The following is a 225256-nucleotide window of genomic DNA, read 5'->3' as shown; positions in this document are numbered from 1 at the left end:
AGTACCGGTTCGGCACCGTGGCGCTCTCCGTGCTGATCGCCGTCGGTGCCGCCACCGCCGCGCTCTGGGCCGCCGTCACCATCCGCAACGTGTACGCCGCCGCGGCCGCCTCGCTGGTCATGGGCATCGCCGTCAGCTGCATGCACTACACCGGCATGGCCGCCGTGCACGTCCACATGGAACCCGCCCGCACCGGCCTCGGCGGCGCCACCGCCATGCAGTTCATCTTCCCGCTGGCCGTCGGACTCGGCTCGTTCCTGTTCCTCACCGCCGCGTTCGTCGCGCTCTCCCCGACCGCGCAGGAACGTGCCGCCTACCGCGAGGCCGGCCAACTCGCCGTCGAGGAACTCGCCGTCGACGAACTCGGCCGCGCCGCCTGACCGGTCGTCATCCGCCCTGTCGCCATCTCAACGCTCGCCCGGCCCGATGCGCCGAACCCCCCGAAAGGCCGTCCCCGCCCATGCGCCCACCCCGAGGCACCTCCCGCAGCGGACCACCCGCCCCCAGCGCTACCCGCGGACCCGCCCGCAACCGGCCCGGCGCCCCCCGGCGCGGCGCCCACGCCGGACCGCCCGCCGACGAAACCCCGCTGCCCGCAGCCCCGTTGGCCCGCCCCGGCCTGCGCCCGCGCACCGTCCGGGCCCGGATCGTCGCCGTCCTGATGCTCCCCGTGGTCGCGCTGATGGCGCTGTGGTCGTTCGCCACCGTCAGCACCGCCGGCGACGTCTGGGAACTGCTGCGGATCAAGAACGTCGAAACCACCCTGCGCACCCCCCTCGACCGCACCGTCACCGCCCTGCAGGCCGAACGCGCCGCCGCCGGCCAACTCCTCGCCACCAACGGCCCCGACGCCGCCCGCGACAGCGAACTGCGCGCCGCCGCCCAGAACACCGACAACGCCGCCGCCCCGCTCACCCTCGCCCCCGGCTACAACCGCGCCGACGCCGAAGGACTCGGCAACGAGACCGCCGGCCGCCTCGACGCCCTGGCCCGCGCCGTCGCCGCCCTCCCCGCGCTGCGCCGCCAGATCTCCGGCCACGGTGTCCGCTGGGACGACGCGTACAACGCCTACACCGCGGCCGTCGACAACGCCCTCGCGGTGGCCGGCTCGCTCACCGCCCTGCAGGACCACCGGGTCGCCGCCGACGCCCGCGCACTGCTCGAATTCGCCCGCTCCCGCGAACAACTCGCCCGCGAGGACGCCCTGTTGCGCGCCGCCGCCCGGGCCGGCCGGCTCGACGACACCCAGTACCGCACCGTCCAACAGGCCGCCTACGCCCGCGCCCAGTTCGAACAGGCCGCCGCACCCGACCTGCGCCCCGCCGACCGCGCCGCGCTGGCCACCGTCACCAACGGCCCCGACTACCAGGAACTGCGCCGCTACGAGGAAGCCGTCACCGCCGCCGGCGACCCGCACGCCGCGCTCGCCGCCGTCCCCGCCGACCGCTGGGCCACCGTCGCCGCCACCACCGCCCACGACCTCGCCGCCGTCGAACAGCAGGCCGGCGAGACCGCCGCCGAACGCTCCGACCCCTACGCCCTCGGCCTGTTCACCACCTCCGGCGCCACCGTGCTGCTCGGCCTGCTCGCCGTCCTCGCCTCCCTGCTGGTCTCCGTCCAGATCGGCCGCGGCCTGGTCGCCGAACTGCACGCCCTGCGGAACTCCGCACTCGAACTCGCCGGACGCAAACTCCCCGCCACCATGCGGAGGCTGAGGTCCGGCGAGGAGGTCGACGTGGACACCGAGGCGCCGCTGCGGGAACACGGCGGCGACGAGATCGGCCAGGTCCACCAGGCCCTCGACACCGTCCAGCGGGCCGCCGTCACCGCCGCTGTCGAACGCGCCGAAGTGCTGTCCGGCGTCTCCGGCGTCTTCGTCAACCTCGCCCGCCGCAGCCAGGTCCTGGTGCACCGCCAACTCACCCTGCTGGACGCCATGGAGCGCCGCACCGAGGACCCCGCCGAACTCGACGACCTGTTCCGGCTCGACCACCTCACCACCCGGATGCGCCGCCACGCCGAAGGCCTGATCATCCTCTCCGGCGCCGCCCCCGGCCGCGCCTGGCGCAAGCCCGTCCCGCTCACCGACGTGGTCCGCGCCGCCGTCGCCGAGGTCGAGGAGTACGCCCGGGTCGACGTCCAGCGCCTCCCGCACGCCGCCGTCACCGGTCCCGCCGTCGCCGACCTCACCCACCTGCTCGCCGAACTCGTCGAGAACGCCACCGGATTCTCGCCCCCGCACACCAAAATCCACATCCGCGGCGAACAGGTCGGCACCGGCTACGTGGTGGAGATCGAGGACCGCGGCCTCGGCATGGGCCCCGAAGCCCTCGCCGACGCCAACCGGCGGATCGCCGCCAGCGACCAGGTCGACCTCTTCGACAGCGACCGGCTCGGCCTGTTCGTGGTCAGCCGGCTCGCCAAGCGGCACGGCGTCAAGGTCGCGCTCCGGCCGTCGGCGTACGGCGGCACCACGGCCGTCGTGCTGCTGCCGACCGAGCTGCTCGACCTGCGCGGCGTCGAGGCGGACGGACTCTCGCCCGACGGATTCGTCGAAGCCGCCTACCCCGCACGGCCGTTGATCCCGCCATCGGTACCCGGACGGGCCGCGGCCACCGCGCTGGCGGAGCCGCCTCCCGCGCCTGCGTCGTTGCTCCCGTCCGCGCCGCCGACGCCGTTGCTCCCGTCCGCGCCGCCCTCGCCCGCGCTGCCCGCCGACGGGGACGACCAACTGCCGCGCCGGGTACGGCAGGCCAGCCTCGCGCCGCAACTGCGCGACGCCCCCGAACCCGCCCGGCCCGGGCTGCGCCCCGGCTCGCCCGCCGCGCCCGCCTCGTTCGCCGACCGCGACCCCGAGCAGGCCCGCGCCGCGATGGCCGCGTTCCAGCACGGCTGGGCCCGGGGCAGCGCCCCCGACACCCGTCCTTTCGAGCGAGGAGACCGCCCCCGATGATCGGCACCGCCCACCACACCGGCGAACTGAACTGGCTGCTCGACGAGTTGGTCACCCGCACCGCCCAGGTCAAGTTCGCCGTGATGCTCTCCGCCGACGGCCTGTCGATGGGCAACTCCACCGGCCTGGCCCGCGAGGACACCGAGCACCTGGCCGCCGTCGCCTCCGGCTTCCACAGCCTCGCCAAGGGCGCCGGCCGGCACTTCGACGCCGGCCAAGTTCGCCAGACCATGGTCGAGTTGGAGCGCGGCTACCTACTGGTCGCCGCCGCCGGCCAGGCCTCCTGCCTGGCCGTCTTCGCCGGCCCCGACGCCGATCTCGGCCTGGTCGCCTACGAGATGGCCCGCCTGGTGCGCCGGGTCGGCGAACACCTGGCCGCCGCCCCCCGCGGCCCCCAGGAGGGGTGACCCCCGTTGGCCTACCCCCCGCGCCACTACCTGCCCGGCTCCCCGTTCGGCTACCCGCCGCCGCCCGACCGCCCCGTCCAGTGGTACGACGAGGCCGCCGGCCCGATGGTCCGCCCCTACGCGCTCACCAAAGGCCGCACCCGCCCCGGCCAGCCCTTCGACCTGATCGCGCTGGTCGTCACCGATGTCTTCGATCCGGCGGCTCTGCCGGTCGGCCCCGAACAGGCCGCCATCCTCCACCTGTGCCAGGGCAACGCACTGTCCGTCGCCGAGATCGCAGCCGACCTCGACCTGCCGCTCGGCGTCGTCCGGGTCCTGCTCGGCGACCTCCTCGACGCCGAACACATCCGGGTCAGCCGTCCCGTCCCCCCGGCCCTGCTCCCGCACGAGCACATCCTCCAGGAGGTCATCCATGGACTTCGCGCGCTCTGACGACCTGGCCCTGAAGATCCTGGTCGCGGGCGGCTTCGGCGTCGGCAAGACCACCCTGGTCGGCGCCGTCAGCGAGATCAAACCGCTGCGCACCGAGGAACAACTGACCGCCGCCGGCACCCACATCGACGACCTCGGCGGCGTCGAACGCAAGACCACCACCACCGTCGCCATGGACTTCGGCCGGATCACCATCCGCGAAGGCCTGTCCGTCTACCTCTTCGGCACCCCGGGCCAGGACCGCTTCTGGTTCCTCTGGGACGAACTCGCCCAGGGCGCCCTCGGCGCCGTCGTCCTCGCCGACACCCGCCGCCTCACCGACTGCTTCCCCGCCGTCGACTTCTTCGAGCACCGCGGCATCCCGTTCGTGGTCGCCGTCAACCACTTCGACGGCACCCGCGCCTTTCACCCCGAGGAGGTTTCGCGGGCCCTCGACCTCGACTGCGGCACCCCCGTGATGCTGTGTGACGCGCGGGAGCGGGGATCGGGAAAGACCGTGCTGATCAACCTCGTTGAGCACGCCGGGAAGGTGCACGCGGCGAGAGTGCTGGCGGAGAGCGGAAGTTGACCTGTGGGTGTGCAGTCCCGGCCGGTTCGATTCGCGGCGGCCTCGCTGCGGGGCGACCCTGGACGAGGGGCGCAACGCCGCAGGGGCGGGCCGCGACCGCGCGGGCGGCGGCAGATACCCGCAGTAACCAGGAGGACGGCATGACCACGGCCAAGGACATCATGCACCCGGGTGCCCACTGGATCACCAAGAGCGACAATCTCCTGCACGCCGCCCAGCTGATGCGCCAGTTGAACGTGGGCGCGCTGCCCGTCGGCGACGAGACCAACAGCGAACGGCTGTGCGGAATCATCACCGACCGCGACATCGTGCTGAAGTGCGTCTCGCAGGGCCTCAGCCCGGCCGACTGCAAGGCGTCCGACATCATCGAGGGCACCCCGCGCTGGATCGACGCGGACGCCGGCATCGACGAAGTCCTGCGCGAGATGGAGAGCCACCGCATCCGCCGGCTCCCCGTGATCGACAACAAGCGGATGGTCGGCATGATCAGCGAGGCGGACCTGGCCAGGCACCTGCCGGAGAACCAGCTCGCCGAGTTCGCCGAGCGCATCTACGCGGCGAGTCCGATGTAGCGAGCGCAGCCTCAGTTGATGCCTTCGACCTGAGGAGGCGGCAGTTCGCCCGCGCAGGCGGCGGCCGAGGCGGTCAGCCAGGTCAGCAGTTGGGAGGCGAGCGGCCAGGACGTCAGTGACCGGGCGTCCACGGCCGCGGCGAGCGGTGCCAGCAGGTCGCCGGTGAGCAGCGGCGGTGGAAGCGTCGGCAGGAGGTGAAGTTCGGTTCCGTCCGTGCCGACCTGGACGACCGTCCGCACGAAGGCCTGGAACTCCTTCAGGTCCGGTCGGCCGTGTTCCGTGAAGAGACGAGTGAGCGGCTGGGTCGCGGCCACGGGGTAGTACTGGTGGAGAAACCGCTGGAACTCGATGCTGCCGAGGGGCGGAAGGCCGGGCAGGTCGGAGGCGAGGACGGCCGCGCGTGAGGAGCTGTCCAGCGCCTCCAGGGCCCGATCGAGCCGTTCGGCCGCCGCTGTCCGGGAGCCGCAGTTCGTTGTGGCCCAGTGCTGGAGCAGCGCCAGCCCCGTGACCAGCCCCACGTCGCGGGAGCGGACCGCGTTGGTGACGGCCAGCAGCACGACTTCCGACGCCCCGTCGTTCTGGTCGGCCACCTTCACCAGAGCGTCCGCGGCGGCGGGGAAAGTCGGTCCGATCGGCCCCTTCAGCACTTCGCAGGCGTGGGCGACCAGCAGCCGGTGGTGCCGGGGGTGCGCCCGGGCGAGGTCGTCCTCCACGAGGGACGCGGCCAGCGCCAGGCCGGGGCGGACGGTCATCGTCACCCGGTCCTCGGTGTCGGCGGCGCGCAGCACGGTGATCAGGCCGTCGCGCAGGTGCGGGCGCTGGGTGAAGATGCCGGCGGCGGCGAGCAGCCACGTGTGGTGCCAGGCCGGCTGTCCCGCGAGCCGCTGGAGCCGGGGCAGGATGTCCGCTTCCGGGCCGGAGATCAGCGCCTTGGCGGCCATGAACTCCTGGAGGCTGCGCACCTCGAAGCCGACCATCTCCGCCTCGGGGGCGACCAGCAGGACCAGGCGTTCGGTGGCGGCGTTGAACAGCTTCGGGGCCAGTTCGGCGGACAGCCCCGGATCCTCGGTCTCGTCGGCGATCCGGGCCCGGGACCGTTCGCGCAGTTCCCGTTCGGGCATGACGGAGTCGAGCGCGTCGGCGAGCCCGGCCCTGGACTGCAGGGTCAGGCCGACGCACTGGTGCATCCAGTCGATGTGGCCCTTGTGCTCGGCCAGCAGCCGCCCGTTCTCGCCGGGCTTGTCCACCTCGCGCGCGTAAATGGTCGAGTAGTACGCCTCGAAGAGCTCGAACCGGTTCTGCGGCATCCTGGTCCGGCGCTCCACCAGCAGCGACATGATGGTCACCTGGAGCGGACTGCTCATCAGGCGCGCCGTGTTGGGCTGCCGCGCCGCCTCGCCGAACCTGGTCACGACCGCCTCGCGCATCTCCGGGTCGTCGGCGTGCCGGGCGTCGGCGAGCCGCTGGGCGTAGTGCATGGCGGCGTCGGGCGACAGCGGGGAGAGCCTCAGCTGCTCGAAGTCGCCGACGTGGAACTCGCCCCGGTAGCCCTGTGGCCGGGTGGTCGCCAGGATCAGGTGATCGGCGTCCAACTGGCGCACGTGGACCAGGAATTCCTCGATCGCGGTCATCACCTCCTCGCGGACCTCGGGCGAGGCCACCTCGTCCAGCCCGTCCAGGACCAGGAACCACGGCCATTCGGCCAGCCACCGGCCCAGGCGCTCCGGGCTGAGCGAGCCGGTGAGTTGACGGCCCATCCGGGACGTCAGAAAGCGCAGGATGCTGCGGTCGCCGCCGGTGGCCAGGTGGTTGGCGAAGTCGTGCAGCGCGATCCGGATCGGCCAGCGCCGCACGCGCGGGCGCGGGATCCCGGCCGCCCGCAGGTCGTTGTGCAGGGTGCGGAGCAGGTCTCTGGCGGTGAACGACAGCAGTACCGCGCCGTCCTCGCCGAGCAGGGCCGCACGGTAGGCCTGGCAGACGAGTTGACCGAGGGTGCTCTTGCCCTGGCCCGGCCCGCCGATCAGTGCCACGTTGAGCAGCCCGGCCTCCGCCGGCCTGCTGGACGGGCGCAGGACGTGGTCGCCGCGCTCGATGATGCGGCGCGCGCTCTGTACGGCGGTCTCCGTCCCGCCGGACGAGATCGTGGCATCGAGGTCGATGGCGACCGTGCCCAGGCTCAGCCGCTGCCGGTCGCCCTCCGCACCGGCCTGGCCCAGTCGGACCCACTGGTCGCTGAGCAACTCGGCGGCGGTGTGCGCGTGGACGAGCTGGGCGGTCTCCCGGACGGCGTCGGCGTCGATGAACTCCCCGATCCGGGCCAGCGGGTCGACCGGTGCGACGAACCCGGCGAACAGGCGGCGCAGGTCGGCGCGCGCGTGGAGACGTACCCGAATGTCCTCCTGGTAAAGGACCCGAAGGCCCTGGAGCCCGTAGGCCGTCAGCTGATGCTTCACCGGTGCCACCGTCGAGCGGCTCCGGAACCTGCTTGTGTGGTTCGTGGCCGAGGGCAGGTTGGTGCACACCAGCACTCGGCGGGCGGAGAGCCCGCGTTTGTCGAGCTCGATCGCGAGCTCCGGCAGCCACGCGCTGGGCGGCAGGTCGCCGCGCCGGGCCGACGGCGGAGCGAACCAGCAGATCACTTCGGTGCCGTCCGGGAGGTGGAGGTCCGCCGGGGCGGTGTGGTCGAGGCCGACGCGCCCGCCCGCCTCGGCGAGCAGGAGGAGACGCACCAGTTGTCCGAAGGCCTGCTCGCCGAGCCGGTCGAGGTCGTACTCCGGGACCCGGGCGGCTCCGACCATCCCGTTCGCCCCGAACGCGGGTGCTGAAGCCGCCGCCGGTGACGCGTCCCGGGCCGCCTCGGCGAGGCCGGCCCAGTACTGCTGAGTCCGTGGCGGCCGACCGGCCGTCTCGGACCAGAGCCGGACCAGCGCCCACAGTGCGTCCGCGCTGTCCGCGGACGGCGCCTGCGCCTGCCGGACGTCCTTGGGGACCCAGTCGCTGACCCGCTGCCCGCGGAAGTCGGCGATGCGGTACGGCGCCTGGCGCAGCGTCCGCTCGATCTCGGCTTGGGACAGCGGGCGCAGATCCTGCTTGCGCCGTGCCGCGTCGGCCTCGGCCTTCAGGGCCCAGAGTTCGCTGTGCAGACGTCGGCGAGGGTCTGGCGTGGCGATCGGTCTGCCCCCTGTCTGAACGTGGCCGCCCGCCCGCCCGCTGCGCCCGCTGCGGGCGGGTGCGGGCAGGGCCGCTACCTGGAGCGTAGCGCCCAACTCGCCCGCACCGCCCGGGGATCGGGCCATCGGGCGGCCGCTCACCCGATGGTGGTGGCACCGCCCCGGCGCTGGGCCCGGGCGGAACGAGAGGCGGGGGTGTACCCGGGATGGCGAACAACGGGCGGCGGGCGACGACGGTGAAGCGGCTGGCGAAGGCGGCGCTGTTCAGCGCGGTGCGGGCGGCCGCGGGGGCCGGGGGGACGGCAGCGGTGGGGCTGGTGGTGTGGTGGGTGCGGCAGCGCTGACGTGAGGGGGCGAGGGCCCGGACGTAAATGGGTGGACGGCGTCCGGGCCGGGTGGGCTAGCATGCCGCCATGTTCCTCATCCGTGACTAGGACCCCGCGCGGCGACCGCCCACCACGACCGGTGGCGCGGTGCCTTCGGCGTCCCTGTTCACCGGCGTGCTGCTCGTTGCCGCGCGCCCGGCTTCTTCGAGGAACCTCACGATGTCTACGTCGTACTGGGCTGTTCTGCGCACCCCTGGCGCCGCCCGACTGTTCGGCGCCGCCATGATCGGCCGCCTCTCCTACGGCACCGTCTCGCTCTCCCTGCTGCTCGCCGTCGCCGCCACCACCGGCTCGTACGCGCGGGCCGGCTGGGTGATGGCCGTGCTCTCCACCGTCAACGTCCTGCTGTTCCCGGCCCGGGCGGGAATGGTCGACCGCTACGGGCCGCGTCGCGTGCTGCCGCCGATGGCCGCCGGGTACGCGCTCACCCTGCTCGGACTGGCCGCCGCGACGTGGCGGTCCGGCACCCCGTACCCCGTCCTGCTGGTACTGGCCGCGGCGGCCGGCGTGTTCGCCCCGCCGCTCGGGCCCGTCACCCGCGCGCAGTGGAGCCGGCTGGTGACCGACCCCGAACTGCGGCGCCGGGCCTACAGCTTGGACACCGTCGCGGAGGAACTCCTGTACGTCACCGGCCCGTTGCTGGCCGGCGTCCTCGCAACGGTCGCGCGTCCGGCCGTCGGCGTGCTGCTCAGCGCTGCGCTGGTCCTCGGCGGGACGCTCGCGCTGGCGGTGTCCGTGCCGCGAGAGACGGCTACCGGTGGCGCCAACTCGTCTTCTGGAGGCGAGGTTTCGAGCACCCGTGGGCTGCTGTCCCGGGCCCGCCAGCCGCTGGCGGCCGCCGCCGGGGCCGGGGCGGGGCTCGGCGCGTTCGGCCTGCTGGCCGTGGTCTTCGCCGGTCGGCACGGGCGGGACGCGGACGTCGCCTGGGTGGAAGCCACCCTCGCCGCCGGCAGCGCGATCGGCGGCCTCGCCCTCGGCGCCGTCAACTGGCGTATGGCGGCCGGGAATCGGCTCACCATCCTGACCGCCGTCCTCGGCACCGCGCTCGCCCTCGCCGCGCTCGCCCCGTCCCTCCCTGTCCTGGCCGTCATCGCCGCCTTCGCCGGACTGGCCGTCGCCCCGACGCTCACCACCGCCTACCTGCTCACCGACGAAATCGCCGCGCCCGAACAGCGCACCCGGGCCGGCGCCTGGGTCAACACCGCCTTCAACGCGGGCGGTTCACTCTCCACCGCAACGGTCGGTCTGCTCACCGAGCGCCTCCCGCTCTCCGTCTGCCTGCTGCTCGCCGCCGTGCCCGTGCTGGCGGCGCTGGTCGCGGCGCCGTCCTGGCGGGTGTTCGGCAACGAGCGGGCGGTGGCGGCGGAGGGCTGAGCCTCCGGGAGTACCGGGGGTCAGGGGCGGCGTAGCCGCCTTACCTGGAGGAGAGGCGCCGGACGAGGGCGGGCCCACGACGGCCCTCGTCCGGCGGCTTTCGCTTCGACGTTCGCGGTCCTACCGTCAGGGCCGTGGCGGGACGTGCCGGCGCCGGCGGTGGGTCGTTCGGGCGAACCCGTCGAACATGGGTATGACGTCCCGGAGTTGATGAGGGGAGCGGGGCGTGGTGTGGCAGATCGGTGTGGTGTGTGCGGTGACCGGGCTGGTCGGTGCGGGGCTGTTGCGGTGGTTGCCCGTTCGGGGGCGGGTGGACGGCCTGACGGCGGTCGAGGTCGCGGGAGTGCGGGGCGGTTCGAAGGCCGCTCTGGGAGTGGCCGTCGTGGAACTGCACCTTGCCGGGGCGATCGACGCAGGCTCGCGTGGCCGGCTGCGGCGGGTGGTGCACACCGGGCCCGGGCGTGACGTGACTGTGTTGCACCGGGCCGTGTGGACGGCGTTCGGCAGGGACCTGTCGTTCGCCGATGCTGCCGCCGCCCCGGCCGTGCGGCGAGCACGGGATGAGCTGGGCGCCGAACTGGCCGGACGCGGCCTGCGGTGCGGCCGGGCCCGGTTGATGGTGGCCCGCCTGCTGGGCCTCGCGGCCGGCGGTGCGGCCGTGGGCCTCGCAACCGGCGGTGCGGCCGTGGGCATCGCGGCGCAGGGAGCCCGTTGGGCGGGGGTGATCTTGGCGGTGCTCGCGGTCGCTGTCCTGTGTGCCCCGGCGCGGACCCTGGCGGGGTGTCGGCTGTTGCGCGAGCTGCGCTGCCTGCATCCGCTTCCCGGTGGCGCCCCGGCCGGGACGGAGGAGGTCGGGCTTCTGGTCGCGCTTCACGGGCGCCGGGCTCTGCGTTCACTGGTGCCGACGTTCGCCGCCGGCGCCGGCCTGCTCGGTGGCGGTGCTGCCCGGGAAACCGTTGCCCGGTCGGAGGGTGGCCCGTACGAGGGGTGGGGCGTCGATGCCGGTGACAGTGGGGGTAGTTGAGAGGTCTCCGCTGCGGTGCTTCTGCTCCTCGCGCGACTGCGTGCCGAGCCGCCGGGCGGAGCCGTTGGGCCGAGCAGCCGTGCCGAGCCGCCGGGCGGAGCCACCGGGCGGAGTCGCCTCGGCGCTCGATTCGTGTGTCCGGGCGCTCGATTCGATTGCGCTGACCATTGATTCGAGCGTCCGGATCCGGCATGGTGTCCTTCACGGCGCTCCGAGCTGCTGTTTCCCCAGGTTTCCGCAGTGAAGGGTCCTTGCTTCGTGGACGAGATCGACCGGGCCATCCTGCGGGAGCTCCAGGTGGACGGGCGGATCCCGTACGCCGAGTTGGGGCCGAAGGTCGGGCTGTCGCCGTCTGCTGCGCGGCAGCGGGTGCAGCGGCTGGTCGAGGCCAAGGCGGTGCAGGTGGTGGGGGTGACCGACCCGATGACCATGGGGCGGCAGACCATGGCGCTGCTGGGTCTGCATGTGGACGGCGACCCCCGGGCGGTGGCCGATGAGTTGTCGCGGCACGACGAGGTCGTGTACGCGGTACTGACCGCCGGGACGTTCGATCTGTTCGTCGAGGTGGTGTGCGACCGTCCGAGCGACCTGCTGGATTTCGTCAACGACGTGGTTCGCGCCGTCGAGGGCGTCGTGTCGGTGGAGAACTTCCCCTACTTCGCGATCCACACCCACCGCTTCCTTTGGCACGTCGACTAGGGACTGCCCGGCCGATCCTGCCGGGCGCGATCGACCGGACAGGCCCTGACCCGGTCGCCGACGCGCCGTTATATCCGCACCACGCCGAGGACCCCGTCATGTCGCACCCCGAGCACCGCACCGTCGACTTCTTCGCCGAGGACGCACTCCCCGTCCCGCGCATCACCCCGGCCGAGGCCGAGCTCCTCGCCGCCCGGGAGCTCGGGATCGCCGGGCGTGCCGAGTCGCTGGGCAGCCAGCAGGACGCCAACTTCCTGCTCCGCGACGCGGACGGGGGCATATCCGCGGTCCTGAAGATCGCCAACCCGGCGTTCGGCGCCGTCGAGGTCGAGGCCCAGGACGCCGCCGCCGACCTGGTCGCGGCCGCGCACCCGGAGTTGCGGGTGGCCACCGTGCTGCGCGACCACGACGGTGCCCCGCGCCGGGCCGTGGTGGAGGTCGAGGGCGGGCCGGTCACGGCGCGGGTGTTGCGGCACCTGGACGGGGGTGCGCTGTCGGGGCCGCGGCATCTGTCCGCGAGGACCGTCGCGGCGATGGGGACGATCGCCGGGAAGGTCAGCACCACGCTGCGGTACTTCCGGCACCCCGGGCTCGACCGCGTCCTGCAGTGGGACCTGCGGCACGCCGACCGGGTAGTGGCCCGGCTCGCCGGGCACGTCGGCGAGCCCGAGCGGCGGGCCGCCGTGCTGGCGGCGACGGACGAGGCCTGGGCGCGGGTCGAGTCGGACGCTGCCGAACTGCCCTTGCAGGCCGTGCACTTGGACCTCACCGACGACAACCTGATCCGCCGTCCGGGCAGTTGCCCGCCGATGCCCGACGGGATCATCGACTTCGGTGACCTGACCACGAGTTGGGCGGTCGGCGAACTCGCCGTCCAGCTCTCCTCGATGCTCCACCACGACGGCATCGAACCCCACCAGGTGCTGCCCGCAGTCCGGGCCTTCCATGCCGTCCGGCCGCTGTCCGCCGCCGAGGCGGGGGCACTCTGGCCGCTGGTCGTGCTGCGTGCCGCCGTGCTGGTGGTCAGTGGGCGGCAGCAGGCGGCCGTCGACGCGGACAACGCCTACGCCACGGCCGCGCTCGACCGGGAGTGGCGGATCTTCGAGCAGGCCACCCGCCTGCCGCTGGCGGTGATGACCAACTTGGTGCAGGAGGCGACGGGCCACCTCCGCGGACCGGTCGCGGCCGCCCCGCCTACGCACCAACTGCTGCATGGATTCGGCGAGTTCACCGTCCTCGACCTGTCCACCGACGCCGACACGATGGACGGCGGCAACTGGCTCGAAGCCGGCGCCGAGGACCGGGCGGCGGCCGCCGCGCTGGCCGGCGGCGCGGCGGCGGTCCGCACCCCGTACGGCGGCGTCAGGCTCTCCCGGACGCCCGCGCTGTCCGCCGTCTCCCCGGAAACCGTCTCCACCGGCGTGGACCTGTGGCTCGGCCGGACCGCCGCGGCGCACGCGCCCGACGCCGGACGGGTGCTTGCCGTCGGGCCGGGGAAGATCGAACTCACCTATGGGCAGTGGGTGTTGGAGCTGGCCTTCGCGGCAACGGTTCACCCGCTGGTGGCCGAAGGTGCGGAGGTCGGCGCGGGCGAGGAACTCGTCCACCTCCCGGCCTGCACCGCCGTCCGCCTCGCCCTGCGCGACGCCGACGGTCCGGCCGTCCCGCCGCTGGTGCGCCCCGAGTACGCCGCGGGCTGGCTGCCGCTCACCGCCGACCCCGCTCCGCTGCTGGGCCTGGCCCGCATCGAGCCGGTGGAAGAGCGGAGCGACCTGCTGGAGCGGCGCGGTGAGGTGTTCGCGACGGTGCAGGGGCACTACTACGACGCCCCGCCCCGGATCGAACGGGGTTGGCGCCACCACCTGTTGTCCACCGACGGCCGCTCGTACCTCGACATCGTCAACAACGTCACCCCGCTGGGCCACGCCCATCCCCGGGTCGAGCAGGCGGTGGCCCGGCAGTTGCGGCGGCTGAACACCAACTCGCGGTTCCACTACGCCTCGGTGGTGGAGTTCACCGAGCGCCTCGCGGCGCTCCTGCCCGCGCCGCTGGACACCGTGTTCCTGGTCAACTCCGGTTCCGAGGCAGTCGACTTGGGGCTGCGGCTGGCCATCGGCGCCACCGGGCAACCCGACGTGGTCGCGCTTCGAGAGGCGTACCACGGCTGGACGTACGCCTCCGACGCCGTCTCCACCTCGCTCCAGGACAACCCCAACGCGCTTGCTACCCGGCCGAGTTGGGTCCACACCGTGGACTCGCCCAACCCCTACCGGGGCCGCCACCGCGGCGCCGACGCGGCCCGCTACGCCCCCGAGGCCGTGGCGGAGATCGACGGCCTTGCGGCAGCCGGGCGTCCGGCCGGCGCGTTTGTCAGTGAGACATTCTACGGCAACGCCGGGGGAGTGGCGCTGCCGGACGGCTACCTCGCCGAGGTGTACGCGGCGGTGCGGAGGCACGGCGGGCTGGCCGTGGCCGACGAGGTCCAGGCGGGCTACGGCCGGCTCGGGCACTGGTTCTGGGGCTTCGAGCAGCAGCAGGTCGTCCCCGACATCGTCTGCGTCGCCAAGGCGATGGGCAACGGGCACCCGCTCGGCGCGGTCGTCACCACCCGCGCGATCGCCGAACGGTACCGCGAGCAGGGCTACTTCTTCTCCTCCACCGGTGGCAGCCCGGTGTCCAGCGTCGTCGGACTGACCGTGCTGGACGCCCTGCGCGACGAGGACCTCCAGGGCAACGCCGTCCGGGTCGGCGGCCACCTGAAGCGCCGGCTCGAGGCGCTGGGCGACCGGCACGGGATCGTCGGCGCGGTGCACGGCTCGGGCCTCTACCTCGGTCTCGAACTGGTCCGCGACCGTGGCACGTTGGAGCCCGCCACCGAGGAGACCGCCGAACTCTGCGACCGCATGCTCGACCTCGGCGTCGTGGTCCAGCCCACCGGCGACCACCTCAACATCCTGAAGATCAAGCCCCCGCTGTGCCTCGACATCGCAGCCGCGGACTTCTTCGCCGAGACTCTGGACCTGGCCCTCACCCAGCTCGGCCACGCCGGCTGAACCAGCCCCCCAGGCCCCCCGCGCCGGGCGCTTCTACCCTCACACCTTCGAACTCCCTGGAACGGTAAAGATGTTGGACGCGATCGTCGTTGGCGCGGGAATCGCCGGCCTCACCGCCGCTCGGCTGCTGCACGCCGCAGGACAGCGCGTGGTCGTGCTCGAGGCCCGGGACCGGGTCGGCGGCCGGATGTGGACGGACCGCACGGCCGGGTTCTCCGTCGACCGCGGCGCCTCCTGGATCCACGGCCTCACCAACAACCCGCTCACCGACATCGTCGCCGAACTCGGCCTGGAGACCGTTGAGTTCACGGTGGGAAGCTTCCAGGCGGGCGGGCGGCCGATCGCCGACCACGACGAATCGCGGCAGCTGTTCGACGAGGACGCGACCGAGCAGTGGCTGGCGGACGTGGAGACCGCGGACGCGCTGTTCCAGCAGGCCATCGCGGAATCCGGCGACGACGAGAGCTACCACGTTGCCACCGAGCGCACCCTCGCCGAGACCGGCTGGGACGCCGAACGAGCAGACCGGGTACGGGTGTTCTTCCGTCACCGCACCGAGGAGCAGTGCGGCGCGGACATCGAGCAGGTCGCCGCCCACGCCCTCGACGAGGACGCCATCGACGGCGAGGAAGTGATCTTCCCCGGCGGCTACGACGCCATTCCCCGCGCCTTCGCGGAAGGCCTCGACATCCGCCTCGGAACGACCGTCACCGCCGTCACCAGGTCGGCCACCGGAGTCCGCGTCGACACCGAGGACGGACCCTTCGAGGCCGCCCAGGTGATCGTCACAGTGCCGCTGGGCGTGCTGAAGGCCGGGACGATCGCGTTCGCGCCCGCCCTGCCCGACGCCGTCGCCGGGCCGATCGCCCGCCTCGGCATGGGCGCGTTCAACAAGGTCTTCCTCCGCTTCCCGGAGCGGTTCTGGCCGGACGGCGTCTACGCGATCCGGCAGCACGGCCGGCCCGGCGTCCCGTGGCACTCCTGGTACGACGTCTCCGCGGTGAGCGGAGAGCCGATGCTGCTGACCTTCGCCGGCGGCGACTTCGCCCGCGAGATCGAGGACATGACCGACGAGGAGATCGTCGCCTCCGTGGTCGGCGCCCTGCGCGGGATCCACGGCGACGCCGTCCCCGACCCCGTCGGACACTGGATCACCCGCTGGGCCTCCGACCCGCTCGCCCTCGGCTCGTACTCCTACGTCGCCGTCGGCTCCTCCCACGACGACCACGACGCGATGGCCGAACCCGTCGACGGCGTCCTGCACTTCGCCGGAGAAGCCACCTACGGCCACGAACCGGCCACCGTCCACGGCGCCCTGCTCTCGGGCCACCGCGCCGCCGAACGCGCCCTCGGCGCCGAGCTCCCGCTGACCGGGCTCACCCGCGCCCTGGATCCCTCGAACTGACGACCCGGTGCGCAGCCCTGGAAGCAATCAACCGGCTTCCGCGGCTGCGCACCTGTGGGAGGTCAGGGAGGTCAGAGCTGGAGCAGGTTCCAGCTCTGGTTCGCCATGTTCCACACGTCGTCGGTGGCGATGCAGTCCCACTGCTGCAGGACGGCCTTCTCGACGGGCGCGCCGTTCGCGTCCAGACACCTGCCGGTGGCCCGGTTCCGCAGGATCATGGTCGTGGGGAAGCACATGCAGGTGTGCCCCACCCAGCCGATGGTCCACTCGGCGGGCGCGTAGCCGGCGCCGCAGGCCGGGTACTGGATGACGGGGGTGCCGTTCGAGTAGGTGCCCGCGCGCCAGTCGAGCATCAGGCACTGGCCGGAGTGCCGGGCTTTGATCCGGAAGACCCCGTTTCCGCTGTCCAGTAGCTCGAACTCCTGGGAGAGGCTGGTGTTGTTCGGCCACAGGAAGACGCCGGTGTACGCGGCGGTCGACGCCCACATGACGTCGGCCCGCAGCCCCGTCCGGGCGTTCACGATCTCGTACCGGGCGGGGTCCGCCGCGTGAGCGGGCGCGGGGGCGAGCGCCCCGACGACGACGAACGCCACGGCCGCCGCCAGGGCCGCCGGAGCGAGTCGAGAACGCCTTGCCGGCCGTGGTGAGGCGCCTTTGCCGGGACGGTCGGACCGTCGGGGAAGCGGTATCCGCATGCTGTATCCCTCCGCGAGCACACGAGTGGTCACCGGTGGTCGGGCGCCACCGGTGATCGTCGCCGGGTGAGCCCCGGCCCGTCCCACCCTGCCTTCGCACCCTGTGCACCGACCTTGCGGCCACCTTGCGAGCCAGGCCAGCATGGGGAGTTGGGCATTCCGCGGGCGCTGCCGACCAGCTGGGGGGTACATGTGGACATCCGGCTGCTGGGCGAGATCGAGGTGCGGTCGGCGGGCCGGCCGCTCGACCTCGGAACGCCGCAGCAGCAGCTGGTCCTGGCCGCGCTGATCGTCGACGCCCGAAGGCCGGTCGCGATCGAGACACTCGTCGACCGGGTCTGGGGCCACGACCCGCCCGCCAACCCCCGGCCCGTCCTGTACGCGCACCTGAGCCGGATCCGCCGACTGCTGAGACCGTCGACCGCCCCCGACGGCGCCACGCCCGCACGGATCGAACGCCGACACGCCGGCTACGTCCTCGACCTCGACCCCGAGTTGGTGGACCTGCACCGCTTCCGCCGCCTGGTCGAGCCGCGCGACGACCGGCAGCGCGACGACCGGGCCCGGGCCGCGGCACTCGCCGAAGCGCTGCGCCTGTGGCGCGGGGAGCCCCTGGCCGGGCTCTCCGGCGGATGGGCGGCGCAGGTCCGGGCGAGCTGGCACCAGCGGCGGCTGGACGCGGCGGTGCGGTGGGCACAGGCGGAGCTCCGGTGCGGTCGTCCCGCCGCGGTCGTCTCCGCGGTGCCCGACCTCGCCGCCGAATATCCGCTGGCCGAGCCCCTGGAGCACGTACTGATCCAGGCCCTGCACGCGACCGGCCGGGGCGCGGAGGCCCTGCACCGCTACGGCCTCGTCCGGCGGCGCCTGGCCGAGGAACTGGGCGCCGACCCCGGCAAGGAACTCCGAACCCTCTACCGAACCGTCCTGATCGGAGACCCGACGCCCCTCCCACGGCGGACCGAAACCTCGCCTCGGGGCGACGCCGGCCTGGTCGCCACGGCCGAGGCGCCGACGCCGACGATCCCCCGACGCGCCCTGCTGGCCGTTCTTGCCGCGGCCACCGTTTCCGCGCTTGCCCTCCGGCGCACCGGCTGCGACCGGAACGCGATCGTCGCCCCGTCACCGTCATCGGTCGAACGCGCACGTCAACTCTTCGCCAGCGCCGAGGAGTTCGACCAGCAGGACCGGACACCGGACGCGCGGGCCACCGTCCTGGACGCTGCCCGGCTGTGGGGCGAACTCATCGCACTCGACCCGGACCGCAACGCGCCGCCGCTCGCCCCCGCCGCGCTGCAGGCCCTGACCAGGGCGGGCGTGGACTTCACCGTCCCCCGCCCCACTCTCCTCGACTGGCTCGCCGATCCGACCCGCACGCCCTACCCGGCGATCTCCCAGGTGATCCTGCTCCGCGGATGGCGGTTCGCCGCACCGGTCTCCCTCGACGCCGTCGTCCGCGCCTACGAGCACACCCCCGGGACCACCTCGCCCCGCGCCGTCACCGAGGTGCACACCGACACCCTGAAGGCGGCCGTCCTGGACCACGCCAGAACGCGCCACGGCACGCAGGTCACCGACTTCGGTCAACTCCTCAGGGCGTGAACGCTGTTAAGGCGCCATCAGGAGTGCCGCCGAGCGGGCGACGCGGCGGGCGGCCGGCGCGGGGGCCAGGGCGGCGGTGGCGGCGAACTGGGCGAGGACGGAACCGTGGGTGAGGGCGGTGGCGGTGGCGGCGTGCCAGAGCAGGGGGGCGGCCACGGCGACGGTGGTCAGGGCCGGGGCGCAGTACCAGAGCACGAAGGGAAGTGCCCCGTACCAGTCCGCGGACAGCGACATCAGGTCGTAGCGGAGCGGTCCGCGGTAGGCGCCCAGCAGCGCCGCGCCGACGGCGGTCGGGGCGCCCGCGGTGAAGAGCAGCAGGACGGCCGACAGGACGACGGGCGGGGCCTGGATCACGGCGGCGGTGACGGTTGCGGCGGCCGCGCCCAGTACGGCGAGCAGGACGGTCGGCACCACCAGGTGGGAGAGCGCGATCTGGGCGGGGGTGAACGGGAGCAGGCCGGTGCGGGCCGGCCGGTCGGTCTCCTCCCGGGCGGGCTCCACCAGCGTCGCGGCCGCCAGGTAGGGGCCGAGGCTGAGCAGGCAGCCCAGCCAGGCGGCGGTCACGGGGGAGGGGTGGGAGTGCGCGGCCCACAGCCGGGTCGCGTTCAGCAGGAGCACGGTGCCGGCGGCCCACGCGGCCGCGGCGGCCAGGCGCCAGGGGCGGCGCAGCAGGGCGGTGGCGTCCCGCCAGGGCAGGATCAGCAGCCGGGTCCGGGGCATCGGCAGCCGCAGGCGGCCCGGACCGGTCCGCCGGGCGCGGGCGGCGGCCTGGGCGACCAGCGCGATCTGGCGGAAGTCGAGCAGCAGCAGACCTGTGCGGGCCCGGCCGAGGGCGTGCGAGCGGAGCGCGAGGTCGGTGGTCGGCAGGGTGGCGAGGGAGCGGTCGGCGGCGGCCAGGGCGAGGGCGGTGGCCGCTGCCAGGGTGACGACCGCGAGCAGGTGCGTCGGTCGGAAGCCGCCGAGTGCCCAGCCCGCCCAGCCCCACGGGCCGGAGGCTGCCAGCAGGCCGGTGGTCAGCTGGTGGCGTCCGGCTGCGAGCGCGCCGAGCTGCGCCAGGCCGGCCAGGGCGAGGGTCACTGAGCCGGCCCGCACCGTCCGGGCCCACGCCGGTGAGCCCTCGGCCAGGACGCCGACGGCCGCGGCGCACCAGGCCAGCAGCAGGCCGACGCCCATGGCGAGGCCGATCCCGAGCGGGTTCGGCCGCCCGCCCGACGCGGCGACCGCGCCGCCCAGCGCACCCAGGACAGCGCCGGCCGCCCCGGCGGCGGCCAGTGCCGCCGACAGCTGCGGGCGCAGCAGCCAGCGGCGGTCCACCGGCAGGGGAAGCAGCCAGCCGAGTTCCGGGGCCGGCAGCACGATCGGGCCGAGCCACAGCGAGAGCCGCAGCAGCCCGGCCGTGCCGAGTGTGCTGAGGCCGACCAGCAGTGCCGGGAGCCGTTCGTCGCCGGGTGCGAGCAACGATCCGGCCAGGCCGGAGAGGGTGTTGACCGAGCCGGTCAGGACGGCGAGCAGCAGTAAGGCGGTGATCAGCGCGGTCCAGACCCGCTGGGTGCGGCCACCAAGGGCGCGACGCCGGGCCCGGGTGCGGCGCAGCTCCTCGACGGCGGCCCGGGCCGCGCTGCCGGAGGCCGGTGCCGGGTGCGGGGCCCGGCGGGTGGTCAGCGCCACGGGGTGGCTCCCCTCTGGAGGACTTCGGCGGTCGGGCCGTGGTCGACGACGCGTCCGCCGTCCAGCACCATCACCTGGTCGGCGACCCGGTCGAGCAGCTCCTGGTCGTGGACGGCCAGGACGATCGCCGTGCCGTCGGCCCGGCTCTGCCGCAGCGTGTCGGCCAGCCGGTCCCGGGCGCCGGTGTCCAGCCGCTGCTCCGGCTCGTCCAGCAGCAGCAGACGGGCCGGACGGACCAGGACGGCGGCCAGCAGCAGCAGTTGCCGCTGGCCGGCGGAGAGGGTGTCGGGGAAGGCGTCGGCCCGGTGGTGCAGGCCCAGGACGTCCAGTACCCGGGCGCAGCGGGCGGCGGTGTCGCCGACCTCGTGCGCGGCGGCGACCATCCGGAGGTGCTCGGCGACCGTGAGGTCGGGGAAGCAGGCGGCGTCGTCCAGGAAGACGCCGACCTGCTGCCGGAAGCCGCGTTCGTGCTCCCGCACCGGGCGGCCGCCCAGCAGGACGGAGCCGCGGTCGAGGCGGCACCGCCCGGCGAGCGCCTTGAGCAGGGTGGACTTCCCGGACCCGTTGACGCCGACCAGCCCGAGGCAGCCGCCCGGCGGCACGGCCAGCGACGCTACCGCGAGCAACTGGCGGCCGCCCGCGCTGACGTGGAGGTCCTCGGCGGTCAGGAGCGGAGGCGCCGCAGCGGTTCCTGGCTGGTCCGGCGGCCTTCGACGGCGGTCTCTCCCCATGCGTGTCCCCCCGGGCGCGGTCGGTGGTGGTCAGACCCGCTCAGCGTAGGCCGCGCGGTTTCGGCCTCAGCGGGAACCCCCTTGAGCGGGAGCGGGGTTCAGCGTCTCGAGGACCGAGGCGACCAGGGCCCGCAGGAAGTCCGGGTCGAACGGTCCGTAGGTGCGCAGGCCGTCGTCCGTGCGGGGCGACATCAGGTGGCCGAGGCGCGGGTGGATGCTCAGCCGCGAGCGCAGGCCGTGCCGGAGCGCCGCGCGGTGCAGCAGGTGAGCCTGCCGGGGCGGGGTGGTCCAGTCCTCGGCGCCGACGTGGACGGCGATCCGGCCGGTGAGCGCTGCCAGGCGCCGGTAAGGGGCGGGCTGGGCGAACCAGTCGCGCCAGAACGAGGCGGGCGCCGAGTCGTCGCCGCCCGTCAGCGCGGCGTCCTCCCAGGCGTCGTACTCCAACGCCAGCTCGGCGCGCAGCAGTTCGAGGTCGGCGTGCGGCCCGAAGCGGTCGACCAGGTCGAACGGTTCCCACCAGCCGCTGCGCCCGGCGGTGTCGGCGAGGGCGGCGGCGAGGTCGACGGTGCCGTCGGCGGTGAAGCCGCCGGCCAGCCACTCCAGCCGCCGGTCGAGGCCCATCCAGCGCTGGGACACCGGGCGGGCCTCGGCGATCGGCGCGACCAGCGCCAAGTAGCTGTCGCCGCCCAGGCGTTCGGCGGCGGCCAGCGCGACGTCGGTGCCCATGGAGACGCCCAGCAGCAGTACTCGCTCGCTGTCCACCGCGGGGTGGGCGCGCAGCTGCTCGACCGCCCGGACGGCGTCGTCGACCAGCCCGGTGAAGGTGAACCGGGCCGAGCCGGCGCCCCCGTTGCGGTCCTCCGTCAGGAACCGGGCGTCGTACGAGACGGCCCCGATCCCGGCCGCGACCAGCGCCGTCCCCAGGTCGGCGAACAGCCGGACCGGGCCGTTCCCGGAGGCCTCGGCGGGAAGGTACCCCTCCTGGTCCCAGGCCCCGAACGGGTGCAGCATCACCACTGCCGGCGCCGGCCGTTCGGCGGGCAGCCGAAGTATCGCGGTGCGGTCCTGGCCGAGCGGGATTCGATGGGTGGAAGTGTCGATCACGCCCGGCACTGTCCCAGACCGGCGCCGGGTCGCATAACCCCCGCACGGCACCTCACATCTCGGCGGGTCGTCCGGTCGTAGAGGAGGAAACCGCCGATACGTTCCGAGAAGAGGACGAGATGACCACCAGCAGCGAGGCCGAGATCAGGGCACTCCTGGAGCGCCGTCACACCGCTCACCAGGCGAAGGACCTCGACCTGCTGATGTCCTTCTACACGCCGGGCATCGTCTACTACGACGCCGTCGCCCCGCTGCGGTTCACCGGCACCGAGGAGGTGCGGCGCAACTTCGCGCGGTGGTTCGACGGGTACGAAGGTCCGATCAGCCTGCAGACGCACGATCTGATCGTCAGGGTGGACGGGGACCTCGCGTTCGCGTTCATGCTCCACCTCGACTCGGGGCAGCGGAAGGACACCGGCCTCCAGGCGGCGGTCTGGGTGCGGGAGACGGTCTGTCTGCTGCGGACGGAGGGCGGTTGGAAGATCATCCACGAGCACGTCTCCATCCCGTTCGACCTGACGACGTTCCGGCCGTGGCTGCCCGCCGAGAAGGACGACCGGCCGGTGTGACGCTCCGTTACCGCCGCGTCGGCGAGCCGGGCTCCGGGGGCGGTCGTACATTGAGCGGATGATCGTCGACAACGGGACGGGGCCGGCGCGGCCGGTGCGGTACGGGTGGGGGCCGTCCGGGCAGTGGCTGGCCGCGCGGGGGCGGTGGGAGGAGCTGCTGAAACGTTTCCGGCTGGCCAGGGCGCTCGGTGACGCGCTGGCGGGGCCGCTCGGGCACCTGGTGGCGTACGGGGCGCCCGCGGCTCTCGCGGCGCGGCTGTTCGCCCCCGACGGCGGGCCGGGTGCGGCGGCGACGGCCGGTGACCACGACGCCGGGCCGCTGTGGGAGGTGCTGGCGACCCGCCACCCCTGGCCGGTGCTGGCCGCGCTGCCGCTGCCGCCCGCGATCCGTCACCTGGCCGCGCACACCCGGGCCCTGCTCGGCGAGGAGACGGGGGCGACGTACCGGCTGCGCCCGTGGGAGGACTGCGGGTGGGAGCGCGACACCCGGGTCCGCGAGTACCTGCCCGGCGGTGGCGCGCGGCGCGCCCTGCACCTGGCGCCGCCCACCAGGGAAGGGCTCGGCGTCCTCGAACTCCCGTCCCCCGGCGCCCGGTTGACCGGACTCCCGGCGACCGTGCTGCTCGCCGGACTGTCCGGCTGGACCACCGCCGTGTGCGTGCGCGGCCGCGCCACCGACGCCGCCGCGCAGCTCGCCGCCGGGCCGGACGTCACCGGCGGCCAGCTGCCGTTCGCCGCGCTGTACCCGGCGCTGGTCCATCTCGCGTCCGCCCGCCCCGACCTCGGCGCGGCCCAAGGGCGGCTCGCCGTCCGGGAGCTGCTCACCGCCATGAGCGGCCCGGGCGCGGCCGGCGTCGACGCGCTGGTCGCCCGGCTGCACTGCCTGGCCTGGACCGAACCGGGCGACGACCTCCGGCACCTGCACCTCGCCCTGGAGGACCCCGCCACCGGCCTCGCCTGGGCCCTCTCCGGCACCACGCCCGACCCCGCCTGAGGACGCGGCATACGACAGACGCCCCCGCCGGCGTCCCGGGAAGACCCGGAACCCCGGCGGGGGCGACGTGCGATGCAGCAGGAACGTCAGGCGGCCGGCTCAGTCACCGGGGCCTGCGCCTGGGCGGGCAGGTCGGCGGTCTCGGGCGTGCCCGCGCTCTCGTCGTAGGGGAGCGCGCCGGTGAAGACGGCGTTCATCCGCTCGCGGTCGAGCTCGCCGGTCCAGTGTCCGATCAGGACGGTCGCGGCGGCGTTGCCCGCGAAGTTGGTGAGGGCGCGGGCCTCGGACATGAAGCGGTCGATGCCGACGATCAGGCCGACGCCGTCGACCAGCGCGGGCTTGTGCGACTGGAGACCGCCGGCCAGGGTGGCCAGGCCGGCGCCGGTGACGCCCGCCGCGCCCTTGGAGGCGATGATCATGAACAGCAGCAGGGAGAGCTGCTCGCCGATCGACATCGGCTTGTCCATCGCCTCGGAGATGAAGATCGAGGCCATGGTCAGGTAGATCGCGGTGCCGTCCAGGTTGAAGCTGTAGCCGGTCGGCACGGTGATGCCGACGACCGGGCGGCTCACGCCGAGGTGCTCCATCTTGGAGATCAGCCGGGGCAGCGCGCTCTCGGAGGACGAGGTGGACAGGATGAGCAGGAACTCCCGGCCCAGGTAGCGCAGCAGGCTGAAGATGTTCACGCCGGCGGCCAGCCGGAGCAGCAGGCCGAGGACCACGACCACGAACAGCACGCAGGTCACGTAGAAGCCGATCATGATCACGGCGAGGCTCTTCAGTGCGGCCGTGCCGGTCGCGCCGACCACCGCCGCCATCGCGCCGAACGCGCCGATCGGGGCGACCCACATGATCATCGACATCACGCGGAACACCAGCTTCTGCAGGTGCTCGATGCCGCGCAGGATCGGCGCGCCCGCCTTGCCCATGCCCTGCAGCGCGAAGCCGACCAGCAGCGCGACCAGCAGGGTCTGCAGGACCTGGCCCTGGGTCAGCGAGGACACCAGGGTGGTGGGGATGATCCCGAGCAGGAAGTCGGTGGTGGACGAGGCGCCCACCGCGGCCTGCGCGTGGCCGGACTTCGCCAGCGCCGCCGTCAGGTGCAGCCCGCTGCCCGGCTCCAGCAGGTTGCCGACCAGCAGGCCGATGCCGAGCGCCACGGTGGACGTCAGCAGGAAGTAGCCGAGCGCCAGGCCGCCGACCCTGCCGACCTTCGCCGCCTTGGTGACCGATCCCACACCCAGCACGATGGTGCAGAAGATGACCGGGGAGATCATCATCTTGATCAGGTTGACGAAGCCGGTGCCGATCGGCTTCAGCTCCACCGCGAACTTCGGCGCCGCCAGACCCACCACGATCGCCGCGACCACCGCCGCGATCACCGCCAGGTACAGGTAGTGCGTCCGGTCGGATTTTCTGGTCGGCTTCCCGTTCGTGGTGGGGGTCATCCGCTCGGCTCCTTCGCCGTAGGCTCGTTCTCGTCGCGCCACCGGGGGGAGCGAACGCGACCGGCCCGTTGGGTGGCGGGCCGCGCCTGACTATTCGCTCCGTCGTGAGGGACGTCACGATTACGGTCATAGAGTTCACGGGTAACCCCCGCGGACGTCGTGACGGGCCCGTGACCGGGCACACTGGTCGGCATGCACCCGTCCAGCCCGACCGTCCGTGCCGCACGCGCCGCCCGCCCCCGCCGGCGCCGCAGCCTGGCCGGACGGCTGTTCGCGGTCCAGGTGGTCATCGTCGGGGCCGTGGTCGCCGGCGGCGCCGTGCTCGCCTACCTGTTCACCGCCGGACGCGCCGAGGACACCGCCCGCCACGAGGCCACCGCCGTTGCCCAGTCCGTCGCCGACGCCCCCACCGTCCGCGCCGCCGCCGTCGGTCCCGACCCCAGCGCCGTCCTCCAGCCGTACGCCCAGCAGGTCCGCGCCGACACCTACGTGGACTTCGTCACGGTCATGGACCCGCAGGGCATCCGCTGGACCCACCCCGACCCGGCGCAGATCGGCCGCCCCTTCCTCGGCCACATCGACCAGGCCCAACAGGGCCGCCTCCAGCAGGAGACCTACACCGGCACCCTCGGCCCGTCCGTCCGGGTGGTCGCCCCCGTCTTCGACGACCAGCACCACGTGGTCGCCCTGGTCAGCGCCGGCATCACCGTCGACAACATCTCCGCCCGGCTGCGCACCCCCCTGCTCGCCCTCGGTGGCGTCGCCGGCGCCGCCCTCGCGCTCGGCGCCACAGCAAGCTATCTGGTCGCCGTCCGGCTGCGCCGCCACACCCACGGCATGGACGCCGAGGAACTCGCCCACCTGTACGACTACCACCAGGCGACGCTGCACTCGGTGCGCGAAGGCCTGGTGCTGCTCGACCGCGACCACCACGTCCTGCTGTGCAACGACGCCGCCCGCGAACTGCTCCAACTCGGCGACGAAGTGGGCGAGTTGACGATGCGTCAGCTCGGCCTCCCGGGTTCGCTGACGCGGGCCCTGGAGTCCGCCGAACCGGTGCGCGACGAGGTGCACCTGACCGCCGAACGCGTCCTGCTGGTCAACATCTCGCCGATCGGCCCCGGACTCGGCAGCGTGGTCACCCTCCGCGACCACACTGAACTCCAAGGACTCACCGGCGAGTTGGACACCGTCAAGGGCATCGCCGCGGCGCTCGACGCACAGGCCCACGAAGCCGCCAACCGGCTGCACGCCGTGGTCTCGCTGATCGAACTCGGCCGCCACCGCGAGGCCGTGGAGTTCGCCACCGCCGAACTCGCCCTCGCCCAACGGCTCACCGACCAGGTGGTCGGCGCCGTCGGCGAACCCGTGCTCGCCGCACTGCTGTTGGGAAAGGCCGCGCAGGCCGCCGAACGCGGCGTCGAACTCCACCTCACCGCGGACAGCCGGATCGACGACGGCGTACTGCCCGACCGGCTCACCCCGCGCGACCTGGTCACGCTGCTCGGCAACCTGATCGACAACGCGGTCGACGCCGCCATCGAGAACGCCGCCCACGCCGCCCCCGAAGTCCGCGTCACCGCCCGCACCGAGGACGGCCACCTGCTGCTCCGGGTCGCCGACACCGGCACCGGCGTCGACCCCGCCGCCGCCGACGAGGTCTTCCGGCGCGGCTGGACCACCAAGCAGCACGGCCGCGGACTCGGCCTCGCCCTGGTCGCCCAGACCGCCCGCCGCAACGGCGGCGAAGTCGAGCTCGGCACGGCCGCCACGCACGGCACGGCCGCCACGCTCGGCACGGCTGCCGCGCACGGCGAGGCTGTTGCGCACGGCGACGGCGCGGACGCCCGACTCGGCGAGCCGTGCGGCGGCGCGGTGCTCACCGTCCGGCTCCCGCTCCAGCGTTCGGCGGTGGACGGGTGAGCGGCGGCGGACGTGCGACCGGGGATCCCGCGCACCGGCCGATCCGGGTGCTGGTGGTCGAGGACGACCTGGTCGCCGCCGACGCGCACGCCCGGTACGTCGCCCGCACCCCCGGCTTCACCGTCACCGCCACCGCGCACTCCCGCGCCGAAGCCGTCCGCGCCCTCGACCGCGCCCGGGAGGCCGACGCGCCCGTCGACCTGATCCTGCTCGACCTCTACCTCCCCGACGGCCACGGCCTGCACCTGTGCGCCGCGCTGCGCGCCGCCGGGCACACCGCCGACATCATCGCCGTCACCTCCGCCCGCGACCTCGCCACCGTCCGGCAGGCCGTCACCGCCGGCGTCGTCCAGTACCTGCTGAAACCGTTCGGCGCCGCCGCCCTCGGCGACCGCCTTGGCCAGTACGCCCGCTACCGGGCCAGCCTCGGCCGCGACGGCGAGGCGCTCGGGCAGGACGAGGTCGACCGGGCGCTCGCCCTGCTGCGCGGCACCGACCGCACCAGCCTCCCCAAGGGCCTGACCGCCGCCACCCTGGAGACCGTCGCGGCCGCGCTGCGCACCGCCCCCGACGGCCTGTCCGCCGGCGCCGCCGCGGAGGTCACCGGCGTCTCCCGGATCACCGCCCGCCGCTACCTCGAGCACCTGGTCACCACCGGCCACGCCACCCGCGAGCCGCGCTACGGGCAGGTCGGCCGACCCGAACTCGGCTACCGCTGGAAGAGCGAATAGCCGTACGTGTGCGCCGAGTTCAGGCGCGCTCGGCGAGGACCAGGAAGCGGTCCGGTTCGTCGGTGTAGGACAGCGGGTGCCAGCCGGCGGCGGTGAGCAGCGGGAAGAGGTTCTCGCGGGCCCGCAGGTCGTCCGGGGTGACGGCGCGGCCGTGGCGGGCGGCGAGGGCGGCGCGGCCGACGGGGTGGTAGAGGGCGAGCCGGCCGCCCGGGCGGGTGACCCGGGCGAGTTCGCGCAGGCCGGTCGCCGGGCCGGGCAGGTGGGAGATCAGGCCGGCGCCGAAGACCAGGTCGGCCACGGCGTCGGGGAGCGGGAGCCGGGTGCAGTCGGCCTGCAGCAGCGCGGCGTCGGCGCGGTGCGCGGCGGCCTGCGCCAGCATCTCCGGCGTGAGGTCGACGCCGAGGACGGTGCCCGACGGTCCGACGGCGGCGCGCAGCAGCGGCAGCGCGCGTCCGGTGCCGCAGCCCGCGTCGATGACGAACTGGCCGTCCGCCAGGCCGGTTTCGGCGATCGCGGCGGCGTAGCGCGGACTGTCGTCCGGGAACTTGCTGTCCCAGCGGGCGGCGCGCTCGGCGAAGAACGCGCGGGTGTCGGCGAGTTCGCGGGCGTGGGACCGGCGCTGGGGCTGGTCGCGGGCGTCCGGCTGCGGAGTCTCCATGGCGGCAGGGTACTTGGGTGGTGGCCGTGACTTCGGCGTGGTCGTGCTCGTTGACATGGCGGGTGCGGAAAGTGGTGCGTGCTCACTCGAACGGGTGATCAGTGGGCCCTGGGCGCTGTTCGACGGAGCCTCAGAGGTAAAGTTAGGCTTACCTAACCATCCAAGGGAGCTTCGCTGTGACCCTCACCGTCGGCACCCCCGCCGTGCCCGCCGGCGACGCGATCCTGCGCCGCCAGCGCATCCGCGAGTCGGCCGCCCGCACCTACGCCCGGTCCTTCCCGATCGTCCCGGTGTGCGCGAACGGCATGACCGTGGAGGGCGCCGACGGCCGCCGCTACCTGGACTGCCTCTCCGGCGCGGGCACCCTCGCCCTCGGTCACAACCACCCCGTGGTGCTCGAAGCGATCCGCCGCACGCTGGACAGCGGCGCCCCGCTCCACCTGCTCGACCTTGCCACCGCCGAGAAGGACGACTTCACCACCGCGCTGTTCGAGAGCCTCCCCGAGAAGTTCGCCGCCAAGGCCCGGATCCACTTCTGCGGCCCCGCCGGCACCGACGCCGTCGAGGCCGCCCTCAAGCTGATGCAGACCGCCACCGGCCGCCGCGGCGCGCTCGCCTTCACCGGCGCCTACCACGGCATGACCGCCGGCGCCCTCGCCGTCACCGGCAACACCGCCGTCAAATCCCCACTGCCCAGCGCCGGTGAGGTCACCCGGCTGCCCTACCCGTACGCCTACCGCTGCCCGTTCGGCATCGGCGGCGAGCGCGGCGCCCAGCTGGCCTCGGCCTACACCGAACGGCTGCTCGACGACCCGTCGGGCGGCGTGCTCCCGGCCGCCGCGATGATCCTCGAACCCGTCCAGGGCGAGGGCGGCGTCGTCCCCGCCCCCGACGGCTGGCTGCGCGAGATGCGCCGGATCACCGCCGAACGCGGCATCCCGCTGATCGTCGACGAGGTGCAGACGGGCGTCGGCCGCACCGGACGGATGTGGGCGGTCGAGCACAGCGGCATCGAGCCGGACGCGATGGTGCTGTCGAAGGCGATCGGCGGCAGCCTCCCGCTCGCGGTCGTCGTCTACCGCGAGGAGTACGACAGTTGGCGGCCCGGCGCGCACACCGGCACCTTCCGCGGCAACACCCTCGCGATGGCGGCCGGCGCCGCGACACTCCGGTACGTCGCCGCGAACGGGCTGGTCGCCCGCGCCGAGACGGTCGGCGCCCGGATCGCCGCCCGTCTCGACGGCGCCCGTGACCGCCTCCCGGTGATCGGTGACGTGCGCGGCCGCGGCCTGATGCTCGGCGTCGAACTCGTCGACCCCGCAGGGGAGTCGGACAGCTGTGGCGCCCGCCCCGCGAACCCCGGCCTCGCCGTCCGGGTGCGCGAAGCCTGCCTCGCCCGCGGCCTGATCGTCGAACTCGGCGGCCGCCACGACGCCGTCCTGCGGCTGCTCCCGCCGCTCACTATCACCGACGAGCAGGCCGACGCCGTCCTCGAACGGCTCTGCGAGGCCATCGAGTTCGCGATGCGGGAGCCTGCGGGGGCCGTGCATGGGTAGGTGATTGATCGTCAATGTGTTCCTGGTCGAACGGTTGAAAGTGGAAGAGAAGAAGTGAGTGGGTTAACCGAACTCTCCGGCGGTGTGGCCGGGCCCGAGGCGCTGCGGCCGCTGCTCGCACAGGTGTTGGCGGCGCTCACCGCAGGGGCGGTGCGGCGGGGCGGGCCGGTGGTGGCGGGCGAGCCGATGGCGGTCGGGGAGGTGGTGCGGGAGGCCCTGGCCCGGGCCCACGGACCAGGCGCGCTCGGGCAGTTGGTGGAACTGCTGGCACACGGCGCGGCCGACCCGGCGGACCCGGCGTGCGCAGCGCACCTGCACTGCCCGCCGCTGGCCGTCGCGGTGGCCGCCGACCTCGCGGTGAGCGCCCTCAACCCGTCCCAGGACTCCTGGGACCAGGCGCCCGCCGCCACCACGCTGGAGAGCGAACTCCTCGCCGAACTAGCCCAGTTGGTCGGCTTCCGGCCCGACCGCGCGGCCGGCGTGCTGACCACCGGCGGCACCGAGTCCAACCTGATGGGCCTGATGCTGGCCCGCGACCAACGCCTCGGCCCCGACGTCGAGTTGAACGGCATCCCGCGCGGCGTCCGGCCCCGGATCCTGGCCTCCGAAGTCGCCCACTTCTCCGTCCAGCGCGCCGCCGCACTGCTCGGACTCGGCGAACGCGCCGTCCGCGCCATCCCCGTCGACCGCCAACTCCGCATGGAACCCGACGCGTTGGCCGACGCGTTCGCCGAAGCCGGCTGGGAGGGCGCCACCCCGATCGCCGTGGTCGCCACCGCCGGCACCACCGACACCGGAGCCATCGACCCCCTGCACGACATCGCCGACCTCGCCGCCCGGCACGGCACCTGGCTGCACGTGGACGCCGCGTACGGCGGCGGCGCACTGTTCTCCGACCGGCTCGCCCCGCTGCTCGACGGCATCGACCGCGCCGACTCGGTCTCCCTCGACTGGCACAAACTCGGCTGGCAACCCGCCGCCGCCGGCGTCTTCCTGGTCCGCGACGCCCGCACCTACGCCTCACTCGCCCGCCGCGCCGTCTACCTCAACCCCGCCGACGACGAGGACGCCGGCTACCCCAGCCTGCTCGGCCAGTCGCTGCGCACCACCCGCCGGCCCGACGCCTTCAAACTCGCCGTCACCCTCCGGACGCTGGGCCGCGACGGGCTCGGCGCACTGGTCGACCGCTGCCACGACCTGGCCCTGCGGGCAGCCGAACTCGTCCGCGCCAACCCCGAGTTGGAGCTGCACTGCGACCCGATCCTGACCACCGTGGTGTTCCGGTACGCGGCCGCCGACAGCGACCACGTCAACGCGGAACTGCGCCGCCACCTGCTGCGCACCGGCCGGGCCGTCGTCGGCCGCACCGAACTCCCGGGCACCGGCCCCGGCCGGGTACGGCTGAAACTGACCCTGCTCAACCCGCACACCACCGAACGGGAGCTCGATTCGCTGCTGGCGGCCGTGGTCGACAGCGGACGGGCGGTGCAGAAGCGGTAGGGCGGGTCAGAAACCCTTCAGCAGGATCTCCCGGAGCGACTCCCACTGCTCCGGATCCGCCGCCACCAGCAGGCCGTTGGTACCACCGGGCGGCTCGGGCAGGTACGGGGAGCCGTCGAAACGGGCGGAGCGGCCGCCGGCCTCGGTGATCAGCAGCGAACCGGGGGCGTGGTCCCAGGGGAGGGTGCGCCAGTACAGGAGGAAGTCACGCTCACCGGTGGCGACCAGCGGATACTCGATGCCGGCGGCTCTGCGCCCGGGATCGAGCGGGCCGAGCGCGCGGGCGTTGTCGAGCAGGCGGTGGCTGGTGGGCGGAGCGAAGTAGCGCGTCTTCAGGATGCCCGTCCACGCCTCCGGCGCGGCGGTTACCTTCTCCCGCACCAGCCGCTCCCCGTTCCGCCAGGCCCCCGCGCCGAGTTCGGCGGTGTACGCGGTGCCGGAGCAGGGCTGCCAGATCCAGGACGCGACGGCCTGTCCGCTCCGCACCAGCGAGGCCATCACCGCGAACGCGGGCTCCCCGGCGACGAAGTTCTTGGTCCCGTCCACCGGATCCACCAGCCACACGGCCGGCTCGTCCAACAACGCCCGGGCCAGCGCCGGATCGGCCGCCACGGCCTCCTCCCCGACCACCGGGACGGGCAGCAGCTCACGCAAACGCCGAGTGATGATCCGCTCGGCGTCCCGGTCCGCGACAGTGACGAGATCGCCTGGAGCCTTCTCCATCACCTCACCCTCGGCCAGCGCCCGGAACCGAGGCTCCACCGCCTCCGCCGACGCCTCCACGAGGATCTCGGTGACCTTCTCCATCAACACGCCGCGCTCCCTTCACCGCCCTCCACTCTCCCATGCCCGGGTGTGACGGGTGATGCGCAGGTGGCTGGTGTGACAGTAGAGGTGCCTGGCGGCGGGCGGGGTGGGGGTGGTGGTTGGGTGTTCCGGGGTGTGGCGGGTGGTGTGCGGGCGGCTGGTGTGGCAGCAGAGGTGCCTGGCGGCGGGCGGGGTGGGGGTGGTGGTTGGGTGTTCCGGGGTGTGGCGGGTGGTGTGCGGGTATCGGAGACCTCGCCGCCGTCACCGAGGTCATCGCCGCCTACCGGCACCGCCTCGCCCTGCGCACCAGCCCCGAGGCCATGGCCGCACTCACCGCGCCGATCGGCGGCCAGCAGTGGACTCCGGCCGCCGACGCGTTCGCGCGACTGCGTGCCGTCGGCGGCGACCGGTGACGGAGCAGCCCGAACAGCGGCCGGCCCCGTTGCACGTTTTCCTCTCCGACACCGCCGCGCAGACCCTCGGCCGACTGCGCCCCGGCGAGCTGGATGTGGTTGAGAAGTTGATCGAGCGCCTGGCGGTTCACCCCCGGCTCGGCATTCCGGTGCCCGGCGGAACCGACCCCGAGGTCGACGACTACACCGCCCGCACCGACCCGGCCGCCGAACCGGTGACCGCATCAGCGTCGTCTACCGCGTGCACGATTCGATGCGCGCCGTGTTCGTGACCTGGATCATCGCCGGGCCCTGACCCGCGCAGGCCTGCGGCGCCGGGGGCGGGGCCTTGGTGGCCGGGTGGGTGGGGTCAGGTTTCGTTCAGGCGGTCGTATTCGGCGCGGACGCGGCGGTCCATGGCGAGGGCGAACTGGGCGTCGTTGACGGCTCGGGCCAGGGGGCGGATGCGGTGGATGCGTTCGGTGAGGCGGGTGGCTTCGGCGGGGGTGAGGTCCTGGACATGGGTGAGGGCGCCGAGGAGGCGGTCGCGGATCAGGGTGACGAAGGTGTCGGCCATCGCGTCGGCGTATTCGCTGGCGTGGCGGCTGACCTCCAGGACGGCGGCCAGCGGGACGCCCTCGTCGACCAGGGCGACGGTGGCGTCCATCAGACGGCGGGAGATGTGGGTGATGCCGTCGGGGTCGACGGTGATGAAGCCCTGGGCGAGGGATTCGGCGGTGTTCGCCTCGGTCAGCTGGTCGCCGAACGCGGCGCGCAGCTCGTCCCAGCCCAGGTGGACGGGGGTCTCGTCGGACCAGGGGGCGACCAGCGCGGCCTGAAGGCCGATCAGTTCGGCGACGTCTCGGCCGTCCTCGCCGGCGCCGATCAGTTCGGCGATGCCGCCGAGCGCGTGGCCGCGGTCGAGGAGTTCGGCGATCAGGCGGAGCCGGGCCAGGTGGTGGGGGCCGTACCAGGCGATCCGGCCGGCCTTGCGGGGCGGGGGGAGCAGGCGGCGTTCGCGGTAGAAGCGGACGGTGCGCACGCTGATGCCGGCCGCCTCGGCGAGGTCGGCGATGCGGTACTCGCGCGGGGGTTCGCGATCCTGCTGGGTCTCCGCCACGCCGGTCAGCATAGGGCCGGGCCGGGAGGGGCGGATAGCCGCGCAATCGTCCGCGTCGGCGCTATTCCACTCGGTGTCAACAAGGGCTACTCTGCCAAACGCGCCAGTGATTACTGGCAGCATCCAGGGCTCCATCCCCTCAGCACACAGCGGCAGTTCAGCACCGCACCCCACCGCACCGCACCCCACCGCACCCACCGCACCGCACCGCACCCGGCCCGTGCCGTCCCCCACCCTTGCCAGGAGGACCCGCCCATGGCACCCCGCACCAAGAAGCCGCCCGTCCCCGACCCCGCCGAGCCCCAGCCCGTGCCGCACGTGCGGGTCGCCGTCGTCGGCTCCGGCTTCGGCGGCCTCGGCGCCGGCGTCCGGCTGCGCCGCGCCGGGATCACCGACTTCGTGATCCTGGAACGCGCGGACTCGGTCGGCGGCACCTGGCGCGACAACTCGTACCCGGGCTGCGCCTGCGACGTGCCCTCCCACCTGTACTCGTTCTCGTTCGCGCCGAACCCGGAGTGGCCCCGGGTGTTCTCCGGGCAGCCCGACATCCGCGCCTACCTGGAGAAGGTCGCCGACACCTTCGGCCTGCGTCCGCACCTGCGGTTCGGCGCCGAGGTGACCGAACTGCGCTGGGAGGAGGACCGTACCCGGTGGCGGGTCACCACCCGGGCCGGCAGCTGGACCGCCGACGCCGTGGTCTCCGCCGCCGGCCCGCTGGCCGACCCGCAGATCCCGGACCTGCCCGGCCTGGACAGCTTCCCCGGCAAGGTCTTCCACTCCTCCCGCTGGGACCACGACTACGACCTGGCGGGCAAGCGCGTCGCCGTGGTCGGCACCGGCGCGTCCGCCGCGCAGATCATCCCGTCCATCCAGCCCACCGTCCGCAGCCTGACGGTCTTCCAGCGCACCCCCGCCTGGGTTCTGCCGCGCGCCGACCGCGAAGTGACGGGCGTGGAGAAGTGGTTGCACAGCAAGCTCCCGCCCAGCGGACTTCTGCGCCGGTCCGCCCTGTTCGTGATTCGCGAGCTCCAGGTGGACGCCTTCGTGCGCCGCCCCCAACTGCTCAAGGTCGTCCAGCGGGTGGCGCTGCACCACATGCACAAGGCGGTCGCGGACCCGGCGCTGCGCGCCAAGCTCACGCCGGACTACCGGATCGGCTGCAAGCGCATCCTGCTCAGCAACACCTACTATCCGGCGCTCGCCGCCCACAACACCGAGGTGGTCGCCTCCGGCCTGCGCGAGCTCCGCGGCAGCACACTGGTCGCCGCCGACGGAACCGAACACGAGGTCGACGCGGTGGTGTTCGGCACCGGATTCCACGTCACCGACCTGCCGATCGCGGAGCGGGTGTACGGCATCGGAGGCATGCCGCTGGCCGAAGCGTGGAAGGACGGTATGGAGGCGCTGCGCGGCTCCACCGTGCGGGGCTTCCCGAACCTGTTCTTCCTGATCGGCCCGAACACCGGGCTGGGCAACAACTCGATGATCCTGATGATCGAGTCCCAACTCAACTACCTGATCGACGCGCTGACCACGCTGGACTCCCTCGGCGCCACCGCCATGCAGCCCACCGAACGGGCCCAGCGGCAGTGGAACCTGGAACTCCAGCACCGGATGAGCCGCACCGTGTGGACCACCGGCGGGTGCCGCAGCTGGTACCTCGAGGAGGACGGCAAGAACACCGTCCTGTGGCCGGCCTCCACCAGCGCCTTCCGCCGTGCCACCCGGCACGTCGACCTCGCCGAGTACGAACTCCTCAAGCGCACCGCCCCGTTGGGCGACGCGCTCGACACCGAGGCGGTGCCCGTATGAGCCCCCGTATCCCTGCCGACTGCGTGCTGCCCGACCCGGCGGCCGTCCACACCGTCCGCTCCGCCGACGGCGCCGAACTCAACGTCGAGGAGTACGGACCCGAGGGCGCGCCCCTGCTGGTGCTCGCCCACGGCTGGACGTGCGCCACCACGTTCTGGGCGCCCGTGATCAACCGGCTGGTCAGCGACTTCCGGGTCATCGCCTACGACCAGCGCGGCCACGGCCGCAGCCCCGCGCCGGCCGGCGCCGCCGGGTACGGCACCGGCAAGCTCGCCGACGACCTCGAAGCGGTGCTGACCGCGACCGTCCCCGCCGGGCGGCGCGCGGTGGTGGCCGGCCACAGCATGGGCGGTATGACCATCATGGCGGCCGGCGGACGCCCCGAGGTGGCCGCCCGCACCGCCGCCAACGTGCTGGTCAACACCGGCGCCGGCGAACTCGTCGACGAGCAGACGGTGTTGCCGCTCTTCGTGCGCGGACGGGCGCTGCGGCGCCTGCTGAGCCGGCCGGTGCTCCAGTCCCGGCTGTCGCTCGGGCCGATCAACGGCATCAGCCGGGCCGTCCTCAAGTACGCCACCATGGGCCCCGCCACGCCCCCCGACCGGGTCGAGGCCTGCGCGCAGGTGGTGCACGCCTGCCCGCCCAAGGTGCGCCACCACTGGTCGATCGTGCTGGACGTGCTGGATGTGCACGCCGAACTGGCCCGGATCACCGCGCCCACCGCCGTCATCACCAGCAGCAACGACAAGCTGACCCCGCCGGTCCACTCGCGCCGGATCGCCGCCGCCCTGGCCGACCCGCGCGGCCTGCTGGAGCTGGACGGCGCCGGCCACATGAGCCCGCTGGAGCGGCCCGCCGAGGTCGCCGACGAGATCCGCCGGGTCGCCGCGCTGGTCGCCGACGAGCTGTTGGCGGGCGTCGTTGCGTTCGCCGGTGCCGAAAGCACGACCGATGCCGCGGGTGCCGCCGCCTCGGACCACCCGTCCCCGACCGTCACCGTGGAGAAGACCGCATGACCCCGCCGCTGTCCTCGCAGGTCGTCGTCATCACCGGAGCCGCCCGCGGCCTGGGCGCGCTGATGGCCCGCAAGCTCGCCGACCGGGGCGCCAAGGTCGCGCTGGTCGGCCTGGAGCCCGCCGAGCTCAAGGCCGTCGCCGCCCAGTGCGGCGAGCACGCCTCCGCCTGGGAGGCCGACGTCACCGACCTGGACGCGCTGACCGAGGTGGCGAACCGGATCAAGGACCGGTACGGACGGATCGACACCGTCGTCGCCAACGCCGGCATAGCACTCGGCGGGCCCACGCAGGACAGCGACCACCGGGCCTGGAGCCGGGTGATCGAGGTCAACCTGCTCGGCTCCGTCGCCACCGCCCGGGCCTTCCTGCCCGCGCTGGTCGAGAGCCGCGGCTACCTGCTGCAGATCGCCTCGCTCGCCGCGCTCACCCCCGCCCCGCTGATGTCCGCCTACTGCGCCTCCAAGGCCGGCGTCGAGTCCTTCGCCCACGCGCTGCGCGCCGAGGTCGCCTACCAGGGCGTCAAGGTCGGTGTCGGCTACCTGAGTTGGACCGACACCGACATGGTGCGCGGCGCCGACCAGGACGAGGTGCTGCGGCAGATGCGCGCCAAGCTGCCCTGGCCGGCCAACAAGACGTACCCGATCGGCCCGGCCGTGGACCGGCTGGTGGCCGGCATCGGCCGCCGCTCCGCGCACGTCTACGCGCAGGCGTGGCTGCGGGGCATGCAGCCGGTGCGCTGGATGATGCCGACCCTGATCGCCGCCGTCGGCTCCCGCGACGTCGCCCGGCTCGCGCCGCAGCTGAAGGCCACCGCCGGCACCCGGCTGCGCCCGGTCGGCGCGGGGGGACAGGCCGACCAGGACGCCCGGGCCGAGTGACGATCACCGAATGACGGGCGGACGACCGGCGTTGGAGAGAGGCCGATCGTCCGCCCGTCATGTTCAGACAGTCACACCGGGCGTGGTCAGGTGCCGTGCACCGACAGCTCGTACAGCGAGTACCCCCACTGGGTGGCCCGCGCCGTGCCGTGGAAGCGCACGTACCGGGCCGCCGTCGGCGCGAACGCGGCGGTGTCCAGCCCGCCGTCGCCCGCCGTGGTCGACCAGACGGTGCGCCAGGTGCTGCCGTCCGTGGACACCTCGATCCGGTAGCCGGTGGCGTAGGCGCGCTCCCAGTCCAGCGTCACCCGGTCCACGGTGTGCACCGCGCCGAGGTCCACGCTCAGCCACTGGTCGTCGCTCCAGTCGCTGGCCCAGCGGGTCGAGTGGTCGCCGTCCAGCGCCCGGCCGGGCTGGTAGGAGGTGAACGGGTTCCACTCCGCGGAGCTCGCCGTGGCACTCGCCGTGCCGGTCGCCAACTCCCGCCCGGCGGAGTGGTGTTCGGTGGCGCGCCAGGTGGTCAGGTAGGACTGCGCGCCCTTCATCAGGTCGTTCACCACCCCCTGTCCGCCACTGAGCCGGATCTGCTCGATCCAGTCCGGCAGCAGACCGGCGTGCGCCACGCCGTCGGTGTTGATGTCCCAGGTCCGGGAGCCCGTCACCTGGCGGTCCAGCACCGAGCCGCCGTCCGCGCTGCGGAACGGGTACGTCACCGCGTTGGGCGCGCCCGTACCGACCGGGCCCGGCCAGCCGCCGACACCGTTCAGGTCACTGCCGTAGCCGTAACCGACCCCGTAGGTGTCGCGCAGCGCCTTGGTGCGGTTCGCCTCGGCCACGAAGCCGTTCGCGTCGTGCGGGTACTGGGCGGCGAACCCGCCCAGCTTGTACAGGCGTTCGGTCCAGCCGAGGTCCATCCAGCTGTGGCTGGAGAGCACCCCTGGGTAGGACTGCGACTCCAGGATCTCCAGCGAGCTCTTCGCCGCCTTGACGCTCATGTGGTCGAGCTCCAGCATCATGTGGCGCTTCATCATGCCGTGCACCGCGTAGTCGCCGAGCTCGGTCAGCCCGCGGGTGTTGCACTGCGCGGACGCCGAGTACGTGGGCAGGTTCACCCCGGCCGGCAGCATCCCCTGGGCCTGCGCGGTGGGCAGCCCGATCGGATTGTCCTGCTGCGGGCCGGTGCACTGCTCGGTGGTCCAGAACGTGCCGGTCGACAGGAACTGCCCGGCGTTCACGGCCACCCCGGTGGTGCCCTCGTCGAACCGCACCCCGCACAGGGCGTTGTCGAACTTGTGGCACAGGAACATGCTGCGCACCCCGAGCGCGTACAGCTCGTCCAGCCCGCGGTCGATCGCGGCCCGGTCACACTGCGGCACGTCCAGGATCTGCTTGCAGCCGAACGGCTCCGAGGTCTCCACCCCGAGCACCACCGCCAGCTTGCCCTGCTCGATCACGGACCGGGCCTGGTCGGAGTCGGTGACGATGCGGAACCAGCCCTTGCCGGGCCCGCCGTACATCGTGTCGATGTACGCCTGGAGTTCGTACGACTTACGCGCCTCGGTGCGGATGGCGTCCATCTCGTCGCAGCCGCGGTCCTTGTACGGGTAGATCGAGCACAGCAGCCCGTTGGTCACCAGGTCGTTGACCAGCACCCGCTCGCCGCCGCGCCAGGCCCGCTCGACCCAGGCGTAGTAGTCCTGCTGGTGGCTGAGCGAATTGTGGGCCGGCCAGTCGGCGAAGGTCGGCCAGCCGACCGGGTCGTGGTGGCCGTTCGCGCCGCCCGTGACGTTCTCGAACAGGGCGAGCGAACCGTCCGGATAGTGCTCCGGGCAGTCCTTCAGGGCGTCCGCGACCCCCTGCGGGGAGAACGCGGCACCGCAGATCACCCGGCCGCCGAACCCCTCGGCGGACATCAGGTGGTTGTGCGCGTCGACGAAGCCGCGGACGCTGCCGTCGGCGGCCGTGCCGCGGAATGGCTCGCCCGTGACGTTGATCTGCGAGTCCGGCGCGGGCCGGGCGGTGGGATTCCACCACCCGTCGGCGGCACGGGCGTTGGAGCCCGGCACGGCACCACTGGCGAGTACGGCCGCGAGCAGGAGCAGCGGCAGCAGACGGGCGAGGACGTTCCTGGTGCGATGGTTCCCGATCATGGTCACCTCGGGTCGGGGAGGCGGCGGTCGTGAGACGGCGCGGGTTTTTCCCGAGAATCGCGAGTTGTTGACACTCCGTCAATACCTTTGACGTTATTACTGACCGGTCAGTACGCGATGGGAGTGGGGTGATTTGTCGACAGATCGCCAGGTTTGCGGGTGCGGGACATGGTGCGGGACGTGTCGCGGGCCCGCCCCGTGGGGAGGGGGCGGGCCCGAGGAGGGGGCGAAGGCGTGCCGGCGCCGTCAGGACCACCGGGGTCGGGGACGGGCCGGGCACGCGACTTCTATCCAGAACGGGTGAAGCTGAACAAGCATCAGTTCTCCAGGGCGAGGCGGACGCCGCGTAGGACGGCGGCGATGCCCGAAACCGTAGGTTGATATGACTTATGCCGCGACGGGGCGCGCCGCCGACGCCCCGGACGTCGCCCGAAGGGCCGACGGGGCCGCGCCCCCAAGATCCACGACGGATCCGGCTACCGACCGGTACGGTCGAGCCCATGACCACAGCCCTCATCACCGGCGCGACCGCCGGCATCGGTGCCGCCTTCGCCCGCCGCCTCGCCGCCGACGGACGCGACCTGGTACTGGTCGCCCGCGACACCGAACGCCTGCGGCAGTCCGCCGACGAACTCGCCTCCTGCTACGGCGTCCAGGTCGAGACGATCGCCGCCGACCTCGCCACCGACACCGGCATCGGCTCGGTCGAGGACCGGCTGCGTGACGACGCCCGCCCCATCGACCTGCTGATCAACAACGCCGGCTTCGGCAACCGCGGCGCGTACCTGGACGTCCCCGTCCAGGACGAACTCGACATGCTCAAGGTCCACATCGAGGCCGTCCTGCGCACCACCACCGCCGCCGTCCCCGGCATGCGCGAACGCGGCTTCGGCGGCATCGTCAACCTCGCCTCGGTCGCGGCGTTCGTCCCGCGCGGCACCTACGGCGCGACCAAGGCGTGGGTGGTCAACTTCACCCTCGGCATCGCCCGCGACCTGGCCGGCAGCGGAGTGCGCCTCCAGGCGCTCTGCCCCGGCTTCACCCGCACCGAATTCCACCAGCGGGCCGGCATGGGCACCTCCTCCATCCCCGCCTGGGGCTGGCTCACCGCGGACCGCGTCGTCGACGAATCCCTCCGCGACCTCGCCCGCAACCGCCCGCTCTGCGTTCCCGGCAAGCGGTACAAGGCGGCGGTGACGGCGGCCCGGATACTGCCGCTGGGCGGGCTCGGGAAGCTTTCGACCACGGCGGGGCGGGACTACCGCAAGGCGTGAGAAACCGGGGGCGCGGGGAACTGCGCGAAGCGGAAGGCACCCAACCGCAAGATCGCGATGCAGGGCAATGACTGGCACTTGATCGCGACCTTGCGGGCGTGCGCTCCCTTCCCGCGCAGTTCCCCGCGCCCCTGGTGGTGCTCTCCCTGGTTGTGCCTCCTTTCCTGGGAATGCCCAGAAGGTTAGGTTTGCTAATGGTGAGTAAGGCTCGTTAAGGTGAGCCCCGCCGCCCTGTCCGCCGACCAGCTGGAGGTCTCCGTGCGACTGAACCGGATCGACTGGACGCCGCCCGAAGGGGAGGAGCGGCAGCCTGCGCAGGTGAAGAGGATCTTGCGGTTGTTCCGGCCGTATGCCGGGCGGCTGGCCGGGGTCGGGTTGTTGGTGGCGGCGTCGGCGGTGGTGTCCGTGGTGACGCCGTTCCTGTTGCGGGCGGTGCTGGACGTCGCGATTCCGGAGCGGCGCACGGGTCTGCTGACCCTTCTCGCGTTGGGGATGATCGCGGCGGCCGTGATCACCAGCGTGCTCAACGTGCTGCAGACGCTGATCTCCACCACGGTGGGGCAGCGCGTCATGCACGACCTGCGGACGTCGGTCTACCGGCATCTGCAGCGGATGTCGCTGGCGTTCTTCACCCGGACCCGCACCGGTGAGGTGCAGTCGCGGATCGCCAATGACATCGGCGGGATGCAGGCCACCGTCACCGGCACGGCCACCTCGCTGGTGTCGAACCTGACGGCGGTGATCGCCAGCGTGGTCGCGATGGTGGCGTTGGACTGGCGGCTGACCATTGTTTCCCTGCTGCTGCTCCCGGTGTTCGTGTGGATCAGCCGCCGGGTGGGCCGGGAGCGGAAGCGGATCACGGGGGAGCGGCAGCGGCAGCTCGCCAAGCTCTCGTCCGCGGTGCAGGAGTCACTGTCCGTCAGTGGCATCCTGCTGGGCCGCACGATGGGTCGTTCCGCCTCGCTGACCAGCGAATTCGCCGATCAGTCGGACGAGTTGGCGGCGCTGGAGGTGCGCTCCAGTATGGCCGGCCGGTGGCGGATGTCGACGATAGGGATCGTGATGGCCGCGATGCCCGCGATGATCTACTGGGCGGCGGGCCTGGCCACCGCGACCGGTGCGCCGATCGTCTCGCTGGGCACCCTGGTGGCGTTCGTGTCGTTGCAGCAGGGCCTGTTCCGGCCGACCGTCAGCCTGCTGTCCACCGGCGTGGACGTGCAGACCTCGCTGGCGCTGTTCCAGCGGATCTTCGAGTACCTCGACCTGCCGGTGGAGATCGACGAGCCCGAGCACCCCGTCCAGCTGGAGCGGATCCGCGGCGACGTGCGGTTCGAGGACGTCGAGTTCCACTACCAGGCCGGGCAGGACCGGCCCACGCTGGACGCCATCGACCTGACCATTCCGGCGGGCGGCTCGCTGGCGGTGGTCGGCGAGACCGGTTCCGGCAAGTCCACGCTGTCCTACCTGGTGCCGCGGCTGTACGACGTCAGCTCCGGGCGGGTGCTGATCGACGGGGTGGACGTGCGCGAGCTGTCGTTCGAGACGCTGGCCCGGGCGGTCGGCGTGGTCTCCCAGGAGACGTACCTGTTCCACGCGTCGATCGCCGACAACCTGCGGTTCGCCAAGCCCGACGCCACCGACGACGAACTCGTTGCCGCCGCGAAGGCCGCCCAGATCCACGACATGATCGCCGAACTGCCGGACGGCTACGACACCTTGGTGGGCGAGCGCGGCTACCGCTTCTCCGGCGGCGAGAAGCAGCGCCTGGCCATCGCCCGCACCGTGCTGCGCAACCCGCCGGTACTGATCCTGGACGAGGCGACCAGCGCGCTGGACAACCAGACCGAGCTGGCTGTCCAACTGGCCCTGGACGACCTCGCCGAGGGCCGCACCACGATCACCATCGCGCACCGGCTGTCCACCGTCCAGGGCGCCGACCAGATCGCCGTCCTCGACCACGGCACGCTCGCCGAACTCGGCACCCACGAGCAGCTGCTGGCCCGCGACGGCCGCTACGCCGCCCTGCTCAACCGGGACGCCGTACCGGTGGCCGCCGCCTGACGGCCCGCCGGGGCCTACGCGGCCTTCGGGGACTCGTTGTACTGCTCGGCCAGTTCCTGGCCGGAGAGGGCGTGGATGGCGGCCATCACCTCGTCGGTGACCTGCCGGCGGGCCTTCGCGGAGCGGGCCTGGCCGTGCAGGTCGTCGAAGCGCAGGGGCTCGCCGAACCGGACGGTGATCTTGCGCAGGCGCGGGATGCGCTTGCCGACCGGGAGGATGTGCTCCGAGCCCTCCAGCGCGACCGGGACGACCGGCACGCCGGCGGTCAGGGCCAGCCAGGCGACGCCGGTCTTGCCGCGGTACAGGCGGCCGTCCAGCGAGCGGGTGCCCTCGGGGTAGATGCCGAACGCCCGGCCGGAGTTGAGGATCTCCAGGCCCTCCTCCAGCGAGGCGGTGGCGGCCCGGACGCTGCCGCGCTCCACCGGGACGGCGTTGATCACGTGGGTGAAGAAGTACCGGGAGATCGCGCCCTTGACGCCGGTGCCGGTGAAGTACTCGGCCTTCGCCAGGAAGAACACCTGACGCGGCGCGGCCAGCGGGATCACCACGCTGTCCACGAACGACAGGTGATTGCTCGCCAGGATCACCCCGCCCTTGCGCGGCACGTTCTCCAGGCCCTCGATGGTCGGCCGGTAGAGGGCACGCGCGAGCGGCTTGAGCACGAGCTTGGTGACGAGGTCGATCAACGGGCCCTCCCTGGCCGAAGGTCGGACCGCCCGGGGCCCAAGGCGGTACCCGCCGAGGGGCGAGGCACGCGGCTCGGACGGAGGTCGGACCACTGGGTTCGAACCGCAGACTACGACATCGCACCGGCCGCCCGTCCACCGCACGGCGGCATCACGCCACTGCGATCCTCGTCACGCCCACCTGGTGGGAAAGCACCCTCTCACCTGGTGAGACGGGCCCCACCAGGTGAGACGGTCCCGGCTACTTGCGGACCGGGAAGATCCGGCTGACCACCCGCTCGGCGGCCCGGCCGTCGTCCCACGGGCAGAACCGCTCCCGGAAGCGCTGCCGGGCGGTCGGCTCCGGGTCGCCCGCGAGCAGCGCGTCGGTCAGCGCGTCCTGCTCGGTGGCGACCGCGCCCGGCGGCTCCTTCATCAGGTCGAAGTAGACGCCCCGGACCTGCTGGTACTCCTCCCAGTCGGGGGCGTACACGGCGATCGGCCGGTCCAGCACCGCGTAGTCGAACATCATCGACGAGTAGTCGGTGACCAGGGTGTCGGCCGCCAGGTACAGGTCCTCCACCGAGGGGTGGTCGGAGACGTCCAGCAGCCGGGCCGAGCCCGGGAGGGAGGTCAGGTCGCCCGCGCCGCCGTCGTGGAAGTAGTGGGTGCGCACCAGTACCGTCCAGCCGGAGCCGAGCCGTTCGGCCAGCGCGGGCAGGTCCAGCAGCGGCAGGTAGCCGCCCCGGGACTCGCGGTGGGTCGGCGCGTACAGCACGGTGCGCTGCCCGGGGGCGATGCCCAGGTCGCGGCGGACCTTCGCGCACTCCTCGGTGGTGGCGTGCACCAGGCGGTCGTTGCGCGGGTAGCCGGTGTCGAGGACCTGGTAGGTGCCGGGGAACGCCCGGGCGAAGTGCTCGCTGGTGTGCGGGTTCGGCGACACCAGGTAGTCCCAGCGCGACACCGCCTCGCGCAGCCGGTCGAAGTCCATGCCGTCCGCCGCGACCGGGTGGTCCCGCAGGTCCATCCCCATCGCCTTCAGCGGCGTGCCGTGCTGGGTCTGCACGTGCACCGTGCCGGTCCGCTTCGCCATCGTGTGCGGGAAGTTGACGTTGTTGACGAAGTACTTGGCGGTGGCCATCGCCTTCAGGTACGCCGGGGTGTTGACGATGACGTACGGCACGCCCTCGGGCATCGTCGCGGCCCGCGCCGCGTTCTCCACCACCCACACGCCGCGCACCTGCGGGGCCAGCTCGCGGGCCTTCTCGTAGATCGCCGCCGGGTTGCAGGCGTACCCGCGGTGCCAGTACGCCGCGTACACCGCCAGGTGCTCGTCTATCGGGAGCCGCCGGAACGCGTTGTACGCGGTGAACCGGGCGCTGCTGCGCATCGCCTTCTTCACCCCGGGCGCGACTGCTTTGGTGCCGCGCTTGACGGCGCCCGGCAGCCGGCCGCCGCGGCGCAGCTCGGCGTAGGCGCGCCGGGAGCCGCGGGCGGCCAGCCGGTACTGGATGCCGCGGACGCCGGACGGGAAGCGGTAACCGGCCGGGCGGTGCTTGGCGAAGTGGCCGGTGATCCGGGCGAAGAACTCGGCGCGCAGCTCGACCGGGACCAGCCCGGGGCTGTCGTAGATGGTCAGGGCCTGCTTGACGGTGCGGTCGAAGACCAGGGTGCGCAGCTTGTTCGCCCGCTCGTCGCGGTCCAGGAAGGCGAAGATCGCGTCGTACTGGGCGAAGGCGTCGGCGTGCTTGGGCGAGGCGGTGGCGGTGATGGCGCCCGGGCGGCCGCGCCGGTAGCGGTAGCAGGGGCGGTCGAGGTAGACCAGCCGGTCGGCGGCCAGCAGCAGCGGGTAGGTGACGGAGATGTCCTCGTAGTACCCGCGGCCGAAGTGCACGTCCAGGTCGAGCAGGTACTGCCGGCGCATCACCTTGTTCCACACCGCGAGCACCGAGTTGAACAGCGCCGGGTGCTCGGCGGCGGTGCAGCCGGAGACCAGCGGGGAGCCGGCCAGCACGTGCCGCCAGGGGTTCGGCTCCTCGCCGCCGTCGTGGTAGACGTGCGTGAAGTCGGTGAGCAGCACGTCGGCGGGCACGTCGCGGGTGGTCTCGGCGCGCAGTTCGGCGAGGATCGCGTCGATGGTGCCCTCGGGCAGCCAGTCGTCGCTGTCGACGAACCAGACGTAGGTGCCGGTGGCCTCGGCGAGGCCGGCGGTGCGGGCGCCGCCCAGGCCCTGGTTCTCCGCGAGGTGCAGGACCCGCATCCGGGGGTCGGTGGCGGCGTGCGCGTCCAGCAGGGCACCGCTGCGGTCGGGGGAGCGGTCGTCCACCGCGATCAGTTCGACCTCGCCGGGGGCGGCGCCGTCGGCCCGGAGCGAGTCCAGGCACTGCGGCAGGAAGCGTTCGACGCCGTGGACGGGCAGAACGATGCTGAGCAGGGGTGGCACGTGCGTTCACTCCGCGAAGGGATTGGGTGGCTCCGGCAGATCGCCCGGTCCCCGCCCACTCTACCGAGCGCCTACGGGCGCACCTCGGGCGCGGCTGAAACGCGACCGCCGGTGCCGCGCGTAATCGGTGGCGGCACCGGCAGTCTGGTTGGCGGTCCGACCGACCCTCAACGGTCGACCGCCGGTCCGTGCACCACGCCGGAGTCGGGCCGCCGCAGCGTCGAGACGGCCGTAGGTGACTCACTGTGGTGCCGGAAGCCTGTCATGTGATGAGCAGGTGATTCGTTCATACTCGAACTCATCCGACCGGGTTTGGGTGGCTCAGGCCCTTGATCCCGTGTCCATACAGATACTGCTTGGAGGTTCCGGCGGCGTCAATCCCTCGTATGTGTTCAGTTTCTGAACACCTCGGGCCGCCGCGACGTCTGACGCCCGGTCATGCTTGGATGGTGCACCATCAACCGATGCGCAGTCGTGACCGGGCGCACCGCACTTCGGTGAACGTCAGTTCCGTTCGCGCGATACGGTGGCAGAACACCAGGACGGTTGCATGAAGACCGCCGTAGCCGGATAGTCTTCGCCTCACGGCCCTGGCGCCTCGTAGGGGTGGGAAACAGATGGAACAGATTCAAGTGCGGACGCGGCCCCGGGTGCCCGCGATCCAGTGCGGCATGGGCACGACCGGCCGCCGGATCGAACGGCACCTCGCGGTGCTCGGCGCCCCCGCGCTCTCGACGGTGGACACGGCGGAAGCTCTCGGTCTGATAAGAGAACTGACGCCGCGTGGACCCAGCGTCCCCGTCGCCGTGCCCCGCCGCTCGGTGCGGGTCTCGCTGATGGCCCCGCTGCGCCGGCTCAAGCGGAGCATGTTCGGCAGCCGCGGCTGACCGCACCGACGTGAGGACGGGCGGCCCGCCGCTCGTCGCCACGAACCCGACGGACCGTGAGTCCGTCGGGCTTTCGGCGTTCCCGCGGGCGGTCGGGGCAGCCCTGGCGCGCGGTTGCGAAAGGCTGGCGCGCCCTGGCGGGCGACCTTGCGGTGGGGTGGCGTTCGGCGGCCGCCCCTTCGGGACCGGCCGCAAGATCGGCCAGGATGGCCCCATGTCCGACACCTTCCACACCACCACGCTCGAGATCACCACCGGCCGCAGAGAGGTCGCCCTCGACATCACCGACCGCTGCCACGACTTCCTGCGGGACGTCGCCGGCGGACGTGACGGCCTGCTGAACGTCTTCGTCCCGCACGCCACCGCGGGCATCGCCGTCATCGAGACCGGCTCCGGCAGCGACGACGACCTGCTCACCACCCTGCGCGAACTCCTGCCCGCCGACGACCGCTGGCGCCACCGCCACGGCACCCCCGGCCACGGCCGCGACCACGTGCTGCCCGGGCTGGTCGCCCCGCACGCCACCCTGCCGGTGGTGGGCGGCCGGCTCGCCCTCGGCATCTGGCAGTCGGTCGTGCTGATCGACACCAACGGGGACAACCCCGACCGCACCCTGCGGCTGTCCTTCCTCGGTTGACCGGCCGGCCGGCCCGCCGCTAGAAGGTGATCGACACCCCCTGGACGCGGTGGTTGTCGTTGAGCCCGCCGGTGGCGCCCGTGAAGCCGACCAGGACGCCGGCCGGAACGGCCACCGTGGTGTCGATCGCCGCCCGGCCGTCCACGGTGACCTGGACGCGGCCGCCGGTGACCTGCACGTCCACGGTGTGGGTGCCGGTGCGCAGATCGCCGATGTTGGTCGCGGTGGCGGCGTAGACGAGCGCGTCGCCCTGGCCGCCGGTGGCCAGGGCGACGAAGTTGGCCGAGGGGTCGTTGGCGTTCTTGGACGTGTCCAGGGTGACGGCGAGGCCGTGCAGTCCGGAGTAGCCGAGCCCGCCGCCGCCACCGCCGAGCGCGTGCGGCGTCTCGTGGGCCGCGTCGAGCAGGACGAAGGCCAGGCCGTCCGCCCCCGAGCCGCCGCCGATGACGGCCGTGAAGTGGGCGCGCAGGTTCGCGGAGGGTACGGCCATGTCGCACAGCGCGGATCCGGTCTGGTTGTTGATGGCCTCGGTGAGCACGATGTCGGTGCCCGAGAGCACGGCCGTGCCGTTGAACGTCCAGTCGTCGGCGCTCGGCGGGGCGACGCTGCCGCTGGTGACTCCGGTGCCGGTGAAGGAGACGGTCTGCATGCCCTGGCCGTCGTCGCCGGTGAGCAGGAAGTGACCGGAGGCCTGGCCGGCGGCGGTGGGGGTGAAGACCACCGTCTGGGTGACCTGCTGGTCGGGGCCGAGCTGCTGGCCCTCGGCGATCGGGTTGGGAGCGGAGAACGGCGCGGTGGGCGGCGCGGCCTTGGTCACGTTCAGCGTCACGTTGCCGGTGTTCTTGATGTCGAAGGTCCTGCTGAGCGAACCGCCGACCGGGACCTGGCCGAAGTCGACCGAAGTCGGCTTGATCGTCAGCTGCGGGGCGCCGACGACGGCCGTACCGGTGAGCGGGACAGTGACCGAGAGCCCGTCCGAGCCGGTGACGGTGAACTGCGAGCTGTCGCCGCCCGCCGGGCTCGGGACGGCCGGCGCGTAGGTGGCGGACACGGCGAGCGAGGTGCCCGGGGCGAGGCTGAAGCCGACCGGGGGCAGGCCGGCGACCGTGAACGGGGGCGATGACGACGTGGTGCCGCCGATCGTCTCGGGCGTGGTGCCGGTGTTGGTGACGATCACGCTGAGCGTCATCGAGGACTGGGTGGCCAGCTGGCCGAAGTCCAGCGACGGCGGTGACGCGGCGAAACCGGGCTGGGTGCCGGTGCCGTGCAGGTCGAGGCCCACGGTGCCGGCGACGCCGTTCGTCGTCACGGCGAAGGAGAGCGTCCCCGTCGCCCCACCGGGACCGGTCGGCGCGAAGCCGACCGGGACGGCCAGCGTGCCCCCGGTGTTCAGGGTGACCGGGAGGGCCGGGGGCTTGGCACTGAAGGGCGCGGCCGTGGTGATCGCCGTGACGGTCACGCCGCGCGCCGCGGTGACCGTCGTGGTGGCGTTGCCGGTGGCGCCCACCGCGACCTGCCCGAAGTCGACCGGAGTACCCGTCAGGGCGGCCTGGGACGGGCTGCCGAAGGCGATCAGCCGGCCGTCGCGGGTACCGACGTAGACCCGGCCCGAGCCGACGCCGACCTTGGCGAACTTCACGGCCGTCCCGATCGGCGCCGACCAGCGCAGCCTCAGGACGCCGTTGACCGGCACCGCGTCGTACGCGCGCAGTTGCGCGTTGCTGCCGTCGGAACCCTTGGGGTCGGGGCAGACGACCCAGACCAGCGCCGAACCGGAGGTCATGCCGTCGGACGTCACGCTCGGCGAGCCCGGGTAGTGGCCGATCTCGGCGCTGCTGGTGCCCGCATTGGCCAGGACGGGCGTGCCGGTGCCGTCGACGCCGTACTTGAGCGCGCGGAGATGGCCGTCGTTCTCGGGGACGTACACGAAGCCGCCGTCACCGCCCCAGACCGCCAGGTGGCCCCAGACGCCGCGGAACGGCCCGGCCACGGACAGCGCCCCGTCCGAGCCGCCGGGCCCCTGGCCACGACCGCCCAGATCGTCCCGGTCGAGGAGGAAGACCCGGCCGTCCTTTCCGATCTGGACCAGCAGCTTCGGGTGGGCCGTGGTGCCGAACGGCGGCGAGGGCAGGGCCACCGGGCCGCCGGAGCCGAAGTCCTGGTCGTGCAGGTCCAGTTGGTCCGCGTTGCCGGGGCTGAAGAAGTCCACCGCGGTGAGCTGCCCGTTGCTGGACAGGTGGATCACCGACTCGGCGAGGTGGCCGGGCGGCTGGTTGCCCGGGCCGGGCGCGGGCGAGATGCCGTTGCCGGTGGAGAAGAAGATCCGGCCGGGACCGTCCGAGACCAGGCCGCCGCCGCCCATCCAGACCCCGGACCTCGGCGTCTTGCCGCCCGTGTTCTGCGCGCACCACATGCGCAGCGCACCGGTCGCCGTCTTCACCCCGACCAGGTAACCGAAGTACGTGTCCGCGTCGCAGTGCGCGCCGAACCCGGCGAACACCTCGCCGTCGAGCAGCAGCAGGCCGGTCCGCTGCTGCGCCGTGAACGGGTCGAACACGACGCCCGCGTTGTTCGGCGGGGAGCCCTGGATCTTCACCGGCCAGTTCGGCGGCTCGTTGCCGGTCGCCACGTCCAGGCTGTGCAGGAACCACTGCACGCTCTTGCCGTGCGGGTCGCCGTCGACGTTGACCTTGGCGGTGAGGTAGACCCGCCCCGACGAGGGGTCGAACACCGGGGTGGAGGTCACGCCGATGTTGGGGACCAGGTCGCCGCAGCCGATCGCGGCGGCCGGCCAGACGGGGCCGAGGGACTTGGACCAGAGAATCGCGCCGGTGACGGCGTGGATGCCGTAGACCTTGTTGTTCTCGGTCGCCACCACCACGGTGGACCCGATGACCAGCGGCTGGGTGTAGACCTGCCCGTCCACGGCCGTCGAGAACAGCTGGCCGAAGTCGGCGGCACTCACCTGGCTGGGCGCCAGCTGCGGCTGGGCCGAGTCCCAGCCGGTCCGCATCGGATTGAACGAGACGGTCGGATCCTGGGCGATCACATTCGGCGTCATGGTGCGCTTCCTTCTCCGTTTCGAGCGAGTGCTGGGGCGGTGTGACGGTCGGCGCGGTTCACAGCCGCAGCTCCAGGCCGTCAGCGGCGACTTCCACGCCCTCGGCGGCGAGTTCCTTGTGCTGGTCCGAGTCCGGGTCGGTCAGCGGGTTGGTGTTGTTGAGGTGCGTGTAGAGGCGCCGCGCGCCAGGGTGCGGGCGCAGCCGCCGCAAGGTGCCGTCCGGCCCGGCGATCGGCAGGTGGCCGAAGGCGCGGGCGGTGCGGCGCTCGCCGGCGACGTGCTGCAGCTCCTCGTCGCTCCAGAACGTGCCGTCCAGGAGCAGGCAGTCGGCGCCGGCCAGGAACGCGTCGAAGCCGTCCGGCCAGTCGGCGAGCGAGGGCGCGTAGACCGCGCAGGCTCCGGTCCGGGTGTCCGTGAAGCGGTAGGCGACGGCCCACGGGCCGGGCGCGTCGACGTGGGCGGCGTAGCGGGGCCGCTTGTCGCTCACCGGGAAGGCGGCGGCCGTCAGCCCGCCGTCCTCGCTGCCGCCGAGCCGGAGCTGCCGGTCGAGCGGGTGCCAGCGGGAGGTGCCGTAGCGGGCCAGCAGGCCGCGCAGCGGGAAGACCTCGCCGAGGCTGTGCCAGACCGGTGGCGGGGCGTGGATGTCCAGCTCGGCGCCCTCGCGCAGAGCGAGCAGGCCGGCGGTGTGGTCGAGTTCGCCGTCGGTCAGCAGGACCCCGCGCAGCGGCGTGCCGCGGGTGCCGTCCGGCGGGGCCAGCTCGGGTGCGGTGAGCAGCTGGACGCGGAGGTCGGGCGAGGCGTTCACCAGGTACCAGGTGTCGTCGGAGGCGCTGACGGCGAGGCATTCCTGCGTCCGCCAGGCTTCCGGGCCGGCCGCGCGGGCCCGGGCGCAGGTCGGGCAGGCGCAGTTCCACTGCGGCAGGCCGCCGCCGGCGGCGGTGCCGAGTACGCGTAGCCGCATGGCTTCCCTCCTTCGCGGTTCAGGCGCCGCGTGGCACCAGCGGCGGGGTGGGGTCCGGCTCGCTGCCTCGGACCAGCCCGGTGACCAGCGCGTGGTGCGGCGAGAGCCGGCAGACCGGGTCGGTGGCGGCCGCGTCCCCCGTCAGCTGGAAGGCCTGGCAGCGGCAACCGCCGTGGTCGAGCTCCTTGCGTTCGCAGCTGCGACAGGGTTCGGGCATCCAGTCCGTGCCGCGGAAGCGGGTGAACGCCGGCGAGTCGAACCAGATGTCCGCCAGCGGGCGGTCGCGCACACTCAGCACGCCGAGCCCCGGGATCTGCGCGGCGGCCGGGCAGGGCAGCACGTCACCGTTCGGCGCGACGGTGAGCTGACGGCCGGCCCAGCCGTTCATGCAGGGCTTGGGCCAGCTCTCGTGGTAGTCCGACACGACATAGACGATCTGCATGCGGCTTGCCAGGCGCTCGCGGGCCGCCGTCACCGCGGCCTCGGCCGCCGCCAGTTGGGCACCGGTCGGCAGCAGCGCCGCGCGGTTGCGCAGCGCCCAGCCGTAGAACTGGGTGTTCGCCAGCTCCAGGCGGTCCGCGCCGAGCTCCGACGCCAGGTCGATCAGAGCGGGGATCCGGTCGATATTGCGCCGGTGCAGCACGACATTGACCGTCAGGGCCAGGCCGGCGGCCCCGACCAGAGCGGCGGCGGCCAGCTTGCGCGCGTGCACGGGCCGGCCCGCCAGCTCGTCCGCCGGAGCCGCCGTCGCGTCCTGGAAGCTGAGCTGCACATGATCGAGGCCCGCGGCGGCCAGCTCGGTCAGCCGGGCCGGGGAGAGTGCCTGCCCACCGGTGATCAGGCTGGTGTACAGGCCCAGCCCGCGGGCGTGCGCCACCAGCGCGGGCAGGTCGCGCCGGAGCAGCGGCTCGCCACCCGACAGGTGCACCTGGAGCACGCCCAGGGCCCGCGCCTCGGCGAGGACCCGCCGCCACTCGGCCGGGCTCAGCTCGTCGGCGTACGCGTCGAGCGCGACCGGGTTGGAGCAGTAAGCGCAGCGCAGCGGGCAGCGGTAGGTCAGTTCGGCGAGCAGGCCGTACGGGCGGGCGGCGGGTCGGTCAGTGTTCTGACGTTCGGGCTTCTCGGGAAGGGGCTCGGGTGTCTCGGGAGGGGGCTCGGGCGTCGCGGGAAGGGCCGGGCCGGCTGCGAGCAGGTGCTGTTCGGCCAGCGAGGCGAGGAAGGACCGCACCTCGGCCGGTCGCACCCCGGCGTACTCCCGTTCCAGTGCGGCGAGGATCGCCGTCGTGCCGGTGGCGCCGTCGCAGCGTGCGAGCACGGCGGCGGCCGTCTTGCCGAGCACCAGCACGCCGTCCGGATGCAGCAGTACCGGCACGGACCGCACCCGGTCGTGGCCGAGCCGGACGCCCCGGCGCAGGCGCCAGGGGCCCTCCGCCGCCGTGGTCACCCGTCAGCCCGCCGCGGTCGCGTGCTCGATGGCGTCGAGCATCGACCAGAGGACGTCGCATTTGAAGGAGAGCGCGGCCAGCGCCGCGTCCTGCTGCTCACGGCTCGTGCAGTACTCGGTGACCAGGCCCAGTGCGTGGGCCGAGTCGGCGTCGGCCACGGCCGGACGCTGCTCGAAGTACCGGAGGCCGGCGGGCTCCACCCATCCGTAGTGGGTGCGCAGGGCGGTGAGCCGCTCGCGCATCAGGCCCGGCGAGAACAGTTCGGTGAGCGAGGCGGCGACGGCCTCGATCCACGGGCGGGTGCGCGCGAAGTTCACGTAGGCGTCCGTGGCGAAGCGCACGCCCGGCAGGACATGACGCTCGTCCAGCACCTCGTCCCGGCTGAGCCCGGCGGCCTCGGCGAGGGCGAGCCAGTCGACGTTTCCGCCCTGGCCGGGCGCGGTGCCGTCCTGGTCCGCGAGGCGCTTGACCCAGCGGCGGCGGACCTCCGGGACGGGGCAGTTGGCGATCACCGCCGCGTCCTTCTGGGGCAGCCACTTCTGGTAGTACCAGCGGTTGGCGATCCAGGATCGCAACTCCGCCTCGCTCAGCCCGCCTTGGTGCAGCCTGAGATGGAACGGGTGGTTGTGCCAGTACCTCTCGGAGTGCGCGTGCAGGGCCGCGGTGAACTCCGGGACGGTGCGCGGTGTCCGGTCGTCCGTCATGGCTGCCCGCTACCGTCGGCCCGCGTAGGCCGTGACCTCGGGCGCGAGCTCGATGCTCTGCGCGGTCGGTGGCGACCAGGACCGCCGCAGGTCTGCGCGGGGCGGTGGCTCGGACGGTGCCGCGGGTGCGGGGCCGGCCGGGTCGGCGGGCGGGGGAGCGCTGGTGGTGGCGGCGTTCGACTGGTTCGTCATGGAGCACCCCGGAGGTGATCACGAGGGGATGTACACGGTCGGTTTCCAGGATCGATCCGCACCCGCCTCCGCGCAATCGGTCCGCGGGGCGGGGCCCGCTGGCAGGGGACGTACCCTGGGCGCATGGCAGAGCAGCAGTCGGAGAGTGCCGGGCAGGTCTGCGAGGTGTCCGCCGACCCGGAGCAGGCGCGCCGCGGGTTGCTGGCCGGCGGGCCCGGTGAGCGTGCCACGTGCGTGCTGTGCGGTGAGGAGACCGAGTACCCGGCCGAGACGCCAGGATCCACGCTGTGTCCGGTCTGCACCTGGCAGCAGGCCCAGCGGGCCGCGTGCTCCGGCTGATGATCCATCAGACAATCGGTCCATGACCGTTTTCGCGCCGAGCGCCGGGCCCGTCGGCGGCCTGCTGGAACGTCCGCACGCCACGCTCGCCTTCGAGGTGGCCGGGCCGGCGGACGGCCCGCTCGCCGTGCACGCGCACGGCTCGCTCTCCAGCCGGGCCCACGAGAGGCGCGCCGGCCTGTTCGACTGGACGCCGCTCACCGCGACGCACCGGCTGGCCCGGTACGACGCGCGCGGCCACGGGTACTCGACGGGGCGCGCCGTCGCCGAGGACTTCGGCTACCCCGCGCTCGCCCAGGACCTGCTCGCGCTCTGCGACCACCTCTCGCCGGACGCACCCGTCACCGGGCTCGGGGCGTCCATGGGCACCGCGACCGTCCTGTGGGCCGCGCTCGCCCGCCCCGAACGGTTCGACCGCCTGGTGCTGGCCATCCCCGCCGTCGCCTGGGCGGCCCGCGACCCGCGACGGGCCGGACTGCGAGCCGCCGCCGCCCTGGTGGAACGGCGCGGCACGGGCACGCTCGGAGCAGCCGCGAAGATCGGCGGGCCGCCCGCGGTGCTCGCCGAAGTCCCGCAGTACGCCACCGAGTTCGACGCCGCCGAGCACCTCGTCCCGTCCGTCCTCCGCGCCGCCGCCGAAGCCGACCTGCCCACCCCCGACCGCCTCCGCGACCTCCCCCACCCCACCCTGATCCTCACCTGGCCCACCGACCCCATCCACCCGACCGCCACCGCGACCGCCCTCGCCGCCCACCTCCCCGACGCCCGCCTCCACACGGCCACGACCTTGGCGGACATCAGGAGTTGGGGCCGAGTGGCGGCGGACTTCCTGGCAGGCGGCGAGTCTTCGTAGCGGCAGGTGTTCGGCTACTGGATGAGCGGGTCGGCGGCACCGGCGCAACGCGTCAGGTGTCGTCGCGGGTGGTGTGGTGGGTGGTGGAGCCGTGGCGGTGTTTGCGGATGAGGAGTTGGGCGGGGATGCGGGTGCGGAGGTCGGCCACGTGGCTGACGATGCCTACGGCGCGGTCGCGTTCGCGGAGGGAGTCGAGGACGTCCATGACTTCTTCGAGGGTGTTTTCGTCGAGGGTGCCGAAGCCCTCGTCGATGAAGAGGGTGTCGAGGGGCATGCCGCCGGCCTCGTCGGTGACGACGTCGGCGAGGCCGAGGGCGAGGGCGAGGGAGGCGAAGAAGGATTCGCCGCCGGAGAGGGTGGCGGTGTCGCGTTCGCGGCCGGTCCAGGCGTCGACGACGTGGAGGGAGAGGCCGGAGCGCTTGTTGCCGGAGACCAGGCCGTCGCTGTGGACCAGGGTGTAGCGGCCGCCGGACATTTTGAGGAGGCGCTGGCTGGCGGCGGCGGCGACCTGTTCGAGGCGGGCGGCCAGGACGTAGGACTCCAGGCGCATGCGCAGGGCGTTCTCGGCGGGGGCGCCCGCGAGCAGGGCGGCGAGGCGGCTGATCCGGGCGTAGGCGTCGAGGACGGGGGCGACGGCGTCGGCGAGGGCGGTCAGGTCGGCGGTGATCCGGGCGAGGGCGGTGACCCGGGCGGTGGCGGTGCCGTGTGCGGTGTCGGCGGTGCGCAGGACGGCCGTGGCGTGTTCCTCGGCGGCGTGTGCGGATGCGGTGTCCGCGGGCGGGAGTTCGGCGGCCGCGCGCAGGTCGGGGTCGGCGAGGCGGGCTGCGGCCTGTTCCAGGGCGGCGTCCAGTTGCTCGAACCGCCGTTGCAGGGCGTCGCGTTGGTGGGCGGGGAGTTCGGCGGCGGCGAGTGCGGGCAGGTCGGTGAAGCCCGCGTCGGCGGCCGCCTGTTCGAGGGCGTCGGTGGCCTCGGCGAGGTGGCGGGTGGTTTCGGTGGTGGTGCGGGCGGCGTCGAGGACGGCGGTGACGGCGGCGGCGAGGGCGTCCACCGCGGTGGCGCGGGCCGCGACGGACGGGGCGTCGCCGCGGGCGGCGGCGATCCGGCCGGCCAGCGCGTCGAGTTCGGCCGCGACGGTGCCGAGCCGGTCGGCGAGGACGGCTCCGCGCTCGCCCGCCTGGCGCAGCCGCTCGTGGCGGGCCTTGCGCTCGTGCTCGAGTCGTTCGACCTGCTGGCCCAGGGGGACCAGTCGTTCCGCGGTGTGCAGTGCGGTGCGGCGAGAAGAGTTCAACTCTTCGAGGGCGAGGGAGAGTTCGGCGACCGAGCGGCCGCCGGAAGCGGTTCCGGCGGCCGCGGTGTCGGCCTGCAGGGTGCTCAACCGGCGCTTGGCGGCGTCGAGTTCGCCCTCCGCCGCGTGCTGGGCGGCGCGGGCGCGCTGCTCGTCGGCGGCGGTGACCTGGTCGGCTGAGGGGCGGGCCGGGTTCGGGTGTTCCGGCGAGCCGCACACCCGGCAGGGTTCGCCGGCGGCCAGCTGGGCGGCCAACTCGGCGGCCATGCCCGCGAGTCGGCGTTCCTGGAGGTCCAGGGTGCGGGACCGGGCGTCCAGCGCGGCGCCCGTCAGGGCGTGCACCTCCGCCTCGGTGGCGGTGAGTGAGGAAAGGAGTCGGTGGTGGCGGTGAGCAGCGCCCTGACGGAGCGTCAGATCGGCGTGCTGGGCGTCGAGTTGGGCGAGCAGGGTGTGGGCGTCGCGGGCCGCGTCGAGGTCGGCGTTCAGCTGCTTCAGCTGGTCGTCGAAGCCGGACAGCCAGTCCTGCGACTCCTCCGCCAGGTCGTCCGCCTTTTTCTGCTCGGCGGCCAACTCGCCGCGCTCGACCAGTAGTTGGGCGTGTCGCTGCTCGTCGGCGCGGGCCCCGGACAGGCGGGTCGCCTCGGTGTGCAGGGCGCGTTCGGCGGCGGCGAGCGGGAGGTCGCCGAGCAGCTGGGCGGCCCAGGGGGCGGCGGACCGGGTGTTGAGTGTGGCGGTGTGCGTGGACTCGGTGGCGGTGGCGGCGGTGTGGGCGGCCAGCGCGCTGCGGTGCAGGGAGCGCAGGGGGGCCAGGGTCTCGGCGGCCAGCGCGAGCCGCAGGCGGGACCGGTCGGCGGCCGACTCCTGGGCGGTGGCGGTGAGTTGGAGATGCTTGTCGAGCGCGGAGTGGTAGTTGTGCTGGCGGTCCGCCAAGGTGCGCTGGGCGTCCAGGTGCGTGCGGGCCCGGGTGCGGGCGGACTCGGCGGCCTCCAGCGCGAGCGCCGTCGCGGTGACGCGTTCGGCGGCCGTGCCGCGCAGCATCGCCGCCCAGGCCAGCACGTCCGAGGCGGAGGCGTTCTCGTCGGGCCGGTGCGCGGCGGCGTCCTCCGCGAGCGGACCGGCGGCCTCCTCGGCGCGGGCCGCCAGGTCGCGCAGCTTCTGCCGACCGGCCTGCACCTCGTGCTCCTGGCGCAGGCGGCGCTCCGCCGCCCAGCGTTCCAACTGCTCGAACCGGCTGGTGTCGAACAACTTGCCCAGCAGCTCGGCGCGCTGCTTGGAGTCCGCGCGCAGGAACCGCGCGAAGTCGCCCTGCGGCAGCAGTACCACCTGGCAGAACTGGTCCCGGTTCATGCCGAGCAGCCGGGTCAGCTCCTCGCCGGCCTCCTGGTGCGACTTGCTGACCGCGACCCAGCCCGGCTCGCCCTCGCCGGCGTCCGCGGCCCATTCACGCAGCAGCGTCTGCGCCTTGTCCTGCGTGAAGCCCGCGCCGCGCTTCTTCGGGCGGAGCTGCTCCGGGCTGCGGGTGATCTCCAGCCGGCGCCCGCCGAGCGTCGCCTCCAGCACCACCTCGGTGCGGCGCCCCTGGTCGGCGTGGTCGCTGCGCACGCCGTTGCTCTTGCGCGAGCCCGGCAGTTCGCCGTACAGCGCGTAGCAGACCGCGTCCAGCACGCTGCTCTTGCCCGCGCCGGTCGCCCCGCGCAGCAGGAACAGGCCGGACGCGGTGAGCCGGTCGAAGTCGATCCGCTCCGTGGACGCGAACGGGCCGAACGCGGTGACGGTGAGCTGGTGCAGCCTCATCGGGCGCTCCCCTTCGAGAGGTTCATCGGCCGGTCTCCTCGGCCCGGCCGGCGGCCGTGCGGCGCACCGACTCCAGGCCCTCCAGCAGCCAGGACTGCTCGGTGTCGTCCAACTCCCGCCCCGGGCGGACATGGGCGACGAAACCCTCCACCACCTCCTGGTCGCTGCGCCCGCTGACCCGCTGCGCGTACGACTGCGCCGCGGCCTGCTCGCCGCCCTCGGGATCGAACAGCAACTGCAGGGTGTGCGGGAAGCGGACCCGCAGCCGCTCCATCGGATCGACCGGGCGCACCGGGTCGGTCAGCGTGGCCTGCACCCAGGCGTCGCGGGCCCAGTCGTGCTCGTCGGCGGTGAGCAGATCGTCCAGGCGGCCGCGCAGTTGGGCCAGCGGCCGGGGCTGCGGGCAGAAGATCCGGGTGGCTTCGACGGCGCCCTCGGCGTCCAGGTCGACCAGCCACATCGACTTGCGGTGGTTCGTCTCGGAGAACGAATAGGCGAGCGGGGAGCCCGAGTAGCGCAGGTGCGGGGCGAGGGTCTGGCTGCCGTGCAGGTGCCCGAGGGCCACGTAGTGCACGCCGTCGAACACCCCGGACGGCACCGACTGCACGCCGCCCACCGCGATGTCGCGCTCACTGTCGCTCGGCTCGCCGCCCGTCACGAACGCGTGGGCCAGCACCACGGCCCGGGTGCCCGCAGGGCGCGCGGCGAGGTCGGCCCGGACGGCGTCCATCGCCGCCGCCAGCACCTGCTCGTGCCCGCCCTTCGCCAGCCCCAGCCGCTCCCGCACCAACGCCGGTTCCAGGTACGGCAGCCCGTACACCGCCACCGGCCCGTGCTCGTCGTCCAGCAGCACCGGCTCGGCGAGCGCGCCCGGATCGGTGCGCAGGTGTATGCCAGCCCGCTCGATCAGGCGGGACGCGACACCGAGACGGCGCGCGGAATCGTGGTTGCCGCTGATGAAGACGGTCGGGATGTTCCGTTCGGCCAGCCGCCACAGCACGTCGTCGAACAGCGCGACGGCCTCCAGACCCGGCAGCGCGCGGTCGTACACGTCACCCGCCACCAGCACCGCGTCCACCCGCTCGGCGACGGCGGTGGCCACCAGGTGGTCGAGGAACGCGCGCTGCGCCTCGTGCAGGTTCTCGCGGTGGAAGGAACGGCCAAGGTGCCAGTCCGAGGTGTGCAGCAGCCTCACGTCGAAGCTCCCCGCAGCATGTCTGTCACTCCTCGTCGCTTTCATGTGGTCGGGCCGGTACCGAGTATCACAGGTACGGGTGACAGGCCGGGAGCGGAGAGGCGGCGGAGGCCGATGGGACAGGTGGGACGGTGACCCGACCGGCGGCCGGGGCTGTTCATCGGTCGGGTGTTCGGGGAAGATCATCAGGTGGCGAGGGTGGCCGCCCGGAGTGCGGAGGGAGTGGCATGGGCATCGAGTACAGCCCGGAGATCTCCGAACTGCTCGGGCGGGTCCGGCGCCGACCGAATGCCGGGTGGCCCTGGCACGCGGGGATCGCGGTACCGGAGGGGCTGCCGGTGAAGCAGTCCTGGGGCTGGCTGTTCGCCCCCGACGGCCGGGTGCTCACGCTGGTCAACCCGCGGGACGGGATCGTCAGCCTCCCCGGTGGCTCGCTGGAGACGGAGGACGCCGGCGACCCGGGCGCCGCGCTGGCCCGCGAGGCGGGGGAGGAGGCCCAGGCCCGGATCGGCCCGCCGCTGTACCTCGGCTACCTGTACGACCGGGTCGGCTCGGCGAACGGCGGCCACGAGTGCGCTCGTGTGCGGATGGCCGCGGCGCTGCACGGCGCGGGCCCGTCCGCACCCGATCCGGCGTCCGGCCGCCACTACCGACGGCTGCTCGTCGCCCCCGGGCTGGCGGTCGAACTCCTCGGCTGGGGAACCACCGGCCTGTACCAGGCCCGGGCGGCGGTGGCGGCGGCGGTCGCGGTGCTGGGGGTTCCGGCGTCGGCGAACGAGACGATCGAGGAACTGCCGCTCGAGGGCTGCCGGTTGCGTTGAGCCGGGTGCTCGATGTCTCGGCGTTGACAGTCATCAATTGATTGATGATTGTCGGGCGGCGTGAGTCGGGTGCTCCGCGCTCCGGGCCCGTCACGCCTTGGGCGGCCGCCGCGGTTGAGGTAATGACGACAACGGCCCTGGTCGCCTTGCGAATGGTCTTGTACATGATTACTGCCCGGTAGGGCGTGCCCGTCGCACAGGTCGGCGGCGAACGCGGACAAGACCGGTCGCCGGGGCGGGCGAAAGGCGATTGTCGGCTGTGATCCGCCTCACGCTGTCGGGGTATTCCCGTCGTATGGCGCGGTTTGCCGAGGTGTGGAACGGAATTTGCGCGCGTATATGTCGGAACCCCGCGCGCGGGCCGCGCGACCGGGGGAGACGTGTGGCGTGGATCACGTCCTGGCGCGGTTGAAGCCGCGCCAAGGGGGGGATCGCGCGCGGGAGTTCGGGTGCGCGTGGCGTTGGCCCGCGCGAAGCGGGGGAGCTCGGGGCGGGCTCCGCCCGCGGTCGCTTTCGGGTGGTTCGAATTCCTCCTCCGGGGCGGGTCCGCTGTTCAATTCGGAGGTGGTGCTCGCGGGAGGACCGGCGATTTCCGGGACCGCCGGCGCCCGGGTTTTGGGCGGCGTAACTTCTTCGGAAATCCGGTGGGCATTTGTGATTTCCGTGGCGGGTGGGTGGGCGGATTTCGACGGGCGGGTGACTTCGGACCGTGACGAAGTTGTTCGGGGGTGTCGACACGGGGCGTGATCGTCGCGATCGGTGGAGTCGGACGGGTGGGTGACGAACTGTCGGGGCTCACGCCTGTCGCTCGACCGGGGTGCCAGGTCCGGTCGCGGCGCGCTGCTCGGCGGTGGCGGGCGGGGCGAGCAGGGAAGTGTTGCGCGTCGGCCGGTGCCTCACCGCTGATGGCCCGGACCGGGCGTCCGGAAATCGCCGTCCAGTGTCCGGAGTTCGGCGTCGGGTGCGTTCAAGTGGCGGCGCGTGTCGGCACGTTGACCCGGAAGTCGGGCACGGAGTGTCACGCCGTCGTCGCGCTCGGAGATGGGGCGGGAGTTGACGGTGCGTCAGGTGAAAAATTGGGTGATCGGGCGTTCGGGAGGGGGCTGGAGGGAATTTCCGCAGCCCAGGTCAGGGGTGGGTCTCCGCGCGTAGCGATTTTCAGGTGTCCGTTGGATGAGTGTTCGTCAAATTCTTTGGCATGACCGCTTCCCCGCGAGGCTACTGGCTGGTATCCAATGTGTGGCCTGCATCACTCATTGGAGGAAAGATGACTCGCGTTCGTGCCGTAACCGTCGCTCTCACCGCGGCAGCCCTGTCCATCGCCACTCTTGCCGCCGCCACCCAGGCGAGCGCCGCCGGCGTCAACTACGTGGCGCTCGGCGACTCTTACTCGGCGGGTGTCGGCTCGGGCAGCTACACCAGCGAGAGCGGCAGCTGCAGCCGCAGCACCAACGCCTACCCGCAGCTGTGGAAGAACGCCCACGCCCCGACGTCGTTCAAGTTCGTCGCCTGCTCGGGCGCGACCACCAACGACGTGCTTGCCAACCAGATCAGCTCGCTGAGCTCGACGACCACCCTGGTCTCGATCACCATCGGCGGCAACGACGCGGGCTTCGCGTCGACCATGCAGACCTGTGTGCTGAGCAGCGAGGCCTCGTGTCTGAGCGCCGTGAACACGGCGAAGAGCTACGCCACCAACACGCTGCCGGGCAAGCTCTCCAACCTGTACTCGCAGATCAAGGCGAAGGCGCCCAACGCGCATGTGGTGGTGCTGGGTTACCCGCACCTGTACCAGGTGCCGGGCAACTGCATCGTCGGCATCTCGGACACCAAGCGGACCGCGATCAACGGCGCGGCGGACACCCTGGATTCGGTGATCTCCAAGCAGGTTGCGGCGGCCGGGTTCACCTTCAAGGACGTCCGGACGATCTTCTCGACCCATGAGATCTGCGGTTCGTCCTCGCAGTGGCTGAACAGCACCACGCTGCCGGTCAGCGACAGCTACCACCCGAACTCCTCGGGCCAGGCGTACGGCTACCTGCCGAGCTTCTCCGCGGGCGTCTGATCCCCGGAGCAGTCGCTTGTCCGTGAGGGACGCGTGAGCCGGTGTCCGGGCCCATGGGAGGGGCCCGGACACCGGTGTTCGTGAACCGCCACGGACTGACAATACGTCAGCCTTATCCGCGCGGCGGCGAGGGTCAGTGAAGGTAGTCGGTCAGCGCGGCGGGCTTCAGGCCGGCCGCGGCGGCCGCGTCCAGGGCGCGCTGGAGGTCGCTCGCCAGGGTGTCGGTGAAGTGCAGGATGATCACGTCGCCGGGCTGGAGCGGGCCGCCGTGGTAGACGTTCGAGGCGCCGGAGGTGAAGTCGGCGGTGGCGGTCAGCAGGTACTTGATGCCGCAGTTCGCGGCGGCCTGCTGGGAGTTGGCGTCGAAGGCGAAGTACGGCGGGCGGAGGATCGTCGGCGTGGTGCCGTAGCGGGCGGTGACCGCGTCGCGGGCGTCGCAGATCTCGGCCTGCTGCTCGGCGAGCGACAGCGTCGTCAGGTCGCGGTGCGAGACGGTGTGGTCCTGGATGGAGGAGCCGGGCGCGGCGGTGATCCGGCTGAAGTAGTCCTGCTCGAAGCCCTCCGGCATGGGCAGCGGGAACGCGGTGACCGGGAGCTTGCGGTCGGCGATCAGCTGCGCGGCCTCGGGGGTGCGGAACCAGCCGTCGTCGATGGTCAGGAAGACCACCTTGTCCGAGGTCGGCGCGTTCCAGGTGGCGTACGCGGGCGCGGGGGTGTCGCCGGTGACGCTGACGTCGTCCACCGCGATCGGGCCCTGGCCGTACCAGCCGTGCACGTACAGCTGCACGGAGGTGGTGGCGGCGCCGGTGGTGAAGGTGGTGGACAGCTGCTGCCAGCCGGTGCCGGTGGACGCCGTCCAGGCCGGCGGGACGTCGTGGCCGGTGCCGGTGGCGCCGATGAAGGCGTACGAGCCGTGCACCCAAGTCCGGTAGGTGTAGCTGGTGTTGGGGCGTACCGCGAGGGTCTGGGTGCACTGGCCGGTGGAGTCGGCGGAGGCCGGGGTGATGGCCAGCGCGGAGCCGCCGGTGCGGGCCGCGGTGGTGACGGCGCCCTCGCCGGCCGCGCAGTGCCAGCCGGGGATGGAGCCCCAGTCGGCGAGCGGGAGGGTGGGGATCTCGAATCCAGGGTTGGTGGCCAGGTTGACCGCGGGGGCGTCGGCAGCCGTGTTCGTCGGGGCGCCGGCGTGCGCGGCCGGGGCATCGGCGTGCGCGGCCGGGGCGGTGGCGAGGGCGGCCAGCACGGTGGCGGCGGCAGCCGTCGCGAGACGGCGGCGTGCGGAACTGAGCACGGATCAACTCCAGTGTGGGGGAGGAGCGAAGACGTGACTCCCGGAGGGGCGGGGGTCGGTCGCGGCCCTGCCGCACCGGGCCAGTGCACACAATGGACTGGACCAATCCCGGCGGTCAAGGGGGCTGTTGGAGATCGGTCAACCGCCGTACCGTGCGTTGACGTTGCCTTTATGACGGAGCGTCAGAGTCCGGAACGGGCTATGTCGTTCATCCGGCGTACAGCTCGTCGATGTCCTGCGCGTAGCGGTCCGCCACCGCTGCTCGGCGGATCTTCAGCGAGGGCGTCAACAGGCCGTCGTCCAGGGTGAATTCGTGCGGCAGCAAGCGGAAGGCCCGGATCGACTCGGCGCGCGAGACGGTGGTGTTGGCGGCGGCCACGGCCCGCTGCACCTCCTGGTGCAGCTCGTGGTCGGTGAGCACCCCGTGAATGTCCAGCTGCGGGCGGCCGCGGGACTTGAGCCAGTGCGCGAGGGCCACCGGGTCGAGGGTGATCAGCGCGGCCAGGTACGGCCGGTTGTCGCCCACCACCAGGCACTGGGCGACCAGCGGATGGGCCCGCACCCGCTCCTCCAGGATCGCGGGGGCGAGGTTCTTGCCGCTGGAGGTGACGATCACCTCCTTCTTGCGGCCGGTCAATGTCAGGTAGCCGTCCTCGTCCAGCGAACCGAGGTCGCCGGTGGCCAACCAGTCGCCGTGCAGCGCCTCTTGCGTACAGCGCGGATGGTTGAGGTAGCCGGAGAACACGCCGGCGCCGCGCACCCACACCTCGCCGTCCTCGGCTATCGCCACCGCCGCGCCCGGCACCGGGCGGCCGACGGTGCCGAATCTGGGCCGGTCCGGGGGATTGGCGGTGATCGCGGCGGTCGTCTCGGTCAGGCCGTAGCCCTCGTACACCGTCATGCCCGCGCCCGCGAAGAACAGCGCCAACTCCCGCCCCAGCATGGACCCGCCGGAGATCACCGAGCGCACCCGGCCGCCGAGCACGGCCCGCACCCGCTGGTACACCAGGCGCTCGTACGCGGCGTGCCGCAGCCGCAGCGCGGGGGACGGGCCGGGGCCCTTGCGGTGCGCCCGGCGCTCCCAGGCCGTCGCCCACTCGATCGCCACCTGCTCGGCCTGCAGGAAGGTCTCCAGCCGGCCCGACGCCTCGGCGGCCTCCCGGGCCCGGCGGTGGATCTTCTCGAAGATGTACGGCACCGCGTGCAGGAAGGTCGGCCGGAACGCCGCCAGGGCCGGCAGCAGACTGTCCGCCGCCAGCTTGGCGTGGTGGCCGATCCGGATGCCGCCGCGGATCGCCGCGACCTGGGTGAGCCGGCCGTACACGTGCGCCAGCGGCAGGAACAGCAAGGTGGCGGGCTGGTCGCCGCCGGTGTCGGAGAACACCTCGGCCCAGCCGTCCAGCACCGCGTCCGCCACCGCCGCGAAGTTGCCGTGGGTCAGCAGACAGCCCTTCGGACGGCCGGTGGTGCCCGAGGTGTAGATGACACTGGCCAGCGAATCCGGCGTCACCCCGACCCGTCTACGGTGCACCAGGGCGTTCGGCACTTCCTGCCCGTCGGCCATCAACTGCTCGACGCAGCCCCGGTCGAGCTGCCAGATGCCGGTCAGCGCCGGCAGCGCGTCGCAGACCGCGCCGACCGTCATCGCCTGGTCCTCGTCCTCGACCACGCAGGCCACCGCCGAGGTCTCGGCCAGGATCCAGCGCACCTGCTCGGGCGCCGCCGTGGGGTACACCGGCACCGGGATCGCCCCGACCGACCAGAGCGCGTAGTCGAACAGCGTCCACTCGTAGCGGGTGGAGGACATCACCGCGACCCGGTCGCCGTAGCGCACCCCGCGGGTGAGCAGACCCCGGGCGAGGGCCAGCACCTCGTCGCGGAACTGAACGGCCGTCACCGGCCGCCAGGCGCCGTCCGCCCAGCGGGACAACTGCACCAGCCGCGGTTCGCGCTCGGCCCGGTCGAACACCGAGTCGGCCAGCCCGCCGGTCACCGCCGAGCTGCCGAGCGCGGGGCTGCTGATCTCTCGCACGGTACCCCCGTTCCGCCGATCCCCGCCCCGGATCGCACAGGCGGAGGGCGGCACCGGCGAAGCTACCCGATCGACGCGGTGCTGCCCAGAGTCACCGCCCGACGACACCCCGCACCGGGCACAGTGCCGCAGGTGGGGGCACTGAAGGACGCTGGTGAGGAAATTAAAGGACGATACGGACACCACACGATCACGATGCAAATTCACCCTACGAACGGACGGTCAGTAAGTAGTAGGCTCGCGGCTCTCGTACCCCTCCGTACCTCTTCATGCTCATTCCTGCCCCCGGCCGCTCGTGCCCGGCGACCACACCGACCGAGGACCACCAGAGGACCCACATGCGCCTGCGCCGCAGCTCGATCCGCGCGAGGATCATCGCGCTGCTCCTGGTGCCCATCGTGGCGCTCGGCGGCCTGTGGGCCTACTCCACACTGATCACCACCAGCGGCGTGTGGAACCAACTCGACCTCAGCGACACCTACACGGCCTTCGGCGGCCCCGCCGACCAGTACGTCGACGACCTGCGCATCGAACGCACCGCCGCCGTGCTGCGCCTCGCCGACCCCGCCAACAAGGCCTACACCGACTCCTACCTGAAGTCCCAGACCGTCACCGACCGGGACCTGCAACTGCTGCGCTACCAGGCGGGCAGCCGCGACGCCGGCAAGCTCGACGGCGACCAGCGCGCCCGCCTCCACGACCTGATCGCGTCCGCCGACGAACTCGCCGCCGTCCGCAGCCAGATCGGCCAGCACCAATCCAGCTGGGACGGCGCGCTCAAGGACTACAGCGCCCTGATCGGACCGGTCTTCGCCTTCCGGTCCTCCTTCGTCGCCAAGGAGAGCGGCGCACTGCCCCGCCAGGGCACCCTGCTGGTCGAACTCACCCGGGCCACCGACTACCTGGCCCAGGAGACCGCCGCGATGCGCGCCCTGCGGGCCGGAACCGCCACCGCCGCCACCGACATCCGCAAGCAGCAGATCGCGCTGGACGCCATGCACGCCCAGCAGACCCTGTTCCGGGTCTACGTCGCCGAACTCGACCAGCAGGACCAGCACGACTACATCGAACTGCGCAACAGCGAGGCCTGGCACGCCCTCACCCTCGCCGAAACCGGCTTCGACAACGCCACCGACCGGGCCGCCGAAGTCCGCGGCGGCCCCGTCGACAACTGGGGCGACAACGCCGACCGGGTCCTCAACGACATCGCCACCATGAACGCCCGCCTGGCCTCCAGGATCGGCGACCAGGCCCACGCCTACGCCGTCAACTCCCTGCTGCGCGGCGGCGTCGCAGGCCTGGTCGGCCTGCTCGCCGTGGTGATCTCCATCGCCGTCTCCTACCGCATCGGCCGCCGCCTGGTGCGCGAACTCGTCGGCCTGCGCAACGCCGCCGCCGACCTGTCCGCCAACCGACTGCCCTCCGTGATGCACCGGCTGCGCCTCGGCGAAGAGGTCGACGTGGTCGCCGAAGTCCCCCAACTCGACTTCGGCACCGGAGAGATCGGCCAGGTCGGCCGCGCCTTCAACGAGGTGCAGCGGGTCGCCGTCGAGGCCGCCGTCGAACAGGCCCAGCTGCGCCGCGGCGTCTCCGCCGTCTTCGTCAACCTGGCCCGCCGCTCCCAGGTGCTGCTGCACCGTCAGCTCACCCTGCTCGACACCATGGAGCGCCGCACCGAGAATCCGCGCGAACTCGAAGACCTGTTCCGGCTCGACCACCTCACCACCCGCATGCGCCGGCACGCCGAAGGCCTGATCATCCTCTCCGGCGGCTCGCCCGGCCGCGCCTGGCGCAAGCCGGTTCGGATGGTCGACGTGGTGCGCGCCGCCGTCGGCGAGGTCGAGGACTACGCCCGGGTCATCGTCCGGCCGTTCCCCGGCACCGGACTGCTCGGCTCCGCCGTCGCCGACGTCACCCACCTGATCGCCGAACTCGTCGAGAACGCCACGGTGTTCTCCCCGCCGCAGACCCAGGTCACCGTCCAGGGCGAGGTGGTCGCGCACGGCTTCTGCCTGGAGATCGACGACCGCGGCCTCGGCCTGAACGAGCAGCACCTCGGTGAGATCAACCAGCGCCTCGCCGTGGAGCAGGAGTTCGACCTCGCCGACACCGACCGGCTGGGCCTGTTCGTGGTCTCCCGGCTGGCCCGCCGGCACGGCATCCGGGTCCACCTGCGGCCCTCCCCGTACGGCGGCACCTCCGCCGTGGTGCTGATCCCGCGCGAACTCCTCGCCGACGCCGCCGAGATGGCCCCCGACGGGGCCCGCCCCGCCGCCGACGACACCACCCACCGCCGGGCCGCCGGCACCGCCGAACCCGGCCGCGCGCACGCCGCGCCCGCGCATGCCGCGCCCGCGAAGGTGCTCGGCGGGCCGCGCCCGTCCGCCGCCGACCCGTCCGCGAAGCCCGGCGGGCTGCCGCGACGGCGAACTCCCGGACAGGAAGCGGCCGTTGAGGGCGCATCCGGGACGGGGCGGCACCGGCGGACGGAGGATGCCGAGCCCGCCGCGCCTGTTGCGCCTGTTGCGGTGCCCGCGGCTGCTGAGGTGTCCGAGGCCGCCGGGGTGTCCGGTGCGCCCGTCACGCCGCTCACGCCGGTGGCCGGGGGGCTGCTGCCGCGCCGGGTCCGGCAGGCCAGCCTCGCGCCCCAACTCCGGGCCGGCGCCGGCCCCGAGACCTCCGAGTCGGCCCGCGAGCGCAGCCCCGAGGAGGCCCGCTCCGCGTTCGCCTCGTTCCAGCGCGGCTTCGCCCGCGGCCGCGGCGACCGGCTGCAGCCCGCCTCGCTGACCGTCGTCCGCTCCGAGCCCGACCCGGCCGCGCCCGGCGACCGCCCCGGCGCGCGGGTCGCGCCGGCCGCGCCGCAGCCCGGCCGCCCGCCCCGGCTGCGGGTCGCGCTCCCCTCCGCGCCGGTGCCTCCCGCGCTGCCGGCCGCCCCCGTCCGCTCCGTCCCCCCGGCGCACCAGCCGCCGGACGCACCGCCCGCACCAGCAGAAGGAACCGAATCATGACCGCAACAACACCGCCGTCCGGGAGCCTCGACTGGCTCCTCAACGACCTGGTCGGCCGCGTCGCGACCCTTCGGCACGCGGTAATCCTGTCCAGCGACGGCCTGGCCACCGGCGTCTCCAGCGGCCTCGGCCGGGAGGACGCCGAGCACCTGGCGGCCGTCGCCGCCGGCTTCCACAGCCTCGCCAAGGGCGCCGGCCGGCACTTCCAGGTCGGCGGCGTCCGGCAGACCATGGTCGAACTGGACGAGGCCTTCCTGTTCATCACCGCCGCCGGCGACGGCAGTTGCCTGGCCGTGCTCAGCGATGCCGAATCCGATGTGGGCCAAATCGCCTACGAGATGGCACTGTTGGTGAAGCGCGTCGGGGAGCACCTGGCCGCCGAGCCGAGGAGTTGACTGGTTAGATGAGCGAGCCCGAGCCGACCGAGCCGACCGAGGCCACCGCCCCGGCCGGCCCCGGTGGTGAGAGCGCGGACGAGGCGTCGGCCGACGACACGCCGATCGACCTGTTCGTGCCCCGCACGCCGGTGGACAACCGCTGGTTCGACGACGACGCCGGACCGATGGTCCGGCTGTTCTCGATGACCAGAGGACGCGCCCGGCCGGTCGACGACGGCCTGTTCGACCTGATCTCGCTGGTCACCGCCGCCGGGGAGTACCTCGCCCCCGGCGGCGTCCCGGCCGACCTCCCGATCGGACCCGAGCACCACGCCATCCTCCAGCTCTGCTGCGATGAGCCCCTCAGCGTCGCCGAGCTGGGCTCCTACACCGACCTGCCGGTCAGCGTGGTCCGGGTCCTGCTCGGCGACCTCCACGACGCCGACCTGATCAGCGTCACCCGACCCTTCCAGCTCGCCCAGCAACCGGACGAGCGACTGCTGCGAGACGTGATCAATGGCCTCCGTGCACTCTGACGCCCCTGACGCGGCGTCAACTTCCGCTACCCGCAAGGCTCCTTGGGTCGCCAACGCGGTCAAGATCCTGATCGCCGGCGGCTTCGGCGCGGGCAAGACCACTCTGGTCGGCGCGGTCAGCGAGATCCGGCCGCTGCGCACCGAGGAGACGCTCAGCGAGCGCGGCCGCCCGATCGACGACACCGCCGGGGTCGAGGCCAAGCGGACCACCACCGTCGCCATGGACTTCGGCCGCATCGACCTCAAGCCCGGCCTCGCCCTCTACTTGTTCGGCACCCCCGGCCAGGACCGCTTCTGGTTCGTCTGGGACGAACTCGCGCGCGGCACCCTCGGCGCGGTCGTGCTCGCCGACACCCGGCGGCTCGCCGACTCCTTCCCCTCCGTCGACTACTTCGAGCAGCGCGACATCCCGTTCGTGGTCGCCGTCAACTGCTTCGAGGGCACCGAGGTGTACGCGCCCGAGGACGTTCGCGCCGCGCTCGACCTGCCGGAGAGCGTGCCGGTGCTGCTGTGCGACGCGCGGCGGCGCGAGGACGGCAAGGAGTTGCTGATCCGGCTGGTGCAGCACGCCGCTGAGCGGGTCGGAGTGCGACTGTAGTACTGGTCGCATTTATGCAGGTCAAGGTGTTGGCGTCCGGATGGTGGATGGTTTCTGTCTTGGCGTGCGGACCGGTCGGTGCAGTGGGTTGCCTTCCGGGCACGTGGCGTGGAAGTCTCGTACTCGTGCCCGCCGTTCGTCGCGGGTTCTCGACAACGCACCGGGGGAGGAGCAGGACCATGACCGAAGCGGTCCGCGTCTCCGCCCTCCCCGTGCTGACCGTTCGCCGGTACATCGACCACGGTCTGATCTACAGCGCCTGCTGTCGCTGACGCACCGTCACCACCCTTTGCCCGTAGGTGTGGTGGCGGTTCTGTGCGTTTTTCGCCGACCCGTCGTGCTCCGGAGAGCCGCCCTGTGAATCCTCGCGTACATCTCGAACCGTTCTGGCCCTCGCGCCAGGCCCACCACTTCGACCAGACCTGTCGGCGCGTACCCCGCGTCTCCCGCCCGCCACGCTGACCGATCCGTCAGCCCCGGTGCGCCGGAAGCGCAGACGACGACCACCCACCGACCGTCACGCGCGAAAGAGCCCTCGAATGTCCTACGCCGCCACCGCGACCCCGCACCTGCGAGCGGTCCGCACCCTGCCGAACCACAACCACTCCCTGCCGAACCAGCCCCTCGACGCCGAGTACCGGCGGGTCGCCGCCCCGGCCGCGATGACCCGGCCCGCGCCTGCCATCGCCCCCGAGAGCCTGCTGGCCGGACTCCAGGACGGCGCCGCCGTCGTCGCCGCGCTGCCCCAATCCGTGCTGCCGCAGGGCCTGTTGGCGCAGCTCGGGGCCGGCGCGAACAGCCCGCTGGTCGGGTACCTGGTGCTGGTGCCCGCCGAGAAGGTCGCTCCCGCGCCCGCTCCTGTGGTGGCTGCCGCCCCGGTCCGGCCCTTCGCCCGCCCCGCCGAGAGTGGCATCTCCGTCGACCTCGACCGCCGCAACGCGTACGTCGACGGCGCCCTGCTCGACCTCACCTACCTCGAGTTCGAGCTGCTCGCCCACCTCACCGAGCACCCGCACCGGGTCCACACCCGCGACCAACTCGTGCACACCGTCTGGGGATACGGCCACGTCGGCGACGGCCGCACCGTCGACGTCCACGTCGCCCGCCTGCGCCGCAAGCTCGGCGCCGCCTACCGTGACACCATCGTCACGGTCCGCCGGGTCGGCTACAAGTACGCGCCGGTGGCCTGACGGGCCGGGACACCGCGGAACGACGGCTTGCACCGGGTGGTGCGGGCCGTCGTTGCGTTGTGCGGCGGTCGTTCGGTTGTGGCGGTCGTTCGCTTGTGGGGGTTGGCGGGAAACGGTCGGTGAATACCCGGCTGCCACGCGGTGCCGGGGGCGCGGTGATCGTCGAATCGGCCATCGGATTGGCCGCAAACCGTGCAGACGCCGGTTCGATCCAAGATCTACTGTTCCCGCCGAGGGGCCGGTTCCGCTTGCCCCCATCGAGTTCAGGAGTCCGACGCCGCACCACCGATCCGCCACGTGGAGGAGAACCGGAATGTCAGTGAAGAAGACCGCGTCACGCCTTGCCCTGGTCGGCGTGTCCGCCATGCTCGCGCTCGGCGGCCTGGCCGGGCAGGCCAACGCCAGCTACGCCAACATCGACAACTGGAACACGTTCACCTGCGCCCAGGCTCGTGGGTCCTACTACTACTGCCTCTTCTACAACTCCAACGCCGCCGGCGGCATTTGGGGCAGCAGCGCCAACCCCGGAGTTCCCAAGCTGGCGGGCGAGAAGTTCAGCGACGGCAACGACGTGTGGAACAACGCCGCGTCCGCCGAGAACGCGAGCGCCTGCAACGTGGGCATCTGGGTCAACTCCTATTACATGGGGGACGAGAACTGGTTGAGCCCCAACAAGGGCGGCAACCTCAATTCCTGGCTGAAGAACAACGAGGCCTCGATCGCCATGGACGACGCCTCGCGCTCCTACTGCCCCACCGTCTGACCGCCCGCGTCCCCTGCCCGATGCCTGCCCGCCGGTCGACGCCGGCGGGCAGGCCGTGTCCCGCGCCCCGAGACCCCGGAGGAGAACAACCGTGACTGCCGCAACGAGGGTCGGCCGGGGGCGACTTCCGGTGACGGTGCTGTTCGCGCTGTCCGCCCTGGCGGCAGCCGGGTGCTCCGCCGGGCGGGCCGCGCCGCCGCCCGCCCCGGTGCTGCCCGCCACCGCGGGGCCGACGCCCACGGCGTCACCGGCGGACGTCGACACGCTCCAACTGCCGATCACGGAATACATGTTGACCGCTCAGCAGGAGGCCGCGCTGAAGTGGTTGAACGCGAAGAAGGTCGCCGTGTGCATGCAGCAGTACGGCTTCGACGTGCCCGTGGCACGGGCCCCGGTGGTCTCGGCCTCCGATTCGATCATGTTCCGTCGCTACGGCGTGACCGACCCGGCGAGCGTCAGCACCTGGGGGTACCACCTGCCCAGGCGCGAGGGTAAGGCCCTGCAAGCCGCGCTCTCCTCGGCGGAGAACGCCGTGCTGCTCGGTCGGGACGCCGCAGGCAAACCGGTGACCAGCTCGAATGGGCAGGCGGTGCCGGATGGAGGTTGCCAGGGCAAGGCCAATGCCGAGCTGAGTGAGCTCCAGTCGGCCGGGCGGGGTTCGAACGGCGCCGGGGCCCAACTCGTCGGGCAGACCAAGGGAGACAGCTTCGCGCACTCGATGGCCGACCCGCGCGTGCAGGAGGCCTTCGGGAAGTGGTCGGAGTGCCTGCGCGGCGGCGGGTTCGATGCGAAGAGCCCGGTGGAGGCCGCGGAGAACCTGCCGTCCATGAAGGAGCTCAGGCCGGACGCCGACGAGATTCGGATGGCGCAGGCCGATGTGGACTGCAAGGCGCGCACCAACCTGGTCGGGATCTGGTTCGCCGTTGAGGCCGACTACCAGAAGGGCGCGATCGCCCAGCAGCCGCAGGCGTTCGGCAAGCTCAAGGCGGAGCGCGATGCGCAGGCCGCGCGGATCGACGAGCTCGTCAAGGGGCTGACCGGGCGCTGAGGCGGCTGCGGGTGCGGGTGCAGCTGCGGGTGCAGGTGCGGTTGCGGACGGTCGGGCGGGCGCGAGGTTTCGGGGCGGATGGATGTCACCCTCGGAGTTGGATTGCGTGCGTATAGTGACGATTTGGCTGGTCAAAGCGTCATCAACGCCGTATCCCTGGAGAATTCGTGGCAAACTTCCGCAATCGTCTGGCCCTGCTCGGCTCGGCCACGGCGCTCGCTGCTGGCGCTGTCGTCCCCGCGCAGTTCGTCGGGGCGCAGTCCGCTGCCGCGGCGGACCGGCAGTGGGTCGCCCTGGGCGACTCGTACACCGCCGGGTTCATCCGGGCCGCGGGTGAGGTCTTCGAGATCCCGCGCGACGGCTGCGAGCGCACCGACCAGTCCTATCCTCAACTCATCGAGCGCGACTTCGGTTCGCTCTTCGACCTGACCAACGTCAGCTGCACCGCCGCGACCATCGAGAACGTCACCGACGAGGCACAGGAGCCGATCGGCCGTCACTTCCCGCCGTTCTCCGAGGACCCGGACTACCCGTTCCCCGCCGTGCCGCCCCAGTCCGCGGCGGTGGGACCGGACACCGATGTGATCACCGTCGGCGTGGGCGGCAACACCCTCGGGTTCGCCGATTTCCTGGTCAAGTGCCCGGAGTTGGGCCAGGGGACCGGTGGCGCCGGCACTCCCTGCAAGGACGAGTTGGGCGCGAGCGTCCCGGACCGGCTGAACAGGGTGAGCCGGGAGTACGACCGGATGCTCGCCGTGCTCCACGAGCGCGCCCCGCACGCGAAGATCCTGGCCGTCGGCTTCCCCACCATCTTCCCCAAGGACGCCGCCAAGTGCCGCTACAACGACCCGACGCAGTTCGGCACCATCACCCAGGGCGACCTGGACTGGCTGCGGCAGGACGTCCTGGAGCCCCTCAACAGGATCATCGAGAAGTCGACCGGCACGCAGGAGGCCGCCGACTTCGTCGACCTGTACGAGTCCTCGGCGGAGCACAGTGTCTGCGACGCGAGTAAGTGGGTGGAGGGGTTCATCACGCCGCCCGACCAGCTGTCCTTCGTGCACCCCAACGCGCGCGGCCACCGCAACGTCGCCGACCTGGTCGAGGCGGCGATGCTGGACATCCTCGGCTGAGCCGGGACTGCGACGTCCTTACGTTGAACTGGCCTTTCAGCAGCAGTCGGAGGCCAGTTCGCGTGTGCGCGGGGGCTGGTGGTGCTGACGCGGGGTTGGTCCGGCGGCCTAGAATGCCGGGGTCCGCGAGCGTGCGGCCCGGGGCCGTTGAGATCACCGATGACGAGGGGGCCGTATGACCCGCCCGACCACCGGAATGCTGCACCACGTCGAGATCTGGGTGCCCGACCTCGACCGTGCCGTCGATTGCTTCGGCTGGCTGCTGGACGCCTTGGGCTGGACGCCGTTCCAGAGTTGGGGTGACGGCCGCAGTTGGCGGCTCGGGACGACGTACCTGGTCTTCGAACGGTCCCGGGCGCTCACCGCGGACCAGCACGACCGGTGCCGGCCCGGGCTGAACCACCTGGCGTTCCACGTGCAGGGCCGGGGTGCGGTGGACGCTTTGGTCACCGAGGCTGCGCAGCACGGCTGGAGTCTGATGTTCCCCGACCGTCACCCGCACGCCGGCGGCGAACAGACCTACGCCGCCTATCTGGAGAATGCCGACGGGTTCGAGGTCGAGCTCGTCGCGATCGAGGCAGAACAGCTCGATCTCGCCGCTGCCAGCTGGGCGCACCTCTGCAGCGGTCCCGACCACGACCCGGGTGGTGGGGTGGACATCCCCGAGGCGTTGCGCGGGCTGGCGGCCGCGACTGACCTCGCGCAGGCCCGCAGATGCGCCGACCGCCTGTACGACCTGGTCTACCACTCGCATTCCGGTGGGTACTTGCTGCCGGCCGAGGCCGTGGTGCCGCACCTGATCCGGCTCGGCTCCTCCGGGCCGGCCGTGGTGCGGGCGATGGCTCTGGGGTTCCTGGTGGACCTCGGCGGTGGCGGGTGGTCGGGGGCGGAGAGCTGCCCGGGCAGCGAAGGTTTCGCGTCCCGCACCACCGCGGCCGTTCGGGCGGGACTGCCGACGTACTACGCGCAGGTGAAGTCACCCGACGCGATCGTGCGTGCGGCGGCGTTCGTCCTGATCACCGTCCTGGAGCACGAGGCCCTGATGTTCCTCAGGGGCGACGAGCGCATCGCGGTGCAGACCGGGCCGCCGATCACGTCCGCGCGTTATCGCGCCATGGTCGATCGGCTCCACGAGCACGACTGGGACCCGTCCGTCCGGCGGCACTTGGGGCTGGCGAAGATCGATCCGCTGTTCGGCCAGGGCGAGGAGCACGGGATCGAGTACCTGTACGACTCCGTCGGTTGGTGAACTCGTGGCAGGTTCGGACCAGGACTTGTCCGGTCGATCAACCGGTCCTCGTCGAAGCCCGGCGGCCGTCCGCCGCGTGAGCCTTTGCGCAGGCGGGTGGCCCGGCTAGTTGCTGGTGATGTCCGGAATCCCGGTGGGGGCAGGGACGGGTTCTAGGGTGAAGGCCTGGCCCGTGGGCGGTGCGGCACAGGGGAGTTGGAGCACCGAGGCTCCCGGGGTGGCGATGCCTCCGGGGACGGTGACGCACGCGTCGGTGTGGGCGGGGCGGATCAGGTAGGCGCCGGAGCCGTCCGGCGACGGGCGCAGCCTGAACCGTTCGGCGGTGCCCCGGCGGCCGCAGTAGTCGTTCATCAGGCGGGCGCCCTCGGTGCGCAGTCCGGAGTCGACTCCCAGGCAGCCGTGGCCGAGAACGGGATGGAGCGAACGGATCATGTAGAGGCCCTCGCCCCCCGGCTCCAGGACGTAGGTGGGCACGGCACCGGCGCAGTCGACCTGCGTCACCCGCCCGCCGCTGTCCTGGACGGCCGACTCGCCCAGGCACAGGCCCGATCCCGTTGGCCGGATTCGGTACGCCCCGGCGGCGAGCGGGAGCGTCTCATGGGCGGCGCCTCCGGGGGGTGCGGTGGTGCCCGGGGAACGGACGGGGCCGTGTCGGAGTGCCAGAAATCCCGCCAAAGCGCAGATCACGGCCAAGAGGGACCCGAGCAGGGCCGCACCCCGGGGCAGCCGCCGCGAGCCGGGCGCCGGCGGAGGCGGTGGGGCGGGGGTGCTCGGCCCCGCTCCGTCAGTGTCGTCCGTCCCCTCCTTGCCCGATGCCAGACGGGCGCGTGCCTCCAGCCAAGCGCCCGGAGGTCCCTGGTGACCGCAGGCGAGCAGGAACGCCCGCAGCACTTCGGGCCTGGGTAGTTGGTCATGGCGCAGAATGGCGGCCACCGTGCTGCGCGGGAGCGTCTCGCCGAGTTCGGCGGCGCGGTTCTCCAGCGCGCGATAGGTGAGTCCGGACCGTTCCCGTAACTCCCGCAGCAGCGCGACGAATTGAGCCGCGTTGTGGGCACGGGCCGGATCGGGGGGCGGCGGCGGAGAGCTCATCCCGCGATTCTCGCCAAGCCACTGCGGGCGGCACCACCGGGATTTGAGTCGTTCATGACCGGCGATCCCGGGGTGGGTGCTTCCATGCCACCAGGTGTGGGCGACTCGGCCTGCCGCTGCGTGTCCGTCCTGGACGGTTCGGACATCGCTGGTCAGGGGCCGGGCGGCTGTCCACGGGTGTCCGGGACGGCTATCTCCTTGCCCGGTCGCTCCGGTGGGTGGTGGAGTTCGAACCGCTCGGCCCCCGGCCGTTCCGCCACGAGCGGTTCGGGCCGAGGACCGGGCCGTGTACCGGGTTCGCCCGGGCCTGACCATCCGTCACACCGCGAGGAGTTCACGATGATCAACCTCAAGCGCGCGGCCGTCGGCGTCGCCGTCGTCAGCAGCGTCGTCCTGGGCGCTGCGGGCACCGCGAATGCCGCGAGCTGGATCACCCTGCGTTCGGGGATCAGCCTCAGCACCTGCGAGGCCGAGAAGAACGGTGCCACCCAGCCGGTCCGCTGCATCGAGTCCCCGGTGGGCAGCGGCAAGTACAAGTTCCAGGTGTGGGCCTGAGCGGCGCGCCCCGGCGGGCCGGTCGGCAGCTGCCGGCCGGCCCGCAACTCCCCGGTCGGGTCGAGCGCACCGGCAACGCGGTGCACCGGCCGGGTGCCGGCCTCCGGGCACCACCTACTGGTTCACCACGATCGGCGGGCTTGGACGACTCCGGGCCCGCCTCGCATGGAGCCGGGCGAACCGGGACGTGGTCGATCGGGCGGGCTGAACTCGCGGTGCCGGCTGCCGGGTTGGGCCGGCGTCCGCTTTGGGCCGGCGTCCGCTTTGGCGTACGGGCTCAGTCCCGGGCGGCGATCCTGGCGAGGGTGACCTCGTCCTCGGTCGGGGCGGTCATGCGGAAGGCGTGGAGTCCGACGTCCCAGAGGCTCACCACCGGTTCGGGGGCGCCGTCCTCGTCGGAGAAGCCCTCGACGTAGAAGCCGAAGAAGTCCAGCATCGCGCGCTCGCCCAGTTCGAGCGGATGGAACGGCAGCGGGTACGGCTCGTCGTCCTCGTCCTCGTCCTCGGGCTCCACGGGGTACCGGCCTTCCCAGTAGGGCAGTTCGAACGGGAGCCGCTCGCCGATATCCTCGACGATGCCGCCGTCCGGGGACAGGCTCAGGGAGCGGACCAGCCTGCCGTCGTCCCAGACGGCGAAGGCCAGCCAGTCGGAGACGCTGTGCATCGCGTGGAGGTAGAGGCGCCGGCCTCGGCCGGCGGCGACAAGGTGCTCGGGAAGCTGTGACGGCAGGCCGAGCATGACCTCCTGGTCGCAGATCAGGTCGAGCCCCGGCACGGACAGTGCGCAGACCGTCCCCTCGGGCGGGTAGAGCGCCTCGGCCAGTGCCCACGGCTCGTCGTTGCCCGCGTCGAGGCGGTGGCCCGGGCGTATCCGGGCGAGCAGTGCGGCGGCCTGGTCGAGGTCAGGGGCCGGTGCGTCTTGGAGTACGTCGGCGATGGCGGCTTCCGCGTAGGCCAGCAGTGCGGTCTTCGCTCCCATGTGGCCCGTCCTCGGTTCGTCCTGTTGGCTTCGGCCGGAGGCTACTGGCCGGCACGGACAGTTGGACGGTCGGGCGTCGAGTTCAGGGGCCGGGGCCGGGCGCTGTGCTCGGATCCGCGCGGCAGCGGAGGGGCAGGGGCGGGCCGAGTGGAACTCGAGGGGCCGGACATGGAGTTGAGGCGAGGCCCCGGTTCCTCCCGGGTGGTCACCCGGGCGAGGCGGGCAGCCGTTCGGGATGGCGTCCGGTTCGTGACGGTCTGTCAGGTGGGGGTGTTCGGAGTGTGAGGCATCCCTCTCCTGTCGTCGTGGCGCCGGTGGCCCGGGAAGGTTGACCATGGAGGAATGACCTCTTCGCATGACGGTGACCGACCGGATCCGACCGACGGTGCTCCCGCCCGTGGGTACCTGCTGGACAACGCGCGGGCGGAGGCGGGTGAGCGATTCGTGTGGTTGGCCGAGCTGTTCGACGGTGTGACGCGCGGGCACTTCGGGCGGCTGGGGATCGGGGCCGGGTCGCGTTGCTGGGAGGTGGGGGCGGGTGGCCCGGGTATCCCGGAGGCGCTTGCGGCGGCTGTCGGGCCCACCGGGTACGTGCTGGCCACGGACATCGACCCGTCGTGGCTGAAGGACGGCGAGGGGTACGAGGTGCGTCGGCACGACGTCGTCGCCGATCCGGCGCCGGAGCCGGGGACGTTCGATCTGGTGCACGCCCGGCTCGTGCTGGTCCATCTGCCGGACCGCGCCCGGGCGTTGGCCACCATGGTGGCGGCATTGCGGCCCGGCGGCTGGCTGCTGATCGAGGACGCCGACACGGCCCTTCAGCCGCTGGCATGCCTGGACGACAGCGGTCCTGCGCAGCGGCGGGCCAACCGGCTGCGCGGCGGGGTCCGGGAGTTGCTGTCGGGTCGCGGTGCGGACCTGAGCTTCGGGCGGACGCTGCCGCGGATACTGCGTGAGGCCGGGTTGGTGGACGTGGCTGCTGCGGGCACGTTCCCGGTCGGTGGGCCGGCCTGCAACCGGCTGGAGGCGGCGACCATTCGGCACGTGCGCGGCGAGCTGCTCGCGGCCCGCCTGGCCGACGACGCGGAGATCGACGCGCACCTGGCCTCCATCGAAGCGGGCGAACTCGACCTGACGCTCGCGCCGTTGATCTCGGCCTGGGGGCGCCGTCCGATCGAGGGCTGAGGACTCTGCGGCGGCCGGGCAGGTGGGCCAGGTCGGTTAGGTCGGCCAGGTCGGCGGGCGGGGGCCAGTTCTCGCAGGCCTGCCAGGACCCAGTGCACCATGCGGCCATGGTGGTGGGGCCCACGCCGCGCGTCATGAGTACGGGTACTTATTGCGGAGCCGGTCCTGGCCGGGCGCGAATTCGCGCCCGGCCAGCGGGAGTTGTCAGTGCGGTGCGCGGATGGCGTCGATGATGCGGGTCCAGTTGTCGCTGCCGTGGCCGCGGTCGATGGCGTGCCGGTAGTGGGCCTGGACGGCCAGCGGGAGGGCGAGGTCGAGGCCGAGGGAGGTGCTGGTCTCGACGATGTGGTCGGCGGTGGCGCCCATCATGGTGACGGTGCTGAGGTGGCCGGGGTGTTCGCCCGCGTCGAGGGCCGTGCCGGGGGTCGCTTCGACGGCCCGCAGGATGGCGCCGGTCTGGTCGGCGGAGGCGAGCAGTTCGGGCAGCGCCTCGGCGGCCTTCATGCCGGCCGTGCCGAGCATCGCGGTGGCGTGCATCAGAGCGGACAAGGTGCCGAGGAACACGGCGAGTTGGGCCTGGTACATCATCTGGGCGAGGCCCGGGTCGGTGCCGAGGTACCTGGGTGTTCCGAGCAGTTCCAGCACGGCCGTGTGGCGTTCCATCAGCTGCGGGTCGCCGCTGTAGTAGACGTGGGCCGCCGGTGTGCCGACCATCGGCGCGGGGACCATGACGCCGCCGGTGAGGAAGTTCGCGCCGTGCTCGGCCGCCCAGGTGGCCGCCTCGCGGGAGCGGTCGGGGGTGTCGGAGCTGAGGTTGACCAGGGTGCGGCCGGCGAGCGCGGGGGTGGCGTCGTCGAGGATGTCGTGCATCGCCCGGTAGTCGGTGAGACTGAGGACGGTGAGGTCGCTCGCCTGCACCGCTTCGGCGGGCGTCGCGGCGAGAGTGGCCCCGGCGGCGATCAGGTCGGCGGCGCGGGCGGGGGTGCGGTTCCAGACCGTGACGGGGTGGCCGGCGGCGAGGAGGGTGCGGGTCATGGCCTGGCCCATCGGGCCGAGTCCGATCACGGTGACTGCGCTGAGCTTCTGGTGTTCGTTCACCCCTCCATGCTCGGAGAGCGCCGCTACTCTCGGAAGTACCCACTATTTTCTGCGGTACTTACCTTTTAGTAAGGGGAGTTGGCGATGGCCAAGGCGCCACGACGGGGCCCGTACATCTGTGGCATCGACGCCGCGCTCGACGTGGTGAGCGGCAAGTGGAAGGGCCTCATCCTCTGGGAGCTGGACACCCATGGAGTGCGCCGCTTCGCCGAACTCCGGCGCGCGCTACCGGGGGTGAGCGAGAAGATGCTGACGCAGCACCTGCGCGAACTGGAGGAGGACGGGCTGGTCCACCGCGAGGTGTACGCCCAGGTGCCGCCTCGGGTGGAGTACTCGCTGACCGGGGACGGACGCACCCTCAACCGCGCGCTCGGGCCGCTCGGCGCGTGGGGGACGGAGCGGGTGCGCCGTGAAGGCCTCGGGACGGTTGAGGTTCCGGCGCCCGGTCAGCAGTGAGGCCCGCGGCCGTCAGCGTTCGTCCGGGGGGAGGAGGAGGACGGCGAGGGCCCGGGCGCAGGTGTGGGCCTGGGCGAGGGTGTGGGGGAGGGTGTGGAGGGTGAGGTGGGCGGGGGTGGAGCGGAGGGCGAGGGCGAAGCGGGCCGTGGCGGTGGCGTCGAGGACGGGGACGGCGAGGGTGCGGATGCCGGGGGCGGATTCGCCGTCGTTGAGGGCGTAGCCGCGTTCGCGGGTGAGGGCGAGTTCGGCGTCGAGGGCGGCGGGGTCGGTGAGGGTGCGGTCGGTGTAGGCGGGGAGCGGCCCGGGCAGCGGGCTCTCGGTGGGGGAGGGCCAGGCGAGCAGCACCTTGCCGAGGGCGGTGGAGTGCAGCGGGCGGCGCAGGCCGAGGCCGGTGGAGGGCAGGACGGAGCCGCCGACCAGGATGACGGCGTGCGGGCCGGAGCGGATGGCGAGGTCGGCGGTGGCGCCGGTGCGGCGGGCGAGCTGGTCGAGTTCGGGGCCGGCCAGGTGCAAGCCGCGCTGGTGGAAGGTGAGTTGGCCGAGTTCGGCGACGGCCGGGCCGAGCCGGTAGCGGGCGGTGCGCTCGTCCTGGTCGAGGAAGCCCGTGACGACCAGGGTGCGGGCCAGGCGGTGCGCGGTGGAGACGGACAGGCCCATCCGGCGGGCGAGTTCGGAGGCGCTGAGGTCGGGGCCGTTGTCGTGGAAGCAGTGCAGCAGCCCGAGTGCTCGGTGCACTGCCTGGGCGCCGGCCGGTGGTGACTGGAGAGTTCCGGGGCTGGCGGGCATCGCGCACCTCTTCGGGAGTGGCTCATATGGGGTCAACTGCGGTGGGATTTCCAGGATATGGGTGTGATCGCGAACAGAGCATGTCGGCGGTGTTGCGGCAGCGCACCCTCGCGTGAACGGATGATCCCATCATTTGGCAAGGCTTGATCCGGGACCTGACCCCGTGGAACGCTCGACGCATCGGTGAACATCGGTAGCCACCGGCCCGGTGGGACGGTCCGACAGGAGGGAGCGCGCCGTGGGCATAGACCGGCTGCGCTCCCGCTGTTGTCGCTGAGCACCCTCCCCAACTCCCTTTTCCCGTCGCGCTGTTCCCACTGTGTGGGATGCCTGTGCGTTCTCTTAGATTTCCGGAGCCCCGCCATGAGCCCCGTACCCGCCGTTTCCGGCACGCCCCCGTACCCCGACACCCTGTGGTTCACCCGCTGCCCGGTGCCCACCGCCACCGGCATCGCCGCCGACCGCGGCTGGCTGGCCGAGGAGTTCGCGGCCGACGGCATCGAGGTGCGTTCCCTGCAGGACGCGCCGCCCGAGGTCGCCGCCGACCACCACTACACGCACGCGCTGACCGCGCTGTTCCGGGAGGGTGGCAACGTGCCTGCGCTGTGGGCCCGTTCGCGTGGTGAGCGGACCCGGCTGATCGGCCTCACCTGGATCGAGGAGCGTCAGGCGATTCTGGTTCGGGAGAGCGGTGGGATTCGCTCGGCCGAGCAGCTGCGGGGCGCCCGGCTCGCGGTGCCCCGGCACTCGATCGGCATCGACTTCTGGCGGGCGATGGCCCTGGCCGGCCACCACGGCGCCCTGACGTCGGCGCAACTCGGCTGGGAAGACGTCGAGTTGACGGAGGTGCCGGCGGAGCCCGGCGGTGAGCAGTGGGCGGCCGAGCTGGCGGCGCTGCGGGACGGCCGGGTGGACGCGGTGTACGTGAAGGGCGCGCTCGCCGTGGAAGCCGCCCGCCGGTACGGCGCGGTACCCGCCGTGGAGCTGGACGCGCTCGCCGACCGCCGCCACCGGGTCAACAACGGCACCCCGCGGCCGATCACCGTGCACCAGCAACTCCTGGACGAGCACCCCGAGTTGGTGGCCCGGTTCGTCGCCGTGCTGCTGCGCGCCGCCGACTGGGCGGCCGGGCAGCCGGACGAGGTGGCGCGCATCCTCGGGGCCGAGACCGGCGCGGGCCCGGAGGGCGTCGCCGGGGCTTACGCCGGGGGCGGACACCGCACCCTGCACCTGGACCTGTCCGCCGAGCGCCTCGACCTGCTCGCCCAGCAGGAGCGGTTCCTGCACGCCCACGGCTTCCTCGCCGACCGGGTGGACGTCCACGCCTGGGCCGACCCCGCCCCGCTGGCCGCCGCCTGCGCGGCACTAGCCGCCAACGCCCGTTCCTGAAGCCCTCGTTCGCCGAAGTCCGACCTTCCCCGACTCACCTGTGATCCAAGAGGAGAGACCCATGCGCAGCACCATTTCGCGCACCCCCGTCGCCGTCGCCGTCACCGCAGCTGCCGCCCTCGCCCTGACCGCCTGCGGCTCGTCCGGGTCGGAGGCGGGCAGGAGCGCCGACGGCAACGGCGGCGAGGTGGTGCTCCGGGTGCCCGACCCCGGGAACTCCGGGTTCCTGGCGAAGGGGAAGAAGGACGGGTCGCTGGACCGGGCGCTGGAGGCCGTGCACGCCAGGGTGGTGTGGACGGGCAGCGCCGGGCCGTTCGCGCCGGCCGCGCAGGCGCTGAACGCGGACCAACTGGACGTCGCGCAGGGCTCGATCACCTCCGCGATCACCGCGCTCGCCCAGAAGCCCGGCTTCAAGCTGTTCGCGCAGCTCGAGCCCGACCAGGCCGGCGAAGGCATCCTGGTGAAGAACGGCTCGCCGATCAAGGAGGTCAAGGACTTGATCGGCAAGAAGGTCGCGGTCTCCCAGGGCGGCACCTCCGAGTACCTGCTGCTGAAGGCGCTGGAGAAGAACAACATCCCGGCCGACCAGGTGCAGCGGGTCTACCTGCGCGCCGACCAGACCTCCGGCGTCTTCAACTCCGGCCAGGTGGACGCCTGGGCGACCTGGGGGACGTTCTCCATCCCGGCGATCGCCAACACGGCTGCGCACTTCCTGGTGGACGGCAAGGCCGTCGGCAGCGACAACTATGCGGTGTGGGCGGCCCGTTCGGGATTCTCCGAGCAGCACCCCGAGGTGCTGAAGGCGTTCTACGGCTACCTGCACGAGAACGGCGCGAAGGAGAAGGCCGACCCCGCCGCCTACTTGAACGTGTTCACCGACGCGGGCCCGACCGCCGTCAGCCCGGCCGAGCAGCAGGTCGCCGTCGAGTTCGGCAAGCAGCGTGCCGTGGACTCGCCGATCACCGAGGCGGACATCGCCCGGTTCGGTGTGGTCGCCGCGTTCTACGCCGACCAGGGCGTCACCAAGTCGAAGGTGGACGTCAAGCCCTACCTGATCGACATCAACTCCCTTGGCGGCGCGGTTTCCGGAGCGGTTTCCGGCGCGGCTTCCGGAGAAGCTTCCGGAGCGGCGAAGTGACCGCCGCGGCCGTCACCGCCGAGCAGGCGCGGGCCGCCGGGCTGGAAGCCCCGCGCGCCCGGACCACCGCCGACCGCCCGCGCGGCGTCTCGCTCGCCCTGCGCACCCTCGGCCCGCTCGCGCTGCTGGCCGCCTGGCAGGTCTCCTCCGCGACCGGCGTGCTCACCCCCGACGTGCTCGCCTCGCCCGGCCAAGTCGTCCAGGCGGTGGGCGAGTTGTGGGGCAACGGGCAGCTGGCCGCCGCGCTGTCCACCTCGCTGACCAGGGCCGCGCTCGGCCTGCTGCTCGGGGCGGGTACCGGGTTGGTGCTCGGCGTGGTCACCGGATTCTTCCGGCTCGGCGAGGAGTTGCTCGACTCCGCCGTCCAAGTGCTGCGCACCGTCCCGTTCCTGGCGCTGGTGCCGCTGTTCATGGTGTGGTTCGGCATCACCGAGACCGCGAAGGTCGCGCTGATCGGCGTCGCCACGTCCTTCCCGATGTACGTCTCCACCTCCGGCGGCGTGCGCAACACCGACCGCAAACTCGTCGAGGCGATGCGCAGCTTCGGACTGTCGCGCTGGGCGATTGTCCGCGAGGTCGTTCTGCCCGGTGCGCTGCCCGCGCTGCTGTCCGGACTGCGACTGTCGATGACGCTGAGCGTGATCGCGCTGATCGCCGCCGAGGAGATCAACTCCACTGAGGGAATCGGCTACTTGATGGCCCAGGCGCAGAACTTCTCGCGCACCGACGTGCTCGCCGTGTGCATCCTGATCTACGGCCTGCTGGGCCTGGCCGCCGACGGCGCCGTGCGCGTCCTCGAGCGGGTGCTGATGCCGTGGCGTCCGGTCAACGGGCGGGCGGGTGCCGGGCGATGACCACTCCGGCTGTTCATGTCCGGGGTCTGCGACGGGTGTTCGGCACCCGGGCCGTCCTGGACGGCATCGACCTGGACATCGCCCGCGGCGAATTCCTCGCCCTGCTCGGCGCGTCCGGCACCGGAAAGACCACGCTGCTGCGGATCCTCGGCGCACTCGACCGGGCCGACGAGGGCACCGTCCTGGTGCCGCCCGCGCGGACGGTGGTCTTCCAGGAACCGCGGCTGATCCCTTCCAAGCGCGTCCTCGGCAACGTCACCATCGGCCTGCCGCGCGGCACCGACACCCGGGAGACCGGGCAGCGGGCACTCGCCGAAGTCGGCCTTGCCGGCCACGCCGACGCCTGGCCCAGCACCCTGTCCGGCGGCGAGGCGCAGCGCGCCGCGCTCGCCCGGGCCCTCGTGCGCGAACCCCAACTGCTGCTGCTGGACGAGCCGTTCGCCGCCCTGGACGCACTCACCCGGCTGCGCATGCAGGACCTGGTCGGCGACCTGTGCCGCCGGCACCGCCCCGCCGTGCTGCTGGTCACGCACGACGTGGACGAGGCGATCCGCCTCGCCGACCGGGTGGCCGTGCTGCGCGACGGCGCACTCGTGCGGGACGAGACGGTCGCCGTCGAACGCCCCCGCGACCCCGCCGACCCCGCCTTCGCGACGCTGCGCCGCGACCTGCTCGCCGATCTCGGCGTGCACCAGGACGCCAAGGCCGAAGCCCACAAGTCCAACTGACGCCTCATCAGCCACAAAGAGAGAGCTCTCATCCATGACCGTCACCGTCGGTGTGCACCGCTCCAATCCGTCCCTCTACCACCTGGCCCGACTCGGCTACCTCCAGCAGGAGTTGGCACCGCTCGGCGAGACCGCCGAGTTCCACCACTACGCCGACGGCACGAAGACCGGCGGTTACCTGGCGGACGGCACCATCGACTTCGGCGGGACGGGATCCACCCCGCCGATCACCGCGCAGGCCGCCGGGCACGACATCGTGTACACGGCGGTGTCCGCGCCCCGGCCCGACCACGGGGCGCTGCTGGTCGCCGCCGACGGCCCGATCGCCTCGGTCGCCGACCTGAAGGGCACCACCGTGGTGCTCGCCGTCGGCTCCTGGCAGACCCACCTGCTCGCCAAGGCCCTGCACCAGCACGGGCTTTCGTACCGCGACGACCTCACCGCCGAACGGCCCGCGGGCGACGAGGCCGAGCGGCTGCGCAGCGGCGCCATCGCCGGCTGGATCGCGCAGGGCGCGGAACTCGCCGCCGCCCGCCGCACCGGAGAGTTCCGCGAACTGATCCGCACCGCGGACGTGATCACCGACCGCTCGGTGTTCTTCGCCCGCCGTGAACTCGCCGTCCAGCGGCCCGAGGTGGTCGCCGCGATCGTCACCGCCCTTCAGCGCGCCGACCACTGGGCCGCCGCCCACCCCGAGGAGGCGGCCGCGATCGCCGCCGCCGACCAGGGCGGAGAGGCGGTCGACTGGCACGCCGCGCTGAGCGCGCTGCCCTGGCAACTGGAGCCCGCCACCGCCGAGTTCGTCGCCGAGCAGCAGGAAGCCGCCGACATCTTCCACCGGGTCGGCTTCATCGACCGGCCCGTCACCGTCGCCGACATCCACCTGCCCGCCCTGGAGCAGCCGGTCGCCGACGCCATCGTCCGCGCCGCGAACTCCCGCGCCACGAAGGGGAACTGACCGCCATGGCCACCGAAGTCCTGTGGTACCTGATCCCCCGCGAGGGCCACTACCCGTGGGAACCCGAGGGCCGCCGGCCGGTCGACCTCGGCTACCTCCAGCACCTCGCCGCCACCGTCGAACGACTCGGCTACACCGGCGCGTTGCTCGCCACCGACCAGTACGACGTGTGGGCGCTCGGCTCCGCGCTCGCCGCCGCCACCGGCCCCGGCTTCCAGCCCCTGCTTGCTGTTCACCCCGGGCTGATCTCGCCCACCCTGCTCGCCAAGATGGCGCTGTCCTTCGAGCACCTGCACGGCGCCGGCCGGCTGCGCTTCAACGTGGTCAACGGCTCCACCAACCAGCTGCGCGAGTACGGGCTGCACGTCGAGCACGACGACCGCTACCGGCTGTCCGCCGAGTATTGGAGCCTGGTCAAGCGCCTCACCAGCGGCGAAGTCTTCGACCACGAAGGCGAGTTCTACCAGCTGAAGAACGCCGGTGCGTCGCTGCGCGACCTGCCGCCGCTGCGCGAGGGCCACATACCGCTCTGGTTCGGCGGATCCTCTCCGGCCGGCATCGAGGTCGCCGCCGAACACGTCGACGTGTACCTCACCTGGGGCGAACCGCCGCACCTGCTCAGGGAGAAGCTCGACCTGGTCCGCGAACGCGCCGCCGCGCACGGCCGCACCCTGCGGCTCGGCCTGCGGCTGCACCTGATCGTCCGCGACACCGAGGAACAGGCCTGGGCTGCCGCCGACCGCCTGCTCGACGTCACCAGCCAGGCCACCTACGCCCGCCAACTCGGCGGCACGCAGGGCGAAGACGGCGTCGGCTGGCAGCGGCAGTTCCGCCAGCACGGCGGCCGGGTGCCCGCCCGCGCCCGCGAGTTGGAGACCCATCCCAACCTGTGGCCCGGGATGAGCCTGTTCCGGCCCGGGCCCGGCACCGCCGTGGTCGGCTCCACCGAGCAGGTCGTCGAACGGCTCCGGGAATTCCAGGAGTTGGGCGTCGACACGTTCATCCTGTCCGGCAACCCGCTGCTGGAGGAGGCCTACCGGGTCGCCGAGACCGTGCTGCCGCAGCTGCACTGACACCGCACGGGTGGGCGGCCGACTCTCCCCGGCCGCCCACCGTCAGGCCTCAGCCGATCAGCCGGTCGATCTCCGCCAGCTCCGCGGCGGTCAGCGGGCCGGCCGCCAGCGCGTCCAGGTTCTGGTCCAGCTGCCGCACGCTCGACGCGCCGACGATCACCGACACCACCCGCTCGTCCCGCAGCACCCAGGACAGCGCCAGCTGCGCCAGGCTCTGACCGCGGCCCTCCGCGACCTTCGCCAGCGCCCGCAGCTGCGCCAACTTCCCCTCCGTCAGCGCCTCGTGCTTCAGGAAGTGCCCCACCGACATCCGCGAACCCGCCGGCACCTCGCCGCTCAGGTAGCGGTCGGTCAGCAGACCCTGAGCCAGCGGCGAGTACGCGATCAGCGCCGTCTGCGTCTCGCCCACCGCGTCCAGCAGCCCCTGCTCCGGCTCGCGGTTCAGCATCGAGTAGCTGGCCTGGTTCAGCAGACACGGCGTACCCAGCTCGCGCAGGATCGCCACCGCCTCGCGGTGCTGCTCCGCCGGGTAGTTGGAGATCGCCGCGTACAGCGCCCGGCCCGAGCGGACCGCCGTGTCCAGCGCCCCCATCGTCTCCTCCAGCGGAGTCGTCGGGTCCCAGCGGTGCGAGTAGAAGACGTCGACGTAGTCCAGACCCATCCGCTCCAGCGACTGGTCCAGGCTCGCCAGCAGGTACTTGCGCGAGCCGCCGTCGCCGTACGGGCCCGGCCACATGTCCCAGCCCGCCTTCGACGCGATGAACATCTCGTCCCGGTACGGGCGGAAGTCCTGCGCGAACAGGTAACCGAAATTGCGCTCCGCACTGCCGTACGGCGGGCCGTAGTTGTTCGCCAGGTCGAAGTGCGTCACGCCCCGGTCGAACGCCCGGCGCAGCACCGCGCGCTGAACCTCCAGGGGCTGGGAGTCACCGAAGTTGTGCCACAGACCGAGCGAGACGGCGGGCAACTGCACGCCGCTGCGCCCGGCGCGGCGGAAAGTCATCGAGGCGTAGCGGTCGTCCGCGGCGAGGTAGGTCATACCGGCATCCTGCCAGGTGAGCGCGGTGATGGGGACCAACGGCCCTCCCGTCGGGACCGGCCCCGACGTACCCTGAGCGGGCCTGACCAGCATCAGGAGGAACGCGACCAGCATGAGGAGGAAGCCGTGACGCTGCCGGACATCGCCACCCGGGCCGACCTGGAGTCCGCCCTGCGCCGCTTCTACGGTGCCGCGTTCGCCGACCCGCTGCTCGGCCCGATATTCACCGAGATCGCCCGCCTGGACCTCGAAACGCATTTGCCGCGGATCACCGATTTCTGGGAGAGCGCACTGCTGCGCACCGCCTCCTACCGGGGCAATGCGCTCGCGCCGCATGCCGCGCTGCACGCGATGAGTCCGCTCGATGCCGAACATTTCGGCCGGTGGGTCCAGCTCTGGCGCGCCACCCTGGACGGCCGCCACGCCGGCCCCGTCACGGAACGCGCCAAGGCCCAGGCCCAGCGGATCGCCGTCGCGATGATGCGCCGCCTCGGCGAGGGCGACACCGGAGGCGGCAGCGGCGGCTTCGTCCCGCTGTCCGCCGTCCGCCTCGCCTCCGGGGTGTGACCGACTTTCGTGGTGTGGGCGACCGGCTGCCGGGGAGGTGTGGTGTGCCTCCGGTGAGCAGGTCGCTGTTGGTCGATGAGCTCCGACCGGGTTACCGCTGACGGGATTACTTCTGGCCCCAGGTCACGTCCCAGTCCGGGCCGCCGTGGTTCTCGTTCGGCATGGAGACCGAGGCGCCGGTGGCGAGGGTGGCCGGGGCGGCGTGCGAGGACGGCGCGGAAGAGATTCCGATCAGCACGGCGATACCGGCGGAAAGCAGGCCGACGAAAGCGGTACGAGCGACACGGGTGGCGTTCACGGAAATCTCTTCTCTGTACGAAGTGCAGTGTGTGGTGAGTGAATTCCCCGGTGAATTGTGCGGGGAATTCGCTGTGTCGGATCCGGGTTTGGTCTTTCCTGCTCCCCTGCCGACGGGCACTACTTTGGCCCCCCGCCGGGGACGCAGGGAAGGGCTTGAGGGTGGACGGATCATGCAGTGGCACAAGTCGTCCACACCTCCCCCCTCTTCGCGGCACAGCCCGGCCGCTGGCGGCAGGGGTAAATCCGCAGGTGGGATGGGGTGTTGCGGGCGCCGCCGGGGCTTGGAGCCGACTTGGAGACCGCGGGCGGCCGCGCTTGGAGCGCAGGTGGTGGACGGTTCCGGACAGCCATCGCATAGGCTCGGCGCACGATGGTGCGGATCACTGTGCTCGGGGCACTCACGGCGCAAGTGGCGGGGGACGCAATCCGGTTGGGCGGCCCGCGCCAGCGCGCCGTGCTCGCCCGCCTGCTGGCCGCCCGCGGCGCGCCCGTCTCCGCCGACCGGCTGATCGACGACCTGTGGGACGGTGCCCCGCCCGCCAAGGCCGCCGTCTCGCTCCAGACGTACGTCTCCAACCTGCGCCGCCTGCTAGAACCCGCGCGCGGCCCCCGGCAGTCGCCGCGACTGCTGGTCAGCGCGGAACGCGGCTACGCGGTGCGCGAAGTGCACACCGACGCCGCCGAGTTCGAGACGCTGGTGGCGGCCGGGGAGCCGCGGCGGGCACTGGAACTGTGGCAGGGCACCGCGTACGGGGAGTTCGCGGACCGGCCGTGGGCCGCCACCGAGACCGCCCGGCTGGAAGAACTCCGCACCGGCGCCCGGGAGTCCGCGACCGCACGGGCACTGGGGGAGGGCCGCCTCGCGCTGGCCGTGCAGGACGCCACTGCACTGGTCGAGGAGTACCCGCTGCGCGAGGAGGGCTGGCGCCTGCTCGCCCTCGCCCTCTGGCACGCCGGACGCCAGGCCGAGGCCCTCACCGCCGTCCGCCGCGCCCGCACCCACCTCGCCACCGAACTCGGACTCGACCCCGGCCCGGCCCTCACCGAGCTCGAAACCGCCATCCTGCGCCAGCAGTTGGACCACCTCGCGCTGCCTGCCGGCCCGGCCGGGATCGCGCTGCCCGCCGCGCCGGAGCGCAGTATCGCGAGTCGCACCGGCGGGGTGTTCGTCGGACGCCTGGAGGAGCTGGCCGCGCTCCGGCGGGCCGCCGAGGCCGCGCGCGGCGGGGCCGGCTTCGCGCTGGTCAGCGGCGAGGCCGGAGCCGGAAAGTCCACCCTGCTGGGCCGGCTGACGGAGGAACTTACCGGCCACGGCTGGCGGGTGGTCACCGGCCGCTGCCCGGAGAGCGCCGGCGCCCCAGCCGCCTGGGCCTGGACCGAAGTACTGCGCGAACTCACCGCACAGGAACCGGACCCCGCCGCCGACCCCGAACTCGCCCCGCTGCTCGCCGATCCGGAACCCACCGCCCGTCAGGACGCGCTGTCCGGCCGGTTCCGCCTGCACCGCGCCGTCGTCGCACGCCTGCACGCCGCCGCCCGCAGCGCCCCGCTCGCCGTCCTGCTCGACGACCTGCACGCCGCCGACCCCGAAACCCGCGAACTGCTCGGCGAACTCGCCGCTCACCACGCCCCCGGCGCCCCCGACGGGGGCCTGCTGGTGGTCGCCGCGCTGCGCCCCGGCGAGGGCGAACTCGCCGACGTACTCGCCCGGTTGGCCCGGCGCTCACCCACCCGGGTGCCACTCGGCGGCCTCGCCGAGGTTGACGCCGGACGGCTGATCGAAGCGGTCTGCGCCGCCCCAGTCCGCCCCGAAACCGTCCACGCGCTGGCCGAACGCACCGGCGGCAACCCGTTCTACCTCACCGAGAGCGCCCAACTGCTCGCCCTCGAAGACGAATCGACCGCACTGAAGCAGGTACCGCAGGGCGTCCGGGACGTCCTGCGGCGACGCTTCGAACGGCTGCCCGCACCCGCCGTCGACCTGCTGCGGCTGGCCGCCGTCGCCGGACGGGAGAGCGACGTCGACCTGCTGGTCCGGGCCGGCGAACAGGACGAGGACACCGCCACCGAGGCCGTCGAAGCGGCCGTCGCGGGCGGGCTGCTGCTCGAACCCCGGCCCGGTACCGTCCGGTTCGCCCACCTGCTGGTCCGCGACACCCTGTACGCGGATCTCGGCGGCCTGCGCCGGGCCCGCCTGCACGGCCGGATCGGACACGCCCTGCGCGAGCTGCGACCCGGCGAACTCGCCGCCCTCGCCCACCACTTCACCCAGGCCGCGACCACCGCCACCGCCGAACTCGCCGTCGAACACTGCGTCCGCGCCGCCGAGGCCGCCGAACGCCGCTACGCCCACCGCAGCGCCGTCACCCTGCTCCGGCAGGCCGTCGACAACCTGGAGCGCGCCGCCGAACAGCCAGGCGAGGACCGGGCCGCCCGCCGCATCGACCTGCTCGGCGCACTGCTGCGCGCCCAGGTCCGGGCCGGACAGGTCACCGACGCCGGAGCGACCAAAGCGCACGCCCTGCGGCTCGCCCGCGAATCCGGCCGCGAAGACCTGCTGATCGCCGCCTGGACCGCCTGGACCGAACCCACCCCCTGGGTCACCCACCCCTACGGCACCCTCGACCAGGACGCCATCGACACCCTCGGCCGGCTGCTGCGCCGCACCGACCTGCCGCCCGCCACCCAGTGCCGACTGCTCGACGCGCTCACCCACGAACTCGACTGCACCGGCTCGACCGCGGCCGTCGACGCAGCCACCCGCGCCGTCGCGCTGGCCCGCGCCGAGAACGACCCGCGCCTGCTGTGCCTCGCACTCGCCGCCCAGGCCCGCGCCTGCGACCACGAACTCGCCGCCGTGGACCGGCTCCACCTCGCCGAGGAGATCACCGCACTCGCCGTCGAACACGACCTGCCCGCCTACCGCTGGCACGCCGAACACCTCGCCGCCACCGCCGCCGCCGTCCGCGGCGACCTCCCCGCGCTGCGCCGCCACCTGACGGCCGGTGAGGAACTCGCCCAGCGCTACCGGCTGGTGGAACTCTCCGACGTGGTGCTGTGCCAGCGCGGCATGCTGGAACTCGCCGCCGACCGGGTCGAGGAGGCCACCGCCCTGTACGACCGGGCCGTGGCGAGCCTGCGGGCCCGCAGTTCGCTGCACGCCGACGCGCTCGACGCGCTGGTGCGGATCGTGATCGCCCACCGGCAGGGACGCCTCGCCGAGATGCTCCCGCTGATCGACCACCACCGCGCCGAGTACGGCCCGCTGGTCGCCGACGTCGCCGCGCTCGCCCTGCTCGCCGCCGGACGCCCCCGCGAGGAGGCCCGCGCGGCCCGCGCCGAGCGCCGCACCGTGCAGGCCGACTACTTCCGCTCGCTGTTCCTGGTGCTGCGGGCGGACGCCGCGATGGCCCTGGACGAGCACCAGGAGATGGCCGAACTCCTCGACGAGCTAAGGCCGTTCGCCGACCTGGTGGCCGGCGCCAGCTCCACCTCGATCGCCTCCCGCCCGGTCGCCCTCTCGCTCGGCGAACTCGCCTGCCGGCTCGGCCGCACCGCTGAGGCCGCCGAGCACTTCCGGCACGCCGCCGAAGTCGCCCGCCGCTGGGAGTCCCCGAGTTGGGAGGCCCAGGCGCGGGAAGGGCTCAGAGCGTTGGCTTGATGACGCTTTTCGGGCACATGGAAGATCGTCCGGACGATTTCCACGTCCCTACCAAGTGCACTCCAAGACGGCACTCCCACACTGGTGTTCGTCAGTTGACCGTCAGTTGACCCGAACGCCTTACGGGAGGCACCCGCACCATGTCCACACTCCTCGGCCGCCTCGGCGGGGCAGCTGCCGCCCGGCCCTGGCGCACCGTCGCCGCCTGGCTGCTGCTGATCGCCGCGATCTTCGGCCTGGCCCGGGCGTTCGGCGGCGAACCCCACGACAGCTACCGGGTACCGGGCACCCGCTCCACCGCCGGCCTGGACCTGCTGAACGAGCGCTTCCCGGAGACCGCCGGCGCCGGCGCCCGCGTGGTGGTCCACGACCGCAACGGGAAAGCGCTTGCCGAAGACACCCTGACCGCCCTGCGCACCCGGCTGACCGCCGTACCGCACGTGATCGCGGTCACCCCGCCGATACCCTCCCGGAACGGCGACACTGCGCTGCTGACGCTCAGTTACGACGTCGAGGTCACGGCGTTCAAGGGCTCCGAAGGACTCGACGCGCTGCACGACGCCGCCCGGCCCACCACCGACGCCGGCTACCAGGTCGAGTACGGCGGACAGGTCCCAGAACACTTCTCCGCCCCCGACGGCACCGCCGAGGCGATCGGCATGACCGCCGCCCTGATCATCCTGGTGATCGCGCTCGGCACCGTGGTCTCCGCCGGACTGCCGCTGCTCGTCGCCCTCGCCGGACTCGCCGCCGGCACCGGACTGATCACCCTGATGGCCGCCGTCACCGACATCAGCAACATCGCCCCCACCGTGGCCTCCATGGTCGGCCTCGGCGTCGGCATCGACTACGCCCTGCTGCTGGTCTCCCGGCACGTCGAAGGACTGCGCAACGGCCTGGACCCACGGGCCGCCGCCACCGCCGCCAACGCCACCGCCGGCTCGTCCGTGGTGGTGGCCGGCTGCACCGTCCTGGTCTCGCTGTTCGGCCTGAAGCTCGCCGGCCTGTCCATCTACGCGTCCTTCGGCTACGCGACCTTCGCCACCGTCGGCGCCGTCATGCTCGCCTCGCTCACCCTGGTCCCCGCCCTCGCCGCCCTGGCCGGCCCCCGCCTGCTGCGCCGCGCCGAGCGCCGAGCCGCCGGTGCTTCCACCGTGAAGACCAGCGGTCCCACCCGGACCGAGCGCTGGGCGCGCCTGATCGGCCGCCGACCGATCGCCGCCGCCGTGCTCTCGCTGGCCGTACTGCTCGGCCTGGCAGCACCGATGCTCGGCATGCGCACCTGGCCGCAGGACGCGGGCAGCCAGGCCGCCGGCAACACCACCCGCAAGGCGTACGACCTGATCGCCGACGCGTACGGCCCCGGCGCCAACGGCCCGCTGCTGCTCGCCGTCGACCTCGACCGGCTGCCGAAGAGCGAACTCCCGGCACTGGAAGCCAAGTTGGCGCGGGAGCCGGAGCTGGAACAGGTCCAGCCCGCCCAGTTCAACCGGGCCGGGAACGCCGCCGTGATCACCGTCCAGCCGAAGACCGGCCCGCAGGACGAGGCCACCGCGAAACTGGTGAAGCGGCTACGCGACCACGAACTGCCCGCCGGCGTCGAGGTGACGGGCGTCGTCGCCAGCTTCTCCGACATCTCCGACCGGCTCTCCGCCCGCCTCTGGGTGGTCGTCCCGTTCGTGGTCGTGCTGTCGCTGGTACTGCTCACGGCGCTGTTCCGGGCGCCGGTGATCGCGGTGAAGGCGGCCGCGATGAACCTGCTGTCGGTGGCCGCCGCGTACGGCGTCATGACGGCGGTGTTCCAGAACGACGCGACCGCCGAGCTGCTCGGACTGCCGCATGCCGTGCCGGTGTCCAGCTGGGTGCCGATCCTGATGTTCACCGTGCTGTTCGGCCTCTCCATGGACTACGAGGTCTTCCTGCTCTCCCGGGTCCGTGAGGACTGGCTGGCCACCGGCGACGCCAAGGGCAGCGTGGTGCGCGGCCTGTCCGCCACCGGGCGGGTGATCAGCAGCGCGGCCGCCATCATGGTCGCGGTGTTCACCGGCTTCGCGATCGACCCCGACATCACTGTCAAGATGATCGGCGTCGGCATGGCGGTCGCCGTCCTGATCGACGCCACCGTGGTCCGGCTGGTACTGGTGCCCGCCACCATGACCCTGCTCGGCCGCCACAACTGGTGGCTGCCGCGCTGGCTCGACCGGCTGCTCCCGCAACTGCGCATCGAGCACGGCGACGCGCCGGCCGCCCCCGCGGAACAGCCGGTCGCCGTCTGACGTGGCAGGGCCCGCCCCCTCCGGGCGGGCCCTGCCGCGTGCTCCGTGTCGCCCACTGTTCGGCAGGTGCTTACCGTGGGTGCATGAGCGTGCGAGTGGAACGGGTGTACGAGGCACCGGACGGCGGGGTGCGAGTCCTGGTGGACCGGCTGTGGCCGCGCGGACTGAAGAAGGAGGACGCCCACCTGGACCGCTGGGCCAAGGAAGTCGCGCCGTCGACCGAACTGCGCCACTGGTTCCACGGCCCCGACGGCGAGTACCAGGAGTTCGCCCGCCGCTACCGGGCCGAGCTCGACGCGCCGCAGGCACAGGACGAGTTGGACGAGCTGCGGGAGCTGGCGGCGAAGGGCGACCTGGTGCTGCTGACGGCGGTCAAGGAGCCGTCGCACAGCCATGTGTCGGTGCTGCTGGAACGGTTGGAGCAGCCGGGGTAGCTGTTGGGTCGGCTGTACGGGCTTCCGGGACGCCCGCCGCATGCTCAAGGCGCACTGATTAGACGGGAGTTGACGCCCGTTACGATCGCCGAATGACTGTGGACGGACGGATCGAAGAAGCAGAACTCCGCTACGAGCGGGCCGTGTTCAAGGGCGACACCAGCGCTCTCGAACCTGCCGAACGCGGGCTGGACGGGGTCGAAGCAGACCTCGCACTGGCCCGAGGGAAGATCATCCACGCCCGCTACCTGGGCGAACGCCTCGAAGACCCCCGGGAGTTGGGGCTCTTCGAACGGGCCGCCGAGCTGTACAGCTGGCTCGGCGACGAACGCGGCGAGGGCGAAGCACTGTTCTGGGTGGGCACGTTCCACCAGGTGGTACGGGACGACAACGAGACGGCGCTGCCCTCCCTCCGGCGGGCCAGGGAACTGGCCGCCCGGGCCGGCGACCGGCTGACCCTCTCGTACGTGCTGCGGCACCTCGGCATCGCCGACCACACGACCGGCCAACTCGACTCCGCCCGCGCCCACTTGGAGGAGTCCACCCGGCTGCGCCGCGAACTCGGCTTCCTGCCCGGCGTCGCCGCCAACCTGATCGGCCTCGCCTTCCTCGCCTCCCAGCAGGAACGGCGCGAGGACGCGGCGGCGCTGCTCGCCGAGGCGGCCGAACTCGCCGAGAAGAGCGAGGCGTTCGGCGTGCAGGGGTGGGTGACGGGGGCTCGGGAGGAGCTCGGCCTGGCGTGATCGCTTTTCCGTTCGTCCCGCCGGGATGATGGGTGCAGGGCGGGGTGAACGGGCAGGAGCGGCAGGGCAGTTCAGGCTCAGATATCGGCGGGCTTGCGGTCCGGCTCGTGGTCTGGCTCGTGGTCTGGCTCGGGGTTCGGCTCGTGGTCTGGCTCGGGGTGCGGCTCGGGGGCCGGCTCGGGGTGCGGGAGGAAGCGGCTCAGCCGGTAGCTGTCCGGGTGGTCGCCGCGGCCGCAGAACTCGTCCATCCGGAGGGTGGACCAGTCGAGGTCCGGTTCCGCCGTGCCGAGTTCACGGAGGTAGGCCTTCCACTCGCCGGCGTCCTGGGTGGCGAACTGCACCTGCCAGCTCCCCGCGTCCGGCGCGAAGCGGGCGGCGAACTGCTGGGCGAGCTCCTGGTGCTTGCGTTTTCTCTTCTTCTGACCTGGCACCGGCTCAGCATTCCCGGCGGAGGGTTTCCGGGCAAGCCGGATTCGCCGACGCGCCCTGTCAGTGGGGGAGTTGCTGCTCCCCGAGAGTGCGCAGGTGGCGGGCGAGGGCGGTGCGCTGGGCGGCGGTGAGGCCGCCGGTCAGGTCCGCGTCCACGGCCTCGGCGGCCTCGGCGCAACGGGCGAGCAGCTGACGTCCCTCGGCGGTGAGGGTCAGCACCTGGCGGCGACGGTCCTCGGGGTCGCGGACGCGCTCGACCGCGCCCAGCTCCTGCAACTGGTCCGCGAGGGCCACGATCAGGCTGGGCGCGACGCCCAGGCGGGTCGCCAACTCCTGCTGGGACGCGGCCGATCCGGCATCCAGTGCGGCCAGCAGGCCCGCGTGCTTGGGCTTGATTCCCAGCTCCTCCACCCGGCCCGCGAACCGGTCCGAGGCGAGAGCACCGAGGGTGCCCAGGTTGAAGACCACCGTTGCGCGCAGCGCCGCTGCTCCCTTGACATCGCTCACAGCCCGAATGGTACCGTCCCTATATCGTTCAGGGTTCGAATGATTCAGGGGGAGATGGAATGAACGGTCTGCTGGTGGCCAACGCGGTGGCCGCACTGCTCAGCGCCGGATCCAGTGTGGCCGGGGCGATCCGCCCCGGACTGGTGCTGGCCGCGAACGAGCCGATCACCGCAGGGACGCGCCTCTACGCCGGGGCCTACACCGTCCGCGCCGTCCCGCTCGGACTCGTCACCGCGCTTGTCCTGGCCGCCGGTTCGCGCGCCGCAGCCTGGCCGATGCTGGTGGTCGCCGGGCTGGCGCAGGTGGGCGACACCGCGATCGGCGTCCGGCAACGGAACGTCGGCATGACCATCGGCGCCGGCGCGGCCGCCGTCCTGCACCTCACCACCGCCTGGTGGCTGTCCCGGTGAACGGCATCGGACCCGTCGACGTACTCGTGTTCGCCGCCGAACTGGCCGTCTACGCAGCCGCCGCACGCTGGGCCTGGACCCGCGCCGGCCGCCGCGCCCTTCGCGCGGCCGGCGCCGTCGGGTCGGTCGCCCTGCTCGCCGTCCTCTGGGGCCAGTTCGCCGCACCGACCGCCACGCACGCCCTGCACGGCCCGGCGCGGGTGGCGTTCGAGATCTGCTGGTTCGGCACGGGCGCCCTCGCGGCGGCCGGGAGTTGGCGGCGGAGGTAGGTCAGGCCCGCTGTATCGGACTCTTCCTGCCGACCCAGCGGTCGCAGATGGGTGTGCGTGCGGGGTCGCGGCTGCTGTCGGACGTGGTTCGGGACTCCTCGTGGGCGAGCCAGTCGAGGTACCACTCTTCGAATGTCGCGGCCTCGTGGTCGTCGTTCAGCAGCGGGCTCAGGCGATCGCACGCTGCGCGCCCGTCCCACCACATGCGGCCTCGCATGGGGCCGGTGACCACCAGGAGTGTGGAGAAGCCGCAGCCGTGTTCCAGGAGGAAGACGGCACCGGTGGTTCGGGCGTCCTCGGCCGCGCCCACGGCCTCGTCCCAGGCGTCGTAATCGGCCTGGTAGGCCGCCTCGGAGGCGAAGTCCTCCCGGTTCGGCTCGCGGTCACAGAGGTAGTCGGACGCTGCGAGCGCGGTGTCGTGGTCGGGGAAGGGGACATGCAGCTTCCGGTTCTCCCAAGGCGCGGCGCCGTCCCAGTCCCAGCGCGAGCCGTCGAACCGCAGTGTCCGTACCTTGCCGCCGGCGCTGACGTGCAGCAGGTACTGGCGGTAGTCGTCGGGGAACGTCACGCCGAACTGTTCCTCGGCCTGGCGTACTTGCGCCTCGGTCAGAACGCCCGGGAGACCGCTCCGGCCGTTGATGCGCGTTCCCCGCTGTGCGAAGAGGGCGACAGTCCGGTGCCGTACCTCGGTCCAGTCCACTGCCTGCATGTTTGGCAAGGTAGCCGATCGACGAGTCGGCGGTGCTGTGGGCGCTCAGCCTCACCCGCGCCCAGAGCGATGCGCTCGCCGATGCGCTGGGAAGCAGGCCGTTGCGGGAGTTCTGGGCGGCGGCGGGGCCAAGGCGGAAAGCGGTTTCCGTACGGCCGAATGCAACGGCCAGGCCCCCAGTGGGAAAGCGTTTTCCAGGGCCCGCGCCGTCCCTGCTTGGCCGGTGGTGCGGGGCGGCGCATGCTGGAAGGAGCGAGCCTGGTCCGAGGAGTGTGTGATGGAGATCAGGGGACCCAGTGGGGTGATTGCCGGGGTTGACGGTTCGGCGCCTTCGAACGAGGCCGCGGAGTGGGCGGCCCGGGAGGCCGAGCGGCGGGGGGAGAGTCTTCACCTGGTGCATGCCGTCAATACGGGGACCGTCACGCTCTCGCCGCGTACCGGGACGACCGTCACGGATCTGATCCTGCGCGAGGCGGAGGAGCTGCTGGAGTCCGTCCGGGCGGGGCTGGAGGCTGCGCACCCGGGGTTGCGGATCACCGGTGACGTTGTTCCGCGCGATGCGGCGGAGGCGGTGCTGACGGCCGCCGAGCACGCCGGTCTGGCGGTGTTGGGGACGCGTGGGCACGGCGGGTTCGCGTCGTTGCTGCTGGGGTCGGTCAGTCTGCGGGTGGCCGCGCATGCGGCGTGTCCGGTGGTGGTGGTGCGCGGGACGGAGTATCCCGACGGGCCGGTGCTGGTGGCGGTGCACGACGAACGGGACGCGGCCGCGTTGCGGTTCGGGTGCGAGACGGCTGCCCGGCGGGGGTCGGTGGTGCGGGCGTTGCACACCTGGTCGCCGGTGGTCGCGGATGTCGGGCGGATGGCGCCGATGGTGGACGAGCTGGGGGAGGAGAACCAGCTGCACGAGCAACTGCTGGTGCGCACCTGCGATCCGGTGCGGGAGGAGTTCCCGGCCGTCGAGATGCAGTCGCAGCAACTGACCGGCAACACCGCCGCGACCGTGGTCGAGGAGTCGCGTGCCGCCTCGCTGGTGGTGCTCTCGCGGCATCAGCCGGCGCCGCGCTTCGGTCTGCGGCTGGCGACGCCCGTGCATGCCGTCCTGCATCACGCGCAGTGTCCGGTGGCGGTTGTGCCGGTATGAATCCGGCATGAATCCGGTATGAACAAGCCTTATTGGTAGGGGAGTTGAGGGGTGGAGGTCCGCCCGGCGGATGGCCGGGCGGACGGGTGCGGGCGGGGCCTCGGGCCGGGCGTCAGTTCGGGTCGGTGAGTGGCCCCGCCAGGCGGCGGAAGGCGGTTTCGGCGAGGTCGGAGGCGCCGGACGGGTCGGTGTCGCCCGCGGCCCAGGCCTCGACGGCGACCCGCATCGCGGCGTTGGCGGCGGCGGCCGGCAGGCGGACGTCCAGGCTGTCGGGGGAGAGGTCGGTGCGGGCGGCCAGGACGGGGCGCAGGGCGGCCTCGGCGTCGTGCTGGGTGCGGTGCCATACGTCGCGGAGGGCAGGGTCGTCGGGCATGGCGCGGAGCAGGCCCCTGGTCCAGGCGAGGGATTCGGCGGGGCGGCCGGGGGCGGGGTCGAGTGCGCCGCGGGCGGATTCCACCAGGGCAGGCAGCAGCGGGGTGCCGGGTGCGGTGGCGGCGAGCAGCTCGATCCACTGGCGGGAGCCGTCGGCGAGCAGCGGGGCGACGGCGTTCTCCTTGGTGCGGAAGTAGCGGTAGAAGGTGCGCAGCGAGATGCCGGCGGTGCCTGGTTCGCCAAGCTCCAGCCCGCGATCGGCCAAAGCTTCGCCGGGCCCGAGACGGTGGCCGGCGTGATCGCGATGCTCACCTCGGACGACGGCGCGTTCGTCACCGGCACCGAGATCCGCATCGACGGCGGGACCCACGCCTGACGGCGGCGCGTACGCCTGGCGCCGGTTGACAGCGACACCCACGCCGGACGCCGGTCAACTGCCGGCCCCCCGTCACACCCGTCGCATCCGCCACGCCCGTCCCGTCCCGTCCCGTCCGTCCCGTCCCGTCCCGTCCGTTCCGCCGTCCCGCTCGATCGTGTGCGGGCGGCGGGACGGAACCGTTCGGGTGGCCGCCGGCGTCCCCGGTGCAGCGTGCATACTTAGCCGGCACGTTCGGCACGGCCGCGCCGAGTCCGTCTGCCACTGGCTCGTGGGCGCGCGGCGAGGGGAAGACACGGGGATCACGGCCATGGGGCTGACCAGCACCACACTGCTGCTGTTCACGATCGAGATCGCGCTGATGGTGCTCGGCGCCACCGTCTGGTGGTGGCCTGCAGTCGCGAACCGCCACTGGCGGGCCGTCCTCGGCCGGATCGGCATGCTGTTCGGAAGCCAGCTCGCGCTGCTCGCCGTGATCGGCCTGCTGGTGAACAACTACTTCTCGTTCTACAGCAGTTGGAACGACCTGCTGGGCACCGGCAAGGACGGCCCGGTGTCCGTGAAGGCCGCCGCCGCGCCCGTCGCGCCCGTCGGGGCCACGGCCGCCCCCAGCTCCAGCCCGAGTGCGGAGCCCGAGCCCACCAACCTGCCCGTACTGCCTGCCCAGGAAACCGGCAAGGAACCCGTCAACACCACGCTCGGACGCGACCCGCAGAAGGTCGGCGAGATCCGCTCCGTGCGCATCCCCGGCGCGCGCACCGGCCTGAGCACCGACGGATACGTCTACCTGCCCCCGCAGTACTTCCAGCCCGGCAACGAGCAGAAGAAGTTCCCCGCCGTCATCGCGATGACCGGCTTCCCCGGCGACGCCAAGGCACTGATCACCCGCTTCAACTACCCCGGCGTCGCGCTCGACGAGATGCGGGCCGGCCGGATGCAGCCCACCGTCCTGATCCTGATGCGGCCCTCGCCCGCGATGCCCGCCGACCCCGAATGCGAGAACGTCCCCGGCGGGCCGCAGGCCGAGACCTACTTCGCCAAGGACGTCCCGCGCGCGATCTCCGCCACCTACCGGACCTCCACCGGCCCCGCCGCCTGGGGCATCATGGGCAACTCCACCGGCGGTTACTGCGCCGCGAAGGTCGCCATGCGGCACCCCGAGGTGTTCGCCGGCGGCGTCTCCATCTCCGGCTACCTGAAGGCCGCCGAGGACGTCACCACCGGCGACCTGTTCAAGGGCAGCCAGCAGCGCCGCGACGAGGCCGACCTGCTGTGGCGCCTCCAGCACCTGCCGATGCCCAGCACCGCGATCATGCTCAGCGGCGCCGAGAAGGGCGACGGCGACTTCCGCAAGGACGCCGACGCCTTCACCGCGGCTGCCAAGCCGCCGATGACCACCGGCGTCGCGTCCGTCCCCGAGGGCGGCCACAACTTCGCCACCTGGATCAAGCTGCTCCCCTCCGGATTCCAGTTCCTGTCCGCGCACCTGAAGGCGTGAGGGAAGCCGGCGGGGGGACGCGGGTCAGGCCGGGGTGAGGGTGCCGGTGTGGAGTTCGCCGACCCGGCCGGTCTCGCCCTCCCAGGTCCAGAAGACCTTGACGGTGAGGGCGTTGAGGTCCATGACGTGGCTGACCGTGATGCCGCTGCGCTCGGTCCAGGAGACGAACCAGATGCCCGGGGCGATCGCGGCGGCGTGCAGCGCGACGTCCTCGTACTGGCCGGCGGACTCGCCGAGGCCCTCCCAGCGCAGCCGGGTGCCGTCCGCGGAGTAGGAGTTGCGGAAGGCCGCGCCGTTGTCGACCTCGAAAAGGTAGGTGCGGCCGGCGAAGCCCGGCAGAGCGGCGGTCATGTGTGGGCGGTCCTTCGGCGATCGGTGCGGTGGGCGGGTGCGGCCGGTGCAGCCAGCGCAGCTGGTGCAGCTGGTGCAGCCAGTGCGACCGGTGTGGCCGTACCCGCCCCAACCTATCGGACCCGACTCGGAACCGGGGGCCCGATCAGCAGGCGAAGTCGACGCGGCGGAACGTCACGTAGTGGTCGGCCGTGTAGTAGTCCTCGTGGAAGACCTTGCCGGTGATGATGCGTCGGGTGCCGCGGGTCGGGCTGCCCGGGGTGATGACCGTGTACTCGTGGTAATAGCCGAGCGACTGGGCGGGCAGTACACCCTCGCGGTTCTGGAAGGTGACGCCGTCCTGGGAGTACGGGAACGGCCCGCCGGCGTCGATCAGGCGGATGGTGTCACGGCCCTGGCTGGGCAGCGCCGAGTAGCAGATGTTCCCGCTGACGGCCGCGTGCGCCTCGGTGGTGGCCACGGCGGTGGGGGCGAGGGTCAGCAGGCCGAGGGCGGCGACCGAGACGGCCCGGATCTTCAACGCGCGGAGAGTCATTCGCATGCCCGCAGTGTGACGCCACGTCAGCCGCCCCCGTAACCCTTGTCGCGAACACTTCACCCACGGGTCGTGGCCGGGAAACCCGGCCGTCGCGCGGAGTACCGACACCGATTCACGGTGCGGGGGCATCCGGCTTGTGGTGCGCCGACACCGCCCGGCTCCGCACCCTGTGGTCCTGACACATGGGTGGCCGCGACCGTCGCCCCTAATGTGACCTGACCCACAGTCGGGCCGCCGACCGTCCTACCCCCACGTGGTCGACGGTCGGCGGCCACCCATCAGTTGAAGGAGGACCAGGTGCGCCACCCGCTCAGGTCCGTGTTCACCGCCCTGTTGGCCGGCGCGCTGCTCGCGCTCGGCCTCACCCCCACCCAGGCCGCCGCGGCCACCGCAGTCCCCTCCTACCTCACCAAGGAAGCCGTGTTCGGCTCGCCGGGCAACGGCTGGGCGCAGGTCGAGCGCTACCTGGACGGCACCTCCGGGTTCACGCAGGAGCAGTACCCGTCCGACGGGCGCGGCGACCAGGACGGCACGCGGGTCACGTACTTCGGCGGCGTGAAGCGCCCGTTCTCCGGCCGGTTCCTGCTGTACAGCGCGCAGGGCTGGAACACCGCCGCCGGGACGCCCGTCCTCCTGGTGCACGGCGCCAACGACAACGCCGACCGGGCCTGGGCGAACCCCGGCGAGACCGGCAACTGCGGCGCGTCCAACTGCCCCAGCACCGGCATGGCGCAGGCGCTGGCCGCAGCCGGCCACCGGGTGTTCGCGATCGGATTCGCGCACAAGCAGGGCGACAACCTGATGCAGGCCCAGGCCGTCGGCGACGCCATCGCCGTCATCAAGGCCCGCACCGGCGCGGCCCAGGTCGACGTGGTGGCGTGGAGCAAGGGCGAGGTCGCGGCGCGCTCCTACGTCTCGTCCGTGAAGCCGAGTTGGGGACGCGCCTACGCCGGCGACGTCCGCAAGCTCGTCACCCTCGGCGGCCCCAACGGCGGCCTCGACTACACCTACGCGCACGGCTGGGCCTTCTCCCTGGCCACCTGGCCCGCCTGCGGTGGCACCGCCAACGCCCCGTCGCCCCACCTGTACATGACCTGCTACGGCACCTACACCTCGCAGCCCTGCCTCGGCGTACTCCCCACCGGCGGCTACGACTGCTTCCCCGGCCAGCGCCAACTGCTCGCCCGCTGGGACGGCCCCTACGGCGTCGACAGCACCATGCAGGACTGGTGGACCACCTACTACGGCGGCCAGGGCATCTACACCTCCGGCCAGGGCATCCAGGCCGCGATCGACGCCGGCTCCCTGATCAAGCCCCTCCAGCAGGCGGGCGTTCCGGTCGGTATTTCCACCTACCTGCTGGCCGGCGGCTCGGCCGACATCCCCGGCATCCTGAACGAGGGCCGCGGCCCGAGCGACGGCCTGGTCTTCACCGCCAGCGCGCTGGACACCACGGGCATCGCGAAGGTCGGCGGCACCGCGCTGCTCAGCGGGCTGAACCACATGGAACTGGCCTGGGGGAGCGCGGCGGTGAGCCAGGTGACGGCCTGGCTGGCGTAGCGGTGCCGTGCCGGGAGGTGACTGCGGCCAGGTAGGTTCTGGCACATGGTTGACGACTGGCGGACGGATCGGATCGGGAGTGCGCTGCGGGGCGAAAACCCCGCAGTCGTACGGCACTTGAGCGCGGGTTTCGCGGTGATCGGCGATGTGCAGTTCCTGCCGGGCTACTCGGTGCTCCTGGCGGACGACCCCCGGGTGGAACGACTGTCGGACCTGCCCAAGGGCAAGCGGCTGACCTTCCTGTCCGAGATGGAGCAGCTCGGGGAAGCAGTCGAGCGGGCATGCGCCCGGATGGATCCGGCCTTCCGGCGGGTCAATCTGGAGATCCTGGGCAACACCGACGGGTTTCTGCACGCGCACGTGTGGCCGCGGTTCGACTGGGAACCGAGCGAGTTGGTGCGGATGCCGGTGTGGCTGTATCCGCGCGACAGGTGGACCGATGCGCGGTACGCACTCGGTCCGCAGCACGATGCGTTGCGCGAGGCGATCGGGAACGAGCTGGATCGGCTGCGCTCGGCATAGGCGTCCCTGTGTCGGCCGTCCGCACTACAGTGCCGGGCATGCCAACGTCTTTGCTCGCCATGATCCGTGACCACGACGCCGTCGCCGACTACTTCAACTGGCCGGGCGAACTCGACCTCCCCCGCACCGAACACGTGGAACCGGTCCACCTGGCGAACGGCCTTTCGTTGGAGCCGTTCGCCGGGGACGGCGGTGGCGGGACGTACTTCTTCTGCGGCGAGGGCGGCGAGGGGCGTCCGATCCTGTTCGCCGACTCCGAGGGCGGCGCCGCCCTCCTCGCCGTCGGACTGCCCGAACTGCTGCGCCTGCTGCTCGCCGCACCCTGGTGGCGCGACTGCCCGAACTGCACGGCGGAGGAAAGCGAGGCGGCCGAAGCCGAGTACTTGGAGGACGAGCCCGCGCTGCTGGCCGACCGGGACGCCGTCGCCGCCACCCTCGGACTCAGCTACCCGACGGCCGCCGAGGCGCTTGCCCGCCTGCATCTGACCGCGACTGGCATCGGACGCGAATTCGACCTGATCTACACGCCCGAGGGCTCGTCGTACCGGGCGCTGATCAGCTGAAGTGCTCGGCGATCCGGTCGAGCACCCAGGTGGTGACGGCGCGGGCCACGCCGGTGGCGGCTCCGCGAGCGAGCTGGGCCCTGAGTCGCGGGTCGGCCGGCCGGGGCTGACGAAGAGGCCGCGAGGGCGCTGGCCAAGGCGGACGTGCAGGGGCCGGAAACCGAGTGGCGGGGCGTTGTCGCGGCTGGCAGGATCGGGCGGTTGTTCGTGTGCTGCTTCGATCCTGGGAGGACCCGTTTCCGCTCGCCGTCATCCGATGTCGTTGTCCTGGTCCGAGGTGGACCCCGACCGGACCCCGTTCTCGCTCGATGTGGACGCGCAGGACGAACTCGCTGCGGCGGTACTCGCGTTGGGGCCGCCCGTCGGCGCTTCGGGCGACCGTTATGAGTTCGTCGGCCAGGTGACGGACCTGCTGGTCGGGCGGTTCGGGGTGTGGGCGTGCGGGTGGCATTGGGCCGTTGGGGAGGGTGGGGGCGGCGGGCCGGTGCAGAGTTGGTGTTGTGCGGGGCATTCGTTGCGGGAGGGGCCGGAGGCGGCATCGCGTGCGGTGGTGGAGTCGCTGCTGGAGTGGCGGGCGTGGGCGGAGCGGTTGGCCGAGCGGTTCGTCGAACTGGCCCCAGTCGCGAATGCGACTGGGGAGGACCGGAGTTGGGCGATCGAGCGGGCGGCGGTCCGGCTGGTGACCACGGTGCTGGATGCGACGTCCGGCGCATGCGGGTGGCACCATCTCTGCCGCAGGACGCTCAGCTGGTACCTGGCTTCGGTCGGGATCGAGGGCGAGCGGGCGGCCAGGCTGGTGGAGGATGCGATCGGTGGCCGGTTCGAGAGCTGGACGGCGCCCGGCTTTGCCGTGGTCGGGGCGGTCTGCGAGGACCTCGCGCTCGGCGTCACCGGACACCGGACCTACCGTGAGCACTGACGCGCTTGCCGTCTGGCGCACAGTGAGGCGGAAGGTCGATTGGGCGGCCACGGCTGACGAGCGGGGGCCGCTGCGCCCCGCGGCCGACGGGTTGAGTGCCTGGATCGACGCCGAAGGGCGGCAGCGGTCGCCGCTGCGCGCTCAACGGTTGGCGGCGGCAGTGGAGTTGATGAGGGAGGATGCCGAGCAGCGGAGACCGCTGACTCCGGAGGTGCTGCTGAGCTGGCAGCAACGCGTGCTCGCGGCAGAGGAGTTGGGGTTCCGGACCACCGACGCGTTCGCGAAGGGTGGTCGGGAGCGGTACGGGTACGTGCCGTCATTGTGGGGCGACTTCGCGGATTGTCTGCTGGAGAGTGCGGACACCCGTCTGCCGCCGGCCGCGCGGGCGGCGCGCGCGTATCTGGACGTCGCGTTCTTCCATCCGTTCCCGGACGGCAACGGGCGTTCGGCGATGCTGGCGGCCTGTTACGTACTGGAGTTGGCCGGCATCCGGCTCGATCTGGTCGCCCCGCTGACCGTCACCCGCTACGCCGACGATCCGGCCGGTGCGGCCGATCTTGCTGAGCTGATCACTGTCCTGATCCGGGCCGCCCGCCGCCGGGCAGCAGTGAGAAGAAGTCAACAGGCCGAGTTGTAAGGCCAGTTGAAATGAGCGGGACCTTCAGACCGGGGAATGCACGAAGACCTGTTCGCCCTCTCCGCGCGGTTCCTCGAAGTTGGCCAGGTAACGTGCGAACAGCGACTCGTCCACGGTGACGCAGTTGGCGCCATGTTCGGCGTTGCGAACTGCCAGGCGGCGCTTCAGTGTTGCGGGGTCGGCCTTGAGGTGGATGAGTTCCCAGCGGCAGCCGTGGTGCTCGATGAGTGCCTTGTAGTCGTCGCGGGCGGTGCGGCTCCAGAAGCTGTAGTCGATCACCACGTCGCGGCCGTCCTGCATCAGTTCGATCAGCTGCCGGCGCTGCTCGCGGCGGACTTCCTCCTTGAGCCGGTCGTACGCCTCGGCCTCCAGCGCCAGGCCGGCGTCGCGTTGGCCGATGCGCTGCCAGACCACCTCGTCGATGGAGAGGCGGGTGAAGCCGCGTTGCACGAGTCCCATCGCGTAGGTGGTCTTGCCCGCTCCCGGGAGGCCGCACATCAGCACCACGGTGCTCAATTGCTGTGTCACGAAGAAAGGTTAGATCAACCGGAGGTCGGACCTGGGTCTGATGGCGAAGTGTGGACCTGGCTCCGACGACGGGGGTGGCCCGGGGGCGGAAGGGTTGGGGGCATGGATGAGATGCGGAGCGGGTGGGTCGGGTTTCCGGGGCGTTGGGTGGGGGCGGCGGCGCTGGTGGTGGGGCCGGTGTTGGTGGTGGCGGGGGTGGTGGTGCGGTGGCGGTACGACTTCTTCTTTCCGGCTCAGTTGGCGGCGTTTCGGGAGCGCCCTCAACTGATGGCTGTCTCCTACGGGTTGGTGTCGGCGGGGTGGACGCTGCTGCTGCCGGGGGTGGCGCTGCTGGCTGGGCGGGTGGCCCAGCGGAGGCCTGAACTGGCGTGGTGGGGCGGGACGTTGACGGTTCTGGGGTTGTGTGCGCGGGCGTTCCACGCGGGGGTGGACCATTTGGCGTTCCAGCTGGTGGCGCAGCGTGGTGCGGGGGAGGCGACGGCGCTGGTGGCGGGGTCGTACGGGGCGTTCCATGTGTTCAGTGCGTTGAATGCGGCGATCATGGGCGGATGGGTGTTGCTGGCGTGGGGGGCTTGGCGGGCAGGGGTGTTGGGGCCGGTGCGGGCGGTGGCGTTGGCGGCGGGGGCGGCGATGCCTTTGGGTGTGTTGAAGGGGACGACGGTGGGATCGGTGGTGGCGGCGGTGGGGTTGTGCGTGGCACTGGTGCCGTTGGGGGTGGCGGTGTGGCGGGACGGGCCGCGGCCGGCGGGCCGGACGGTGGCGGGGCGGGTGTTGCTGGTGGTGGCGGTGGGCGTGGCGATGGTGTTGGTCGGACAGGCGGGATGAGGGTGCGAACGGGCTTGCATCTATGGGTGGTTGACGCGGCAGTCGCGGCCGTGGCGGTGGCGGCGTATCTGGCGATGGCGGCGGACGGCGGCGAGCCGGGGTTCACCGGCCCGTCGTGGCTGGCGGTGTTGGTGGCGCTCGGGGTTGGTGGCCCGTTGGCGGTGCGGCGGCGGTGGCCGTTGGTGGTGCTGGCTGTGGTGGTGGGCAGTTCGGTGGCGGCCACGTTGCTCGATGTGACGAGGGAGCCGTTCGTGGCGGCCGCGTTGGCGGGTTATGCGGTGGCTCTGCTGGAGCCGGTCCGGCGGGCGGAGGTGGCGTTGGCGGCGGCGGTCGTGGTGTCGGCGGGTGCGGTGGTGCTCGGCGAGGGAGTGGTGACGCCGTCGGGGACGGTGGGGGAGGCGGTCGGGACGGCGGCGGTGACGGCGCTGGTGCTCGGTGCGGCCTGGGCGGGCGGCCATGCGGTGCGGGCCGGGCGGGCGCGGTCGGCGGAGCGCGCGCAGCGGTCGGCGGAGGCGGCGCTGGTGGCGGAACGGCTGCGGATCGCACGGGAGTTGCACGACATCGTGTCGCACAGTCTGAGCGTGATCGTGGTGAAGGCGGCGGTCGCCGACCATGTCGCGGAGGTGCGGCCGGCGGAGGTCCGGGCGGCCGTCCGGGAGATCGAGCGGACCGGGCGGGAGGCGCTGACCGAGATGCGCCGGGCGCTCGGGGTGCTGCGCGACGCGGACGCGGCGGAGGGGCCGGCGCCGGGGCTGGGCGAGCTGCCGGTGCTGGTCCGGCGGGCGGTGGACGCGGGGGTGCGGGTGTCGTGCGAGGTGCAGCCGGGGCCGACGCTGCCCTCCGGGGTCGCGCTGACCGTGCACCGGATCGTCCAGGAGTCGCTCACCAATGTCCTGCGGCACGCCGGGCCGGGGACGGGGTGCGAGGTGATGATCCGTCAACTGGCGGGCGAGGTAAGGGTGGAGGTGTCCGACGACGGTGCCGGGCGGGCGCCGGGCCGTCGTGTGTCGGGTGGTGGGCACGGGCTGGCCGGGATGCGGGAGCGGGTGATGATGTACGGCGGAACGCTCAGTGCCGGGCCCCGGCCGGGCGGTGGGTTCAGGGTGTCGGCCGTGTTGCCGGTGGACGGGACGGGGGAGGGCGCGTGACGGTGCGGGTGCTGGTGGCCGACGACCAGCCGCTGCTGCGGGGGAGTTTCGGGCTGCTGATCGACACCGCGCCCGGCCTCGAGGTGGTCGGCGAGGCCGAGGACGGTGAGCAGGCGGTGGCCGCCACCGCGCGCCTGCGGCCGGACGTGGTGCTGATGGACATCCGGATGCCCATGCTGGACGGCATCGAGGCGACCCGGCGGATCACCGGCGCACCGGAGACGGCGGCCACCCGGGTGCTGGTGCTGACCACCTTCGACCTGGACGAGTACGTGTACGGGGCGCTGCGGGCGGGTGCGGCGGGCTTCCTGCTCAAGGACACCTCGCCTGCGGTGCTGCTGGACGGAATCCGCACGGTGGCGGCGGGCGACGCGCTGCTGGCGCCGTCGGTGACGCGCCGGCTGATCGCCGAGTTCGCCCGCCTGCCAGTCCCGAGGCCGACGGCGGGCCGCGGACCGGCCGCGGCCGTCGGCCCCGAGCAACTGACGCCCCGGGAGCGGGAGGTGCTGGTGCTGGTGGCCCGCGGGCTGTCGAACGGCGAGATCGGGGCGTACCTGCACCTGAGCGCGGGCACGGTGAAGACCCACATCGGTCGGCTGCTGGCCAAGCTCGCGGCCCGCGACCGGGCCCAACTGGTGATCGCTGCCTACGAGTCGGGCCTGGTGTAACCGGGGAGCCGTCAGAGCGCAGCGCCGAGGCGGGCCGCGACGGACTGCATCAGGGGGACGAGGCCGGCGGGGCCGGACTGGGCTTCGAGGGAGTGGATGCGGGCTTCGGGGCCGGAGACGGAGAGCGCGGTGGGGGTGGGGGCGCCGGGGACGGCGACGGCGAGGCAGCGGACGCCGATCTCCTGCTCCTGGTCGTCGACGACGTAGCCGGACTCGCGGGCGGCGGCGAGGTGGGCGAGCAGGGCGGCGGGGTCGGTGATGGTGTGCGGGGTGTGGGCCTGGAGCGGGCCGGGGCCGAGCAGCGCGCGCGCCTCGTCCTCGGGGAGCTGGGCGAGCAGCGCCTTGCCGACGCCGGTGCAGTGCGGCTGGGCGCGGCGGCCGACCTCGGTGAACATCCGCATGGAGCGCCGGGACTGGACCTGGCCGACGTAGACGACCTCGCAGCCCTCCAGGACGGCCAGGTTGGCGGTTTCGCCGGTGGCTTCCATGAGTTCGGCGAGGAACGGGCGGGCCCAGGAGCCGAGCAGCCGGTTCGCGGTCTCGCCGAGGCGGATCAGGCGCGGGCCGAGGGTGTAGCGGCGGGCGGAGTCCTGGCGGACGTACCCCTGGGTGAGCAGGGTGCGGACCAGGCGGTGGATGGTCGGCATCGGCAGGCCGGAGGCGGCGGAGAGTTCGCTGAGGGTGGCGATGCCGCCGGCGTCGGCGAGGGATTCGAGGAGCAGGAAGGCGCGTTCGACGGACTGCACCGAGCCGGTGGTGCGTTCGGTGGGGCTGCTGGCCACGGGGTGGTTCCTTCATTGAAATTCTGCATCGCGGAAACTAATCTCCACTCTACAGAACGGAATAGCGGATCAGCCCGAGGAGTGTGCAGCCCATGGCAGCAGATCAGGGTTCGACGGTTCCGGGAGTGACGGTCTCGGGCCCGCCCGTGGAGCGCGCCGAGGAGGTGCTCACCCCGCAGGCGCTGGCGTTCGTCGCGGGCCTGCACCGCGCGTTCGACGGCCGGCGCCGGGAGTTGCTGGCGGCGCGTACGGCGCGCCGGGCCGAGATCGCCCGCACCGGCACCCTCGGCTTCCGGCCGGAGACGGCGGCGATCCGCGCCGCGGACTGGCAGGTCGCGCCCGCGCCGCGCGCCCTGGTGGACCGCCGGGTCGAGATCACCGGCCCGACCGATCGCAAGATGACCGTCAACGCGCTGAACTCCGGCGCGCAGGTGTGGCTCGCCGACTTCGAGGACGCCTCCGCCCCGACCTGGGCGAACGTGGTCTCCGGCCAGCTCAACCTGATCGACGCGTTCGAGGGCCGGATCGACTTCACCGACGCCCGGGGCAAGGCGTACACGCTGAAGCCCGCCGCCGAACTGGCCACCGTTGTGGTCCGCCCGCGCGGCTGGCACCTGGACGAGCGGCACCTGAGCGTGGACGGCGAGCCGGTGGCCGGCGCGTTCGTCGACTTCGGCCTGTACTTCTTCCACAACGCGGCCCGGCTGCTCGCCCGCGGCGCGCAGGACCCCAACTCCGGCCCGTACTTCTACCTCCCGAAGGCCGAGAGCCACCTGGAGGCCCGGCTCTGGAACGAGGTCTTCACGCACGCCCAGGCCGAGTTGGGCATCCCGCACGGCACGATCCGCGCCACCGTGCTGATCGAGACCATCACCGCCGCCTTCGAGATGGACGAGATCCTGCACGAACTGCGCGAGCACGCCGCCGGGTTGAACGCCGGACGGTGGGACTACCTGTTCTCGATCGTGAAGAACTTCCGGGACGCCGGCGCCGGGTTCATCCTCCCCGACCGCAACAGCGTCACCATGGCGTCCCCGTTCATGGCCGCCTACACCCGCCTGCTGGTGCGGACCTGCCACCGGCGCGGTGCGCACGCGATCGGCGGGATGGCGGCGTTCATCCCGTCCCGCACCGACCCGGAGGTCAACGCGGCGGCGCTGGCGAAGGTCCGGGCCGACAAGGAACGGGAGGCGGCCGGCGGCTTCGACGGCTCCTGGGTCGCCCACCCCGACCTGGTGCCGGTGGCGCGCGCGTGCTTCGACGCGGTGCTGGGCGAGCGCCCGCACCAGAAGGAGAACCCGGGGGCGGCCGGCGACGTCACGGCGGAGGAACTGCTCAACGTTGCGGGTGCGCAAGGCAGTTGTACGTCCACCGGGCTGCGCAACGCCGTTCAGGTCGGCGTCCGGTACGTCGAGGCGTGGCTTCGCGGGATCGGCGCGGTCGCCATCTTCCACCTGATGGAGGACGCCGCCACCGCCGAGATCTCCCGCTCGCAGATCTGGCAGTGGATCCACAACGGCGTGGTGCTCGCCGACACGGGCGAGAAGGTGACGGCCGAACAGGTGCGGCTGCTGCTGGCGGAGGAACTCGCCGCGCTGCGGACGGAGACGGAGGCCGAAGCCGGGCGGCGGTGGGACGAGGCCGCCGCGCTGTTCGAACAGGTGGCGCTGGGCGAGGAGTTCCCGGAGTTCCTGACGCTGCCGGCGCTCGCCTTGCTCGACTGAGACGGAAAACTCAGGTGCGGGCGGGGGCGGCGGACGGATAAGGTCGTTCTCGTCCAGGTGCGCAGGCAGGGGTTACTTCCACTTGTAATGGGCAGGTCGCGGGTTCGAGTCCCGCCGCCGGCTTTCGAGCCGGCGTAGCTCAGTTGGGAGAGCAGCTAATGTCGCCTCCGCCGCTTCTGTTCTCTGGACACCAAACTTCAGAATGACTGCCACCTCCCGGTGCGCAGACGCCGGTTACTTCCTCCAAAGAATCCCACCGGCGCCACCTTTGATCTCGGGAGGGCAACCGCGCCGGGGCGTCCGGTGCGCAGGCGGGGGTTACTTCCGGATCTGGTGGTTCCGGGTTCGAGTCCCGGTCGGCCGTGCGCGAGCGCGGCCGGTAGCTCAATTGGTAGAGCACCAGACTGCTACCTCCGCCGAGGCCGGTCCACGCGACCGGTAATTCTCGGACGCCCCGGTTCGGCATGCCCGCCCGCAGGAGGAGTCCACATGTCCCGCTTCAACCTTCGCCGTTCGAAGAAGCCCACCCCCGTCGGCCCCAGCTCGCCCGTCGCCACGACGGGGCAGCTCACGGCCAACCACCAGGGCGGGCCGGGACACCTGCGCGACGAGAAGTCCGAACTCTTCCTGCTGGCGGTCGCCAACCTGGTCGGCCAGGACACCTTCTACGAGCGCGGCGGCGACCGCGACGACCGTTACACCACCCTGGTGCGCTCGCTCGCCGTCAGCGACCCCGAGTGGACGCTCGGCCTGCTGCGCTGGCTGCGCCACGGCGCCGCGATGCGCACCGCCTCGCTGGTCGGCGCGGCCGAGTTCACCCGCGCCCGGCTGGACGCGAAGCTCCCCGGCCACTCCCGGCAGGTGATCGACGCCGTCCTGCAGCGCCCCGACGAGCCCGGCGAACTGCTCGCCTACTGGACGTCCCGGTACGGGCGCGCGCTGCCCAAGCCGGTCAAGCGCGGTGTCGCGGACGCCGTCGGCCGGCTGTACAACGGGCGGGCGCTGCTCAAGTACGACACCGCGGGCAAGGGCTTCCGGTTCGGCGACGTGCTGGAGCTCACCCACCCGTCGCCGCACCCCGAAAAGCCTTGGCAGGGCGAGCTGTTCCGCTACGCGCTGGACCGGCGGCACCGCCCCGACACCGCCGTCCCGCCGCCGGGCGACGCCCTGTTGACCGCCCACCACGCGCTGATGGCCGTCCCCGTGGCCGAGCGCCGCGCGCTGGTCACCGGCCCCGGCGGCGCGGAGCGCCTGGCCGAGGCGGGCATGACGTGGGAGGCGCTGGCCGGCTGGCTCCAGGGGCCGCTGAGCGCGGCCGTCTGGGAGGCCGTCATCCCGTCCATGGGCGCGATGGCGCTGGTGCGCAACCTGCGCAACTTCGACCAGGCCGGCGTGTCGGCCGAGGTGGCCGAGCAGGTCGCCCGGCGGATCGCCGACCCGGGCGAGGTCAAGCGCTCGCGCCAGTTCCCGTTCCGCTACCTGGCCGCCCACCGGCACGCGCCGTCGCTGCGCTGGGGCCACGCGCTGGAGACGGCGCTGAAGCACTCGCTGGCCAACGTCCCTGCGCTGCCCGGCCGTTCGCTGATCCTGGTGGACCGGTCCGGTTCGATGTTCGACCGGCCGAGCGCGCAGTCCCAGCTCAACCGGGCCGACACCGCAGCCATCTTCGGCACCGCACTCGCCCTGCGGGCCGAGGAGGCGAACCTGGTCGAGTTCGGCACCAGCAGCCGGGCGATCCCGCTCGGGCGCGGCGACGCGGTGCTCAAGGTGCTGGACCGGTTCGGTAACCTCGGCGGCACCAACACCGCCGAAGCCGTCCGGACGCACTACCGCGGCCACGACCGCGTGGTGATCGTCACCGACGAGCAGGCGTACGGGAGTTACTCGCACAACGCGCTGGAGTCCGTCCCCTCCCACATCCCCACCTACACCTGGAACCTGGCGGGCTACCGTGCCGGTCACGCCCCGTCCGGCAGCGCGCGGCGGCACACCTTCGGCGGCCTGACCGACGTCGCGTTCCGGCTCATCCCGCTGTTGGAGGCCGGGCGGGACGCCGCGTGGCCGTGGGAGAGCGACCGAAAGTAGAGCTGACGTAACGTCAATGATCGGTCGCTGCACGCTGGTTGACGCCTGGATTACGGTTGTCGCAAGCTGGTCGCCGTTCGATGCGAACCTGAACGGATCTGCTCGCACCTCCCATCTCGGCTCCGGCGTGCGGCGCCCGCGCCTGTTCGCGGAGCACCGGCGAAAGGGCGAACCGTGACCGGGTTCACCGACAGCCGGTGCGGTGGAGGGATCACGTCCGCGTGGTACGACGGGGACCTGTGACATGCGGAGTTGACGGTTCACTGCGTCAACTAGCGCTGTCGTGACCCGACGTCATTCTTCGCGACGGCGTCGGTAGTACGCGAAGGTCAGCGCCAGGACAAGCGGTCCCCACAGGACCAGTGGCATGGTGGCCGTTGCCGCGAGCGCTTTCCACCAGCCGTTGGAGTACTCGACCATCGGGACTCCGAGGTCGAGGAAGGCGAGCGGCAGCGGATCCCACAGCGCGACCAGCCCCAGCCCGCCCAGGGTGGCCGGGACGATCGCCGCGAACGGCGGGACGCGCCGGCCACCGATCAACGGGATCCAGGCCGGCACCACCTCGCCCCATCCGGCCGCCAGGCCGAAGGACAGGTACGCGAGCCCCTCGGAGAGCACGCTGAGCCCGAAGACGTAGAGAATCACCCACCAGTGCCAGGTCTTGTGGACCTCGTAGACCTGGCCCATCTCGAAGTCGAACGCGAACGGCAGGCGCCAGATGCACGACGGCAGCACGGCCAGGGGTATGAGCTGGGCTGAACGGACGGCCCAACGGGGGACCGGCCGCGCGGTGTTGCCGACCGTCGGGGACGGGTGGAGCAGGCTGAATCGCATGGTTCGATCCTGCTGGCCCGACGGGCTGCGGAAATCGACCTGAGGAACTGTCAGATGCTCGCCCTCACGAAGGAGATCGAGTCCTCCGTCAGGTGGACGGCCATGCCGGAGGATCGGCCTCAGGAACCACCGGTGACCAGCGCGTCGCCGAGCGGGGAGCGGGCGTAGCGGACGGAGTGGCCGGAACGGGTGCGGGTGGGCGGGCCGGCGGTGGTGAGGGCGGAGAGGCGGCGGCTGACCGCGCCCGGGGTGACGGCGAGGCGGTGGGCCAGGGCGGTGGTGGAGGCGTGCTGGTCCAGCAGGACCAGCAGGCGGGCCTGCGGTGGGCCGATCAGCCTGGCGATGCCGGTGGCTGCCGCCCGCCGCTGACGTCCCGTCAATCGCCGGAGTACCCGAACACCCCGAAGTGGGTCGCCTCGGCGTCGGTGTACAGCACCACGAACCGCCCGGTCCACCGCAGGCGCGTCTCCTCCAACAGCTCGCGGCCCTCCATCGCCCGCCGATACTGCTCCACACTCGGCCGGTCGGTCCCGAAGTGGTGCAGCAGCCGTTCAGACGACAGCGGCCGGACAGTCCCCAGGTCGTGGTACCCCGCCGGATCGTTGCTGAACAGCACCGCCTTGGGAATGTCCAGGATCGAGTGGGTGCCCTCCTCACCCATGAACTCCTCGTCCGCCCACAGCTCCTCGATCGACTCGTACTCACCCGCCCCGATCCAGTCCGTCCCCGCGAACACCTCCGCGTGCAGGGCGTTCAATGTCTTCTGCGGAGTCCCCCGGTAGACGGTGAGGTAATCCCAGCTGCTGGCGCCCATCCTCGTGCTCCTCAAGTCGCGGTCGGTGTCCGGACGCTACCGCAACGGGCCGACACCGCCTCAGTCACCCGATCTGCCGAAGATTCCCAGGTGGGTGGGCTCGCCATGGGTGTGGAGGAGGACGTACTTGCCGGTCCAGCGCCAGTCGATCTCGTCGCGCAGTGTGTCGTACTCCTGGCCGGCCCAGTGTGCGGCGAACTCAGCCTGGTGCAGGGCGTCCAGGCTGCGCTGCGGCGAACCCGAGTAGGGGGTGACGTAGTGCCAGTCGCTGGCGCCCATCCGCATACTCCTCACATCGCCGAAGGGCCGGACGCTATCGCACCCGGCCGACAGCCGGTCAGGTGCGGGAGGCGAGGTCGCGGGCGGCGCGGGCGCAGGTGCGGGCGATGTGGGATTCGTCGGCGGTGGTGAGGTGGTCGTGTTCGATGACGGGGGTGCCGTTGACGAGGAGGGTGGTGAGTGGGGGGAGGGCGCCGAGGACGAGGGCGGCGACGGGGTCGGCGATGGTGGAGTGGAGGAGGCCGTCGATCTTCCAGAGGGCGAGGTCGGCGAGTTTGCCGGGTTCGATGGAGCCGATCTCGTGCTGGCGGCCGAGGACTCTCGCGCCGCCGATGGTGGCGAGGCGCAGGGACTGGCGGACGGTCAGGGCGTCGGGGCGGCCGGCCAGGCGGTTGATCAGGAGGGCGTTGCGCAGTTCGGTGCCGAGCTGGCCGGACTCGTTGGAGGCGGTGCCGTCGACGCCGAGGCCGACCGGGACGCCGGCGGCGAGCATGTCGGGGACGCGGGCGATGCCGGCGGCCAGGCGGGCGTTGGAGGACGGGCAGTGGGCGACGCCGGTGCCGGTCTCGGCGAACTTGGCGAGGTCGGAGTCGGTGAGGTGGACGCAGTGCGCCATCCAGACGTCCTCGCCGAGCCAGCCCGTGGACTCGAAGTAGTCGGTGGGGCCCATGCCGAAGAGCTTGCGGCAGAACTCCGCCTCCTCGGCGGTCTCCGAGCCGTGGGTGTGCAGGCGCACGCCCTTCCGGCGGGCCAACTCCGAGGAAAGAGTGAGGAGTTCGGTGGAGACGGAGAAGGGGGAGCAGGGCGCCAGCGCGATGTGCAGCATCGAGCCGAAGGACGCGTCGTGCCACCGGTCGACCGCGGCCTCCGAGGCGGCGAGGATCTCGTCGGTGTCCTCCACCGCGTGGTCCGGCGGCAGCCCGCCGTCCTTCCGGCTGCGGTCCATCGAGCCGCGCAGGGCGGTGAACCGGAGGCCGAGCTGCTGGACGGCCTCGATGGACGCGCCGAGCAGGTCGCCGGCGCCGCGCGGGAAGACGTAGTGGTGATCGGCGGCCGTGGTGCAGCCCGACTTGAGCAGCGCCGCCGCCGAACCCAGCGTCGCGGCGTGCATCAGCTCGGCGTCGATCCGCGCCCAGGTCGGGTACAGCGCCACCAGCCAGTCGAACAGGGTGTCATTCTGGGCCAGTCCGCGGGTGAGCCACTGGTAGAAGTGGTGGTGGGTGTTGACCAGCCCGGGCGTGAGCAGGTGCCCCTCGCCGTCGATCCGCCGCGCCACGCCGGCGAGCCCGGCCGGCGCGGGCCCGTCGCCGACCGACTCGACGGTGTTGTCGAGCACGACCACGTGCCCGCGCGCGTATTCGGTGCCGGCGGCGTCGACGGTGGCGATCGCGGCGTTCTCGATCACGATCCGCCGGTCGTCCACGTCCAGGGGCCGAACTGCCATGGGAACTCCAGAAGTCAGGACAGAGTCAGGAGACGGAGTCAGGAGACGGGGATGACCGGGGTGACGCCCTCCCTGTGTACGGTGGCCTCGATCAGGCCGTACATCCGGTCGGCGGCGTAGTAGACCTCGTTCTCGTTCTTGAGCCCGAACGGCGCCAGATCGACCAGGAAATGGTGCTTGTTGGGCAGCTCCAGCCGGACTTCGTCCACCTCGGCGCGGTGGTCCAGCACCCGGCTGCCCATCGCGTGCAGTGTCTGCTGCAGGGAGAACGAGTAGGTGTCGGCGAACGCCTCCAACAGGTGCCGCCTGACCTCCGGGTACGACTGGTTCCAGTCCGGCTGCCGCTGCCCGTCGCGGCCGTCGAAACCGAACGCCCACCGTGCCGTCACCTGGGTGGCCAGGAGCCGGTCGTCGGCCTCCTGGAGGGTGGTGTAGCGGTCCTTGAGGAACCCCCGGAACTCCGAGCCGGTGGTGTTCAGCACCACCAGGTCCTTGAGCCCGGAGACCACCCGGAACCGCTCGCCGTCGTACTCCACCTCGGTGGTGCGCACCTCCTGCCCGTTGCGGACGAAGGAATGACCGGACGGGGACGGCGAGTTGGGGATGGCGATCCGGTCCCAGCCGTACTCCTCGACCCGGATCCGGGCGCTGCGCACCACGCCGCGCTCGGCGTCCGCCACGAAGTGCCGGGCCAGCAGGGCGGCGAATCCCTCGGCGGAGTCGATGCCGTGCTGTTTGGCGAACGCGTACACGGTGTTCTTCATGCTGTCGGTGGGCAGGCAGTTGGCGTTCGAGCCGGTCAGATGGACGTCGTCGAACTCGCCGCGCAGCGAGACCGAGACGTTCAGATCCTTGATCTCGTGGCCGGTGGAGTCGCGGCGGACCCGGACGATGCGGTTCTCCGCCTTGCCGTACTGGTTCTGCCCGAGCACGTGGGCCATGCCGTGCCTCCTTGTGTCTCCCAGGTGGTGGAAGCGGCTACCCCGGCGCTCAGCTGCCGCGGTAGACCGAGTAGCCGAACGGGTTCAGCAACAGCGGTACGTGGTAGTGGAGTTGATCGGGTGCCACGGTGAAGACGATCGAGACCTCGGGGAAGAACGGCTGCTGCCCCGAGCTCCGCTGCCCCGTCCCCGCGTGGTACTCGGCGGTGTCGAACCGCAGCCGGGCGACCGAGCCGCCCGCCACGGCCGGCAGCCCCGTGACCCGGCCGTCGGCGTCCGTGGCGGAGGCGCCGAGCAACCGCCAGCCGTCCTCGGTGCGCACGGCCAGTTCGACCGGAACGCCCGCGGCGGGGCGGCCGAGGCTGGTGTCGAGCACGTGGGTGGAGATGCCGGCCATGGGCGGTTCCTCAGGTGGATCAGCTGGACAGCAGTCGGTCGAGCCGGAGTTCGTTGATCTCGCGCAGTTCCTTGCGGACGGTCTCCGCCTCGGTGGCGGCGTCGTGCGGCAGCCGCTCGCGCAGGGCGGCGAGCATGTCGGCCGCGGTCCGGCCGGTGGCGCGGATCAGGAAGACGTGGCCGAACTTCGCCTCGTACGCGGCGTTGGCCGCCGCCAACTCGCCCAGCAGGGACGGCTCGACGCCCCGGACGCCGGACTGCTCGCGCTCGGACGCGGCGTCGCCGGCCTCGGGAGCGCCGATCCGGGCGTGGCCGGCCAGCGCCGCGTTCAGCTCGGCCACCGACAGCTGCGCCGTCGCCCGCGCGTTGGCGGCGATCAGTCCGGCGCGGTCGGACCAGGGGCGGGACGCGGCGACGGCGGCGGCCCAGGCCGGGCTGGAACAGATCTCCAGCAGAGTTCTTCGCAGTTCGGCGGAGTCGGTGGCGGCCAGTGCGGCGAGGGCGGGGGAGTCGGCGGGTGGCTCGGTCACGGAAGGACCTCCTGGATTCGGTGCCACCCGGACAAGCTAGAACGAGCCCCGACGGGCCGTCAACGCTTTGTTGAACTGTTTGTGGCGGCGCGGTGCGTGGTGACGGAGGGCGAAGCGTGGCGACGGTGGGCGGCGCCCGACACGTCAGGACTTCTCCTGCCGGTTCAGGTAGTTGTACACGGTGAACCGGCTGACACCGAGCGCCGACGCGACGGTCTCCACCCCATGGCGGACGGTGAACGCGCCGCGTTCCTCCAGCAGGGCGACCACCCGCTGCTTCTCCGTGCGGCCCAGCCCGGCCAGCGGACGGCCGTCGAACTGGCGGGCCATCTCGGCCAGCAGCCGGTCCAGCGCGCTGCCCAGGTGCGGCAGCCGCACCGCGACGGCCGGGGCGCCGTCCCACTCCAGGACGACGTCCTCGGCCCGCGCCTCGGAGAGGTCGACCGCGGTGGCGCCGACCGCCTCCAGCAGCGGCTTCAGGGCCGCGGTGAGCGGGTGGTCGGAGGCGTCGTTCACGGCGTCCTTCCTTCGTCGGACGTCATCGGCGGGGCCATTGGCGGGCTCATCGGCGGGCTCATCGGCGGGGCGTCCGGCGTCACCGGCGGGGCGTCCGGTGTCATCGGCCGGGCGTCAGGCGTCATCGGTGGGCCGTAGGGCGTCGCCGGTGGGCCGTCGGGTGCGGTCGGCGGGCCGGGTTCGGCCGGGGCCGGGTCGTCGGCCAACACGCTGACCTGGAGCGAGATTCGGCTCGCGCCGACCGCCAGGGTCTCCCGCAGCAGCCGGGTCACGGCGGCCAGCGCCTGCTCGGCGTCCCCCTCGGCGCTGGTGCCGAACGGCCCCACCGAGACGGCCAGGCCGGCCTCTTCGGCCGCCCGGCGGGCGGTTGCGGCGTGCTCGGGGAAGCCGTTCAGCTTGAACGGTTCGGTCGTGAACTCCACCATCAGTCGCACTCGTTCACCATATCGACCGACCGGCCGGTAGATGGTCGGATGAGACGATCGGATGGAGATTCAGTAGCGCCCGGCTTTCGGATCGTGGAACTCCTGTGGCGGGCGCGCGAGGAGACGTCAGCGCGCGCGGAGCATGACCGTGAGCCGGGGCGAGTCGGGCGTGGATGCCTGGCTGTTGACGGCCCGGTAACCCCAAGTCTCGTACAGCGCCCTGACCTTGCCGTCCCCGGCGGCCGGGTTGACCATGAGCATGGTGCGGCCTTCGGCGCGGCGGGCGAGGAGTTCGTCGTGGATGCGACGCGCGGTGCCGGTGCCGCGCCAGGGGGTGCGGACGCCGATCTCCTTGAGGGCGAACGCGGGGGCGTCGGTAAAGCCGTCGGGCAGGGGTTCGGCCATCCGCTTCCAGTACGCGTCGTCGATGGTGTTGCCGTAGGCGTACCCGGCCGGGACTTCACCGTCGTACGCCAGGACGAGTCCGAAGCCGGGGTCGGTGGCGTGCCGGTCGAGGCGCTCGGTGAACGCCGCGACGGAGTAGTTGGGCAGGTGCAGCAGGGGTGCCCGGACGTCGGTGTAGGCGGCGAGCAGGTCCTGGCGGGCCTGCGCGGTCAGCTCGGTGTGGTGGCGCAGTTCGATGGTCATATGGTGATCATCCCGGTGTGCGGGCTCATTTCGGCCCGCCAAGGTGAGAATGCCCGTCCCGGCGGGCCGCATTGACGGTCGATCGGGCCGGTTCTAGGCTCCCAGGATTCTTCCGGCGTTCGGAGGTTCCTGATGCCCATGGTTTTCCGCTCCCGGCGGGTGGTGCTGCCGGAGGGGGAGCGCGCCGCCGATGTGCTGGTGCGGGGCGGGCGGATCGAACGGATCGCCCGGCACGGTGAACTGTTGCTGGACGGCCGGGAGTTGACCGACCTCGGCGACCTCGCGCTGCTGCCCGGGCTGGTCGACACCCACGTACACGTCAACGAGCCGGGGCGCACTGAGTGGGAGGGCTTCGCGTCCGCCACCAGGGCGGCGGCGGCCGGTGGGGTCACCACGCTGATCGACATGCCGCTGAACTCCGTCCCGCCGACCACCACGGTCGAGGGCCTGGCCGCCAAGCGGAAGGCCGCCGAGGGCCAGACCTGGGTGGACGTGGGGTTCTGGGGCGGGGCGGTGCCCGGCAACACCGACCGGCTCGAACTGCTGCACCGGGACGGGGTGTTCGGGTTCAAGTCCTTCCTCGCCCCGTCCGGCGTGGACGAGTTCCCCCACCTGGCCACCCCCGCCGACCTGGCGGCCGCGCTCACCGAACAGGCGCGGCTCGGCGCGCTGGCCATCGTCCACGCCGAGGACCCGGCCGAGCTGGGCGCCGCCCCGCACGTCCCCGGCGTGCGCTACCGCGACTTCCTGGCCTCCCGGCCGGACCGCGCCGAGACCGTCGCGGTCGCCACGCTGCTGGAGTGCGCCCGCCGCACCGGCGCCCGGGTGCACCTGCTGCACGTCTCGTCCGCCGCCGTGCTGCCACTGCTGCGCCGGGCCCGCGCGGACGGGGTGCGGGTCACCGCCGAGACCTGTCCGCACTACCTGACGCTGACCGCCGAGGACGTCCCCGACGGGGGCACCGCGTTCAAGTGCTGCCCGCCGATCCGGGACGCCGCCAACCGGGAACTGCTCTGGCAGGCGCTCGCGGACGGCGAGTTCGCCGCCGTGGTGTCCGACCACTCGCCGTCCACGCCGGAACTCAAACTGTTTCAACGAGACGGCGGGAGTGGGGACTTCGCGGCCGCATGGGGAGGCATCGCCTCCCTCCAGCTGGGTCTGCCGGCCGTATGGACCGAGGCCCGGCGGCGCGGCCACCAACTGGCGGACGTGGTGCGCTGGATGGCCGCCGGACCCGCCGCGCTGGTCGGCCTCGCCGGGGCCAAGGGCGCGATCGCGGCCGGCCGCGACGCCGACCTGGTGGCCTTCGACCCGGACGGCCCGTTCACCGTCCACCCCGAACGGCTGCACCACAAGAACCCCGTCACCCCGTACGCGGGCCGTACCCTCGTCGGGCAGGTCCGCCGCACCTGGCTGCGCGGACGGCCCGTCGACCCGGCCGGGGCCCCGCACGGCCGGCAGCTTGTCCGTCCCTGAACTCGCTTGTGAGGAGAGTTGGTTGAGTGACAGTCAGCACGCGTTCACCGAACTGGTCGACCTGGCCTCCCGGGCACTCGGCGCGGGCGTGATCGCCACCAACGAGGACACCTTCGCCGACGCCGAGAACCTGCTGGTCGCCGCGCCCGCCGAGTTCCGCCCGCACACCTTCGGGCACAAGGGCCAGATCATGGACGGCTGGGAGTCCCGCCGCCGACGCGGCATCAGCGCCGAACAGCCGCACCCCACCGACGAGGACCACGACTGGGTGATCGTCCGGCTCGGCGCGGCCGGCCTGGTGCGCGGCGTCGTCGTGGACACCGCGCACTTCACCGGCAACCACCCCGAGACGGCGTCCGTGCAGGCCGCGTCCGTCCCCGGCCACCCCTCGCCCGCGGAGGTCGCCGCCGCGCGGTGGACCGAGATCGTCCCGCGAACGCCGCTGCGCGGCGACACCGCGCACACGTTCCCCGTCACCGACCCCGTCCGCTACACCCACGTCCGGTTGAACATCTGGCCCGACGGCGGTGTCGCCCGGCTGCGGGTGCACGGCGAAGTCCTTCCCGACCCACGGGACTTGGCCGGACTGACGTTCGACCTGGCCGCACAGGAGTACGGCGGCGTCGCCGAGGACGCGTCCGACCGCTACTACTCCTCCCCGCACCACCTGAACGCCCCCGGCCGGGCCACCGTCATGGGTGACGGCTGGGAGACCCGCCGCCGACGGGACAAGGGACACGACTGGGTGCGCCTCGCCCTGGCCGGGGAGGGCGAGGTGCTGGCGGTGGAGGTGGACACCTCGTGCTTCGTCGCGAATGCGCCCGGGTGGGCGGAACTCGTGGGGGCGGAGGCGGTGTTGTTGCCCCGGACGCGATTGCAGCCGGATACGCGGCACCGGTACCGGCTTTCGGGCCCGGCCGTTACGCACGTGCGCGTCAATGTGTATCCGGACGGGGGATTGGCGCGGGTTCGGCTTGTCGGGCGGCTCACGCCCTCCGGGCTGGATGCGGTGGCGCTGCGGTGGTTCAACGCGTTGCCGGTGGAGGAGGCGCGGGGGCTGGTCGGACAAGAGGTGGCGGGGGCGCGGCCGTTGAGGGACGCGGGGGCGATCAGGGTGCTGTACGGCGGGTGACCCATGAGAGCTGTCGCGGCATATGCCTGTCAAGAGGGAGTGGCTCTGGCGGGGGAATATCCGGTGAGCGGATGATGGGGTGTTCGCTTGCTGGCTACGCTGGGCGGACGGTGGGGTGAGAAGGAAGGGGGTCGGGGGAATGACGACGGTGAGCCGGGGGCGGAGTGATCTGCTGGGGCCGGGTGGTGGAGGGGCGGGGCCGTTCGGGGTGCTGCGGCGGGCGTTGCGGTTGTTGGAGGCCGTGGACCGCTATCCGGACGGGTGTACGACGGGGGATCTGGCGCGGGCGCTGAGCATGCCGGAGGCGGCGGTGCGGCTGTTCGCGGAGGAGCTGGAGACCGAGGGGTACCTGCTGCACCTGGACGGGTTGTGGACGCTCGGCGGGGCGTTCACGCTGCTCGGCGCGCAGCACCGGGAGCCGCTGGTGAGAGCCAAGCTGTATCACCAGTTGGAGGAACTGCGGGACGAACTCGGCGCTGCGGTCTACTTCAGCCGCTACCAGGACGGCGAACTGCTGGTGGAGGCGGTGTGCGACGGCGAGCACGCGCCGGCGGTGCACGAGTGGGTGGACTTCCGGGCCACCGCGCACGCGTCCGCGATCGGCAAGTGCCTGCTCGCCCAACTCGACCATGCGGGACGGCTCGACCACTTCGCCCGGCATCCGGTGGCCCGGCTCACGGCCCGGACCATCACCGAGCAGGACCGCCTGCTGCACCGGCTGGACCGGCAGCCCGCCACCGTCCCGATGCTGGACCTTCAGGAGTACTCGATGGACACGGTCTGCGCCGCTGTCCCGATAGTGGCGGGGAACACGGTGGGCTGCCTGGCCACCTCGCTGCCCGTCGAGCAGGCGTTCCGGCTGCGCGAGGCCGCCGAGTTGCTCACCGTCCGGGCCACCCCGCTGATGCTCGCGATGGCGGTGTGACCGGCTGACGGGAGGGCGTCGTCGTACCCGGCCGCGACGTTCGGCGACGCCGAGGAGCAGGCCCGGGGCGACAGCACGCTCGCCGGCGCGGTCGGGGATCACCCGGTACGGTCGCCGCCCGGCAGGTCCTCGCAGGTCGGAGGCCGGATGCAGCCCCGTCGTCCCGCGCTACGATCACCGCCGATCGAACGGAAGGACGAACGGCGATGCGCCTGTTCACGAATCGCGGACTGCGCCGCGCCCACGAGTTGCTGGAGACCGCTCAGAAGGCCAACCAGGCCGAGCAGTTCGCGCAGGCCGAGGAGTCGGCGCGGCAGGCGGTGGAGCTGTACGCACGGGCGGGACGGCGGGGTGCGGAAGGCGTCGCGGTCGGCCGGGCGGCGCTGGGCCGGGCGGCCCGGGGGCAGGGACGCGGCGCCGAGGCCGAACGCGAGCTGCGGGCGGCGCTGACCGCGCCGGGCATCACGAGCGCCGGCCGGGCGGCCGTACGCATCGAACTGGCCCACGTGCTGCGGGCCGACCGGCGACACGCGGAGGCGCTGGAGGAGATCCGGCGGGCGGTGGTGGAGGCCCGGGCGACGATGTGGCTGCTGGGCGCGCGTCAGGCGCACGCGCTGCTGCTGGGCGAGTCGGGCCGGCACCGGGAGGCCGCCGAGGTGCTCAACAGCCTTGCCGCCGAGTGCCGCCGGGCGAATCCGCCGCTGTCGCAACTCGCGCTCGCGACGGGCAGCAATCGGCTGACGCACCTGGCCTACCTCGGAGAGCACGCCGAGGTCGACCAGGAGGTGCCGCGCTTGCGGGCAGCCGCCGGTACGGTGCCCGAACCCGCCGCCACACTCGTTTGGGTGTCGGCCGCCAACACCCTTGCGATGAGCCGGTCGCTGCGGGGCCGCCACACCGAGGCCGAGGAACTGCTGCGGGAGACGCTGGCCGAGCGCGGTGTGCCGGACAGCTTCGCGCTGACGCTGCACATCAACCTGTCCCGGGCACTGCTCGGCCAGGGCCGTCCCGAGGAGGCGGGCGAGGCCGTCGAGGCCGCCCGGGCGATCGCCGCCGGCATGCCCGCACTGTCCGAGAACGACCGGTCGGCGCTCGGCCTGGCCGCCGCCAACGTGCACCTCGCCCTCGGCCGCCCCGCCGAGGCCGAGCAGGAGGCCCGGCAGGCGATGGCCCGCTGCGCCGACGCCCCCGCCCACCGGGTACTGGAGTTGCGCACCGCGCTCGGCATCGCGAAGCAGCGGCAGGGCCGGGGCGACAGCACTCTCGCCGGTGCACTGGCGGACTGGCGGGCGCACTTCGGCGCGGAGCACCACGGCACGGTCGCGGCCCGGCAGGCCCTCGCGGGATAAGCGGAACGGGGGCCGTCGCGCGGATCCGGCGATCCGTTGCGACAGCCCCCGTCGGTTTCGACGTGTCCCCTTGTCCCCGGGCCGTCAGACATGCTGACGGCCCGGGCAACGTCGAAGGTCGAGCCCGTCCCCCGGAAGCGGGCTTCCCCCGGTGAGTCCACCGTAGGCCGGGCCGGACCAGTGCGTTTGGCATCGCGTGCCCGGCCGGTTGGCGAGGCGTCACCTCTCAGGAACGGCTCACGGGCAGGCGTGCCGGCGGTGGTCGCGCGGGGCGAGGCCGTACGCGGTGCGGAAGGCGCGGCTGAAGTCGTCGGGGCGGGGCATGCCGCAGCGGGCGGCGATGGTGCCGATCGGGACGGTGCGCAGGGCGGGGTCGGCGAGGTCACGGTGGGCCTTCTCCAGGCGCAGGCGGCGGATCCACGCGGCTACGGTGTCGCCGTCGGTGTGCAGGGCGAACAGGCGGTGCAGGTGGCCGACGGAGATGTGGTGGGCGGCGGCGATCACGGCCGGGGACAGCTCGGGGTCGTGCAGGCGGCGGCGGACGAAGGCGCGGACCTGTTCGACGGTGGCGCGCTGCCGGGCCGTCTCGGGCAGGTCGGCGTCGTCCGCCAGCTCATCGGCCAGCCAGGCGGCGACCAGGTCCACCGCGATCGGGCCGAGCCGGTCGGCGACCGCCGGGCCGAGGACGGGGGCCTGCCGGTCCACGCTGAGGAGGAAGTCCGCGAGCACCGCGGCCGTACCCTCGGACGCCCGGATGCCCCGGCCGATCAGCCGGCGCAGCCGGTGCGGCGGGACCGGCAGCAGCGCCATCGGGAAGTCGATGCCGACGCCCTGGACCCGCGGTTCGCCGTCCGCCCCGGCACGTTCGCCGAGCGCGCGCAGCTCGTACGGGCGGGAGCTGTCCAGCATGGTCAGCTCGCCGGGCCGGAACACCTGCGTCGGCTCGCCGTCGCGGTGCAGGGCCAGCGCCCCGTGCTGGACGAGCGTCAGGTGGAACACGCCGGGGTCGGAGCGCCGCACCCGGGCGTCGGTGCGCCGGAACCGGGCGGACGGGAAGGAGGTGCCGAGGAAGGTCACCGGACCGAGTTCGGAGCGGCGCAGCTCGGCGTCGAAGCGGTCGGTGTCGGGGATGGTGGTGTCGCAGTCCCTGGTCAGTGCGATCAGATCGCGCCAGAGCTCGAACCGCTCCTGCGGCCGGAGTTCCGCGAACGGGCCGACGCTCTCCGTCGCCGCGGCCATGGCGTGCCCCACCTTCCGTTGCCCTCCGGCCACTCGCCGTGTGTCGGCCCCAAGCATCGCAGGTCAGGTGCGGTATCGGTGCAGGCCCCCGGGCAACAGAAGAGGCAGGGAGCCGATGCTCTCCTGCCGCTATTCAAACTTATACCGGACGGGGGGCCTTGCGGCAAGGCCCCCCAGGTAGCGCACAATCACTGACTGAATCCGGGAAACCCGCGCAATAGGAACAAGCGGGGCGAAACGCGCGAAACACCCGGCAGGGGATCGGAGAAGCACCACATGAGCCAGCAGACGACCAGCGCCTTCGAGTTGCCCGAGCGGCTCGCCGCCAAGGCGGACCCGGCCCTGATCGCCGACGACGAACGGCACTTCGCGGCCATCGCCGCGACCCTGGAACAGGACATCGCCGAACTGACCGCCCGGCTCGACGAGGTCCGCCGCCGCCCGGGCGGAGCAGGCCGCGAGGCCATGGACCGCGACAACGAGATCCACCAGATCTCGTCCCGGCTGCGCACGCTGCGCCGCTTCGGCACCGACCTGTGCCTCGGCCGGATCGTCCACGCCGACAGCACCGAACCCGTGTACATCGGCCGCCTCGGCCTCGCCGACGCCGACGGGCAGCGCCTGCTGATCGACTGGCGCTCGCCCGCCGCCGAACCGTTCTTCGCCGCCACCCACGCCAACCCGATGGGCCTCACCAGCCGCCGCCGCTACCGCTGGCAGCGCGGCAAGGTCGGCGACTACTGGGACGAGGTGTTCACCGCCGACGCGCTCGACGGCCACGCCGCCCTCGACGACCAGTCCGCGTTCATCGCCAGCCTCGGCTCCGCCCGGTCCGAGCGGATGCGCGACGTCCTCGCCACCATCCAGGCCGACCAGGACGCCATCATCCGGGCCGGCTCGCGCGGCGCCCTGGTCGTCGACGGCGGCCCCGGCACCGGCAAGACCGTCGTCGCCCTGCACCGAACCGCCCACCTGCTGTACTCCGACCCGCGGCTCGGCCACCGCAAGGGCGGCGTGCTGTTCGTCGGCCCCCACCAGCCCTATCTGGCCTATGTCGCCGACGTGCTGCCCAGCCTCGGTGAGGAAGGCGTCCAGACCTGCACCCTGCGCGACCTGCTCCCCGAGGGTGCGGCGGTCGCGGAGGAGCCCGACCCCGAGGTGGCGAGGCTGAAGGCCACGGCCGGCATGGTCCATGCGATCGAGCAGGCCGTCCGGATCTACGAGGAACCGCCCACCGAGGCCAGCAAACTCGCCATCGAGTGGTACGAGTTGTCGGTCCAGCCCGAGGACTGGGCCGAGGCCTTCTCCGCCGTCGGCCCCGGCACCCCGCACAACGAGGCCCGCGAGACGATCCTCGACGAACTCATCACCATCCTGATCGACAAGAACGCCGACGCCCTCGAGGACGAGGAGCACGGCATCTCGCCCGAGATGCTCGCCCGCGAACTGCGCCGCGACCGCGAACTGCTCGGCGCGCTGCGCCGGGCCTGGCCGATCCTCGAACCCACCGACCTGGTCGGCGACCTGTGGACCGTCCCCGCCTACCTGCGGCTGTGCGCGCCCTGGCTGAGCCGCGAGGAGATCCGCACCCTGCAGCGCACCGACCCCGCCGCCTGGACGCTCTCCGACCTGCCGCTGCTGGACGCCGCCCGCCGCCGCCTCGGCGACACCGACGCCGACCGCCGCCAGCGCGCCCACCGGGCCCGCCTGGCCGCCGAACGCGAACTGATGGACGGCGTCGTCGACCACCTGCTGAACTCCGACGACGACGGCGAGGGCGCGACCATGATGCTGGGCGGCGCCGACCTGCGCGACGCCCTGATCGACCACTCCGACCCCGAGCCGGTCAACCCCGACCTGCTGGCCGGCCCGTTCGCGCACATCGTGGTCGACGAGGCGCAGGAACTCACCGACGCCGAATGGCAGATGCTGATCGCCCGCTGCCCGTCCCGCTCCTTCACCATCGTCGGCGACCGCGCCCAGGCTCGGCACGGCTTCACCGAATCCTGGACCGAACGCCTTCAGCGGGCCGGCCTGGACCGCATCACCCTCACCTCGCTGAGCGTCAACTACCGCACCCCCGAGGAGGTCATGGCCGAGGCCGAGCCCGTCATCCGGGCCGCCCTGCCCGACGCCAACGTCCCCACCTCGGTCCGCCGCAGCGGCCTGCCCGTCCTGCACGGCACCCGCGCTCTGCGCGACGAGCTGCTGGAGCGCTGGCTGGCCGAGCACCCCGAGGGCACCGCCTGCGTCATCGGCGACCCCACCTTCCTCGGCCTGCCCCGGGCCCGCTCGCTCAGCCCCCAGCTGGTCAAGGGCCTGGAGTTCGACCTGGTGGTGCTGGTCGACCCCGAGGCGTTCGGCGAGGGCATCGAGGGCGCGGTGGACCGCTACGTGGCGATGACCCGCGCCACCGGGCAGCTCGCGATCCTGCGCTGACGTCAACTGCTCGTGGACGGGCGGCGGTTCACCCATACTCGATCGCATGACCGAGGAACTGCCGCCCGAATACGCACCCCACTACCCCGACGTCGCCCGGGCCGGCTCGCTGCGCGCCGCCCTCCAGGCGGAGGCCGACCGGGCCGGGCTCCGGCTGGAGGGCGGGCCGACGGAGACCACGGCCTGGCGGCTGACCGACGCGAAGGTGCGGTCGGGCGAGCGGACGGTGTACGTCGATCTGCTCCCCGGCGACCGGCAGTTCACGGTGGCCTGCTACGTCCGGGAGGTCCGGATGGCTTCGGGCCGTACCGACGACCTGGCGGCCGTCGCCGCGGCAGTGGCGGACTGGCAGCGGCCCGTGCCGGTCCGCGAACTCGTCACCCGCCGCCCCTTCCTGGGGACTTGGGAGCTGGCCGAGGCCCACGAGCGCGGCGAACCGATCCCGGTCCGCTGGAAGCAACTGCTCGCCAACCGGAACCGCCGCACCAAGGGCCTGCGCGAGTTCATCGAGGCCGCCCACGCCGAACCCCGCCTACGCGCTCTCTCCCCGGGCATGGCCATGTGGTGGGTGACCTTCAGCCGCCGCGCCGAGGACCCGATCTCCCACGACCTCCCCATGGTCCGCCCGCTCGGCGAGGACCGTTTCGAAGTCCGCCACCGCGCGGAGGACCGCCCCCCACTGACCACCACCGGCGTCGCGGCCACCGTCGCCGCCGTCCTCGACCTGCTCCCCGAGGACGCGGTGCCCGAGCCGCACCTCCCGATGATCTGACCGGCGCGGGCTTCAGTCGGCCGTGTTCGGGCCGAGCACCCGGTAGCGCAGGTGGGTGACGGTCTCGGAGGGAATGACCTCGACGGGCTCCAGGGCGATGCGGAGGCCTTCGAGGAGGCGTTCGCCGGTGCCGAGGGTGACGGGGACGAGGTGCAGGACGAGTTCGTCGAGCAGGCCGGCCCGGAGGTACTGGCGGACGGTGGCGGCGCCGCCGGCGATCTCGACGTCCTGCTCGCCGGCGGCCGCGCGGGCCCGGTCGAGGGCGGCCTCGATGCCGTCGGTGACGAACTCGAAGGTGGTGCCGCCGGCCATCGGGAGCGGCTTGCGGGGGTGGTGGGTGAGTACGAACACCGGCGCGTGGTACGGCGGTTCGGCCCCCCACCAGCCCGTCCAGCTCTCGTCCCAGGCGCCCCGGCCCGGGCCGAACATGTTCCGCCCCATGATGTGCGCGCCGGTGTTCGCGTGCAGCACGCCCAGCAGGTGCGCGTCCTGCTCACGCCCCGGCCGGTCGGTCTCGAACATCCAGGAGGTCAGGGCTTCCCTGGCGCCCGTGCCGAACGGGTACTCCAGGCTCTGGTCGGGCCCGGCGGTGAACCCGTCCAGCGAGATGGCCATGTTGGCGGTCACGATTCCCACGAGGGCTCCCGGTGGCTTCGACGGCGGTGTTCCCCCGGCGATGCTAGGCAGCGGGGCCGCGGATCAGCGGGAGCCACGAGGCGGAGTGTCCTGCGGGGTGTCGAGCGGGCGTTCGCGTAGGGCCTGTTCGCGCGGCTTGTCGGTGGCTCGCGGCAGCCGCTCACGGTACTTTCGGGCGATCTGCACCAGCCAGACCGCGGCGGCCGCCGCCAGCGCCAGCGGCCGGAGGTCGGCCGCCCCGGCGGCCGCCCCGAGCGCGAAGGTGAGGGTGGCGACCACGGCGGCCGTCCACCCTCCGAACAGCGGGGCGCGGGTGCGGGGGTCCTTCCGCCCGGCCAGCGCGAGGGCCATGAATGCCGCGAACGTCACCGGCCCCAGGACCGGCGCCGCCGACATGTGGCGGCCGGTCAGCCAGCCGCCGACCAGCCCGACCAGCAGCGTGATCGCCAGGAGCACCCGGCGTGACCAGGGAAGTCGCTGCCACTGTCCCGCCGGTGGCACCGATCCTTCGTTGTTCATGGGCCGGGATGGTAGCGGTTCTGCTGTCGGAGCGGAGTCGCGTCCCGAGGGGCGTCCTCCGTCGCGGGCTGTTCGCCGGGCGGTGGGTCCGTCAGGCGTCGCGCAGCAGGCAGGTCAGGCGGCAGCTGCTGATGCGTTTTCCGGCGGCGTCGGTGATGGCGACCTCGTAGGTGGCGGCGGTGCGGCCGCGGAATACGGCGGTCGCGATGCCGGTGACGTGGCCGTCGGTGGCGGGGCGGTGGTGGGTGGCGTTGAGATCGACGCCGACCGCGTAGCGGTTGGGCCCGGCGTGCAGGGCCGCGCCGATCGAGCCGAGCGACTCCGCGAGGGCGGCGGAGGCGCCGCCGTGCAGCAGGCCGTACGGCTGCTCGTTGCCGTCGACCGGCATGGTGCCCACGACCCGGTCCGGGGTGGCTTCGAGGATGCGGATGCCCATCCGTTCGGCGAGGCGGCCGAGCGGGATGCGGTCGGGGTGGGCGCCGAACTCGGCGACATGGTCGGTGAGTTCGGCGGGAAGGTCCTGGAGCGGGTCGAGCGGGGTTGCCTGGTTGGTCATGGTGTTCCTGTCCTGCGGGGTGGGCGCGTTCAGCCTGGTGGTGGCGGCTCGAGCAATTGCTTCAGGACTGTAGCTACAGATGTGAAGCTTTCACAAGATAGGCTGGCGCCATGGTCCGACCGCCCACGCCCGCGAAGCGCCCCTACGCCCCGCGGATGGCCCCCGCCGAGCGGCGGGAGCAACTCCTGGACACGGCACTGGAGATCATCAACCGCGACGGTGTGGCAGCCGTCTCGGTCGATGCCGTCGCCAAGGCCGCCGGGGTCACCCGGCCGGTGGTCTACGGGCAGTTCACCGACGCGGACCACCTGCTGCGGGCCCTGCTCGAACGCGAGGGGGAGCGCGCCCAGGCCCAGATGGCGGCCACATTGCCGGACACGCTCGACGGCGCGGACCCCGTCGAGGTCTTCACCGGCGTCGCCTGCGGCTACTACGACGCGGTGGTCACCGCCCCGAGCCGCTGGCGCGCGATCCTGCTCCCGGTGGACGGCTCACCGCCCGCCGTGCGCAGGTACAAGGAGCGCAGCGACGCGCTGGTCCGGGAGCAGTTCGCCCACGCCGTCCGCTGGTTCCTCCGCGCCGACGACGACGCCGACGACGCCGACGATGCCGCCGACGTCGCCGATCTCGACGTCGAACTGCTGATCCGGGTGCTGCTGGCGGCACTTGAGGAAGGCGGCCGGCTCGTGCTCAACGCCCCCGACGAGTACCCGCCCGAGCGCCTCACCGCGATGGCCCGGTTCCTGGTGGAGACCTTCCTGCACCGCTACCCGTACACGGCGCGCTGAGCCGGCGTCGATCCGGCGTCGTCCTGGTGGGGGAGCCGAGCCGCATCGACCTGATGGCGTAGCAGCGGCCACTCGTTGGTGCACTCCGCAGGGCCGTCCCGGCTGCCCGTACCGCCGAGCGGCGCGGGCCTGGCCGATGATCACAGGCACCGCCCTCGCCCCCTGGAGGCCCCGATGCCAGCCAGCAGCCCGCCCAGGCGCATCCTCGTCGTCTGCCTCGGCAACTACTGCCGGAGCCCGTTCGCCGCCCGGGTGCTCACGGACCTCGGTGGCGGGGCGCTGGAGGTGCGCTCCGCCGGACTGATCGGCAGGTGGCAGGAGGCGCACCCCGAGATGGTCGCCGTGGCGGGCGTCCTCGGCTACGACCTGACTGTCCACCACCCCACCCGCGTCACGGCGGAAATGATCGAATGGGCCGACCTGGTCCTCGCCATGGACCACGCCGTGCTGGACCGGCTCTTCGCCCTGGTCGGCCCCGACAGCACCACCGAGATGCGCCTCTACCTCGACCACGACCGCGACGTCCCCGACCCGATGGGCCGCTCCGCCGTCGAGTTCGTCTACTGCGCCCTGCTGATCGAGGCGGGCGCGGCCATCCACCTGCCCTGACGGGCCGTCAATGCCGGGGGTGCGCTAGGTTCCCCTGCACTTTCGTCGAACGATCACCGGGGGTGGGTCGGCACGTGATCTACAACATTTTCGTGACGGGGTCGCTGGGCCCGGAACGGCTGAAGCCGGCGCTGGCCGAACAGTTCTCCGTGTCGCCCGAGCACGTCGACGTGGCGCACTCCGACGAGTGGGAGGTGCGCGACTGGGACGCGCAGGTGATCTGCGAGTTCCGCCCGACGAGCGGCGACACCTGCCTGATACTCGACATCTCGGTGGTCGACAGCGTTCAGGGCCAGCCCACCGAGCCCGAGTTCGCGATCCTCCTCGCCGCGCGCCTTCAGCTGCCCGTCCTGTTCCCCGACCCGTGCATCGATCCGAGTGCGTACTGGGTCGCCGACCCGCTGGGAAAGACGGCGCGTGCGCGCCTGTACGCACCCGACGAGGAGGGCGGGGACCATGTCATCGATGCCGTCGATGCGCCGATTGCGGGCCTGCCGGGTATTCCCGTGGAGAATTTCCCGGAAGCGATCCGAATGTTCCGGCCGGAGAGGCACCGTCGTCCGGTCGAAATCCCCTGGGACGTGGAACAAGCCGGGTGAGCCTGGTCAGCCGAACTTCGGCGCGAGGTGCGCGGACAGGGCGCGCAGGAAGTCTGGGGCGTCGAAGATCGCGCCCGCGGAGGCGACGCCGGTGGTCCGGGTGCGGCCGGTGAGGATGCGGTCGACGGCCTCCACCGCGAGTGGTGCGGTGACGGCGTAGATGTCCTGGCCGGCGGCGGACGCGCGGCGTTCGGTGTCGCCGGAGCGGACCAGGACGTCGACGACGAAGGTCTGGGCGGAGCGGCCGCGTTCGTCGACGGCGGTCGGCGCCGGGGCGTCGGGGGCGGACAGGTCGGCGGCCGCGTTGGTGGTCATGTAGGTGCGCACCTCCGGGACGGCCAGGTGGCTGGGGACGGTGACGACGTCGGCCATGGTGAACTCGCCGAGGACGCGCTGCGGGCCGAGCGGGGCCGGGAAGTGCCAGTCGAGGGTCGGCAGGGCGTCGTCGTGGTGCTCCAACTGCCCACCGGTGAAGCGGAGTCGGCGGCCGGCGCGGCGCTGCGCCGAGACCGCGCCCGCGGCGAGCGTGCCGGCGGTGGGGTGCCAACTGCTCAGGCCGTAGGCGATGTGGGCCTCGTCCGCCGCCGTCCAGTCGCCCATCGCGGCCGTCACCAGCAGGTCGCCGAGGCCGCCGTAGAAGGCCATCGCCGGGACCACCACGGTGCCGGCTGCGCGGGCGCGGTCGGCGAACCGCGCGAAGGTGTCGAGGTTCGCCTCGATCTCGGCCGCCACGTCGACGTACGGGAGGCCGGCCCGCAGCGCCGCCTCGATCAGCGGGGCGGCGGTGGTGGCGAACGGTCCGGCGCAGTTGATCACGGCGGCGGCGCCGCGCAGGGCGCGGTCGAGCGCGGCCGGGTCGTCGACCGAGGCCTGCCGTGCCTCGAAGCCCGGCCCGGCCGGCTCCGCCAGCTTGTCCCGGTCGCGGCCGACGAGCAGCGGGAGGTACCCGCGCTCGTGCAACTCCGCGACCACGAACCGTCCGGTGTGCCCGTAGGCCCCGTACACCGCCACCACGTTCCGGCTCGACACCATCCGTCTGCTCCCGCGTGCTCGAAGTGAACTGCCAGGAAGATCCTGTCCGTTCGGGGATCCGGCGCCCAGTGTCCGGAACGACACGACCCGTACAATTTCCGACATGACCCCTGCCGCCGCGCGCTCCGTCGCGATCGCCGCCACCGACGGCATGCTGCACTTCGAACTCGCCCTCGCCCAGGAGGTGTTCGGCTCGCGCCCGGACGCGGTGCCGGGGCCCTGGTACGACCTCAGGGTGTGCGGCCCGCACGCCGTCCGGGTCGGCCGGTTCCTGCTGGAGCCGGACTGCGGGCTCGACCGGCTGGCGGACGCCGACACCGTGATCGTCCCCGCCCTGGCGGACGTCGAGCAGGACCCGCCGGCCGACCTGGTCGAGGCGGTGCGCGCGGCCCACACGGCGGGGGCGCGGGTGGTGTCGCTGTGCACCGGCGTGTTCGCGCTCGCCGCCGCCGGGCTGCTGGACGGGCTGCGCGCGACCACGCACTGGGCGCACACCGAGGAACTGGCCAGGCGCTACCCCCGGGTGGAGGTCGATCCGGACGTGCTCTACGTCGACAACGGCCAGGTGCTCACGTCCGCCGGCAAGGCCGCGGCGATGGACCTGTGCCTGCACCTGGTCCGCCGCGACCACGGCTCGGCGATCGCCAACGTGGTCGCCCGGCGCCTGGTCGTGCCGCCCCACCGGGCAGGCGGCCAGGCCCAGTTCGTCACCACGCCGGTGCCCGTGCAGGACGACCATCCGCTGGCCGAGCTGCTCCCGTGGGTGATGCGGCGGCTGGACGAGCCGCTCACCGTCGAGGACCTGGCCCGCCGGGTGAATCTGAGCTCGCGCCACCTGGCCCGGCACTTCCGCTCGGTGACCGGAACCACCCCGCTGCAGTGGCTGCTGACGCAGCGGATCCGGCGTGCGCAGGAACTGCTGGAGACCACGGACGACAGCGTCGACACCATCGCCGCAGCCTCGGGCCTGGGCACCTCGACCACGCTGCGCCGCCACTTCCACCGCACGATCGGGGTGCCGCCGGACACCTACCGCCGCACCTTCCGGGCGTGACTATGCGCGGCGGGCGACCGACAGCAGGACGTCCACCAGCCGCTCCGCCGCGTCCGGGCGGCCGTGCTCGCGCGCCCGCGCCGCCATCGCGGCCCGCCGTGCGTCGTCCTCCAGCAGCGGGCCGAGTGCCGAGCTGAGGTCGTCCGGCGTGACCGTTCCGAGCAGCGCGACGGCCGCGCCCGCCTGCTCCAAGTGGGCGGCGTTGTGGGCCTGTTCGTTGCCCGCGGCCGAGGCCAGCGGGACGAAGACGGCCGCCTTGCCCAGCGCCGTCAGCTCCGCGAGGGTGCCCGCGCCGCTGCGGCTGACCACCACGTCCGCCAGGGCCAGGACGTCCGGCAGTTCGGCGCCCATGAAGCCCGTCAGGTAGTAGCGGCCCATCAGGTGGGCCGGCAGCCGCGCCGCCCGGGCGTTCAGGTCGGCCTCGTTCGCCGGGCCGCACTGATGGACCACGTTCGCGCGTTCCAGCAGCCACGGCAGGACGCCGGACACCAGGTCGTTGATCTGCGCCGAGCCCTGCGCGCCGCCCGTCACGTACACCGTCGGCAGCGAACGGTCGAAGCCGTACAGGCCGAGCGCCGCCACCGCCTTGTCCGGGTGGCCGGTCAGCACCGCCGGGCGGACCGGGTTGCCCGTCACCACGGCGGTGCTGCGGGCGGCTTCCGGCAGCAGGGGCAGCGTCGACTCCGAGGAGACCGCGACCCGGGTCGCCGCCCGGGCCAGCACCTTGTTCGCCAGGCCCAGCCGCACCGTCTGCTCGTGCACCACCAGCGGGGCCCGGCACGAACGGGCCGCCAGGCCCACCGGCACCGCCACGTACCCACCCGTCGCCAGCACCACGTCCGGCTGGAACTTCCGGATCAGCGACCGGGCCTGGACCGCGCCCCACGGCACCCGGAGCATGTCCCGCACGTTCGCCGGGGACAGCAGCTTCAGCGGATTGCTCGACCGCCGGACCTTGCCCGTGGCGACCGGCTCGAACGGAATCCCCTCCGCTGGCGCGATCCGCGCCTCCAGGCCCTTCGCGGTGCCCACCCAGAGCACGTCCACGCCGCGACGCTCCGCCGCCAGCCGCTGCTGCAACGCCCGCACCGCCGTCAGCGCCGGGTAGGTGTGCCCGCCGGTCCCGCCGCCCGTCACCACCAGCCTGAGCGCCCTCTGTTCGCCTGCCATCCGCGTCCTCCTCCAGATCGTTCTGTGCTGCTGTGGTCCAGGGTGCACGCTTACCTGGCGGTCAGTCATATTCGTTGGAGTGTCGATGGGGAGGGGCGCTGATGCGCGAGGCGTACATGGATCCGGCGGTCGCTGCCGCTGTGGCGGCCCGGGGCGGAGTCCCGGCGCCGTTGACGCCGGAGCGGCTGCGGGAGTGGCAGCGGGCGGACGCGGGGGTCCGGCCACGGCCCGGGCTGCGGGAGTTGACGGACGGGGGCCGCTTCGAGGTGGGCGTCGGCGAGGGGGTGGTGTGGGCGCGGCCGGCGGGCGTCGGCGGGCGGCTGCCGGTGCTCTTCTACCTGCACGGGGGCGGGCTGATCGGCGGCAACGCGTACTCCGTACTGCCGCGCGTGCTGCGGGAGTTGGCGCAGCCGCTGGGCCTCGCGGTGGTGTCCGCGGAGTACCCGCTCGCACCGGACGCCACCTACCCGCAGCCGCTGCACGCCTGCCGGGAGGCGCTGCGCTGGACGGTCGCCAACGCCGACGCGCTGGGGATCGACCCGTCGCGGGTGGTCCTCGCCGGCAAGAGCGCCGGGGGCGGCCTCGCCGCGGCGCTCGCACTGCTGCTGCGGGACGAGGGCGGGCCGGTGACGGTCGGTCAACTCCTGCTCAGCCCGATGCTCGACGACCGTGGCGGCACCGCCTCCGCCCGCCAACTGGCCGGCCACGACACCTGGGACGCCACCTCCAACGCCACCGCCTGGCAGGCCGCCCTCGGCCCGGCTCGCGGCACCGCCGACGTCCCGCCGTACGCCGCGCCCGCCCGCGCCACCTCACTGGCGGGCCTGCCGCCCGCGTACCTGGAGGTCGGTTCGGCGGAGACCTTCCGCGACGAGGTGGTGGCGTACGCGAACGGCCTGTGGCAGCACGGCAGCCACGCCGAACTGCACGTCTGGCCGGGCGCCTGCCACGGCTTCGACACCCTCGCCCCGCACGCCGCCGTCAGCCACGCGGCGGTGGCGGCCCGGCGCGGGTGGCTGCGGCGGCTGCTGGCGGAGTGACGGGGGCGTCGGACGTCAGGTGGGTGGCTGGTGTGCTCGGCCCGCTCGGTCCGCTCGCAGGATTCGCGAGACGTGGATCCGCGCCTCATGAGGTTCTTCTCGCCGAGATGGCGGGCAGCACCACTGCGGTGTCGTCGCGATCAAGGGTTCCGGTGGCCGGCTCGGCAACCGCTTGGGTGATCAGCGTGGCCGATCGTCGGTCAGAGTGTGCCGCCGAGCCCACGCGCCAATCGCGTCGGCGATGGCCTGGGGTTGGTCCTCGGGGGCGTGGTGGCCGGCCGGTCCGCAGTGCCGGGTTTCCAGCGCGGCAATGTTCTCCGCGCACCAGTCGGCCATCTCCTTGCCGATCAGCAGGGTGGGCGAGGAGTCGAAGGTGAGCAGCAACTTGGGGACCTCGTTGCTGTCGGCCAGCCACTCGACATACTGCTCGACCCGTTCGGCGACATCGGTCGGCTGCCCGTCCAGCGGTAGCGAGCGTGCCCACTCCAGCACCGGGCGGCGGCTTTCCCGAGTGGGGTACGGCGCCCGGTAGGGCGGCATGTCCGCCTCGCTGACCGGGTTCAGCACGCCTCCGGTGAAGGCCGACTCCAGGAAGACGTTTTGGTCCAGCACCAGCGTCTCGCCCTGGGGTCCGCGCATGGCCTGGGCGCGCGAGCGCGGTCCGTCGCCCAGCTCGTTCCAGGACATCGGCCGAACAATGGTTTCGAAGAAGGCCATGCCGCGGATCCGATCGGGGTGGCGAGTTGCCCAGTCGAAGGCGAGTGCGCCGCCCCAGTCGTGGCCGACGAGCACCACCCCGTCCAGGCCCAGCTGGTCGAACCAGTCGTCCAGGTAGCGGGCGTGGTCGGCGAACCGGTACGGCACGTTGGGCTTGCCAGAACGGCCCATGCCGATCAAGTCCGGGGCGAGCAGGCGGGCGGGCAGGTCGATTTCGGGCAGCACCTTGCGCCACAGGTGGGACGAGCTGGGGTTGCCGTGCAGAAAGACGAAGGGGGTACCGCTGCCCGCCTCCTCGTAGAACATCGTCGAGTCCAGTACGTCCGCCACCGGCATGACGTCCTCCTATTGGTTCGTCACACTAACATTCCATCGCCGGGCAGAGTATTTTGTTAGTGTGACTAGCGCAAGGGATATGGGCATGGGCAACTACCCGCCCGACACGGCTCGTTCGGCCGACCGGCAGGCCACTGCCGCGCGGCTGTGGAATCTGCGGACCCGGCTCCTGTCGCTGGCCGCGATCCAGTCGGATCGTCTGGTGAACGAGAAGCTGGTGCGGGAGGGCGCCCGCAAGTGGCATTTCGCGGTACTCGCCACACTGGACGAGTTCGGACCCGCAAGCCAGGCAGAACTGGTCTCCCGCACCAGGATCTACCGCAGTGACATGGTCGCGGTCATCAACGAGCTGGCCGATCGCGGACTGGTGGAACGCTCGCCCAACCCCGCCGACCGCCGCCAGAACGTCATTACCCTCACCCGGCAGGGCCGCCGCCAACTGCTGAAGCTGGACAAACTGCTGACCGAAGCGGAGAACGAGGTGCTCGCGCCACTGACGCCTCAGGAACGCGAGCAGTTGGCCCGACTCCTCGCTGTCCTTGTGCACCACCACGGCCAGGACATGTGAACGAGCCGCGCGCCCTCGGCGCGGTGTGGCGGTGCATCCCGGTCGGCCGGGCGGTGGTGGGTCAGCCCGGGATGTCGGTGGGGACCCAGCCCGTGGAGGTCCAGCCGGTGGCGGTGCGGGAGAAGCGCAGGCGGAGGTGATCGCGGTCCGGGCCGGCCTGCCAGAACTCGGCGGTGACGGCGTGCAGGGCGTAGCAGCGGAGGGTGGGGGAGGGGGTGGTGCAGTCCGGTGCGGGACGGACGGGGCCGCGGAGGCGGACCTGGCGGCCCGGGTGGGGCCAGTAGACGGTGAGGGCGGCGTCCGGGTGGGCGGCGAGTTGGCGGGCCTTCGGGGAGTCGGGTTCGGTCCAGAAGTGCCAGGCGCCGGCGGCCGGGTCGATGTCGCGCAGGACGAGCACCCGGGCGTCCGGGCGGCCCTCGGCGTCGACCGTGGAGAGCGTCATCACCTGCGCGTCCGGAACGCCCGCCGCGAGGGCGTCCAGCAGCCAGGCGGTGAACAGGGCGGCCGGGTCGGTAGGGGTGGCCGGGTCCGGCGCCGGGTAGGTGGTGGCCGCGAGGACCGGATGGGCGATCAGGGCCCGGACCAGCGGGCCGGGTTCGGTGCGGTCGGTCAAGGCGTCTCCCGGGGTGGCTTCGGGTCACCCTATCGAGCGCTTATTAGACTCAATGTTGATAAGAACTGCCGAACCTCTTGTCCGGCCCGCTACCCGCGAGTAGTTTGCCCCTGTGCCCACGGGTCCACCGGGACTCCCCGGAGGCCGGCCCGCCGCTCCGTCAGCCCCCCAGTCGCAGGTACAGGAGGCACCCCCATGCCGCGCCCCACCCCCTCCCGCAGCCTTCGGCCCGGGCAGCCCGCGTCCGTGCACGACAACCTCGTCCTCGAACCCCGCGACGTCCACTTCGACTGGTCTCAGCTCCCCCTGCACTGGATCCCCGACGAGCCGATGGCCACCCACACCATCAACGTGCTGCACCTGCTGCTACCCGAGGGCGAACGGTGGTTCGTCAAGGTGTTCAAGGAAGCGCTGCCGCTGATCCGCGACGACCAACTGCGGGAGGAGGTACTCGGGTTCATCGGCCAGGAGGCGATACACGCCGAGGCCCACCAGGAAGTCCTCGACCACCTGCTCGGACAGGGTCTCGACCCGCGACCGTACGTCCGCCAGATCAGCTGGCTGTTCCGCCGCGTCCTCGGCGACAAGCCCGGACTGAACGCGCGCCAGCGCCGCGAGAACATCATCGAACGGGTCGCCTTCATCGCCGCGATCGAACACTTCACCGCGTTCCTCGGCAACTGGGCCCTCAACTCGCCCGGCCTCGACCGCGCCAAGGCCGACCCCACCATGGTCGACCTGCTGCGCTGGCACGGCGCGGAGGAAGTCGAACACCGCAGCGTCGCCTACGACTTGATGCGCCACCTCGACCCGGGATACCTCCGGCGCATCCGCGGCATGGCCGTCTCCGGCCCGCTGCTGGTGCACCTGTGGATCCGGGGTGCGCGCTTCATGCTCGCCGCCGACCCGTCGCTGGACGGGAGGGTGGTGCCGACGTGGCGGGAGGCCCAGAAAGCCGCGAGGCGGGGACTGCTCCCCGAACCGGGCCGGTTCGTGCGGTCGGCGCTGCGGTACTTCAGCCCCGGGTACCACCCCACGAACGAGGGCAGCTCTTCGCAGGCGCTCGCGTACCTGGCCAAGTCGCCCGCGGCGAGAGCTGCCGCAGCTCGGTGACAGGGGGGCGCGAGCGGATGGGCGCGAAAACAGGGGCGCGGGGAACTGCGCGACAAGCGCACATCACGTCCGCAAGGTCGCGATCAAGTGCAAGTCATTGTCCCGCGTCGCGATCTTGCTAACGGGTGCCTTCCGCTTCGCGCAGTTCCCCGCGCCCCCGGTTTCGCGCCCGTCTGCGTCTCGCACCCGCTCGCGCCCCCGGTTGTGCTCTCCCTGGTTGCGCGTCCCTTCTTCTCTCATCTCCCCCCATGAACCCCGGAGTTGCCCGCCCATGGATCTCGAAACCCCGCCCCCCGACCTGTACGGCCGTCCTCGGGCCGATCGGATGTTTGCCCGGCTGACCGCGTTCGGTGATTGGTACAGTCCGGCGCTCGGGCGGCCGGGGTTGCGTCGGAGTCCCCGGCGGGGGGAGTCGCGGGGGGTGCCGCCGTTGTACCTGGTGGTGACGTCGCACCAGGTCATCGCCGAGGGCGTCGTGGAGTTGCGACTGGCCGACCCCTCGGGCGGGACGCTGCCGCAGTGGCAGCCGGGTGCGCGGGTGCTGGTGACGTTGCCCTCGGGGCAGGAGCGGCACTACTCCCTGTGCGGGGATCCGGCAGATCGGCACGGGTACCGGGTCGCGGTGCGGCGGATCGCCGATGGCGGGGGCGGGTCGGTGGAGGTGCACGACGAGGTGCACGTGGGGATGCGGTTGCGGGTGCGGCGGCCCCGGAACGGGTTCGCGTTCTGTGGGGAGCCGCAGGTGCTGTTCCTGGCCGGCGGGATCGGGATCACGCCGCTGCTGCCGATGGCCCGGGCGGCCCAACACGCGGGTATCGACTGGAAGTTGATCCACACCGGTCGCTCGGCCGACGCGCTGCCGTTCACCGCGGAGCTGAAGGCGCTCGACCCGCGCCGGGTGGAGGTGCGGACCGACGACGTGCACGGAGTGCCGGACGCGGCCGAGTTGCTCTCGCACGCCTCGCGGGGCGCCGCGGTGTACGTGTGCGGCCCGGCGCCGATGCTGAGTGCCGTGCAGAGGGGGCTCGACGCCTCGCCCGCGGCGTCGCTGCACTTCGAGCGGTTCGGCGCCGCGCCGATCGTGGACGGTCGGCCGTTCGCGATCCGGCTGGGGGAGGGCGGGGAGCCGGTGACCGTCCCGGCGGACCGTTCCGCGCTGGACGTGGCAAGGGAGTTGAAGCCGGACCTGGCGTACTCCTGCAAGCAGGGTTTCTGCGGGACGTGCGTGCTGAAGGTGGCGTCGGGGACGCCCGAGCACCGCGACCGCAGGCTGACCGAGGAGCAGCGGGCCGAGGGCCTGATGCTGCCGTGCGTGTCCCGAGCCGCCGAGGGCGAGACCCTCGTGCTGGAGGTGTAAGCGTTGACTTCCTCCCCGGCCTGAAGGCCGGGGATTCCCCTCAGCCTCGCGGCTGAGCCGCTGCGCGGATGCGCGGCGGTGGGACGACTTCCTGCTTCATTGACGACTGCCCGCCCGGAGTGCTCCGTTGAGGTCTTACACCGTCTCCACAGGCTGCTGCCGCCAGTCCGGCGGCCAGGATGTTGCGTGCCGCGTTGACGTCCCGGTCGTGGACCGCACCGCAGTCGCACATCCATTCGCGGACGTTCAGAGGCATTTTCGCGCGGGTGGTTCCGCAGGCCGAGCACAGCTTGGAGCTGGGGAACCACCGGTCGACGGTGATCAGCTCGCGGCCGTACCACTCGGTCTTGTACTCCAGCATGGTCCGCAGCTCGGTCCAGCTCGCGTCGCTGATCGCGCGGGCGAGCGTACGGTTGCCCAGCAGGTTGCGGACCGTCAGATCCTCGATCACGACCGTTTGGTTCTCACGGACGAGTCGGGTGGTGAGCTTGTGCAGGAAGTCCCTGCGCCGGTCGGCGATCCGCGCGTGGATGCGGGCGACCTTCCTGCGGGCCTTCTCCCGGTTGTTGCTGCCCTTCGCTTTGCGGGCGAGGTCCCGCTGGGCCCTGGCCAGGCGTTCCCGGTCGGCGCGCTCGTGCCTCGGGTTGGTGACCTTCTCGCCGGTGGAGAGCGTCACCAGGCTGGTGATCCCGGCGTCGACGCCGACGGCCGCGTTGACGGGTGCGGGCATCGACGGCCGGTCCTCGCACAACAGGGAGACGAACCAGCGTCCGGCCGCGTCCTGCGACACGGTCGCCGTGGACGGCGACTGCCCCTCCGGCAGCGGACGGGACCACACGATGTCCAGCGGTTCCGTCATCTTCGCCAGGGTCAGCCGGCCGTCCCGGTAGCGGAACGCGCTGGTGGTGTACTCGGCGGACCTGCGGGACTTCTTCTTCGACTTGAACGTCGGGTACTTCGCCCGCTTCCCCCAGAAGTTGGCGAACGCCCCCTGCAAGTGGCGCAGGGCCTGCTGCAACGGCACCGACGAGACCTCGGCCAGGAATGCCAGCTCCTCGGTCCGCTTCCACTCCGTCAGCATCGCGGAGGTGGTGTTGTAGTTCACCCGCTCCTGACGCATCGTCCACGCCTCGGACCGGGCGGCCAGCGCCTTGTTGTACACGAGCCTCACGCACCCGAACGTGCGCGACAGCTCAGCCGCCTGCGCATCCGTCGGATAGAAGCGGAACTTGAAAGCCCGCTTCACGTGAGTGGTAGCCATGTCTCACACGTTAACACTTCTGCGTGTGACTACATGACGCGGCATCAACTACCGGTTAGCCGTGCCACCTTGGCGGCGGTTCGGCTTCCCCTGCCCCGCTGTGCGGGAGTTTCGATTCCTGCCTCGGCTGAAGCCGGGGGTATCCACGAAAGGACCCTGATGAAGCAGCGCGGACAGATGCCCCGATTCCCGTTCGACGAGCGGGACTTGGCGAAGTTCAGGGAAGTGCAGCAGCTGGCGTACCACTGCGCGGAGCAGGTCGCGGCGTGGATGGAGCCCGGCGTCACCGAGCGGCAGGCGACCGCGAAGCTGCGGCGCAGCCTGGTGCAGGCAGGGGTGCAGGACTTCTTCCACGTGCCGTTCGCCTGGTTCGGCGACCGGACGGCGTTCCGGCACTTCCACACCCCGTTGCAGTTCTTCGCGGGCTCACGGGTGTTGAAGGAGGGCATGCCGTACGTGCTGGACTGCGCGCCGGTGGTGGACGGCTACACCGCCGACATCGGGTACGGCGGCAAGGTCGGCGAGAACCCGGTGTGGGACCGGCTCGCGCAAGACCTGCGGGTGTACCGGGAGCTGATCCTGCGCGAGGTGAAGGCGCGAAAGACGCTCGACCAGGTGTACGCGGCGGTGGACGCGCAGATCGCCGAGCACGGCTACGACAACCGGCACCAGGTGTACCCGGGCCGGGTGATCGGCCACCAGGTGACCAGGATGACCGCCCGCGGCCCGGCCGGGGTGAACCTGTTCGGGTTCGGCGTGCGGACGCTCCAGACCCTCGGACGGGAACTGGTGAAGGAACGCCTGGAGGGCCGTTCCCCGCTGTGGGCCGGCGGCAAGGCGTCCCGGCACGCCCCGACGCCCGGACTGTGGGCGGTGGAACCGCACATCGGATTCCGCGAGGTGGGCATCAAGTTCGAGGAACTCCTCGTGGTCACCGACGAGGACGCGTACTGGCTCGACGACGACCTGCCGCACGTGCGGCGCTGGGCACTCCAGGAGGGCACCGTATGACCGGCCGCAGCACCGAGATCCGCCGCCGCACCGTCGACTCCGGCGGGCTGAAGCTCGCCGTGTACGAGCAGGGCGACCCGGCGCACCCCACCGTGCTGATGGTGCACGGCTACCCGGACGACCACAGCGTCTGGGACGACGTGGCCGCCGACCTGGCCGCCGACCACCACGTGGTGCGCTACGACACCCGCGGCGCCGGCGCGTCCGGCGTGCCGGCCGGGCGGGAGGAGTACCGGCTGGAGCTGCTCGGACAGGACCTGTTCGCCGTCGCCGACGCCGTCAGCCCCGACCGGCCGGTGCACGTGGTCGCGCACGACTGGGGCAGCGTGCAGTCCTGGGAGGCGATCACCGCCCCCGGCTCGTACCGGCGGATCGCCAGCTACACCACCATGTCCGGCCCGTGCCTGGACCACATGGGCCACTGGATCCGGCACCGGCTGCGCCGCCCGACACCCCGGCACGTCTCCCAACTGCTGCGCCAGGGACTGCACTCCTGGTACATCGGCCTGTTCCACCTGCCGGTGGTCGCGCCCGCCGCGTGGAAGCTCGGCCTGGCCCGGCTGTGGCCCCGGGTGCTGAAGGACCTGGAGGCCGTCCGCCCCCGGCCCGGCCACCCGCAGCGGACCCTCGCCAAGGACGCCGTGCGCGGCATCGAGCTGTACCGGGCCAACATGCGCCCCTCGGTCGCCCGGCCGCGCGAACGCCACACCGAGGTGCCCGTCCAGCTGATCACCCTGCAACGCGACCGCTACGTCTCGGAGTTCCTCTCCGAGGGCCTGGAACGGTGGGTGCCCCGGCTGACCCGCCGCACCCTGAACGCCACCCACTGGTCGGCGCTGCTGGAGAAGGGCCCACAGGTCGCCGCGCTGGTCCGCGAGTTCGCCGCCCGCGACCACGGCGCAGTGCGCCAGGAGCCGTCCGAGGGCGGCGAGTTGGTGGTCGTCACCGGCGGCGGCAGCGGCATCGGCCGGGCCACCGCGCTGGCCTTCGCCGACCAGGGCGCCCGGGTGGTGGTCTGCGACCGCGACCTGCCCGCCGCGCAGCGCACCGCCGAACTGTGCGCGCTGTCCGGCGTCAAGTCCGGTGCGTACCAGGTGGACGTGAGCGACGGCGCGGCCGTGGACGCGTTCGCCAAGCAGGTCGCCGCCGACTTCGGGGTGCCCGACGTGGTGGTCAACAACGCGGGCATCGGCCACTCCGGGACGTTCCTGGAGACCACCGAGGAGGAGTGGCAGCGGGTCCTCGACGTCAACCTGTGGGGCGTCATCCACGGCTGCCGCGCCTTCGGACAACTGATGGTCGACCACGGCCAGGGCGGACACATCGTCAACCTGGCCTCCGCCGCCGCCTACCTGCCGTCCAAGGTGCTTGCCGCGTACGCGACTTCGAAGTCGGCGGTGTACATGCTCTCCGACTGCCTGCGGGCCGAACTCGCCCCGCACCGGATCGGCGTCTCCACCATCTGCCCCGGCATCGTCAACACCAACATCACCCGCACCACCACCTTCTCCGGCCTCGGCGAGGACGAACAGGCCGCCAAGCAGGCCCGGGTGTCCAAGATGTACGCCCGCCGGGGCTTCCCGCCGGAGAAGGTCGCCGCCGAGATCGTCCGCGCCGTCCGCACCCGCAAGGCCGTCGTCCCCGTCACGATCGAGGCCAAGGCCGCCCGGCTGCTCGGCCGGCTCAGCCCGGGACTGCTCCGCGCGGCGGCCCGGATCAACGCCGGGTGAGGAAGCGGTAGTTGGCGGGCGCCGCGCGGCCGGTGGGGGAACCGGCCGCGCCGCGCCCGCCTGCGCGGGGAAAACCGGCTTGGCCGCGCCCGCGTCATGGCGCGAGACTGCCGTGCATGGACACACCCGAAACCCGAGCCCTGCGGCACGTCGCCGCCCTCAGCAGCGGCGACCCGCTGCCCGCCGGGATCGACGTCACGCTCAACTTCCACCCCGACCGCGAGTTCGACGGAGTGCCGATCCTCGAGTCGCTCGCCCGGGACGGCGTGTACCGCTCCCAGTTCTCCACCGGCACCAGCAACGGCGGCCTCACCGCCCACCCCGGCGGCGACCGCTGGACGTGGGAGAGCCGGATCTTCGGCGGCGCCTACGACGACGCCCCCGCCGAGCGCCGCCCCGTCTACGGCGCGCTCAACCACCTCCGCAGCCCCTACGGCGGCGCACCCCGCTTCGGCTCCGCGCACTTCCGCCTCGCACCCGACACCCTGAACCGGGCCACCTTCTGCTACCCCGACAGCGTCTTCGAACCCGAACACTTCGGCACCGCCGACGCGATGGCCCTGATCGCCCTGGCGGAGGCCGACGAACAGGACCTGCTGGACGCCTACGTCGAAGCCCAACTGCACGGCACCGTACGGATACTGGACCACCTCGACGCGCTCGTCCTGGACCCCTGCTACCGGGGCACCGCCGTCGAGACCGCCGCCCGCGCGCTGCCCTGCCGCCTCGAATGGCACCCCGGCCACCGGCTGCTCGCGCACGAGTTGGAGCAGTACGCCGACTACCGGGGCCCGCACATCACCGCCCTCGGCGCGAAGATCGCCCACGACGGCGTGCTCGACCCCGCCGTCATCGGCGCCGCCGTCCGCAGCGGGCAGCACGACCCGCAGGAACTCAAGAAGGTATGGCACTGTCTGGCCCGATTCGGCCGGCCCGTAGGCTGACAGTCCATGGATCTGTCCCTGATGGCCGCGCCCCTCGCCTCCTTCGCCCTGGTCGTGGGCCTGCTCACCCTCACCCCTGGCCTCGACACCGCCCTCATCCTGCGCACCGCCGCCCTGGGCCGGCGCCGGCAGGCCTGGGGCGTCGTCCTCGGCATCCAGACCGGCACGATGATCTGGGGCGCCGCCTCCGCCGCCGGCCTCAGCGTGCTGCTCACCGCCTCCCGCGCCGCGTACGAGACGCTGCGCTGGGCCGGCGTCTGCTACCTGCTCTGGATGGGCGTGCAGATGTTCCGCAACCGCCACCAGGAGGCCCTTCCGGAATCCGAGGAGGGCGACAACCCCGGTGGCTGGTGGGCGGGTTGGCGGCGCGGCACGCTCACCAACCTGCTCAACCCGAAGGTCGGCGTGTTCTACGTCGCCGTGCTGCCCCCGTTCATCCCCGCCGGGGTCGCGCACCTGCCCGCCGGGGTCCTGCTCACCTCCGTGCACGTGATCGAGGGCACCCTGTGGTCCGCCGTCCTGATCGGCTTCGCCCACACCCTGCGCGGCTGGCTGCGCCGCCCCGCCGCCCGCCGGATGCTCGACCGGGTCACCGGCACCGCCGTCCTCGGCTTCGGCGTCAAGCTCGCGCTCAGCGACTGAGGCCCTCGGGTTCCGCCGCGGCGGCGGCGAGCCGGTTCGCCGCCGCCGCCACCGCCGCCCGCAGCTCCGGGCCGCCCAGCACCCGGAAGTCGAACGGGACGGCCGCCAGCCACTCCTGGGCGTACATCGCCGCGTTGCGGGTGCTGCCGCGCAGCACGCAGCGCTCGCCCGCCGCCTCCAGCCGGCCCATCGGCGCGTTGATCCACGGCGCGACCCGGTCGAGCGGGGCTTCGAACAGCACGTGCGTCGGGAAGGCCCAGCCCGAGCCGAGATGCTCCTCCAGCAGCGCCACCGGGTCGAGGTCGTCCGGCATCCGGAACCCCGTCGTGGTCTCCTCGGCCGCCAGCACCCGGTCGATCCGGTAGGTGCGCGTCGCGCCCGCCCGGTGCGAATGGCACAGCAGGTACCAGCGGGTCCGGCGCGCCACCACCGCCCACGGATCCACCTCCGCCCGCCACTCGTTGCCGCCCGCGCTCCGGTACGCGATCACCGCGCGCCGCCGCGCCGCCACCGCCTCCACCAGCGTGTTCACCACCCCCGGATCCGGGTACACCGCCCACGGATCCGGCGCCGCCGCCGCATGCTCGCGCAACGCCGCCGCCTGCCGCCCGACCTCCTCCGGCAGCACCCGCACCACCTTGTCCAGCGCCGCCCCCACCAGATCGCCCGGCTCACCGGCCGCCGGACGCCCGTCCAGCACCGCCATCACCAGCCCCAGCGCCTCCGCCTGGGTGAACGCCACCGGCGCCAGCCGCGTCCCCCGCCGCAAGCGGTACCCGCCGTACGGCCCACGCTCCGACTCCACCGGGATCCCCGCCTCCCGCAGGATCGCCACATAGCGCCGGGCCGCCCGGTCCGTCACCCCGAGCCGCTCCGCCAACTCCTCCGACGTGGTGCCCGGCCGGGCCCGCAGGATCTCCAGGGTGCGCAGCGCGCGGGCGGTGGGGCTCGTTCCGGTCGACATGCCTGCCAGCGTATGCGGCCGGCCGCGACAATCAGGAAGTGGATCGTCCTGAACCGCACCTAGCCTTTGGATCACACCCCTCGACTTCGGGAGCTCACCATGGACATCCTGCTCATCGGCGGCCTCTGGCTGGACGGCACCGCCTGGCATGCCGTCACCCCCGCCCTCCGCGAACTCGGCCACCAGCCCCGGACGTTGACCCTTCCGGCCACGGTTTCCACCACCCTGGACGAGCAACTCGCCGCCGTCCTCGCCGCGGTGGACGCCGCCTCCGGGCCGCTCATGGTGGTCGCCCACTCCGCCAACTGCACCCTCGGCTGGATGGCCGCCGACGCCCGGCCCGAGCGGATCGCCTCCCTCGTCATGGTCGGCGGCTTCCCGCAGGCGGACGGCAAGCCCTACGCCGACCTCTTCGAAATCCGCGACGGCGTCATGCCGTTCCCCGGCTGGGCACCCTTCGAAGGCCCCGACGCCGCCGACATCGACGAGAGCCTGCGGCAGCAGGTCGCCGCCAACGCCATCCCCGTCCCCGAAGGCGTCGCCCGCGCCCTCGTCCACCTGACCGACCCCCGCCGCTACGACGTCCCGATCACCATGGTCAGCCCCGAATACACCCCCGACCAGGTCCGCGCCTGGATCGCCGCAGGCCAGGCCCCCGAACTCGCCGCCGCCAAGCACGTCGAGATCCTCGACTTCGACTCCGGTCACTGGCCCATGTTCACCAAGCCCACCGAACTCGCCCACCTCCTCGCCGACCTGACCTGACGCCGGTCACAGCCAACGCTCGGCGGCCTCCACACTGTCGCTCACGCCGGTGCTGAACGCGACCGCCGCACCCGGCGCATGCCGCCGCACCAGATTCACCACCTGCTCGAACAGCGACAGCAACGCCTCCGCCTTCCGGATCCCACCCCCGACCACCACCACGTCCCAGGGCCGCGTCACGAGCGCCCCGACGATCGCGGCCTCCGCCGCCCCGTCCCACGTGACCAGCACCGTGGCCGCATCGATCCCACGCTCCCCGAACCGCACCAACTCCCGCTCCAGAGCGGCACTGATGGCATCCCCGTCGAGCCCGGGGACGGCGTGCGGATCGATTCCCACGATCAGAACTGACGATATGTCAGTGATGATGCTCGGTGGTCGTAGTGGGTTCCTGTGCCACGGCGAAGGCCCCCGCCATGCGGCGGGGGCCTTCAACTCTGCTCGGCCAACGCCGGAATCAGACCTCACCGAACGAGCCGGCCGCAGCGGCGGCGGCGAACGAGGCCCAGGCGTCGTTCGAGAAGCGGAGCTGGGGGCCGGTGGTGTCCTTCGAGTCGCGGACGGCGGTCGTCGCGGCGTCCGGTGCCGAGACCTCGACGCAGTTTCCGCCATTTCCGCCGCTGTAGCTCGACTTGCGCCACTCAAGCGCCTCGGTGCTGTTCACTTGCGTGTTCCTCTGCTTCCGTGTCGATGAGAGCCAGTGAAGCCTCTGGTGACAGTGCGTCAGCTCGGGCCAGGTCGTAGGTGAGACGGATCTTCCTGACGGTCTCCCTGCTTTCGACCAGCACACTGGCGTGCGGTCCTTCGATGTATGCCACGTCGGGGCTGCCGTCGCCGAATGACAATAGGGTCATGGCACCCTCGAGAGCGGCATGTGCTCCACAGTCCTGCTCAAGTACCTGTACAACCACTAGCTTTGAGCGGATAAGCGCAGCGATGTGGCGCAGCTGGGCGGCCATCGTGTCGTGCCCACCGACAGGCCTTCGGATCGCGGCTTCGTCCAACAGCCACCACAACACAGGGCGTGTTGGACTCGCGATCAGCTCTTGGCGGGAAAGTCGTGTCCGTACCCTGGAGTCGATCTCCCCCTCCGAGGCCAATGGGACCGCTGCGCGGAACACGGCCCGCATGTAGGGCTCGACTTGGCCGAGTCCGGGAATCAAGAAGCCTCCGTACTCGAGAATCTCCGAGGCCTTCGGCTCGAGACTGGCATAGGTTCTGAAGTAGTCCGGGAACGGCTCCTTGACGACGTGCGGCCAAAGGCGGCTGAAGCGTCCGCCGGTGGCCAGCGCTCCGTCGAGCCGTTCGGCGAACTCCTGTGTCGGTGAACGCTTCGCCGTCTCGATCTGCCCCACCAACGAGCCGGTGTAGCCCAGGACTTCACCCAGGCTCTCCTGGCTCAGGCCCGCCGCTTCGCGGAGGTGGCGCAATTCGGAGCCGAACAGGGCCGCCATCGAGGCCGACGGGTCGAGGTCGCGTGGGTTCGGCATGGGCTCCCCGTCTCACACCTGCGTTGTTGGACTGATCACCCTGGTGAGCGTAGCGCTCCGTGTCGATGCTGTTACCCGAACCCGGTGGGATTCCCGCCGCCGGGCGCAGCACTTCCGTGAGGTCCTTCGATGACGTACCCCAACTCCCGACCGCGGCTCACCATCAGCATCTACAAGCTCAACCCGGACGGCACCCGCACCCTCCGCTCCGTCACCTCGTCCGACGAACCGGTCGCACCCCCACGCTCCGCCCTGACCTGGCCGGCCTGCGCCTGCCCGCGCTGCGACAGGTCCACCGCGTGATGCCCACGCTCAGTCAACACCCGAGGAGGTCAACGATGTTCAGTGCAGATCGGGCACTCTCCAGCACGCTCACGATGGATTGTCGGTCCGGGCTTCCCTGCTCGTGACGTCGAGGGCTCCATCGCGAAGCACCAAGTGACGGGCCGCATTGTCGTCAACGTTGACTCGGGGATGGCCGGCGCCCTGGAATGCCTCGGTGCGGAGCTGGAAACGGGCGGGGTTGGCGCCGCGTACGGCGCGCAGATGCCAGGGGGTGTCATCGGGGCTCGCGGGGCGAGGCGGTACGGCCAGGTGCAGGAGGGTGGAGGAGTTGTGGTGGGTGCCGTAGTGGGTGTGGGGCGAGGTGTAGGTGGCCAGTCGGAGTTCGGCGGACGGTGGGCCGGGGGCCGTCGAGGCGTCCGATGTGGGCTGCTGCAGTGCGTCGGTGGTCGAGTGGGATGGGGCCTGGGCGCGGAGCTCGGCGAGAAGGTCCGGTTGGTGGGCGGTTTCTGACAGCACTCCGGCGAACCAGTCGGCGAGAGCGGGGCCACCGCGCCGGGCCCAGGTCTCGACGAGTCGGCGGAAGCCGGCTTCGCGGCGATGGGACGTGCGGTGCGCGCCGGCGGTGAGGATCGCCTCGCCCGCTCCGGCGAAGGCCCGCTGGAAATCGCGCACCGGGACGCGGTGCGCCTGCCCGGCGTAGCGGACCACGCGGATATCCAGCATGGCGCGGTGCAGGAGAGTCGCGGCGGCGGTGGCGTTGGGGCCCAAGCGCCCCGTCTGCGGGGGGCCGGACAAGGCAGGCCGGCTGTCGCGGTGCGGGGTGGTCGCGTCGGCCCGGCGTCCAGCGGCGGACAGGTGCCAGCAGTGGTCGTCCGGGCGGAGGTCGGCCATCGTCGCACGGAGCGTGCCGCGGGCTCCGATGCCGACCGATACGTCGTCTGCTTCTGCGCGAAGGACGACGCCCCGGGCGTCATCGGAGTCGAAGCGGACCTCGGTGATGTCGCGCAGCCATATGTCCAGCGTGGCGGGCTCTGGAGAGGTGCTGTCGTCGGCGGGATAGGAACGGGCAACAGCCAGTTCGAGGTGACCGATGAGACGGCTGCCGGCCCGTTCGACCTGCAGATGGCGAACCTCGGCCGACGGCAGGTCGTAATCGGCAGCGAGGCTCTCTGCAAGCTGCGGCGTCACCACCATCACCGGGGCCATCACCCGCCCCAGATAGTCCCGGCCTGGTACGTGCGGCTTTGCCGGCGCCAGTAGTTCGTCCAGCGAGTGAAACGAGTGACCGGCGGCCGAGGCCTGCTCCCGCATCCAGGCTCGCCTCTCCTCGCCGAGGCCGGCCATCCACTTCAAGGCCGCCCGCGCACGGCGCTCGCGCTCGCGTCGGGTGCCGGCCGTCGCCGCCCGAAACAGCGGAAGGGTGTTGTTGTCCCACACGTCCGCCGCGACGCGGATGCTCTCCCGGTCGAAGCCGCGCGCATCCGAGGAAGCGTCAGCGATCTGCACCAGCGAGCGGTCCAGCAACGCACCCAACACGGCGAGCGCGGAACTGCGTTGAACCGGCGCCGCTCCACCTGGCCGATCCGTACCTGCATGGCGCCATGGAGAGGAAGCATCGGGGTTGGCCATGCTGGGATCGTCGCACGGAACACGATCACGTCGAACAGAGACCTGGAACACTCCACCGCATCGAGCCAGAAGTGGCGCCGACACTTCCTTGGGTCAATCCGGGGCCCTGCAGGTGACACCGAAGCGAACCGCATGCACGTTGGTGTGCGACGTTACCTTTGGGTCTCGGGTTCGGCCACTGCCCGGTGGGGCGGGAACCGGGGGAGTGGCCGGGGCGGTCAGCGGACTCGGACTCTTTCGGCTGCGGGGTACGAGTGGCGGCGCTTGAGCCTCGCGCGGACGGTGCGGTAGGTCGCGGTGCCTGCGGTCACGGCGATGGTGACGGCGAGGCCCGCGATGAACTGGGGCAGGACGGCGCGCCAGAGGTCGGTCATCGGGCCGTCGCCACCTTCGCGGCTGCGGCGCGGTCGGTGTGCTGGCGGCCGAGGCGCTTGAGCTTGCGGCGGACCCGTTCGCCGAAGGCGGCGGGGAGGCCGAGGGTCTCGGCGGCGTGGGTCCAGCTGTCCGTGCCGTCGGCCCAGTGGTGGGCCATGGTGGCCTCGTCGTCGGGGAGCTTGCGCAGGACCGAGGCGAGTCGGCTGTCACTCAGCTCGGCCATCAGCGCGGCAAGTTCAGGGGTGCGGTGGTCGGTGAGCAGATCCGCGAGGACCTGGTCGGTGCCGACCGGCTGACTGAGTAGGGTGAGGCGCCGGCCGGAGGTTTTGCGTTCCCACAGTGGTTGCAGGTGGAGGTGTTCGGCCCGGGTATGGCGGTGCAGCCGGTTCGCGAGTTCCGCCCGGCTGGTCCACCCCCGCCCGAGGCCGTCGACCCAGTCGCCGAGCAGGGCCATCTCCACTGCCTCCCGCCACCGCGCCGGGTCGGAGAGGCCCAGCCAGGAGCGGCTGAACTCGTCGACAGCGGCGGTGTCCCCGTCGATGGCGGCGCTGCGGGCGGCGAGGACGGCGCCGAGGACGTTCTCGGCGGCGGGGATGGTCTCCAGGGTGAGGAGCAGCTCCACCATGGCGATGACGACTCCGGCGAGGTTCTCCACAGCATCCTTGAGGTCCTTGTCGCCGGGATAGGACGCGGATTCGACGATGAACTTGATCGGGGCTGCGCAGGCACCATGGCCGAAGACCCGCAACCGGTCGAGGAGGTTGTCGACGGGGCCTGGGACTTCGCGGAGCGCCGCCCACTCGGAGATGTCCGTGGGCAGGTAGTTCTTGGCGAGCACCTTCCTGAGCCTTGGCTCACAGCGCGGACACCACCTGCTGGAGGCGGGGCGTGCGTTGGTGGCGGGTGCGGGGGTCATGCTCGGCTCCTTGCTGGTGCTCGGGTTCAGGGTCCTTCACCTCTGGGCCTGTGCGGGGACGGATTCGACAAAGAATTTCGGAGCTCGCTCTGTGACCTGTGCCACATGGTCTGCCAGGTGTGCACGGACCGAGGGGCGTGGGTGCGTGGTGGGGACAACCGGGGCGGGGTGCGTTTCTAGGGTGGAGGCTTCAAGTTCGAGTGGTTCAGAGGGAGTTCACGTGTTCACACGCATTGTTCTGGCCGTCGACGACAGCGACGCCCGGGTGCGCGCCGTTGCCACGGTTGCCGATCTCGCGGGGCGCTTCGGGGCGAGCGTCCATGTGTTGCATCTCGCGCCGACCGTGGTGGTGGGGACGAGTCTGGTGACGCTGGAGGACAACGAGGAGGCCCGGCGGGTGCTGGACGAGTCGGTGCGGGTGTTGCGGGAGGCGGGGGTGGAGGTCGACGGCGAGCTGGTGGACGGGATGCGGGGGCAGGTGCCGGAGGTGATCTCCGATGCGGTGAAGCGGGTGGGGGCCGACCTGGTGGTGCTCAGTCCGCACCACCGGGGGATCGTCGCGTCCTGGTTCAACCCGAGTGTCTCGGACGCGGTCGGCCATGCCTCGCACGTGCCGGTCCTGTTGGTGCCGGACGCCGCCTGACGGCGCCCGCGGCGCCGGGGCCTGCCCGCACGCGATCGGTCATCGCCGATGGAGATGACAGTTGTCGTCGATCATCGCGATCGGACGGGAAGCGCGGGCCGGCCCCGGGCGCTCATACACCTGTGCGCTGCGATCGCCGCAGCCGTTGAACCGCAACCACCCGGGAAGGCAGCCATGGCCACCTCATCGACCACCACCACAACCCCCCGCGCGCAGGAAGGTGTGCCGGGCTGGCTCGTCGCGCTGCTCGCCGTCTCCACCGGCATGACGGTCGCCAACCTGTACTACGCGCAGCCGCTGCTGGCGCGGCTGGCCGAGGTGTTCCAGGTCGGGACGACCACGGTGGGTGCGCTGGTGACGGTCACCCAGATCGGTTATGTGATCGGGATGCTGTTCCTGGTGCCGCTCGGTGACCGGATCGAGAAGCGGCGGCTGGTGGCCCTGCTGCTGGGCGTCACGACCGTGGCGATGGCGGTGGCGGGGACGGCGGGCAGCTTCGCGGTGCTGCTGGCCGCCTCGCTGGTCAGTGGTGCGACCTCGGTGGTGGCGCAGATTCTCGTGCCGTTCGCCGCCGGTCTGGCCCCGGACCATGAGCGGGGCCGGATCGTGGGGCGGGTGATGGCGGGGCTGCTCACCGGCATTCTGCTGTCGCGGACGCTGAGCAGCCTGGTGGCGGGCGCCGCCGGGTGGCGGACGGTGTACCTCGGTTCGGCGGTGCTGACGGCGCTGCTGGGCTTCGCGCTGTACCGGGCGCTGCCGCAGCACGCGGCCACCACCGACCTGCCGTACCACCAGGTGCTGCGTTCCACGGTGCGGCTGGTGCGCACCCACCCGGCGCTGTGGAAGCGCGGGCTGTACCAGGCGGCGGTCTTCGGGTCGTTCAGCGCCTTCTGGACGACCGTCTCGTTCCAGCTGACCGGTCCGGCGTTCGGGTACTCGGAGGCGGGTGTCGGTATCTTCGCGCTGGTCGGCGCGGCGGGCGCGCTGGTCGCCCCGCTGGCGGGGCGCTGGGCGGACCGCGGATTCGGCCGGCCGCTGACGGGGGCGGCGCTGCTGGTGGCGTCGGGGAGCGCGGTGCTCGCGGGCCTCGGCGGGCACAGCATCGTGCTGCTGGCGCTGGCCGCGATCGTGCTGGACGTCGCCGTGCAGACCACGCTGATCCTCGGTCAGCACGTGGTCTACCAGCTCGACCCGGGCGCCCGGGCCCGGCTGAACAGCGTCTTCATCGCCACCTTCTTCCTCGGCGGCGCGCTGGGCTCGGAGTTCGGCACCGTCGCGTACCACGCGGGCGGTTGGTGGGCGGTCGCCGGGTTCACCGCGGTGCTGCCGCTGCTGCCCCTGGTGCACTGGGCGACGGACCGGAAGGGCGCCGTGAGCTGAAGGAGACCGGCCGTCAGCCGAGGTGGCGCAGCAGCGCCGCCACGGCCGGCGTCGGCTCCCCGGCGGGGCACACCACGGCGACGTCCCACCGGGGTTGGCCGCGGGTGAAGCGGCGCAGGGCCAGGTCGGGGAAGTGCGCGGCGATCGACTCGGGCAGGACGCACACCCCGAGGTCGTGCCGGACCAACTCGGCGGCGGCCACGATGTCGTTGACCTCGAAGACCGCCGTCCGTTCGACGCCGGCGGTGCGGAACGCCCGGTCCACCGCGGACCGGACCGCCCAGCCCGGGGCGAAGTCGACGAACGGCAGCCCGGCGAGCTCCTCGAACCGCACCCGGTCGGGGAGCTCGAAGGCGCGTCCGGGCGCGGCGGCCAGCACCATCGCCTCGCAGGCCAGCGAGCGCACCGTCAGGCCGCGCTGCTGCTGGCGGTCGAACGCGACGATCGCCGCGTCCACGGTGCCGTCGCGCAGCCCGGCGCGGATGTCCACGGCCGCCGCCTGGCGCAGCCGGATCGTCAACCCCGGGTGCTCGCCGCGCAGTTCGCCGAGCACCCGGTCGAGTCCCAGCCAGACGCCCTGCATGGTGCCGATGGTGAGCACGCCCCGCAGCACCCCGCGCGCCTCGTCGGCCGTCGCCCGGGCGAGATCCGCCGCCCGCAGCGCGGCCCGGGCGGCGGGGACGAACGCCGCGCCGGCGGTCGTCAGGGTGACCCGGTGCGTGGTGCGTTCGAAGAGCTGGACGCCGAGTTCCTTCTCCAGCGCGCGGACGGTGCCGGACACCGCCGACTGCACGACGTGCAGCCGCCGCGCCGCCGCGGTGAAGCCGCCCTCCTCGGCCACCGCGACGACGACCTCCAGCTGCCGCAGTTCCATCGCGCTCCACCCCGTCCTCGCAGCCGGGAGCTGTCTCCCGGGCCTCTCGCGGTCAAGGTTAGGTGGCCGTACGGTGACCTCCGGCAGGCGTCGTCGCGGGCGACAGCTGTGCACGGACCGCGCGGGGCGGGTGCGTCGTCGGACAAGCCGGGGCGCGTGGCGTTCCTAGGGTGGGGCGAAACCCAAGTCCAACTTCGAGGGAGCGCGCCGTGACTGACGCGAACGCGGTCGGCCGGCGGCCGGTCCTGGAACCGGAGGCGCAGGCTCTCGCCACGGCGACGGCGAACCCGCCGTACCTGTACCAACTGGGGCCCGCCGAGGGCCGCCGGGCGGTGGACGAGGCCCAGTCCGGGGAGATCGCCAAGCCGGAGGTGGACGAGGAGTGGGTCACCGTCCCGGGCGGCCCCACCGGCGCCGTGAAGGCGCGCATCGTCAAACCCGCCGGCGCGGCCGGCCCGCTGCCCGTCGTGCTCTACCTGCACGGCGGGGGCTGGGTGTTCGGCAACGCGCACACCCACGACCGGCTGGTGCGCGAACTCGCCGTCGGCGCCCACGCCGCCGTGGTGTTCCCCGAGTACGACCGCTCGCCCGAGGCCCGCTACCCCGTCGCGATCGAGCAGAACTGGACGGTGGCCCGCTGGGTGGTCACGGACGGCCGGGGCAACGGACTGGACGCCGGGCGGATCGCCGTGGCGGGCGACAGCACGGGCGGCAACATGGCCGCCGCGCTGACCCTGATGGCGAAGAAGCGCGGAGGCGTCCCGCTGGTGCAGCAGGTGCTGTTCCACCCCGTCACCGACGCGTCGTTCGACACCCCGTCGTACCACGGCTTCGCGACCGGCTACCACCTGCGCCGCGACGCCATGCAGTGGTTCTGGGACCAGTACACCGCCGACCTCACCCAGCGCGCCGAGATCACCGCGTCCCCGCTGCGCGCCACCGTCGAGGACCTGAAGGGCCTGCCGCCGGCGCTGGTCGTCACCGCCGAGGCCGACGTGCTGCGCGACGAGGGCGAGGCGTACGCCGCGAAGCTCTGCGAGGCGGGCGTGCCGGTCACGGCCGTGCGGCTCCAGGGTGTGATCCACGACTTCGTGACGCTGAACGCGCTGCGCCCGACCCAGGCCGCCGGGGCCGCGATCGGGCTGGCCGTGCAGACCCTGCGCGACGCCCTGCAGCAGGGGTGAGGCCGCGATGAAGCCGCCGATCACCGCGCCGCTGCTGAGCCAGTGGGGCTGGCAGGAAGAGGCCGCCTGCCGGGGCATGGACAGTGCCCTGTTCTTCTCGCCGTGCGGCGAACAGGGCGAGGCCCGCCGCAGCCGCGAGCGGCGGGCCCGGTCCGTCTGCGACGGCTGCCCCGTCCGCCCGACCTGCGCGTCCTTCGCCGTCCGCACCGGCCAGAACTTCGGAATCTGGGGCGGGCTGACGGAGGCCGACCGGCAGACGGTGAGGTGACACGTGCCCAGCGTGGGTCGGGCGGCGCCGGTCAGGCGGCGTCGCTCTCGGGCAGCGCGGAGAGGTGGCCGCGCCGGCTGCGCCACTCGCTCGGGGTGACGCCGTAGGCGGTCCGGAAGGCGCGGCTGAAGTGCGAGGCGCTGGCGAAGCCGTGGCGGCGGGCCACCTCGGCGAGGGTCGGGCCGAACGGGCCGTGCCGTTCCAGGGTCCGCGCGCAGGCCTCGACGCGGCGCTGCTGGATCAGCCGGGTGACGGTCAACTCCTCGTCCTCGAACAGGCGGTGGAGGTAACGGACGGAGATCCGCAGCGCCCGGGCCACCGACTCGGGGCCCAGGTCGGGCCGGCCCAGGTGGGCGTCGACGTGGGCCAGCGCGCGGGCCACCAGGAGGTCGCGGGCGGTGGTCGGCTCCTGCTCCTCGTCGAAGGCGATCGCGTCCACCAGGTCCGCGACGTGGCCGGCCAGCCGGGCGGCCGCGGTCGGCCCGAACTGCGCGGCGTCGCTCAGCACGTGGGTCAGCAGCATGCTCAGCATGGACACCGCACCGTCGTCCGGCCGGAGCGTCGAGCCGGCCAGCTGCGACAGCGTCCGGGGGCCGCTGAGGGTGCGCTGCGGCAGGTGGACCAGGTGCAGCCGGAACGGCTGGGGGAAGTTGAGGGCGAACGGCCGGGCCATGTCCAGCACCATGATCTCGTCCGGCCCGGGCCGCCGGGTCGGCCTGTCCTGCGAGAAGACCGCCTCGCCCCGGACGCACAGGGCCAGCGCGAAGCGCTCGGCGGGCTCCGGGCGGCACAGGCTCGGCGGGCGGCTGATCCGCTGCGGACCGGCGTCCAGCGACACCGTGCGCAGGTGGCCCAGGCGGTGCGAGCGGACCCGGCCGAGCAGCGGACCGGGCGCGGTGGCCGTCACCCGGACCGGGACGAGCGCGCGGGAAAGGGCGTCGCTCCACACGTCGTGGCGGGTGTCCTCGGGGACGTCGCCGGTGTCCAGGACGAGGGTCATGCGTGCCCCTGCCTTCCGTCGTGGCCTGACCGGACACCCACGGCTGCGGGGTGCGGTCCTCGTTCACCACCAGCGTCCCCCGCCCCGACTGCTCACCCGGCCGCGGCGGCCACGGCCGGGCACGGCGTGCACGGTGCTGTGCGCGCTCAGGCATGCGGGAGGCGGCCGGTTCGACCGGCCGTGGCCGCCCGCCGACGGAGGGTCACCCCGAGAGGGCGTCCCGGAGCTGGGCCCGGGACTTGATGCCCAGCTTCGGGAAGACCTTGTGCAGGTGGTAGCCGACCGTGCGCGGCGAAAGGTACAGCCGGGAGGCGATGTCCCGGTTGGTGAGGCCCTGCGCCGCCAGCTCGGCTATCTGCAACTCCTGCGGCGTCAGTTCGGCCTTCGCCGCCGGCTCCGCGCCCTGCGGAACGGCGGCGCCCGCCGCCCGCAGCTCCGCCGCGGCGCGCTCGGTCCACGGCCGGGCGTCCAGGCGCCGGAACGTCTCCAGCGCGGCGATCAGCAGCCCTCGGGCCTCCGCCGAGCGCCGGTGGCGGCGCAGCCACTCGCCGAAGTCGAGCCGGGCGAGGGCGCGTTCGAACGGCCACCGGTCGCCGGCCGGATCGGCCAGCGCGGACCGGAAGTGCCGCTCGGTGGCCTCCTCGCTCTCCTCGACCAGGGCCGCCGCGCGCTGCGTGATGGCGTGCAGACGCGGCGAGAGCCCGTCGCCGAGCGCGCGCCGCGCCGCCGCCAGCACGGCCCGGGCGTCGTCGGTCTGCCCGGCGCGAACGGCCGCGGCGGCGAGGTCGGCCAGGTAGTACAGCGAGGCGTGGTAGTGCACCGGGTCGGGCCGGTAGTCGTGGGTGAAGGTGTTGCGGAGCTCCACGTAGGCGCTCTCGTGGTCACCCTCGACGACCTTGGCCATGCCCAGCGCGTAGTGGTAACGGGCCCGCAGACTACGGGAGTTGCGCAGATCCACCCCGCACAGGGCCTCCTGGACGCGGGCGCACGCGCCCTGGTGATCGCCCCGGAACGCGCCCAGGGTGGCCTGCAGGATCAGCGAGCCCAAGGTGACGTTGTCCGCCCCGGCCTCGGCGGCCATCCAGTACGCGTTCTCGGCCGCGGCCTGCGCCGCCCCCCAGGAACCCGCCTCGGCGTGGGCCAGGGCCAGCGCCTGCGTGAAGGTGGCGTTCGAACCGGCGGTACCGGCCCGGCGCAGCAGGTCCGTCGCGTGGCAGAGGATCCGGACCGCCTCGTCCGTCTCGTCCAGCACCCAGGCCGTGGCACCCAGGAAGCCCAGGTCGGCGAGCGAGTCCGGCGACGCCAGCGTCCGGGCCCGGTGGAGCTGCCAGAGGGCCTGCGGACGGTCGCCGAACGGCCGGGCGGTCGCCTCCGACCAGACCCGTGCGGCCGGGTCCCCCTCCTGCGGGATCAGCCGGCTGATCCGCAGCAGCTCGTTGCCGTAGAACGGGTCGCCGGCGTTGTACGCCGAGGTCGCGGCGGTGCCCAGGGCGCCGACGCCGAGCGGGGGCGCGAGCCCGGCCATCGACTCGGCGACGTGCAGCGAGGCCGCCAGCGCGTCCTGGTGGCGCAGCGTCAGACCCAGCGCCCACCCCCGCATCAGCTCGCCCTCGGCCCGGGCGACCGGGTCCGCCGTCAGGCCGCCGATCCGGGAGGCGAGGTCGCCCGCCCACTGCGGGTGCCCCGCGAGCATCGCCGCCCTGCTGGCCGCCACCAGGCGTTGCGCGTGCAGCTCCGGGTCCGAGGTGAGCTCGGCGGCCCGCTCCAGCGCGGCCGCCGCGGCCGCGTAGCCACCCCGGGCCCGGGCCCGCTCGGCGGTCTCGGCGAGCGCGTCCGCCACTTCGGCGTCCTGGCCGGCCGTCCCGGCGGCCAGGTGCCAGGCCCGCCGGTCGGGCTCCGCCCCGGCCGCGTCGGCCAGCGCCAGGTGCGCCGCCCGGCGCTCGGCGAAACTCGCCGCCTGGTAGACGGCGGAGCGCACCAGCGGGTGACGCAGCACCACCTGCCCGCCCTCCAGCCGCAGCAGCCCCGCCTCCTCGGCCGGCAGCAGCGCCGCGACCACGTCGCTCCCGGCGGACGCGTTCACGATGTCCGCGAGCCGGGACGTCCCGGCCGCCGCGACCAGCAGCAGCGCGGCACGGGACTCCGGCGGCAGCCCCGGGAGCTCGGCCGCGAACAGGTCCTCCAGCCGGCGGGTCAGCGGCAGGGTCTGCGCAGCCCCCGGCCGGCCCGTGCCGCGGGCCACCGCCCGGGACAGCTCGATCAGCGCCAGCGGGTTGCCCGCCGCCTCCTGGAGCACCTGCGAGCGGGCCCGCCCGGTCGGCGGAACAGGCTGGGCGTTCAGCAGCAGCCCCGCGTCCCCCCGGCCCAGCGGACCCGCCACCAGGTGCGGGAAGTCCCGGTCGAACCGGCCCGGCACGCCCGCCTCGCGCGCGGCCAGCAGCATCACCGCCGCCTCCCCGTCCAGCCGGCGGGCAACGAACGCCAGGATGTCCAGCGAGCCGAGATCCAGCCACTGGAGATCGTCCACCACCAGCAGCAGCGGCTGCCGGGCCGCCGCCTCGGTGATCAACGTGGTCACGCCCACGCACAGGTGCAGCGGATCGGCCGGCGCCCCGCCCTCCGGGTCCAGCCCGAAGGCGCACCGCAGCGCCGCGCGCTGACGCTCGGGCAGGTCGTCCAGGCCGCCCAGCAGCGGACGGAGCAACTGGTGCAGCCCCGCCAGCGCCAGCTCGCGCTCCGCCTCGCTGCCGCGCACCCGCAGCGTCTGCAACCCCCGGGCAGCACCCTGCTCCGCGGCCCACTCGACCAGCGTGCTCTTCCCCGCGCCCGGCTCACCGGTCAGCACCAGCACATGGGCGCCGTCGCCCCGCACCGCACCGAGCAGGCCGTCGATCCGGGCCAGCTCCGCCGCCCGCCCGAAGATCGCCGACGCGGCCGACCCGTTCCCGCCCGTGTGCACCATTTCTTCCTGTCCTGCCAGGTCAAGGCCCTGATCACCCCGACACAGTGGGGTATCCTGCCAGCCCGCACACCGGCTCCCGACCACGACCGGTCATTTGACAGAAGCGCGACCGGTCGGGCCCCGGGCAGCATCGGCCGGGAGGGGGGAGAAATGCCGTGGCGACCACGGCGGGCGCAGCGGAGTGGATGATGACGAGCACCGAAACGTACCGGGACAACCCCGAGGGCTTCGGCGAGCGGACGGCCTCCACCCACGGAATCGACCGGCTGCTCGGCCGCCGCGCCGAACTGGCCGCGCTGCGCCGCTGCGTCCGGCAGGAACCCGGCGCGCCCAGGGCGCTCGTCCTGCTCGGCGAGGAAGGCATCGGCAAGTCCCGGCTGCTGCGCACCGCCGCCGAACAGGCCGCGCAGGACGGGCACCTGGTGCTCACCGCGCAGGGCTGGGAACCCGAGCGCGAGGTGCCGTACGGGGTGCTCCGGCAACTGCTCGCACCGGTGTCGGACGCCGCATTCGACGCCGGGTCCGAGCCGGCGGCCGCCGTCGCCGCCCTGCTGGACGGCACACCGGGCCAGGTGCTGATCGCCGTCGACGACGCGCACGCCTGCGACCGCCCCACCCTGGAACTGCTGGGCTCACTGGTCCGCCGCCCCGGCGGAAGCCCCGTGTCACTGCTGCTGGCCGCCCGCGACTTCGCGGTACTGCTGAGCCTGCCCGCCGACACCGAACTGCTGCACGTGGACCCGCTGTCGCCGAGCGCCGCCGCCGAACTGCTGGACGCGGTGCCCGGCGCGCCCGCCGGACGCGCCCGCCTGGAAGTGCTGGAGGAGGCCGAGGGCAACCCGTCCGCCCTGCTGGAACTCTGCCGCCGACGGGCCTTCCGCACCGACCCGGCCGCCGCCCGCTCGCGCACGCCCCGCCTGCACACCGTCCGGACCAGGTTCGACGCCCTGATCGGCCCGCTGCCCGCACCCACCCGCCGCGCCCTCGTCCACGCCGCGCTCGCGCTGCCCGGTGACGACGCGTCGGCCGTGATGGCCGCCCTCGGCACCACCGACCTCGGGATCTGGGCGCCCGCCGAGGAGGCCGGGATCCTCGCCCTGATCGACGGCCACCTCGTCTTCCGGCACCCGCTGGCCCGGGCCGCCGCCGCCGGCGGGCAGCCCGCCGTCCTGCTCGCCCAGGCCCACCGGGCCCTCGCCGACCGGGCAGCCGCCCGCCCGCTCGACCGGATCCGCCACCTGGTGGCCGCCACCGTCGGCCCCGACGCCTCGTTCACCGAGGACCTGCGGCCCGCGATCGAACGCGCCACCGACGACTTCGCGCTCGGCCAGGCCCTGGAGGACGCCGCCCGGGTCACCACCGACACCGACGAACAGGCCCGGCTGCTCGCCGAGGCCATGGCCGCCGCCGTCTCCGTCGGCGACCCGGACTGGGTCCGCAACCTCCACGCGCGCTTCCGCGGCGTCAACACCGACCCCCGACTCGCCCGCCTGGCCGCCCTGGCCGCAGCGGTCGCGCTCTCGCACACCTCCCGGCAGAAGGAGGCGTTCGACCTGCTGCTGGACAGCGCGGCCCTGCACCCGTCACCCGAGACCGCGCTCGCCGCGAAGCCCGCAGCCGGCGCCGCACTGGACGCGAAGCCGGTGGCGGGGTCGGCAGTTGACGCCGTCCTTGACGCGAAGCCGGTGTCCGAGACCGCCGTCGGTGTCTCGGCCGGCGCCGCGCTGGACGCGAAGCCCGTAGCCGACGCCGCGCTCGATGCGAAGCCGGTGGCCGACGCCGTCCTTGACGCGAAGCCCGCAGCTGGCGCCGCGCTCGATGCGAAGCCCGCAGCCGACGCCGTCCTTGACGCGAAGCCGTCGTCCGAGACCGCCGTCGGCGTTTCGGCCGGCGTCGCGCTGGACGCGAAGCCCGCAGCCGGCGCCGCACTGGACGCGAAGTCGGTGGCCGGGTCGGCAGTTGACCCCGTCCTTGACGCGAAGCCGTCGTCCGAGACCGCCGTCGGTGTCTCGGCCGGCGCCGCGCTGGACGCGAAGCCCGCAGCCGACGCCGTCCTTGACACGAAGCCGTCGTCCGAGACCGCCGTCGGCGTTTCGGCCGGCGCCGCGCTGGACGCGAAGCCCGCAGCCGGCGCCGCGCTCGATGCGAAGCCGGTGGCCGACGCCGCCCTCGGCGCGAAGCCGGTGTCCGAGCCCGCCGTCGGCGCCTTGGCCAACGCCGCGCTCGATGCGAAGCCCGCAGCCAACGCCGCTCTCGGCGCGAAGCCAGTGGCCGAGCCCGCCGTCGGCGCCTTGGCCAACGCCGCGCTCGATGCGAAGCCCGCAGCCAACGCCGCTCTCGGCGCGAAGCCAGTGGCCGAGCCCGCAGTCGGCGCCTTGGCCAACGCCGCGCTCGATGCGAAGCCGGTGTCCGACGCCGCCTTCGGCGCGAAGCCCGCAGCCGGCGCCGCATTGGACGCGAAGCCGGTGGCCGGGTCGGCAGTTGACCCCGTCCTTGACGCGAAGCCGTCGTCCGAGCCCGCAGTCGGTGTCTCGGCCGGCGCCGTGCTGGACGCGAAGCCCGCAGCCAACGCCGCGCTCGATGCGAAGCCGGTGGCCGACGCCGCCCTCGGCGCGAAGCCGTCGTCCGAGCCCGCAGTCGGTGCCTTGGCCAACGCCGCGCTCGATGCGAAGCCCGCAGCCGATGCCACGTTCGACGCGAAGCCAGTGGCCGAGCCCGCATCCGATGCCGCCCTCGACACCAAACTGGCCGCGCTGGCGGCCGCCATCGCCGACCAGTCCGGCCTGCCCGAGCACCGCGGCCGGCTCGCCGAGCTGCTCGCCGCGCTCCGCGCGCCCGCGCCGGGAGAGCAGGACGCCACCGGCGTGCTCGGCGGCTTCGTGCGGGCGCTGGCCACTCGCCCTGCCGGTGCCCGGCGGGCCCCGGCCCGCCGCAGCGCTCCCGGGAACGGCACGCCGGAATCGCTGGTCCGTCGTCTCGCCGTCGCCTCCGTCGCCTACCTCTCCGACGAGCCCGACGACTGCCTGGAACACTTCCGTGCCGCCGACAGCCTCCTGCGCGGCCGCCGGGCCTTCGGACTCCGGGCCTGGCACCTGCCAGCCCTGCTGGACAGCCTGCTGGGCACCGGCCAGTGGACGGAGGCGGCCGCGCTGCTGGACGAGGCGAAGGACCGGGCGGCCGTGCTGCGCCTCACCCGGATCCGCGCCGACCTGGACGCCTTCGACCTGTCGTTGCGCGCCCTGCGCGGCACCGCACCCGCGGGCACGCCCGTCCCACCGCCCGTCCCGCTCGACGTGCACGAGAACCTCGCCACCCAGGTCCGGACAGTGCGGGCGCTCGCCCAGGCCGCGATGGCCCACGGCGAATGGGCCGACGCCTACCGGCGGTTGCGCACGCTGTTCGCCGAGGACGGCACCCCCCGCCACCCCTTCCTCTCCTCGCGCTGTCTCGTCGACCTCGCCGTGGCCGCTCACCGGGCAGGACTCGGCGACCGGGCGGCGCAGGTCCTGCACCGGGTGCAGGCCGCCCACGAGGAACGGCCGACCACCCGGATGACACTCCTGCTGCACCACGCCACTGCGCTGCTCGACCCCGGCCCCGACCCCGAGCACCACTTCCGGCTCGCCCTGGTGAACGCCGACGGCGAACGCTGGCCGCTCGAACGGGCCCAGGCCCGGCTCAGCTACGCGATCTGGCTGCGCCGCGTCCGCCGCCCCTCCGAGGCCCGGCAGCAACTCGCCGCGGCCCTCGACACCGCCGAGGCCCTCGGATCCCGGCCGCTCGCCGACACGATCCGCCACGAACTGCGCGCCACCGGCGTCGCGACGGCCACCGACACCGGCCCGGCGCTGGGGCAGCTCACCGCCCAGCAGCAGCAGATCGTGCGGATGGCCGCCCAGGGCCTCTCCAACCGCGAGATCGGTGAACGGCTCTTCCTCTCACCGCGCACCGTGGGCACCCACCTGTACAACGTCTATCCCAAACTCGGCGTCAGCAGCCGCCACCAACTGCGCGACCTGCTACCCACCGCGTAACCCGAAAGCCCCTGGTCGTCCACCGTGGGTACGGTTACGGTGGCCCCCGGGAGACGCCGGAGCGGACGCCGACCGCGGTGGCACAGCAGAACGAGAGATGAGGCGGCGTGGAGCCCGACGAGGACCTTCTGCCCCCGATCGTGCTGGATCCGGCGGTGGCGCGGCTGATCGCGGCCTCCGCCACCCCGCCCGGGCTCGACGAACTCGGGCCGGTGACCGGCCGGCAGGCCCTGCTGGAGTCCCAGGGCGAGCTGATCGAGGACTGCGAGGTCGAAGCCGTCTTCCGGGTCGCCCCGGTCGGGCCCTGCGGGCTGGTCGGCTTCTGGACCTTCCGCCCGGTCGGCGCCGAGGGCCCGCTGCCCGCGGTGTTCTACGTCCACGGCGGACGCTGGATGCTCGGCGACGCCCGGACCCACGCCCGACTGATCAGCGACCTGGTCAACGGCACCGGCGCGGTCGCCGTCGTCCCCGAGTACAGCCGCACCCCCGAGGCCCGCTACCCCGTCGCACTCGAGGAGTGCTACGCCCTGCTCGAGTGGATCGCCGCGAGCCCCGAGCCGCTCGGCATCACCGCCGACCGCATCGCCGTCGCCGGTGACTGCGCCGGCGCCACCCTGGCCACCGCCGTCGCGATGCTCGCCGCCACCCGCGGCGGCCCCGCCCTGCGCGCCCAGGTCCTCTACTACCCGCTGGTGGACCCGGCCTGCGGAAGCGCGGCGCAGCGCCGCTTCAGCGCCGGCTACCTGCTCAGCCGCCAGGGCACGCGGCGCTACTGGCAGGAGTACCTCGGCTCGCCCGAGGACGGTTTCCATCCGACGGCCAGCCCGCTGCGGGCCGGCCCCGAACTGCTCGCCGGACTGCCCCCGGCCCTGGTCGTCACCGCCGAGGCCGACGTCGTCCGGGACGAGGGCGAGCAGTACGCCGACCTGCTGCGCGCCGCCGGCGTACCGACCACGGCCATGCGATTCCTCGGCACCGTCCACGACTTCGTCTCGCTGAGCGCGCTGCGCGACAGCCCGCCGACGCTGGCGGCCGTCCGGCAGGGCTGCACCTTCCTGCGCACGCACCTCGCCTGAGCCGCATCGCGCCTGGGCGGCACCGCGCCTGAGCCGCATCGCGCCTGGGCGGCACCGCGCCTGGGCCGCACCGCGTCTGGGCGGCACTGCGTCTGGGCGGCACCGCGTCTGGGCGGCACTGCCCCTGGGTGGCACCGCGCGCGAGCCGCACCGCGTCTGAGCTGCACCGCGTCGGCAGGACCAGTCGTCCGACTCATGCGCCGGAGCCCACCGCTCAGGCATGCTGGCCGCATGCCCGCTCTCAACTCCCCGACCGCGCCCGGCCACCTGCTGACGACCCGTTCGGTCCCGGCGGCCGAGAGCCTGGAGTACTGGCACGACGCGGTGCTCGCCAACCTGGTCGGCATGGACATCCGGACCGCCGGCCAGACCTACGACGCCGCCATGCGCAACCAGGCGGTCGGCGACCTGCGGATCAGCACCCTGGAGTGCGACCCGGCGGAAGTCACCCGGTCCCCGCGCTCGATCGCCCGCGGCGACGGGCAGTACGTGTTCGTGGCGCTGCAGAGCACCGGCGTCGCACAGGTCGAGCAGGACGGCCGCATGAGCGAGCTGAGGGCCGGAGACATCGGCTTCTTCGAGACCGTCCGGCCGTTCCGCAGCCGCTACCCCGAACGCTTCCGGCTGAAGCTCTTCACCCTGCCGCGCGCCCTGCTCGGCCAGGACGAGGGCGACCTGCGCCGGCTCACGGCCCGGCCGCTGCCGGGCGGCAGCGGACTGGGCCGGATGATCTCCCCGTTCCTGGAGCGGCTCGCCGACACCGCCGGCGGTTGCGCCGTGCCGCTCGCCGAGAAACTGGCCCGCAGCGCCGTGGATCTGCTCGCCGCCACCGCCGCCGAGCAGCTCGGCCGGCCGGTGCAGGAACTGCCCGGCGCGCACAACGCCGTGCTGCTGCGCGTCCAGCAGTTCGTCCGCTGGCACCTGGCCGACCCCGGACTGACCCCCGCCGTCATCGCCCGCGCGCACGGCATCTCCGTGCGCTACCTGCACCGGCTGTTCGAGGGCGAGGGGCGGACGCTGTGCCAGTGGATCCGGGAACAGCGCCTGGAGGAGTGCCGCCGCGCCCTCGCCACCGCCCCCGCCGACTCGGTGAGCGTGGGGCTCATCGCCCGGCGCTGGGGCTTCACCAGCGGTGCGCAGCTGAGCCGGGCCTTCCGCAGCGCCTACGGCCAGTCGCCGACCGACTGGCTGCTGACGGAACGCCACCGCCGCGCGACCGGGGAGGTCCGGTGACGGCGGCTGATCCGGTGCAGCGGGCTGCCGCCTGGCAGCTGGCGCTGTCGCGGGCCTTCGCCCGGGTCGAGGTGGCCGTGCACAACCCGGCCTGGACGGGCTCGCTGGCCACCGTGCGCCTGGGCAGTCTGCAAATATCCGACGAGACCTCCGGGCCGGCCACCGTCCTGCGGGACGCGGCGGCCGTCGCGGCCGACCCGTGCGGGGACATCGCGGCCCGGCTGCAACTCGACGGCACCGCACGGGTGTTCCAGGACGGTCGGGTGGTCGAGCTGCCGCCGTACTCGCTCACCTTCCTGGACCTGAGCCGCCCCTTCCGGCTCGTCCTCCCCCCGCTCCAGCGGGCCAGGACCCTGCTGGTGCCGAGGTCCGTCCTCGGGCTGGAGGAGAGCGCGCTGCGCCGGCTCACCGCGACCCGGGTCGGCTCCGGTGAGGGGAGCACCGGGGCGCTGGTGCTGCCGCTGCTGGCCAACGTGGGCGCCGCGCTCGGCGGGGCGTCGCCCGCGGTGCAGGAGCAGATCGCGCGTGCCGTGGCCGAGTTGCTGGCCGCGCTGGCCGTCGACCACGTGGCCCGCACCGGCCTGGACGGGCGGTGCGCCGCGCCGTCGCTGTTCGACCGGATCACCGCCTCCGTGGAGGCCTCGCTCGGCGACCCCACGCTGTCCCCGCAGACGATCGCGGACCGGCACGGCGTCTCGCTGCGCTACCTGCACCAGCTGTTCCAGCGCCGGGGCGACACCGTCGGCGGGTGGATCCGCGGCCGCCGACTGGCGGCGGCACGGCAGGAGTTGGCCTGCCCCGACGATCCGGGCCGGACGATTGCCGCCGTCGCCGCGCACTGGGGCTTCGCCAGCGCCTCGCACTTCAGCCGGGCGTTCCGGGAGGCCTATGGAATGTCCCCGAAGCAGTGGCGGACGGAGCAGTTGGCCGACGAGGCGTCGGCGTGAATGTCTCAAAGTCGACTTGGCGGTAATGCCACACTTTGACAGCTGCGCAGCCGGGCCGTGATGATCTGCGGTCGTGCACCCGTACCGCTCCCGGGAATTGGGGACGGGGAATTCCGGCCGTGCGCCCGGCGCTCGGGGAACGGGGGAGGGGCGCGGCCGAGGCGGTGTGCGCCCTGGTCGGAAGTACAGGACGGTGGGTGCGGTCACCTGGGGGTGGTGGCCGAAAGCGCACGTCGGGGAGGTGCCGGGGGCCGGCCGCGGGGCGTGCGCAGGGGTCATCGGGGCGTGGGGAGCGCGCGGCACCGATCGCCCGTGCTTCCTGATGAGGCGTCAATTTGGCTGGCCGGTAAGCATGATGTGTCCATTCCGCTTATTATTCGGCCAAACGAGGCGCGCGCAGGACCGAATCGGTGATCTTACTGCGGGGGTTCGGCGTGCCTTCCTGACGACGAGAGCAGGGCATGACCCACACAGAACAGGAATCCCGAGCGCCCGCGCCCCGCGCGGGCCGGCGGACGGCCGAACGGGCCGCCGCCGTGGTGGCGGCCCTCGCCGCCGCCACCGCTGTCGCGGCTCCTTCCGCCTCGCCCCAGACCGCCGAAGGTTCGGTGACGGTCCAGGTGGTGCGGACGGTCGACGAGAGCGGAACGTGGTCGGGCCCGGCGATGGAACCGGGCATGGCCGGAGTGACGGTCACCCTGACCGGCGAGGACGGCACGGTCAGCACCGCCCTCACCGCCGCCGACGGTTCGGTGACGCTGAAGCCCGGCAAGTCGACCGCCAGCGGCAAGTACCGCGTCCAGGTGGTCAACCCGAAGCCGGGCGTGCTGTACCCGGCGTTCGCCTCCCGCGAGGGCCTGACCGGCGCGCCGGACAAGCTCAGCAGCAACGAGGAGTTCGTCGACCTCTCGGCGGGCAAGCAGGCCAAGCTCACCACCGGCTTCTGGAACCCGGCCGACTACTGCCAGCAGAACGCCCCGCTGGCCACCGCCTGCCAGCCGGCCTCCCTGGACCCGGCGAGCGGGCGCACCCTGCTGACCTTCCCGTACCGGTCGCGTGGCGTGAACAAGGACGTCACCAACATCGGCACCACCGCCGACACCGGAAACGTCTTCGGCATCGCCTGGAACCGGGACGACAAGCGGCTGTTCAGCTCCGCCCAGGCCAAGCGCGCCACCGTGTACGGCTCCGGCGGCCCGGGCGCGATCTACGTCACCGACCCGGAGACGAAGACCACCTCGCTGTTCACCGTCGTCCCGAACGCCGGCCGCACCGCGCACGCCGGCAACGCCCAGGACGACGCCTTCGTCGCCCCGGTCGGCAAGGAGAGCCTCGGCGGGCTGAAGCTCAGCGAGGACGGCCGCGACCTGTTCGTGGTCAACCTCAACGACCGCAAGCTGTACCGCTACGACGCCACGGCGAAGACGGTCGAGAAGCCGAAGGCCAGCTACACCATTCCGACCCCCGACTGCCCGTCGGCCGACGACTGGCGGCCGTTCGGCCTCGGCATGCAGGACGGCGTCGGGTACGTCGGCGGCGTCTGCTCCGGCCAGTCCACCCAGAAGATCAGCGACCTGCGGGCGATCGTGCTGCCCTTCGACCCGGCCACCGGGAAGTTCAGCGCGGCCGTCCTCGACCAGCCGCTCGACTACCACGGCACGCCGGCCGGGTGCAACGGGTACTTCTGGTACCCCTGGCAGGACACCGTTCCGATGACGAACGGGCAGGTCTGCGGCATCAACCCGGAGCCCGAGCTCGGCGAGATCGGCTTCGAGACCGACGGCTCCATGCTGCTCTCGTTCCGCGACCGGTACGCCGACCAGGCCGCCGCCGCGCCGCCCGAGGGCCCGGCACCGAACGGCTTCGTCTCCGTGCTCGCCTCGGCCGACCTCAACAAGGCCTGCAAGTCCGGCGACAGCTACGTGATGGACGTCAACCTCGGCTGCGGGATCACTACCAAGGGCAAGGGCTTCTTCAACCTGAACCGCCCCGCCCCGGTCGGCCACCCCTACGCGTCGTTCGCCGGCATGGCACTGTCCAAGGTCGAGAACTCCATCGCGACCTCCGGCTACGACGTCTCCAACAACATCATCACCGCCGGCACCATGTTCACCCTGCGCACCGGCGGCATCGACCCGGGCTTCGGCAACGAACTGTCCAACGGTCAGTCCCGCTTCGGCAAGGGCGCGGCCATGGCCGACCTCGAGGTGCTCTGCGACAAGGCGCCGCTCCAGATCGGCAACCGGGTCTGGTACGACCCGGAGCGCTCCGGCCTCCAACTGCCGCAGCAGAAGCCGGTCCCCGGCGCGACCGTCAACCTGTACGACGGCGACGGCAAGAAGGTCGGCACTGCGAAGACCACCCCGCGCGGCGAGTACTACTTCGACGACACCAACGTCACCGGCGGGCTGAAGCCGAACACCAAGTACACGATCCGCCTGGACAACCCGGCGGACTACGCCAAGGGCGGCCCGCTGTACCACTGGGTCCCGACCAAGGACAACGTCGGCGACAGCCGCCTGCTCGACTCCGACGGGACCATCCCGAAGGGCGGCACCTACGTCGAGCGCGCGCTGACCACCGGCGGCCCCGGTCAGAACGACCACAGCTTCGACTTCGGCTTCATGCAGCAGCAGGGCGCGCTGCGCCTGGTCAAGCACGACCAGGACGGCAAGCCGCTGCCCGGTGCGGTGTTCCAGCTGTGGCGCGAGACCAACGGCACCGACGGCCTCCAGGCCGACGGTGACAAGCCGGACACCAAGGTCGGCGACCCGTGCACCACCGGCGACGACGGCACCTGTGCCGGCACCGTCGACAAGGGCACGTACTACTGGCAGGAAGTCACCCCGCCGAAGGGCTACCAGGCCCCGGAGCAGCCGGTCCTCGGACCGGTCGTGCTGGACGACGAGCACCTGGAGGACGGCATCACCACCACCGCCGTCAACCAGCTGATCCCGCCGCCGCCCACCACCCCGGCCCCGACGCCCACGCCCACCCCGTCGGCGTCGCAGCCCTCGGGCGGCCTGGCGTTCACCGGCACCAACGAGACGGTCCTGACGTACACCCTGGTCGGCGGAGCGATCCTGCTCGTCGCCGGCGCGGGTCTGCTGATCGCCGTCCGCAAGCGCCGCACCCACTGACGCCTCGGCAGCAGTGACCAGGGGGCCCCGGGATACTCTCCCGGGGCCCCTTCCCGCACCGAAAACCCTTGCACCGAACGCACCGAGGAGCTGGACGACCCGATGGCATCCGACAAGAAGCGCCTGTCCCGGCGCACGCTGATCGTCAGCGCCGTGGCGGCGGCCGTGCTCGCGGGCGGCGGCGTGACGGCCTGGCAGCTGGTGGGCGGTCAGGAGGAGAGCCGTCCGCTGTCCACCGAGGAGGCGTCCCGGCTGGCGCTGTCCCGGCTGAACGTCTACCAGGCCAGCCCGCTCAAGGTGGCGCTGAAGGCCCAGGAGGGCGACGGCATGGTGGTCGAGGTGCAGGGCGTCGTCGACTACCGCACCAAGCACGCGGCGGGCAGCTACACCGTCACCAAGAAGGGCAGCACCGTCGACCACGGGCTGGTGGTGTGGGACACCGGCGGGCTGGGCCTGGCCAAGCAGCCCGACGGGGCGAGCGGTCCGGCCTGGGAGCAGGCCGAGCACGTGCCGCGGGCCGGCTGGACTTCGCGCAGCTACGGCACCGACCCGCTGGACGCCGGGCTCCAACTGCTCATCCAGCTGGGCGCGGACCGGCCCGACAACCCGCTGCTGCTGGTCCAGGCCGGCCCGCGATGGCTCGGCCGGGACCGCATCGACGGCCGCGACTACGACCGGATCGCCGGCCCCCGCGCGCGCGACGCCGCCGACAAGGACGCCACGTCGCCGGTCACCTACTGGATCGACGGCGACGGCGGCCTGCGCCGGGTCACCATGCGGATGGCCGGCCTCGGCACCCCGACCACCCTGGACCTCGGTGGCCGGGACGCCGAAGCCAAGCTCCCCGAGGCGCCCTGGGCGACGGCGGGCTGAGATGCCGTCAGACGGCCGTCGGCAGCGGGTAGCTGTCCGGATCGACCTTGCCCGGCAGATCGACGGCCGGGGCGGCCGGCGCGTTCGGGTCGGCCATCGACGGCTGCGCGGGCGGCGCCGGTACGGCGTTGAACGCCATTCCCGGCGGGGCCTGCACCCCGGCGGCCCGGCCCGGCGGTACCTTGCCGCCGCCGCCCGCCCCACACTTGGCCAACTGCTCAAGGTCTGGCGGGCTCTGGGTGCCCGGGCTGTTGTCGGAGAAGCAGTTGCCCGGGTCGGCGGCCGAACTGACCAGGTCCACCCCGTTGCCGGTGGCCTTGTTCCCGGTCACCCGGTTGTTGGAGGCGGGGTGCCCCGGCGGGTCGGTGACCACGACGCCCGCCGCCCGGTTGCCCTGGACGAGGTTGCGCTCGACCCGGTTGTCGGTGCCGCCGCCGATGCCGATCCCGATGCCGAAACCGCCGTCGGCCTGCTGCGGCGAGTCCGCCGAGTTGTTGTTCGCCACCACGTTGCCCGCGATCACCGCGGCGTGCTGCGGGGCCAGCGACTCCAGGTCGTTGGAGTTGATGGTCACCCCGACCCGGTTGTTGACGGCCCGGTTGCCCACCACGGTGAGGTTCTCCGAGGCGTTGGTGATCTCGATGCCGACCGCGTTGCGCTCCACCAGGTTGTTCCGCACCAGCGTGTTGCACGGCCTGCACTGACCGACGTAGATCCCCGAGTCGGCCTGCCCCGACGCGTACGAGTCCTCGATGATCCCGTCGCGCGCGTCGAACGCGTAGATGCCGTACAGGGCGTTCCCGTACGAGGTCACCTTGGTGGCCCGGAAGCCCTGCACGGCCGGGAAGCGGGTGGTGTCCAGCGGGTCGTACGCGGAGCCGCCCGCGCCGTGGCGCTGCAACTTCTCGTCGGTGACGCCGGTGAACAGCACGCCGTTGGCCAGGAAGCCGCGCACGGTGAGGTTCTCGACCACGGTGCCCGCGCCGGTCGCCGTGATCCCGTTGATCAGCTTCAGATCACCGTCGAAGATCACCGTGTTGCGGTCCGAACCCCGAAGCACGACACGGGGCTTGGTGATCCGCACGCTCTCCTTGTAGACGCCAGGGTGCACCAGCACCAGATCGCCGGGATTGGCGACGTCCACCGCGCGCTGCACCGTCGGAACGTCCTCGGGCACCTGGATCACCGTGCCCGGCGGGTGACGGTCGGCGGACGGCGACGCCGACGAGGAACAGGCGGCCAGCGCCGGAAGCAGCAGACCCAGTGCCATCACGCCGGCCCGGAACCGGCGCGGACCGGTCCCTCGGCGTACCAACAGGTGGAAATCATGGAGGAGTTGCATGAAACGTGTTCTATCGTCTCCAATAGCGCCCATGCACATCGAATCGGGGAACCCGCAGGACACCGCCGCCGCCGGACGGCCCCGGTTCGGACGCCGCGCACTGCTCTCCGCAGGCGCCGTGCTGGCCGCGGGGGCGGGCGCGGCAGCCGCCACCGTCATCGGCCGTGAATCCGGGCACCCGGCCCCGGCCGCCACGCCCCCCGCCGCTGTTCCCCACTACGGCGCCCGGCAGTCCGGCCTGACGTACCGCCAACTCCCCGTCACCAGGCTGCTCGCGCTCGACCTGCCCGCCTCCGCCGACCGCGACGCGCTGCGCGGCCTGCTCGCCGCCCTCGACAAGGTGCTCGCCGCGGCCTCCGGCGGCAGCCTCGCCGACCCGCGGCTGTCCGCCGCCCCGGTCTCCTCGCTGGCCGCCATCGGCCCGTCGCTGGCCGCCCGGCTGAAGCTGCCCGTGCCCGCCGAACTCGCCGAACTCCCCGCCTTCCCCGGCGACCGGCTGGACGCGGCGCGCAGCGGCGGCGACGTCCTCCTCCAGGTCTCGGCCGAACACCCGTGGACCACCGGCGTTCTGACGGAACACCTGCTCACCGCCGCCAAGCCCGCCGGCGCAACCCTCCGCTGGAACCAGGCCGGCTTCCTGCCGTCCGTCCCCGACGGGGAGACCCCGCGCAACCTGTTCGGCTTCAAGGACGGCAGCGCCAACCCCGACCCCGCCGACCCCGGCCTGTGGAACGCCGACGGCACCATCCTGGTCTACCGCCGGATACGCATGGACACCGCCGCCTTCGCCGCTCTCCCGACCGACCGTCAGGAACTGTCCATGGGCCGCCACCTGATGTCCGGCGCCCCCCTCACCGGCACCGGCGAGCACGACGACCCCGACATCTACATCAAGCACCCCGACGGCTCCTACGTCATCCCCGTCGACGCCCACGTCCGCCTCAGCAGCCCCCGCCTCGACGGCGGCGCCCGGATGCTCCGCCGCGGCTACTCCTACGACGACGCCCCCGACGACCGCGGCCTGCTGTTCTGCGCCTTCATGCGCGACCCCGCCCTCTTCACCCGCGTCCAGAACCGCCTCGCCGAGAACGACGCCCTCAACCCCTTCCTCACCCACAACGCCACCGCCGTCGCCTGGGTCCTCCCCGGCTCCCAGCCCGACCGCCCGCTCGGTTCGACGCTCTGATCCCCTCCCGGGCCGGACCATCGGTACCCTGGGGCCGCCGATCCCGGAACATGCTCAACCACCGGGCCGGTGACGGGATCTGACGGATCCGATGATTTGCCTGGATGGGGATGGACATGTCCGACAACGCACGCCTCGCCGGGGAAGTCCTGCTGGACGTCGGCAGCCCGGAGGAGTACCGGGCGACGGTCCTGCGATTCCTCACCGATGCGCTGGGCCGGATCGAAGTCCCGCTCGAGGCCCGGGTCGAGGAGCTTGCGGGCGGGAAGGCCGGACAGATCCACGGCGACGCGCTCACCGGCCGAATCCAGCTGTCGGCGGCCTCGTTGGAGCTCGGCGGCATGTTCCAGCACCGCCCGTACAGCCCGGAGAACCTCGACTGGCTCGCCGACCGGGCGTCGGAGGGCCGAAGCGTGTCCGCGATGGCGAAGATCGTCGGACAGGGCGGACTGACCGTCGAGGTCGTGGGCGTCCTGAGGGCCTGGCGGGACGACGCCGACGACCGGTGGGCCGTCCTTCGGATGGAGACCCCGACCCCCGGCACCCTGGTGGAGAGCATCCGCAGCGTGGCGGACGGGACGGACCCGGTCTTCGGCTCCATCGGCCACGGCGGAGACATCACGTGCACCGAGCTGGAGCACGCGCTGGGCCTCCGCGACCTGGGCGACACCTACGACGACGCCCGCCGGATCCTCCGCGGCTACGACTGGATCACCGTCGTGCCGAAGCAGTTGGCCACCGAACACGGCGGCGCCGCCGCCTTCGCCGGATCGAACCTGTCCTCCGTCGACGAGCTCCCCTCCGGCGCCCTGTGGCTGCGCGCCACCGACGAGTTCGCCGACTACCGCGGCTCGGCGGTGTGGGCCGTGTTCCAGGCGCTGGCCCCCATGCTCCCGACCGGCCTGCCGGTCGAGCGGGAGTGCCCGGGCGTGCCGCGGCAGGCGAGTCCGGTGGTCCTGGAGGACGCCGCGAAGTACGGCGCGACGCGGGCGTTCGATTCCTGATCGCGATGGGCGGCGCCTTCCGCGCGGATGTGGAACGCGAGGGCGGGGCTGCGGTCGAGGGCGTCGAGCTCACCGGCGGTTCCGAGGTGACCTGCTGATCCTCACCGATGGGTGGCACCGGGGTCGGGGTCGTGGTGGATCGGCCCCGTCGTCGTGGTGAGCGGGAGGTGGGTGCCGCCGCGGGTGTGGGCGACGATTTCGGCGGCGATGGAGATGGCGGTCTCCTCGGGGGTGCGGGCGCCGAGGTCGAGGCCGATGGGGGAGTGGAGGCGGGACAGCTCGGCTTCGGTGAGGCCGGCTTCGCGGAGGTGGGCGAGGCGGTCGTGGTGGGTGCGGCGGGAGCCGAGGGCGCCGATGTAGGCGACGGGGAGGCGCAGGGCCCGCTCCAGCAGGGGGAGGTCGAACTTGGCGTCGTGGGTGAGGACGCACAGGACGGTCCGGGCGTCCAACTGCCCGGCCTGGGTGTCGAGGTAGCGGTGCGGCCAGTCGACGACGATCTCGTCCGCGTCGGGGAAGCGGCGGCGGGTGGCGAACACCGGGCGGGCGTCGCAGACCGTCACCTGGTAGCCGAGGAACTTGCCGATCCGGACCAGGGCGGCGGCGAAGTCCATGGCGCCGAAGACCAGCAGGCGCGGGGGCGGGACGTAGGACTCGACGAAGAGGGTGCCGGAGTCGAGCGGGAGGAGGCCGGTGCGGCCGGCGGAGAGCATAGCGCGGGTCTCGGCGACCATCGGGTGTTCGAGGGGGAGGGCGCCGTACTCGGCGTCGGGCGTGACGGTGAGGGTGCGGCCGAGGAGGGCTGACGGCCCGTCGACGATCCGGGCCACCGCGACGGGTACTCCGGAGGAGACCAGGGAGATCGCGGCGTCCAGGCCGGGGGAGGAGCCGGGGACGACGGGCTGGACGAAGACGTCGAGGGAGCCGCCGCAGGTCAGGCCGACGGCGAAGGCGTCCTCGTCGCTGTAGCCGAAGTGCTGGAGGACCGGGGTGCCGCTCGAGAGCACCTCCTGGCAGGTCTCGTACACGGCGGCTTCCACGCAGCCCCCGGAGATCGAGCCGACCGCCTCGCCGTACGCGTCGACGGCGAGTGCCGCGCCCGGCCCGCGCGGGGCGCTGCCCGAGGCGCGGACCACGGTGGCCACGGCGAAGGGGCGTCCGGTGGCGTGCCAGGCGTGGAGTTGCGCGGCGATGTCCTGCACGAGTACTGCTCCCTACTAATGGACGCCCAGCCAGGACTTGATCGGGGCGAGCGCGAAGTAGACGACGAACACGAAGGTGAGGATCCACATCAGCACCCCGGGCTCGCGCCACTTCCCGGTGCCGGCCTTGACCACGGTGTAGGAGACGACCCCGGCGCCGACGCCCGCGGTGATGCTGTAGGTGAACGGCATGACCACGCTGGTGAGGAACACGGGGATGGCGACCTCGCTGTCCGACCAGTCGATGAGCCGGGCCTGGCTCATCATCAGCGAGCCGATCACCACCAGCGCGGCGGAGGCGACCTGCACCGGGACGATGGCGGCGATCGGGGAGAAGAACAGCATCAGCGTGAACACGCCGCCGGTGACGATGGAGGCCAGTCCGGTGCGGGCGCCGTCGCCGACGCCGGTCGCGGACTCCAGGAAGACGGTCTGCCCGGACGCCCCGGCCACGCCGCCGATCGCGCCGCCCGCGCCGTCGATGAACAGCGCCTTGGACAGGCCCGGCATCCGGCCCTTGGAGTCGGTGAGTCCGGCTTCGGTGCCGACGCCGATGATGGTGGCCATCGCGTCGAAGAACCCCGCCAGTACCAGGGTGAACACCGCGACGGAGGCGCTGATCGCGCCCATGCTCTTCGCGCCGAACGCACCGAACAGGTCGACGTGGCCGAACAGCCCGAAGTCGGGTGCGGCGACCGGCGACCCGGGCCAGACCGGCGCGGTGCCGCCCCAGTCCTGGGGGGTCAGGTCGGCGGCCTTGTTGACGATCATCGCGGCGGCGGTGCCGAGCGCGAGGCCGAGCAGGATCGCGCCGCGCACGCGCCGGGCGAGCAGCACGAAGATCAGCAGCAGGGTGAGGCAGAAGAGCAGCACCGGCCAGCCCTCGAGTTCGCCGGCCGGGCCGAGGGAGAGCGGGGTGGGCCCGCCGGTGTGCACGAATCCGGCCTTGACGAAGCCGACGATCGAGATGAACAGGCCGATGCCGATGGTGATCGCGTACTTCAGCGGCAGCGGAATGCCGTGCATGATCTTCTCGCGCAGGCCGGAGACGACCAGCAGCACGATCAGCAGACCGTAGATCACGCACAGGCCCATCGCCTGCGGCCAGGTGGAGTGCGGCACCACCAGCGCGGAGATCACGCCGGAGACGGACAGGCCGGCGGCGAGCGCGAGCGGAACGTTGCCGACCACGCCCATCACGATGGTGGTGACGGCGGCGGCGAGCGCGGTGGCGGTGGTCACCTGGGCGTGGTCGAGCTTGTGGCCGGTGACGTCCGCGCCGCTCAGGATGATCGGGTTGAGCAGGATGATGTAGGCCATCGCCATGAAGGTGGTGAGGCCGCCGCGCAGTTCGGTGCCCACGGTGGAGCCGCGCGCCGAGATCTTGAAGTACGTGTCGAGCGTGCCGCGCGAGGTGGGGCCGGGCTCCACCGGGGTCTGTGCCATGTCGGTTCCCAAGGATCAGAGAGTCAGGTGCTCCGGCCGGACCGGGATGCGGGTGAGGGCCTTCCCCGTGGCTTGTCGGATCGCCGCCACGATCGAGGGGGTGGCCGAGACGGTGGGGGCCTCGCCGACGCCGCGCAGCCCGTACGGGGCGTGCGGGTCCGGGAGTTCGAGGAGTTCCACCGGGATCGGCGGGGTGTCGAGGACGGTCGGGATCAGGTAGTCGGTGAACGAGGCGTTGCGGACCTTGCCGTCGGCGATCACGATCTCCTCCATCACGGCCAGACCCAGTGCCTGCGTGCAGCCGCCCTGGATCTGGCCGACCACGGCGAGCGGGTTGAGCGCCCGTCCGACGTCCTGAACGGCCGTCAACTCGACCACCTTGACCAGTCCGAGCTCCACGTCCACGTCCACCACGGCGCGGTTCGCGCAGAAGGAGTACTGGACGTGGCCGAAACCCTGCCCGGTCTCCGGGTGCAGCGCGACGGTCGGGCGGTGGCGGTGCACCCGGGTCTGCTCGACGGCCTCGTCGCCGAGCAGCTCGGCCAGCGAGGTCAGCACCCCGGCGGACGCGGAGACCACCCGGCCGCCGGCCAGCGTCAGGTCGCGGTGCGTCCAGCCGTGCCGGCGCCGGCCCCGGTCGAGCAGCACCTCGCGGACCGCCTCGGCGGCGAGCTTGACCGCGCCGCCCGTCATGTAGGTCTGCCGGGAGGCGGAGGTGGAGCCGGCCGAGCCGATCTCGGTGTTGGCGGGGTGGATGGTGACGTGCTCGACGCCCAGCTCGGTGCGGGCGATCTGGGCGTGCACGGTGACGCCGCCCTGCCCGACCTCGGCCGCCGCCGTGTGCACCATGGCGACCGGCTCGCCGCCGATCAGCTCCAGCCGGACCCGGGCGGTGGAGTAGTCGTCGAAGCCCTCGGAGAAGCCGACGTTCTTGATCCCCACCGAGTAGCCGACGCCGCGCACGATGCCCTCGCCGTGCGAGGTGTTGGACAGCGCCCCCGGCAGGTTGCGCAGGTCGGACGGGTCGAGCGGCGGCGGCAGCGGCCGGTCCTTGGCCCGCCGGAGCAGCTCGGCGACCGGCGCGGGCGCGTCGATCTGCTGCCCGGTCGGCATCAGGTCGCCCTGCGCGACGGCGTTCAGCTGCCGCAGCTCCACCGGGTCCATACCGAGCGCGGCCGCCAGCTTGTCCATCTGCGACTCGTAGCCGAACGCGGCCTGCACCGCGCCGAAGCCGCGCATCGCCCCGCACGGCGGGTTGTTGGAGTACAGCGCCAGGGCGTGCATCGCCACGTTCGGGATGACGTACGGGCCGTGGCCGAGCGAGGCGGCGTTGCCGGCCACGGCGGGGGAGGTGGAGGCGTACGCGCCGCCGTCCAGTACGATCCGGCAGTCCGCGAACACCAGCTTCCCGTCGCGGGTGGCGCCGTGCTCGTAGCGCATCCGGGCCGGGTGGCGGTGCACGTGCCCGAAGAAGGACTCGTCGCGGGAGTACACGATCTTGACGGGCCGCCGGGTGCGCAGCGCCAGCAGGCAGGCGTGGATCTGCATCGACAGGTCCTCACGGCCGCCGAACGCGCCGCCCACCCCGGCCAGGGTGAGGCGGACCTTCTCCTCCGGCAGGGCCAGCACCGGCGCCATCTGCTGCCGGTCCACGTGCAGCCACTGGGTGGCGATGTACAGGTCCACGCCGCCGTCCTCGGCGGGCACGGCGAGGCCCGACTCGGGGCCGAGGAACGCCTGGTCCTGCATGCCGACCTCGTACTCGCCGGACACGATCACGTCCGCCAGCGCCCGTACCCCGTCGGTGACGCCCCGGCCCGCGACCAGGCGCTGCTCGTGGCAGAGGTTGCCGTGCGCGCGGGCCTTGTACTCGTGCGGCTCGTGCACGTAGCCGTGGTGCTGAGGGTCGAGGCACTGCTCCTCGGTGGTGATCGGGGTGAGCACCTCGTACTCGACGACGATCCGTTTCGCGGCCCGGCGGGCCGTCTCTGGGTGGTCGGCGGCGACCAGCGCGATCGGCTCGCCCTGGTAGCGGACCTTGTCGATCGCCAGGGCCGGCTGGTCGGCGATCTCCAGGCCGTAGAACTTGGCGCCCGGGATGTCCTCGTGGGTGAGCACCGCGTGCACCCCGGGGACGGCGAGGGCCCCCGAGATGTCCACGGACAGGATGTTGGCGCGCGGGTGCGGGGAGCGCAGCGCGGTGCCCCACAGCATGTCCTCGTGCCACAGGTCGGAGGAGTAGGCGAACTCGCCCTTCACCTTCAGCGTGCCGTCGGGGCGCAGCGGGGACTGCCCGATGCCGTGCTCGGACGCCTGGCTGATCTTCTGCAGGTTCTTCTCGGCCTGGATCGGACGGGTCGTCATTCCCGGCCCCCCGCCCCGTCGATGCGGGCCGAGGCCAGCCGCACCGCGTCCATGATCTTCTCGTAGCCGGTGCAGCGGCACAGGTTGCCCGACAGCGCCTCGCGGATGTCGGCGTCGGACGGCCGCGGGTCCCGGGCCAGCAGCGCGTCGGTCTGCACCAGCAGGCCCGGCGTGCAGAAGCCGCACTGCACGGCGCCCGCGTCCAGGAACGCCTGCTGGACGGGGCCGAGTCCGCCGTCCTGGCCGGTCAGGCCCTCGACGGTGCGCACCTCGCGGCCCTGCACCTGGCCGGCCGCCACCAGGCAGGCGCAGACCGGGACTTCGTCCAGGTAGACGGTGCAGGAGCCGCACTCGCCCTGCTCGCAGGCGTTCTTCGAACCGGGCAGGCCGACCCGCTCGCGCAGCACGTACAGCAGCGACTCGCCCTCCCACACGTCGTCGGCCTCCACCGGCCTCCCGTTGGCGGTGAACGTCACCCTCATGCCGCCCTCCCGGGCCGATAGTCGTTCCAACACCACGTCAGCGTGCGCCGGGCCAGCACGGCCAGCGCATGGCGCCGGTACGCGGCGGTGCCCCGGACGTCGTCGATGGGGTCGGCGGCGGCCGCGACCAGTTCGCCGAAGCGCCGCACCACCTGCGGGGCCGGCGGGTCGCCGGACTCCCACGCCAGTTCGCCCGCCAGGTACGCCTCGGCGTCCGAGGCCCGGCGCGGGGTCGGCGCGGCCGAGCCGATGCCGGTGCCGACCGTGCGGTCCTTCGGGTGCAGGGCGAGACCGAACGCGCAGACCGCGATCACCATCGCGTTGCGGGTACCGACCTTGGAGAACTGCTGCGGGCCGTCGGCGACCGGGATCCGCACCGCGCGGATCAACTCGTCCGGCGCCAGGCAGTGCCGCTTCACCCCGACGTAGAACTCGTCGATCGGGATCAGCCGCACCCCGCGCACCGAGTGCGCCTCCACCCGCACCCCCCGCCCGGCGGCCAGCAGCGCCGGATGCGCGTCACCGGCCGGCGAGGCCGCGCCCAGGTTGCCGCCGACACTGCCCCGGTTGCGGATCTGCGGCGAACCCACCGTCCGCGACGCCAGCGCCAGCCCGGGCAGCGGGCCGGACAGCTCGTCGATGATCCGCGCGTACGGCACCGCCGCGCCGAGGCGCACCGACGCCCCGTCACTGCTCCACCGGCCCAGCTCGGTGATCCGGTTCAGGTCGAGGATCGCGGACGGCCGGCGCAGGTCGAAGTTCAGCTCGACCATGACGTCGGTGCCGCCGGAGACCGGCAGCGCGCCGGGGTGACCGGCCATCGCCCTGAGCGCCTCGTCCCAGGTCGCGGGTCGAAGGAACTCCATGCGGTGTCTCCTCTCTTCGTCGACGCGGCTCTTCGTCGACGCAGCGCCCCGGCCGGTGCGGCCCGGCGGTGTGCAGGCCAGTGAACCGCCGTCACCGGCATGGTCGGCAGTCACCGATGACATGAGCGCCGACGGTGACCTGCGGCGCTGTCCTGTACGTTCGTCCAATGTGGACGATCCTCCAGCCCACCCGGGTCACCCTGGGCCGTCCCCGCCCCGGAATCACCCCCACGATTCATTCGCAGCACCCGCAGCACCAGCCGCACCGTTACGAAGGGCCCCGTCCATGCGCGTCCGCGACCTGCTCGCCCCCGGCGCACCCCGGCTGCGCCTGCTCGCCGGCGAGGACGAACTCGACCGGCAGGTCACCGGCGTGATGACCACCGACCTGCAGGACCCCGGCCGGTTCCTGCACGGCGGCGAACTCGTCCTCACCGGCATGCTGTGGCGCACCGCCCCCGCCGACTCCGCGCGCTTCGTGCGCACCCTGGTGGCCGGCGGCGCCGCCGCGCTCGGCGCCGGCGAGGTGGAGGTCGGGCCCGTCCCCGCCGACCTGGTCGAGGCCTGCCGCCGGCACCGGCTGCCGCTGCTCGCCGTCCCCGACGACATCGCCTTCGGCACCGTCACCGAGTACGTCGGCCGGCACGTCTCCGCCGGCCGGGCCGCCGACCTCGCCGCCCTCGTCGACCGGCACCGGCTGCTGGTCTCCGCCGCCGACACGGGCGGCCTCGACGCCGTCCTCGACCTGCTCGGCGGCGACCTCGACCTCGACTGCTGGGTACTCACCCCCACCGGCCACGTCATCGCCGGACCCGCCGACCGCCTCACCCCCGCCGACCGCGACCGCCTCGCCCGCGCCCACCTCGCCGCCCAGCAGCGCGGCCACCACCCCCCGCACCGGGTCCGACTCGCCGACTGCACCTACTCGCTGCTGCCCGCCGCCGAACCCGCCACCGCCACCGTGCTCGCCGACTGGATCCTCGCCGTCGCCGGCGACCTCACCGAATGGCCCGCCAAACGCCGCCAGCTCGCCGAGAACCTGTGCCGCCTGGTCGCCACCGAACGCACCCGCCGCGACGAGAGCCGCCGACTGCGCCGCCGGCTCGCCGACGAACTCCTCGACCTGCTGAGGCACGGCGCCGCCCCCGCCGAGACCGCCCGCGCCCTGCGCGCCTCCACCACCGACGGCGCGGGCCACCCGCAGTGGCTGGTGCTGTCCGCCGACGCCACCGGACTGCCCGACGGCGCGCTGCGCCCGGTCCTCGAAGAGGCACTGCCCGGTACGGCCCTGGTCGCCGCCGTCGGCCGCAGCGGCGCCGTCGCCGTGCTGCCCGCCCCGAACGCCCCCGACGCCGCCGTCCCCGCCGACGCGGTGCGCGCGCTGCTGGCCCCGCTGGAGGCCGGGCTCGACGCCGACGGGCGGATCACCGTCGGCGTGTGCGCCCCCGCCGCCGAGTCCGACGGCCTGCGCGGCGCCCTGGAGGAGTCCCGGCACGCCCGCCGGATCGCCGCCTCCCGCCCCGGCCGGATCCGGGTCGCCGGCGCCGAGGAACTCGCCTCGCACGTCCTGCTGCTGGCCGCCGTCCCCGCCGAGGTCCGGCGCGCCTTCCGGGCCCGGCTGCTCGACCCCGTCACCGCCTACGACCAGGAACACCAGGCCGACCTGCTGCACACCCTGGCCGCGTTCCTGCGCTCCGACGGCTCCTGGACGCGCTGCGCCGCCCAGCTGCACGTGCACGTCAACACGCTGCGCTACCGGATCGGCCGGATCGAGGAACTCACCGGCCGCGACCTGTCCCGGCTGGAGGACCGGGTCGACTTCTACCTGGCGCTGGAACTCGCCTGACCAGGGCCTGTCCGGTCAGGCGGCGCTCCGGCGCCGGCCGCGCGGGCGGCGCGGGTACGGGAACAGCCGGGGCCTGCGCTTCGCCGCCAGGTCCTCGACCCAGCCGAGGGCCATCACCAGCAGGGCGAGCAGCGGGATCGCCACCAGCAGGCTGAACCACTGGCTGGTCAGCAGCCACCTGAGGTGCTCGTAGAAGTAGTCGACGTTCCACAGCGGGTCGATCAGCGGGAAGGCCAGCACCAGTGCCGGCACGTGCCACAGGTAGACGGTGACGGCCCGCGAGTTGAGCAGGCTCACCAGGCCGTTCCAGCGCTCCAGCCGCGCGGGCCACTGCTCCCAGGACGGGCTGATGTGCAGCAGCAGCGCGACGAAGCCGAAGGACCACAGGGCCTGGGCGATCGGCCAGAGCTCGATGTCGGCGGGCTGGCTCGGATCGACCGGCCGGGTCTGCAGGTACCAGAAGCCCGCCACCATGATCAGCGGTGCGATCGACGGCAGCACGTACTGCGGGATCCGCCGCAGCAGGCCCTCCTGGTGGGCCATGCCGAGGATCCAGCAGGAGCCGAACATCGCGAAGTCGTTGACGGTCTCCCAGACCCGGCCCCAGACGACGTCCTGGCCGGCGAAGAACGCGTTCATGACGATCACCAGCGCCAGCGGGGCGAACAGCGTCACCACCGGGAAGCGGCGCAGCGCCTTCAGCATCAGCGGCGACAGCAGCACGTACCAGAGGTAGGCCCGCAGGTACCACAGCGGCACCACCAGCTGGGAGGCCCAGCCGGTCTCCAGGTGGCCGCCGAAGCCGTGCAGCTCGGTCGCGTACGGGGGAGTGCTCAGCGGCAGCACCCAGAACGCCAGCTTCGCCCACCACCAGGTGGGGTGGCCGTCGGCGTCAGGGCCGCCGCCGTCGAGGACCTGCAGGGTGACCACGACGGCGCCGAACAGCCACATCGGCGGCAGCAGGCGGCGCAGCCGGCCGCGGATCACGCTCAGCGCGGGGCGGCTCAGCGAACGCGTCATCAGCGAGCCGGCCAGGGCGAACATCACGCCCATCGACGGGAACACCAGCGGCAGCCAGAACCACTCGAAGTGGTGGTAGAGCACCACGCGGACCAGCGCCATCGCGCGCAGCAGGTCGAGGTAGCGGTCGCGGCCGGCCTTGCGCACGGACGCGACGAGCGTGTCCGGGGCGGTGTCGGGGGCCTCGTCCCGGCGCAGCTGCGGGGGGATCCGCAGCCGGATGGTGTCGCTCATGGTCAGGCCTCCACGGGGACAGCGACCTCGCCGGTGCGCCGGAGCTTGTGCCAGCGCAGCCGGCCACCGGTGAGCGCGGTGATCGTGGACTGCAGCAGGACGATGTACATCAGCTGCCGGTAGACCACCTGCTGCAGCGGCAGGCTGATCAGGTGCCAGGGCTTCTCGTGGTCGAGCCGGAAGGCGTACCAGGACAGCAGGCCCTGGAGCGCGATGAACCCGCCCCAGCTGGCCAGCGTGATCGGCGCGTCCGTGAACAGCACGCCGTACAGCAGGAACAGGTCCACCAGCGGCGCCAGCAGCGGGGCGACCACGCCGAACAGCACCACCATCGGCAGGCCGATCCGGCCGAAGCGGCCGGCCGGGCCGCGGGAGATCACGGCGCGGCGGTGCTTCCACATCGCCTGCATCGAGCCGTAGCTCCAGCGGTAGCGCTGCGACCAGAGCTGCTGGAGGCTCGCGGGCGCCTCGGTCCAGGCGCGGGCGCGCTCGGCGTAGACGACCCGCCAGCCGGCGCAGAGCACCGCGATGGTGATGTCGGTGTCCTCGGCGAGGGTGTCGTCGCTCATCCCGCCGACCTGCCGCAGCGCCTCCTTGCGGAACGCGCCGACCGCGCCGGGAATGGTCGGGATGACGTTCAGCACGTCGTACATCCGGCGGTCCAGGTTGTGGCCGAGGACGTACTCGATGTGCTGCCAGGCACCGATCAGGCTGTCCCGGTTGCCGACCTTCGCGTTGCCCGCGATCGCGCCGACCTTCGGATCGGCGAACGGCTGGACCAGCTCGCGCACCGTGGACGGCTCGAAGACGGTATCGCCGTCCATCATCACCACGAGGTCGTACGAGGCGGCCGCGATACCGGCGTTGAGGGCGCTGGGCTTGCCGCCGTTGACCTTGCGGATCAGCCGGACGAACGGCAGGTTCATCTCCTCGACGATGTCCGCGGTGCCGTCCGTGGAGCCGTCGTCGATCACGATCACTTCGATCGGATAGTCGCTGGCGGCCAGCGAGTTCAGGGTGTTGGCGATGCACTCGAGCTCGTTGTACGCCGGGACGAGCACGGTGACCGGCTCGGTGACGGGCGGCCCCCAGGCGTCCTTGCGCTTGGAGCGGCGGGCGTGCACCGGGGCGAGGACGATCATCAGCGCGAACCGGCCGAAGTTCAGGAAGCCGACCAGCGCCAGCAGCCCGACCAGCACCGGCAGGGTGTACACGGCGACCTGGGTCGCCCAGATGAAGCCCTTGCCCGCCCACAGCTGGAAGCCGTGCACCGGCACCATCGCGTTGGACGCGCCGAGCGCGTCGGAGATGGTGGTGAAGCGGTAGCCCTCGCCCTGGAGCTTGACGATGATCTGCTCCAGCGCGGCGACCGTCTCGGTGCGGTCACCACCCGCGTCGTGCAGCAGGATCAGCTCGCCCGCGCCGGGCGTGGCCGGCATCGCGGCCTTCACGATCCCGTCGACGCCCGGGCGCTTCCAGTCGTCGGTGTCGCGGTCGATGAACGCCGTCAGGTAGCCGTGCGCGCCCACGTACTGGATGACCGGGTAGGTCCAGTCGTCCAGCGCGTTCGCCTCCGAGGAGTACGGCGGCCGGAACAGCGAACTGTGCACGCCCGCGACACCGGCCAGCGCCAGCTGGGTCTGCGCCAGCTCCCAGCCGATCCGGGTGTGCGACTGGTACACCAGGTCGGGGTGGGTGAAGGTGTGCAGGCCGATTTCGTGGCCGCCCGCGACGATCTGCCGGATCAGGTCCGGGTTGCGGGTGGTCATCGCGCCGGTCACGAAGAAGTCCGCGCGGACGTCGTGCGCCTTTAGCACGTCGAGGATCTTCGGCGTCCACTCCGGCGAGGGGCCGTCGTCGAAGCTCAGCACCACCGTCTTGTCGGGGATGCGGTAGCTGACCGGGTTCGCCTTCTTGTCGCCGCGCGTGTCGATCACCGGGCCGCCCTTGAGCAGGTTCTCCGGCACGGTGTCCTTGTCCACCGAGGTCGCGATCCGGGTGTCGTGGAACACCTCGTTGGTGGCCAGCCCGCGCAGCACCAGCAGCGCCAGCAGGCACGCCAGCAGGGACAGCGGCATGACGAAGCGCAGCGGCGGCGCGGCCAGTCGGCGCGGCCTCAGCAGGGAATGCCGGCGGCGCTGGTGGCGGGACAAAGGGCGCTCCTGGAGGTGCGGTGGTGCGAACGATCAGGGGTGCTTGGTCGCCCGGCCCGAAGGCGTCCCCCCGGCGGGGGGCTTCGAGGTGCCGGCCGAGTTCCCCGCCTTGGGCGGCGAGGTGGAGCGGGAGGGTGCTCCGGACGCCGGCGCCGAGGCCGAGGGCGAGGGGCCGGCCGACGGTGACGCCGAGGGCGCCGCGGCCGCCGGCGCGGGCTGCGCGGGGATCTCCATCGGCGGGGCGTCCGCCTGCACGCCGATCAGGCTGCCGCCCATCGCGACCGCCAGCACCGCGCCCACCACCGAGACCGGCCAGCCGAGACCGCGCAGCAATCGCCCGCGCAGGCCCGACTCGTCGACGAACACCGGTTCGGGCAGCGCCTCTTCGGGCAGCGGCTCGTCGACATCCGGGCCCGGGGCGCCGGGCGGTGCCGGGTACGCCGATCCGGGCTCGGAGGACGTCATGACAGGGCGCACCGTGCGAGGCCTTTCAGGGCAGGGAGGGCGAAGACCGCGGGAGCGTGACTCGAACGCTAGTGCACCGACCTGGGCCGACCTGCGGCGAATTGGGCCTGATGTCCACTTTCGACACGTTCCCGATCATGGTTGTGACCGGATCGATACCCCTACCGGCGCGTACATGTTTAACCCGTGCACAGACCGTTCGACCTCGGCGGATGCGGGCCGTCCCGGCGGCGGAGCGGCCTGTGAGCCCCCGTTAGGATGACCGCCTCCGACCGGTCGTCGATTTCCCGCGCAGAGGGGCGTGTGCCAACTACCGCCGCTGCGCCCCAAGGAGCCCGTGTGCGAGCCCGTGTACGCCAGTCCAGCCGCCTGCCCCGCCGTCGCGCGTGGAGCGTGATCGCGCTGCCGACCCTGCTGTGCACGCTCGCCGCGTGCAACGGCGACCCGGCCGCCGGTGGGGATTCCGCCGCGAAGGGCCGGTCCGCCAGCGCCTCGCCGACGCCGTCCGGGCCGCCGGGAACGATGTTCGACACCTTCCACTACACCGGGCCCGACGACCCACAGTTGGCCGCGCACGGCTGGCAGGTCCGGGACGGCGGCGGCGGCCCCGGCATCAAGGACACCTGGTCCGCCTCCGGCGCCGCCTTCCCCGAGGACCCGACCGCCAAGGGCGGCCGGGCGCTGCAACTGCGCTCGACCACCGACGGCACCAAGCAAGGCACCAAGCAGGTCGAGGTGCAGAGCACCGCCACCAACCTGTTCCACGGCACCTTCGCGGCCCGGATCAACTTCGGCGAGAAGCCCTCCACCGGCCGCACCGGAGACCACGTCGTCCAGACCTTCTTCCCGATCTCACCCGCCGACGACTCGGCGAACTACAGCGAACTCGACTTCGAGTACCTGCCGAACGGCGGCTGGGGCGCGCCCGGCCCGAAGCTCGACACCACCAGCTGGTTCAAGGCCGACCCGCCGGACCGCGTCACCAAGGCCGCCAAGCAGCGCCTCGAGGGCTGGCACACCATGATGATCACCGCCATGGACGGGAAGGTCACCTACTTCCTGGACGGCAAGGAGATGTTCACCAGCTCCGACAAGTACGTCGCGCGCGAGAAGATGGACATCCACTTCAGCAACTGGTTCATCGACCTGCTGCCCTCGATCAGCGGCCAGCGCAGCTGGGACATGAAGGTCAACTGGTTCTACTACAAGGCCGACCAGGCGCTCTCCGCGGCGGACGTCGAGCAGACCGTGGACGGCTTCTACGGCGCCGGCACCCAGTACGTCAACACCCTGCCGAAGAACTGACGTTGGGCATACGAAGGGCCCGGCCGCCGGCCGGGCCCTTCGGTGTGCGGTGGGTCAGTGCTGCGCGGGGATGATCGTGGTCAGCCAGGTGAAGATGCCCGGGACCAGCGGCTTCCAGACGTCGCTGCTGTGCGCGCCCGTGGTCTCCTGGATGGTCACCGTGGTCGGGGCCTTGGCGGCCGCCTTCAGCGCCTCGCCGCCCTCCAGGCCGTCGCCCTTGTTGCCGGTGACGTACAGCGCGGTCTTCGGCGGGGTCTTCGCGGACTTCAGGATGTTCAGCGGGTTGGAGATCTCCTTCAGGTGCGGGTCCTTCGCGGTCAGCGACTTGTCCTCCGCGCCCGGGTCGTTGTAGCCGGAGAGGCTGATGCCCGCGCGGTAGCGGTCCGGGTGCTCCAGCGACAGCTTGGTCGCGCAGTGCGCGCCCGCCGAGTAACCGGCCACCGCCCAGCGGTCGGAGGAGGGGTCGGCCCGGAAGTTGTCCAGCACCATCTGCGGGACGTCCCTGGACAGCCAGGTGTCGGCGTTGACCTTGCCCGGGACGTCCGCGCAGCCGGTGTCGGTGCTGTCGCCCAGCAGGTTGGTGCGCGGCGAGATCAGGATGAACGGGGCGACCTGCCCGCTCTGCATCATCGGCTTCAGCTGCTCGGAGACCCGCAGGGTGCCGAACCAGGTCTTCGAGGAGCCCGGCCAGCCCGGCAGCAGCTCGACCACGGGGAAGGTCTTGTCCTTGTACGCCGGGTCGTTGTACTGCGGCGGCAGCCAGACCAGCACCTCGCCGTCGACGCCGGAGACCGCGCCCTTCAGGTCCGTGGTCTGCACGTCGTTCGGCACCTTCGGGTCACCGACCGGCTTGAACTGCTGGATCACCTTGGTGTGTTGCTTGTTGTCGCTGCTCCCGCTGCCGCCGCCCTCACTGGCAGCCACGTTCGGCACCGAGCGCACGTGGCTGCCGGTGCCCAGCAGGTCGTCCCAACTGCCGTAGATCAGGTTGGCGTTGTTGACCATGACGAAGACGGTGAGTACGGCGGTGATCTGGCAGAACAGCAGCATCACGATCCGGGACAGCGCCTGGACCGGCTTCGGTCCGCGCACCCGGCCCCAGAGCAGCAGGGCCGCCGCAAGGGAGATCGGCACCAGGATGATCGTCAGAATAAGAAAAGGGGTGCCTGTTAGCTGCATCAGGTCTCTCGAATCGGGTCGTCCGGCCGTCCGGGGCACGGTCCCCCGGTTCGCACATCACACTTGTCAGACTGCGTCAAACACACGATCAGTTGCTGGCAACACCCGCAGAAACCTGAGAGGAACATCACGTTTTCGTGAGAATCCGCTGTGCGTTCGCGGCCTAGTCTGCCAGCTCGTTCCGACCCCTCCAGCACCAGCCCGCACGTTTTACCGAAACCAGGAGCATTCATTCCGTGACCAGTGCCAACGGCCCCGCCCGCCCCGCCCTGCCCAGCCTGCTGGGCCTCGGCCCGCGCGCCGAACGCCGCCGCCGCACCCTGCCCGCCGGAGTGCTGCGGCTGCCCACCATCGGCGTGGACATCGGCGGCACCAAGGTGGTCGCCGGAGTGGTCGACGGCGAGGGCCGGGTCCTGGAGCGGCTGCGCACCGAGACGCCCGACAAGAGCAAGAGCCCCAAGGTGGTCGAGGACGTCATCGTCGACCTCGTCCTGCAGCTCGCCGACAAGCACGACGTGCACGCCGTCGGCGTCGGCGCGGCCGGCTGGGTCGACTCCGAACGCTCCACCGTGCTGTTCGCCCCCCACCTGAACTGGCGCAACGAACCCCTCCAGCAGGCGCTCAGCTCCCGGCTGCGGTTCCCCGTGGTGGTCGAGAACGACGCCAACGCCGCCGCCTGGGCCGAGTGGCGCTTCGGCGCCGGCCGCGGCGAGGACCACATGGTGATGATCACCCTCGGCACCGGCATCGGCGGCGCACAGGTCCGCGACGGCTTCGTCGACCGGGGCAAGCACGGCATGGCCGGCGAGTTCGGCCACATGCAGGTGGTGCCCGGCGGACACCGCTGCCCCTGCGGCAACCGCGGCTGCTGGGAGCAGTACTCCTCCGGCAACGCGCTGGTCCGCGAGGCCCGCGAACTCGCCGCCGAGGAATCCCCGGTGGTCCAGCCCCTGCTCGCCCGGGCCGGTGGCAGCCCGCTCGGCATCACCGGGCCGCTCGTTACCGAGGCCGCACGCGAAGGCGACCCGGTCGCCACCGAACTGCTCTACGAGGTCGGCCGCTGGCTCGGCGTCGGCATCGCCAATCTGGCCGCCGCGCTCGACCCCGGCCGCTTCGTCATCGGCGGCGGCGTCAGCGAAGCCGGCGACCTGCTCCTCGGCCCCGCCCAGGACGCCTTCCGCCGCACCCTCACCGGCCGCGGCTTCCGCCCCGAGGCGGAAATCGTCCACGCCGCCCTCGGCAACGAGGCCGGCCTGGTCGGCGCCGCCGACCTGGCCCGCCAGGTCGCCCGCCGCTTCCGCACCGTCAAGCGCCGCCGGGTGGAACGCGCCACCCGCTGACGCGGGGACGGCTCGGTGGGGCGTGAGGGGCTGGGGGTGGCCCAGCCCTGCCTGCCCCCGCCGGGCCGGGTCACTCGTTGCTGAGGAGGACGGCGTAGACGATCGTGCTGCCTTCGATGCTCACCTCGGTGCAGAGGTCGCGGCGGTCGAGCAGGTAGCCGTTCGGCTCGCACCGCTGCCGGGGCCGGAGCCGGTCGGCGGCCTCCGCGGTCGGCACGCCGGGTGGGCCCGACAAGTGGAGCGTGCGCCAGCAGAGGGCGCCGTGGCCGTTGCCGCAGCCTTTGCCGGTGTCGAGGACGGTGTAGCCGGGCGGCGGCTCCGGCACGGCCCTCGCGGGCGGGAGCGTCGCCTCGTGGAAGGCCAGCAGCGCCGCCAGCGGGGTCACGGTGAGGACGAGGGCCAGCTGGACCTAGTGCCGCAACAGGCAACCTTTGCCCCGTCGCGGCCCGATGCATCCCGCCTGGACGCACCGCCAAAGCACCCAAGTACACCCAGTACGAGGGCGCTTCGGCGGCACGCCCAGCCGGGCGCCTCGGGCCGCTCCTTGACGGGCAAAAGTTGCCTGCCGCGGCACTAAAAGGCGATGCCCACCGCGCGGGGCCAGCCGGCCGGACGCCCGGTGCGCGGGCCGGCGATCCGCCGGTCCAACCGCAGGCCGATCAGGACGGCCAGTTCGGCGAGCGGCGTGTAGAGCAGGTAGAGCTCGGCCCCGCTCCGCAGACGCAGCAGGTCGAACGCCACCGCGAGTACCAGCGCCAGCCAGAGCGTCAACGCGGCGGCGATGGGTACCCGGAGCGGCGTGGGACGGGCGCGCAGCAGCCAGTGGACGAGCGGTAGCAGCGCGAACAACACCCCGACGACGGCCCATATCACGATCCCCACGACCCGAAACCCCTCCCGGCGGTGGACGGCGGCAGCCCGGGAAGCGGGACGCCCGGGCAGTGATCGCCGGTTCCAGCGCGAAGGGCTCTGCCGGGCGCCGGCGCGGGCTACGACCCGGTGGCGCTGAGGTGGCGACAGCGGGCTTGTGGTGTGCGGCAGTTGGCCGAACGTGCCGTTGTCGGGGGGGTGCTGGGTGTGGGAGAACGGGAGACCGTCGCCGTCCCAGGGAGATCGTATGAGAACCCTCGCCCGTCTCGTCCCCGCACTCGCACTCGTCACCGGACTGCTCTGCACCGCCGCGCCCGCCCAGGCCGACCCGTCCGCCGCCGTCACCGGGAAGCAACCCGAGGCGGTGGGCTGGGGCGGGGCGGTCACCAGTGTGGACGCCGATGCCACCGCCGCCGGGCTGGAGGTGCTGCGGCGCGGGGGGAACGCGGTGGACGCCGCCGTGGCCACCGCGGCCGCGCTCGGGGTGACCGAGCCGTACTCGGCGGGCATCGGCGGCGGCGGGTACTTCGTGTACTACGACGCCCGGACCGGGAAGGTCACCACGCTGGACGGGCGGGAGACCGCGTCCCGGACGGCCGACAGTTCGCTGTTCCTGGAGAACGGGAAGCCGCTGGCCTTCGCCGACGCCGTCACCAGCGGCCTGTCCGTCGGCGTGCCCGGCACCGCCGCCACCTGGGAGCAGGCACTGCGCCGCTGGGGCAGCCGGGATCTCGCCGAGGTGCTGAAACCGGCCGAGCGGATCGCCGATCGTGGGTTCACCGTCGACCAGACCTTCCAGGACCAGACCGCCCTCAACCAGGCCCGGTTCCAGGACTTCCCGGCCAGCCGCGCGCTGTTCCTGCCGAACGGGAAGCTGCCCGTCGTCGGCTCCACCCTGCGCAACCACGATCTCGCCGCCACCTACCGGGAGTTGGGACGCGGCGGCACCGCCGCTCTGTACCGCGGCCCGATCGGCGCCGACATCGTCCGCACCCTCCAGCACCCGCCCGTCGACCCCGCCTCCGGCCGCAACGCCCGCCCCGGCAAGGTCGACACCGCCGACCTGGCGGCCTACCAGGTCCGTCAGCAGGACCCGACGCACGTCAACTACCGGGGCCTGGACGTGTACGGCATCGCCCCGTCCTCCTCCGGCGGGACCACCGTCGGCGAGGCGCTGAACATCCTCGGCACCAGCAGCGTGCCCACGGCCGACTCCGTTCAGTACGACCACCGCTTCCTGGAGGCCAGCCGGATCGCGTTCGCCGACCGCAACCGCTGGGTCGGCGACCCGAACTTCGTCCAGGTGCCGACCCGCCAGCTGCTCGATCCGGCCTACGCCGCCTCCCGGGCCTGCCTGATCAACCCCCAGCACGCGCTCACCAGCCCGCTCGCCCCCGGCGACCCGTACCACCCCGCGGCCTGCGCGAGCAGCGGACAGCCGGTCGCCGAACCGTACGAGGGCCAGAGCACCACCCACCTGACCGTCGCCGACCGGTGGGGCAACGTCGTCGCCTACACGCTGACCATCGAACAGACCGGCGGCAGCGGCATCGCCGTGCCCGGCCGGGGCTTCCTGCTCAACAACGAACTGACCGACTTCAACTTCACCCCGCTCACGCCCGGCATTCCCGACCCCAACCTGCCCGGCCCCGCCAAGCGCCCGCGCTCCTCGATCTCCCCGACCATCGTGCTCAAGGACGGCAAGCCGTACCTGGCGGTCGGCTCGCCCGGCGGCGCCACCATCATCACCACCGTGCTGCAGGTCCTCACCGGGCGGATCGACCGCGGCCTGACGCTGGAACAGGCCATCGCCGCACCCCGGGCCAGCCAGCGCAACACCGCCGCCACCCAGGCCGAACCGGCCTTCCTCGCCTCGCCCGAGGCAGCGAAACTCCAGGCCATGGGCCACGTCTTCAGCGCCACCCCCGAGATCGGCGCCGCCACCGGCATCGAGCGCCTCCCCGACGGCCGCTGGCTGGCCGCCGCCGAACCCGTCCGCCGCGGCGGCGGCTCGGCCGCCGTGGTGCACCCCTCGCGTTAGCTCCGCGACGGCCGGCCGATCTGACGGGGTGTCGGGTCGGCCGGCCGATCCGGGCAATCCGATGGACGCGAACTTCCTTGTACGCCACGATCGTTCGGTGATCACCCCGAGGCGCTTCGTCCACATCCTGACCGCCCCGCTGCTCGTCGCGGCCCTGGCGGCCTGCACCAGCAGCACGCCTGCGCCATCCCCGGCGCCCGCCGGCTCCGTGTCCTCCGCCTCCCCGTCGGAGACCGTCTCCGTCGCCGAGGCCCGCGAGAAGTTGCGGCAACTCAACCGCCTGGGCGGGCCGGAGGGTTCCACGTACCCGCCCTCCAACGGAATCCTCGATCTGGACCGCACGGCGACCGCCATCCTCGGCCCGGGGGCGGAGCCGGACACGAAGGCCACGACGAAGAACCGGCTCACCCAGGACGGCTTCCTCGCGGCACTCCACCAATCCTGGACCGCCCCCGACGGGACCGCGGCCGACATCCTGGTGCTGCGCTTCTCCGCCGATGCGGGCGCCGAGAGCCTGGCAGGGAGTCTGGCCCAGGGAATGAAGACGACCTACCCCGACACCGTCTTCACCGACCCCGTCGACCTGGCCACCGGCGCCGTCGTAAGCGACCTCGACGGCCGGGACAAGGCATCCGTCCTCGAGGTCGCCCCCCATGGCGACGCCGTTGTCCTTGTGAGCTACTTCACCCCTGCCACCCCGGACAGGAAAGCCGCCGCAATCCTGCTCCACAACCAGTTCAAGCTGCTGCCCACCCCCGGAACGCCCTGGTAGGTCCGGCCCCGGCCGATCTGACGGGGTGTCGGGTCGGCCGGCCGATCCGGGCAATCCGATGGACGCGAACTTCCCTGCCCGCCATGATCGTTCGGTTATTACCCCGAGACGCTTCGTCCACCTCCTGGCCGCCCCGCTGCTCGTCACGGCCCTGGCGGCCTGCACCAGCAGCACGCCTGCGGCATCCCCGACGCCCGTCAGTTCGGCGCCCGTCGCTTCGCCGTCCGGGACCATCTCGGCTGCCGAGGCCGGCGAGAAGTTGATGCACTATCGCCCGGCCGGGCCGGAGGGGTCCCACCTCCTCGTGTCCGCGGTCCTTGACCTGGACGGCACGGTGGACACCATTTTCGGTTCGGCGGCGCCGGATGCGAAGGCCGAGGTGAAGAGCCAGTTCACCCAGCGCGGCTTCGTGGTGGCGATGCGCCACGCCTGGACCGCCCCCGACGGGACCCAGTCCTTCACCGTGCTGATGCGCTTCTCCGATGACGCGGGCGCCGAAGGCATGGCGAGCCGCCTGGCCGAAGGCCTGAAGAGTACCTACCCCGACACCGTCTTCACCGACCCCGGCGACCTGTCCACCGGCGCCGTCGTCAACATCGACGACCACGGCAAGGCGCTCGTCGAACTGGTCGCCCCCCATGGCGACGTCGTCGTCTTCATGAACTACCTGACCCCCGCTGCCCCCGACAAGAAGACGGCCCTGGTCCGGTTCCACTCCCACCTCACGATGCTGCCCACCCCCGGACTGCCCTGGCAGTAGGGCCTGTCCGGCCGGGCGCTGTCGGTGGCGGGCGGTATGTTCGGACGGGGTGCCCGGCCTGTCGTCGGGTGCGCTGTCCGTCCGTACCGCCGAGGGAAGGCCGCCGTGACCGTCCGCATCGCCACCTGGAACATCAACTCCGTCACCGCCCGGCTGCCCAAGCTGCTGGAGTGGCTGGAGTCCGCCAAGCCGGACGTGCTGTGCCTCCAGGAGCTCAAGTGCACCACCGAGGCGTTCCCCGCCGAGGCGATCGGCGAGCTCGGTTACGAGAGCGCCGCGCACGGTACCGGCCGGTGGAACGGCGTCGCCGTGCTGTCCCGGATCGGCCTGGAGGACGTCGTCCGTGACCTGCCCGGCCAGCCCGGCTACCTCGCCGAGGACGCCATGCTCCCGGTGGTCGAGCCGCGCGCCGTCGGTGCGACCTGCGGCCCCGTCCGGGTCTGGTCGGTGTACGTGCCCAACGGCCGCGAGGTCGACCACGCGCACTACCGCTACAAGCTGGAGTGGCTGGCCGCGCTGCGCGACGCCGTCCGCGAGGACGCGGCGGGGGAGCGCCCGTTCGCCGTTCTCGGCGATTACAACATCGCCCCCACCGACGCGGACGTCTTCGACATCGCCGCCTTCGAGGGCGCCACCCACGTCACCGCCCCCGAGCGCGCCGCGCTGACGGCCCTCCAGGAGATCGGCCTCCAGGACGTCGTCCCCCGCCCGCTCAAGTACGACCACCCCTACACCTACTGGGACTACCGCCAGCTGGCCTTCCCGAAGAACCGCGGCATGCGGATCGACCTCACCTACGCCAACAAGCCGTTCGCGGACGCGGTTTCGGACAGCTACGTCGACCGGGAGGCCCGCAAGGGCAAGGGGACGTCGGACCACGCGCCGGTGGTCGTCGACCTGGACCTCTGAGCGCCGGTCAGAAGAACGAGGTGACGGCCGACAGGATGACGCTGCCCAGCAGCGGATTGGCGTTGACGTAGTCCAGTTCCGCCCAGGTGTACAGGGCGGCGGCGAGCACGTGCAGCCGGTCGGGCTCCGCCGGCGCCCGGCCGTCGGAGCGGGCCACCGTCCGGCCGTCCTCAAGGAGTTCGGCGCGGATCACCCCCCGGCGGACGAAGCGCAGGGTCCGGTCGCCGGTGCGGAACTCCACGAAGCGGCCGGAGCGCAGCAGGTGGCGGCCGCGGGCGCGGATGTGCAGTTCGGCGCCGTCGAAGGTGCCGGCGACGCCGCGGCGCGCCAGTTTGGCGACGTGGAAGCCGGGCTGCCCGAACCCGGGCAGCTCGGCCAGTGGGCGGCCGTCGAGTTCCACCCGCCAGCGCTCGGTCTGGTCGCTGTACAGCCTCGAAGGCGTCCGGTGCAGCGTCAGTTCGCCGAGCCGCGTGGTGGCTGACGCCCCGTCCGGCCGCATCTTCGTGAACTCCACCGCTTCGTCCCCCTGTTCGTGAAACCCCAGGTCAAGGCTAGTGGGTGGAGATTCCTGCGTCAGTATTCTCTGAGTGTATAGACGTGGAGTACACCTCCGGCGTACTCTTTCGATCATGAGCGTTCCACTCACCCTGCTCGGGCTGCTCGAACGCGAGCCCAGCCACGGCTACGACCTCAAACGCGACTACGACGCCTTCTTCGGGCGCGGCAAACCGCTCCCCTTCGGCCAGGTGTACGCGACCCTCGGGCGGCTCGCCCGGGACGGGAAGGTCGTCGTCGGGGAGCCCGAGGCCGGCGACGGGCCCGACCGCAAGCGCTACGTCATCACCGAGACCGGCGCCACCGAGTTCGAGGACTGGCTGCGCGAGCCCGTCGCCGCCGAACCCCACCTGCAGACCGTGCTGTTCAGCAAGGTCGTGCTCGCCCTGATGCTCGGCCGCGACGCCGAGCACTACCTCGACACCCAGCGCGCCGCCCACCTGCGGCGGATGCGCGAACTCACCGAGATCAAGCGCTCCGGCAGCCTGGTCGACGCACTCCTCGCCGACCACGGACTGTTCCACCTGGAGTCCGACCTGCGCTGGATCGACCTGACCGCCGCCCGACTCGACGCCCTTGCCGCAGAGGTGGCCAAGCAATGACCGACCCCCTGATCCACGCCCACGACGTCACCCTCGCCTTCGGCGAGACCCCCGCCCTGCGCGGCGCCGAACTCGCCGTCGAGGCAGGCGAGATCCTCGCCATCATGGGCCCCAGCGGCTCCGGCAAATCCACCCTGCTGCACTGCCTGGCCGGCATCCTCACCCCCGACAGCGGCGAGATCCGGTTCGACGGCCGCCGGATCGACAACCTCGGCGAACAGGAACGCAGCGCCCTGCGCCGCGACAGCTTCGGATTCGTCTTCCAATTCGGCCAGCTGGTACCGGAGTTGACCGCCGAGGAGAACGTCGCCCTGCCGCTGCTGCTCGGCGGGCAGCGCCGCAACGCCGCGCTGCAGCGGGCCCGCAGCTGGTTCCCCAGGCTCGGCCTGGACGGCCTGGAGGCCCGCCGCTCCGGCGAACTGTCCGGCGGTCAGGCCCAGCGCGTCGCCCTCGCCCGCGGACTGGTCGCCGAACCGCGCGTCCTGTTCGCCGACGAACCCACCGGCGCGCTCGACTCCCTGACCGGCGAACAGGTGATGGACCTGCTGGTCGGCTGCGCCCGCGAACAGGGCACCACCGTCGTCCTGGTCACCCACGAGGCCCGGATCGCCGCCTACGCCGACCGCGAGGCGATCGTCCGCGACGGCCGCGCCACCTCGCTGAGCGGACGGCTGACCTCATGATCCGGTTCGACATGGTCCGGCTCGGACTACGACTGGCCGTCAGCGGCGGCCGCGAAGCGCTCGTCCGCCTCGCCATCACCGCGGGCGCCGTCGCCATCGGTGTCGGCCTGCTGTTCACCACGCTCGCCGCGATCAACGGCGTGCACTCCCAGAACGCGCGCAACGCGTGGCTCAACACGCCGTTCGTCAAGCAGTTCCCCGCGAATCGGGAGGTTGCGGGGAGTTCCGGCAACGGCGGGGGCGGGACGGCGAATGCCTCCGGCGGTGCGACGGGGGAGGGTTCGGGAACCGCCGGTGCGGCGGCAGGGGCCAACGGGCAGGCGAGCAGCTCGGGTGTTGATCCGATGTGGTGGTCGACCCGGCGGGACACCGTGCAGGGCAAGGAGATCGGGCGGATCGACGTCGCGCTCACCGGGCCGCGGGCGGCGCTCTCGCCCGGGGTGCCGCGGATGCCCGGGCCGGGTGAGTACTACCTGTCGCCCGCGCTGGCGCGGATGGTCGACGAGATGCCGCCCGCGCAGCTGGGGGACCGGTTCCCCGGGCACCGGATCGGGATTCTCGGGGACGAGGCGCTGCCCGCGCCCGACAGCCTGCTGGCGGTGGTCGGCCGGGCCCCGCAGGAGATGAAGGGGCTGAGCGAGGCCGCGCTGGTGAACAAGGTCGCCACCACCAGGCCCGACCATTGCGCGGACTGTGTAGTGGGCATCAAGTCCGACGGTGTGGACCTGATCCTCACGGTGGTGAGCGGTGGGCTGGTCTTCCCGGTGCTGATCCTGATCGGCACCTCCACCCGCCTGAACGCCGCCCGCCGCGAGCAGCGCTTCGCCGCGATGCGGCTGGTCGGGGCGACCCCCCGTCAGGTGTCCGTGGTGTCGGCGGTGGAGGCGGCGGTCGCCGCCGCGGCGGGGGTGGTGCTCGGCTTCCTGCCGTTCCTGGCGATCCGCGGACCGGTCGCGAACACGGCGCTGACCGGCGCCAAGTTCTTCCCCTCCGACATCTCCCTGACGCCGCTGCAGATCGCCGGCGTCGCCCTGGGCGTCCCGCTGGCCGCCGCCGTCGCCGCGCGGATCGCGCTGCGCCGGGTGCAGATCTCCCCGCTCGGGGTGACCCGCCGGGTGACGCCGAAACCGCCCCGGGCCTGGCGGGTGATCCCGCTGGTGGCCGGGCTCGCGGAGCTGGTCGGGTTCCTGATCTGGCACCCCGGGACGGTGCCCGGGCAGATCAAGGGCTATCTGTCCTCGTTCCTGCTGATCGCGATCGGCCTGGTGCTGTCCGGCCCGTGGCTGACCATGAAGGGCGCCGCCCTCATTGCTCGCCGCACCCAGCGGCCGGCCACCCTGATCGCGGTGCGCCGGCTGGCCGACAACCCGACCGCCGGGTTCCGGGCCGTCAGCGGACTGGTGCTGGCGCTGCTGGTGATGACCGCGACGCTCGGCGTCATTTCGACGATGACCGACGAGCGGGGCCGCCCCGCCGGCGGCCCGCAGTTCAACAACGTGCTGGTGAACGAGCTGAGCCAGGGCTACAGCAGCGACTACAAGCCGGTCTCGATGGGCAAGCCCGCCCCGCCCGAACTGATCGAGCGGCTGCACGCCGTCCCCGGCGTGCGGAACGTGCTGCTCGGGCACCCGGCCGACAAGGTCGTGGAGGTGCAGACCGCCGACGGCCCGGTCACCGCCCGGCAGGTCGTGGTCTGCGCCGACCTGGACCCGTTCAAGATGTACGGCCACTGTGCGCCCGGCGCGCAGACCGCCTACGTCCCGACCTCCTGGTACGGCTGGAGCGACCAGCGCACCAGCGAGTGGCCCACCGCCCCGTTCACGCCCGAACAGCTCGCCGGGACGGGCGTGCTGAACGTGGTCGTGGAGACCGACGGCTCGACCGCCGCCGTCGAACAGACCCGCACCATGGTGGACGCCGCCTACCCGGCGACCCGGCAGGCGATGACGCTGAGCGAGGCGCGGTACCTCGCCGGGGCCGAACTGCGCGGCTACCAGCAGCTGGCCGACGTGGTGATCCTGGCGACCTTCCCGATCGCCGGCTGCAGCCTGGCCGTCAGCGTGGCCGGCGGCCTGAGCGAGCGCAAGCGCCCGTTCAGCCTGCTGCGCCTGACCGGCGTGTCGCTGGGCACGCTGCGCCGGGTGGTGGCGATGGAGTCGGTGGTGCCGCTGCTGGTGATGGCGGCGGTGGCGATCGGCGTCGGACTGCTCGCCGCCGACCTGTTCCTGCGCTCGCAGCTGCAGTACTCGCTGCACGCGCTCGGCGCCGGCTACTACCTGGCGGTGATCGGCGGCCTGACCGCCGCGCTGGCGATCATCGGGGCGACCATGCCGCTGCTGCGCCGGATCACCGGCCCGGAGACCGCTCGCAACGAGTAGGGCTGATCCCAAGGGGCCGTTCGGGCACAGACCCGAACGGCCCCCGAGGTGTCGCCGGGCGCGGTGGGCCTGGCCTAGCGTGGTCGGCGACCAGGAGTAGCGGAATGGTTACGCAGCCGCTGCCCCCGCACCGATCCCCCCTGGAGGTACGGCATGCGCCCGATGCGCACCGCCGCCGCCGCCCTGCTCGGCACCACCGCCCTGTTCGGCCTGGCCACCGTCGTCCCCGCCCCCGCGTCCGCCAAGGGCAGCCAACCTGCCTGGGTCAGCCCGGCGCAGGCGCAGCCAGGGCAGTCCGTGTCGGTCAGCGTGAGCTGCGCCAGCAGTTCGACGAAGTCCGTCACCGCGTCCTCGCTGGCCTTCGCCGGCGGCTCGACCACGCTCAGCGTCGGCCCGGACGGCAAGTACTCGGGCACCGCGACCGTCATCTCCGAGCAGGAGATGGCCGGCGCCGCCGCCAAGCGGACCACCGCCAACGACTCGTCCTGGGGCATCGACGGCAAGTGCCCGAATGGGGACAGCTTCGTCGGCGCGGTCGCCATCGCCGTCGCCTCGGCCGGCGGGAGCGGCAGCAGCACCGGCGGCGAGACCGGCACCGGTGGCGAGTGGGAGGGTTCGCAGCTCCCGCACGGCGGGGTGGAGACCGGCGTGGGCGGCTCGGTCGGCATGGACGCCGGGCGGCTGGTGGCCGGGGCCGGGCTGGTGGCCGCCGGGGTGACCGGGTTCTGGCTGCTGCGCCGGCGCGGTACGGCCACCGGCCGGGAGCTCTGAGCGGGCCCCGGGTACGGCGAGAGGGCGGCTTCCACCGGCGAGGTGGAAGCCGCCCTCTCGGGTTGCTCAGGCCGTCGCGGGGACGGTCTTCGGGGCGGGAGCGGCGTCGGTGCGCTCCAGGGTGCCGATGGTCAGCAGGTACTGGCCGACGAGGTAGGTGAGCATGATCAGGAAGCCGTGCGCGGGCAGGTGCTTCCAGCCGGCGATGTCGGTGGCGATCAGCGTGTCGGACAGCAGGAACAGCGCGCCGCCGACGCCCGCCCGCCAGTCGATCCGGGAGGACATCACCGCGGTGGAGGCCAGCAGCAGGCTGTAGCAGGCCATCGGGATCCGCATGCCGGCGTCCAGGTCGGGCAGCAGCATGGTGATCAGCGTCGCCCAGGCCACCGCGTAGCAGGCCGCGGTGATCGCGGTGCGGCGGCGGTCGGCGAGCGCGCCGAGCTTCACGAACATCGTCACGTAGCAGGCGTGGCCGGCCGCGAACGAGCCCATGCCGGCCAGGAACCCGGCGGTGCCGCCGACCTGCAGCAGGATGTCGCCGCCCGCGCCGAACAGCAGCGCCGGAATCAGCAGCTTCGGCGTGCCGGGCCGCGCCGACGCCCACACCCAGGCGGCCAGCAGCGGCATCAGCAGCGGCTTGGTGGAGTACCGCAGGACGGGCACGTGAACGGCGATCGCCGTCAGGTGCGCCACCGAGACGACGGCGAAGGCGATCAGCAGGGCCCGCGTGGTACGCGGGTCGCGGGCGGGGCTCATGCGGGGGCACTCTCCGGTGGGGCGGCGGGGGACTCGGGACGCGGCGCGGGCTGCCAGCCCGGGCCCTTCGCCAGGTGGCGCAGCCGGTCGCCCCAGGTGGTGGCACGGGCCACGTCGCGGGCGATCGCCGCGTACTCGTGGGTGGCGACCTTCAACGGATTGTAGGTCGTGATGTTCTTGGTCAGTCCGTACACCGGCTGCTCGGCCTCCGCCGCGAAGGAGCCGAACCAGCGGTCGAAGACGATCAGGATGCCGCCGAAGTTGCGGTCCAGGTAGCCGCCCTGCGAGGCGTGGTGCACCCGGTGGTGCGACGGGGTGTTGAAGACGTACTCGATCGGGCGGGGCAGCTTGCCGATCCGCTCGGTGTGGATCCAGAACTGGTACACCAGGTTCACCGAGCCGCAGAACGCCACCGCCGCCGGGTGCACGCCCGCCAGGATCATCGGCAGGTAGAAGATCCAGGTGGTGGCGGACGTCCAGGGCTGGCGCAGCGCCGTCGACAGGTTGTAGTGCTTGCTGGAGTGGTGCACCACGTGGCAGGCCCACAGCACCCGGATCACGTGGTGGCCGCGGTGCGACCAGTAGTAGAAGAAGTCGTAGGCGAGCAGCATCAGCGGCACCGTCCACCACAGCACCGGCACCCGAAGCGGCGTCAACTCGTACAGGAACGAGTAGATCCACACGATCGGGATCTTCCACCCGGCGTCGAACAGCAGTGAGCCCAGGCCCATCGACAGGCTGGTCGCGGTGTCCTTCGCGGCGTACCCCTGCTCGTCCTCGTCCGGGTGGAACCGGTAGGACACGATCTCCAGAACGGTGAGCAGCACAAAGGCCGGTATCGACCAGAGCACGACATTGGGTAGGTCAGGCATGCCGGAACCATAAGGGACGGTGGCGGGCGGCGGAAGAGGTAGTTACCGACGCGTAGTGTTCCGAACGGCGTCTAGGCTTGGGGGCGACATGGAGCGGCTTGAAGCAGCCGCCGGCGCCCTCGCGGCCACCGGCGGTACGGGGATCGGACGCGCGGGCGGGGCGAAACGGCCTGCGGCCCCGGCGCAGCCGTACCCGGGATCCGCCCGAAACGGAACCGAACTCGCCGATTCCGCCCGGCAGTTGGCCGAACGGTTCGCCGCCGCCACGCCTGCCGGGGCCGAGCTGCTGGCCTCCGCCACCTTCGGCGCCCACGGTGCGCGGCACCTCGGCGGCGCACCCCAGCAGGCCGAACCCGCCCCCGGCACCAGCTGGTGGCACGGCCCGAGCGTCCACCACGCCACCTCGCCGCTGTTCCGGCCGCTCGGCTACCGCCGGATCCGGCGCGAAGCCCCCGCACTGCCCGACCCCCGCCCCACCGGCGGCGGCCGGCACCGCAAACCCGAACGCCCCACCACCGAACTGCGCATCGCCGCCCGGCTGCTGCTCGCCCACCCGCTGGTCACCGCCGACGGCCCGCACGGCGCCGCGCTCCCGCTGATCCGCCGTCACGCCGGAACACTCGCCGAACGCTTCCACACCCTGCTCGGCTACCGGCTCACCCTCGGCCCCGCCCACGCCCGCCTGCACAAGGCCGCCCTGCCGGGCCGCGGCCTGCCCGGCCTCGACCCCGCCGGGCACGCCGAGTTGGTCCACGCGCTGGCCGCGATCGCCCGCGGCGAGCAGCCGATCGCTCCCTCCGGGGCGGTGCGGGCGCTGCTCGACCAGTGGCGACTGCCCGCCGAACTCGCCGCCGACCTGCTCACCGCACCCGAACTGCCGCCCGCTGGGCCCGAATTGACCGTCCGGCGGCTGCTCGCCGAAACCCCCGTCGTCCTGCTCGACGACCTCGCGCCCGCCGAACGCGCCCACCTGCGCGAGGCCGGCCCCGCAGAGACGGAACGATTCGCCGACATACTCGGCCTCACCGCCGAGATCCGCGCCGAAGGCATCGCCCTGTTCGACCCCGCCGACGAACTCACCGACCTCGCCCTCCCCGGCACCGGCACCCTCGCCCAGGCCGCGCTGCTCCTCGCCGAACGCCTGGTCGAAGACCTCCGCCCGGTCGACGCCGAAACCGCCCCGCCCGCCGTCCTGATCCCCGACGCCCTCATCGACGGCACCCTCGGCGACATCACCGACGACTACGGCATGAGCGCCGGCTGGGACGCCGGCTACCTCGCCGACCTCGCCGCCTTCCGCCGCGACGCACTCGACCTGCTCCACCGCATGGGCCTCGCCGCCCCCGCCGGCCGCAACTGGCTGCTCCGCGCCCCCGCCGCCCGCTACGCCCCCCGCGCCGAACTCCAGCCCGCCGCCGGCTCCGGCCGCCACTCCCGCGACCGGCAGGCGGTGTGAGGGCCACGGCCGGCAGGCGGCTCGCCCATGGGTATCGATATGGGACGTGGTGGTCGGAGGCGGTCGGGTAGGACTCCGGTGGGTTCTGGTGCACGAGCCCGCACGTGGGGTGAGGTACGAGCGGAGCTGCCTCGCGGCCGGAGCGGCTGGTTCCTCGCGCTCGCCGCGCTGGAGGCGGCGGTCGTGGTCGGGCTTCCGGTGACGCTGCGTCAGGTCGGCCGGGCCGAGGCACGGCGGGCGGGTAAGGGCCGGAGCGTCAGGGCGTGAGCGGGCGGACGCGTTCGGCGACCGGGCGGAATTCCTGGACGGTGGTGTCGTACTCGACGCGTTGGCCCTGGTGGAGGAAGCGGTTGTCGTCGGGGGCCAGGACGGAGTCGTAGTAGACGGCGACCTCGGGGCCGCCTCCGTCGGGGGTGATGTAGCCGTAGGCGTGGTGGATGTCGAACCATCGCACGGTGCCGGTCTCCATGGCGGGACTCCCTTCGGGCCGGTCGCCCTCAGTATCGGACGCGGCCGGGGGGGTCCACCACTCGTTCGGCCCAGCGTCAGCGCTGCGCGGCGCTCACGGCGTGGCCCTGGCGGACGGTTTCCACGGTGGCGGCGACGCCGAAGGAACCCAGGGCGACGGAGGCCGCGACGGCGGCGCAGGCGAGCATCCGGCGGTGGCGCTTGGGCAGGGGGAAGCGCGGAACCGAGGCGGACGCGGCAGTGCGGGCGTTCATGGCAGGGAGCCTGGCAGCTTGGCGTTACGCGGTCACGAAACGCGGGTGAAATCCCGACGGGATCTTGGCGTCGGAACCTCCATCACGGCATCGCCGCAGGTCGGACGCATGATGGTAGGGGTACGCAGCAGGCCGGGAAGGAACGAGGCCAGCACCTGCTGGGCCGCGCCGTAGAAGAAGATCGGCAGCAGAACGGCGGGGTGGCCGCCGAACTGGGTACCGGCCAGGGCGGCCGCCGCGCTGGTGTTGTTCAGGCCGGAGGCGAGGGTCAGCGTGGTGCGGGCGGCCGGTGCGGTGGGGGAACGGTGGACGGCCAGCCAGCCCGCCAGGAACGGCCCCGCGCAGACCAGCGCGCCGCACCCGGCGGCGACCGCGACCAGCCTGGGCTCGGGCCGCAGTTCGATCTCCCGGGCCACGCCCGCCGCGTTCAGGTAGGTGAGGGCGAGTGCGTTCAGCAGGCCGGCCAGCCGCAGCCGGGGGAGCAGTGCGGCGCGCAGCCGGCCGCGCAGCGGGCGGCGGGTCAGGCGGCGGGCGAGCAGCCCGGCCAGGCAGGGCAGCGCCACCCACAGCGCCATGAACCGGCAGGTGGCGTCGGAGTGGGCGAGCGTGTCGAGGATGCGGCGCGGGCCGCCGCTCTCCGGGCCCTCGGCGAGGGCCAGGCCGAGCGGGGTGGTGAGCGGGCTGAGGAGCGTGGTGGACAGGACCAGGCCGAGGCCCAGCGACGCGTCCCCGCCGACCCTGGCCCCCCAGGTCTGGGCGGCGCCGGCGACCGGCATCGCGGCGGTCAGCGCCAGCCCGACCACCAGCCAGCGTGCCTCCCGGACGTCCGGCCAGCACCCGGCGGCGGCCCGCTCCGCGCCGAGCAGCACCACCGCCCGCAGCACGAGTGCCACCCCCAGCCCGGCCAGCAGCAGCCCCGGCCGCAGCAGCGCCCGGCCGACGTCCGCCGCCCGGGTCTCGAACCCGCCGATGAACATCGCCGCCAGCAGCATCAGCATCGGCACCGTCACCCCGCCGGGACGGCAGTGCCGGATCGCGCCCGCCACGTCCGGCAGCAGGGCGCCCAGCAGGCAGGCGGCGAGGGTGGCGGCGGCGAGACGGCGGCGCAGGGCGCGGTCGAGGGCGGTGCAGAACGGGCGCATGGGGGCGGGGCTTTCGGGGAGGCGCGGGAGGCCGTGGCTTGTCGGACCGGCTCCGGCGGGCGCGGGCGGATGACGGCCGCCCGGCCGCCGCTCGGCGTGGAGTCCGACCCGGCCCACCCTGCCACCGTCCCGGGGCGGCCTTGACCATTACGAACTCTTGGTAAAGGCAGACGAGTTGCCGCCCCGCCCAGACGCCGCACGGGGCCCGGGCCGCACAGACCGGACGCGGCGGCGCGGCCGTTTCACTCCTGCGGGCGAGACCGCTCGGGGTATTCGTCGCCGACGGCCGTGCCGACCGCCTCGCGCAGCCCGTGCGCGCCGGGCGCCCGCGCGGGCCCGGCGGCCGGGTCGGCGCGCAGCTCCCGCAGCAGCGCCACGCACAGCGCCAGCATCACCACCACGAACGGCAACGCCACCAGGATCGTGGCGTTCTGCAGCGCCGTCAGCCCGCCCGCCAGCAGCAGCGCCGCCGCGACCGCCGCCATCAGCGCGCCCCACACCACGACCAGCCAGGTCCGCGGGTGCAGGGCGCCGTGCGAGGACAGCGAACCCAGCACCAGCGACGCCGAGTCGGCGGAGGTGACGAAGTACAGCATTACCAGCAGCACCGCGATCACGGTCGTCACCGAGCCCAGCGGCAGCGCCTTGAGCATCTCGAACAGCCCGGCGTCCGCGCCGCGCGGAATGGTCGCCACCAGGTCGGCCGCGCCGGTGGACTGCAGGCGGATCGCCGAGGCGCCCATCACCACGAACCACACCGTGGTCGCCCCGCTCGGCACCAGCAGCACCCCGACCAGGAACTGGCGCACCGTGCGGCCGCGCGAGATCCGGGCGATGAACGTGCCGACGAACGGCGCCCAGGACAGCCACCACGCCCAGTAGAAGATCGTCCAGGAACCCAGCCAGTCCTCATCGGTGAACGCCCCCGTCTGGGTAGCCAGCACCGCCAGGTCCGACAGATAGCCGCCGACCGTCGACGGCAGCGCGTCCAGCACGAACACCGTCGGGCCGACCAGGAACACGAACGCCATCAGCGCCGCCGCCAGCACCACGCTGGTGGTGGACAGCCACTTCACGCCCCGGTGCACGCCCGACATCGCCGACAGCACGAACGCCCCGCCGAGCGCCGCGATGATGACCAGCTCCACCCCCTGGGTGGCCCGGACGTCCGTCACGTACCCCAGACCGCCCGCCACCTGGATCGCGCCCAGGCCCAGACTCGTCGCCGAACCGAACACCGTCGCGAACACCGCCAGCAGGTCGATCCCCCGGCCCGCCCAGCCGTGCGCCCGGCGCTCGCCGAGCAGCGGAACGAACGCCTCCGACATCCGGTTGCCCCGCCCCTTGCGGAACGTGGTGTACGCCAGCGCCAGGCCGCCCACCGCGTAGATCGCCCACGGGTGCAGCGTCCAGTGGAACAGCGAGAACTCCAGCGCCCGCTGCGCCGCCGCCGGCGTCTGCGGCGCGATGTCCGACCCCGGCTGCGGCTGCGCGTACAGCTGGAGCGGCTCGCCGACGCCGTAGAACAGCAGGCCGATGCCCATGCCGGCGCTGAACATCATCGCCACCCAGGCCAGCGTCGAGAACTCCGGCCGCTCGCCGTCCCGGCCCAGCGGGATCCGGCCGAAACGGCTCACCGCGATCACCACCGCCAGCACCAGGAACACGTCCGCGGCCACCACGAACAGCCAGCCGAAGGAGTGCAGCACCCAGGACAGCGCCGTCCCCGACGTCCGGCCGAGCGAGTCCTGCGCGAACACCCCCCAGGCGACCACCCCCAGCACGGCGGCCGCGCCGACACCGAACACCACCCCGTCCACCGGGAAGGCGTCGGTGCCCGGCGGCGCGGACCGGCCATCGGGCGCGGGTTGACGGTCGGGAGAAGGCTCTGAAGGCGTGGGCATACGCGGCACTATGTCCACAAACGTCCGACCGTTGAGGGCGGCACGCCGAGAGCCGGTACGGGCGGTCGGACGTCAGGCGGGCGGTGGTTCGTACGGCGCCAGCACCAGCCGGACCATCTCCTCCAGCCGGGTCCGGGCGTCGTCCAGGGTGGTCCGGCCGGTCACCCAGGCCGTCAACTCGCCCTGCCAGGCGTGCCCCACCATGTGCCGCACCAGATCCCCGGACGGCGACGGCACGTCCGGCAGCACCACCCCCAGCGCCGCCCGGTCCGCCCGCGCCAGCCCCTGCAACGCCTCACTGGCGAACGGATCGGTGGACGTCGCCACCGCCACCCGCAGCCGGGCCAGTTCGGGCTGCCGCTGGTACGCCCGCATCCCCCGCCGCACGAACCGCACCGTCCGCTCGGTCGGCGAGGCACTGCGCCCCGCCCCCACCTCGCCCACCAGGTCGGCGAGCAGCAGCCGATGCCAGTCCGCCATCGCGGCGGCCAACAGATGGTCCTTGGACGAGAAGTACCGGTAGGCCGTGCCGAGGGCCACTCCCGAACGCTCCGACACCTGTTTCATCTGGAGCCGCTCCACGCCGATCTCGGTCACCAGAGCCAGGGCGGCGGACAGGAGGGAGCCGCGGCGTTCGAGCTGACGGGGGGACATCGCCTCCACCGGACGAGGTGACAGGTCAACCTTGGTCACCCGAACCATGATAGGGGGCGGGCCCGCGCCGCGGTATGACGCGACAGGTCACCGCTCAGTGACGGTTGATCATCGGGCCCCGGTGTGCGGCTACCGGGACTTGGCGCGCAGCTCGCGCAGCAGCGTCTCCTGGACGGCCGACGCCACCAGCGCCCCGTCCCGGTCGTAGAACTCGCCCATCGCCAGCCCCCGCCCGTCCGCCGCGGACGGGCTGCGCTGCGCGAACAGCAGCCACTCGTCGGCGCGGAACGGACGGTGGAACCACATCGCGTGGTCCAGCGAGGCCAGCGCCACCCGCGACTCCGTCACCCGGTGCACCGGGTGCGGCTGGAGGTGCAGCGCGGTGGTGGACGCCAACGTCAGGTCGGACAGGTAGGTGAGGGCGCACACCTGCAGCAGCGGATCGTCCGCAGGGAGCCGGGAAGCCGTCCTCAGCCAGACGAACTGCTGCGGCACACCCGGCAGTTCGGGCGGCAGGCCCGGGGCGTCCGCCGGGACGAAGCGCATCTGCAGGGCGTGGAAGATCGCGGACCGTTCGTACTCCTCGGGCGCGTTGTGCTGCCAGGCCGGGTACGGGTCCGGCAGCTCCTCCGGCCCCGGCACCGGCGGCATGGTGCGCTGACGGTCGCCCGAGGACTCCGGCCGCTTGAACGACGCGGACATGGTGAAGATCGCCTCGCCGCGCTGCACCGCTGTCACCCGCCGCGTCGCGTACGAATTCCCGTCCCGGGCCCGGTCCACCTGGTAGACGATCGGCCGCCGCGGATCGCCCGGCCGCAGGAAGTACCCGTGCAGGCTGTGCACCCGCCGCGCCGCCTCCACCGTCCGCCCCGCCGCCGTCAGCGCCTGCGCCGCCACCTGCCCGCCGAACGCCCGCAGCGGCGCACCCGCGTGACAGTGGCCCCGGAACAGGTTCTCGTCGAGCTCCTCGATGCCGAGCAGATCGACGAAGGAAGGCAGGCTGGGTACGGAAACTGGCGGCAGAGCGGCGGAAGCGGTCACGCGGCACATGCTAGAACACGTTGCAGTACGGATTGAGTGTGGAACGGGTCACGTCGGGCCGCGCCGGGGCTGGGCTGGGGCCGCGTTGGGGCTGTGCCGATTGTCGGCGGTGATCGTTAGCGTTCGACGCATGACCACGGCCGTACACACCTTCCGGTACCCGCGGCCCTCCGCGCTGCACCCGCACCGCCTGGACCTCGCCACCCAGCACGGCCCGTTCTTCGACGGCGCCCTCCGCCACCCCGGACCGGCCGCCGCCGCACTGCTGGCCGTCGCCGATGTCGCCGCCGCCCGCTACCACCGCCCGCTCGCCGCCGCCTCGCTCGACCCCGTGGTCACCGCCGACGGCGACCGGCTGCGCTTCGAGTCCTTCTCCGGCTGCGGCGGCGTTCACGCCCGGCTGGACCTGCTGCCCGAAGGACTCGACGGCGCCGGCACCGGCCACGGCACCACCAACATCGACATCGGCGCCCCGCTGCGCGAAGCCCTGCGCCTGCGCCTTCCGGACGAGCGGCTCACCCTCGCCGTCGGCACGGACGAGGTCGAAGTCGGCCTCGGCGCGGACACGTTGATCGAACGGAAGGTGCCGCTGCCGCGGCGCTGGCTCAAGGGCTTCGCCGAAACCCAGGTCCTCACCGCCCGGTTCGACCTGCGCGCCGAACTGCCCGCCGCCGAAGCCGTCCGCTTCCTGCGCACCCTGCCCACCGGCGGCCGCAGCACCGTCCGCTGGATCCTGCCCACCGCCGGTGGACTGCGCGCCACCTCCCGGCCCGCCCCCGGCACCGTCTGCCTCCCCGGCCCCGAACGGCTCGCCGCGCTGCGCCCGTTGCTGCGGCACGCGCTCGGCCTGCGGATCTACGGCCCGCCCGGCACCCCCACCGCCCCCACCGCCTCCGCCTGGGAACTCGCCCTCCCCGGCGGCCGGATCACCCTCACCCTCTCGCCCGACGCCTCCCGCGGCTTCTCCGGCGAAGGCGCCCTGCTCGACCTGCTCGCCGCGTCGTCCGCCGCCGATGCGTTCGAGCTCGACGCGCTGCTCGACGCCGAGCCCCGGACCGACCTCACCGCGGACTCCGGGCTGCCGCCGGAGCGCCTCTGCGCCGCCCTGGCCCACCTCGCCACCGCCGGCCGGATCGGCTACGACCTCGCCGACGCCGCCCACTTCCACCGCCGCCTCCCGTACGCCGCAGGCCGGGTGGAGGACGCCAATCCGCGGCTGCGCGCCGCCCGCGAGCTGCTCGCCGCAGGGGCGGTAGGCCCGGTGGTCGGTGACGTGCGGGTGGTGGCGGTCGGCGACCACGTCCACCACGTCCGGGTCGACGCGGACGGCCCGGTGGGCTGTACGTGCCAGTGGTGGGCGCGGCACCGGGGCGACCGGGGGCCGTGCAGCCATGTGCTGGCGGTGCGGATGATGACGGAGGAGACGCAGTGAAGCAGCCCGAGACGGACCTGATGGGGGCGGTACGCCGGGCCGAGTTCGACGAAGTCGCGCGGCTGGTCGGCGGCTTGACGGCGCGGGAGCGGCGGGCCGAGGTGGCCGGGTTGAAGGCGTTGCGGCGCGAGTTGCGGGAGAGCACGTACTCCCGTGGCGGGGCGTGGACCGCGCTGCTGGTTGCCGGGGCGGTCTGTCACAGCGCGCCGTCCGGGGCGGCCGACTGGATCGGGTCCGGGGACTTCGAAGGCGTTGAGCGGTGGCACCGGCCGCCGCTGGGTGGCCTGTTGGAGGGGCAGGACGTCACCTGGCAGCGGGAGGTGGCGCTGCGGTTGGCCCGGCGGCCGGCCGGGCGGGACGGGTGGGGGCCGTCCACCGGCTACCGCGTCGCGGAGCATCTGCTGCGGGTGAGCGATACGCCGCCGCCCGCTGAACCCGGCTTCGTTGTCGGGTGGATGACCGACCGCGGTGACCCCCGGCCCCGGTACGGGGAAGGGCAGTTGCCGCCCGGGGGCGATCTGTACGGGCGGCTCGTGTGGGACAGCTTCACGGCCGTCCTCGCCCCGCTGGTCTTCGATGCCGACACTGCCGGGCAGCTGTCCGGGCCATGGGCCGCCAAGGAGGATGCTCAGCGCTGGCCCGCCGTTCTCGCCCGGCTCGCCGATGAACGGGTCATCGACCGGGGCGAGTTGATCGCCCGAGGGTTTGCCCGGCTGGTGCGCGGCGGTGGGGTGGGGGAGTTGCGGAGCTACCTCGCGGTGGTTCGGGCGCTGGCCCCGTCCGAGGAGGAACTCGCGGCGAATCTGCGGGCGTTGACGGCACTGCTGGACGGCCCATCGCCGCTCGCCGGCTACGCGCAGGACTGCCTGATCGCCCTCGACCGGGCCGGGCGGCTCGACGACGCGACCGTGGCCGAAGCCGCCGAGGTGCTGCTGGCCCGGCCGGAGAAGAAGCTCGTCCGCGCTCAACTGGCCTGGCTGGACCGGGTGGCGGCGCGAGCGCCCGAGCTCGCGCTGCGGGCCGTGGCCCGGTGTTACGGGCACCCCGATCGGCAACTCCAGGGCCAGGCACTGAAAGTGACTGGGCGTCATGTCACTGGCGTGCGGGGCCGGTTGCTGGTGGAGCTGCGGGCGGCGGTCCACTTGTTGGACCCCGCGCACGCCGAGACCGCCGCCCAACTGCTCGGTATCTACGTCGAGTCGGTGGAGGAGGCGGAGGACGACCGGCTGCCCGAGCCGCCCCGGCCGGTCGCGATGCCCGCGCCGCTCGGCAGCCCCGCCGAGGTAGCCGAGGAGCTCGCCGCCGCGCTGGCCGCCACCGACAGCGACAGCGTCGCGTTCGAACGGGTCCTCGACGGGCTGGTCCGGCACGCCTGGCAGGACCGGGAGGCGCTCGTCGCCGCGCTCGCCCCCGTGCTCGCCGACGGAGAGTGGCGGTCGCTCGGGGTGCTCGCCGGTGCCGTCACCGGTGCGCTGCCCAAGCAGCGGGCCTGGCGGTCACTGACGCTCGCGAACGCCAGCCCGTTCCGGACCTGGGAACTGCGCGGCGGAGTCGGAGAGTTGATCGCCGCCCGGCTGGAGGAGATCGCCTGGCGGCTGGCCGGTGACCCCGTCCCACTGCTGCTGGCCACCCCCACGTGGCGCAACGGCGCGCTCGACCCCGGGGAGCTGGTGGCGCGGATTCGCCGGTACGAGGAACTCGGTCTCGAACCCGGGCCGGTGGACCTCGCCCAGGCCCTGCTGCGCACCGTCCCCGACGGCACCTCGGACGACAGCCTCGCGTCCCCGGCGGGTGCGGCGCTCGCCGCCTGGCTGCGGGTGGGTGGGCTGCGGCGGCAGGACACCACACTCGTGCCCGCCGGGACGGCGCGGCTCGGGGTATGGATGGCCGAGTACCGCCGTTTCTGCGACCAACCCGGCCTCGGCGAGGAGGAGTTGGCGCTGCTCGGGGTGCCCGGGGCCGGCGCGCCCGGGGTGCGGCCGGAGGGCGGGGTGCCGAAAGCGGTGCGGACGTTGCTCGGCCCCACCGAACGCTTCCACCGGCACTCCGAGGTGGAGCACAGCATGCCGGACGGGCGCTGGCTCGCCGTCCTGCCGCACCACCGCGAGGAACTCGCCGTCCGCCTGATCGGCCAACTCGCCGACTCCGCCGGTTCGACGCCCGTCCGCGGCTACCCCCAGCTCCTGCCGCTGCTCGCCGAGCAGGGCGGCCCGTCCGGGTTCGCCGTGCACCAGGCCCTCGCGTACGGCCTCGGGGCGGGTTTCCCCGAGGACCGCACCGCTGTGGTCGATGCCCTGCTGTCGCTGGCGGCGCAGGGCGAGTTGGACGCGCAGGCGCTCGGCCGGGAGACCGGCGAGCTGCTGCGGCTCGGCGCGGTCAAGCCGGGCCGGCTCGCCGCGACCTGCACCGAACTGGCCGACGCGGGCGCGCCGAGGCTCGCCTGGACGGTGCTGGCGGGCGTCCTGCCCGCGCTGCTGGACGGGCGGCCGTCGAGCAGTGCGGCGGGGCTGTTGACAGCGGCGGTGGACTGCGCCCGACGGGCCGGGGCGCGCGGGGCCATTGCGGAAGTGGCCCGGGTGGCGGCAAGTGGTGGGCGGAGCAAGCTGGTTGCGGAGGTGAAGGTGCTGGCCGGGCTGCTGGGGGAGTGAGGGGGCACCCGTTCGGTGGGGCTCTTGCCTGCGGCGTCGGTGGGGTTGGTGGCGGCGCCGGTGGAGTGCGTGCGGTGGTCGTGGGGGCGGCCCGGGTGAGGGCAAGTGGTGGGGGGAGCAGGCTGGTTGCGGAGGCGAAGGTGCTGGCCGGGCTGCTGGGGGAGTGAGGGGGCACCCGTTCGGTGGGGCCCTTGCCTGCGGCCTCGGTGGGGTTGGTGGCGGCGGCGGTGGAGTGTGCGCGGTGGTCGTGGGGGCGGCCCGGGTGGGGGCGAGTGGTGGGCGGAGCAAGTTGGTTGCGGAGGCGAAGGTGCTGCTGGGGGAGTGAGGGGAGCGACCTCCCGGCCAGGTCCTCGCCGGGGGCCGTGCGGCCGTCGGTGATGCTCGGCGGCTGTGGGGCCGGCGATTTCGTCGGGCGGAGGGTCCCTGCCGGGCGTCTGTACAATGGGCGGCTGCGAAGGGGAGTAGCCCCGCGAACCGGTCGTCGACATGCTGGAGCCCGTTGCCGGGTTCCCGGTGGCCGGGCTCGTCACCGGTGATGGTGGGGGGCGGGCGAGACCTTCGGCCCGTTTGTCGACGACTGTGCGTGTCGGCGGGGGCCGAAGTCGTGCTGCCCCTGTGCCGCCCGCTCTTTGGATTCCCGCCGGCGCGGGAAGGCCTGACGAGTTTCGTGATTCATTTCGTTTTGCTCATCGTGTGCGCGGTGGCGATCTATCTCTCGTGCGAGTGGTTCGTCAACGCGGTGGAGTGGCTGGGCGAGCGCCTCAACGTGGGGAAGATGGCGGTCGGCACGATCCTGGCCGCTTTCGGTACCGCGCTGCCGGAGTCGGTGGTCACCCTGGTCGCGGTGACCACCGGTGGTACCGAGGAGGCGAAGAACATCGGCGTGGGCGCCGCGATGGGCGGACCCCTCGCGCTGGCGACCGTCGCCTACGGCGTCACCGGAGTCGCCCTGCTCATCAAGCGTCGCCGTGACCGGGTCTCGGCCCTGGCCACCGGCACCGCGATCGTTCCGGCCGGGCAGGCGCTGGGCACCGAGAAGGACATGCGGCGGCTGGCCAAGGACCAGAAGTGGTTCCTGCCGATCTTCTTCGTCAAGGTGTCGCTGGGCCTGGTCGCGTTCGCCTTCAAGCCCGCCCTGGGTGTGCTGTTCTTCGCCGCGTACGCCGCCTACTTCTGGCGGGAGATCCGGGCCAGCCGCGCCGAGGAGGCCGCGGGCGAAGCCGGCGAGGACGAGGACGAGGAGGAGTTGGAGGCGCTGAAGCTCCAGCCGAAGAAGGAGTCGCCCGACACCTGGGCGGTGGTCGTCCAGACCCTTGCCACCCTCGTGGTGATCTTCTTCGCCGCGCACTACTTCGTCGCCCAGCTCGACGTCATCGGCCCGATGCTCGGCCTGTCCGCGACGGTGACCGCGCTGCTGCTGTCCCCGATAGCGACCGAGCTGCCCGAGATCATGAACGCGATCATCTGGGTCCGCCAGGGCAAGGTGAAGCTGGCGCTCGCCAACGTCTCCGGCTCGATGATGATCCAGGCCACCGTTCCCAGTGGCATCGGCCTGCTGTTCACCAAGTGGCACTTCGACGGCCCGCTGCTGTGGGCCGGTCTCATCACCATGGCAGCGATCGTCTACCTCCTGCTGACCATGCGCGCCCACAAGCTCACCCCGGCCCGGCTGGCCGTCGCCGCCGGCTTCTACGGCGTCTTCGCGATCGGGCTGGTGCCGATTCTGGCCTGAGCCACGGACCGCCGCGCCCGCGCGGCGGCCCGGATCTCCGGTTCGGGGCTCCGGAGTTTTGGAACGGTCGTTCTTGACTGAACGTTCTCGAATCCCTAGGGTCGTGGGCATGGGAAGACCACGGGCCTTTGACGAGGCCGAGGCGGTTCGGGCGGCGGCGGTGCTGTTCGCCGAGCGCGGGTTCGAGGGCACCTCGGTGGACGACCTGGTGCAGCGGCTCGGTGTGCACCGGGGCAGCTTGTACAAGGCGTTCGGCAGCAAGCGCGGGCTCTACCTGGCCGCGCTGCGGCACCACTTGGCGGACGAGGTGCTGCCGACCGTGGCCGCGCTCACCGTCACCAGCGGGCCGGCGGAGGCGCTGGGTCAGGCGGCGGGCGGGTTCGACGGCGGGGCGGCGGCGGGGTTGCTGCTGTCCGCGGCGGTCGAGCGGGCGCCGGAGGATCCGGACGTCGCGGCGCTGGTCGCGGACGGCCTGCACGCGCTCGAACGGGCGCTCGCGACGGTGCTCGGCGAGCCCGTCGACAGTCCGCTGGTCGAGGCGCTCGGGGCGAGCGTTCTGGGGCTGCGGCTGCGTGACCGGGCGCTCGGTCCGGCGGCGTCCGCGCAGGCGGTACTCGCGCTGGCGGCCCGGCTGGCCGGCTGACCGGCCGTCACATCACTGTTTTTCACCGTACGAGGGAGGGTTCACCGACATGGCTCGAGTGGCTGTCGACAAGGAAACGCTGGTCGTGGAGATCGAGGGCCTGGACAAGCTCTGGGCGATCAAGAGCCGGATCGAGATACCGCTCGCCAACGTGCGCGGCGCGACCGCGGACCCGGGGGTCGCCTCGGAGCCCAAGGGGCTCAAGGTCGGCGGCACCCAGTGGCCGGGGCTGATCACGGCCGGGCGGTTCCGCCGCCACGGTGAGCTGGTGTTCTGGGACGTGAAGAACCCGGCGAAGGCCGTGGTGATCGAACTCGCCGACGAGCACTACGCCCGGGTGATCGTCGAGGTGGACGACCCGCGCGCCGCAGTGGCCCTGATCGAAGGCGCGCTGCGGCACTGAGAGTCAGAACAGCGGGTCCGGGCCGGGGGGCTGTTCGGACGTGGCGGCGCGGGGCTTGCGGGCGGCCGGCTTCGGCTTCGCCTCTGTGGGCCCCGCGGCGGGCCTCGCGTTCGCCAGCGGCGCGTCCGGGCGCGGGGTGGGCGCGAGGCGTGCCGCGGAGTCGGGGGCGGCGGTGGTGGTGGGCGGGGTGAGGCTCTCGGGGGCGAGGACGTCGGCGCCGGACGGGGTGGCGGCGACGGCGCGCCACCAGAGTTTGACGGGTGGCGGGTCGGCCGGTTCGAAGGGCTTGCCGGGGCGGGGGACGGCCAGCGTGACGCCGGCGGCGTTCGCGGCGGCCACCGTCCGTTCGGCGGGTTCTTCCCAGGGGTGCGGGGCGAGGTCGAAGGTGCCCCAGTGCATCGGGAGCATCACCTTGCCGCCCAGGTCGCGGTGCGCCTGCACGGCCTCCTCGGGGGTCAGGTGGACCTCCGGCCAGTGTTCGGAGTACGCGCCGACCTGCACCATGGTGGCGTCGAACGGCCCGAAGCGGTGGCCGATGTCGGCGAAGCCGGGGAACCAGCCGGTGTCGCCGCTGTGGAAGAGCCGGTGGTGCTTGCCCTCCACCACCCAGGACGACCAGAGGAACTTGCCGCTGGGCCGCGGGCCGCGCGAGCAGTAGTGGCGGGCGGGAGTGGCGGTCAGCCGCAGGCCGTCCAGTTCGGCGGACTCCCACCAGTCCAGGTCGACGATCCGGTACGGCTCGACGCCCCAGTGCTCCAGGTGCGCGCCGATGCCCAGCGGCACCGCGAACACCGCGTCGCCCGCGGCGAGCGTGCGGATGGTGGTCATGTCCAGGTGGTCGTAGTGGTCGTGCGAGATCACCACCACGTCCACCGGCCCGAGTTCGGCCAGTGGCAGCGGCACCGGGTGCAGCCGCTTCGGGCCGATCCAGCCGAACGGCGAGACGCGTTCGCTCCACACCGGGTCGAACAGCACCCGGACGCCGTCCAGTTCGGCCAGCACGGTGGCGTGGCCGAGCCAGGTCAGGCGCAGCCCGGAGGCGGGCGGGGTGGCCAGTTCGACGGGCAGCAGCCGGTGCACCGGCACCGCGGCGGCGGGGCTGCGGCGGTCGCCGTCCGCGGCCAGCTTGGTGCGCATCAGCGCCAGCGGGGTGTGGGCGTACCGCAGTCGGCGGGTCGGGACCGGGTTGCGGAACGAACCGTCCACGAAATGCTGCGAGTTGCGGACCCGGTGCCAGCGGCCGCCCCGCGGGTCGGCGCCGAACGCCTCGGTGCGCAGCCGGTGCCAGCTGTCCCGCGGCAGTGTCCGGTACGAGCGCTTCGCGTCGCGCAGGGCGAGCCCGGCCTCGGCGGCCAGCTCACCGGCGCGGAACAGCCAGGAGACGGGACGGGACAAGGCACCTCCACGGTCGAGCACCCGAACGGTGGGGCTTGCCGGGACGGCGGGACGAGTTGGCGCCCCGGACGGGTCGACGGCAGGCCGGACGGCGCCGCCCGGACAGCCGGGACCCCGGCGGGGACGACGCGTTTCAAATCGGGACACTACCGCCGTAAACGGGCCCGAACCAGCCGAACGGGTCGGCGGCGCGCCGGTCGCCGCGAACGGGAACGGACCGCCCCGGCAGGCGGGACGGTCCGTCGGGGAAGGGCCGGGGAAGGGCGGAAAGGCGCAGATCAGGCCGCCGGGTAGAAGCGGGTGATGGTCTCCGCCACACAGTGCGGCTTGGCACTGGCCTCACTGGAAATGGTGAACCGGACCACCGCCTGCACGCCGCCCGGCACCTCGTCGGCCGACACCAGCACCGCCGTCGCCCGGACCGCTGTGCCCACCGGCAGCGGGGCCGGGAAACGGACCTTGTCCGAGCCGTAGTTGAGGGCCATCGCGATGTTCTCCACCGCGTAGCACTCCTTGGCCAGCACCGGCAGCAGCGACAGCGTCAGGTAGCCGTGCGCGATCGTCCCGCCGAACGGCGATTCCTTGGCGCGCGCCGGGTCCACGTGGATCCACTGGTGGTCGCCGGTCGCCTCCGCGAACAGGTTCACCCGCTCCTGGTCGACGGTGTGCCACTCGCTGGTGCCGAGTTCGGTACCGACGGCGGCGGTCAGGTCGGCGAGCGAGGCGAAGGTCGTCACGGTGCGCTCCACAGGTGCGACGGGGCAGGGGACGGCCCGTCCGGGCCGCCCCGCAGAGTATGCCTACTCGCCGGTCACCTGTCAGTGGGGTACGGCGGTGAGGTCAGAGCGCGTGGTCAGGGATCAGTCGGCGGCCGGAGACCAGCTCCGGAGTGATCGCCACGTACTCCGGGCCCGGCTCCGGGATCCACGGGCGCAGCCCCTCCGACTCCAGCGCGGCGCGCTCCTCCGCGTCCCGCACCACCTCGGCGCGGCCGTGCACCAGCACGCTCCAGCCGCAGCGGCCCGCCGCGTCGAAGTCGTCCACCTGGAACGCCGCCACCGTCCCGTCCAGCGCCCGGGCCACCCGGGTGCCGGTGCGCAGCGCCAGGATCACCCGGCCGTCCTCGGCCAGCCGAAAAGCCACCGGCAGCACGGCCGGCAACGCGTGCTCGGTGTACACCACCCGCCCCAACGGCACGGCGCCGAGCAGGCGCAGGCACTCGGCCTCGCTCAGGGTCTCCACCCGGTCGTCACGGTCCATAAGGGCGATGGTGCCCCCCGCGCACCGGCCGCGAACAGGGCCTATGGTCCCTGAGCTGGGGCTCATCGGGCCCATTTGGGCCCGCGCCGACACCGCTCGGCGATACCTTGGCTCAGGCCGCAGCACTCACTGGTGGCCGGAAATGGCGGGCGAGGGGGCGGTACAAGGTGAGCGGTGGCATCGAACTGGTGGTGATCGGCGCGGACGGCGGCCCCGAACGCGGGCACGGCGGCTCCGCCCGCGCCGCCGACGGCGCCCGCACCCTCGCCGCCGCGCTGCCCGGCCGCACCTTCGACGCCGGCACCCGCGGCAGCACCGTCACCCAGCCGCCGGCCGACGCCGACGCCAACACCCTGCTCACCGCGCTGCGCCAGGCCTCCCAGCGCCCGGCCCGCTGGCTGGTGGTGTGCCTGCTCGGCCAGCTGGTCGCCGACCCGCGCGGGCGCCGGGTCGCGCTGGTCACCGCGGGCTCCACCCCCGACAACGCCTACCGGCGTGGCCTCGCCTGGGACTGGATCACCAGCGCCATGGTGCACGGCGAACAGGAGGAGACCCTGTTGATCGTCGACGCGGTCGCCGACCGCGACACCTGGGCGGCCCTGCTGCGCGAGGACGGCGCGGGCGAACTGCTCGGCCACTCCCGGGTGCCGCTGTGGGGCCGGATCGGGCGCTGGAGCGCCGGGCGGCGGGGGCGCGACGGCGTACTGCCCGGCGCGGAGGGCTCGTTCAGCTGGGCGCTCGGCCGGGTGCTGGAGCACGGCGTGCCCGGCGCGCCCGCCGCCGTCGGCCCGCTCGACCTCCAGCCCGCCGTCGAGGGCCAACTCGGCTGGGGCGAACCGGCCTCCGCCGGCGAGGCCAGACTGCTGGTGCCCCGTGACGGGGGGAGACTCCTGATGCGCAACCGCGCCGCAGTGCGGGGAGCGCTCGCCGGACTGCCGCTTTCCGATGAACTTTTGGCGGTTCTGTGGCGAGAAAGTGCCCCAACGGATCCGCCTTCCGCGTAAGGTCAGGACGCCCCGGGTGTTGCCGTGCCGGGGCGGGTTGGCGAAGAATCGACCTCCGAGCCGCCCGGAATCACCACAGGGGACGGCAGACGAGATCGGCGGCCCGGACCCACCACAGTTCGGCCGCGACAAGGTGGGGCTATGCGGCAGCGCGGAATTCCGGTGCGCCCTCGGGGAGTTGGGATCAGCGGGCTGCTTCTGCCATTCCTGCTGACAGCTCTCACGGCATGCGGCGCCACCGAAAAAGGCTCCGCCGACCGCCTCGGCACCCCCGAATCCGGACTGCCCCGCGCCACCAACTCCGCCACCGGGAAAGCCGACCCCAGCCGCAGCCCCGTCCCCGACCAGGGCGACCAAGGGCTGGAGGCGCACAGCGTGGTGACGGCCTATCAAGCCTGGTGGGACGTCCGGGCCGACGTGTTCGAGCGATCGAATTCGGACGGAACCGCGCTCGGCCAGTACGCCACCGGGCCGGCGCTCAGCGAAGCGCTGCTCTCGCTGACCCAGTTGCACGATGCCAAACTCGTGATGACCGGCCGGCCCAGAACCTCACCCGTCGTCAAAAGTATGAATCTGCAGACGAGTCCGCCCACCGCGACGATCGAGGACTGCCTCGACGTCAGCGGCTGGCACCAGGCGGACGCGGGCACCAAGCAGATCAAGGATCCGCAACAGCGGCTGACCCGCTACCCCGCTACCGCCGTCCTGAAGAGATACGGAAACCGCTGGCTGATCGCCGACTTCACCCGTGAGGTGACCAA

208 protein-coding genes, 1 tRNA gene and 2 pseudogenes (2 of these 211 only partly in view) are annotated in these 225256 nt (G+C 72.8%); 122 read left to right on the top strand and 89 right to left on the bottom strand.

The genetic code is table 11. From position 1 onward, the window contains the following. From ACFYS8_RS03040 to ACFYS8_RS03015, 6 genes are all read left to right on the top strand, one after another. Positions 1-380 carry the 3' portion of an MHYT domain-containing protein gene (locus ACFYS8_RS03040; RefSeq protein WP_387634898.1) on the top strand. The gene continues 418 nt to the left of window position 1, outside the view, so only the last 380 of its 798 coding nucleotides appear in the window; its start codon lies beyond the left edge, outside the window; its stop codon occupies positions 378-380. Between the two features lie 80 nt (positions 381-460). Continuing rightward, a complete protein-coding gene (locus tag ACFYS8_RS03035; protein WP_387634896.1) occupies positions 461-2953 on the top strand; it encodes a nitrate- and nitrite sensing domain-containing protein in 2493 nt (830 codons plus the stop codon). After that, a complete protein-coding gene (locus tag ACFYS8_RS03030) occupies positions 2950-3360 on the top strand; it encodes a roadblock/LC7 domain-containing protein (RefSeq protein ID WP_387634894.1) in 411 nt (136 codons plus the stop codon). Before ACFYS8_RS03035 ends, ACFYS8_RS03030 begins: the two co-directional genes overlap by 4 nt. Positions 3361-3465: 105 nt before the next feature. Further along, the gene (locus tag ACFYS8_RS03025) at positions 3466-3792 is read left to right on the top strand and encodes a DUF742 domain-containing protein (RefSeq protein ID WP_387636817.1); all 327 of its coding nucleotides are present in this window, start codon (positions 3466-3468) and stop codon (positions 3790-3792) included. Further along, entirely contained in the window at positions 3773-4360 is a 588-nt protein-coding gene (locus ACFYS8_RS03020) for an ATP/GTP-binding protein (protein ID WP_387634891.1), read from the top strand. The genes ACFYS8_RS03025 and ACFYS8_RS03020 overlap by 20 nt, the downstream gene beginning before the upstream one ends. 140 nt (positions 4361-4500) lie before the next feature. Beyond that, on the top strand, positions 4501-4932 hold the full coding sequence (locus ACFYS8_RS03015) for a CBS domain-containing protein (protein ID WP_387634888.1): 432 nt from the start codon (positions 4501-4503) through the stop codon (positions 4930-4932). 11 nt (positions 4933-4943) lie between these two features. Here ACFYS8_RS03015 and ACFYS8_RS03010 read toward each other — a convergent pair whose 3' ends face one another. Beyond that, entirely contained in the window at positions 4944-8228 is a 3285-nt protein-coding gene (locus ACFYS8_RS03010) for an NACHT domain-containing protein (RefSeq protein WP_387634885.1), read from the bottom strand. A gap of 80 nt (positions 8229-8308) precedes the next feature. Between ACFYS8_RS03010 and ACFYS8_RS03005 the strand changes: the two genes are divergently transcribed. The 6 genes from ACFYS8_RS03005 (at position 8309) to ACFYS8_RS02980 (ending at position 16043) form a co-directional block, all read left to right on the top strand. Then, positions 8309-8446, top strand: a complete 138-nt coding sequence (locus ACFYS8_RS03005) for a hypothetical protein (RefSeq protein ID WP_387634883.1) — start codon at positions 8309-8311, stop codon at positions 8444-8446. A gap of 201 nt (positions 8447-8647) precedes the next feature. Then, positions 8648-9862 (top strand): MFS transporter, encoded by a 1215-nt coding sequence (locus tag ACFYS8_RS03000; RefSeq protein ID WP_387634880.1) that lies wholly within the window; start codon positions 8648-8650, stop codon positions 9860-9862. A 226-nt stretch (positions 9863-10088) separates the two neighbouring features. After that, entirely contained in the window at positions 10089-10886 is a 798-nt protein-coding gene (locus ACFYS8_RS02995; RefSeq protein ID WP_387634877.1) for a TIGR04222 domain-containing membrane protein, read from the top strand. Positions 10887-11144: 258 nt separating this feature from the next. Continuing rightward, positions 11145-11585: an Lrp/AsnC family transcriptional regulator gene (locus ACFYS8_RS02990; RefSeq protein ID WP_387634875.1), complete on the top strand. Its 441-nt coding sequence runs from the start codon at positions 11145-11147 to the stop codon at positions 11583-11585. A 98-nt stretch (positions 11586-11683) separates the two neighbouring features. Beyond that, a complete protein-coding gene (locus ACFYS8_RS02985) occupies positions 11684-14638 on the top strand; it encodes an aminotransferase (protein WP_387634873.1) in 2955 nt (984 codons plus the stop codon). Positions 14639-14708: 70 nt separating this feature from the next. Beyond that, on the top strand, positions 14709-16043 hold the full coding sequence (locus tag ACFYS8_RS02980) for a flavin monoamine oxidase family protein (protein WP_387634871.1): 1335 nt from the start codon (positions 14709-14711) through the stop codon (positions 16041-16043). 71 nt (positions 16044-16114) lie between these two features. Here ACFYS8_RS02980 and ACFYS8_RS02975 read toward each other — a convergent pair whose 3' ends face one another. Continuing rightward, a complete protein-coding gene (locus tag ACFYS8_RS02975; RefSeq protein WP_387634869.1) occupies positions 16115-16636 on the bottom strand; it encodes an RICIN domain-containing protein in 522 nt (173 codons plus the stop codon). Between the two features lie 252 nt (positions 16637-16888). Here ACFYS8_RS02975 and ACFYS8_RS02970 point away from each other — a divergent pair, with 252 nt between their 5' ends. Then, positions 16889-18337 (top strand): BTAD domain-containing putative transcriptional regulator, encoded by a 1449-nt coding sequence (locus tag ACFYS8_RS02970; RefSeq protein WP_387634866.1) that lies wholly within the window; start codon positions 16889-16891, stop codon positions 18335-18337. Positions 18338-18343: 6 nt separating this feature from the next. Here the strand turns inward: ACFYS8_RS02970 and ACFYS8_RS02965 are convergent, their stop codons facing one another. From ACFYS8_RS02965 to ACFYS8_RS02955, 3 genes are all read right to left on the bottom strand, one after another. Continuing rightward, positions 18344-20005 carry a DUF6297 family protein gene (locus ACFYS8_RS02965; protein WP_387634864.1) on the bottom strand — a complete coding sequence of 554 codons (1662 nt, stop codon included), beginning with the start codon at positions 20003-20005 and terminating at the stop codon, positions 18344-18346. Further along, on the bottom strand, positions 19996-20631 hold the full coding sequence (locus ACFYS8_RS02960; protein ID WP_387634862.1) for an ATP-binding cassette domain-containing protein: 636 nt from the start codon (positions 20629-20631) through the stop codon (positions 19996-19998). Before ACFYS8_RS02960 ends, ACFYS8_RS02965 begins: the two co-directional genes overlap by 10 nt. A 171-nt stretch (positions 20632-20802) precedes the next feature. After that, positions 20803-21840 carry an alpha/beta hydrolase family protein gene (locus tag ACFYS8_RS02955; RefSeq protein WP_387634860.1) on the bottom strand — a complete coding sequence of 346 codons (1038 nt, stop codon included), beginning with the start codon at positions 21838-21840 and terminating at the stop codon, positions 20803-20805. Positions 21841-21959: 119 nt separating this feature from the next. Between ACFYS8_RS02955 and ACFYS8_RS02950 the strand changes: the two genes are divergently transcribed. Continuing rightward, positions 21960-22409, top strand: a complete 450-nt coding sequence (locus ACFYS8_RS02950; RefSeq protein ID WP_387634857.1) for a YybH family protein — start codon at positions 21960-21962, stop codon at positions 22407-22409. Between the two features lie 58 nt (positions 22410-22467). After that, positions 22468-23403: a hypothetical protein gene (locus ACFYS8_RS02945; protein WP_387634855.1), complete on the top strand. Its 936-nt coding sequence runs from the start codon at positions 22468-22470 to the stop codon at positions 23401-23403. A gap of 86 nt (positions 23404-23489) precedes the next feature. On the opposite strand, the gene ACFYS8_RS02940 is transcribed toward ACFYS8_RS02945, so the two are convergent. Beyond that, the gene (locus ACFYS8_RS02940; protein ID WP_387634852.1) at positions 23490-24851 is read right to left on the bottom strand and encodes a cation:dicarboxylate symporter family transporter; all 1362 of its coding nucleotides are present in this window, start codon (positions 24849-24851) and stop codon (positions 23490-23492) included. Positions 24852-25043: 192 nt separating this feature from the next. Between ACFYS8_RS02940 and ACFYS8_RS02935 the strand changes: the two genes are divergently transcribed. Both ACFYS8_RS02935 and ACFYS8_RS02930 read left to right on the top strand, forming a co-directional pair. Beyond that, complete coding sequence (locus ACFYS8_RS02935; RefSeq protein ID WP_387634850.1) at positions 25044-26774, top strand: ATP-binding protein; 1731 nt, start codon at positions 25044-25046, stop codon at positions 26772-26774. Continuing rightward, entirely contained in the window at positions 26771-27505 is a 735-nt protein-coding gene (locus ACFYS8_RS02930) for a response regulator (RefSeq protein WP_387634847.1), read from the top strand. The genes ACFYS8_RS02935 and ACFYS8_RS02930 overlap by 4 nt, the downstream gene beginning before the upstream one ends. Positions 27506-27524: 19 nt before the next feature. On the opposite strand, the gene ACFYS8_RS02925 is transcribed toward ACFYS8_RS02930, so the two are convergent. Further along, a complete protein-coding gene (locus tag ACFYS8_RS02925; RefSeq protein ID WP_387634845.1) occupies positions 27525-28163 on the bottom strand; it encodes a class I SAM-dependent methyltransferase in 639 nt (212 codons plus the stop codon). A gap of 176 nt (positions 28164-28339) precedes the next feature. On the opposite strand from ACFYS8_RS02925, the gene ACFYS8_RS02920 reads away from it, so the two are divergent. Both ACFYS8_RS02920 and ACFYS8_RS02915 read left to right on the top strand, forming a co-directional pair. Further along, a complete protein-coding gene (locus tag ACFYS8_RS02920) occupies positions 28340-29719 on the top strand; it encodes a diaminobutyrate--2-oxoglutarate transaminase family protein (RefSeq protein ID WP_387634843.1) in 1380 nt (459 codons plus the stop codon). A 54-nt stretch (positions 29720-29773) separates the two neighbouring features. Beyond that, positions 29774-31219, top strand: coding sequence for a pyridoxal phosphate-dependent decarboxylase family protein (locus ACFYS8_RS02915; RefSeq protein ID WP_387634840.1), 1446 nt, complete (start codon positions 29774-29776; stop codon positions 31217-31219). Between the two features lie 6 nt (positions 31220-31225). On the opposite strand, the gene ACFYS8_RS02910 is transcribed toward ACFYS8_RS02915, so the two are convergent. After that, complete coding sequence (locus ACFYS8_RS02910; protein ID WP_387636814.1) at positions 31226-32026, bottom strand: inositol monophosphatase family protein; 801 nt, start codon at positions 32024-32026, stop codon at positions 31226-31228. A gap of 206 nt (positions 32027-32232) precedes the next feature. On the opposite strand from ACFYS8_RS02910, the gene ACFYS8_RS02905 reads away from it, so the two are divergent. Together ACFYS8_RS02905 and ACFYS8_RS02900 are read left to right on the top strand one after the other, a co-directional pair. Then, on the top strand, positions 32233-32439 hold the full coding sequence (locus tag ACFYS8_RS02905; RefSeq protein WP_387634837.1) for a hypothetical protein: 207 nt from the start codon (positions 32233-32235) through the stop codon (positions 32437-32439). After that, on the top strand, positions 32436-32711 hold the full coding sequence (locus tag ACFYS8_RS02900) for a hypothetical protein (RefSeq protein ID WP_387634834.1): 276 nt from the start codon (positions 32436-32438) through the stop codon (positions 32709-32711). Before ACFYS8_RS02905 ends, ACFYS8_RS02900 begins: the two co-directional genes overlap by 4 nt. 77 nt (positions 32712-32788) lie before the next feature. Here ACFYS8_RS02900 and ACFYS8_RS02895 read toward each other — a convergent pair whose 3' ends face one another. Continuing rightward, the gene (locus ACFYS8_RS02895) at positions 32789-33538 is read right to left on the bottom strand and encodes a MerR family transcriptional regulator (RefSeq protein ID WP_387634832.1); all 750 of its coding nucleotides are present in this window, start codon (positions 33536-33538) and stop codon (positions 32789-32791) included. A 255-nt stretch (positions 33539-33793) separates the two neighbouring features. On the opposite strand from ACFYS8_RS02895, the gene ACFYS8_RS02890 reads away from it, so the two are divergent. The 3 genes from ACFYS8_RS02890 to ACFYS8_RS02880 are packed head-to-tail and all read left to right on the top strand — an operon-like array spanning position 33794 to position 37244. After that, positions 33794-35350, top strand: coding sequence for a flavin-containing monooxygenase (locus tag ACFYS8_RS02890; protein ID WP_387634829.1), 1557 nt, complete (start codon positions 33794-33796; stop codon positions 35348-35350). Further along, entirely contained in the window at positions 35347-36366 is a 1020-nt protein-coding gene (locus ACFYS8_RS02885) for an alpha/beta fold hydrolase (protein ID WP_387634826.1), read from the top strand. The genes ACFYS8_RS02890 and ACFYS8_RS02885 overlap by 4 nt, the downstream gene beginning before the upstream one ends. Next, entirely contained in the window at positions 36363-37244 is an 882-nt protein-coding gene (locus ACFYS8_RS02880) for an SDR family oxidoreductase (RefSeq protein WP_387634823.1), read from the top strand. The genes ACFYS8_RS02885 and ACFYS8_RS02880 overlap by 4 nt, the downstream gene beginning before the upstream one ends. An 86-nt stretch (positions 37245-37330) precedes the next feature. Here ACFYS8_RS02880 and ACFYS8_RS02875 read toward each other — a convergent pair whose 3' ends face one another. Continuing rightward, complete coding sequence (locus tag ACFYS8_RS02875; RefSeq protein WP_387634820.1) at positions 37331-39394, bottom strand: discoidin domain-containing protein; 2064 nt, start codon at positions 39392-39394, stop codon at positions 37331-37333. Between the two features lie 500 nt (positions 39395-39894). On the opposite strand from ACFYS8_RS02875, the gene ACFYS8_RS02870 reads away from it, so the two are divergent. Together ACFYS8_RS02870 and ACFYS8_RS02865 are read left to right on the top strand one after the other, a co-directional pair. Then, the gene (locus ACFYS8_RS02870) at positions 39895-40668 is read left to right on the top strand and encodes an SDR family NAD(P)-dependent oxidoreductase (RefSeq protein WP_387634818.1); all 774 of its coding nucleotides are present in this window, start codon (positions 39895-39897) and stop codon (positions 40666-40668) included. A 258-nt stretch (positions 40669-40926) separates the two neighbouring features. After that, entirely contained in the window at positions 40927-42729 is a 1803-nt protein-coding gene (locus tag ACFYS8_RS02865) for an ABC transporter ATP-binding protein (protein WP_387636812.1), read from the top strand. Positions 42730-42743: 14 nt separating this feature from the next. Here ACFYS8_RS02865 and ACFYS8_RS02860 read toward each other — a convergent pair whose 3' ends face one another. Together ACFYS8_RS02860 and ACFYS8_RS02855 are read right to left on the bottom strand one after the other, a co-directional pair. Further along, entirely contained in the window at positions 42744-43415 is a 672-nt protein-coding gene (locus ACFYS8_RS02860) for a lysophospholipid acyltransferase family protein (protein ID WP_387634814.1), read from the bottom strand. Between the two features lie 241 nt (positions 43416-43656). Then, positions 43657-45837 carry a CDP-glycerol glycerophosphotransferase family protein gene (locus ACFYS8_RS02855; protein ID WP_387634811.1) on the bottom strand — a complete coding sequence of 727 codons (2181 nt, stop codon included), beginning with the start codon at positions 45835-45837 and terminating at the stop codon, positions 43657-43659. 617 nt (positions 45838-46454) lie between these two features. Between ACFYS8_RS02855 and ACFYS8_RS02850 the strand changes: the two genes are divergently transcribed. Both ACFYS8_RS02850 and ACFYS8_RS02845 read left to right on the top strand, forming a co-directional pair. Beyond that, complete coding sequence (locus ACFYS8_RS02850) at positions 46455-46724, top strand: hypothetical protein (protein ID WP_387634808.1); 270 nt, start codon at positions 46455-46457, stop codon at positions 46722-46724. A gap of 214 nt (positions 46725-46938) precedes the next feature. Beyond that, a complete protein-coding gene (locus ACFYS8_RS02845) occupies positions 46939-47361 on the top strand; it encodes a secondary thiamine-phosphate synthase enzyme YjbQ (protein WP_387634806.1) in 423 nt (140 codons plus the stop codon). Between the two features lie 19 nt (positions 47362-47380). Here ACFYS8_RS02845 and ACFYS8_RS02840 read toward each other — a convergent pair whose 3' ends face one another. Genes ACFYS8_RS02840 through ACFYS8_RS02820 form a run of 5 tightly spaced genes read right to left on the bottom strand, consistent with a single transcriptional unit; the run spans position 47381 to position 53724 of the window. Beyond that, on the bottom strand, positions 47381-50422 hold the full coding sequence (locus ACFYS8_RS02840; protein ID WP_387634804.1) for a choice-of-anchor D domain-containing protein: 3042 nt from the start codon (positions 50420-50422) through the stop codon (positions 47381-47383). A gap of 58 nt (positions 50423-50480) precedes the next feature. Further along, a complete protein-coding gene (gene pqqB / locus ACFYS8_RS02835; protein WP_387634802.1) occupies positions 50481-51383 on the bottom strand; it encodes a pyrroloquinoline quinone biosynthesis protein PqqB in 903 nt (300 codons plus the stop codon). A 19-nt stretch (positions 51384-51402) separates the two neighbouring features. Further along, positions 51403-52827, bottom strand: a complete 1425-nt coding sequence (gene pqqE, locus ACFYS8_RS02830) for a pyrroloquinoline quinone biosynthesis protein PqqE (protein WP_387634800.1) — start codon at positions 52825-52827, stop codon at positions 51403-51405. A 3-nt stretch (positions 52828-52830) separates the two neighbouring features. Continuing rightward, positions 52831-53532 carry a pyrroloquinoline-quinone synthase PqqC gene (gene pqqC / locus ACFYS8_RS02825; RefSeq protein ID WP_387634798.1) on the bottom strand — a complete coding sequence of 234 codons (702 nt, stop codon included), beginning with the start codon at positions 53530-53532 and terminating at the stop codon, positions 52831-52833. A 9-nt stretch (positions 53533-53541) separates the two neighbouring features. Further along, positions 53542-53724, bottom strand: a complete 183-nt coding sequence (locus ACFYS8_RS02820; RefSeq protein ID WP_387634796.1) for a hypothetical protein — start codon at positions 53722-53724, stop codon at positions 53542-53544. 123 nt (positions 53725-53847) lie between these two features. On the opposite strand from ACFYS8_RS02820, the gene ACFYS8_RS02815 reads away from it, so the two are divergent. Next, the gene (locus ACFYS8_RS02815) at positions 53848-54063 is read left to right on the top strand and encodes a hypothetical protein (RefSeq protein WP_387634793.1); all 216 of its coding nucleotides are present in this window, start codon (positions 53848-53850) and stop codon (positions 54061-54063) included. A gap of 22 nt (positions 54064-54085) precedes the next feature. Beyond that, on the top strand, positions 54086-54916 hold the full coding sequence (locus ACFYS8_RS02810; protein WP_387634791.1) for an alpha/beta fold hydrolase: 831 nt from the start codon (positions 54086-54088) through the stop codon (positions 54914-54916). Positions 54917-54968: 52 nt separating this feature from the next. On the opposite strand, the gene ACFYS8_RS02805 is transcribed toward ACFYS8_RS02810, so the two are convergent. Further along, a complete protein-coding gene (locus tag ACFYS8_RS02805; RefSeq protein WP_387634788.1) occupies positions 54969-57995 on the bottom strand; it encodes an AAA family ATPase in 3027 nt (1008 codons plus the stop codon). A 22-nt stretch (positions 57996-58017) separates the two neighbouring features. After that, positions 58018-59190, bottom strand: a complete 1173-nt coding sequence (locus ACFYS8_RS02800) for an exonuclease SbcCD subunit D (protein WP_387634786.1) — start codon at positions 59188-59190, stop codon at positions 58018-58020. Between the two features lie 227 nt (positions 59191-59417). Between ACFYS8_RS02800 and ACFYS8_RS02795 the strand changes: the two genes are divergently transcribed. Next, positions 59418-60011, top strand: a complete 594-nt coding sequence (locus ACFYS8_RS02795; protein ID WP_387634783.1) for a hypothetical protein — start codon at positions 59418-59420, stop codon at positions 60009-60011. 1267 nt (positions 60012-61278) lie between these two features. Further along, positions 61279-62076, top strand: a complete 798-nt coding sequence (locus ACFYS8_RS02790; RefSeq protein ID WP_387634781.1) for an SGNH/GDSL hydrolase family protein — start codon at positions 61279-61281, stop codon at positions 62074-62076. 133 nt (positions 62077-62209) lie between these two features. On the opposite strand, the gene ACFYS8_RS02785 is transcribed toward ACFYS8_RS02790, so the two are convergent. After that, positions 62210-63364, bottom strand: coding sequence for a polysaccharide deacetylase family protein (locus ACFYS8_RS02785; RefSeq protein ID WP_387634778.1), 1155 nt, complete (start codon positions 63362-63364; stop codon positions 62210-62212). 208 nt (positions 63365-63572) lie between these two features. Beyond that, the gene (locus tag ACFYS8_RS02780) at positions 63573-65396 is read right to left on the bottom strand and encodes an AMP-dependent synthetase/ligase (RefSeq protein ID WP_387634776.1); all 1824 of its coding nucleotides are present in this window, start codon (positions 65394-65396) and stop codon (positions 63573-63575) included. Positions 65397-65734: 338 nt separating this feature from the next. Between ACFYS8_RS02780 and ACFYS8_RS02775 the strand changes: the two genes are divergently transcribed. The 9 genes and pseudogenes from ACFYS8_RS02775 to ACFYS8_RS02735 all read left to right on the top strand — a co-directional run. Continuing rightward, on the top strand, positions 65735-68404 hold the full coding sequence (locus tag ACFYS8_RS02775) for a nitrate- and nitrite sensing domain-containing protein (RefSeq protein ID WP_387634773.1): 2670 nt from the start codon (positions 65735-65737) through the stop codon (positions 68402-68404). Continuing rightward, positions 68401-68799, top strand: coding sequence for a roadblock/LC7 domain-containing protein (locus ACFYS8_RS02770; RefSeq protein ID WP_387634770.1), 399 nt, complete (start codon positions 68401-68403; stop codon positions 68797-68799). The genes ACFYS8_RS02775 and ACFYS8_RS02770 overlap by 4 nt, the downstream gene beginning before the upstream one ends. An 8-nt stretch (positions 68800-68807) precedes the next feature. Next, positions 68808-69317, top strand: coding sequence for a DUF742 domain-containing protein (locus ACFYS8_RS02765; RefSeq protein ID WP_387634767.1), 510 nt, complete (start codon positions 68808-68810; stop codon positions 69315-69317). Further along, positions 69298-69915, top strand: a complete 618-nt coding sequence (locus tag ACFYS8_RS02760; RefSeq protein ID WP_387634764.1) for an ATP/GTP-binding protein — start codon at positions 69298-69300, stop codon at positions 69913-69915. Before ACFYS8_RS02765 ends, ACFYS8_RS02760 begins: the two co-directional genes overlap by 20 nt. Positions 69916-70454: 539 nt before the next feature. Next, positions 70455-71105: a winged helix-turn-helix domain-containing protein gene (locus ACFYS8_RS02755; RefSeq protein ID WP_387634762.1), complete on the top strand. Its 651-nt coding sequence runs from the start codon at positions 70455-70457 to the stop codon at positions 71103-71105. Positions 71106-71418: 313 nt separating this feature from the next. Continuing rightward, a complete protein-coding gene (locus tag ACFYS8_RS02750) occupies positions 71419-71868 on the top strand; it encodes a hypothetical protein (RefSeq protein WP_387634760.1) in 450 nt (149 codons plus the stop codon). Between the two features lie 130 nt (positions 71869-71998). Next, entirely contained in the window at positions 71999-72916 is a 918-nt protein-coding gene (locus ACFYS8_RS02745) for a hypothetical protein (RefSeq protein ID WP_387634757.1), read from the top strand. Positions 72917-73083: 167 nt separating this feature from the next. Beyond that, entirely contained in the window at positions 73084-74049 is a 966-nt protein-coding gene (locus ACFYS8_RS02740; protein WP_387634755.1) for an SGNH/GDSL hydrolase family protein, read from the top strand. Positions 74050-74245: 196 nt separating this feature from the next. After that, positions 74246-74626 (top strand): annotated as a pseudogene (locus ACFYS8_RS02735) (VOC family protein); the annotation flags it as partial. A gap of 777 nt (positions 74627-75403) precedes the next feature. Here the strand turns inward: ACFYS8_RS02735 and ACFYS8_RS02730 are convergent. Continuing rightward, complete coding sequence (locus ACFYS8_RS02730; RefSeq protein ID WP_387634753.1) at positions 75404-76387, bottom strand: helix-turn-helix domain-containing protein; 984 nt, start codon at positions 76385-76387, stop codon at positions 75404-75406. A gap of 339 nt (positions 76388-76726) precedes the next feature. Between ACFYS8_RS02730 and ACFYS8_RS02725 the strand changes: the two genes are divergently transcribed. Then, a complete protein-coding gene (locus ACFYS8_RS02725; protein ID WP_387634751.1) occupies positions 76727-76942 on the top strand; it encodes a hypothetical protein in 216 nt (71 codons plus the stop codon). 277 nt (positions 76943-77219) lie between these two features. On the opposite strand, the gene ACFYS8_RS02720 is transcribed toward ACFYS8_RS02725, so the two are convergent. Further along, positions 77220-77921, bottom strand: coding sequence for a DUF6928 family protein (locus ACFYS8_RS02720; RefSeq protein ID WP_387634749.1), 702 nt, complete (start codon positions 77919-77921; stop codon positions 77220-77222). Positions 77922-78263: 342 nt separating this feature from the next. Here ACFYS8_RS02720 and ACFYS8_RS02715 point away from each other — a divergent pair, with 342 nt between their 5' ends. Further along, on the top strand, positions 78264-79106 hold the full coding sequence (locus tag ACFYS8_RS02715; RefSeq protein WP_387634746.1) for a methyltransferase domain-containing protein: 843 nt from the start codon (positions 78264-78266) through the stop codon (positions 79104-79106). A gap of 204 nt (positions 79107-79310) precedes the next feature. Here ACFYS8_RS02715 and ACFYS8_RS02710 read toward each other — a convergent pair whose 3' ends face one another. Further along, positions 79311-80153 (bottom strand): NAD(P)-dependent oxidoreductase, encoded by an 843-nt coding sequence (locus ACFYS8_RS02710; protein ID WP_387636810.1) that lies wholly within the window; start codon positions 80151-80153, stop codon positions 79311-79313. Positions 80154-80288: 135 nt separating this feature from the next. Between ACFYS8_RS02710 and ACFYS8_RS02705 the strand changes: the two genes are divergently transcribed. Beyond that, positions 80289-80660 (top strand): winged helix-turn-helix transcriptional regulator, encoded by a 372-nt coding sequence (locus tag ACFYS8_RS02705; protein ID WP_387634744.1) that lies wholly within the window; start codon positions 80289-80291, stop codon positions 80658-80660. Between the two features lie 12 nt (positions 80661-80672). Here the strand turns inward: ACFYS8_RS02705 and ACFYS8_RS02700 are convergent, their stop codons facing one another. Then, positions 80673-81446, bottom strand: a complete 774-nt coding sequence (locus ACFYS8_RS02700) for an IclR family transcriptional regulator (RefSeq protein ID WP_387634742.1) — start codon at positions 81444-81446, stop codon at positions 80673-80675. Positions 81447-81809: 363 nt separating this feature from the next. Between ACFYS8_RS02700 and ACFYS8_RS02695 the strand changes: the two genes are divergently transcribed. The 6 genes from ACFYS8_RS02695 to ACFYS8_RS02670 all read left to right on the top strand — a co-directional run bounded on the left by ACFYS8_RS02695 (position 81810) and on the right by ACFYS8_RS02670 (position 87586). Then, a complete protein-coding gene (locus tag ACFYS8_RS02695; protein WP_387634739.1) occupies positions 81810-82835 on the top strand; it encodes an ABC transporter substrate-binding protein in 1026 nt (341 codons plus the stop codon). A 61-nt stretch (positions 82836-82896) separates the two neighbouring features. Then, positions 82897-83973, top strand: a complete 1077-nt coding sequence (locus ACFYS8_RS02690; protein WP_387634736.1) for an ABC transporter substrate-binding protein — start codon at positions 82897-82899, stop codon at positions 83971-83973. Then, positions 83970-84827, top strand: a complete 858-nt coding sequence (locus tag ACFYS8_RS02685) for an ABC transporter permease (RefSeq protein ID WP_387634734.1) — start codon at positions 83970-83972, stop codon at positions 84825-84827. Before ACFYS8_RS02690 ends, ACFYS8_RS02685 begins: the two co-directional genes overlap by 4 nt. Then, the gene (locus tag ACFYS8_RS02680; RefSeq protein WP_387634731.1) at positions 84824-85555 is read left to right on the top strand and encodes an ABC transporter ATP-binding protein; all 732 of its coding nucleotides are present in this window, start codon (positions 84824-84826) and stop codon (positions 85553-85555) included. The genes ACFYS8_RS02685 and ACFYS8_RS02680 overlap by 4 nt, the downstream gene beginning before the upstream one ends. A gap of 34 nt (positions 85556-85589) precedes the next feature. Next, on the top strand, positions 85590-86513 hold the full coding sequence (locus ACFYS8_RS02675; protein ID WP_387634729.1) for an ABC transporter substrate-binding protein: 924 nt from the start codon (positions 85590-85592) through the stop codon (positions 86511-86513). A 5-nt stretch (positions 86514-86518) separates the two neighbouring features. Further along, entirely contained in the window at positions 86519-87586 is a 1068-nt protein-coding gene (locus ACFYS8_RS02670; RefSeq protein WP_387634726.1) for an LLM class flavin-dependent oxidoreductase, read from the top strand. Positions 87587-87635: 49 nt separating this feature from the next. Here ACFYS8_RS02670 and ACFYS8_RS02665 read toward each other — a convergent pair whose 3' ends face one another. Next, complete coding sequence (locus tag ACFYS8_RS02665) at positions 87636-88625, bottom strand: aldo/keto reductase (RefSeq protein ID WP_387634724.1); 990 nt, start codon at positions 88623-88625, stop codon at positions 87636-87638. Positions 88626-88751: 126 nt separating this feature from the next. On the opposite strand from ACFYS8_RS02665, the gene ACFYS8_RS02660 reads away from it, so the two are divergent. Further along, positions 88752-89192: a group III truncated hemoglobin gene (locus ACFYS8_RS02660; protein ID WP_387634722.1), complete on the top strand. Its 441-nt coding sequence runs from the start codon at positions 88752-88754 to the stop codon at positions 89190-89192. A gap of 106 nt (positions 89193-89298) precedes the next feature. Here ACFYS8_RS02660 and ACFYS8_RS02655 read toward each other — a convergent pair whose 3' ends face one another. Further along, positions 89299-89490, bottom strand: a complete 192-nt coding sequence (locus ACFYS8_RS02655) for a hypothetical protein (RefSeq protein WP_387634720.1) — start codon at positions 89488-89490, stop codon at positions 89299-89301. 372 nt (positions 89491-89862) lie between these two features. On the opposite strand from ACFYS8_RS02655, the gene ACFYS8_RS02650 reads away from it, so the two are divergent. The 4 genes from ACFYS8_RS02650 (at position 89863) to ACFYS8_RS02635 (ending at position 96606) form a co-directional block, all read left to right on the top strand. After that, positions 89863-93153 (top strand): BTAD domain-containing putative transcriptional regulator, encoded by a 3291-nt coding sequence (locus tag ACFYS8_RS02650; RefSeq protein ID WP_387634717.1) that lies wholly within the window; start codon positions 89863-89865, stop codon positions 93151-93153. A gap of 140 nt (positions 93154-93293) precedes the next feature. After that, positions 93294-95429, top strand: coding sequence for an MMPL family transporter (locus tag ACFYS8_RS02645; protein ID WP_387634714.1), 2136 nt, complete (start codon positions 93294-93296; stop codon positions 95427-95429). Between the two features lie 83 nt (positions 95430-95512). Further along, the gene (locus ACFYS8_RS02640) at positions 95513-95863 is read left to right on the top strand and encodes a DUF488 domain-containing protein (RefSeq protein WP_387634711.1); all 351 of its coding nucleotides are present in this window, start codon (positions 95513-95515) and stop codon (positions 95861-95863) included. 92 nt (positions 95864-95955) lie between these two features. Beyond that, a complete protein-coding gene (locus ACFYS8_RS02635) occupies positions 95956-96606 on the top strand; it encodes a tetratricopeptide repeat protein (protein ID WP_387634709.1) in 651 nt (216 codons plus the stop codon). A 77-nt stretch (positions 96607-96683) separates the two neighbouring features. Here the strand turns inward: ACFYS8_RS02635 and ACFYS8_RS02630 are convergent, their stop codons facing one another. After that, positions 96684-97037 (bottom strand): hypothetical protein, encoded by a 354-nt coding sequence (locus ACFYS8_RS02630; protein WP_387634707.1) that lies wholly within the window; start codon positions 97035-97037, stop codon positions 96684-96686. Positions 97038-97095: 58 nt separating this feature from the next. After that, on the bottom strand, positions 97096-97542 hold the full coding sequence (locus tag ACFYS8_RS02625; protein ID WP_387634704.1) for a MarR family winged helix-turn-helix transcriptional regulator: 447 nt from the start codon (positions 97540-97542) through the stop codon (positions 97096-97098). Between the two features lie 59 nt (positions 97543-97601). On the opposite strand from ACFYS8_RS02625, the gene ACFYS8_RS02620 reads away from it, so the two are divergent. After that, positions 97602-97952, top strand: coding sequence for a hypothetical protein (locus ACFYS8_RS02620; protein WP_387634701.1), 351 nt, complete (start codon positions 97602-97604; stop codon positions 97950-97952). Beyond that, a complete protein-coding gene (locus ACFYS8_RS02615) occupies positions 97937-98221 on the top strand; it encodes a DUF2568 domain-containing protein (RefSeq protein WP_387634699.1) in 285 nt (94 codons plus the stop codon). Before ACFYS8_RS02620 ends, ACFYS8_RS02615 begins: the two co-directional genes overlap by 16 nt. 1 nt (position 98222) lies before the next feature. Here the strand turns inward: ACFYS8_RS02615 and ACFYS8_RS02610 are convergent, their stop codons facing one another. Further along, a complete protein-coding gene (locus ACFYS8_RS02610) occupies positions 98223-98930 on the bottom strand; it encodes an SMI1/KNR4 family protein (RefSeq protein ID WP_387634696.1) in 708 nt (235 codons plus the stop codon). Between the two features lie 277 nt (positions 98931-99207). On the opposite strand from ACFYS8_RS02610, the gene ACFYS8_RS02605 reads away from it, so the two are divergent. Continuing rightward, positions 99208-100071 (top strand): universal stress protein, encoded by an 864-nt coding sequence (locus tag ACFYS8_RS02605; protein WP_387634693.1) that lies wholly within the window; start codon positions 99208-99210, stop codon positions 100069-100071. A gap of 112 nt (positions 100072-100183) precedes the next feature. Here the strand turns inward: ACFYS8_RS02605 and ACFYS8_RS02600 are convergent, their stop codons facing one another. Then, complete coding sequence (locus tag ACFYS8_RS02600; protein WP_387634691.1) at positions 100184-100708, bottom strand: TetR family transcriptional regulator; 525 nt, start codon at positions 100706-100708, stop codon at positions 100184-100186. Between ACFYS8_RS02600 and ACFYS8_RS02595 the strand changes: the two are divergent. Further along, positions 100679-100819: pseudogene (locus ACFYS8_RS02595) on the top strand (SDR family oxidoreductase); the annotation flags it as partial. The gene ACFYS8_RS02600 and the pseudogene ACFYS8_RS02595 overlap by 30 nt on opposite strands. A 310-nt stretch (positions 100820-101129) precedes the next feature. Beyond that, on the top strand, positions 101130-102317 hold the full coding sequence (locus ACFYS8_RS02590; RefSeq protein WP_387634688.1) for an alpha/beta hydrolase: 1188 nt from the start codon (positions 101130-101132) through the stop codon (positions 102315-102317). Positions 102318-102341: 24 nt separating this feature from the next. Here ACFYS8_RS02590 and ACFYS8_RS02585 read toward each other — a convergent pair whose 3' ends face one another. After that, positions 102342-102668, bottom strand: a complete 327-nt coding sequence (locus tag ACFYS8_RS02585; RefSeq protein ID WP_387634685.1) for a MoaF N-terminal domain-containing protein — start codon at positions 102666-102668, stop codon at positions 102342-102344. 145 nt (positions 102669-102813) lie between these two features. Then, complete coding sequence (locus ACFYS8_RS02580; RefSeq protein WP_387634683.1) at positions 102814-103209, bottom strand: ribonuclease domain-containing protein; 396 nt, start codon at positions 103207-103209, stop codon at positions 102814-102816. A gap of 294 nt (positions 103210-103503) precedes the next feature. Between ACFYS8_RS02580 and ACFYS8_RS02575 the strand changes: the two genes are divergently transcribed. From ACFYS8_RS02575 to ACFYS8_RS02555, 5 genes are all read left to right on the top strand, one after another. Beyond that, positions 103504-104766, top strand: coding sequence for an esterase/lipase family protein (locus tag ACFYS8_RS02575; RefSeq protein WP_387634680.1), 1263 nt, complete (start codon positions 103504-103506; stop codon positions 104764-104766). 45 nt (positions 104767-104811) lie between these two features. Then, the gene (locus tag ACFYS8_RS02570; protein ID WP_387634677.1) at positions 104812-105288 is read left to right on the top strand and encodes a diadenosine tetraphosphate hydrolase; all 477 of its coding nucleotides are present in this window, start codon (positions 104812-104814) and stop codon (positions 105286-105288) included. Between the two features lie 38 nt (positions 105289-105326). Next, entirely contained in the window at positions 105327-105851 is a 525-nt protein-coding gene (locus ACFYS8_RS02565) for a hypothetical protein (RefSeq protein WP_387634674.1), read from the top strand. 256 nt (positions 105852-106107) lie between these two features. Next, a complete protein-coding gene (locus ACFYS8_RS02560; RefSeq protein ID WP_387634672.1) occupies positions 106108-106770 on the top strand; it encodes a hypothetical protein in 663 nt (220 codons plus the stop codon). After that, positions 106760-107407 carry a Fic family protein gene (locus ACFYS8_RS02555; RefSeq protein ID WP_387634669.1) on the top strand — a complete coding sequence of 216 codons (648 nt, stop codon included), beginning with the start codon at positions 106760-106762 and terminating at the stop codon, positions 107405-107407. The genes ACFYS8_RS02560 and ACFYS8_RS02555 overlap by 11 nt, the downstream gene beginning before the upstream one ends. A gap of 24 nt (positions 107408-107431) precedes the next feature. Here the strand turns inward: ACFYS8_RS02555 and ACFYS8_RS02550 are convergent, their stop codons facing one another. After that, positions 107432-107935, bottom strand: coding sequence for an AAA family ATPase (locus tag ACFYS8_RS02550; RefSeq protein WP_387634667.1), 504 nt, complete (start codon positions 107933-107935; stop codon positions 107432-107434). A gap of 102 nt (positions 107936-108037) precedes the next feature. Between ACFYS8_RS02550 and ACFYS8_RS02545 the strand changes: the two genes are divergently transcribed. From ACFYS8_RS02545 to ACFYS8_RS02535, 3 genes are read left to right on the top strand one after another with little or no spacing between them, the layout of a single operon-like run. Beyond that, on the top strand, positions 108038-108760 hold the full coding sequence (locus ACFYS8_RS02545; RefSeq protein WP_387634664.1) for a hypothetical protein: 723 nt from the start codon (positions 108038-108040) through the stop codon (positions 108758-108760). A 26-nt stretch (positions 108761-108786) separates the two neighbouring features. After that, positions 108787-109908, top strand: a complete 1122-nt coding sequence (locus ACFYS8_RS02540; RefSeq protein WP_387634661.1) for a sensor histidine kinase — start codon at positions 108787-108789, stop codon at positions 109906-109908. Then, complete coding sequence (locus ACFYS8_RS02535) at positions 109905-110576, top strand: response regulator (RefSeq protein ID WP_387634659.1); 672 nt, start codon at positions 109905-109907, stop codon at positions 110574-110576. Before ACFYS8_RS02540 ends, ACFYS8_RS02535 begins: the two co-directional genes overlap by 4 nt. Before the next feature lie 11 nt (positions 110577-110587). Here the strand turns inward: ACFYS8_RS02535 and ACFYS8_RS02530 are convergent, their stop codons facing one another. Further along, the gene (locus tag ACFYS8_RS02530; protein ID WP_387634656.1) at positions 110588-111358 is read right to left on the bottom strand and encodes an IclR family transcriptional regulator; all 771 of its coding nucleotides are present in this window, start codon (positions 111356-111358) and stop codon (positions 110588-110590) included. Between the two features lie 92 nt (positions 111359-111450). On the opposite strand from ACFYS8_RS02530, the gene aceB reads away from it, so the two are divergent. From aceB to ACFYS8_RS02515, 3 genes are all read left to right on the top strand, one after another. Then, the gene (gene aceB / locus ACFYS8_RS02525) at positions 111451-113082 is read left to right on the top strand and encodes a malate synthase A (protein WP_387634654.1); all 1632 of its coding nucleotides are present in this window, start codon (positions 111451-111453) and stop codon (positions 113080-113082) included. A 61-nt stretch (positions 113083-113143) separates the two neighbouring features. Next, positions 113144-113205, top strand: a tRNA-Ser gene (locus ACFYS8_RS02520). A 366-nt stretch (positions 113206-113571) separates the two neighbouring features. Continuing rightward, on the top strand, positions 113572-115167 hold the full coding sequence (locus tag ACFYS8_RS02515; protein WP_387634652.1) for a TROVE domain-containing protein: 1596 nt from the start codon (positions 113572-113574) through the stop codon (positions 115165-115167). 294 nt (positions 115168-115461) lie between these two features. On the opposite strand, the gene ACFYS8_RS02510 is transcribed toward ACFYS8_RS02515, so the two are convergent. From ACFYS8_RS02510 to ACFYS8_RS02460, 11 genes are all read right to left on the bottom strand, one after another. After that, positions 115462-116001, bottom strand: coding sequence for a hypothetical protein (locus ACFYS8_RS02510; protein WP_387634650.1), 540 nt, complete (start codon positions 115999-116001; stop codon positions 115462-115464). Positions 116002-116120: 119 nt separating this feature from the next. Then, positions 116121-116381: a hypothetical protein gene (locus ACFYS8_RS02505; protein WP_387634648.1), complete on the bottom strand. Its 261-nt coding sequence runs from the start codon at positions 116379-116381 to the stop codon at positions 116121-116123. Continuing rightward, positions 116378-116815, bottom strand: coding sequence for a hypothetical protein (locus ACFYS8_RS02500; RefSeq protein WP_387634646.1), 438 nt, complete (start codon positions 116813-116815; stop codon positions 116378-116380). Before ACFYS8_RS02500 ends, ACFYS8_RS02505 begins: the two co-directional genes overlap by 4 nt. 60 nt (positions 116816-116875) lie before the next feature. Next, a complete protein-coding gene (locus ACFYS8_RS02495) occupies positions 116876-117094 on the bottom strand; it encodes a hypothetical protein (protein WP_387634643.1) in 219 nt (72 codons plus the stop codon). A gap of 58 nt (positions 117095-117152) precedes the next feature. Next, a complete protein-coding gene (locus ACFYS8_RS02490; RefSeq protein WP_387634640.1) occupies positions 117153-118538 on the bottom strand; it encodes an 8-oxoguanine deaminase in 1386 nt (461 codons plus the stop codon). A gap of 38 nt (positions 118539-118576) precedes the next feature. Next, complete coding sequence (gene pucL, locus ACFYS8_RS02485) at positions 118577-119479, bottom strand: factor-independent urate hydroxylase (protein ID WP_387634637.1); 903 nt, start codon at positions 119477-119479, stop codon at positions 118577-118579. A 49-nt stretch (positions 119480-119528) separates the two neighbouring features. Continuing rightward, positions 119529-119876: a hydroxyisourate hydrolase gene (gene uraH / locus ACFYS8_RS02480; RefSeq protein WP_387634634.1), complete on the bottom strand. Its 348-nt coding sequence runs from the start codon at positions 119874-119876 to the stop codon at positions 119529-119531. A 19-nt stretch (positions 119877-119895) separates the two neighbouring features. Next, positions 119896-120405, bottom strand: coding sequence for a 2-oxo-4-hydroxy-4-carboxy-5-ureidoimidazoline decarboxylase (uraD, locus tag ACFYS8_RS02475; protein ID WP_387634632.1), 510 nt, complete (start codon positions 120403-120405; stop codon positions 119896-119898). Between the two features lie 144 nt (positions 120406-120549). Beyond that, positions 120550-120921: a helix-turn-helix domain-containing protein gene (locus ACFYS8_RS02470; RefSeq protein ID WP_387634629.1), complete on the bottom strand. Its 372-nt coding sequence runs from the start codon at positions 120919-120921 to the stop codon at positions 120550-120552. After that, positions 120918-121346 carry a thiamine-binding protein gene (locus ACFYS8_RS02465; RefSeq protein ID WP_387634627.1) on the bottom strand — a complete coding sequence of 143 codons (429 nt, stop codon included), beginning with the start codon at positions 121344-121346 and terminating at the stop codon, positions 120918-120920. Before ACFYS8_RS02465 ends, ACFYS8_RS02470 begins: the two co-directional genes overlap by 4 nt. A gap of 126 nt (positions 121347-121472) precedes the next feature. Next, positions 121473-121994, bottom strand: coding sequence for a GNAT family N-acetyltransferase (locus tag ACFYS8_RS02460; protein ID WP_387634624.1), 522 nt, complete (start codon positions 121992-121994; stop codon positions 121473-121475). Positions 121995-122126: 132 nt separating this feature from the next. On the opposite strand from ACFYS8_RS02460, the gene allB reads away from it, so the two are divergent. The 4 genes from allB to ACFYS8_RS02440 all read left to right on the top strand — a co-directional run bounded on the left by allB (position 122127) and on the right by ACFYS8_RS02440 (position 126876). Beyond that, positions 122127-123470: an allantoinase AllB gene (gene allB, locus ACFYS8_RS02455; protein ID WP_387634621.1), complete on the top strand. Its 1344-nt coding sequence runs from the start codon at positions 122127-122129 to the stop codon at positions 123468-123470. Positions 123471-123492: 22 nt separating this feature from the next. Beyond that, positions 123493-124602 carry an allantoicase gene (alc, locus tag ACFYS8_RS02450; RefSeq protein WP_387634618.1) on the top strand — a complete coding sequence of 370 codons (1110 nt, stop codon included), beginning with the start codon at positions 123493-123495 and terminating at the stop codon, positions 124600-124602. 139 nt (positions 124603-124741) lie between these two features. Further along, on the top strand, positions 124742-125527 hold the full coding sequence (locus ACFYS8_RS02445; RefSeq protein WP_387634615.1) for an IclR family transcriptional regulator: 786 nt from the start codon (positions 124742-124744) through the stop codon (positions 125525-125527). Between the two features lie 206 nt (positions 125528-125733). Next, entirely contained in the window at positions 125734-126876 is a 1143-nt protein-coding gene (locus ACFYS8_RS02440) for a tetratricopeptide repeat protein (protein ID WP_387634612.1), read from the top strand. 237 nt (positions 126877-127113) lie between these two features. Here the strand turns inward: ACFYS8_RS02440 and ACFYS8_RS02435 are convergent, their stop codons facing one another. Then, on the bottom strand, positions 127114-128115 hold the full coding sequence (locus ACFYS8_RS02435; protein WP_387634609.1) for a helix-turn-helix domain-containing protein: 1002 nt from the start codon (positions 128113-128115) through the stop codon (positions 127114-127116). Positions 128116-128391: 276 nt separating this feature from the next. Between ACFYS8_RS02435 and helR the strand changes: the two genes are divergently transcribed. Continuing rightward, positions 128392-130554, top strand: coding sequence for an RNA polymerase recycling motor ATPase HelR (helR, locus tag ACFYS8_RS02430; RefSeq protein WP_387634606.1), 2163 nt, complete (start codon positions 128392-128394; stop codon positions 130552-130554). A gap of 46 nt (positions 130555-130600) precedes the next feature. Further along, positions 130601-131326: a DUF6193 family natural product biosynthesis protein gene (locus tag ACFYS8_RS02425; RefSeq protein WP_387634603.1), complete on the top strand. Its 726-nt coding sequence runs from the start codon at positions 130601-130603 to the stop codon at positions 131324-131326. Between the two features lie 12 nt (positions 131327-131338). Here the strand turns inward: ACFYS8_RS02425 and ACFYS8_RS02420 are convergent, their stop codons facing one another. The 3 genes from ACFYS8_RS02420 to ACFYS8_RS02410 all read right to left on the bottom strand — a co-directional run bounded on the left by ACFYS8_RS02420 (position 131339) and on the right by ACFYS8_RS02410 (position 133037). Next, positions 131339-131941 carry a dihydrofolate reductase family protein gene (locus ACFYS8_RS02420; protein WP_387636807.1) on the bottom strand — a complete coding sequence of 201 codons (603 nt, stop codon included), beginning with the start codon at positions 131939-131941 and terminating at the stop codon, positions 131339-131341. Positions 131942-132025: 84 nt separating this feature from the next. After that, positions 132026-132481 (bottom strand): hypothetical protein, encoded by a 456-nt coding sequence (locus ACFYS8_RS02415; protein ID WP_387634601.1) that lies wholly within the window; start codon positions 132479-132481, stop codon positions 132026-132028. 91 nt (positions 132482-132572) lie between these two features. Then, the gene (locus tag ACFYS8_RS02410) at positions 132573-133037 is read right to left on the bottom strand and encodes a PaaI family thioesterase (RefSeq protein WP_387634599.1); all 465 of its coding nucleotides are present in this window, start codon (positions 133035-133037) and stop codon (positions 132573-132575) included. A 110-nt stretch (positions 133038-133147) separates the two neighbouring features. Between ACFYS8_RS02410 and ACFYS8_RS02405 the strand changes: the two genes are divergently transcribed. The 3 genes from ACFYS8_RS02405 (at position 133148) to ACFYS8_RS02395 (ending at position 135033) form a co-directional block, all read left to right on the top strand. Then, a complete protein-coding gene (locus tag ACFYS8_RS02405; protein WP_387634596.1) occupies positions 133148-133825 on the top strand; it encodes a TetR/AcrR family transcriptional regulator in 678 nt (225 codons plus the stop codon). A gap of 174 nt (positions 133826-133999) precedes the next feature. After that, the gene (locus ACFYS8_RS02400) at positions 134000-134434 is read left to right on the top strand and encodes a low molecular weight phosphotyrosine protein phosphatase (RefSeq protein ID WP_387634594.1); all 435 of its coding nucleotides are present in this window, start codon (positions 134000-134002) and stop codon (positions 134432-134434) included. A 74-nt stretch (positions 134435-134508) separates the two neighbouring features. Next, positions 134509-135033: a hypothetical protein gene (locus ACFYS8_RS02395; protein ID WP_387634591.1), complete on the top strand. Its 525-nt coding sequence runs from the start codon at positions 134509-134511 to the stop codon at positions 135031-135033. 6 nt (positions 135034-135039) lie between these two features. On the opposite strand, the gene ACFYS8_RS02390 is transcribed toward ACFYS8_RS02395, so the two are convergent. Continuing rightward, positions 135040-136065, bottom strand: coding sequence for a saccharopine dehydrogenase family protein (locus ACFYS8_RS02390; protein ID WP_387634589.1), 1026 nt, complete (start codon positions 136063-136065; stop codon positions 135040-135042). A gap of 103 nt (positions 136066-136168) precedes the next feature. Between ACFYS8_RS02390 and ACFYS8_RS02385 the strand changes: the two genes are divergently transcribed. Further along, positions 136169-137119, top strand: coding sequence for a helix-turn-helix domain-containing protein (locus ACFYS8_RS02385; protein ID WP_387634586.1), 951 nt, complete (start codon positions 136169-136171; stop codon positions 137117-137119). Here the strand turns inward: ACFYS8_RS02385 and murG are convergent, their stop codons facing one another. Then, complete coding sequence (murG, locus tag ACFYS8_RS02380) at positions 137120-138289, bottom strand: undecaprenyldiphospho-muramoylpentapeptide beta-N-acetylglucosaminyltransferase (protein WP_387634584.1); 1170 nt, start codon at positions 138287-138289, stop codon at positions 137120-137122. A 101-nt stretch (positions 138290-138390) separates the two neighbouring features. Here murG and ACFYS8_RS02375 point away from each other — a divergent pair, with 101 nt between their 5' ends. Beyond that, positions 138391-139329, top strand: a complete 939-nt coding sequence (locus ACFYS8_RS02375; RefSeq protein WP_387634581.1) for an alpha/beta hydrolase fold domain-containing protein — start codon at positions 138391-138393, stop codon at positions 139327-139329. Positions 139330-139509: 180 nt separating this feature from the next. Here the strand turns inward: ACFYS8_RS02375 and ACFYS8_RS02370 are convergent, their stop codons facing one another. Next, on the bottom strand, positions 139510-140382 hold the full coding sequence (locus ACFYS8_RS02370) for a haloalkane dehalogenase (protein ID WP_387634579.1): 873 nt from the start codon (positions 140380-140382) through the stop codon (positions 139510-139512). An 85-nt stretch (positions 140383-140467) separates the two neighbouring features. Here ACFYS8_RS02370 and ACFYS8_RS02365 point away from each other — a divergent pair, with 85 nt between their 5' ends. Continuing rightward, on the top strand, positions 140468-140950 hold the full coding sequence (locus tag ACFYS8_RS02365) for a MarR family winged helix-turn-helix transcriptional regulator (protein WP_387634576.1): 483 nt from the start codon (positions 140468-140470) through the stop codon (positions 140948-140950). 61 nt (positions 140951-141011) lie between these two features. Here the strand turns inward: ACFYS8_RS02365 and ACFYS8_RS02360 are convergent, their stop codons facing one another. Beyond that, positions 141012-141563 (bottom strand): pyridoxamine 5'-phosphate oxidase family protein, encoded by a 552-nt coding sequence (locus ACFYS8_RS02360; protein WP_387634573.1) that lies wholly within the window; start codon positions 141561-141563, stop codon positions 141012-141014. Positions 141564-141758: 195 nt separating this feature from the next. Between ACFYS8_RS02360 and ACFYS8_RS02355 the strand changes: the two genes are divergently transcribed. Further along, entirely contained in the window at positions 141759-142676 is a 918-nt protein-coding gene (locus ACFYS8_RS02355) for a metal-dependent hydrolase (protein ID WP_387634571.1), read from the top strand. 421 nt (positions 142677-143097) lie between these two features. Further along, positions 143098-144033 (top strand): PDR/VanB family oxidoreductase, encoded by a 936-nt coding sequence (locus ACFYS8_RS02350; RefSeq protein WP_387634568.1) that lies wholly within the window; start codon positions 143098-143100, stop codon positions 144031-144033. Positions 144034-144073: 40 nt separating this feature from the next. On the opposite strand, the gene ACFYS8_RS02345 is transcribed toward ACFYS8_RS02350, so the two are convergent. Further along, positions 144074-145294, bottom strand: a complete 1221-nt coding sequence (locus tag ACFYS8_RS02345; RefSeq protein ID WP_387634566.1) for an RNA-guided endonuclease InsQ/TnpB family protein — start codon at positions 145292-145294, stop codon at positions 144074-144076. A 159-nt stretch (positions 145295-145453) separates the two neighbouring features. On the opposite strand from ACFYS8_RS02345, the gene ACFYS8_RS02340 reads away from it, so the two are divergent. The 4 genes from ACFYS8_RS02340 to ACFYS8_RS02325 all read left to right on the top strand — a co-directional run bounded on the left by ACFYS8_RS02340 (position 145454) and on the right by ACFYS8_RS02325 (position 149621). After that, positions 145454-146305: a M24 family metallopeptidase gene (locus ACFYS8_RS02340; RefSeq protein WP_387634563.1), complete on the top strand. Its 852-nt coding sequence runs from the start codon at positions 145454-145456 to the stop codon at positions 146303-146305. Further along, positions 146302-148035, top strand: coding sequence for an SDR family oxidoreductase (locus ACFYS8_RS02335; protein WP_387634560.1), 1734 nt, complete (start codon positions 146302-146304; stop codon positions 148033-148035). The genes ACFYS8_RS02340 and ACFYS8_RS02335 overlap by 4 nt, the downstream gene beginning before the upstream one ends. A 116-nt stretch (positions 148036-148151) precedes the next feature. Beyond that, positions 148152-148979, top strand: coding sequence for a DUF3626 domain-containing protein (locus tag ACFYS8_RS02330; RefSeq protein ID WP_387634557.1), 828 nt, complete (start codon positions 148152-148154; stop codon positions 148977-148979). A gap of 6 nt (positions 148980-148985) precedes the next feature. Further along, positions 148986-149621 (top strand): LysE family translocator, encoded by a 636-nt coding sequence (locus ACFYS8_RS02325; RefSeq protein WP_387634555.1) that lies wholly within the window; start codon positions 148986-148988, stop codon positions 149619-149621. Here the strand turns inward: ACFYS8_RS02325 and ACFYS8_RS02320 are convergent. Beyond that, positions 149611-150585, bottom strand: a complete 975-nt coding sequence (locus ACFYS8_RS02320) for a helix-turn-helix transcriptional regulator (RefSeq protein ID WP_387634552.1) — start codon at positions 150583-150585, stop codon at positions 149611-149613. The genes ACFYS8_RS02325 and ACFYS8_RS02320 overlap by 11 nt on opposite strands. Before the next feature lie 99 nt (positions 150586-150684). Here ACFYS8_RS02320 and ACFYS8_RS02315 point away from each other — a divergent pair, with 99 nt between their 5' ends. Then, positions 150685-151350: an alpha/beta fold hydrolase gene (locus ACFYS8_RS02315; protein WP_387634549.1), complete on the top strand. Its 666-nt coding sequence runs from the start codon at positions 150685-150687 to the stop codon at positions 151348-151350. A 6-nt stretch (positions 151351-151356) separates the two neighbouring features. Here ACFYS8_RS02315 and ACFYS8_RS02310 read toward each other — a convergent pair whose 3' ends face one another. From ACFYS8_RS02310 to ACFYS8_RS02300, 3 genes are all read right to left on the bottom strand, one after another. Continuing rightward, the gene (locus ACFYS8_RS02310) at positions 151357-151707 is read right to left on the bottom strand and encodes a hypothetical protein (RefSeq protein WP_387636804.1); all 351 of its coding nucleotides are present in this window, start codon (positions 151705-151707) and stop codon (positions 151357-151359) included. Between the two features lie 100 nt (positions 151708-151807). Beyond that, positions 151808-152014 carry a DUF397 domain-containing protein gene (locus ACFYS8_RS02305; RefSeq protein ID WP_387634547.1) on the bottom strand — a complete coding sequence of 69 codons (207 nt, stop codon included), beginning with the start codon at positions 152012-152014 and terminating at the stop codon, positions 151808-151810. Further along, on the bottom strand, positions 151992-152840 hold the full coding sequence (locus ACFYS8_RS02300) for a Scr1 family TA system antitoxin-like transcriptional regulator (RefSeq protein WP_387634544.1): 849 nt from the start codon (positions 152838-152840) through the stop codon (positions 151992-151994). The genes ACFYS8_RS02305 and ACFYS8_RS02300 overlap by 23 nt, the downstream gene beginning before the upstream one ends. 129 nt (positions 152841-152969) lie before the next feature. On the opposite strand from ACFYS8_RS02300, the gene ACFYS8_RS02295 reads away from it, so the two are divergent. Then, positions 152970-153143, top strand: a complete 174-nt coding sequence (locus ACFYS8_RS02295; RefSeq protein WP_387634541.1) for a hypothetical protein — start codon at positions 152970-152972, stop codon at positions 153141-153143. Between the two features lie 69 nt (positions 153144-153212). Here ACFYS8_RS02295 and ACFYS8_RS02290 read toward each other — a convergent pair whose 3' ends face one another. The 3 genes from ACFYS8_RS02290 to ACFYS8_RS02280 form a co-directional block, all read right to left on the bottom strand. After that, a complete protein-coding gene (locus ACFYS8_RS02290; protein WP_387634538.1) occupies positions 153213-154754 on the bottom strand; it encodes a hypothetical protein in 1542 nt (513 codons plus the stop codon). Positions 154755-154972: 218 nt separating this feature from the next. Then, positions 154973-155128, bottom strand: coding sequence for a hypothetical protein (locus ACFYS8_RS02285; RefSeq protein WP_387634536.1), 156 nt, complete (start codon positions 155126-155128; stop codon positions 154973-154975). Further along, positions 155125-156045 (bottom strand): hypothetical protein, encoded by a 921-nt coding sequence (locus tag ACFYS8_RS02280; protein WP_387634534.1) that lies wholly within the window; start codon positions 156043-156045, stop codon positions 155125-155127. Before ACFYS8_RS02280 ends, ACFYS8_RS02285 begins: the two co-directional genes overlap by 4 nt. 220 nt (positions 156046-156265) lie before the next feature. On the opposite strand from ACFYS8_RS02280, the gene ACFYS8_RS02275 reads away from it, so the two are divergent. Beyond that, positions 156266-156688 (top strand): universal stress protein, encoded by a 423-nt coding sequence (locus ACFYS8_RS02275; protein ID WP_387634531.1) that lies wholly within the window; start codon positions 156266-156268, stop codon positions 156686-156688. Positions 156689-156862: 174 nt separating this feature from the next. Continuing rightward, on the top strand, positions 156863-158068 hold the full coding sequence (locus ACFYS8_RS02270; RefSeq protein ID WP_387634528.1) for an MFS transporter: 1206 nt from the start codon (positions 156863-156865) through the stop codon (positions 158066-158068). 13 nt (positions 158069-158081) lie between these two features. On the opposite strand, the gene ACFYS8_RS02265 is transcribed toward ACFYS8_RS02270, so the two are convergent. Continuing rightward, the gene (locus ACFYS8_RS02265) at positions 158082-158942 is read right to left on the bottom strand and encodes a LysR family transcriptional regulator (RefSeq protein WP_387634525.1); all 861 of its coding nucleotides are present in this window, start codon (positions 158940-158942) and stop codon (positions 158082-158084) included. A 209-nt stretch (positions 158943-159151) separates the two neighbouring features. On the opposite strand from ACFYS8_RS02265, the gene ACFYS8_RS02260 reads away from it, so the two are divergent. After that, positions 159152-160126: an alpha/beta hydrolase gene (locus ACFYS8_RS02260; protein ID WP_387634523.1), complete on the top strand. Its 975-nt coding sequence runs from the start codon at positions 159152-159154 to the stop codon at positions 160124-160126. A gap of 7 nt (positions 160127-160133) precedes the next feature. Beyond that, on the top strand, positions 160134-160394 hold the full coding sequence (locus ACFYS8_RS02255) for a WhiB family transcriptional regulator (RefSeq protein WP_387634519.1): 261 nt from the start codon (positions 160134-160136) through the stop codon (positions 160392-160394). 31 nt (positions 160395-160425) lie between these two features. On the opposite strand, the gene ACFYS8_RS02250 is transcribed toward ACFYS8_RS02255, so the two are convergent. Further along, positions 160426-161394, bottom strand: a complete 969-nt coding sequence (locus ACFYS8_RS02250; RefSeq protein WP_387634517.1) for a helix-turn-helix domain-containing protein — start codon at positions 161392-161394, stop codon at positions 160426-160428. A 202-nt stretch (positions 161395-161596) separates the two neighbouring features. Beyond that, positions 161597-164356: an AAA family ATPase gene (locus ACFYS8_RS02245; protein WP_387634515.1), complete on the bottom strand. Its 2760-nt coding sequence runs from the start codon at positions 164354-164356 to the stop codon at positions 161597-161599. Between the two features lie 188 nt (positions 164357-164544). Between ACFYS8_RS02245 and ACFYS8_RS02240 the strand changes: the two genes are divergently transcribed. From ACFYS8_RS02240 to ACFYS8_RS02215, 6 genes are all read left to right on the top strand, one after another. Continuing rightward, the gene (locus ACFYS8_RS02240; protein WP_387634513.1) at positions 164545-168390 is read left to right on the top strand and encodes a LuxR C-terminal-related transcriptional regulator; all 3846 of its coding nucleotides are present in this window, start codon (positions 164545-164547) and stop codon (positions 168388-168390) included. A 107-nt stretch (positions 168391-168497) separates the two neighbouring features. Continuing rightward, on the top strand, positions 168498-169466 hold the full coding sequence (locus ACFYS8_RS02235; protein WP_387634511.1) for an alpha/beta hydrolase: 969 nt from the start codon (positions 168498-168500) through the stop codon (positions 169464-169466). Positions 169467-169697: 231 nt separating this feature from the next. Then, positions 169698-170699 (top strand): helix-turn-helix domain-containing protein, encoded by a 1002-nt coding sequence (locus ACFYS8_RS02230; protein WP_387634508.1) that lies wholly within the window; start codon positions 169698-169700, stop codon positions 170697-170699. Then, a complete protein-coding gene (locus ACFYS8_RS02225; RefSeq protein WP_387634506.1) occupies positions 170696-171646 on the top strand; it encodes a helix-turn-helix domain-containing protein in 951 nt (316 codons plus the stop codon). Before ACFYS8_RS02230 ends, ACFYS8_RS02225 begins: the two co-directional genes overlap by 4 nt. A gap of 461 nt (positions 171647-172107) precedes the next feature. After that, positions 172108-174786 (top strand): SdrD B-like domain-containing protein, encoded by a 2679-nt coding sequence (locus tag ACFYS8_RS02220; RefSeq protein ID WP_387634504.1) that lies wholly within the window; start codon positions 172108-172110, stop codon positions 174784-174786. Between the two features lie 102 nt (positions 174787-174888). Then, complete coding sequence (locus ACFYS8_RS02215) at positions 174889-175659, top strand: hypothetical protein (RefSeq protein ID WP_387634502.1); 771 nt, start codon at positions 174889-174891, stop codon at positions 175657-175659. A 7-nt stretch (positions 175660-175666) separates the two neighbouring features. Here the strand turns inward: ACFYS8_RS02215 and ACFYS8_RS02210 are convergent, their stop codons facing one another. Beyond that, positions 175667-177001, bottom strand: coding sequence for a nitrous oxide reductase family maturation protein NosD (locus tag ACFYS8_RS02210; RefSeq protein WP_387634499.1), 1335 nt, complete (start codon positions 176999-177001; stop codon positions 175667-175669). A gap of 31 nt (positions 177002-177032) precedes the next feature. On the opposite strand from ACFYS8_RS02210, the gene ACFYS8_RS02205 reads away from it, so the two are divergent. Together ACFYS8_RS02205 and ACFYS8_RS02200 are read left to right on the top strand one after the other, a co-directional pair. After that, the gene (locus ACFYS8_RS02205; RefSeq protein ID WP_387634497.1) at positions 177033-178187 is read left to right on the top strand and encodes a Dyp-type peroxidase; all 1155 of its coding nucleotides are present in this window, start codon (positions 177033-177035) and stop codon (positions 178185-178187) included. 116 nt (positions 178188-178303) lie between these two features. Beyond that, the gene (locus tag ACFYS8_RS02200) at positions 178304-179191 is read left to right on the top strand and encodes a hypothetical protein (protein ID WP_387634494.1); all 888 of its coding nucleotides are present in this window, start codon (positions 178304-178306) and stop codon (positions 179189-179191) included. A gap of 101 nt (positions 179192-179292) precedes the next feature. Here the strand turns inward: ACFYS8_RS02200 and ACFYS8_RS02195 are convergent, their stop codons facing one another. Genes ACFYS8_RS02195 through ACFYS8_RS02175 form a run of 5 tightly spaced genes read right to left on the bottom strand, consistent with a single transcriptional unit; the run spans position 179293 to position 185548 of the window. Beyond that, positions 179293-180390, bottom strand: a complete 1098-nt coding sequence (locus ACFYS8_RS02195; RefSeq protein ID WP_387634492.1) for an XdhC family protein — start codon at positions 180388-180390, stop codon at positions 179293-179295. Positions 180391-180405: 15 nt separating this feature from the next. Next, the gene (locus ACFYS8_RS02190; protein WP_387634489.1) at positions 180406-181836 is read right to left on the bottom strand and encodes an NCS2 family permease; all 1431 of its coding nucleotides are present in this window, start codon (positions 181834-181836) and stop codon (positions 180406-180408) included. Positions 181837-181851: 15 nt separating this feature from the next. After that, positions 181852-184200: a xanthine dehydrogenase subunit D gene (pucD, locus tag ACFYS8_RS02185; RefSeq protein WP_387634486.1), complete on the bottom strand. Its 2349-nt coding sequence runs from the start codon at positions 184198-184200 to the stop codon at positions 181852-181854. Next, positions 184197-184682: a (2Fe-2S)-binding protein gene (locus tag ACFYS8_RS02180; RefSeq protein ID WP_387634483.1), complete on the bottom strand. Its 486-nt coding sequence runs from the start codon at positions 184680-184682 to the stop codon at positions 184197-184199. The genes pucD and ACFYS8_RS02180 overlap by 4 nt, the downstream gene beginning before the upstream one ends. Then, complete coding sequence (locus ACFYS8_RS02175; protein ID WP_387634480.1) at positions 184679-185548, bottom strand: FAD binding domain-containing protein; 870 nt, start codon at positions 185546-185548, stop codon at positions 184679-184681. The genes ACFYS8_RS02180 and ACFYS8_RS02175 overlap by 4 nt, the downstream gene beginning before the upstream one ends. Before the next feature lie 286 nt (positions 185549-185834). Here ACFYS8_RS02175 and ACFYS8_RS02170 point away from each other — a divergent pair, with 286 nt between their 5' ends. Beyond that, a complete protein-coding gene (locus ACFYS8_RS02170; protein WP_387634477.1) occupies positions 185835-187394 on the top strand; it encodes a PucR family transcriptional regulator in 1560 nt (519 codons plus the stop codon). A gap of 15 nt (positions 187395-187409) precedes the next feature. Here ACFYS8_RS02170 and ACFYS8_RS02165 read toward each other — a convergent pair whose 3' ends face one another. The 3 genes from ACFYS8_RS02165 to ACFYS8_RS02155 all read right to left on the bottom strand — a co-directional run bounded on the left by ACFYS8_RS02165 (position 187410) and on the right by ACFYS8_RS02155 (position 191266). After that, positions 187410-188648: an acyltransferase gene (locus ACFYS8_RS02165; RefSeq protein WP_387634475.1), complete on the bottom strand. Its 1239-nt coding sequence runs from the start codon at positions 188646-188648 to the stop codon at positions 187410-187412. 2 nt (positions 188649-188650) lie between these two features. Continuing rightward, a complete protein-coding gene (locus ACFYS8_RS02160; protein WP_387636802.1) occupies positions 188651-190738 on the bottom strand; it encodes a bifunctional polysaccharide deacetylase/glycosyltransferase family 2 protein in 2088 nt (695 codons plus the stop codon). A 96-nt stretch (positions 190739-190834) separates the two neighbouring features. Continuing rightward, on the bottom strand, positions 190835-191266 hold the full coding sequence (locus ACFYS8_RS02155) for a hypothetical protein (RefSeq protein ID WP_387634472.1): 432 nt from the start codon (positions 191264-191266) through the stop codon (positions 190835-190837). A 339-nt stretch (positions 191267-191605) separates the two neighbouring features. On the opposite strand from ACFYS8_RS02155, the gene ACFYS8_RS02150 reads away from it, so the two are divergent. After that, positions 191606-192571, top strand: a complete 966-nt coding sequence (locus tag ACFYS8_RS02150; RefSeq protein WP_387634469.1) for a glycoside hydrolase family 16 protein — start codon at positions 191606-191608, stop codon at positions 192569-192571. A gap of 54 nt (positions 192572-192625) precedes the next feature. Here the strand turns inward: ACFYS8_RS02150 and ACFYS8_RS02145 are convergent, their stop codons facing one another. Then, on the bottom strand, positions 192626-193705 hold the full coding sequence (locus ACFYS8_RS02145) for an alpha/beta hydrolase (RefSeq protein WP_387634467.1): 1080 nt from the start codon (positions 193703-193705) through the stop codon (positions 192626-192628). A gap of 323 nt (positions 193706-194028) precedes the next feature. Here ACFYS8_RS02145 and ACFYS8_RS02140 point away from each other — a divergent pair, with 323 nt between their 5' ends. After that, complete coding sequence (locus ACFYS8_RS02140; RefSeq protein ID WP_387636799.1) at positions 194029-195090, top strand: ROK family glucokinase; 1062 nt, start codon at positions 194029-194031, stop codon at positions 195088-195090. A gap of 70 nt (positions 195091-195160) precedes the next feature. Here ACFYS8_RS02140 and ACFYS8_RS02135 read toward each other — a convergent pair whose 3' ends face one another. Both ACFYS8_RS02135 and ACFYS8_RS02130 read right to left on the bottom strand, forming a co-directional pair. Continuing rightward, the gene (locus ACFYS8_RS02135; protein ID WP_387634465.1) at positions 195161-195475 is read right to left on the bottom strand and encodes a hypothetical protein; all 315 of its coding nucleotides are present in this window, start codon (positions 195473-195475) and stop codon (positions 195161-195163) included. Between the two features lie 188 nt (positions 195476-195663). Continuing rightward, positions 195664-195972 carry a hypothetical protein gene (locus tag ACFYS8_RS02130; RefSeq protein WP_387634462.1) on the bottom strand — a complete coding sequence of 103 codons (309 nt, stop codon included), beginning with the start codon at positions 195970-195972 and terminating at the stop codon, positions 195664-195666. Between the two features lie 235 nt (positions 195973-196207). Here ACFYS8_RS02130 and ggt point away from each other — a divergent pair, with 235 nt between their 5' ends. The 4 genes from ggt (at position 196208) to ACFYS8_RS02110 (ending at position 200442) form a co-directional block, all read left to right on the top strand. Beyond that, entirely contained in the window at positions 196208-198001 is a 1794-nt protein-coding gene (gene ggt, locus ACFYS8_RS02125) for a gamma-glutamyltransferase (protein WP_387634459.1), read from the top strand. Between the two features lie 97 nt (positions 198002-198098). Then, entirely contained in the window at positions 198099-198773 is a 675-nt protein-coding gene (locus ACFYS8_RS02120) for a hypothetical protein (RefSeq protein WP_387634456.1), read from the top strand. Positions 198774-198831: 58 nt separating this feature from the next. Then, positions 198832-199533 (top strand): hypothetical protein, encoded by a 702-nt coding sequence (locus ACFYS8_RS02115; RefSeq protein WP_387634453.1) that lies wholly within the window; start codon positions 198832-198834, stop codon positions 199531-199533. Between the two features lie 105 nt (positions 199534-199638). Then, positions 199639-200442, top strand: a complete 804-nt coding sequence (locus ACFYS8_RS02110) for an exodeoxyribonuclease III (protein WP_387634451.1) — start codon at positions 199639-199641, stop codon at positions 200440-200442. A 7-nt stretch (positions 200443-200449) separates the two neighbouring features. Here the strand turns inward: ACFYS8_RS02110 and ACFYS8_RS02105 are convergent, their stop codons facing one another. After that, a complete protein-coding gene (locus ACFYS8_RS02105) occupies positions 200450-200956 on the bottom strand; it encodes a hypothetical protein (protein WP_387634448.1) in 507 nt (168 codons plus the stop codon). Between the two features lie 115 nt (positions 200957-201071). Between ACFYS8_RS02105 and ACFYS8_RS02100 the strand changes: the two genes are divergently transcribed. From ACFYS8_RS02100 to ACFYS8_RS02085, 4 genes are all read left to right on the top strand, one after another. Then, complete coding sequence (locus tag ACFYS8_RS02100) at positions 201072-201599, top strand: PadR family transcriptional regulator (protein WP_387634446.1); 528 nt, start codon at positions 201072-201074, stop codon at positions 201597-201599. After that, complete coding sequence (locus tag ACFYS8_RS02095; protein ID WP_387634444.1) at positions 201596-202282, top strand: ABC transporter ATP-binding protein; 687 nt, start codon at positions 201596-201598, stop codon at positions 202280-202282. Before ACFYS8_RS02100 ends, ACFYS8_RS02095 begins: the two co-directional genes overlap by 4 nt. Continuing rightward, positions 202279-204660: an FtsX-like permease family protein gene (locus ACFYS8_RS02090; RefSeq protein WP_387634441.1), complete on the top strand. Its 2382-nt coding sequence runs from the start codon at positions 202279-202281 to the stop codon at positions 204658-204660. The genes ACFYS8_RS02095 and ACFYS8_RS02090 overlap by 4 nt, the downstream gene beginning before the upstream one ends. A gap of 153 nt (positions 204661-204813) precedes the next feature. Beyond that, positions 204814-205431 (top strand): hypothetical protein, encoded by a 618-nt coding sequence (locus tag ACFYS8_RS02085; RefSeq protein WP_387634438.1) that lies wholly within the window; start codon positions 204814-204816, stop codon positions 205429-205431. Positions 205432-205497: 66 nt separating this feature from the next. On the opposite strand, the gene ACFYS8_RS02080 is transcribed toward ACFYS8_RS02085, so the two are convergent. Both ACFYS8_RS02080 and ACFYS8_RS02075 read right to left on the bottom strand, forming a co-directional pair. Beyond that, complete coding sequence (locus tag ACFYS8_RS02080) at positions 205498-206187, bottom strand: lysoplasmalogenase (RefSeq protein ID WP_387634435.1); 690 nt, start codon at positions 206185-206187, stop codon at positions 205498-205500. Beyond that, complete coding sequence (locus ACFYS8_RS02075; RefSeq protein ID WP_387634433.1) at positions 206184-207059, bottom strand: sterol desaturase family protein; 876 nt, start codon at positions 207057-207059, stop codon at positions 206184-206186. Before ACFYS8_RS02075 ends, ACFYS8_RS02080 begins: the two co-directional genes overlap by 4 nt. A gap of 88 nt (positions 207060-207147) precedes the next feature. Here ACFYS8_RS02075 and ACFYS8_RS02070 point away from each other — a divergent pair, with 88 nt between their 5' ends. Beyond that, complete coding sequence (locus ACFYS8_RS02070; protein WP_387634430.1) at positions 207148-208515, top strand: DUF2398 family protein; 1368 nt, start codon at positions 207148-207150, stop codon at positions 208513-208515. 256 nt (positions 208516-208771) lie between these two features. Here the strand turns inward: ACFYS8_RS02070 and ACFYS8_RS02065 are convergent, their stop codons facing one another. The 6 genes from ACFYS8_RS02065 to ACFYS8_RS02040 form a co-directional block, all read right to left on the bottom strand. Next, on the bottom strand, positions 208772-208984 hold the full coding sequence (locus ACFYS8_RS02065; protein ID WP_387634427.1) for a cold-shock protein: 213 nt from the start codon (positions 208982-208984) through the stop codon (positions 208772-208774). 76 nt (positions 208985-209060) lie between these two features. Further along, positions 209061-209237, bottom strand: coding sequence for a hypothetical protein (locus tag ACFYS8_RS02060; protein ID WP_387634423.1), 177 nt, complete (start codon positions 209235-209237; stop codon positions 209061-209063). Positions 209238-209269: 32 nt separating this feature from the next. Then, on the bottom strand, positions 209270-210379 hold the full coding sequence (locus ACFYS8_RS02055) for a hypothetical protein (RefSeq protein ID WP_387634416.1): 1110 nt from the start codon (positions 210377-210379) through the stop codon (positions 209270-209272). Between the two features lie 242 nt (positions 210380-210621). Beyond that, positions 210622-212283 (bottom strand): BCCT family transporter, encoded by a 1662-nt coding sequence (locus tag ACFYS8_RS02050; RefSeq protein WP_387634413.1) that lies wholly within the window; start codon positions 212281-212283, stop codon positions 210622-210624. A 72-nt stretch (positions 212284-212355) separates the two neighbouring features. After that, a complete protein-coding gene (locus ACFYS8_RS02045; RefSeq protein WP_387634411.1) occupies positions 212356-212976 on the bottom strand; it encodes a TetR/AcrR family transcriptional regulator in 621 nt (206 codons plus the stop codon). A gap of 90 nt (positions 212977-213066) precedes the next feature. Beyond that, the gene (locus ACFYS8_RS02040) at positions 213067-213987 is read right to left on the bottom strand and encodes an acyl-CoA thioesterase (protein WP_387634409.1); all 921 of its coding nucleotides are present in this window, start codon (positions 213985-213987) and stop codon (positions 213067-213069) included. A 121-nt stretch (positions 213988-214108) separates the two neighbouring features. Here ACFYS8_RS02040 and ACFYS8_RS02035 point away from each other — a divergent pair, with 121 nt between their 5' ends. The 5 genes from ACFYS8_RS02035 (at position 214109) to ACFYS8_RS02015 (ending at position 220836) form a co-directional block, all read left to right on the top strand. Beyond that, positions 214109-215410: an SWIM zinc finger family protein gene (locus tag ACFYS8_RS02035; RefSeq protein WP_387634406.1), complete on the top strand. Its 1302-nt coding sequence runs from the start codon at positions 214109-214111 to the stop codon at positions 215408-215410. Beyond that, positions 215407-218058 (top strand): hypothetical protein, encoded by a 2652-nt coding sequence (locus tag ACFYS8_RS02030; protein WP_387634403.1) that lies wholly within the window; start codon positions 215407-215409, stop codon positions 218056-218058. Before ACFYS8_RS02035 ends, ACFYS8_RS02030 begins: the two co-directional genes overlap by 4 nt. A 667-nt stretch (positions 218059-218725) precedes the next feature. Then, entirely contained in the window at positions 218726-219790 is a 1065-nt protein-coding gene (locus ACFYS8_RS02025; RefSeq protein WP_387634400.1) for a sodium:calcium antiporter, read from the top strand. Positions 219791-219899: 109 nt separating this feature from the next. After that, on the top strand, positions 219900-220433 hold the full coding sequence (locus ACFYS8_RS02020; RefSeq protein ID WP_387634398.1) for a TetR/AcrR family transcriptional regulator: 534 nt from the start codon (positions 219900-219902) through the stop codon (positions 220431-220433). A gap of 49 nt (positions 220434-220482) precedes the next feature. Continuing rightward, positions 220483-220836 carry a hypothetical protein gene (locus tag ACFYS8_RS02015; protein ID WP_387634395.1) on the top strand — a complete coding sequence of 118 codons (354 nt, stop codon included), beginning with the start codon at positions 220483-220485 and terminating at the stop codon, positions 220834-220836. Positions 220837-220839: 3 nt separating this feature from the next. Here ACFYS8_RS02015 and ACFYS8_RS02010 read toward each other — a convergent pair whose 3' ends face one another. The 3 genes from ACFYS8_RS02010 to ACFYS8_RS02000 all read right to left on the bottom strand — a co-directional run bounded on the left by ACFYS8_RS02010 (position 220840) and on the right by ACFYS8_RS02000 (position 223491). After that, positions 220840-222138: an MBL fold metallo-hydrolase gene (locus tag ACFYS8_RS02010; protein ID WP_387636797.1), complete on the bottom strand. Its 1299-nt coding sequence runs from the start codon at positions 222136-222138 to the stop codon at positions 220840-220842. 371 nt (positions 222139-222509) lie between these two features. After that, complete coding sequence (locus tag ACFYS8_RS02005) at positions 222510-222968, bottom strand: MaoC family dehydratase (RefSeq protein ID WP_387634392.1); 459 nt, start codon at positions 222966-222968, stop codon at positions 222510-222512. A gap of 103 nt (positions 222969-223071) precedes the next feature. Continuing rightward, positions 223072-223491: a pyridoxamine 5'-phosphate oxidase family protein gene (locus tag ACFYS8_RS02000; protein ID WP_387634389.1), complete on the bottom strand. Its 420-nt coding sequence runs from the start codon at positions 223489-223491 to the stop codon at positions 223072-223074. A 167-nt stretch (positions 223492-223658) separates the two neighbouring features. Here ACFYS8_RS02000 and ACFYS8_RS01995 point away from each other — a divergent pair, with 167 nt between their 5' ends. Next, positions 223659-224495, top strand: a complete 837-nt coding sequence (locus ACFYS8_RS01995) for a hypothetical protein (protein WP_387634386.1) — start codon at positions 223659-223661, stop codon at positions 224493-224495. Between the two features lie 141 nt (positions 224496-224636). After that, positions 224637-225256: the 5' portion of a hypothetical protein gene (locus ACFYS8_RS01990; RefSeq protein ID WP_387634383.1), read on the top strand. It continues 10 nt past the right edge of the window; only the first 620 of its 630 coding nucleotides appear in the window; its start codon is at positions 224637-224639; its stop codon lies beyond the right edge, outside the window.

Source organism: Kitasatospora sp. NPDC004615, assembly GCF_042873545.1.
Classification (GTDB): Bacteria; Actinomycetota; Actinomycetes; order Streptomycetales; family Streptomycetaceae; genus Kitasatospora.
The sequence above is the reverse complement of the archived record's forward strand: the minus strand, read 5'-3'. Positions and strand labels throughout refer to the sequence as shown.

Coding starts and splice junctions, on each gene's coding strand:
- ACFYS8_RS03035 (WP_387634896.1), top strand. CDS start 461: ATGCGCCCACCCCGAGGCACCTCCCGCAGCGGACCACCCGCCCCCAGC.
- ACFYS8_RS03030 (WP_387634894.1), top strand. CDS start 2,950: ATGATCGGCACCGCCCACCACACCGGCGAACTGAACTGGCTGCTCGAC.
- ACFYS8_RS03025 (WP_387636817.1), top strand. CDS start 3,466: ATGGTCCGCCCCTACGCGCTCACCAAAGGCCGCACCCGCCCCGGCCAG.
- ACFYS8_RS03020 (WP_387634891.1), top strand. CDS start 3,773: ATGGACTTCGCGCGCTCTGACGACCTGGCCCTGAAGATCCTGGTCGCG.
- ACFYS8_RS03015 (WP_387634888.1), top strand. CDS start 4,501: ATGACCACGGCCAAGGACATCATGCACCCGGGTGCCCACTGGATCACC.
- ACFYS8_RS03010 (WP_387634885.1), bottom strand. CDS start 8,228: ATGGCCCGATCCCCGGGCGGTGCGGGCGAGTTGGGCGCTACGCTCCAG.
- ACFYS8_RS03005 (WP_387634883.1), top strand. CDS start 8,309: ATGGCGAACAACGGGCGGCGGGCGACGACGGTGAAGCGGCTGGCGAAG.
- ACFYS8_RS03000 (WP_387634880.1), top strand. CDS start 8,648: ATGTCTACGTCGTACTGGGCTGTTCTGCGCACCCCTGGCGCCGCCCGA.
- ACFYS8_RS02985 (WP_387634873.1), top strand. CDS start 11,684: ATGTCGCACCCCGAGCACCGCACCGTCGACTTCTTCGCCGAGGACGCA.
- ACFYS8_RS02980 (WP_387634871.1), top strand. CDS start 14,709: ATGTTGGACGCGATCGTCGTTGGCGCGGGAATCGCCGGCCTCACCGCC.
- ACFYS8_RS02950 (WP_387634857.1), top strand. CDS start 21,960: ATGACCACCAGCAGCGAGGCCGAGATCAGGGCACTCCTGGAGCGCCGT.
- ACFYS8_RS02945 (WP_387634855.1), top strand. CDS start 22,468: ATGATCGTCGACAACGGGACGGGGCCGGCGCGGCCGGTGCGGTACGGG.
- ACFYS8_RS02940 (WP_387634852.1), bottom strand. CDS start 24,851: ATGACCCCCACCACGAACGGGAAGCCGACCAGAAAATCCGACCGGACG.
- ACFYS8_RS02935 (WP_387634850.1), top strand. CDS start 25,044: ATGCACCCGTCCAGCCCGACCGTCCGTGCCGCACGCGCCGCCCGCCCC.
- ACFYS8_RS02925 (WP_387634845.1), bottom strand. CDS start 28,163: ATGGAGACTCCGCAGCCGGACGCCCGCGACCAGCCCCAGCGCCGGTCC.
- ACFYS8_RS02910 (WP_387636814.1), bottom strand. CDS start 32,026: ATGGAGAAGGTCACCGAGATCCTCGTGGAGGCGTCGGCGGAGGCGGTG.
- ACFYS8_RS02890 (WP_387634829.1), top strand. CDS start 33,794: ATGGCACCCCGCACCAAGAAGCCGCCCGTCCCCGACCCCGCCGAGCCC.
- ACFYS8_RS02885 (WP_387634826.1), top strand. CDS start 35,347: ATGAGCCCCCGTATCCCTGCCGACTGCGTGCTGCCCGACCCGGCGGCC.
- ACFYS8_RS02880 (WP_387634823.1), top strand. CDS start 36,363: ATGACCCCGCCGCTGTCCTCGCAGGTCGTCGTCATCACCGGAGCCGCC.
- ACFYS8_RS02875 (WP_387634820.1), bottom strand. CDS start 39,394: ATGATCGGGAACCATCGCACCAGGAACGTCCTCGCCCGTCTGCTGCCG.
- ACFYS8_RS02870 (WP_387634818.1), top strand. CDS start 39,895: ATGACCACAGCCCTCATCACCGGCGCGACCGCCGGCATCGGTGCCGCC.
- ACFYS8_RS02850 (WP_387634808.1), top strand. CDS start 46,455: ATGGAACAGATTCAAGTGCGGACGCGGCCCCGGGTGCCCGCGATCCAG.
- ACFYS8_RS02845 (WP_387634806.1), top strand. CDS start 46,939: ATGTCCGACACCTTCCACACCACCACGCTCGAGATCACCACCGGCCGC.
- ACFYS8_RS02840 (WP_387634804.1), bottom strand. CDS start 50,422: ATGACGCCGAATGTGATCGCCCAGGATCCGACCGTCTCGTTCAATCCG.
- pqqB (WP_387634802.1), bottom strand. CDS start 51,383: ATGCGGCTACGCGTACTCGGCACCGCCGCCGGCGGCGGCCTGCCGCAG.
- pqqC (WP_387634798.1), bottom strand. CDS start 53,532: ATGACGGACGACCGGACACCGCGCACCGTCCCGGAGTTCACCGCGGCC.
- ACFYS8_RS02820 (WP_387634796.1), bottom strand. CDS start 53,724: ATGACGAACCAGTCGAACGCCGCCACCACCAGCGCTCCCCCGCCCGCC.
- ACFYS8_RS02815 (WP_387634793.1), top strand. CDS start 53,848: ATGGCAGAGCAGCAGTCGGAGAGTGCCGGGCAGGTCTGCGAGGTGTCC.
- ACFYS8_RS02810 (WP_387634791.1), top strand. CDS start 54,086: ATGACCGTTTTCGCGCCGAGCGCCGGGCCCGTCGGCGGCCTGCTGGAA.
- ACFYS8_RS02805 (WP_387634788.1), bottom strand. CDS start 57,995: ATGAGGCTGCACCAGCTCACCGTCACCGCGTTCGGCCCGTTCGCGTCC.
- ACFYS8_RS02795 (WP_387634783.1), top strand. CDS start 59,418: ATGGGCATCGAGTACAGCCCGGAGATCTCCGAACTGCTCGGGCGGGTC.
- ACFYS8_RS02790 (WP_387634781.1), top strand. CDS start 61,279: ATGACTCGCGTTCGTGCCGTAACCGTCGCTCTCACCGCGGCAGCCCTG.
- ACFYS8_RS02775 (WP_387634773.1), top strand. CDS start 65,735: ATGCGCCTGCGCCGCAGCTCGATCCGCGCGAGGATCATCGCGCTGCTC.
- ACFYS8_RS02770 (WP_387634770.1), top strand. CDS start 68,401: ATGACCGCAACAACACCGCCGTCCGGGAGCCTCGACTGGCTCCTCAAC.
- ACFYS8_RS02765 (WP_387634767.1), top strand. CDS start 68,808: ATGAGCGAGCCCGAGCCGACCGAGCCGACCGAGGCCACCGCCCCGGCC.
- ACFYS8_RS02760 (WP_387634764.1), top strand. CDS start 69,298: ATGGCCTCCGTGCACTCTGACGCCCCTGACGCGGCGTCAACTTCCGCT.
- ACFYS8_RS02755 (WP_387634762.1), top strand. CDS start 70,455: ATGTCCTACGCCGCCACCGCGACCCCGCACCTGCGAGCGGTCCGCACC.
- ACFYS8_RS02750 (WP_387634760.1), top strand. CDS start 71,419: ATGTCAGTGAAGAAGACCGCGTCACGCCTTGCCCTGGTCGGCGTGTCC.
- ACFYS8_RS02730 (WP_387634753.1), bottom strand. CDS start 76,387: ATGAGCTCTCCGCCGCCGCCCCCCGATCCGGCCCGTGCCCACAACGCG.
- ACFYS8_RS02725 (WP_387634751.1), top strand. CDS start 76,727: ATGATCAACCTCAAGCGCGCGGCCGTCGGCGTCGCCGTCGTCAGCAGC.
- ACFYS8_RS02720 (WP_387634749.1), bottom strand. CDS start 77,921: ATGGGAGCGAAGACCGCACTGCTGGCCTACGCGGAAGCCGCCATCGCC.
- ACFYS8_RS02715 (WP_387634746.1), top strand. CDS start 78,264: ATGACCTCTTCGCATGACGGTGACCGACCGGATCCGACCGACGGTGCT.
- ACFYS8_RS02710 (WP_387636810.1), bottom strand. CDS start 80,153: ATGGGCCAGGCCATGACCCGCACCCTCCTCGCCGCCGGCCACCCCGTC.
- ACFYS8_RS02705 (WP_387634744.1), top strand. CDS start 80,289: ATGGCCAAGGCGCCACGACGGGGCCCGTACATCTGTGGCATCGACGCC.
- ACFYS8_RS02700 (WP_387634742.1), bottom strand. CDS start 81,446: ATGCCCGCCAGCCCCGGAACTCTCCAGTCACCACCGGCCGGCGCCCAG.
- ACFYS8_RS02695 (WP_387634739.1), top strand. CDS start 81,810: ATGAGCCCCGTACCCGCCGTTTCCGGCACGCCCCCGTACCCCGACACC.
- ACFYS8_RS02690 (WP_387634736.1), top strand. CDS start 82,897: ATGCGCAGCACCATTTCGCGCACCCCCGTCGCCGTCGCCGTCACCGCA.
- ACFYS8_RS02680 (WP_387634731.1), top strand. CDS start 84,824: ATGACCACTCCGGCTGTTCATGTCCGGGGTCTGCGACGGGTGTTCGGC.
- ACFYS8_RS02675 (WP_387634729.1), top strand. CDS start 85,590: ATGACCGTCACCGTCGGTGTGCACCGCTCCAATCCGTCCCTCTACCAC.
- ACFYS8_RS02670 (WP_387634726.1), top strand. CDS start 86,519: ATGGCCACCGAAGTCCTGTGGTACCTGATCCCCCGCGAGGGCCACTAC.
- ACFYS8_RS02665 (WP_387634724.1), bottom strand. CDS start 88,625: ATGACCTACCTCGCCGCGGACGACCGCTACGCCTCGATGACTTTCCGC.
- ACFYS8_RS02650 (WP_387634717.1), top strand. CDS start 89,863: ATGGTGCGGATCACTGTGCTCGGGGCACTCACGGCGCAAGTGGCGGGG.
- ACFYS8_RS02645 (WP_387634714.1), top strand. CDS start 93,294: ATGTCCACACTCCTCGGCCGCCTCGGCGGGGCAGCTGCCGCCCGGCCC.
- ACFYS8_RS02640 (WP_387634711.1), top strand. CDS start 95,513: ATGAGCGTGCGAGTGGAACGGGTGTACGAGGCACCGGACGGCGGGGTG.
- ACFYS8_RS02635 (WP_387634709.1), top strand. CDS start 95,956: ATGACTGTGGACGGACGGATCGAAGAAGCAGAACTCCGCTACGAGCGG.
- ACFYS8_RS02620 (WP_387634701.1), top strand. CDS start 97,602: ATGAACGGTCTGCTGGTGGCCAACGCGGTGGCCGCACTGCTCAGCGCC.
- ACFYS8_RS02610 (WP_387634696.1), bottom strand. CDS start 98,930: ATGCAGGCAGTGGACTGGACCGAGGTACGGCACCGGACTGTCGCCCTC.
- ACFYS8_RS02605 (WP_387634693.1), top strand. CDS start 99,208: ATGGAGATCAGGGGACCCAGTGGGGTGATTGCCGGGGTTGACGGTTCG.
- ACFYS8_RS02590 (WP_387634688.1), top strand. CDS start 101,130: ATGGGGCTGACCAGCACCACACTGCTGCTGTTCACGATCGAGATCGCG.
- ACFYS8_RS02585 (WP_387634685.1), bottom strand. CDS start 102,668: ATGACCGCCGCTCTGCCGGGCTTCGCCGGCCGCACCTACCTTTTCGAG.
- ACFYS8_RS02580 (WP_387634683.1), bottom strand. CDS start 103,209: ATGCGAATGACTCTCCGCGCGTTGAAGATCCGGGCCGTCTCGGTCGCC.
- ACFYS8_RS02570 (WP_387634677.1), top strand. CDS start 104,812: ATGGTTGACGACTGGCGGACGGATCGGATCGGGAGTGCGCTGCGGGGC.
- ACFYS8_RS02565 (WP_387634674.1), top strand. CDS start 105,327: ATGCCAACGTCTTTGCTCGCCATGATCCGTGACCACGACGCCGTCGCC.
- ACFYS8_RS02560 (WP_387634672.1), top strand. CDS start 106,108: ATGTCGTTGTCCTGGTCCGAGGTGGACCCCGACCGGACCCCGTTCTCG.
- ACFYS8_RS02545 (WP_387634664.1), top strand. CDS start 108,038: ATGGATGAGATGCGGAGCGGGTGGGTCGGGTTTCCGGGGCGTTGGGTG.
- aceB (WP_387634654.1), top strand. CDS start 111,451: ATGGCAGCAGATCAGGGTTCGACGGTTCCGGGAGTGACGGTCTCGGGC.
- ACFYS8_RS02515 (WP_387634652.1), top strand. CDS start 113,572: ATGTCCCGCTTCAACCTTCGCCGTTCGAAGAAGCCCACCCCCGTCGGC.
- ACFYS8_RS02510 (WP_387634650.1), bottom strand. CDS start 116,001: ATGCGATTCAGCCTGCTCCACCCGTCCCCGACGGTCGGCAACACCGCG.
- ACFYS8_RS02500 (WP_387634646.1), bottom strand. CDS start 116,815: ATGGGCGCCAGCAGCTGGGATTACCTCACCGTCTACCGGGGGACTCCG.
- ACFYS8_RS02495 (WP_387634643.1), bottom strand. CDS start 117,094: ATGGGCGCCAGCGACTGGCACTACGTCACCCCCTACTCGGGTTCGCCG.
- ACFYS8_RS02490 (WP_387634640.1), bottom strand. CDS start 118,538: ATGGCAGTTCGGCCCCTGGACGTGGACGACCGGCGGATCGTGATCGAG.
- pucL (WP_387634637.1), bottom strand. CDS start 119,479: ATGGCCCACGTGCTCGGGCAGAACCAGTACGGCAAGGCGGAGAACCGC.
- uraH (WP_387634634.1), bottom strand. CDS start 119,876: ATGGCCGGCATCTCCACCCACGTGCTCGACACCAGCCTCGGCCGCCCC.
- ACFYS8_RS02465 (WP_387634627.1), bottom strand. CDS start 121,346: ATGGTGGAGTTCACGACCGAACCGTTCAAGCTGAACGGCTTCCCCGAG.
- ACFYS8_RS02460 (WP_387634624.1), bottom strand. CDS start 121,994: ATGACCATCGAACTGCGCCACCACACCGAGCTGACCGCGCAGGCCCGC.
- allB (WP_387634621.1), top strand. CDS start 122,127: ATGCCCATGGTTTTCCGCTCCCGGCGGGTGGTGCTGCCGGAGGGGGAG.
- ACFYS8_RS02445 (WP_387634615.1), top strand. CDS start 124,742: ATGACGACGGTGAGCCGGGGGCGGAGTGATCTGCTGGGGCCGGGTGGT.
- ACFYS8_RS02440 (WP_387634612.1), top strand. CDS start 125,734: ATGCGCCTGTTCACGAATCGCGGACTGCGCCGCGCCCACGAGTTGCTG.
- ACFYS8_RS02435 (WP_387634609.1), bottom strand. CDS start 128,115: ATGGCCGCGGCGACGGAGAGCGTCGGCCCGTTCGCGGAACTCCGGCCG.
- helR (WP_387634606.1), top strand. CDS start 128,392: ATGAGCCAGCAGACGACCAGCGCCTTCGAGTTGCCCGAGCGGCTCGCC.
- ACFYS8_RS02425 (WP_387634603.1), top strand. CDS start 130,601: ATGACCGAGGAACTGCCGCCCGAATACGCACCCCACTACCCCGACGTC.
- ACFYS8_RS02420 (WP_387636807.1), bottom strand. CDS start 131,941: ATGGCCATCTCGCTGGACGGGTTCACCGCCGGGCCCGACCAGAGCCTG.
- ACFYS8_RS02415 (WP_387634601.1), bottom strand. CDS start 132,481: ATGAACAACGAAGGATCGGTGCCACCGGCGGGACAGTGGCAGCGACTT.
- ACFYS8_RS02410 (WP_387634599.1), bottom strand. CDS start 133,037: ATGACCAACCAGGCAACCCCGCTCGACCCGCTCCAGGACCTTCCCGCC.
- ACFYS8_RS02405 (WP_387634596.1), top strand. CDS start 133,148: ATGGTCCGACCGCCCACGCCCGCGAAGCGCCCCTACGCCCCGCGGATG.
- ACFYS8_RS02400 (WP_387634594.1), top strand. CDS start 134,000: ATGCCAGCCAGCAGCCCGCCCAGGCGCATCCTCGTCGTCTGCCTCGGC.
- ACFYS8_RS02390 (WP_387634589.1), bottom strand. CDS start 136,065: ATGGTGTCGAGCCGGAACGTGGTGGCGGTGTACGGGGCCTACGGGCAC.
- ACFYS8_RS02385 (WP_387634586.1), top strand. CDS start 136,169: ATGACCCCTGCCGCCGCGCGCTCCGTCGCGATCGCCGCCACCGACGGC.
- murG (WP_387634584.1), bottom strand. CDS start 138,289: ATGGCAGGCGAACAGAGGGCGCTCAGGCTGGTGGTGACGGGCGGCGGG.
- ACFYS8_RS02375 (WP_387634581.1), top strand. CDS start 138,391: ATGCGCGAGGCGTACATGGATCCGGCGGTCGCTGCCGCTGTGGCGGCC.
- ACFYS8_RS02370 (WP_387634579.1), bottom strand. CDS start 140,382: ATGCCGGTGGCGGACGTACTGGACTCGACGATGTTCTACGAGGAGGCG.
- ACFYS8_RS02365 (WP_387634576.1), top strand. CDS start 140,468: ATGGGCAACTACCCGCCCGACACGGCTCGTTCGGCCGACCGGCAGGCC.
- ACFYS8_RS02355 (WP_387634571.1), top strand. CDS start 141,759: ATGCCGCGCCCCACCCCCTCCCGCAGCCTTCGGCCCGGGCAGCCCGCG.
- ACFYS8_RS02345 (WP_387634566.1), bottom strand. CDS start 145,294: ATGGCTACCACTCACGTGAAGCGGGCTTTCAAGTTCCGCTTCTATCCG.
- ACFYS8_RS02340 (WP_387634563.1), top strand. CDS start 145,454: ATGAAGCAGCGCGGACAGATGCCCCGATTCCCGTTCGACGAGCGGGAC.
- ACFYS8_RS02335 (WP_387634560.1), top strand. CDS start 146,302: ATGACCGGCCGCAGCACCGAGATCCGCCGCCGCACCGTCGACTCCGGC.
- ACFYS8_RS02330 (WP_387634557.1), top strand. CDS start 148,152: ATGGACACACCCGAAACCCGAGCCCTGCGGCACGTCGCCGCCCTCAGC.
- ACFYS8_RS02325 (WP_387634555.1), top strand. CDS start 148,986: ATGGATCTGTCCCTGATGGCCGCGCCCCTCGCCTCCTTCGCCCTGGTC.
- ACFYS8_RS02320 (WP_387634552.1), bottom strand. CDS start 150,585: ATGTCGACCGGAACGAGCCCCACCGCCCGCGCGCTGCGCACCCTGGAG.
- ACFYS8_RS02315 (WP_387634549.1), top strand. CDS start 150,685: ATGGACATCCTGCTCATCGGCGGCCTCTGGCTGGACGGCACCGCCTGG.
- ACFYS8_RS02300 (WP_387634544.1), bottom strand. CDS start 152,840: ATGCCGAACCCACGCGACCTCGACCCGTCGGCCTCGATGGCGGCCCTG.
- ACFYS8_RS02295 (WP_387634541.1), top strand. CDS start 152,970: ATGACGTACCCCAACTCCCGACCGCGGCTCACCATCAGCATCTACAAG.
- ACFYS8_RS02290 (WP_387634538.1), bottom strand. CDS start 154,754: ATGGCCAACCCCGATGCTTCCTCTCCATGGCGCCATGCAGGTACGGAT.
- ACFYS8_RS02285 (WP_387634536.1), bottom strand. CDS start 155,128: ATGACCGACCTCTGGCGCGCCGTCCTGCCCCAGTTCATCGCGGGCCTC.
- ACFYS8_RS02280 (WP_387634534.1), bottom strand. CDS start 156,045: ATGACCCCCGCACCCGCCACCAACGCACGCCCCGCCTCCAGCAGGTGG.
- ACFYS8_RS02270 (WP_387634528.1), top strand. CDS start 156,863: ATGGCCACCTCATCGACCACCACCACAACCCCCCGCGCGCAGGAAGGT.
- ACFYS8_RS02265 (WP_387634525.1), bottom strand. CDS start 158,942: ATGGAACTGCGGCAGCTGGAGGTCGTCGTCGCGGTGGCCGAGGAGGGC.
- ACFYS8_RS02255 (WP_387634519.1), top strand. CDS start 160,134: ATGAAGCCGCCGATCACCGCGCCGCTGCTGAGCCAGTGGGGCTGGCAG.
- ACFYS8_RS02250 (WP_387634517.1), bottom strand. CDS start 161,394: ATGACCCTCGTCCTGGACACCGGCGACGTCCCCGAGGACACCCGCCAC.
- ACFYS8_RS02245 (WP_387634515.1), bottom strand. CDS start 164,356: ATGGTGCACACGGGCGGGAACGGGTCGGCCGCGTCGGCGATCTTCGGG.
- ACFYS8_RS02240 (WP_387634513.1), top strand. CDS start 164,545: ATGACGAGCACCGAAACGTACCGGGACAACCCCGAGGGCTTCGGCGAG.
- ACFYS8_RS02230 (WP_387634508.1), top strand. CDS start 169,698: ATGCCCGCTCTCAACTCCCCGACCGCGCCCGGCCACCTGCTGACGACC.
- ACFYS8_RS02220 (WP_387634504.1), top strand. CDS start 172,108: ATGACCCACACAGAACAGGAATCCCGAGCGCCCGCGCCCCGCGCGGGC.
- ACFYS8_RS02215 (WP_387634502.1), top strand. CDS start 174,889: ATGGCATCCGACAAGAAGCGCCTGTCCCGGCGCACGCTGATCGTCAGC.
- ACFYS8_RS02210 (WP_387634499.1), bottom strand. CDS start 177,001: ATGCAACTCCTCCATGATTTCCACCTGTTGGTACGCCGAGGGACCGGT.
- ACFYS8_RS02205 (WP_387634497.1), top strand. CDS start 177,033: ATGCACATCGAATCGGGGAACCCGCAGGACACCGCCGCCGCCGGACGG.
- ACFYS8_RS02200 (WP_387634494.1), top strand. CDS start 178,304: ATGTCCGACAACGCACGCCTCGCCGGGGAAGTCCTGCTGGACGTCGGC.
- ACFYS8_RS02190 (WP_387634489.1), bottom strand. CDS start 181,836: ATGGCACAGACCCCGGTGGAGCCCGGCCCCACCTCGCGCGGCACGCTC.
- pucD (WP_387634486.1), bottom strand. CDS start 184,200: ATGACGACCCGTCCGATCCAGGCCGAGAAGAACCTGCAGAAGATCAGC.
- ACFYS8_RS02180 (WP_387634483.1), bottom strand. CDS start 184,682: ATGAGGGTGACGTTCACCGCCAACGGGAGGCCGGTGGAGGCCGACGAC.
- ACFYS8_RS02175 (WP_387634480.1), bottom strand. CDS start 185,548: ATGGAGTTCCTTCGACCCGCGACCTGGGACGAGGCGCTCAGGGCGATG.
- ACFYS8_RS02170 (WP_387634477.1), top strand. CDS start 185,835: ATGCGCGTCCGCGACCTGCTCGCCCCCGGCGCACCCCGGCTGCGCCTG.
- ACFYS8_RS02165 (WP_387634475.1), bottom strand. CDS start 188,648: ATGAGCGACACCATCCGGCTGCGGATCCCCCCGCAGCTGCGCCGGGAC.
- ACFYS8_RS02155 (WP_387634472.1), bottom strand. CDS start 191,266: ATGACGTCCTCCGAGCCCGGATCGGCGTACCCGGCACCGCCCGGCGCC.
- ggt (WP_387634459.1), top strand. CDS start 196,208: ATGAGAACCCTCGCCCGTCTCGTCCCCGCACTCGCACTCGTCACCGGA.
- ACFYS8_RS02115 (WP_387634453.1), top strand. CDS start 198,832: ATGGACGCGAACTTCCCTGCCCGCCATGATCGTTCGGTTATTACCCCG.
- ACFYS8_RS02100 (WP_387634446.1), top strand. CDS start 201,072: ATGAGCGTTCCACTCACCCTGCTCGGGCTGCTCGAACGCGAGCCCAGC.
- ACFYS8_RS02095 (WP_387634444.1), top strand. CDS start 201,596: ATGACCGACCCCCTGATCCACGCCCACGACGTCACCCTCGCCTTCGGC.
- ACFYS8_RS02090 (WP_387634441.1), top strand. CDS start 202,279: ATGATCCGGTTCGACATGGTCCGGCTCGGACTACGACTGGCCGTCAGC.
- ACFYS8_RS02085 (WP_387634438.1), top strand. CDS start 204,814: ATGCGCCCGATGCGCACCGCCGCCGCCGCCCTGCTCGGCACCACCGCC.
- ACFYS8_RS02080 (WP_387634435.1), bottom strand. CDS start 206,187: ATGAGCCCCGCCCGCGACCCGCGTACCACGCGGGCCCTGCTGATCGCC.
- ACFYS8_RS02075 (WP_387634433.1), bottom strand. CDS start 207,059: ATGCCTGACCTACCCAATGTCGTGCTCTGGTCGATACCGGCCTTTGTG.
- ACFYS8_RS02070 (WP_387634430.1), top strand. CDS start 207,148: ATGGAGCGGCTTGAAGCAGCCGCCGGCGCCCTCGCGGCCACCGGCGGT.
- ACFYS8_RS02065 (WP_387634427.1), bottom strand. CDS start 208,984: ATGGAGACCGGCACCGTGCGATGGTTCGACATCCACCACGCCTACGGC.
- ACFYS8_RS02060 (WP_387634423.1), bottom strand. CDS start 209,237: ATGAACGCCCGCACTGCCGCGTCCGCCTCGGTTCCGCGCTTCCCCCTG.
- ACFYS8_RS02055 (WP_387634416.1), bottom strand. CDS start 210,379: ATGCGCCCGTTCTGCACCGCCCTCGACCGCGCCCTGCGCCGCCGTCTC.
- ACFYS8_RS02050 (WP_387634413.1), bottom strand. CDS start 212,283: ATGCCCACGCCTTCAGAGCCTTCTCCCGACCGTCAACCCGCGCCCGAT.
- ACFYS8_RS02040 (WP_387634409.1), bottom strand. CDS start 213,987: ATGTGCCGCGTGACCGCTTCCGCCGCTCTGCCGCCAGTTTCCGTACCC.
- ACFYS8_RS02035 (WP_387634406.1), top strand. CDS start 214,109: ATGACCACGGCCGTACACACCTTCCGGTACCCGCGGCCCTCCGCGCTG.
- ACFYS8_RS02020 (WP_387634398.1), top strand. CDS start 219,900: ATGGGAAGACCACGGGCCTTTGACGAGGCCGAGGCGGTTCGGGCGGCG.
- ACFYS8_RS02015 (WP_387634395.1), top strand. CDS start 220,483: ATGGCTCGAGTGGCTGTCGACAAGGAAACGCTGGTCGTGGAGATCGAG.
- ACFYS8_RS02000 (WP_387634389.1), bottom strand. CDS start 223,491: ATGGACCGTGACGACCGGGTGGAGACCCTGAGCGAGGCCGAGTGCCTG.